Below are 224,027 nucleotides of genomic sequence, written 5' to 3' on the forward strand. Positions count from 1 at the left end.
CGGCGGCGGGCGGCGTAGTCCACCTTGTCCGCCCGGGTGGAGAGCCGGTAGGCGAGGTCGTGCAGGGCGAGCGCGAAGTCCTCGGACCGGCCGAGGGTCGTGATCACCCCCATGACGTTGTTCGCACTGCCGGTCGCGGTGCTGGGCGGGAGGCCAAGCGTGTGCGCCGCGCTCAGCCAGGAGACGTCCTCGGCGAGCTTGACGAGGTTCATGCTGATCACCCGCCGCGCCGGGTCATCCCCGACGTCCGTGCCGGTCAGCAGCGGTTGGAACGCCCGGCGGTACTCGTCCTCCCACAGGAGCTGTGGGACGTGCTCCGCGCTGAATGCGTACCCTTCACCCCCATGCCGCGCGTACGGGGACCGGTTCCCGACGCGACGGGGAAACTCCGCGTTGGGCGCGAGGACGAGGTTGAACGCTTCCAGGAGGGGACCGGCGAAGTTGAAGTCGATGGCGGCGAGGCGGATCTTGTTGCGCTTCAGGTCCTGCACGCGCGCCACGAGCCACGCCATGCGGCGGCAGAGTTCCCCGACGTTCGGCGCGTCGAGAAGTTCGACAGCGACGGGCAGGATGGCCGCCATGAGTGCACTGGACCGTTGCTGCCCGCGGTACCCGATGAGGCTCGGCCCGCCGCGCCGTGCGCCTTTCCCGCGGAGTTCCTCGCGTTCCCGCAGGCGGGCGTCCCGGTCCTGTTCGAACGCCTCGAAAGCCGCGAGCGCCTCCGGGGGCAGGCCCGGGCCGAGGTCTTCCGCGAACGCGCCGTACAGGATGCTCGCGCAGAGGGCCCGCAGGTTCTCCGCGTACATCAGAGTGGGGCGGTCCTCACCGAGGTACCGGGTGGTGGGCCCGGAGAGGGCCTGGTCGATGCGGCGCTGCGTGTTCAGCACGCGCGGGTACGGCCGCAGGTCGATGGTCTGCACGCGGGCGAGGTCCTGCCCGCAGGGGCGGGCGCTGCGGCCCTCACCGACCGCACCCGGCGGTGGGGCGTTGTAGCAGACGCCCGGCTGGGGGATGAGGCTGGCGTACAGGGGCGCGCCGCCCCACTCGTGACGAATCCCCCCGAACGGCTTCCCGCACCGCGGGCAGAGGTCCGCGAGGAGCACCGCGTGCTTCGTGCACGCGAAGGTCAGGACCAGCTTCCACCGCACGAGAAGCGCGCGGTTCTCACCCACACAGCAAGGGCAGACGCGGGTGGTGGTGAAGAACGCCCACCCGTCCTTCGCGGCGAGGCGGACGCTGTTGGCATCCCCCGGGTCCACGCCGGAGAGGTCCACGGCGACGCCGTGGTACACGCTGAGCAGCATGCCCCGCACGGTCTCCTCGTCCAGGCGGGTGAGCCGCGCGAACTCACGGAGGCGGTCCTCCTCGAGGACGACGCCGAACGCATGCCCGATGCTTTTCACGTGGTCCTCGTCGATCAGGCCGGTGTGCGCCATCAGCGTGACGAGCGGCAATTTCAGGGGTAACCCTGTGCTGAGGCGGATGAGGTAGCTGCCGAGCGTCTCCCCCGGGATAACGGGCACGCGGAAGTTCAGGACGCGCCGAGCGAGTCTCACGCGGCCTCCTCCAAGCCCAGGATCTCCCGGTAGCTCGCCTCGGCGTTGCGGCTGATTTTCACCTGCGCGAGCAGTTTCCGGTTGAGGGTTTCGGACTTGCCGATGGCGATGTTCGCGGCACGCCGCACGAGGTTGGTTAGGGTCCCGATGGACCCCTGCGTGCGGTCCCAGAGGTAATCACCCAGCTTCAGGAGCGTGCCCGGCCGGTACTTTTCCAGCACCAAGCGCTTTTCGAGTTCCGTGAGCACGAAGGCCCAGCTGGCTTCATCCCGGCGGAAACGGTCGACCGGGCAGCGGACGAACCGCCCTCCCGTCTGCGCGCCGGACAGGTCCAGGTCGGCACCCTCGTCGAACAGGCCGCAGGCTTCCAAGTTGATCCCCGCGAAGATGAACGTCACGTCCAGGTCCGACGCGAGCGCCTTGATGTGCTCGTTCACGACGAAGTTCGCTTCCTGGACGCGCTTGTTCTTCTGATCGCGCAAATTTAGGAAGTGGATGTCGTCGACGAGGATGACCTGCGTGTGGAGGTTCACGACCGCGTCGATGAGCGCCTGCGTGAGTTCCTCGGTGGTCACGTTCGCCTGGGAGCGGCGCAACGGGATGTGGAAGAACTCCGCGAGGCGGATGTTGAAGCTTTTGGGGGTGCATTTCGAGGGCAGGGTGACGTACGCCACGGGGGCGATGAGGTCCGCGTCCCGCGGGTCGACGGGCGGGAACTGCGCGCGGAAGTCGAGTTCGAACCGCTTGCCGATCTGCGCGAGGATGGTGCTCTTGCCCAGCGTGGCGGGCCCGTCGATGGCGAGTCCGGGCTTGGCGCTCTCGTCGGACTCGTCGTTGTTCTCGAGGATGGTTTCCGCCTGCATCAGCGCGTTCTGCATGCTTGGTGTGAAGATGCGCGGGGCGGTCTTGTGGTACCGGCGGCGGGCCCGGTGGTAGTCGAGGACCTGCTCCGGCGACCAGTGCTGACGTTCTCGGGCGGGGACGATCAGGGGTTTCGACGCTTCGGGGCGGTTCACGAACGCCCGCCAGTGCTCGATGCGGACGAGGCGGCGGCGCACATCCTCCCGGCCCTGGAGGGGAACGGGAGCGTCGGGAATGCGGAAAGCCATGAGGTACCTCCGGTGTTACTCGTCGTCGTCGCTGAAGTCGTAGAGGTCCGTGATGTCCCGGGGAATGTCCCCCACGGGTGTGAAGGGACGCTTGGAGAGCGTGGGTGCGGGCGGTGGGGGCGGCGGGGGCGTGACGGGTTCACCGAGGACGTCCTCGCGGTCCTGCTCGGAGCGCAGCACCTCTTGCATGCGCTGAAGTTCCCGGCGCCGCTGCTTCAACTTGGGCACCTCCGCCTGAATGCCGCGGACGAGGCTGTCCAGCGCGGCTGACACCTCCTCCGGGGAGCGCACGTGCCCGGTTTTCTTGAACGCGACGTCCTTCGCCTGTTGGAGGAGTTCGTCCGTGAACTGGGCGTGGGGGAAGGCGGTGGGTTTGCGTTCCAGTCGGACCCACGCGCCCGTCCTGGGGTTCTGGAAGTACAGGTACCGCAGGTCGCGCGGGTCCCGCCGGAAGATCCAGCGGTGCTTCAGGTGCGTGTCCTGGGAGAGTTGGTTGCGGAACGGGCCGAGGTCCGGGTGGTCGTAGTACAGGCCCATGTACTCCACGCCGTAGTCGTGGATTATCCGCGCTGGGAGGGCTTCGAGCAGCTGGTAGTAGATGTCCTGGCCGAGCGGCGCGACGAGCAGCCCGGCGGTGCGGAGTCCCACTTCGAAGAGGTCGTTCGGACTTAGGAGCACCTTGGGGTAGTCGGGGTGCTTCAACCCGCCATGCGGGCGGAAGTGGTAGTGCGTGGCGAGCCACTCGCCGATACGGGCTTCCACCTCGTGCGGGAAGTACACGGCGTCCTCTTCGGGGTTCTTGCCGCGCTGCTGGACGTTGCTGCCGATGTACCCGGGAATGCTCTGGCAGAAGGTCTGCGCGAACGTGCGGAACCACCGTTCGATCTGGGGTTTGTCCGTCGGTGTGTACGGGCGGGCGTACAGGATGGTGACGCCGAGGAGTTTGCAGATGTTCCGCATGTGCCGGCTGGTGAAGATCCAGCCGTTGTCGACGACGACCGTGTCGGGGAGCACCCAGGGGATCGCGGCGAGATCCGTGCCTTCCGGCAGGTGGTACACCCGCAGCACCACGTGTTCGGGCACGCCGACGTACGGGTAACGGGCGCGGGAGGGCCAGCCGGGCAGCATCCGCTTGGGCGTGATGACGTCGTGGAAGGCGAAACTTAGGTCAATGGCGCGCCCGGCGGGCACGAGGCGGGCCGTGACGATCGAGCGGGAGTACAGGTCCATCCCGACGAGGCACTTGCACCGCTGCACGACCCCGGGGTCCAGGGGGTGGAGGCAAAAGAAGTCGCCGGGCGTGAGGTCGAACAGGACGTACTCGCCGGGCCGGGTGGAGAGGACGCCCTGGTACATGTGTTTCGGGCGGTTGTCGAGGCTGCGCCGGGTGGGCGCGGCGCCGAACAGGTGCTTCGCTTTCCCCACGACCCGCAGGAGGCGCTGCACGGAACGGTTCGACGGGGGGCGGGCCAGCGGCACGCCGTCGTTGAGCTTCTCGGCCTCGCGTTTCACGGCGAGGGCGAGGTTCACCCGGGTGACGTTCGATCGGTTGATGTGCGCGGCGCTGACCTTCCGGGCGGCGTCCACGACCTGCGGCGGGTTGTGCCCGAGGGGATTGCGCCGGGGAACCTTGCGCAGGTTCACCAGGGCGATCAGGCCCACCTCGCGGTAGTTGCGGGCGAGCTTGCGGAGGCGTTCCACCTCCTTGCGGACGAGGCGGTCGAGCTTCTCGCCGGTCGCGTCAGGGTGAGCTTTGAGGACCAGTTCGCGGGCCTTGTTCTCCCGGCGTTGCATGACGGGCACGAGCGCCGGGTTGTACGCCTCCCGCGGCTCCCCGGGGCGGGGCAGGTCCTCGCGGCCGGACGCGAAGCCCGTCTCGTACTCGTGAATGTGCGCTTCGAGGTCGAGGGCGTCCCGAACGAGGATCTCAGGGTACGTGTCCAGGATGACGCTGCGCGGGTCGAAGCGGCGGGCGTCCTTCTCCGGGATGATGGGGATGAAGTCGTCCGCGGCGTGCAGGTCGACGAGGTCGACGAGTTCCACCCGGCCGAACGGGTCGCGCAGGCGCAACTGGCCGTCCTCAAAGGCGGGGTCAGCGACGACCCACTGGGTGCTGCGGTAATGGAGTTTCAACCCGGCCTTGAATTCGATGGCGAGGGGCATCAGACCCTCGCGTGAATCACGCTCATGTCCGAGAGGGGTACGTTCAGGTCAGTGGTGAGGTCCTGCTTCCAGAGCAGATAAAACAGCACGGGCCGGGCGAAGAACGGCTCGCCGACGGCGTCCGCGAGTTCCCCGAGGGGTCGGGGGGTGCGCCGCGCGAGGTCCAGCAGGGCGGGCGCGTACTCGTCCAGGGCGTGCGGGGGGCGGCGGTGACCGCCCAACCAGCGCAGGTTGAACAGGTGCGTGGGGTGTGGTTCTGACCGCACTTCGTACGCCCAGCCGATGGCAGAGCAAGCCTGACGCGTGGTCTGGAAGGCACGCTGGGTGTCCTCGTCCGTGGTGTGGGCGGTAGGGCGGACGTCGAGGACGAGGCGGCGCTGCCCGACGCGGTCGGCAAGCAGGTCTGGGTAGTGCCCGAGGACGCGGCCGTCCTCGGCCGTCCAGGTGAGGAGGAACGGTTGAGCGGCGACGCGCCGCACGCCCCGGTCCTGGTCGAGTTGCCGCATGACGGCCTCTTCCAGGCGGGACTCGAACGCCAGGTGCACGCCCTGCGTGGTGAACCAGTACTCGCCCGTCTGGTTCACCTGGTGCCGGTAGTTCTGCACCTTCCGGCAGGGTTGGAGGTCGGCGAGGGAGAGGGTGAGGAGCGCGTCCAGCGGGGCATCCTGGACGACTTCACCATCGCCCCTCACGAAGGAGACGCGGTAAGATGTCATTCGGCTTTCCCTTCTGGGGGGCCAGTGGAAGTGCCAAGATCTTGCTTGCCGGCGGGACTTGGCACTTCGCGCGCTTCATGAGAATGAAGCTTGTCCTGGTGTCCCAGGATCCCCCACGGGCATGTTACGCCCCCGGTGAAAACGAGGTCTAGCCCTTGGATGAGTGGGAAGATGAGAAGCCCAGGGGGAAAATCACCGGGGACTCAGAGTGGAATGCGTGCTGGACGGCGTGAATCACGCTTGTGTAGGTACATGTGTGGGGACAATCGGCGACACGCGGTTTTCCCACTTTTACGCTGTGTGTGAAAACTGGTCCGGCCGCCGCTCGGAGGGCCCGTCGAATTGCCGACGCAGGCGCGCGCGGCGAAGCTGCGATATGACCTGGGATAAGCGCCGCGCGCCCGGGCGCGCGGACGTTGCTCATGCGCACTTGACTCAGGGATCACCGATGTTCAAAGAGGACCGGCCGGGTCCCCCTGGGGCGATCGTGGATGTACGATGCGCTCAGGTTGACGCCAGCCGGTTCACTCCCCGTGTCAGCGGAGTTTTAGGGTAGGCGGCATCGCCCGCGCGCGCAAGGACGCCACGCGGACGGCACGAGGACGCCGTGGATGCCGCTCCCTCCCGGCCAGACCCGTCAGCCGGGAGGGAGGCAGTGCGGCCGCTGGTCACTGGCCGCGGGAGACGGTGATGTCGACAGGAAGTTCGATCCTCGCGTGGGCGACCTGATCGCCCACCACGGCTGCGTTCGCGAGAGCCGTACGAGGGGCACATGACGCAATCATCTTTGCCAGCAGGCGTGGACCGTCCTGCCATGACGGCGGCGCTTCAGCGCCTCGATGACATTCTGGGTGTGCAGCACGGGGGGTTGTTGCGGCGGTTGCAGACGGAGTTGGAGGTCCTCGATTGGGCATGGCGGCGAGGCTGCCTCCTGATGGAACGAGATGCGCTTCCAGCAGACGAGAGGTATGCCGTCATTGACGGGTGGCGCGCCCTGCTGAACGCGTTCGATGACCGTGGTGTCCCCCCGGCGCTTCCTGACACTCCGGGCCCTGCGGTGAATTTGCGCATCGTACCTTCCGACGAAGCTTCTGCCTATGAGGCACGGTTGCGTGGGCAGCTCGCGGGGTTGCCGTGGGAGGCCCGGCCGGTGTGCGCGATTGAAGCCCTTTTGGACGCGCAGGCCTTCGCCGCATCTTTGACGTGCAAGGACGCGGTAAAACTGCTGCTGCTGGCCTGTGACGCCCTGGGCTTCCGCCGCGTGGACCCGGGGGAGTTTGGGATCGCACTCACGTACTTCCAGCGGCTGGTCGCGCGCGGCTGGGTGGTAGCCAAGGCGTGGACGGCTGTGTCCGCCCGGCGCGAGGTGATGTTGATCGCTGGCAATACCCGGTCGGAGGGGTGCGTTGTGATGGAGCCCTGCGCGCCCGGGGAGAGCCGTCACTCGATTGGCGTCACCGACGAGGGCCGCGTCAGGTTCCGGGCGCATCTCACGTTCATCAAGGCTGACCTCCTGGAGGACACCTTGCGGGCGCTCGCGGCGGTCGGCGTGACGGACAGGGTGAGCCGCCCTGGCTTCGTGCTGCATGACGCGGCGACGGCTCCTCGTCTTGAAGGGGTGGGGTGAAGTGGGACGGTCGCTGGGTTCCGGGAAGGAGCGGGCGATGCAGCGAAAGCAAGCGCGAACGACGCTGAGAAAGAAAACGGGCACGCGGACAGGGCGCACTGCGGTGAAGGGCAGACCCGACCCGGTGGAGAAGAGAAAGGTGCCGTTCGCGTTGAGGATGAGTCGGTACGACAAGGACCGGCTGAAAGTGCTTGCTGATCACATGGGGTTGACCGTTTCTGTCAATTCAACTTGAGGGTGTCATCAGGTGGTGTGTCCAGCACGGGCTTCAGCCTTTGCATAAAGCAGGATGTCAGCAGGGGTTATTCAGCTGAGAATGTCATCTTTTTGCGACTCATTGTCCGGGCGTCGAGCAGGACCCTTCTAGCTGGGGGTAGCGTGACACCACCAGCCCGATATTGAGATTGCCCGCGAGACGCAGCAGCTCCGCCGGAAAGGCGTCCGCCTGATGGGCGACGTCGCGGTCCTCGATGCCGAAGTCCAGTTCACACACGTCCACCCCTGGAAAGTCGGCAAGTGGGGCCAGCTCGGCCGCATACCGCTTCAGGAAGGCGATCGTGTCGTCAATCTGCCCATCGAGGTCGTCGAACTCCGCTTCGCTGGTCACCAGGAAGAAGCCGGACCACTCCATCCGGCGCCCCCGGTGTTCATCCAACTTCAGCCTGTCACCCCAGCTCGTGTCCAGCACGGACTTTTGCATCTGCATAAAGCAGCATGTCAGCAGCCCTTGTGAAGCTGAGCATGTCATCTTTTTCGGGCAGCGCGGGCATTGCCACCGCCTTACTTCGGCGCGGTCCCGGGCGTAAGCCCAAAGCTGAAGCTGCGATACTCCCCACCCAGCGACACCCCCAGCCACCCCTCCTGCACCGCCCGCCCGGGGCCGGTGCGGTTGGGGTCCAGCGTGCGCGGGCGACACGACCAGCAGCGGGTGACGGTCAGGGGCGCGGTAGCATGCCGTTCTGTTGGGGAGGTGGCCATGGTGAACGCACACGATTTGGACCGGGTGGGCATCAACAACGTCGACCTGAGCTACTGGCTGGTCGATGAGGGAACTCACAGTTACTTCACCCCCATGATGGAAGCCCGGCAGGGCGGTGACGGCACTGCCGCTCACATCTGGGAGTTGCTTCATCACGCGGGTATGCCCATCCTGGACGTGAACGAACGAGCCTACAAGCTTCACTGGGCAGGTCCTGAAAGCCTGCCCCGCTTCACAGCTGAAGGCACCCTCGCCACCCAGGACATCCTTGACCTCGTTACCCTGATGCCCCACGTGCAGCACCCTGGGATGCGGGCGCGCATCGGTGACATCGCCTGGCACACCGCCGAGAGGAAGGACCGCAAGTACGTTGTAAGGGCCGCGAGGGATGCTGTTGAAGCGTACCTCACGTACGCGAACCACCTCGTCCAACACCCCTCAAACTTCGACGTGGACATCGCTGAGGCGCTGACGCGAGCCTGGGACCTCACGCTGAGCGTGGCAAAAAGCGACGAGGGCCTGAAGGGCCGGGTGTTGGACGAAGCCCTCAAAGTCGTGCGTGACGACGAGCGTCACCCGACAACACGCCTCCTGCTGCTGCAAAGGCTCCCCGCCAAGCAGGTGGATGCTGCGGAGATGGCCAGCCTGGCTGGTGAAGCCGCACGCCGGGCAGAGCAGGGAAATTACCCCAACTACGACACGAACTTCACCCCGGCGGAAGGTTTCCGTGCAGTGCCCCTCCCGTTCATTGCCATGCAACTGCACGACGTCGCCGCCAGGTGGCACCGCCGGAACAATGACTCGGAGCAGGAGCGCGTGGCGCAACTGGACTCCATCGACGTGGAAGCCCGCCAAGCCCGCGCGCGCGCGGCGGCGGGTGATCACATGGGGGCCGCTTTCGCGCTCATGGGGGCCATGCGGCGACGTCAGCAATTGCTGGGGAGCGGGGAAATGGAGGTCATCCAACTGCACGGTGAGGCCCGCGAGGCAATGAAGGCGGCGCGCGAAGGGCAGACTCCCCAAACCGAGGACATTACGCAGCTCGTGGAGCGAGCAAAGCCCGGCATCCTTGCCAAACTCGACGGGAGGAGTTTAAGGGAGGCCATCTTCATCCTCGCGCACTTGCCTTCCTTCCGCCCCCGCGACGAAGTGGAGCGGCTGACCACGGACGCGCTGGATACCTCAGTGCTGGCCAGGCTGTTCGGAAACGTTGAACTCAGCGCCGATGCACGGGTGACGGCAACCGCGGGGGGACGAAGTGACGAGCAGTTCGCCCACTGGCGGGTGGAGTTCCAGAACATGGTGCGCCAGACGTACGTCCACACGACCATCAACCCCGCGCGGGAGTACATTCGCGAGCAGTACCGCTTGGACCCGCAGGAAATGATGGACGCCATCGGCGGGGCTCCCCTGGTGGGAGACGACGACCAGATCAGTGTCGTGCGTGGAATTCACGCGGCATTGACCGATGACGACCTGGTCGCGGCGCACCTGCTCGTTCCCCGCCTGGAGACCGTGTTCCGACGGGTGCTCGACCAGACGGAAGGTCAGCTCCCTTCCGCAGTGAAGAGCGACGGCACCGAGGACGTGCGGATGCTCGGCCCGATGCTGGAGAACCCCGAATACCGCGACCGCCTCGACGAGTATTTCGGGCCTGACCTGATGTTCGAGATTGAAACGTTCTTCAACTCCAAGCCCGGCCCGAACGCCCGCAATGCCCTGTGCCACGGCTTCGCCCCGGACGCCTTCTACGAGGACTGGCCGGGCGTGATTGCCACGCACCTGCTCATGCGCGTGTACCTCACCCTGCCGAAACTGGCGGACGCAGCGGAAGCGCCCGACGACAGCGGCCCTGCGGAGGAGGAACAACCAGCTGCTGCGCCTCAGGAGCAGACGCCGGACGCTTAACACACTGGGGCAGTTCGACCGGGGGCTCCCCCGAGAGGCCATCTGAACTGGGGCGGGGTGCATCCCGCCCCAGTTCATTCCTCTTCCTCGCCGCCCTCCTCCTCGTCGAGGTCGTAGTCGGCGAGGTACTCCTTGAGGGCCTTCTCGAAGTACAGGGGGGCGGGTTTCGTCGTCCACTCCCCGAAGTGCGCGTAGCACTGCCGCAACCATTCCACCAGCCGCGCCACCTGGTCGGGCTGGTCACCACCGGAACGCACGACGGCAATCTCCACGCCCGCCGGGGTCGTCCACGCGTCCGTGTGGACTTTCATGGTGTCCGCGACGTAATGCTGCCCGGTGTCGTCGCGTACCTGCCTCATGCCGTACATGACCCGGTACCCGGAGCGGCCCTGGGTCTGCCCGGTGCGGATGGTGCTGCCGAAGGACAGGTACACGTTCGTGCCCTGCGTGTCCGTCACCTTGAACAGGTCCGCTTCCGCCGCTGAGGGCGCGTGGTAGCGGATGATCTCCGCGGTGGGCTGGCCGTCCTCGCCCTGCACCGCCCCGTGGAAGTCCTTGTCCCACAGCACCTTCGGGCTGTTGCTGGTGCGGACGCGGACGAGGCGAGCGTGCGGCCAGGCAGCTTCCGCGTGGAAGGTGCCGTCCAGGTGAACGTTGTTCGGGTCGATGACCTCGTCCTTCAACCAGGGCCACACGCTGCGGCTGCTGTCCGCGTCGACGATCACCAGCGGCCGCTGCGCCCGCTTGCCGAAGTCGGCGAGCGCCTCCCGGAAGAACGCCTGCGTCCGCCCGCCCAGTTGCTCCCAGCGGTTCTGCACGGCCGTGGTGAGCTGCACGGGGCCCAATCCCGCGAGGGTCACCAGCGCCTGCGGGAGCGGCATCAGGGAGGTGTGCACGGGCTGACGGCCGTCCCCCTCGTACGCGAAGCGGGCGCCGCACGTGCCCGTCTCCACGTCAAGTTCAATCGCGAACGGCAGGAAGCTGCGGTCGTTCCCGATGAAGCGGGTGGTGTTGCGCCGCACGACGCCCAGCGCGAGGATGCGGTCAGGGTACGCGCCGAACAGGCTGGGCACGTCCTCCTCGTACACCTTCCTCGCCTCGGCGATCACCTTCCCGGGTTTCACCCGCCCGGCGCTCTTGTAGGCGAGGTCCAGCCAGCCGATCATCAGGCGATCCTCGAAACTGCGGTCAATGCCCGCGTCGATCTCATCCTGAGTCTTCTTCCGGCCGCGCGGCGCTTTCACGGCCGCTTCCTCGCGGGCCTCGTCGCGGGGCCGCAGGTACTGCACGGGCACGCCCAGGCCCTGAGCGAGGGCGATGCGCGCCGCGCGTTTGTTCACCAGGTCGTCGTGCTGGTTCCCGGGGTACCACTGCCGGGCGATGACCAGCACCCCGTCCACCCGGCGGCCGGTCTTCTCCTCGTGGGCCTTCACCGTCCGGATGAACGGGTCCCATTCCGCCATGCGCAGCGCCGCCCGGTCCGCATTCCCGGGTTTGTGATCGGGGGATTTCGGCTGCGGGACCGGCAGTGTCGAGCGCGGGCCGTGCGCGAGGGGACTGATGGGCACCCGGACAGTGGTGACGCTGCCGCCCAGGATGGTGGCCAGGCGTGCCTCGGCCTCGCGGGCGTCCTCCTCCTGGCCGGGCTGCACGGCGATCACCAAGTGGTGCTCACCGTCGTACACGTCCCGGATGCTCTGCTGCGCTTCCTCCAACCACTGCCGGTACTTCTCTTTCTTCTTGCTGTCGTCGCTGTCGCGCTTGCCCCAGTGCTGGTCGCGGTCCTTCACCTCGCGGGTGGACGTTTCCAGGTACCGCAGGCCCTCCCAGGGGTGCAGGCCCAGGGCCTTCATCGCATCGACGAGGCCGGTGAACCCGTCCAGCTTGTCCTTGTCGGGCACGCCGCTCTTCGTTTCGCTGCGTTCGCCCACCCCGTGCTTGAGGCCGACGAGCAACCGGCACCCGGACAGGCGGTGCCCTTCCTTCACGATCTTCTCCGCGGTGAAGGTCGTCTTCGGGAAGTACCGGCGGGCGATCGGGCCGAAGTCATCATCCGGCGCGTACACCCACCCCGCTTCCGTACGCACGCGTTTCAAGGTGAATTGCAGGGCCCGGGTGGACCCGTCCGGGAGGGCGTACGCGCTGAGCGTCTTTGTGGTCGCCTTTTCCTTGAGACCTGTCGCCCACACGCGTTTGCTGAACTCGGTGATGATCACGGGCGTGGGCCGGCCGGGGTAGCTGAACACGCGGAGGCGCACGACGAGGCTGAAGCGGCTTCTGCCGCCCACGGGGACCGGGTCCGTCATCAGTTCCGCCTGGTTCTGCTCCAGTTGCCCGCTCGCGATACGCCGCAGGGCGCCCAGGTCAGGGAACGGGGCCTGCCCCTCCAGGCCGCGAGCGACGAAGTCCGCGAGGTCCGCGTAACTGCTGGGCGTGAGGGCCTTCGCGGTCTTCCCCAGACTCGTCCCCCACTCGAACACCCGCGTGCTGCGTTCCCGGGTGGTGAGGGCCTGCCCAGCGCGCACCAGCTGCTTGAGTTGCCCCAGGGCCGCCACCGCGTCGGGGTGGTGGGCGTGTTCGGTCACGTCGTCCACCAGCCAACCCAGGGCGGCGTCCCGAGCGGCGGGCAGGGCGTCGTCCGGCGGGGTGAGCGTCCACGAGAGGGTGCGGTGCTTGGCGAGGCCCAGGGTGCGGTCCAGGCGGAGGTTCCGCTGATCACCGAGTTCCAGCCGACCACGCAGCCCCACGACGGGGAGACTCACCTTGGGTTTCTGACTGTTCATGGCTTTGGAGAGGGCACCCAGTTGGTGGTAGGCGGCGTCCGACCACTGCACGACCGTCACCCGGTGCACCTGATCGCGGCCGCGGCCGTTCATCACGAAGGCGAGTGCGATAGGGTCGTCACGCACGTCCCGTTCCCGCTTCACAATGCGCCGCACGCGGGTGTCCGCGTCCCCCTGCGGCATGACGTTCGGGGCGGGCGGGTCAAGGTCCTGAATGGTCATGCGTAATCCCCTTCCTCTTCCTCGGTGTCCCCGAGGACGTCGGCGAACAGGTCCTCATCCTCGTCGGGCGTGAATTCACCCGTTTCCAGCAGGCGGTCCGGGTCGAAGTCGTCGAACTGATCCTCGGCCCCCGCGGGACTCGGGTTGAAGAGGTCGTTGGTGCCGCCGCGGCCCCGTTCCCCCTCGCCGGGGAGGCGCAGGTTGACGACGTCGCGGAAGGCGTTCAGGAACACGCCGTACAACGCGTGGTACACGTCCCGCTGGTCCGGGTCGGCGTGCGCGAGGCAATCTTCCAGCACGTCCCGCATGAGGACCAGCACGCTGGACCGCTCACTTTCCGGGCGGCCCTCGGCGCTGTTGGGCGCCCAGGCGGCGTCCACGAAGTACACCTCGACGGGCATGCGCTTGCGCATCCCCCGGCCGATGGTCTGGAGGATGGGCACGAGCAGGTTCGCGGCGAAGTTCCGCAGAGTCCGGTCGTCCAGGCGACTGGCGCTCATCGGGCGGGCGAGGAGGTTCGAGATGCGCTTGTACGTCTTGTACCGCTCCACGTCGTACACCTGCCGCGCTTCCGAGAGGGACAGGCCAGCCATCACGTTGTGGTCCAGGTGCTGCGTGCGCTGCGCGAGGAGGGACACCATCAGGCTCAGGTCACCGGCAGCGGGGTGCGGGCGGGTGAGGAAGTACACCGATCCCACCGCGGCCTTCCCGCCGTCCTCGTCGTCACTCTTGAAGACGATGTTGATGCCGCGGCCCAGGGCGGCGATCGGGAAGACGACCACGTCCACGTTCGGGTCCTGGCCGAGTTCCTCCACCTGGCCCTTGAGGACGTAGTTCAAGGTGCCCCTCGGCAGTTCCCGCAGCACCCCACGCGTCCGCTCTCCCAGGGAGGGGTTCACGTCGTTGATCTGCTCGACGACCAAGCGCACCTGATCGTAGGAGTTCACGACGAGCGCCGCTTTGCGGGGTTTACCCAGTTCGGTCCTGATGCTGGCCACGGCGCTCTGAAGTTCACTCAGGTCCCCGGCTCCGGGTTGCGCGAGGGCGCGCACCATCAGGCGCAGGTTATCCTCGCGGTCCGGGCCGCCCCCGGAGAACCGCAGGGGCTTCTTCGTGGACGGGTGCAGTTTCGGCAGGGCGTACAGCCGCACGGTGCCCACCTGGTCACTGCTGGGCGACAGGACGTAATCGGGTTTCTTGTCGACGTGGTACTCGGTGGACGCTTCCAGCCAGGAGGTGGCGCTGGCGAGCAGGACGTTCGCGCGGGACACCTCGTGCAGGCGGTGCATCAGCAGGCGCGGCGTGGAGTCCATCACCAGGTAGTCCACCTGGAACCCGTCGATCTCCGCGGCGCGGCGGTACCGCACGGCGGAGAAGGTGCCCAGGATGGACCGCGGCACCAGCTCCCGCATTTCCGTGGACGCCTTGGAGAACACCAGTTCGTCGGGGATTTCGCCGCGTTGCGCGAGGGGCCGCGCGGATTTCGCCAAGCGCTGGTAGCTCGCGACGGTGAATCCCACCGCGATCAGCAGCCGGACCTGCTCGCGGATGTCGTTCACGCTGCGCGCGTGGAACAAGTGGGCGAGGTCCCCGGCGATCTCCTCCACGATTTCCGTCGCGGCGGCCGCGTGGTCCAGGGCGAGGTACCGCTTGAGCGCGCCGTTCACCCGCAGCCAGCGTTCGTTCGCGTCCCGCACGTCCAGGCCCAGGGCGGGCGCGTACTTCTCCGCTTTCGGCCAGCCGGTCTCGTTCTCACTGCGGGAGAAGAAGGCGCGGTACATCGCCCGTTCCCAGAAGTCGGAGATGGCGCTGAAGGCGGCATGGTCGAAGTCGTCGAACGATCCGGCGGCGAGGAGCGCCTCGCGGATCAGGAAGCTGGCAGTGAGCAGCTTGTCCGCGTACTCGACGCCCAGGCGGTGGGTGCGTTTGTTCGCGAAGAGGGTGCGCACTTCGGAGACGAAGCGCAGCATGTGCCGTTCGAACTCGTTCGCCTGGAGGATGTACCGCAGCAGCCCGTCACTGACCTTCACGCGGTTCGCGGCGAGCAGGCCCGTCATGTTCTGGATGCGGATGTGCACGCTCTGGTCGTTGCCGGTGAGTTCCAGGGTGAGCGCCCCGTGCCCGTCGAGGACCTTCTGGGTTTCGTCGCACTCGTCGAAGATCACCAGGTCGAAGGTGTCCGCGATGAGCTCGAAGTACCGCAGGCGTTCCTCGCTGGTGTGCGCGGGAACGTTGGTGTCCGCGGACAGGATGTGACCCAGCCACACGTCGGCGTGCACGAGTTCCCGCTGGTTCTTCACGCGCCCGCACAGGCTCCACGCGGGGCAGAGTTTGCGTTCCTCGCTGCCCTGCTCGTAGAGGCTCTCGCAGGGCGCGTCGCCCAGCTGCCACTTCGCTGGCCATTGGTCGGCGAAGGCGGGCAGGGGGCAGGAGCCCGCGAAGAGTTCCGCGCCCTCGCGGGTGCGGGCGAAGCCACCCTCGCCCTGCCCGGCGATGAGTTCCGCCATGCGGTTGCTGTGCCGGCGGTGCGTCTGCCCGGACCGGCCCATCAGCAGGGCGACCCGCACGCCCTCGTAGCGGCGCAGCGTTTCCAGGTACTCCCGGGAGACTTCGATGGACGTGAAGAACACGGCCACCCGGCGCTTCTGGCGGGCGAGGAGGATGCACAGCAGCGCGATCAGCGTGCTCTTCCCCGCGCCCGGCAGGCCGATCAGGTGCTTGAGCTCGTGGAGGTTCAGCACGTCCGTGTCCGCCAGGCCCTGCCCGGTGGTCTGTTGCAGGCGGATCAGGCCGACGCGCGTCACCCAGAACTGCGACGGGCGGTGCTCGCGGGCGTCCTCGGCGTCCAGTTCCTCGGCGAGGGCGCGCAACTCCGCCCAGCGTACCTGGATGGGCCCGCGGGGACGGCGCCGCAAGTCGTGCTGCTCGATGGGCGGGAAGGTCAGGCCGCGCAGGCGGATGGGCACCCGAGTGTCCTTGTCGAGTTCGACGGTGAGGTCCACGTTCGGGTTGGCGAGTTGAAGGCCGTGCTCCCGGCGGCCGAGGCCCTTCATCAGGATCTCCTCGGCGGCGAGGACGTTCGGGTCGAGGCTGTACTCCGCCGTGAACTTCAGCGTTTTCGGGTCGATGACGAAGCTGCGGTGCTCGGCTTCGGAGATGAAGTCGTACACGGCGTTCTGCACGGCGTTCTTCGTGAGCAGGTCCCCGAGGATCACGCGGGCGCTCTGCACGGCCCGTTCGAAGGGCGCGGCCTGCGCGGAACGTTCCACCGACCGCAGGCCGGAGAGGAGCACGTGCAGGTGTTCGAGGCTGTCCTCGCCGAGGAGGCGCATCAGGGTGCAGCCCCACTGGATGCGTTCGTGTTTCGTCCAGAGGTCAGGCCGTTCCCGCACGTGAACCCCCCTTCCCGTAGGTCTTCTTCAGGTGCGAGATCGCGTCACTCACGCTCATGACCCGCACCATGCGTTTGTTGTCCGCGCTGAACTGCTCCACCAGCCGGTCCCGGTACGTGGGCGACCAGCGGCGGTCGGCGATGGCGAGGATGCGTTCCGGGTACTGCCCCAGGCCGCCCAGCCCGCGGTTCAGCCGCTGGGCGAGGCGCACGGGGTCGCGGTAATCCTTCACGTCCACGCCCACCTCCTCCCCGATGGACACGTCGCAGCGGTCGCTGTGCGGGTACAGGTGCACCCGGCCTTTGAGGGCCCTCACGCCCTGCAAACGGTCGTACAGGCGCAGTTCCTCCCGGGCGGGGTCCGCCCAGTACATCAGCACCTCCGGCCGGGCGACGTACGCCTGGTCCACCTTCAGGGGCGTGGAGTCCTCGGTGGGGTGGTCGTCGCGGCACCCGGCGAGGGTGCACAGGCCGTCCTCGCCGATCAGGCCCTGGCAGTGGGCGCAGCGGCGCACCAGGCCGTTCTTCACGTGCCCGGCGTGCACGGGCTGGTACAGGCCCTGCACGAACTGCACGGCGTCCAGGCTGAGTTCCGGGTTGGCGTTCAGGACCATCAGTTCCTGTGCGCTCGCCATGGGGTGCCGGCCGATGAACTCCCGGATGACGGTGTACGCGGCGTCCGCGTCGTCCTCGAGTTTCTTGAGGGTGGCGCGCAATTCGTCGTGGAGGTGGTTCTCGATCAGGTCGCCGAGGTGCGTGCCGTCCGCGCGCTGGGCGATGGTGCCGCAGTCCTCGCTGGGTACGCGGTACACGGGGTCCACGAGGATGGCGTTGCCGTCCTCGTGGAGCTCCGCGAGGGCGCGCGGCGCCCACTCCTTCAGGGGCGTGGTGCACAGTCGCAGCAGGACGTGCACGCTGGCAGCACGGTCCTCCTGGCCCTCCTGGAAGTAGTGCCGGCCGAGGCGCGCCATCGCCTGGTGGAGGCTGAGGGGAGTGTTCTCGATGCCGGTCTTCTTGGCGTCCGTGTGGCCCACGATGGCGCCCTTGCCCACCAGGCGGTGCTGTTCGAGGATGCCCTTGGCGAGCAGGTGCAGGGTGATGACCGGTTCGGCGTCGGTGCGGACCAGGGGGGCCGTCCCCCCGACGAGGAGCAGGTGCAGGCGGTCGTCGTCGAGGGCGAGGACGCGGGTGACGGCATTTTGGAGGGTGAGGCCGTCGCCGCGCAGTTTCAGCAGGGCGAGCACCTCCAAGAGGTTGCGGCGGGTGAAGTTCCGGCCACTCAGGGTGAGGTGGCGTTTGGTGCGCCACAACCGCAGCGTGCGGACGTCCGGCACCTCCCCCGGCAGGCCCAGTCCTGCCGCAAGAGGCCCGAGCAGCGCGGCCGCTTCTTCCGCGGTTGCACGCTCAGGGAGGTTCTGGAGGGAGGTCACAATAAAAGCGTAACCTCATTTACAGACCGATGTCAATTCTCTCGTGATTGACACATCAAGTGTCATTCGGCCAGGGAGTATTTGAAGAGTACCGGGCGGCGAAGAAGACATTGGACACCTCGCCTGCCAGCCACGCCTGCTCCAACCGCGCGTCAACGTCGGTGAACGCTCTCAGGCTCACCGCAGCACCGGGCGCTGAGAGGGAGGAGCATTTCCCTTCCACTGTGCGGGCGCTTTGCCGCAGCCACATGCGTTTTTTTGAATCACCCGCTCCCCGCTGAGGCCTCGGTCAGGGTTCCAGCAGCAGGTCGACCTCACCGGGTTTCTGGTCCTTGTCGCCGAACAGGTGCGTCTGGGTGGGGTTGCTGAAGGGTTGGTGGAGTTGACGCAACTGCTTGTTCGGGAAGGCCGTTCGGAGAACGTCAATCGTCGTGTTCAGCGTGAACTCCCGCGCGTCCGTCCGCACCAGGACGCGCGCGTCCGGGGTGAGCAGGGCGGCGGTCGCGGCCGAGTTGAACGTCCGTTCCAGCAGCCGCCGGTACGCCACCTGCCCCTCGAAGCGGTCCTGCCACTCCCCGCTGGAGTACGTGGGGTGCGCGGGCCCCCCGAGCATCCACCGGCGAATCCACTGGTCGTAGTTGTAGTTGATCACCCCGCAGTACGGCGGGGACGTGAGGAGCAGGCGGAACGGGCCCGCCGCCCGGGTTTTCCCAAGGTCGCGGGTGCTGTCGCCCAGGACCGCTTTCGCTTTCGCGTTCGTGTCCGGCAGGCCGTGGTGGTACCGCCAGCGGATCTTGCCGCGCAGCAGTTCCCCCGCGTCCTTCTGCCGGGGGGTCATGTCGCGTTCCTTCCACCAGCGCACGGAGTAGTCGGGGCCCATCGACTTTGTCTGCCGCATCTGGTTGCTGAGGGCGTCCTTGTCCTTCCCGTGCAGGTCCACCAGGATGAACGCCATCAACGTCCGGTCGACCTTGCGGTCCTTCCAGCGCAGGTGCGTCCGCGCGGCCGTGAGGAAGCGCAGCACGTCCGGGCAGAACGCCCACGAGAAGAACTCCGGCATCTCCGGCACGGTCGTGGTCCGCGCGAGCGCTTCGATCTCCTCCAGGCGCCGCAGGACGTCCCGCGCGGTGGCCGGGTCCGTTTTCGTGCGCGCGTACAGCCAGGCGATGGGGTTGATCTCCACGCCCGCCGCGTTCCGCCCGAGGGCCGTCGCCGCCGCGAGGGTGGTGCCGCGCCCCATGAACGGGTCGAGGACCGCGTCACCCGGGCGGGTGTGCTCGCGGATGGCGGCCAGCGCGAAGTCCATGGGGAACATCGCGTACCACGGGCCCATCCGCAGCCAACGCTGCGTGGCGGGGGGAAGGCGGAGGGGTTCAGGGGGCGCTTCGAGGGTGAGGGTCATGGGTTACGGGATGGCCTTGCCGATGTGCTCGCGGGCCAGCTTATCAAGCACCTTCTCACCCATCTGAAGGGGGATGGCCGCCTCCGCGTGCGCGGCGATTAGCGGGATGATCGCGTTCGGGTACCGCATGGACACCAGCAGGTCCAGGAGGTCCAGCATGTCTCCCAGGCGCGGAAACTGCCCGGGTTCCGCAGTCGACCGCTCATCCTGCTCCGCGGCGAGAATGGCGCTGATCCCGACGATCATCGCGCCCGTGCGCGTCTTGTACAGGAACGGCCGGCCGTAGTACGTGTCCTTCCCCCACGGCTTATCGCTGACACTGGGCACCACGTACTTCTTGATGTACCCATCGTCGGGCAGCAGCACCGCCTGCTTCGTCAGACGGCCCGCCTGGTAGGCGGGGAACGCGTCCGGGTCCTCGTCTTCCTCGCGTTCCCGGTCGAAGTCCGCCTTGCTTTTGGTGTCCAGCCGCACCCAGTGGTCGAAGAACCGGCCGCTCTTCTCGATGCCGAACACCAGAATGTCGCCGCCGGTCTTCTCCCGCACGACCCCGTTGATGCGGGCGAGTTCCTTCTTGATCGCCTGGCTGAGCCACGCCGGGTGACCGAACACGGCGAGGCTGCCGTCCATCACGATGGCGGTGTCCTCGAACATGCCCCAGTTGCCGCTCTCGCGGCACACGCGTTCCATGTGCCGCAGGTACGCGACGAGGTAGAGGTGTTCCAGGACGCGCATGACCTCCCCGAAACTCTCCCCGTTGCTGCTGTGGTCACTGAAGCGTTCGTGGATGCGCAGGATGTCCGTGGGGTACACCGGGAACTTCCCGCACCCGCAGGTGCCCGCCGCGTAGTTCGGCGAGGGGTGGTCCTTCTCCCCGCAGGCGTCCATCAGCGGGCATTTCTGGTCCCTCTCCGTGGGCTTGTACTTCAGCAGCGCCTGGTACGTCTCCAGCAGCGTTTCCGACTTCGCCGCCGGGCGGGTGTTCTCCAGCAGGTCCTTCCAGGCGGCGCGGAAGGACGTGCGCGCGTCCGTGAACGACTTCCGGATCATGTTCGTGCTGGGCAGGGCCGCGGTGAGGGTGTTCGCGGACTGCACGCGGTTGAACGCGACCGGGTCGATCGTCGGCTTGTCCGACTCCGCGATCAGCAGTTCGACGTTGATCAGCACGCTGGCGACGCTCACGAACCCGAGTTCCGCGCCGGGGAAGCCCTTCTCGTAGGGAATCTCCTGGTGACTGCCGTCAATGGCGATCACCCAACGGGGCTTCCAGTCGCGGCGCGGGATGTCCGTGCGCCCGCCCGCGCGGGTGTCCTCGGGGAATTCCGGATCCTTTAAGCTCTCGATCAGTTTCTTCACCTCGGGGTTCTCCGTGAAGTGCCCCAGGATCTTGTGCTGCGCAAACTCGTTACTGTACGGCACCGGCGTCTCCCTCGTCGGTCGTGGCGGCGGGCGTGCCCGTCTTGGGGAGGTCCAGCAGGAACCGCTGGATCTGCACCGGGTTGATGTACGGGTTGCTGAGCATCTTCACGCGCAGGAACCCGCGGTTCTGCGCCCGCAGGATGGAATCCTCGAAGTTCGCGAAATCGTAGAACTTCCGCAGTTCCTTCGTTTCATCCGTGTTGTTCAGGTGGGAGATGAACCAGTTCGCGGTGTTCTTGAGGATGTTCTTCTGAATGCTGGACACTTCCTGCGTGGCGTACACCAGGCCGATGCGGTACTTGCTACCTTCCTTGGCGGTGCGCACCCACACGTCCTTGAGGTCGTCTTCCTTGCTGGGCGGCAGCAGGTTGTGCGCTTCCTCGACGTACACGAGGATGTCCCTGGGAGGGTTACCGCTGATGAACTCCCGCTGGTTGCCCTTGAAGATCGCCCACATGACGCGCCGGGCGGCGGCCTCGTTCAGGGAGGGCTCACCGCCCGCCTGATCGACAATGACCAGGTTCCCCTGAAGCAGGTCCTCGTAGATCTGCTGGGCAAAATCACGGGTGTTGTTCGGTTCGTGGTAAGGGGCGAGCCGGGCCACGGACTTCGCGCCGTTGGCGTAGCGGAACATCTCCAGCAGGCGTTCAACGTTCTGGTCCGCCCAGGCTTCACCCGTCTTGCTCTTCTGGATGTACGCGGTGTTGAAGTCGGTGTAGCCGCTGTCCTTGCTGGAGATGAACTCCGCGAGCGTCTGGAGGGCGTTGCTGAGCTTGTCCCAGGTCAGGGAAGCGACGTTCGCGACATCCAGGAGGTCCGCGGCCACGCTGTACTGCGCGGCTTTCGTCGCGTCCGGGCTGGCCCGCATGGCGTCCAGCAGTTTGCTGCTGAACAGGCCGTTGCGACCCATACCGCGGGTGTCAGGCGTTGCCAGTGTGGGTGGGGGCGTGAGGCCCGCGCGGGTGAGGAGCGCCCGGTACATCAGGATGGCGCGGCGGTACCGAGTTTGTTTACTCGCGTCTTTCAGGTTGTCCGGGGCGGACAGGTCCACCTCGCAGAAGTTCTTCATGTACTTCGCCGTGTCGTCCGCCAGCAGGTCACCCAGGATGCTCTTGCCGACCACCAGCATGTCCAGGTCCTCGGCGGTCTTCTCCGGGTCACTCCAGTCGCGGGGCGGGTTGCCGAAGGCGTTGATTTGCAGGAGGCGACGGTCGGGGTCCGTGGTGGGCTTGCTCATGCCGTACGTGATGACGTCGTTGACGGTGCCGCCCTGTTCCTTCCAGACGTTCTTGAGGGCGTTCGCTTCGACGTCACTGCTGCCCTGGGTGTTTTCGTTCGCGTACTCGCCGTTGTAGTCGAAGATGATCTGGCCCACGCGCTGGGGCGGGTCCTGCGGGTCCTTCGGGCGTCTGAGGTCGTAGATGGCGCGGGCGATGATCTTCGTGGTGTTCGACTTGCCGGTGCGGCTCATGCCGAACAGGGCCGTGCGCTGCGCGAGCAGGTCGACCGGGGGGATTTCCACTTCCACGTCATCCACGCCCTGCATGGGGCGGTTGGTGCTGGCGTAGCGGACGTGCCCGATGCGGACGGTCCTGTTCTTGAGGGCGTGGTCGGGTGTGAGCGAGGGGTCCCGGAAGTTGGCAATGATGCGCAGGGCGTCGTCGACGGGCTTGTACACCTTCAAGCCCTTGTTCGGGTAGAAGTTGTTGATGTCGGTGCCGAAGCGCAGTTCCAGCTCACCGCCGTCCTCGTCATTCTTCCGGCCGAGGTAGAACGTACCCACGACCTCGCAGGCGAGGCCCGCGAAGGACAGCTGGTGACGGGTGTACCCGTCCATGTACTCCTTGGTGTCCCAGTGGGCAGTTTCGTTGCCCACGGCGCGGCGGGCGGCTTCGGCGCGGACGATGGTGTCCAGCATGTCGCTGGGCGTGGGCGCGGCGCCGAGCACGCGCAGCAGCAGGACGCTGGAGTCCTCTTCCACCCAGTTCCATTTCGCGTCCTTTTTCCAAGGTTGCAGGCGGGAGGCGACGAGGTAACTCAGATGGGGGATGCCGCCCACGAGGCGGCGCTGGTGATCGTGCACCTGTACGGTGACGGTGCGGAAGTCCATGCGGAGGGTCTCGCCCAGGTACTGGTCCTTCTGCACGAGGGCGCCCAGCAGGGAGGCTGACTGTTCCTGTTCGTGTTCGTGTTGCAGTTGCGCGGCGCTCTTCTTGTCGGCTTCACCGCGTTGTTCGATCGCTTCAAAGGGGTCGGGGGCTGTCGTCATGGCAGGGGTCCTTTCGGGAGTCCCTGCGTCACCACCGTGGATGGGTTCAGGGGCTCCTCACTGTGTTCTCAGGTCATTCTACGAACCGGATTGGTTCTTCGTGGCGCAAATCCTGCGTCCTTCAGGGCCTTCATCTTGCGTCGGAGAGCCTTGTGGTCCGTGACGGAGCGGACGGCCTGCTGTGGGCGCGGGCGTACAGCCCGCTCTCCAGGGGCGACCCCTGCCCGAGTGCTTTCGCTTGAAACAGGAGGCGCAGACGCACCTTGGTGACCTCAACGGTGCCGGGCGCACTAGAATGGCGCGGTGTTTTTGAACCGCTGCCGTACGCGAGGACGGCCCTGTGAATAAACCGTTGAAAGCAACGACAGGCGTGAGCGCACCACGCCCGGAGGGCCAGACGGCGTCAGCGGGGGCGCTCAATCCCCTTTACTTCCTGCTGTACGCGTTGAATTACGCGTGCGCGCACCACGCGTGGCTCAATGACGCGTACCCGAACTACCACCGGTACCACGCCACCGGGTACCTGAAGAAGCGCAAGGACGGCGACGGTGAAGTGCTGATCACGCGTATCCCCCACGACTACACGGCGGACCCGCGGTTGATCCTTTCGCTGGACGGGGCACACTGGATTAACCGCGATCGGCACGTGTTGAAGCACTACCTCGGGGGGTCGTACGGGGCCGAGACGTTCACCCCGCCCCCGGCGTATCAGCGCCGGGGGTATTGCGACCTGTACCGGGCCATGCTCGAGCAAGCCATTGCCGTTTACAACCACCGGATGACGACGGTAACGACTGGCACGGCGGCGAAAACGATGAAAGCCGTCCGCGACCGGCTCATCACCCTGTTGAAAACGACCTGCATGGACTCCGCAGAACCTTACATCCGGTTGCCGGAGGTCACCTTCCACCTGCTGCGGCTGGCAGCGTGGGAGTATCAGCAGGGCGATGACGCCTCCTGGAAGGGGTTGATGCAGTATTTCCGGTTGTTCATCGTGTCACCGGAGAAAACCCCACAGGAGTACTGCCTGAACATTCAGATCCTTCCGACCTTCGCCCGGGCGATGGGCGTTCAGTTGGGAGGGAAGACGCACGTCACGATCGGTGCGCATCTGGGAACGACCATCAGGATTACACCCAGCGGGGAGCATGGCCTGCGGTTGCGCTACCCGCGCCCTGGATGGTCCACGGTGTTTTACGATGGGGACATCGAGGCGGACTGGCGACGCATGGTGTTACATAAGGGGAGACACCCCCGACAGGGGTGCGTGGGTAAAGTATCCTTCATTCGGCTCCCCATCCGCGTTGACCTGTGACATACTGCCTCAAGCAAGGAGGGTTTTATGGCGATGGCCATTGCTCGTGACGCGGGCTTCAACACGAAAAACACGTCCAGCACTGCGTCTTCTGCTGCCCCGGTCGCTGGTTTGACGGCCGCTGATGAACGCCGAATCCGCAAGGATCAGCGTGACCTCAGCCGACTGTACAAGCAGCTTGATCACCTCCCCATGCAGTCAGCGGATGCGGACCCGAACCCCTGGTTCGGACGGGAGCCGGAAGATCTCAGTGCCATCATTGGCAACACCAAGCCTTTGTTCTGACATCGGCGTACCCAGGGGCCGCAGGTAGAACCTGCGGCCCCTGTCTTGCAAGCGTCGCGGAACTCAGGTTTCCGGAGTCTTGCTTCGCCGCGCGTCCAGCCATTCGAGGGTGGCAGGCCTGTCACTCTCCCGCCCGACGATGACGCTGGTGTAGCCGTCGAGGATCACCCGGGCGAGCACCCGCGTCCCCGGCGTGGGCGGTTCCACCGGCAGGCACCGCACGGGCAGGGGCACGACCGCCACGGGTTGAAGTTCCGGGCGGAGGTCAGCACCCACGCCGCTGCCCCTCCCCGCCTGCTTCGGGAGGGGCACCACGATGACCCTCCCGATCGCCCGGTCCACCACCACGGCCACGGGCGCGTCCCCCGTCCGCGCCGCGCCACCTGGGTCCAGCACGTCCAGGGCCGTCTGGTCGATGAGCACGGGCACCCGGGGGGGCGGAGGGTTCCTGCTGGTCATGCGACACGTCCTTTCCTGGGGGAGGGGTGCAGGCGGGACCGCTCACGCGAGCCGCGCGAGCGCCTCGGCGAGTTCCTGATGGCCGCGCTGCTCCACCCGCGGCGCGCGGGCGACCTCATGCAGCGCGCGGCCCAGGCGGTGCATGAGCGTGTCCACGCTCGTTCGCGCGTCAATCCGCACGCGAAGCAGCGGCAGCGCCGCCACCCGGCAGATGCTGTCCTTCAACCGGTCCCGGCCCGCCTGCACCGGCGCGTCATGCTGCGGCCCGTCCGCCTCCACCGCCAGGATCGGCAAGAGGGTCCTCGCGCCGTACACCACCACGTCCAGCTCCGCGTGTCGGCTCTGCAAGAACTTCAGGGCGGGCTCCCCCAGGAACGGCCGCGCCGCCTCCGCATCCACCACGTGGCTGAGCGTCACGTTGGGGACCACCGCGCACCCCGCGAAGAGCAGGACGACGGCCGCGAAGATGCGCCGTTCCAGCGTCGAGTCGCACGGTGGGCGCAGCAGGTCGGGGACGGGCAGGACGAGGGACACGAACACGGACTCGTTCAGGTCCGCTTTCGCGAGGGGAGCGACGCAGGGTTCCAGTCGCCAGCCGTGCACGGTCTGCTGCGCCATGCCCACCTCGCACAGGCGCACCATCAGCCCGAACACGACCTTCGGGGGAACTTTCACGGCCGCCGCGAGGACGTCCGTGGGTACTTCCCCGTCGTGAGCGGCGAGGACGGCGAGGAGACGGCGGTGGCGCAGTTCGAGCTCGCGGTACCGGGCGGGGGCGCCCTGGACGCGGGCGGTGGTGGCCTGGCGTACGGGGGTGACCTGACCGGCGTGGGTGAGGGTGACGGGCGGCGTCACGGCTCAGCGCTCGGGGTTGCGGCGGCTGCGGCCGGTGCCGATGTGCCCGACGAGGCAGCCCTGGATGCGCACGTCCTCGGTGGGGAAGGTCATCGGTTTGAAGTCCGGGTTCTCGCTGACCAGGGTGACCGTGCCGTTGTCGCGGAACCAGCGCTTGAGGGTGGCGGTGTTCTCCCCGGGCACCAGCACCAGCATGATCTCCCCGCTGTGAGGCTCCTCGTGTTGCGGGTGGATCGCCACGAGGTCCCCGGGGTAGATGCCGATGCCGATCATGGACTCGCCGCGTACCCGCAGCAGGAAGTCGCCTTCCCGCAGGTCCAGCACGTCCTGTAACCGGGTGGCGTAGGCCTCCACCTGCCCTTCCGCCAGGGTGGGCTGCCCGGCCGCGATCTCGCCCAGGATCGGGAAGCGCAGGTCGCGTGCGGCGGCCCGCGGGACTTCCGACACCTCCCAGCCCGTGTCGCTCAGCCGGATCGGGGTGGTGAAGCGCTCGGTGGGGTTGTACACCACCAGGCCGCGCTCCTGAAGGTTGTGCACGTAACTCCAGATGTTCTGGCGGGGCAATTCCAGTTCCGCCGCGACGCGCTGAAGCGTGACCAGTTCCCCCGCGTTTTCCAGCGTGGCGATCGCTCGCAGAACGTCCCGTTGCCGCGCCGTCAGTTCACCATGAGTCATATGACACCTGTCACAGTGTAGGCATAAAGGCGCGCCCACCGCAAGGGGCGGGCACGGCAGGCTCCGGAGATCCGGGCTCAGACCAGGCCCAGTTCCCCTTCCATCCAGCGGCGATGAACCGTCAGGACTTCTTTCAGGGAGTCCAGCCGCTGCTCTTCGAAGCGGCGGTACATCTCCCGCAGCGAGTCCTGGTTCGAGGCCCCTGGCTGGAGTGCCGGCGAGAAATACGGGTGACTGCTGAGGATCTCCGACCAGACCCAGGCGGCGGCGCCCCTCCGCATCGCCGCGGACTTCGACGCGCTGATCCCGGCGGCGTTCCGGCAGGCGTCCCAGGTCTCCGCGTCCAGGTCCGCGAACTCCTCCAGCGCCTGCTCCGCCGCGCGGTAGTCCCGGTGCGGCCCCGGCCCTTCCAGCCGCGTCGCCAGGGCATGCAGGGCGTCCCCGAAGGCGTCCTTTCCGCCCGTCTGCCCCAGGTGGGTCATCATCGGGTTGGTGCTGGTGCCCTTGAACCGGCCGTCCAGGCCCAGCTGCGCCGCGCTCTCCCGGACGGTGTACGGCCCTGTCAGCCGCACCAGCGCCATGCTGATCGTCACGCGCGCCGCCTGTTCCGTGAGGCCCGAGCCTTCCAGCAGCGGCCGGAAGTCGCGGTCGTAGTCCTCCCGCCAGATCAGGTGCGGCACCCGCGCCGGGCTGAAGGTGCGGTACGCCCCCGTGCCCCCCGGCGCGAGGTGCCCGACGGTGCGGTGGGTCAGCGCGCGCGGCGCGAGCACCTCGTCGAGCGCCCGGGCCAGCGGCCCCTCGAAGTGAAAGTCCCGGCCGAGCGCGCGCACGGCGCTGCCGCGGATGTCACGGGACCGGTCGATCACGCGCCGCAACCCGGCGGTGAGCGCCGCCTGGTCCGGCGAGGCCAGCAGCTCGACCGCCCAGGGCAACGTGGCCGCGACCAGTCGGGGGTCGACCGGCGCGGCCTTGTACGGGTGCAGGCGGGTGCCGCGCCTTCCCGCGGACCGGCGCCGCTCGTCGTCCCGCTCCTCGCAACTCTCGTCCAAGGCCCGGGCGATGGGGGGCGGCAGGGGTCCCAGATCACCCGGCTGCGCGGCGTGCAGCGCCACGGCCACGAGGGAGCGCAGGTGCCGGAAGTAGACCAGGGCGGGAACTACTTGCCCGGTCACGACCGCCTGCCGGTCATCCAAGACGGCGTTCACCACCCGCTGCGCCCCGAGCAGCCGGGGCGCGGCGGAAAGATCGACCGTCCCCACCGTGCGCAGGTCACCGCCGCAAGGCTGCGCCGCGCGGCCCTGCCCGCTCGCGCCGCGCGGCATGGAGTTCGCGCACAGGCCGGGCACCGGCGGGTGGGTGATGAAGCGTGGGCCGTTGCTCTGGTCGGGGCGGTAGTTACCAGTGCGGTTCTCGCAGCGGGGGCAGCGGGCCACCAGCAGACGGCCGTGGGTGAGGCAGACAAAGGAGGTCCACAAGCGCCAGCGCACCCGCCAGCCCCCGGTCTCGCTGAGGCACTCCGGGCAGCAGGCCGAGCCGCTGGCCCCCGACCACTCGCGCAACGCGACTTTGCGCACGCTGTTCGTGTCGCGCACGTCCAGTCCCGACAGGTCGAAGGCGACCCCGTCGAGGTCGCGCAGCAGCATGGTCTGAAGCTCGCCCGGGTCGAGGCGGCAGACCTGCGCGAACGTCTCGCGCTGCGCGGCGGTCAGGTCGATGCCGTAGCCCGGGTGGAGGGGCGCGTCGTGGCGGTCTTCCACGAGCAGCCCGGTCTTGAACAGGATGGTGGAGACGGGGACCGGGATGAGCTGCCCGGCCGCGAGGCGGTCGACGTAACTGGCGAAAGCCTCCGGGCCCTCGGGGCCGTCCAGCGGGAAGGGCACCGAGGAGAGAGGCCGCAGTCGGGTCATGCCTTGCCCTCGCTGTCGTCGCCGTCGAGGTTGCCGTCCCGGGTGGATTTGTAGTCCATCCGCGCGGTGCGCAAGCTGGCCGCGTCGATTTTCTCGTGGTGGCCCACCGCCTGGAACGCGGTCCGCCGCACCAGGTTCATCAGCGGTCCGAGGCTGCCGCCCGTGCGGTTGTACAGCAGGGTGGCGTGCTGTTCCAGCGTGCCAGGCTCGTGGTCCAGCAGGATCAGGTGATCGTCGATGCTCCGCAGCAACTTGATCCAGTCGGCGCTGCCCTTCCCGAAGGGGGGGATGGGCAGGTGAATGAACCGGGAGGCGGTCTGGCTGCCGTCCAGGGTGGCTTCCCCGTCTTCCTGGAAGATGCCCATCTCCTCGACGTTGACGCCCACGTAGACGAAGGTGGCGCCGGTGAGGCTCATCAGCGACTTCAGGAAGTTGGAGGTCTCCCTGCCGTTCTCCGAGCGCGCCTTCAGGAAGTGGATGTCGTCCACCACGAACAGCAAGATGGTGTGCCGCTCGACCGCTCTGTAGATGGCCTGCACCATCTGGTGCTCGGTCGCGCGGCCGCGCAGGGGGACATGCAGGTAATCGCAGATCGCCTGGGCCATCGCCTTGGGGGTCGTGTCGCGCAGCAGGGTCACGTGAACCACGGGGATGAACAGGTGCCGCGCTTCCTCGTCGGGGAAGGTGGCCTGCTTGCGGATGGTCAGTTCGAACTGGCGGGCGACCGCCTTGGCCATGGTGGACTTGCCCAGGGTCGCGTGCCCGTCGATCACCACGCCCACCTTCACCTCGTCGCGCGGCGCCCGCAAGTTGACCTCGGCCTGCTCCTTGATGCACTGCTTGGCCAGGTCGAGCATGACCGTGTTCAGCGGGCCGAAGCGCATGGTGTACGTCTTGCGGGCCTCGTCGTACACTTTCCGTTCTTTGGCGGACAGCGCCTCGTACTGCGCGCGCGTCAACCGCGCCGGGGGCGTGGCGGGGGGGCGGTTCACGAACTTCCGCCAGCCCTCGAACGTGTAGATGTTGTCGTCCAGGCCGTCGCCGCCGTCGGGACCTGCTGATGCCCCGAAGGGCAGGATCACTTTTCCCATCAGAACTCATCTCCTACGACCTCGTAACGGCCGCCGTCATCGGTCTCCTCGGGCACGGAAGGAACGGGCGGGGCTTGGGTCTTCCGCGTGGTTCCCTTCTGCGCCCGGGCTTTTCCGGTCATGGCCTGGTGCTGGGCTTCCGCGGCCTCGCGCCGGGCGATCTCCTGCTTCTGGCGTCCCGTCAGGGCCTGCTTCGCGGTGCGGGTGGCGAGTTTGAGTGACCGGGCCACCCGCTCGGCGTAGGCGTCGTCCATCTCCCGCCGGATGTTGGCGAGGGGATCGTCCTCCGCCCCGGCGCGTTCCTGCAAGACCACCTTCACCTGGTCGGCCAGTTCCGCCTGGAAGGGCCGCGCGCGCCAGTCGGCGTCACGCTCGGGGATCTCATGCCAGGCCAGGGTCTGCGGATGCTGAAAGTGAATCACCGTGGGATCGCGGGCGTCGACCTTGAAGGGCCAGCGGCGCCCGAGCTCCAGGTACGGGGACTCCTGCCCACGGAAGGGGTTGAGCACGTCGCTGTCGTACTGCGCGCCGTCGATTCGCACGCCGGTGTCCGTGATGACCCGCAGTTCGGTGCGCAGCGCCAGGTAGTACGCTTCGCGTCCCAGGGGCACGGTGAGGTGCCCGGCGTGCGAGACGCCGAACGCGAACATCTCCATGGGGGTGAGCTTGATCTTGGGGCTGCGCGGGTGGCAGAGGCCGTCGTGGGGCCGGTGGTTGTAGTACCGCGCGACCCACTGGGTCAGCTCGAACTGGAGTTCCCAGGGGAAGTGCCGCGCCTGGACCTGGTGGCCGCGGGCGAGGACGTGGGGGCCGACGTAGCCTTCGAGGCGCTCGGCGAGCGATTGGCGGATGTGCAGGAAGAGCCGTTCGACGTGGGCCTTGTCGCTGCCGGTGCCTGGGCGGGCGAGGAGGATGTCGGTGCCCAGGCGCAGGCACAGGTCGCGCAGGTCCCGGCTGAGGAAGACCATGCCGTTGTCCACGACGATCGCCTCGGGCAGCACCGGGGGCAGGTTGAGCAGCGGCTCCCCTTCGGGCATGTCGTGGGCGGCGAGCATGACCCCCTCGGGGATGCCCAGGTACGGCAGCCGGGCGTCTTCGGGGAGCGGGGGCCAGGAGGGGTGCGCCCGCACCGGGTGGACGACGTCGAGGATCAGGGTGGTGATGTCCACGCCGCGGGGTTCGACTTCGATCAGGCGGGCGGCGACGATGGCGCGCGAGTAGAGGTCCATAGCGACGATCATGCGCAGCCGGATTTGCCGGCCGTCGACCTCGCTGCGGGCCGTCAGGTCGAAGGGGGTGATGTCAATCAGGACGTACTGGCCCGGGCGAACGCACACGATCTTGCCGAAGGGCCGCGCTTTGCCGCGGCTGGCGTCGCTGCGCCGCCGTTTGGCCGAGTGGGTGAGTTCCGGGGCGTAGCGTTGGATCAGCTTGATGAAGGTGGGTTGGCTGGGCAGCGTCACGTCCCCCTGCCCCAGGGCGTCCAGTTCGCGCTGCACCAGGTCGCGCAGCATGACGAAGGTGATGTCCGTGTCGTCCTGGCGCCGCTTGGCTACCCTCAAGATGGCTTCACTGATCGGCAGCTCGGCGCGCCCCAGCCGTCCGGTCACACGCGTGGTGTTGCGGTCGATCAACGCGGCCGGGTGGTGGCTGGCGGCGCGGTAATCACGAAGCCAGCGGAAGACCTGCCGGGAGGTGACGCCCAGTTCAGCAGCTTTGGCCTCGATCCGCTGCTGCTGACTGGTCTGGTCGTAGGGTGGGCGCGGCTCGCTGGGAAACCGCGAGTCCGGCTGGCCCAGGCGATAGCCGGTCAGCACTTCCCGCATATGCTCTTCGTGTTCCAGGGCGGAAGCCTGAACTTCGGGCTTCAGCTTGTCCCAGAACGCTTGGAGGGGTGAGAGTGCCCGGGCGTCCAGGCCCTCGAACCCGAAGGTGGGGTCGCCCGCGAGGTCCCCGGGGTCCATCACGCGTTCGGTGCCGTCTTCCCCCCGCAGTTGAATCTGCCCGGACCCGTCGAAGCCGAGCACCACGAAAGCCGCGCCCTGGAAGTGGATGGCCGCGCCGGCCGCCAGGCGGGTCATGCGGCCTCGCCGGGCAGGGGGGCCGCGGCGAGTCGGGTGGTGTGCGAGAGCGGCTGGGTGAGGTCGAGGTGAATGCGGTGCTGCCAGATCAGGTAGTAGATCGTGGGGCGGGTCAGGGCCGGTGGTCCGGTGCGCGCGGCGAGTTCCGCGAGGGTGTGGGGGCGTTCGCGCAGGGCCGCGAGGACCGGCTCGAGGTAGGTGTGCAGCCCGTGCGGCATCCGCCGGTAGCCCGCGAGGTACTGCACGTTGCGGACGACGGCGGGCGGGGGCGGAGCCCACAGCTGGAAGTCGACGCCGATGGGCGTGAGGGCCTCGCGCGCCGCATCGAAGGCGCGTTTCAGGCGAGGCGAGTCGTGGAAGACGGCGGGCTTGACGTCCTCGACCAGTCGCGGCCGTCCGGGGCGGATGATCAGCAGGTCCGGGGTGTAGCGGTAGACCTGGCCGTCTTCCGACCACTCCAACGTGAAGGGTTGGGCGGCGAAGGTGGAAACCGAGGGGTCGAAGTCGAGGAACTGCATGCGCAGCCGTTCGAGACCGGATTCGAAGCGCAGGTGGGCACCGGCCTTGGTGGAGGCGTACCAGCCGATCCGGTGGGATTGCCCGTGGTAGTTGGGAATGTCCCGCGCCGGTTGGAGGTCGAACGGCAGCAGGCTGCGCAGGAGGTGGGGTTCACTGCGGCTCAGGGTCTTCGCGCCCGCCGGGCGGTAGAGCACGGAGAAGTCTTGTTTCCCGGTCGAGGGTGGCGGGGGAGGCGAGGGTTGCCGGGGGGCGGTCATGGCGGTCCTCCTTGGACACCCGGGGCCAGCACGCAGGGAGCAGGCCGTCCCATCGACCGGGAGGCCGGGACAGACGCCGCACCAGGAGTGTCAATCCCAGTATGTGACAGGTGTAATAGTAAGGTCAAGAACTGTTCCCAGGCAGGATAAAGAGCCGCCGCCGGGCGTGGGAACGCAAGTGCGAACCCCCCTGACGGGTGGTGACAAACTGACTTTAAAAATGACATGTCAATTTAATTCGACAAAAACGACGCTCCTGAGGGCAAATCGTGGTAATGGAAGGCAGAAGTTGTAAAGCTGAGAATGTCATCTTTCTTGCGAAGACCGGTTGTAAAGCCGTAAAAAGCCGTCCTGGCGCACGGCGGTGGAAGTGACAAACTCGGTTTAATCATGACATTCTCAATTTAACGGCGAATTCGCCGTCCCAGACAGCCTTTGACCAAGGAAGTGGTGATTTCTTGTAAAGTTGAGAATGTCAATACAGTGGTTTATGCAGTCCAAACCGCGTGCGCGGTGCGCGCGGCGATCGGTGTTTTTCCTGACCTACACGCGGAAAAGTCCTCCTTATCGGAGGACTTTTCCAGTGATGACAAACTGGCTTTAAAACTGACATGCTGAGTTTAATTTGACAAGCTACTTGCTGAGCTGCCCGATGATGCTGAACATCGGCAGGAACATCCCCGCGACAATCGTGCCCACGATGCTGCCCAGGAACACGATCATCAGCGGCTCGATGGCGGCGGTCAGGCTGCCCACCGCCTCGTCCACCTCGCGGTCGTAGAAGTCGCCCACCTTGGCGAGCATGTCGTCGAGCGCGCCCGTCTCCTCGCCGATAGAGACCATGCTGACCACCATCGGCGGGAACACCCGGCTGGTGGCGAGGCTGGCGCTCATCTGGTCGCCCACCATAACCACGTTCTTGGCGTTCTCGATGGTGTCCTCCACAATCGCGTTGTTGGCGGTGCCCTTGGTGATCTCCAGGCTCTCGATGATGTTCACACCGCTGCTGATCAGGAGGCCGAAGGTGCGGGCGAAGGAGCTGATCGCGCTCTTCTGGAGCAGCCCCCCGAACACCGGGATCCGCAGCTTCACGTCGTCGATCACGTGGCGGCCCTGCGGCGTCTTGTAGTACCAGCGGTAGGCCACCACGATCAGGGCGACGAAGCCGATGATGAGCAGGCCGGAATGCCTCAGGAAGTCCGAGACGGCCATCAGCACGCGGGTGATGAGCGGGAGCGGCGCGTTGAGCTGCGCCAGGATGCCCGCGAACTGCGGCACGATGGTCGTCAGCAGGAAATACGTGATGCCGATGGCGAACACGAGGACCACGACCGGGTACGTCAGCGCGCTCTTGATCTTGCCGCGCAGGGCGAGTTCCTTTTCCTGGAAGGCGGCGATGCGCTCCAGAATGGCGTCCAGCGTCCCGCTCGTCTCGCCCGCGCGCACGAGGTTGATATACAGCCGGTTGAAGACCTTGGGGTGCTTGACGAGGGCCTCGCTCAGCGGCGTGCCGCTCTCCACGTCGGTGCGGATGGACCGGATGATGGTCTGGAAGGCCTTGTTCTCGATCTGCTTTTGCAGGATCGCCAGCGCCTGCACGAGCGGCACGCCCGCGTTGATCAGGGTGGCGAGCTGCTTGCTGAACACCGCGACCTGCTTCAGGTTGGGGGGCCGGTCGGTCAGGCCGGGAATCTTCACGTCGGCGTTCATGCCCGTCTTGGGAGGCTTGATCTCGACGATCAGCAGGTTCTTGGCGCGCAGGGCGTCGCGGACCTGACCGATGGTGTCGGCCTCCATCTGGGACTTCAGGACCTTTCCAGAGCGGTCCCGGACGCGATATTCGTAGACCGGCATGGGCCGAGTTATAGTCCGGGGCGTCTTGCGTTCTCCTTACATGGGGCGGCGCGGGAGCTGAACGGGTGAAAAGCATATGAAGGAACAGCCACACAGCGCGGGAGGGGTGGGGGACGCGGTCGCGCGGGCGGCTGACCTGCTCGCGTCGGGCGGCGTGGTGGGCTACCCCACCGAGACGGTTTGGGGCCTGGCCGCCTCCCCGGAGGCCGTGGACCGGCTGTACGCCCTCAAGGGCCGCGACGACGGAAAGCCGGTGCAGGTGTCGTGCGTGGACGCGGAGACGGCCCGGGCCCTCACCCGGGGGGGAGCCGCCTTCGAGGCCCTGGCCCCGCTCTGGCCCGGCCCGCTGACGCTGGTGCTGCCCGCGACCCCGGCCTGCCCGCCCGCCCTGGCGCCGGGGGGCTGGGTCGGCCTGCGGGTGCCGGATCATCCGGTCGCGCTCGCGCTGCTGCGGGCCTGCGGCGGCACGCTGGCGACCACCAGCCTCAACCCCAGCGGGCAGCCCGCCGCCCGGACCTTCGCCGAGGCGCGGGCGTATGGCCTGGCCCCGCTGCTCCTCCCCGACGGGGGTGTTCCGGCGCGGGGGCTGGCGAGCACGGTCGTGCGGGTGGACCCCGGTGGGAGCGGGCTGGAGGTGCTGCGCGAGGGGGCACTCCCCGTGGAGGTGCTGCGGGAGCGGCTGCGGGCTGCGGGGGTTCCCGGAGGAGGCGCGTGACGCCCTCCCCCCAGGCGCTGATCGGGGCGGCGCTGCTGGCCGCCGGTCGGCCCGTCACCCGGCGCGAGATCGCCGAGGTGCTGGGCCTGCCCGAGGAGGCCGCCGCTCGTGCCCTGACGGCCCTGGCCGACGCGCTGCGCGTGGCGGACCTGGGCTTCGAGGTGGAGGCCGTGGCGGGGGGCTACCGGCTCGTCGTGCCGCCCACCCTCTCCACCCACCTCGCGCCCCTGCTCGCGCCGCCCCCGCTCCCCCCGCTGAGTGCCGCCGCGCTGGAGGTTCTCGCCGTGATCGCCTACCGCCAGCCCGTCACCCGCGCCGAGATCGAGGCGATGCGGGGCGGCAGCGCGGGCACGGTGGTCACCCTCCAGGAGCGCGAACTCGTGAAGGTCGTGGGCCGCTCGGACGCGGTGGGGCAGCCGCTGCTGTACGGCACGACCGAGCGCTTCCTGCTGGAGTTCGGCCTGACGGGCCTGGACGAGTTGCCGCCACTGGAGGGCACCGACTTCTCCCACCTGCTGCGCGGCTGAGGGTCAGGTCTTGAGGCTCCGGTGGGGTGGCTTGCCCGGAGAGGGTGGGTGTGCCAGAAAGGAGGGGGATTCTTCCCGGTCCCCCACCATGACCCAGAGTACGACCAGCCTCGACCCCTTCGACCCCCTGGAACTGCTGCGCCTGCTCGCCGAGCGCGGCAGCACCGGCATCTTCGTGGTGACCCACCCGGCAGGGCTGTTCCAGGTGTGGCTGGAGGAGGGCCGGGTTCAGCACCTGCACTTCGGGGCAGAGCGGGGAGCGGCGGCCCTGGCCCGGCTGCTGGGTGACCCCGCCGGTCAGTTTCACTTCGAGGCGGGCCTGCGCTGCCCCGACCCCACGCTCGACGCCCTCCTTGACGAACTCGTGCTGGAGGCGCTGGACGCCCTGCCGGGGGGCACGCTCAAGTTCGAGGGCCCCGCGCAGTTCACCTCTCCCGAGCGGATCGCCCGCCTGAACTGGACGCCCGCCGAGCGGGAGGTGCTGCGGCAGATCCGGGGTGGACGGCCCCTGGCGGACCTCGCGGAGGACCCGGAGGCGCGGCGCCTGATCCTGAAGCTCTGCCGGATGCGGCTGCTCGCGCCGCGCGCCGCGCGGGTCGCCCGGCTGACCGTGGGGGTCTCGCGGCAGGGGGCGGGCGCGGCCCTGGTGGACCTGCAGATTCACGGGCGCTGGCAGTCGGGCGCGGCGCGGCCCCTCACCCAGGTCGCCGTGCGCCGCGAGGACGGCAGCGTGGTGACGCTCCCCGTGCGGGGCGAACCCGGCCTCGGCCCGCGGCTGCTGCTGCCGCCCGAGCTGCTGGTGCACACCGGGCTGCGCGGCGGGGAGAGCGTCCTCGTGCGGCCAGGGTGAGGGATCCGGCATTGGCGGTGACGGCCCGTCGCCCGGGTCCACGGACGGCTGATGCGAATTCCGGCCGGACTGTTCTGTAAGAACGGCGAAACCAGACCGAAGGCCGCAGGAAACAAACCGAATCCCAGACGGGAGTGGACCTTTGTGGGAGTGCTGAAGGCCAATGGCTGGGGTCGAAAGCCGCGTCACAATCACCCTTGTTTCTTCCCCACAGCGGTGAATTCACCGCGCTGACCGCCGTTTTGAAATCGCTCGTCGCGTGGCCGAGGCCAGCACGCCCGGGCTCGTCTTCCGAAATCGGCCCATCCAGTCCTGGCGCCTGACGGACAGGGTCTCTTCGCTACACTGTCCGCCATGCCGGACCTCCCGCCTACCGCCACCGACCTCGCCCGCGCCGTCCTGGCCCGGGAAACGACGCCGCAGGCGCTGCTGAACGCCGCCCGTGCCCGTGCGGAGGCGGCCCGCGACCTCAACGTCCTGATCAGCCTGAATGACCGGGCGGACGAGCAGGCGGCGCGGGTGCAGGACCGGCTGGACTCGGGGGAGACGCTGCCGCTGGCGGGCGTGCCCATCATCGTGAAGGACAACATCAACGTGACGGGCACCCGCACGACCTGCGGCAGCCGCATCCTGGCAAACTACGTCTCGCCCTACGACGCGACGGTGGTGGAGCGCCTGACGGGTGCCGGGGCCGTCATCGTCGGCAAGGCGAACATGGACGAGTTCGCCATGGGGTCGAGCACCGAGACCAGCGCCTACGGTCCCACCCTGAATCCCTGGGACCCGGGGCGGGTGCCGGGCGGGACCAGCGGCGGGAGCGCCGCCGCCGTCGCGGCGAACCTGACCCCGGTGGCCCTGGGCAGCGACACGGGCGGCAGCATCCGCCAGCCCGCCGCCTTCACGGGCGTGTACGGGTTGAAGCCCACCTATGGGCGCGTCAGCCGCTACGGCCTCGTCGCCCATGCCAGCAGCCTCGACCAGATCGGCCCCTTCGCCCGCTCGGCGTCCGACCTCGCCCTGCTGACGAACGTGATCGCCGGGCACGACCCGCGCGATGCGACGAGCCTGGAGGTCCCCCCGGCCTTCCGGGCGGGCACCCCCGACGACCTGCGGGGTTTGAAAGTCGGCGTGATCCGCGAGAGTCTGAGCGGCAACACGCCGGGGGTAGAGGCGGTGCTGAACGCCACCCTGGACGCCCTGCGCGGCGCCGGAGCAATCGTCACCGAGGCCAGCGTTCCCTCCGTCGAGCATGCCATCGCCGCCTACTACCTGATCTCCATGCCCGAGGCGAGTTCCAACCTCGCCCGCTACGACGGGATGGTGTACGGCGAGCGCGTGCCCGCCCCCGACGTGGCGCACAGCATGACCCGGACGCGCGAGGAGGGCTTCGGCCCCGAGGTCAAGCGCCGCATCCTGCTGGGCACCTACGCCCTGTCGAGCGGCTACTACGACGCCTACTACGCCAAGGCGATGCGGGTCCGGCGCCTGATCGCGCAGGATTTTGCCCGGGCGTTTGAGGGGGTGGACCTCCTCGTCACGCCGACCAGTCCCTTCCCCGCCTTCCGCCGCGGCGAGAAGACGAGCGACCCCCTCGCCATGTACGCCGCCGACGTGGACACGGTGGCGATCAATCTCGCGGGCCTCCCGGCGCTCAGCGTGCCCGCCGGATTCGAGACGGTGGAGGGCGTGAGGCTCCCCGTCGGCATTCAGTTCATCGCGCCCGCCCTCCAGGACGAGCGGCTGGTGACGCTGGCAGGCGGGTTGGAGGGCATCGGGGCGGTGCGGGTTGAGCCAGCGCCGGGATACGGGGGCTGAGCCCGGGGGTCTTCAGGAGAGGTTGCGCCTCAGGAAGTCCCGGACCACCCCTAGAAAAGCCTCCGGCTCCTCCACGAACGGCATGTGCCCGCTGCGCTCGAAGATGTGGCCTTCCCCCTGGGGCACGCGGGCCGCGATCAGTTCGCCCGCCTCCGGCGGGCAGGTGCGGTCGTGCCGCCCGGCGAGGACGAGGAGCGGCCCGGTCACCCGGTCCAGGCGGTCCTCGACCTCAATGCCGCCGTATCCCGCCACGCTGAACTGCCGCAGCACGTCGGGCGCGTAGCGGGGGGCGGCGGCCTCCACCCTCGCCTCGTACTCGGGGATGCGGGGGTCACGCGGGTCGGCGAAGTGCCAGGGCATCTGCTCGTGCATCAGGCGGGCGAAGTCGGCCTCGGTCTGCACGTCCGCCTCACTCGCCCAAGAGTCCTGCACCTGCCCCCGCAACTCGGAGGGCTCGAAGGCCGCGAGGCGTTCCGGCAACCCCTCCAGCCAGCGGGCCGAGCCCAGGCCGCAGCAGACGACCGTGGCGGCGGCCTCGCCGGGATGCTCGACCGCGTGTTGCAGCGCCACAAAGGCCCCGAACGAGTGCCCGAACACGGCGTAGCGCGGGGCGCCCAGGGCGCGGGCAGCGGCGCTCACATCGGCGGCCATCTGCCCCAGCGTCCACGTCTCGGGAGGAACGTCGCGCTCGCTGCGGCCCTGCGCGCGGGCGTCGAGCAGCACCAGCCGCACGGTGTCGGTCAGCGGGTCGAGGTAGTCCGCGAACTCGGTGTGGTCCAGCCCCGGCCCCCCGTGCAGGACGATCAGGGGGGGCAGATCCTCGGGACCGCGCAGGACGGCGTGCAGCCGGGTGTCACCCACATTGAGCCGCCGGAGTTCATCCATCCCGCCAGTGTAAGGGGCGTCTATGCCCAGGCCCGCACCACCTGCAGCGCCTCCCCGTCCCCGTCCACCACGGCGACGAGCCCCCCGTCCAGCGTGACGACGTGCCGCCCCACGGCGCCCGACTTTGGCCGCTTGCCCTGCCGCAACTCGCGCGCCAGCCGCTCGTCCGCCTCGATGTGGGGAAAGTCGAGCGCGGCGAGGTCGGGGACGCCTTGGGCCTGCGCCAGGTCCTCCAGACTCACACTCTCTGCCAGGTCGTAACGGCCCACCCGGGTGCGGACCAGGCCCGCGAGGTGAGCAGGGACGCCAAGCGCCCCCCCCACGTCCCGCGCGAGCGAGCGCAGGTAGGTGCCGCTGCCCACGCTCGCCCGCACGAGCAGGGTGGGAAAGTCGCCCAGCGGCCTGGGGAGGGTGAAGGTCCGTCCATTCGGGTCCGGTCTCCACCCCTCCGAACTGGGCGAGAAGGTCCGGGGAGCCTCCCGAACACTGCCGTACACGCCCAGCAACTCCAGCGAGTGAATCACGACGTTCCGGGCGGGCAGGTCGAGTTCGCCCCCGGCCCGCGCGACGGCGTAGGCCCGCTTCCCACCGACCTGCACGGCGCTGTACTGCGGCGGGACCTGTGCCTGCGGCCCCAGAAATCCGGCCAGCACCGCCCGCACCTGTTCCTCACCGGAAAGGGAGACGGGCACGACCTCTGCCAGCGGCCCCTCGGCGTCCAGCGTCGGCGTCCCGGCCCCCAGGCTGATCCAGGCCAGGTAATCCTTGGCGTCGGCCTCCATGAACTGCACGAGCTTGGTGGAGTCGTCCACGCACAGCACGAGCACGCCGGTCGCGAGGGGATCGAGGGTGCCCGTGTGGCCCACCCGTTTCGTGCCGCGTGCCCGCCGCGCCCGGTTCACCACGTCGTGAGAGGTCAGGCCCAGCGGTTTGTCCACGGCGATCACCGGCATAGGAGGGCAGCCTAGCAGGGAGTGTGCCGCCCTTCGGTTCGGGCCGGGGGACAGCGGGCATACTCCCCGCATGACCCCGCTCCCGCTCCTGCGAACGCGCCCCCTGTTCGCGCGGCTGTGGCTGGGGGCGCTCGTGTCGGGCCTGGGAGACAACCTGAGCTGGCTGGCCCTGACGTGGTTCGTGCTGGAGCGCACCGACCAGGGGGCGGCGGTCGGGGCGCTGCTGCTGTGCTTCGCCCTGCCCGCGGTGGTCACGGGGCCGCTGTGGGGGCGGACCCTCGACCGCGGGCAGCCGGGGCCGCTCATGCTGCTCGACAATCTGGCCCGGGCGGTCCTGATCAGCCTGATCCCGCTGCTCGACGCGCTGGGCATGCTGGAGTGGTGGATGGTTCTCGTGATCGCCGCCCTGATGGGCGCCCTCGCCCCGGCCACGAGTGTGGGCGTGCGCCTGTTCATCCCCGCGCTGCTCCCCGACGAGGAATTGGAGCAGGGCAACGCGGCCTACGGGCTCACCGGGCAGCTCCCGACGGTCTTCGGCCCGGCGCTCGCGGGTCTGCTCGTGGCGGTCTGGGGCGCGCCGAGGGCGCTGCTGGTGGACGCCCTGACGTTCCTCTTCATGGCCGGGGTGCTGCTGGGACTGCCCCGAATGTCGCGGCGGCACCCCTTGGCGAGTCGAGAGCGGCCCAACACCCGGCAGAGGTGGTCCCCGGTGGTGTGGGCGATCCTGGGCCTGACCACCCTTTTTTCCTTCGTCTATGGCCCGCTGGAGGCGGCGCTGCCCGTGTTCGCCCGCGAGCGCCTGGGGACGGGCGCCCAGGGGTACGGGGCGCTGTGGTCGGCCCTGGGTGTGGGGATGGTGTGCGGGACCTTCCTGGTGGGGACGCTGAGCCGGGCGTTCCCCGTGAGCCTCGTCCTCGTGGGCATCATGGCGCTGTGGGGAGTGGCGGTGACCGTCCTGCCGCTGGCGCCGACTGTGGGCTTCGCGTTCCTGATCATGTTCGCGGGAGGGGTGATCTGGGGACCCTACACGGCGCTCGAAACCACCCTGCTCCAGCGCAGCGTGCCCGCCGAGCGGCACGGGCGCCTCTTCGGGCTGCGGGCCATGCTGCTCGGTCCCGCCGCGCCGCTGGGGACGGCGCTGGGCGGGTTGCTCCTGCTCGGCCTGAGCGCGGGGTGGGTGATCGCGCTCTCGGGCCTGGGGTGCCTGCTCGGCGCCCTCCTGGCCCTGCCCTGGCTGCGGCGGGGAGGCGTGGGGGCGGGCGCGGAGTCGCTGAGCTGAGCTGAGGGTGGCTCTGCCGTGCCCGGCACGCTGCCCGCGCGTACACTGCGGGACGTGTTGCGCGCCGCCTTCTGGCTCACTGCCCTGGTGTTCCTGCCCGCCGGGCTCTTTCTGTACTTCCTGTCGCCGGAGGTCGCCTCCATCGTCGGCGTCTCCCCGCTGTGGCTGGCGCGGGCGTCTGGAGGCTTGCTCGTCGCCTGGGGTGCGTTCCTGATTGCGGCGGGCGTTCGCCCCGACGGTCCGGGGGCCTTCGCCCTCGCGGGGGGCAACCTCCTGACCGTCGCGGCGCTCGTGCCGCCCGCCCTGCGCTTGGGCGACGCCCTGTCCGCCCCCGTGCGGACGGCCCTGCTCTCCCTGGCGGGTGTGCTGACCCTGACCGCCATTCTCGGCATCCTCACCGCCCCCTCCCGCCGGAGCCGCCTGTGACGGGGCAGGGTGGGGGAGAGCGCCTCCAAAAGAGGCTCGCCCGCGCCGGGGTCGCCTCCCGCCGCGCCGCCGAGGAGCTGATCACCGCGGGCCGTGTGACGGTCAACGGCGAGGTCGCCACCCTGGGCCGCACCGTCCTCCCCACCGACGAGATTCGGGTGGACGGCTCGCTGGTCGAGACGGAGGCGCTGGAGAAGGTCACCTTCCTGCTCCACAAACCGGCCGGGTACGTCACCACCGCCCGCGACGAGTACGGCCGCCGCAACGTGCTCTCGGCCATGCCGCCCGTGCCCGGCCTGCACCCGGTGGGGCGGCTCGACAAGGACTCGGAGGGGCTGCTCCTCCTCACCACCGACGGGCAGCTCACGCTGACGCTCACCCATCCGCGCTACGGCCACGAGAAGGCCTACCGCGCCTGGACGGACGGGGAGCCGACCGAGACGGAGTTGCGCTCTCTGGAGGACGGCATCGAACTCGACGACGGCCCCGCCCGCGCCCTGAGTGCCCGCCCCGCGCGCGGCGGCGCCTTCGTCACCCTTCAGGAGGGCCGCAACCGCCAGGTGCGCCGGATGCTGGACGCCCTGGGCTACCCGGTCACCCGCCTGCTGCGCTACCGGGTGGGCGGCCTGTGGCTGGGCGACCTCGACCCCGGCGAGTACCGCGAGCTGACGGGCCGCGACCTCCACGACCTCCTGAACCCGGCGCAGGTGCCCCGCCACGCCTGGGAACGGGCCGAGCGGGAGACGCTGGGGCGGTGGGGGTAACCGGTGAGTGGGCTGTGGGAAGTGGTCAGTGGGAGCAGCAGCGGAGGCCCCAAGCCTCTGCCGCGCTTTTTCCACTCCCCACTGCCCACTCCCCACTCACCCTGCTAGACTGCCCCCTGCGGGGAGGCTCACGGTCGCGCCCTTAGGGGTGAGGAAAGTCCGGGCACCGCAGGGCAGGATGCCAGCTAACGGCTGGTCGGCGAGTCAAGCGCCCGTGTGAGCGCCACGTCACGCGGGAGGCGGCGAAGCCGAAGGACAGTGCCACAGAAACCAGACCGCCACTCCCCAGTGTGAAGAGCACGGCGCCCCGGCGCGGGCGGGGGGGTGGTCAGGGTGAAACGGTGCGGTAAGAGCGCACCAGGCCCCCCGGAGACGAGGGGCGCTGGTAAACCCCATCCGGTGCAAGACCCGACAGCGCGGTAGGAACGGCCCGTTCCCGTGACCGCCAGGATGGTCGCTTGAGGCGCCCGGCAACGTGCGTCCCAGAGAGATGACCGTGCCCCACGCAGGTGGGCGACAGAACCCGGCTTACCGCCTCCCCGTTCCAGAAGAAGCCCGCTGCCCCAGATGGGGGTCGCGGGCTTCGGTTTTGGGCTGGTGGGGGGACGTGGGAAAATCCCCCTTCCCGCCCACCGGCCCCTCCCTACGGCCTCCTCGCGTCGAGCGCCGCCACCACGAACCCGGCGATCAGCAGCAACCCGCCGATGGGCGTGACGGCCCCGAGCCATCGCTGCCCGCTCAGCACCAGCAGGTAGAGGGTGCCGCTGAAGATGACCGCCCCGGCGAGCAGGAGGGCCGGGGCGCGGCGCTGGGCGGGCTGCGTGCCCAGGGCGAGCAGGGCGAGGGCCGCGTACATCTGATACCGCACGCCCGTCTCGAAGTTGGCGAGCAGGGCGGGGTCGAGGCGGGCGCGCAGGGCGTGGGCCCCGAAGGCACCCAGGGCCACGCCGAGCGCCGCGAGGACCGCTCCGGCCACGGTGGGGTGAAGGTTCCGCATGGCGGCCAGCCTAGGGGTGGGGAAGTGGGGAATTGTCCCGGCCCGGGGTGGGAGAGCGCGCCAGCTCCCCACCTGTCTCCCACCAGGACCCCCTTCTGCAAAAAGAGCGTCCACAAGCCGACTTTTCCCGCCCTCGCCTCCCCAGCGGGCCCTGGCCCGGCAGCGGGGCTGGGGGGCTCCGGTGGGGAAAGGGGAGGACCCGGCGGGGCAAACGTGGGGAAATGTGGGAATTGGTGGTAAAAGGTGGGCGGGGCTGTTACACTCGCGCTAACAGCCCGGACCCGCGCCCACACGGCGCGGGTGGGCTGCTACACATGTCTGCCTTTCCGGCCCGCCCAGGCGCGGGGCGGTGGGGGAGCCATGTGGGGAAGAGGCGCGTTTGCCGTTCGGAGAATACCCCTACACTATCGACGACAAGGGCCGCGTGGTCATTCCGCCCGCCTTTCGGGAGTTCGTCGAGGACGGGATGATTCTCACGCGCGGCATGGAGGGCTGCCTGTACGTCTTCCCGCTCGCCTCGTGGCGGCGCGTGGAGGAACAACTGGAGGGCCTGCCGCTCACCGACGCCCAGTCGCGGGCGTTCGTGCGCTTCTTCTATTCCGGGGCCAACAAGGCGCGGCTGGACAACCAGAGCCGCGTGTCCATCCCTCAGACGCTGCGCTCGTTCGCGGCCCTGGACAGCGACGTGATCGTGGCGGGCGCCCCCGGACGGCTGGAACTGTGGAACCCAGGGCGCTGGGAGGCCGCCATCCAGGCCGTGCAGGACGACCCGCCCAAACCCGACCTTCTCGCCAACTTCGTGGCGTGACGAACATGAACACTGCCCCCCCGACCTGCCCCCCCCGGACGCCCTCTCCCACACCCCAGTCCTGGCCGCCGAGGTGGTTGGAGCCCTGGCCCCCGCCCCGGGCCGTGTGATTGTGGACGGCACCCTCGGCGGCGCCGGCCACACCCGGCTGCTGCTGGAGGCCGGTGCCCGCGTCATCGGCATCGACCAGGACCCCTATGCCCTGAACCGGGCCCGCACCCTCGAACTTCCGAATCTCACCGTGCTGGAGGGCAACTACCGCGACATGCGGGAGCTTCTGTCCGGCATCGGGGTCACCCGGGTCGACGGCGTGCTCCTCGACATCGGCGTGAGCAGTTTCCAGCTCGACGACGCGGAGCGCGGCTTCTCGTATCACACCGAGGCGCCCCTGGACATGCGGATGAGCCGGAGCGGCGAGAGCGCCGCCGACGTGGTGAACAGCTATCCCGAGGAGGAACTCGCCGCGATCATCTACGAGTACGGCGAGGATCGCCACTCGCGCCGCATCGCCCGGGCCATCGTGGCGGCGCGCGAGAAGGCGCCCATCACGACGACGGTGCAGCTCGCGGAGCTCATCAAGCGCGCCTATCCCGGCTTCTCGAAGGGCATTCACCCCGCGCGCCGGACCTTCCAGGCGCTGCGCATCCACGTGAACGACGAACTCGGCGCCCTGCGGGACGGGTTGGAGGCCGCCGAAACCCTCCTGGCCCCGGGGGGACGCCTCGCGGTGATCTCCTTCCACTCGCTGGAGGACCGCATCGTGAAACGCTTCCTGCGGGGCAGTCCCACCCTGAAGCCCCTGACCAAGCGCCCGGTGGAGGCCTCGGAGGCCGAGCAGGCCGGGAATCCCCGCGCCCGCAGCGCCAAACTGCGCGCCGCCGAGAAGGTGCCCCCCCCTCACGAAGCCCCCGGGGTGACCCCATGACCCTGCCCCGCTTCGACCTGAGCACCGCAACGTGGCGGGCGCGGGCCATCCGGTACGTCCTCATCTACCTGCTGCTCGCGCTGGCGCTGGTCACGGCCCGCTACCTGACCCAGGACGTGCGGCCCGCCCTGCGGGAGGCCCAGAAGCGGGAGGCGGCCCTGACCACCCGGCGGGACGAACTTGAACTGCGCGTGCAGGCCCTGGGCAATCCGCAGCGGATCAGCGACTGGGCGCTCCAGAACGGGATGCGCCGCTTCGCCGAGGCGGTCAAGACGAGCGCGCCCATCACCGGCATTCCCGCCCCCAAACCCCTGCAACCCCACACCACCCTGGAGGTGACGACCGAATGGAAGTGAAGATCCACCGCCGTTCCCGCCTGATGCAGCTCATCGCCCTGGTGCTGTTCCTGACGCTGGTGTGGGCTTACGCGCAGCTCGAATGGGGTGTGCCGCAGGCTGTCAAGCGCACCGTGGTGCAGTCGCGCGGCACCATCACCGCCGCCGACGGCACGGTGCTCGCGCAGAGCGTGAACGGCAAGCGGGTCTATCCCCAGGGAACGCTCGCCGGGCAGGTGATCGGCCTGATGGGCGCGACCGAGGGCCTGGAGGGGCTGGAGGCCGCCTACAACCGCACCCTGGAGGCGGGTCAGAACCTGAAGCTGACCCTGGACCCCGCCGCGCAGGCCGCCGCGGAGGCCGCGCTCGCCCGGGCCGTGCCCGAACATCAGGGCCAGTACGGCTCGGTCGTCGTGCTGGAGACCCGCACCGGGCGCATCCTGGCCGCCGCGAGCTACCCCCCCTTCGATCCCAACCAGTGGCGCGACTACAGCCCCGAGACCCGGCGCAACCGGCCCTTCCTGGACGTGTTCGAGCCCGGCTCGACCATCAAGGGCCTGGTCGTCGCGGCGGCGATGAATGAGGGCCTGACCACGCCGGACACGAGGTACGACACGCCCATGCGCCGCTACGTGGGCGGGCGCTGGGGCAGCACCATCGGGGATTCCGTCAACCACCCCGGCCACCTCACCACCCGGCAGGTGCTGCGCTACAGCAGCAACGTGGGCATGAGCCACATCGTCGAGCATTTCCCCGCCGAGCGGATGCGCGGCTACCTCAGCCGCTACGGGTTCGGGAGCTACGTGGATATCCCCACCGTGGTCACCAGCACGGGCCAGCTCCAGCCGCTGCGCAACTGGGACGACCTGGTGCGCGCCACCAACGCCTTCGGCCAGGGCATGAGCAGCACGACCCTGCAACTCGCGGCGGCCTACAACACGTTGGCGAATGATGGCCGGTACGTTTCGCCCCGCCTGGTCGAGGGTGAACCCGCGGGCGAGCGCCGCGAGGTGCTGCGTCCCGAGACGGCCCGCAAGACGCGCGAGATGCTCCAGGCCGTGATCGAGGAGGGCATTCCCCACGCCGCCGGACTCAAGGGCTACGCCCTGGGTGGCAAAACGGGGACGGCCCAGGTTTCCGAGGGCGCCAAGGGGTACGCGAGCAACCTGTTCGACAGCCTGTTCGCGGGGTTCTTCCCCGCCGACGCCCCCCGCGTGACCGTGGCCGTCATGGTCCACGGCGCCAAGGTTCAGTACCACGGCTCCATGCTCGCCGCCCCGATCTACCGCGAGATCGCCGCCGACATCATCTCCCGCTGGGCCGCCGCCCCCCGCGAGGAGAAGCAGCCCGAGAAGAAGTAAGAGCCTTCTGAGAGCCTGATGGCAGGGAGGGGAGGGAGGAGCCTTCGCCGGTTCCCCTCTCCCCCCGTTTTTCACATCTGACCTGGATGACTGTAGCCGAAGGCACGGGCTGATGAGGGCCGTCAACCGGATTTCCAATGAAACTCAGCGGTGATGGGCCAGAGTCGATGAGAAACTAAATGAGAGCATTAGAACTTGGCTCATGTGACCAACCACCCATAGGTCACTATTTCTGCTTCTAGAGCTCATCTGTATTGCTCTCCCATCCGACACTTTATGAGAGAAAGGCAAAAACTTCACATGCTATACGCACCGTACCTCCTTAAGCTCACAAGCTAGGGGGGCCGGTCACCCATGTCTTTCCGGCCTTCAAATCCATCTTGCTCGCCGGGCGCGCCGTGCGCGTGCCCGCAGGAGAATGCATGCCCGTGACGCTCACCCGCTGGATGCGCGCCATCCTGCTGACCACCCTTGGCACCGCCAGCGCGACTCCGGCGCTTCCTGCCCCCAGCGTGGCGACGCAGGCCGTGCGCGAGGCGCTGACGCCCAAGCTTCCCGCTCCCGCCCCGGCGCGGAGCGCACCGGTGGTCCGCGCCCCCCAGGCCGCCCCGCAGGTCGTTCGTCCGGCCCAGACCCCCACGCCGCGTTCGGCTCCCGCCGCCCGTCCGGCTCAGGCCCCGGTCGCCCGCCGCGCGCCCGCCCAGCCTGCCCGCCCGGCCCAGACCCCGGCGACCCGTGCCCCCCAGGCCCAGGCGTCCACGAGCCGCGCCCAGAACATCCAGCAGTTGCAATCGCAGGTGAGCCGCAACACGGCCCGCACGGGGCGCAGCGCCATCCTCCGGGCCACCGCCTACAACAGCATGCCGGGGCAGACTGACTCCACGCCCTTCATCACGGCGACGGGCACCCGCACCCGTCCCGGCGTGGTGGCCCTGAGCCGCGACATGCTGCGGATGTTCCCGTACGGTACCCGCATCACCATCCAGGATCTCAGCGGGCGGTCGGGCGGCCTGTTCAACGGCCGGGTCTTCATCGTCGAGGACACCATGGCCGCCTACAAGACGGGCAGCATCGACATCTGGATGTCCTCCTACGGCGACGCCATCCGGTTCGGTGCCCGCCAGGTCCGCATCACCGCGCTCCGCTGAACCGCCTTCCTGTCCGCGTGGGCTGATCCTGGAGATCGCCCGCGCGGTTTTTGGCCTCGTCCCCGCGCGGCGCGTTGTCTGGGCCCAGCCTCGTTCATGACAAGGAGCGGCGTCACCGTGAGTGTGGCGAAGGGTCCCTGGCCGCCGGGCCGGAATGGCCTCGCCTCTGGCTCAGCCTGACCGTCTCTTTCGGACCACGCGAAACTGACCTCTGCTGGCCGCCTGAAAGGAACTCCCCCCGTCCGGTGCCGCGGGTCCGGGCCGGGGGCGGCGCACCCCGTTCCTGCTCCTCTGGTATCCTCCGCAGACGTGCCCCGCCCTGTCCCCGACCTCGCCTGGATGCTGGCCCGCGCGCACCTGGCCCGGAGGCGGACCCAGAACCTCCTGACCGTCCTGGGGATCGCGGTGGGCGTGATGGTCCTGATCGCCGCGCTGAGCCTGACGAACGGCTTCACCCGCGCCCTGGTGGACGCGACCCTCCGCGCCAGCCCGCACCTGAGCCTGACGGCCTTCACCCCCTCGCCGCGCGACCCCGGGCTGGAGACCGAGATGCGCGCCGACCCCCGGGTGAGCGCCTTCGTGCCCTTCCTGGGCGACAAGGGGCTGCTGACCCGGCCAGCGTCGGCGGGGCGGGCGGCGGGGGTGGACTTCACCACCCTGTTCGGGGTGACGCCCGCCGCCGCGGAGGTCCTGCGCCTCAATCCCCAGGAGGGCACGCTGCTGCGCACGCTCGGGCCCAATGAGGTGCTCCTGGGCGCCGCCCTGGCCCGCAGCGTCGGGGCCTTCACGGGCGACGAGGTGCGGCTGCTCAATTCGGCCCAGCGCCGGGCCACCCTGCGGGTGAAGGGGGTCTTCAGCACGGGCAACTACCTGATCGACTCCGGGTACGCCTTTACCAGCCTGGGGACCCTTCAGGCCCTCCAGGGGACGGCGAACATCAGCGGCTACCAGCTCCGGCTGCGCGACCCGGACAGCGCCCCGGCGGTGGGCGACGCCCTCACGCGCACCCGGCCCTACACTTCCGTCCCCTGGCAGAGCCTGTACGGCACGCTGCTCGACCAGCTCGCCCTGCAAAAGCGGGTGATCGCCTTCGTGGTGTTCCTGATCGTGATCGTGGCGGCCTTCGGGATCGCCAACGTGCTGACCCTCGCCGTGTTCGAGAAGACGCAGGAGATCGCCATCCTGCGGGCGGTGGGCGCCACGCGCGGGCTCATCACCCGCACCTTCCTGATCGAGGGGGCGCTGCTGGGGCTGGGCGGCCTGCTGCTGGGGAACCTGCTGGGCCTGGGCATCAGCGCGTACTTCACCGTGCGGCCCTTTCAGCTTCCGGGCGACCTGTACTTCATCACGGCGCTGCCGGTCGAGGTGCGCGCGGGCGACCTGCTGTGGGTGAACGCGGTGGGCCTGGGGACGACCCTGCTCGCGGCCCTGATCCCGGCCCGCCGTGCGGCGGGTGTGGAACCGGCGCGCATCATCCGCTGACGCCGCCCTGAACCCCGGGCACGCCTGACCCCAAGAGAATGTGAAAAACTTCGTGTCAGACGGTCATCACCTTCCTGACGGTGGCCTGAAGCACCATTAACATTCACCCCCGGGGGGCTCATGGCCCGTCAAGTTGCCCCCCGTAACCTCTTCCTCGGAGGTACCACATGAAGAAGCTTCTGATGATCCCGGCCGCGATGCTGCTCGGCACCGCCGCCGCCGCCCCCAAGATCAGCGCCCAGAGCATCATCGTGAACCCCGTCCAGCCCGACCTGGCCGTGAGCGTTCGCGTGGACAAGGACCCCAGCGGCAACGCCACGCCCACCTACCGCACGGGCGAGAACATCCGCATCAGCACGACCGTCAACCGCGACGCCTACGTGTACCTGTTCAACGTGGACGCCAACGGGGAAGTGACCCAGATCCTCCCCAACCGTCTGAACGGCAGCAACTTCGTGAAGGCGAACACCACGGCCGTCTTCCCCGCCCCCGGCGCCAACTTCACCTTCACGGTGGGCGAGGACGTGGGCCTGAACAAGGTCCTCGCGCTCGCCAGCCTGACCGAGCTGAACCTCGACCAGATCAGCTCCTTCAAGACCCAGCAGGACCAGTTCGCCACCGTGAAGGCCAAGGGCCAGCAGCAGCTCGCCCAGGCGCTGAGCATCGTGGTGAACCCCATTCCCCAGAACAGTTGGGTGAGTGACACCGCCTTCTTCAACGTCGAGGCGCGCACCCCCGTGCAGACGGGCAGCCTGTTCGTGGGCACGAACGTCGCCAACGCGACCGTGATCCTGAACGGCCAGCGCCTGGGCAGCGCGAACACCACCTTCACGAACATCCGCCCCGGCTCCTACCCGGTGCGCGTGCAGGCCCCCGGCTTCCGCGACTACACCACCACCATCACGGTGCGCGCGGGTGCCACCACCAACCTGAACGTCGAGTTCGCGCAGGTCGTCACGCCCGCCCCGGCCCCCGTGGTCAGCAACCAGTTCACCCTGTCCATCCGCAGCAGCGTGAACGGCGCCCGCGTGTTTGTGGACGGCCAGGAGGTCGGCACGATTCGCAACGGCGGCCTGACCGTCGAGGTGGACCGCGGCGCGACCGAGGTTGTGCTGATCGCCCCCGGCTACCAGACCTTCGTGGGCCGCTACAACGTGACCCGCGACGCCCAGATCACCATCACCCCCACCCGCTAAGCTCCAGATCAGGCCACAGCACCCCTGCCCGGGCGGCGGGGGTGTTTGCTGTGGTCCGCCGTGGGAGCCCCGGAGGGCTGCTGACAGAGGGCCGGGGCGAGGGGGCCTGCGAACCGCTTGAACACCCGCGAGATCGCTCGCCGTCCTGCTCAACCGCGGCCCGCTCACTCCCCCCGGCAAGCAGCTCTGCGTGTCAAGGGGGAGGGGCCAGCGAGCAGGAGCTCCCGTTCTGGAACGGCTCTTCGGGGCTGACGCTCGGGAGCCCCGCTTTTCGAGCTACGGCCCGTGCTGGAGTAGGTCGTGCAGCACGCGCGCCGTCATGCCCCAGATGTCGTGGCCGCGCCAGGGATAGCGGTAGAGCGGGACCTGCTCGCCGTTCGGCAGGGTGCGGAGCTCGCGGACGACGCTCAGGGCCCGCAGTTCACCCAGCGTGGGCATGATGATCTGCGCGACCTCGGCAGTCAGGGTCAGGCGCGGCTCGGCGGGCACGCGGGCCAGGACCGGCGTGACATGGAAGCCGACCGGGGTGAACACGTCGTCGAGTTCGCCGAGTACCGTGACCGTGCGGGGGTCGAGGCCCACCTCCTCCTCGGCCTCGCGCAGGGCGCCCTGTACGGGCGTCTCGTGCGGGTCGAGGCTGCCGCCGGGAAAACTGATCTGGCCCCGGTGGGTGGGCAACTCCGCCGAGCGCACGGTGAGGAGGACCCGGGGGTCACGCTCGCGGGTCAGCGCGACGAGCACGGCGGCGCGGCGGTACTCGGGCAGGTGCAGCGGCGTGCGCGACCGGCCCCCCACCCACACCGCCCAGGGGTCGTCCAGGGCGGCGTCGAGCGGGTCGGGTTCGCTCCCCGGGGTCGTCACGCGCCCACTTCCGGGTCGGGTAGGGCGGCGAGGACGGCGTGGGTGTGTTCCCGCAACGCCACCTCCGGGTCCACGCCCAGGGACCGTGCCCAGGCGACGACGGCCGAAAGCACCTCTGCCACCCCCCGTGCCGTGTCGGGAGCACCGCGTAGCGCGGCCTCCACCCCCTCCCGGCCCGTCTTTTCACTCCCGGCGAGCTTCTGCGCCTGGGTCTCGCGGGCGAGTGCCCCCAGCGCGGAGGGCACCCGGTCGGCGGCGCGGCGCGGGCGGCCCCCCCGCTCGGCAGTCTTGATCGCCTCCCAGTTCGTCACCACCTCGTCGGCGCCGGACACCCGCACCGTGCCGAACACGTGGGGGTGGCGCCGCACCAGTTTCTCGACGATGCCGCGCTCCACATCGGTGTAGCCGAAGGAGCCCGCCTCCTCGGCGATCACCGAGTGGAAGGCGACTTGCAGCAGCACGTCCCCGAGTTCGCCCGCCAGGGCGGTGGGGCTTTCACCGACGGCGTCCACGGCCTCGGCCGCTTCTTCGAGCAGGTAGGGGCGCAGCGACTCGTGCGTCTGCTCGCGGTCCCAGGGGCAGCCGTCGGGCGCCCGCAGGCGGCGCAGCGTCTCAAGCAGGTCTTGCATTCGCTCATGCTAATCGCCGGGGTGAGAAAGTCCGTGTCTAGGCCGGGATTTGCTGGGAACACCTGCTGGGCGGAAAGAGTCGAGTCCCCAGCCAGAGGTCCGGCGGGCCGCTCACCCCCGCTTCACCGTTCGTCAGGCAGCGTGTGTTGAACTGTGCCCTATGCACAGAATCCCAGCCGCTTCCCTCCTGGCCGCGCTGCTCGGCGCCAGCCTCTCGGCGGGGGCGGCGAACACACCGGCCAGTCCACCTCCCGCCTGGACCACAGCCACTCTCGCCACCGCCAGGTACGTCATTCTCGACCCGCGCATCGAGGGGAACCCTAACCTCCTGAACAGCGAGCAGCGGGTGGGCATTCTCGCGGCCATGCGGCGGGACTCGGCGGGGGCAATCAAGCGGCGGTATCCGCGGGCCACCATCGTCGCCGATGCCGGGACCCCCGGCGTGATCCGGGTAACGCCCGTCCTCGTCACCCCGAACGCCCTGGTCCCCTGGGCCAAGCTCACCGCCCGGCTCCAGTTCGACCTGGGGGGGGGCCAGCAGGTCACCCTGGACGATCAGTTCGGCCTCCTGACCCTCTGGCAGCAGCAGGGCCAGGCCGCCAACTACACCTACGACCGGCTCGTTCAGAGGATGCCCTGACCCGAGTTAAGCGCCCCTTCACGCGCCCTGGCCCCCCCGCCGGGGCGTGTTAGCTTCGCCCCATGACCCAGAGTGATTCCCAGGGCAGGAGCGCCTTCGTCACGGGCGCGAGCAAGGGCATCGGCTTCGCGGTGGCGCGGGCGCTGGCGGGCGCCGGGTACGCGGTGACCCTCACCAGCCGCCGCCAGGACGAGGTGGAGGCCGCCGCCGGGCAGATCGGCCACGGCGCTCGGGGCGTGGTGTGCGACGTGCGCGACCCACAGGCCCTTCAGCAGGCGGTGGACGCCCACGTGGAAGCGTTCGGCGGGCTGGACGTGCTGTTCGTGAACGCGGGCGTCGGCAACTTCGCCAACATCGAGGACCTGACTGTCGAGCAGTGGCGGGAGGTGATCGACACCAACCTCAGCGGCGCCTTCTACACCGTCAAGGCGGCGATCCCGGCCCTCAAGCGCCGGGGCGGGTACATCTTCACGCTCTCCAGCCTGGCGGGCCGCAACCCCTTTGCGGGCGGCGCGGCATACAACGCGAGCAAGTTCGGGCTCAACGGCCTCTCGGAAGTGCTGACCCTCGACCTGCGCGGGCACGACATCAAGGTGACGCAGATCATGCCCGGCAGCGTCGCCACCCATTTCGCCGGGCACACCCCGACCGAGGCCGACGCCTGGAAAATCCAGCCCGAGGACATCGCGCAGCTCACCCTCGATCTGCTGGAGATGCCCGCGCGCACGTTGCCCAGCCGGATCGAGGTGAGGCCCAGCAAGCCGCCGAAGAGGTAGGGGAGAGGAAGCAACCCCTACTGCCTCCCGAACGCCTTACCCGGCTTGATGGGAGGACCCGTAAGGCCGGTTTTAAAACCTTGCGCCGTTCCTGCCGGAAATGAGAGGATCAGTTCATGCGACTGGGACCTTGTTGGTTTTGCGGGATGGTGCCGGCGGATGATAAGGAGCATCTTTACCCTGGAAGGCCAGGCAGCAGGACGGTATACGCTTGCCACGAGTGCAACCTAAAGAAGGAGGCTCAGCGGCTCAAGTTCGGCCCTCCTGGCAATTACAACTGGAACGTTGATGAATTCCGTCGTGTGGTTGCCTGGCGACTTGGGTTGGATTACCGAACCTTTTTGTTTTATGGCGAGCAAGTAGAACGTATGAACCCAGCGTCGCCCCCTATGCCGTTTCTCATTCCTGGTCCTTCAGAGCTGGAACGGAGCAGCCGAACGAGCCGTTGTCCTGACCTTCCTGCTCACCGGGGAGGGCGGGACAATTCCGAAGTGGAAGACTGGTGATAGGCGGTGCGTGTAGAAGGTAGCGCGTGCACTCGCCTTGTCCTTTGGAGATAACTCCCCCTCTTCCCGCTTAATCAGTCCGAATTCTGGCGTATGTAGGCTTCGGAGTCGCCGGCCCCGGGTCGCGCAGCCCACGGTCATCGCCGTGCCGACACCCGGTCTCAGGCGGCCCTGCTAGAATGCCCCGCGTGTACACGAACCGCCGCGCCCATCACGAATATGAGCTGTTGGACCGCTTCGAGGCGGGCATCGCTCTGACGGGCAGCGAGGTCAAGAGTGTCCGGGCGGGCGGGGTGGACTTCCGGGACGCCTTTGCGCGTCTGAATAACGGCAATATCGAGCTGGAGGGCCTCTACATTCCCACCTACACCGAAGCCACGTACAACAACCACGAGCCCCGCCGCCCCCGCCGGTTGCTGCTGCACCGCGAGGAGATCGGCAAGCTCCGGCGCGCCCTGGAGCAAAAGGGCCTGACGCTGGTGCCCACCAAGCTCTACCAGAAGGGCCGGGTCTTCAAGGTGGAACTCGCCCTGGCGCGGGGCAAGAAGCTGCACGACAAGCGCCGGGCCGAGGCGGAAAAGGTCGTGCGGCGGGAGCTGCGCGAGCTATGAGGCGGGGGGGAAGGGGACGCTTCTCCCGGCCGCTGCTGCTGTCGGCGGCCCTGCTGTGCGCCGGGCTGGCGGGGGCGCGGATCGCCCTGGGTCGGCTCAACCTCGCGGGGCAGCAGGTGCAGTCCATCACCCTGTACGGGGCGGAGTACGCGCGCGAGGACGTGCTGGAGGGCCTGATGAGCGTCACGCGCGACGGCCCGGTGGCCCGGGTGGAGGGCCTCGGCCACACGCTGCTCCTCCCCATCGACGAGGACCAGCAGCGGGCGACGACCGATTTCAACACCGTGCAGCTCGACACCGAGCGGGTGCGGGCACGCTCGGCCACACTGGTGAACGGCAACCTCTACCTGCCGCTGGACACGCTGGCGCGGGGGCTGGGCGCCACCTACGAGGTGGGCAATTTCAAGGTGGTGCCCGCGACCCTCCAGGGCGTGAGCAGCCGCGCGGGCAAGGACAGCGACCGATTGGTTCTCGACCTGACCCGCGACGTGCCGGTCGTGGACGAGCTGCGCGGCACGACCGTGACGATCACCCTGCGCGGCGCCCGGGGCGAGGCGAGGCGGTACACCACCCGCGGGGCCTTTGTTCCCCAGGCCGAGGTGACCCGCGGCGGCGACGACCTGAAGCTCACCTTCGCCCTGCCGCCCGGCAGCGGTTACCGGGTGTACCGGGTGGTGCGTCCGGGTGGAGCCCGGCTCGTGGTGGACGCCGGGCCGGGGGTGCCCTACACCAGCCCGGCGCTGCTGGAACGCCTCTCGCGGCCCCTGATCGTCCTCGACCCCGCCCGCGTCACCGGGCTGGGCCGCGACGTGACGCTGGAGGTGGCCCGGCGCTCGGCCGAGCTGCTCAACAAGGCGGGGTGGCAGGTCAAGCTGACCCGGGACGCGCAGACTGCCCTGGGCCTGAACCAGAAGCTGTCGCTCGCCCGGCGCAGCGACGTGTACCTCGCGCTCGACCTGGGCCGCTTTCCCGGCAGCCCGCGCGGGGGCGTCACCGTGTACGAGCCCACGGGCACTTCGTCCGCGCAGATCATGAACGCCGTGCGGGGTGGGGCACAGGCCCCCTACATCGACCTCGCGGTGGGCAGCGGCGGCGGCACCCGGCGCCTGAGCGAGCTGCTGCGCGGGGAACTCAAGGGCGGGGGCGTCACGGCGGGGGCCGAGAACATCTCCCGCACCCTCACGCTGGGCGAGGCCCCGCAGGCGGCGCTGCTGCTGGAGATGGGCTGGACGAGCAACGCCGAGGACCGCGCCAAGCTCGGGGTGGACGAGCGGCTCCAGGCGATGGCGGTCGCGGTCGCGCGCTCCATCGCCACGTACCTCACCGCGCGGGCGGCGAACGCGGGCCGCACCCCGGCGGGCGGGGGGCGCCAGTGAGTCGGCTCTTCTCCCTCTTCAACGTGGTGAGTGCCGCGCTGCTCGCCGCCGCCGCCTACGCCTACCAGGAGGTGCAGCGCCCGCCCCAGGTCCCTGCCCCGCCCCGGCTGGAGCTGGAGGAAAAGCGGGACGTGAAGGTCAGGGTGTACTTCAGCGACGCGCAGGTGCAGACCCTCAAGCCCGAGACCCGCACCGTGCAGGTCACCCAGGAGAACCCCAGCACGCTGGCCCAGGCCGCCCTGAACGTCTGGGCGTCCGGCCCCCAGGCCTCCGGCGCGCTGCGCCTCGTCCCCGAGGGCACGGCGGCCCCCAGGGTGTGGGTGCGCGGCGGGCACTACTATGTGGACCTCCCCGCCAGCTACCAGAAGCTGCGCTACGGCACGACCGGCGACAAGATGCTCCTGTGCACCCTTGCCCGCACCCTCCTCGAAACCCGCGGCCAGGACGTGACCTTCCTGGTGGACGGCCAGAACGTGGACACCTTCGGGCACCTCGACGTGCGTGAGCCGTACACCCGGCAGGACTGCGCGGACCAGTAGCCCCCGGCCCCATGCTCCAGAGCATCACCCTCCAGGGCTTCAAGAGCTTCGCGGACCGCACCCGGCTGGAATTCGGGCCGGGCGTGTCCGCCGTCATCGGCCCCAACGGCAGCGGCAAGAGCAACGTGGTCGAGGCGATCCGCTGGGCCACCCACCAGGCCCGGGCGCGCGAGCTGCGGGCGGGACGGGGCACCGAGCTGATCTTCCACGGGAGCGGCGGGAAGGCGCCCCTCGGCCTGGCGGAGGTGCAGGTCGAGCTGCTCACCGCCGAGGGCCGGGTCAACGTCACCCGCCGGGTGTACCGCGACGGGACCGGCGAGCAGGACCTGAACGGGCGCCCCGCCCGCGTCCGCGACGTGCAGGGGGCGCTGCGGGGCACCGGGCTGGGGCCGGGGGGCCTCGCCGTGATCGGGCAGGGCGAGGTGAGCGGCGTCGTGCAGGCCGAGGGCCGGACGCTGCTGGGCTACGTGCAGGAGGCGGCGGGGCTGTCGCGCGCCGTCACCGCCCGGCAGGAGACGGAGGCGCGGCTGCGCGAGGCGGCGCTGTCTCTGGAGCAATTGCGCCTGGTGCAGGGGGAGCGGGCGGCGCATGTCGAGCGGCTGGAGCGGGCAGCCCGCGATGCCCGCGCTCACCGCGCCCTGACGGCCCGCATTCTCACGCTGGAGGACGCCCTGAGGCGTGAGCGGCAGGCCGCCCTGGGCCGCGAGATCGCCGCCGCGCGCGCCGAGGCGGAAGGCCTGGAGGCCCGCTCCACCGTCCTCGCCGCCGAGGTGCAGGCCGCCGCCGCCCGGGTGGAGGCCGCCCGCGAGGCGGTGAGCGACGCCCGCTCGCGTGCCGACGCCTTTGCCGGGGCGCTCGACGCCCTGCGCGCGGCGAGAGATGCCCACGCCCAAGCGGGCCGCTACCGGGACCACCTGGGTGCTGAGGCCGAGCGGCTGCGCGCTGAACTCGCGGCCCTGCCCCAGAGCCCGCCCGCCGGGGCCGTCCCCGACCTCCCCGCGCTGGAGGCTGCCGTGACGGCGGCCCGCACGGAGGCCGGGGCCGCCGAGCGCCGCGCCCGCTCGCTGGACGCCGAGCTGATCCACGCCCGCGAGGGGGCCGCCCGCGCCGCCCAGGCCGCCGCCCGCGCCGACGCCAGCCGTGAGACGCTGGGGGCTGAATTCGAACGCGCCGAGGGCAACCTGGAGGACGCCCAGGAGGCGCTGGCCGCCGCCCATGAACGCCTGACCGCCGCCACCCGCGCCCGCGAGGAGGCCGAGGCCGCCTACGCCACCCTCGCCGCCCGCCGCGCCGACGCCCAGGCCCACGAGCGGCACCTCCAGAACGAACTCGCCCGCCTGAACGCGGGCGTGGCCCCGCTGCGCCGCGAGCGCGAGCGGCTGGAGCAGACCCTCGACTCCTACGCCCGCTACGGCGAGGGGGCCCGCAACGCCCTGCGCCAGGGGCACCCCGGCATCGTGGGCTCGGTCGCCGACCTCCTCACCGTCCCCGCCGAGTACGAGACCGCCGTGACCGCCGCCCTGGGCCGCCGCCTGGAGCAGATCGTCGTTCACACGGGTGAGGACGCCCGGCAGATCATCGAGGAACTCAAGCGGGTGGGGGGCCGCGCGACCTTCCTCCCCCTCGACCTGATCCGCGCCCGGCCCCGCCGCGACGGGGCGCTGCTGCGCGAGGGAGGCGTGGTCGGCAACCTCGCCGACCTGTGCCCGACCGACCCGCCCTTGGTGGGCGAGGCGATCCTGGCCGACACCCTCGTGGTGGAGGACCTGCGGGCCGCGAACCGCCTCGCCCGCGCGCATCCGAACCGGCCCCGCCTCGTCACGCTGGACGGCGAGCTGCTGGAGGCGGGCGGCGCGATCACGGGCGGGAGATTGCGGGACGCGGGGTTCAGCATCCTCGCCGACCAGCGCCGCTTGCAGGAGATTGGCGCGGAGCTGGAGGACGTGGACCGGCAGACGGCCCGCCTCGCCGCCGAGCTGGGGCGGGTGCAGGGCGTTCTCGCGGGGGATGCGGACGGGCACGACGGCCTCCTCGCCGCCCGGGAACGGGCCGCCCGCGAGGAGCGCGAGGCCGAGCGGCGCGTGACCGAGCTGGAGGCGCAGCTTCGCAGCCTGGGCGCCCACCGCGACCGCCTGCTCGCCCGGTTGTCGGCTGAGACGCCCGCCCAGATGCCCCAGCCCGCGGGCCCGCTGGCCGACCCCGCCGAACTCGAAGCCGCCCTGCTCGCCGCCCGGACGGAGGCCGAGGAACACCGCGGGCGCGAACGCGCGGCGCTTGAAGCCCTCGCGCTCGCCCGCGAACTCGACGCGGCGTGGCGGGCCTTCCGCTCTGCCCGGGCCCGGGCCGCCGACCTGCGCGAGCGGCTGACCGCGAATGCCGAGGCGACGGCGGCCCAGGAGGCCCACCTCGCCACCGCCGCCGCCGAGGTCAGTCGCCGCGAGGCCGCCCTGGGCACCCTCGACGAACACGAGCTGTCCCGCGCGGAAGGGGAACGGGACGCCGCCGCCCAGGCGTACACCTCGCTGATCGGCGAGCAGAACAAGGTCCGCGCCCGGTTGGAGGACACCCGGCTCCTGATCGCCCGGCGCGAGGGCAGCCTGGAACCCATCCCCGACGGGTGCAGCCCGCCCGGCACCCCCCGCGAGTGGACGGCGGAACTGACCCGCAGCCGCGCCGACCTCGAGCGCCTGGGCCCCGTCAACGCCCGCGCCGAGGCCGATCACGCCGCCGAGAGCGCCGAGCTGGAGCGCCTGACCGCTGAATTGAACGACGCCGAGGAGGCCGCCGCCGAGTTGCGCGTCCACCTCGCCGAGCTGGAGAGCGCCGAGGGCCTCGCTACCCGGGCCGCCTTCGACCGGGTGAACGCCGCGTTCCGGGAATACAGCGCCGAACTGCTCGGCGGTCAGGGCGAACTCGAACCCGAGCACGACGAGGCGGGGCGCCTCACGGGGCTGCGCCTCGCCGTGCAGCCAAAGGGCAAGCGCACCCGCTCCATGACGCTGCTCAGCGCGGGCGAGCGCACGATGGCGGGGTTGGGCTTCCTCTTCGCCCTGAACCACGCGGGCGGGGAGGGGGGCGCAGGTGGCCTCCCCCTCGCCGTCCTCGACGAGGTGGACGCGCCGCTCGACGAGGCGAACATCCGCCGCTTCACGGCCTTTCTCGAACGCTTCTCGGCCCGGGGCGCCCAGTTCCTGCTCGTCACCCACCAGAAGGCGACGATGGAGGTGGCGAACGCGCTGTGGGGCGTCACGACCGACCACACGGGTGCGAGCCGCGTGCTGAGCATCCGCCAGGCGGAGGAGGCGCCAACGCGGTGAGCACCCGCTCTGTCGCCGCCGGGGAGCGCCGCTTCGAGCGGGATGCCCTTACCTGGGCCGTCTACCTGCTCCTGGGCTATTTCGGCTTCCTGATCAACGTGCTGGGGCCGCTGGTGCCCTTCCTGCGCGAGAAGCTGGGTCTCACGTATGCCCAGGCGAGCCTGCACACGAGCGCCTTTGCGGTCGGCCTGCTCGTTGCCAGCGTGACGGCGGATCGGCTGGCGGCCCGCCTGGGGGACCGACTGTTGCTCTGGGGCGGGGCGGTGGGAATGGCGGTCGGCGCCGTGCTGCTCGCGGTCGCCCCCACCTTCCTCCTCAGCGTGCTGGGCACCCTGGTCATGGGCACGCTGGGCTCCCTGACGCTCGTGCAGGTGTCGGCGGTGCTGGCCCGGCGCCACGGGGAGGGACGCGGACGGGCCTTTGCGGAGGCCAACGCCATCTCCAGCCTGTGCGGCGTCCTGGCCCCGCTGGCGGTGGGGGGAGCGGTCGCCGCCGGGCTGGGTTGGCCCGCCGTGCTGTGGTTCGCGGTGGCGGCGCTGGTGGTACTCGCCCTGGCGTTTGGCCGGGTTACCTTTCCGGGGCGCAGTGGCGGGGGCGCGAGATCACGGACCCCCCTGCCCGCCCGCTACTGGCGCTACTGGGCGCTGCTCCTCCTCGCCGTGGCGGTGGAGTTCGGCGTGGGGTTCTGGGGGGCGGACTTTCTGCGCGTGGTCGCGGGCTTCCCGCGGGCGGCGGCGGCCACTGGCGCGGGCGCCTTCCTGCTGGCGATGCTCGTCGGGCGGGTGGTGGGTGGGGCGCTCGTGTCGGTGTGGCCCGCGCCCCGGGTGGTGGCCCTTTCCCTGTTGACCGCGCTGCTGGGCTTTCTGCTGTACTGGCTGCCCGACTTCACCGTGACCCGCGTGCTCGGCCTCTTCGTCACTGGCCTCGGGATTGCGAACCTCTACCCGGCCCTGCTCTCGCTCGCGGTGGGGACCGCCCCGGGGCAGGAGGACGTGGCGAGTGCCCGCGCGGCCCTGGCCTCCGGCCTCGCCATCCTGCTCGCGCCCTTTGCGCTGGGCGCCGTGGCCGACGCCTCATCCCTGTTCGCGGCGCAGATCGTCGTCCCCGCGCTGCTGATGATCGCGGGCGCGGGCTTGTGGTGGGTGGGGCGGCAGGAGAAGGCCGGGGCCGTGTCGCCGCCGCGTCCCTGAGTTCCCAGCCTACTCCCGGACTCCGCGAAACATCACCGGAACGCCCATCTGACACAGGGGACACCCATCCGCCGGGAAGGTCTGGAAAGGGGCCTGGGTCAGCGTCGCCAGCCGTTCGCCGTCCAGAGGGGTGCGGCTGAGCCACGCGCTCACACCCAGGACTGTGTGCCCCTCCCGCCGCAGGAAGGCGAGGACGGCCCGCGCGTCCGTGCCGGTACACACAAGGTCATCCACGTACACGACCCGCCCGCCGGGCTCGGGAATGTGCATGCGGTGCCAGCCCATTGCCTCGCCGGTCAGGGGAAACGCCACCGGGAGGTGGAGGTGGCGGGCCACGAAGGAGGCCAGCACCGCGCCGCAGGCGGGGGCACCGGTCAGCAGTGTCGCCCCGGGAAAAGCGGCGTGGAGAGCTTCGGCCTGCATGGCGGCCACCTCGTCCAGCCCCGCCGGGTCGCGCATCAGCTCGCCCTTCTCGATCCAGCCATCCGCGTGCAGGCCGTGACGAAAGACCGTGTGCCCCCGCCGGAACGCGCCCCGTTCGGCCAGCAACCCCAGCAGGTCCACCCTCACCCGTCCAGCCGCTGCACGCTGGAGCCCGCCACGCTCTTCGTGACGATCAATCGGCTGGGCAGCCGCTCGGACAGGCTCTCGACGTGCGTGACCACGCCGACCATACGGCCCTGCGTCCGCAGGTTCTCCAGCGCGTTCGCCACCGCCTCCAGCGCCTGCGGGTCCAGGGTGCCGAAGCCCTCGTCGAGGAAGAGCGCCCCCAGAATCTTGTTCCCCGCCAGGTAGTCGCTCAGCGCGATGGCAAGGGAGAGGCTGGCGAGGAACGTCTCGCCGCCGGAGAGGGTCTTGACCGCCCGCGTCTCGCCCGCGTTCCAGAGGTCCTGCACGACGTACTCGCCGTCCTCCAGCGCCAGGCGGTAGCGCCCGTCGCTGATCTCGTGCAGGAGCGTCCCCGCGCCCGTCAGAAGCTGCGCCTCGACCTCCGCGAGGAGGTACTGCTGGAACTCGTTCGCCCGCAGGGTGTTCGCCAGCGTCTGCCAGGTGTCGAGCTTGGTCGCCAGGTCCTTCGCCTGGGCCTCGATCTCGGCCTTGCGGGTCAGCCGCTCGCGGGCACTCCGCTCCTGCTCGGCCAGGCTCCCGGCCCGCTCGCGCGCCCCGCTGAGGGCCGCGTCCGTGGCGATCAGGTCGCGCTCGGCCTGCCGGAGCTGCGCGGGGTCGAAGGGCTCGACGCCCAGTTGCCGCTCCAGTTCCGCGAGTTGCGCCCGGAGCTGCTCGACCTGCGCGGCGTGGGTCCGGGCGGCCTGCTCCAGCGCGGCGATGTCGGGCTCCGGCAGGGCGGCGGCGCGGGCCTGCGCGGCGTCCAGACCGAGGGTCGTGAGAGCGGTGTCCAGCGTCTCCTGGGCCTCCCGCGTCTCCCGGGCCCGGCCCCCCGCGGCGGTGCGCGCCGAATTCAGGGTCGCGCTCGCCGCCGCGTGGGCACTCTGCGCGCGGGCGAGGGCGGATTGCGCCTCGGTCAGGCGGGAGCGGATGCCCTTCACCTCGGCCAGGAGCTTCGCCCGCTCCCGCGCCGGGTCCGTGCCCGCCGCCCGCACCTGCCTCGCCAGGCCCGCGAGCAGGCGCAGCGCGAGGTCGTGCGGATCGCCCGTGATGTTGCCCTCCAGCTTCCGCAGGTCGGCCTCCCGCGCCCTCAGCGCCTCCTCCCAGTCGGCGACCTCGGCCCGCTTGGCCTCGATGGCCTTCTTGCGGGCGGCGAGTTCGGCCTTGAGTTCCAGGTAGCGGGTGCGCCGCTCGGTCAGGGTCCGGTCCAGGGCCGTGACGCGCGCCTCCAGCTCCTCCAGGTTGACGGCGGGGGCGGCGGGGAGCGCCCTCACCGTCCCCTCGCAGAGGGGGCAGGGTTGGCCCAGGTGCAGGTGCGGGCGGTAGGCGGCCAGGCCCGCCTGTTCCCGCGCCGCCGTCAGTTCGGCCTTGGCGGCATCCAATTGGGCCTTGGCCTCCTTGCCCTCGCGCTCCACCCGGCCCCATTCCAGCGTCTGGTCGGCCTGAAGCTGCTCGTCGGCGGCGAGGCGGGCTTTCTGGGCGGTGAGAGCGGTCTTCTCCGTCTCCAGTTGCACCCGCTCGCGCCGCAGGGTGTCGAGCTTCTGGGCGGCCTCCCGAGCGGCGTGGTGCGCGTCCTCGTCCCAGGGGAGGGGGGAGGGGTGGGTGGTCTGGGGTGTACCCCCGGCACGTTTCAGGCGCGCCGCGTCCGCCTCGGCCTCCCGCAGCGTCTCCGCCCGCGCTTCGAGGTCGGGAATGCGGGCCTCGGCCTCCTGGGCGGCGGCCAGCGTGACTTCCGCCGCCTGCACCGCCCGCCGGGCCTGAGCCTCCGTCTCCCCAGCGCGGCGGGCTTCCTCCGCCTCCCGCGCCGCCGCGATGCGGGCCCGTTCCGCCGCGTCGAGCAGGGGCAGCACGCCCGCCACCCGCCGCGCCCGCTCCGCCCGCCGCGCCCCCTCGCGGATGCTCTCCGCCCGGCTTTCGAGTGTGGTCAGACGCCGCCGAGTGTCCTCGCGGGCATTCCACACGCCCTCCAGCGCACGCAGGCGGTTGACCTGCCCCTGAAGTCGTTCGCGCGAGTCCGTCAGCCGCTCGGCCTCCCCGTCCACCGCCTCCCGCTCGGCGCGCAGGGCCTTGACCGCCTCGGGGGAGACCTGGGCATACTCGCCGTCGAGCAGCGCGTGGAGGCTCCCCAGCGTGTGCTTGTACTCCCGGGCCCGGTCGCCCGCGAAGGCGTGCATGGCCTTGACGTGTTCCAGGCCCATCAGCTCGCCCAGCAGGGCCTGCCGCTCCTTGCCGGTGCCGTGCAGCAGCCGCGAGAACTCGCCCTGCGGGAGCAGCACGCTCCGGGCGAAGGTCTTGAAGTCCAAGCCCACTGCGCGGCGGATGCGGTCGTTCACCGCCTTGGTGCCCCCGTCGCTGAGGTTCACCCAGCGGTCGCCCTCGCGCCGCTCCAGCCGCACCTCGTTCTCGGCCTGGCGCCGCCCCTTGGAACGCGCCACCCGGTACGTCTCGTCCCCGACCTGGAAGGTCAGGCTGACGGAAAGCCCCCGCTCGCCCTGCGAGATCAGCGCGTCCAGCCCGGTGCCCCCCAGCCGCGGCGTGTTCCCGTACAGCGCAAAGGTCATCGCGTCCAGCAGGCTCGACTTGCCGCTGCCCGTGGGCCCCACGAGCGCGAACAGCTCCAGGTCAGCGAAGTCGAGCGCTACGAACTGCCGGAAGGCGGTGAAGCCCTGAACTTCGAGTTTGAGGGGCCTCAAGCGGGCACCTCTTCCTCTTGTCCCCGCGCGGCCTCGTCGGCCTCCCGGAAGGCGGCGCGCAGGTCGTCGGGGAGTTCTCCGCGGCGCTCCTGGTGGAACCGCTCGTACAACTCGGTCAGGCTCAGGCCCTCGCGCTTGAGGTTCGGCAGCGCGAGATCGTCCTGCACGGCGTCGAGTTCGACCGCGAGCGTGTTGGGCACCAGGCGCAGCACCCGGTCCTTGAGCCCCGGCAGGGCCGTGCCCGAGGGCGCCTGCACGACCACCTTCACCAGCCCGGTAAAACCCGTGAGGGAAGCCAGCCGCGATTCCACCTGCTCCAGCCCCACCCGCACCGTCCGCAACTCGCGCCCGCTGCTCAGTGGAATGGGGGTCACGCGCGCCGGGCGCCCGACCTCCACCTCGACCAGATTGACCTGTTTCTTCTCGCCGCCCTCGCCGAAGTCGAGCTGGATGACTGAACCGGGGTAGTGGGCCAGGGGCATCTCGCCCGACTGTTGCGGCTTGTGGACGTGCCCCAGCGCGACGTACTGCGCCTCCGCCGGAAGTTGCAGCGGCGAGAGGGTGTAGGCGTTCATGAGGTCGAACTGCATGGTGCGCTCGGACCCGCTGGGCACGGCGCCGTCCATCGTGGCGTGGGCCATCAGCATGTTCACGCTGTCGCCCCGGAAGCCCTCGGCCACCTTCCGCAGGAAAAAGCCCATCCCCTCGCGGTACTTCTGGCGCCAGGCGCCCACGTCGCCGCCCATCACGTCCGCCGCCTTCACCAGCCGCCGCTCGGACAGGAAGGGGAGGGCGCCGACCGTGAGTTTTTCCCCACCCCGCGTCTCCAGGGTGCGGATCAGGTCGAGGGGGTTGGCGCTGGGCTGGGCGACGAGTTGCACGCCCACCCACCCCAGCAGGCCCGCCAGCCCGTGCAGCCGCGCCGCCGAGTCGTGGTTCCCGGCGATCGCCACCGCCGGAATCCCCGCGTCGCGCAGCCGCAGGAAGAAGTCGAAGACGGCCGCCTCCGCCTCCGCCGAGGGGTTCACCGTGTCGAACAGGTCGCCGGAAATCAGCACGGCGTCGGCCCGCTCGCTCCTCGCCAGGCCCGCAATTTCGACGAGCGCCTCGTGGACCTCCGGCGTCCGGTCAAAGCCCCTCAGATTCCGCCCGGCGTGGAAGTCCGCCGTGTGAAGTACGCGCATGACGGAAAAAGATAGCATGTGGACGAGCTTGGCGGCGTACCGTAACCCCATGCATCCCCTCCTGCACGGCCCCCTCAGCCTGGAGGACTACCTGCGGACCGAGATCGAATCCGAGTTCCGCCGCGAGTACGTCGGCGGCTACTGGTACGGCCTGCACGGCGAGTCCCACGAGGAGGACGGGACGAGCGCGGCCCACAACCTCATCACCACCAACGTGATGATGAAGCTCTTCAATCTCTGCGACCGGCCCGAGCTGTGGCTGGCGTCTTCGCAGTTCAAGCTGCACATCCCCGAGCGTCCCAGCTTCTTCTGCCCGGATTTGGCGGTTTACCCCACGCCGAACGTGCAGGAGTGGTATGGCGTCGCCCCCCTCTTCCTGCTGGAGGTGATTGAGCCGCGCACCGAGTTTGTGGACCGGTGCGTGAAATACCACGCCTATACGGCCCTTCCCAGCCTACGAAAGCTGTAGAGCTGCCAGTACGGTAAGTGCGTTCCCTTCACCCTGCTTCCGGCCCGCTATCCTGCCCCATATGCCCGCCGCTCCCCCCGCCGCCGAACCCATTCGCGTCACGGGCGGCGTGAACAAGGTCCGCTTCCGCGCCGAGAGCGGCTTCACCGTCATGACTGCCAAACTCCGCAACGCCGAGGGCGAGGACCCCGACGCCACCGTGATCGGCGTGATGCCCCCCCTGGAGGCCGGGGACACCTTCAGCGCCGAGGTGCTGATGGAGGAGCACCGCGAGTACGGCTACCAGTACCGGGTGCTGAACATGGTGCTGGAGGCCCAGCCCACCGACCTGACGGAGGCCGGGATCGCCGCGTATCTGGAAGCGCGGGTCGGGGGCGTGGGCAAGGTCCTCGCCGGGCGCATCGCCAAGATGTTCGGCCCCGCGACCTTCGACGTGCTGGAGGGGGAGCCGGAAAAGCTCCTCCAGGTGCCCGGCGTCACCCAATCCACCCTCCACAAGATGACCTCCAGTTGGTCGCAGCAGGGCCTGGAACGCCGCCTCCTCGCCGGGTTGCAGGGGCTGGGGCTCTCCATCTCCCAGGCGCAGCGGGCGGTGAAGCACTTCGGGGAGGCGGCGCTGGAACGTCTGCAAGCGGACCTCTTCGCCCTAACGGAAGTTGAGGGCATCGGCTTCGTGACTGCCGACAAGCTGTGGCAAGCCTCGGGCGGGGCGAATGACGACCCCCGCCGCCTGACCGCCGCCGCCGTGTATGCCCTCCAGCAGGCGGGGCAGCAGGCCGGGCACAGTTTCCTGCCACGCGAGCGGGCCGAACGGGGCGTGGCCCACTACACCCGCGTCACCCTGGAGCAGGCGAAGATGGCCGTTGATACCGCCGTCGAACTCGGCCGCCTGTCCGACGACCCCGCACCGGGCGGCAAGTCCCGCATCTATCTCCCCCACGTCCTGCGGGCGGAGAAGAAGCTCGCGGGGCTCATCCGCACCCTGCTCGCTACGCCGCCGGGCGGGGACGAGTGGACGGTTCCGGCGGGGGCCTCCAAAGGGCTGTCCGAGGAACAGGCGCAGGTGCTCGACCTGCTCGAAGACCACCGCCTCGTCGTGCTGACGGGCGGGCCGGGCACGGGCAAGAGTACGACCACCCGGGCCGTCGCCGACCTCGCCGAGAAACTCGGGCTGGAGGTCGGCCTCTGCGCCCCGACGGGAAAGGCCGCGCGCCGATTGGGGGAAGTCACCGGGCGCCCCGCGTGCACCATCCACCGCCTGCTCGGGTACGGCCCGGCGGGCTTCCGGCACAACCACCTCGAACCCGCGCCCTACGACCTCCTGATCGTGGACGAGGTGAGCATGTGCGGCGACGCGCTGATGCTCTCGCTCCTCGCCGCCGTGCCGCCCGGGGCGCGGGTGCTGCTCGTGGGCGACACCGACCAGCTCCCACCCGTGGACGCCGGGCTGCCCCTCCACGCCCTCACCGCGACCGCGCCGACCGTCCGCCTGACCACCGTGTACCGTCAGGCCGCCGAGAACCCCATCATCCGCGCCGCCCACGGTCTGCTGCACGGCCAGGCGCCCGAGTGGGGGGACCGCCGCCTGAACCTCACCGAGACGGAGCCCGACGTGGGCGCCCGCCGCGTCGCCCTGATGGTGCGCGAACTCGGCGGCCCGACTCAGGTGCAGGTCCTGACCCCCATGCGCAAAGGGCCGCTCGGCGTCGAGCTCCTCAACCACCATCTGCAAAGCCTCTTCAACCCCGGCGACGGGGGCATCCGCATCGCGGACGGCGAGGCGCGACCCGGCGACGTGGTCGTGCAGACGAAGAACGACTACACCAACGAGATTTTCAACGGCACGCTGGGCACGGTCCTCAAGGCCGAGGGCGGGCGCCTCACCGTGGATTTCGACGGCAACGTGGTGGAGCTCGTCGGCGCGGAACTGTTCAACCTCCAGCTCGGTTACGCGCTGACCGTCCACCGGGCGCAGGGAAGCGAGTGGCCCACCGTCCTCGGCGTGCTGCACGAGGCACACATGCCCATGCTCAGCCGCAATCTCGCCTACACGGCCCTGACCCGCGCCCGCGAGCGCTTCTTCGCGGCGGGCTCGGCGAGCGCGTGGAGTAAGGCCGCCCTCCGCCAGCGTGAGGAGCGCAACACGGCGCTGCTGGAACGGGTGCGGGGGCGGTAGCTGAGAATGTATACTCCTTGTGTCTACAAGGGGGTAGTATGAAGGGACGGATTCAGAAGTGGGGGAACAGCCTCGCGCTCCGGATTCCAAAAGGGATCGCTGAGGAAGCCGGGTTGGGGCAAAGCACGTCGGTAGAGATTCGGGTGTCTGGAGGGCAGCTCGTGGTGACGCCTCTGCGCCCACCCCGCTATGAACTTGACGACCTGCTGTCGCGTATTCGCCCCGATCAACTTCATGAGGAAACTGACTGGGGCGAGCCACAGGGCCAGGAAGAGTGGTGAGCGAGCCGCCTTACGTGCCGGGGCGTGGGCATCTGGTCTGGCTGAACTTCACGCCGCACGCCGGGCACGAGCAGGGGGGGCGGCGCCCGGCGCTGGTCCTGACGCCCGCGAGCTACAACGGCCTGACGGGGCTGATGATCGCCGCGCCGGTGACGAGCCGCGTGAAGGCTTACCCCTTCGAGGTTGCCTTGCCGCAGGGTGGAGCCGTGCGGGGTGTCGTCCTCAGTGACCACGCGAGGAGTGTGGACTGGAGGGCGCGCCGGGCCGAGTTCGTGACAGAGGTGCCCGAAGCAGTGTTGGAGGAGGTCGGCGGCAAGCTGGCGGCGTTGTTGCAACTGGGGTGAAGTCGCCTGCCAGACCTTACCGCAGGCCCAGAAGGTGGTCCACGCCCGCCGCTTCCAACTCCTCATCCAGGTCGTTCGGCCCACCACTTTCCGCCTGGATGTGGGCAGTTAAAGCCGCGTCAAGCGTCTGACATCCCTGTTCTGCCCGTCGTTTTTCGGCAGCCTCTTGCCGAGAGGATGCGTGCAACTTCTCGCCCGGGAAAAGGGGCAGGCGCTTCATCCCAGCAGGGTACGCCGGGCCGCCCTCTCCCGTGCTACCATGGGGTCCCGGAGGCCGAGCGCCCCGGTTTTTCTTTTTGGCCCCGCGTGGGGCGGGCGCTCGTGGTCAGGCATGAAATACATCTTCGTGACGGGCGGCGTGGTCAGCAGCCTCGGCAAGGGCGTGGCGAGCGCGTCCCTCGGGGCGCTGCTGCGGGCGCGCGGATATAAGGTCACAGCGGTCAAGATCGACCCCTACATCAACATCGACGCGGGGACCATGCGGCCCTACGAGCACGGCGAGGTCTTCGTGACGGCGTCGGGTGCCGAGACGGACCTCGACATCGGCAACTACGAACGCTTCCTCGACCTCGACATTCCGGCGGGCAGCAACATCACGACCGGGCAGGTGTACCTGGAGGTCATCCGCCGCGAGCGGGCCGGGGATTATCTGTCGCAGACGGTGCAGGTCATCCCCCACGTGACCGACGAGATCAAGCGCCGCATCCGGGTTGCCGGGGAGAATGCGGGGGCGGAGATCGTCCTGATCGAGGTCGGCGGCACCGTGGGCGACATCGAGAGCCTGCCCTTCCTGGAAGCGATCCGGCAATTCAAGTTCGACGAGGGCGACGAGAACGTCCTCTACATCCACCTCACGCTGGTGCCGTACCTGGGCACGTCGAACGAGTTCAAGACGAAGCCGACCCAGCACTCGGTGGCCGAACTGCGCTCGGTGGGGATCAGCCCCGACATCGTGATGGTGCGCTCCAAGGAGAAGCTGCCGCCCGACATCACCCGCAAGATCGCGCTCTTTACCTCGGTGCGCGAGAACCGGGTCTTCTCCTCCTACGATGTGGGGCACGTGTACGAGCTGCCCCTCGCGCTGGAGGAGCAGGGGCTGGGCAAGGCGGTCGAGGACCTGCTCGGCCTGGAGCGCACCCACCCCAACCTGGGCGTGTGGCAGAACGCCGTGCGGGTCATCAAGCACCCGCAGCGGGAGGTCACCATCGCGCTCGCTGGGAAGTACACCCAAATGCCCGACGCCTACCTCAGCCTGCTCGAATCGCTGACGCACGCCGGAATCGCCAACGACGCCCGGGTGAACATCAAGTGGGTGAACGCCGAGGAGCTGACCGAGGGCGACCTGGAGGCGCAGCTCGGGGACGTGGACGCGATTCTGGTGCCCGGTGGCTTCGGCATCCGCGGCATCGAGGGCAAGATTCGGGCTGCCGAGTACGCCCGGACGCGCGGGGTGCCCTACCTGGGGATCTGCCTGGGGATGCAGATCGCCGTGATCGAGTACGCGCGGCACGTGGCGGGCCTGGCCGGGGCCAACTCCGCCGAGTTCGACCCCTACTCGCCCCACAAGGTGATCGACCTGATGCCCGAGCAACTGGAGGTCGAGGGGATGGGCGGCACCATGCGCCTGGGCGACTGGCCGATGGAGCTGCGCGCCGGGACGAAGATCGCCGAGTTGTACGGCGTTCCGGCGGGCGGCACCGTCAAGGAGCGCCACCGCCACCGCTACGAGGTGAACCCGGCGTACGTGGATGATCTCCAGGAGGCGGGCCTGCTCATCAGCGGCGTGACGCCCGGGGTGGCGGGACGGGGCGCGGGCCTGGTCGAGAGCATCGAGATTCCCGGCCACCCCTTCTTCGTGGCGCTCCAGGCGCACCCGGAGTTCAAGAGCCGCCCGATGCGGCCCAGCCCACCCTTTGCCGGATTCGTGGCGGCGGCATTGGCGGGCGGTCAGCGGTCAGCCGTGGGCAGCCAGCCGGAGAAGGCCGGGGCGTAGACTCCAACTCCGCGAGAGAAGCCTCAGCCCCGGCTGGGGCTTTTATCCTGCTGGTCGTCGGTGGGGATGCCCAACGCCGCCAGCGCCGCGTCCACCTGCGCCTCCAGCGACGCGAGATCACCGCTGTTGTCCAGCACGAAGGTCGCCCGTTTCCGTTTCTCCTCGCCGGACATCTGCCGCGCGTCCCTTGCCAGCACCTCCTGGGCCGTCAATCCGCTGCGACGGGTTACGCGGGCCACCCGCAGGTCGAGCGGGGCGTCCACGACCAGCACGGCGTCCATCTGCGCCTCCAACCCGCCCTCGAAGAGCAGGGGCACGTCCTGCACGACCCATTCCTCTCCGCGGGCCGCCGCGGCCTGCTCCAGGGCCAGCATCCGCGCCCGGACGCGCGGGTGGATGATCGCGTTGAGCGCAGCCAGCCGGGCGGACTCGCCAAAGACCCTCGCCGCCAGGGCCGCCCGGTCCAGCTCCCCACCCCGCACCACGCCGGGAAAAGTCGCCTCGATCTCGGCGAGAACAGCCGGGTCGCGGGTCACCTCGCGCGCCTGCTCGTCGGCGTCGAGGACGGTCAGGCCCCGGGCGCGCAGCAGGCGGGCGACGGTGCTTTTGCCCGCGCCAATGCTGCCGGTCAGCCCCAGCCGCCGGGGGTGAGCAGGGGGGGGCGGGGCGGACATGGCGCCCAGTGTAGGGGGTGACAGTGGAGAAGGGCAGGCGGGCCTCTGCCGCTCCCGTTCCCCCCTCGGGGGCAGGAGAACTGTGACGTGCCCGTTCTTCCCCTGGGGCATTGGGGCGGGGGCAGGAACGGGGGAATCAGGGGGGCGTCAGAAGTCCGTCAAATCGGGCGTCTAGGCTGCTTCCATGCCCTTTGCCGCACCGCGTGGAGCCTGCTCCGGCCTCTCACTGGGACTTCACCCCGCCGCCGGACCCCTTGCCTATGCTGTCCACGTGACCCACAACGTGCTGGATGGCGGCTTGCACCCCCTGTGGCGCGGTGTTAGCCTCACCCCGGAGGTTTCTGAGTGAAACGACGTACCCTCGGCCTGCTCCTCGCGGCGGCCACCCTGATGAGCGCGGCCGCGCAGACGCAACCGACGGCTCCGGCCACCCCGGCCACCGCTCAGCCCGCCGCCCCGGCCGCCACGCCCACCGCCCCCACCCGTCCCGCCGCCAATTACGTCGCGCTGGGGGTCTTCTATTACGAGCAGGGCAAGTTCGACGAGGCCTACGTCGCGTTTCGCGCGGCCAGCGAGATCGACCCCAGGAACACCGAGGCGCTGCTCGGCCTGGGGCGCGCGCAGGTCAAGCTGCGGCTGTACGGCCCGGCCATCGAGACCTTGCGGCGCCTGACCCTGCTCGACCCCAACAACGTCAGCGGGTATATCGCGCTGGCCCAGGCGTACCAGCAGCAGTACGTGGGGTCCAGCGACCGGGCGGCGGTGGCGGGCAACCTCACGGCGGCCCAGAAGGTCCTCACCGATGCCGAGACGGTCGCGCAGGGCCAGACGGGGGACGGCAGGAACCTCAGCCTCAGCAAGATCTGGAACGAGCGCGGCTACGTCTACAAGCTCCAGGGCGACGCGGGCCGGGCCATCGACGCCTTCAAGCAGGCCTCGACGCTCAACCCCGACAACGACGTAATCCTCTTCAACCTGGGGGACATGTACTACGCGACCGGCAACCTGATGGCCGCGCTGAACAGCCTCCAGCAGGCGGTGATCGCCGACCCGCGCGACGCCTACAACCGCGCGTACTACGCCAAGCTGCTCGCCCTGAGCGGCAACATCACCGCCGCCAAGCCGGAGGCCGCCCAGGCCGCCCGCCTGGCCCCCACGAACGCCTACGCGGTCGGCCAGTACGGCGTGGTGAGCTACCTCAGCCGTGACGCTGCCACGGCCCGCGCCCAGCTCACCCAGGCGGTCAAGCTCGACCCCCTGCGCTACCCCGAGTTCTACTACTACCTGGGCCGCCTGGACCTGGACGCCGGGGACCTCCAGTCCGCCCGCGAGAACCTGACGCGCGCCGCCGCCCTGGGCAGCACGACCGCCGAGTACGCCTACTACCTAGGCCTGAGCTACGAGCGCGGGGCGGGCGTCGTGGCCCCCGACCGCCTCAAGGCCCGCGAAAACTACGAGCGGGCGCTCAAGCTGAGCCCCAACTACGCGCTCGCCCGCGAGGGTCTGTCGCGCGTGCGCTGACCCGTTCACGCTCTCCCCGGCGGCTTCCTCCTGAATCGGAGGGGGCCGCTTCGTTGCTGGCCCGCCGTCTCAACGTTCCCTAAAGCTCAACTGTCGCTTCCCCCCTCACCGGGCGCGCGTAAGATGAGCGCCGATGCTGCCCTCATCCAGGGGGGATGAGGAACGCGGCCCGAAAGGAGCACCATCATGGCGTACCAGTTGCCGAACCTGCCCTACCCGGAAGACGCGCTCGAACCGCACATTGACGCGCGCACCATGAACATCCACCGCACCAAGCACCACCAGACCTATGTGGACAACGCGAACAAGGCGCTGGAGGGCACCGAGTTCGCCGACCTGCCCGTCGAGCAGCTTATCGGGCAACTCGATCAGGTTCCCAGCGACAAGAAGACGGTCCTGCGCAACAACGCGGGCGGTCACGCCAACCACAGCCTCTTCTGGACGATCATGACCCCGAACGGCCAGGGCCAGCCGGGCGGCGAACTTGCCCAGGCTATCGATCAGGCCTTCGGCTCCTTCGACGCCTTCAAGCAGAAGTTCGAGGACGCGGCCAAGACCCGCTTCGGCTCGGGCTGGGCGTGGCTGGTGGTGCAGCCGGGCGGGGGGCTCGCCGTCGTCTCCACCGCCAACCAGGACAACCCGCTGATGGGTGAGGCGATTGCGGGTGCGAGCGGCACGCCGATCCTCGGCGTGGACGTGTGGGAGCACGCCTACTACCTGAACTACCAGAACCGCCGCCCCGACTATCTGGCGGCCTTCTGGAACGTGGTGAACTGGGACGAGGTCGCCCGGCGCTACGAGCAGGCACGGTCACAGTAAGGACAACAAGGAGAGCGCCCCCAGCCGGACACGCTGGGGGCGCTCTTTATTGGAAGTTAAGCGATGGCCCGACGTGCGGCCCTGGCCCTCAGGATCGGCGGCACGATCAACGCGAGCGCCACGACGACCAGGATGAAGGCCGTCAGCGGCTGCCGGGCGAAGATGCTGAAGTCCCCGTTGCTCTGCTGAAGGGCGGTGCGGAACTGACTCTCTGCCGTCGGCCCCAGGATCACGCCGATAATCGCGGGCGTCACCGGGAAGTCGAAGCGGCGCATCCCGTACCCGATCACGCCGAAGAGGGCGAGCAGGAACAGGTCGAACACGCTGTTGTTCAGCGAGTACACGCCGACGGTCGAGAACACCAGGATTCCGGCGTACAGGAAGGGGCGGGGGATGAGCAGCAGCCGTGCCCAGACCGGCGCCAGCGGCAGGTTCAGCGCCAGAAGCATCACGTTCCCGATGTACAGCGAGGCGATCAGGCCCCACACCAGATCGGCGTTCGTCACGAACAGGAGTGGGCCGGGTTGCAGCCCGTACTGCTGGAAGGCGGCGAGCAGGATGGCGGCGGTCGCGCTGGTGGGCAGGCCCAGGGTGAGGAGGGGCACCAGAACTCCAGCGGCGCTCGCGTTGTTCGCGGCCTCCGGCCCGGCCACGCCCTCGATGGCGCCCTTGCCGAACTCCTCGGGGTGCCGCGTCAGCCGCTTTTCCAGGGTGTAGCTCAGGAAGGTGGGAATCTCGGCGCCGCCCGCCGGGATCGCGCCGAAGGGAAAGCCCAGCGCGGTGCCGCGCAGCCACGGTTTCCAGCTCCGGCGCCAGTCCTCGCGGTTCATGGAGGCGTTGCCCTCCAGCTTGATCACGCTGGCCTTGTCCTTCCGCAGGCGGCTGGCGACGTAAAGCGTCTCCCCGACCGCGAAGAGGCCGATCACGACCGTGATGAAGTCGATGCCGTCGAGCAGTTCGGGGCGGCCCAGCGTGAACCTCGCCTGCCCGCTCTGGAGGTCGGTGCCCACAAGGCCGACCGCCAGACCCAGGAAGAGGCTGATGAGGCCCCGCAGCGGGCTGCCGCCGAACGTCGCGCTGATGGTCACGAACGCGAGCATGATGAGGGCGAACTTGGCGCTGGGCGGAATCTGCACCGCGATGTCCGCGATGGCGGGCGCGGCGAAGGTCAGCAGCGCCGTGCCGATGGTCCCCGCCACGAAGGACCCGATGGCGGCGGTGGCGAGCGCGGCGGCGGCGCGGCCCCGGCGGGCCATCTTGTTGCCCTCCAGCGCCGTGATGATGGAGCTGGACTCACCGGGCGTGTTCAGCAAGATACTGGTCGTCGAGCCGCCGAACATCCCGCCGTAGTAGATGCCCGCGAACATGATGAAGGCGCTGACCGGGGGCAGCTTGGCCGTGACGGGCAGCAGCAGCGCGACCGTCAGCGCCGGGCCGATGCCGGGCAGCACGCCGACCAGGGTGCCCAGCGTGACGCCGATCAGCGCCCACAGCAGGTTGATGGGGGTCAGGGCCGTTTCGAAGCCCGCGAAGAGGGCGGAAAGAGCGTCCATTTAGATGATCCCCTTCAGCACGCCGGGCGGCAGGTTCAGGCCCAGGCCGCGGGTGAAGACCTCGTATGTGACGAGCGCCACGAGGAGCGACACCACGAGCATGAGCCCCCAGCGGCGCTCGCCGAACGCCAGGGCCACGGAGAAGTACATGATCGCCGTGCCGATCACGAAGCCCAGGGTGGGCAGCAGCACCGTGCCCAGCAGGAAGCCGCCCAGGACGATTCCGGCGGCCTCCAGGTGAACGGGCGCGTTCGGGTCGGTGTCCTCCTCGGCGGCGGGCTCGGCGCGGTCGCCGCGCAGGGCATTGACGGTCAGCAGCACGCCCAGGGCGGTCAGCCCGACGCTCACGATGAGCGGAAAGACGCGCGGGCCGACGACCGCGTTGATGCCGAAGGGAATCTGAAAGGTGCCCAGCAGCAGCAGCAGGCCCAGCCCCGTCACCCCCAGGGCGACGAGCAGGTCGGGCACGCTGACGCCGCGCCTGCCCGTGGCAGAGGCCAGCGGCGCGTCAGGGTGGGCGGAGGGCGGAACGTCTTGCATGGAAAGACCTCCTCGGGGGGTGTGGACGTTCTCTATTCTGGCGCCCGGAAGCGGGCAAAAGGAGGCGGGGCGGGTCATCTTTCCCCCGCCCCGCCGGGTGCCCCCGCCAGGTTTACTTCACCAGGCCGATGTTTTGCAGAATCTTGCGCGCGCGGCTCTGTTCCAGCTTCAGGAACACGTCGAACTTGCTGCCGCTCAGGTACAGGTCGGTCCACTTGCGGGTCGCCAGCGTGTCCTTCCACTCCTTGCTGGCGTGCATCCTGTCGAGCGCGGCAACCAGGGCGGCCTTCTCGGCGGCGCTGATGCCGGGAGGGGCCACGATGCCGCGCCAGTTGGCAAGGTCCACGTTGTAGCCCTGTTCCTTGAGGGTGGGCACCGGAATCCCCGGCTGCCGCTTGGGCGCGCTGATGCCGATGGCCCGCAGCTTCCCGGCCTTGATCTGCGCCTCGAACTCGCCGTACCCGGCCACACCCGCCGCGACCTGGTTGCCCAGCACCGCCGCCAGCGTCTCACCGCCGCCGCTGAAGGGCACGTAGTTCATCCGCTTGGGATCGACCCCCGCCGCCTCCGCGAGCAGGCCGACGAGCATGTGGTCGGTGCCGCCCGCGCTGCCGCCCGCGAAGGCCACCCCGCCCGGGTTGGCCTTCCACGCGGCGGCGAGGTCCTTCATCGTCTTGTAGGGGCTGGAGGCGGGCACGACGACGACCTCGTACTCGCCGGTCAGGCGGGCGATCGGCGTCACGCGCGAGAGGTCCACTTTGCTGGAGTTCGTCTGGATGGCGCCCACCATCACCAGGCCCATCGTCATGAGCAGGTTGCCGTCGCCCTTGGCGTTGTAGAGCTGCGCCAGGCCAATGGTGCCGCCCGCGCCGGGCACGTTGAACACCTGCACGGGCCCCGCGATGTTCTCGTTTTGCAGCACGGTCTGGATCGCGCGGCTGGTCTGGTCCCAGCCGCCGCCGGGGCTGGCGGGCGCCATGATCCGCAGGTTGTTCAGGCTCTGCGCGGCGGCGAGGGGCGTGAGGGCAGTCAGCAGGGCCAGGGATAGCACGTTCTTCATGGAGCCTCCGGGAGTCTGGGCCGGGCGTCCGGCCGGGTGGGTTGAGGGGTTAGAGCTTCCCCAGGCTACTTCCCACTCGGCCCGGTTGCAAGAAATTTCTCCGGCTATGACGCACTTTTTTCTGAGCGTTATTTACAACCGTGAACGCAACGCACGCAACGACCGGGGCACTATGCAGGCCTCCTACAATGGGACGAAGCTCATGTCCCTCTCCTCACGTCCGCGGGGCCGGTCGCGCCCAGGGTTGCAGGGCCGCCTGGTGCGCCTGCACCTGCTCGTGCTGTGCGCGATGACGCTGGTGCTCGCGGGGGTGCAGACCGCCACCCTGTACGGGGAGGCGCGCGAGCGGCTGGGCGAGCGAGCGATCACGACGAGCCGTCTGGTCGCTCGGCTGCCCGCCGTCATTCAGGGGGCGGCGGCGGGCGTGCAGAATGCGGCCCTGAACGCCCAGATCAACGCCCTGCGCGCCGAGGCGGAGGCCGACTTCATCGTGGTGGGAAACGCCCGCGGCATCCGGCTCGCGCACCCCGTTCCCGAGCGGCTGGGCCAGCCGATGGAGGGCGGCGACAACGTGGGGCCCCTGGCAGGGCGCGAGGTCGTGAGTGTGGCGCGGGGCAGCCTGGGCCTGAGCGTGCGAGGCAAGGTGCCGGTGTGGCAAAACGGGAGGGTAGTCGGCGTCGTCAGCACCGGCTACCTGATGCCGCAGGCGTGGCACCTGGTCGCGCAGGCCCTGCTGAACCTGGCGCCTTGGTTCCTGCTCGCGCTGGGGTTGGGTACGGTCGGGGCAGTGTGGGCCGCGCGGCGCTTGCGGGCCGAGATCCTGAACCTCGAACCCGAGCAGATCACCGCGCTCGTGGGCCAGCACCGGGCGGTCCTCGCTGCCTTGCGGGAGGGGGTGATCGCGGCGGACGGGCACGGCGTGGTGACCCTCGCCAGCGACCGCGCCGCCGAGGCGCTGCCCGCCGCCCGGGTCCCCTTCCTCCTGGCCCCCGCGTGGCCGGAACTTGCCGGGCATCTCGCCGTCACCGGGGCCACGCGGCAGCAGAACGTGGAACTCACCCTGCGGGGCCAGCCCGTGCTCGTGAATGTCGAGCCGCTGGAGGGCGGGGGTTTCGTCGCCTCCTTCCGTGACCGGGCGGAAGCGCTCGCGCTGGCCGACGAGCTGACCCACGCCCGCGGCTTCGTGGATGTGCTGCGCGCCCAGACGCACGAGTACCAGAACCGGCTGCACGTCCTCTCGGGGCTGCTGCAACTTGGCCGCCCCCAGGAGGCGCTGCGCGTGCTGGACGCCGAGATCGAGCAGGGGGTGCAATTCCGGGAACTGCTGCGCGACGTGCAGGTGCCCCGGCTGGTCGCCCTGCTCGCGGGCAAGCGGGAGCGGGCCGGGGAACTGGGCATCGACTTCACGGTCGCGCCGGGCAGCAGCCTCTCGCCCGCCTGGGAGCGGCACGCGGACACCCTCGTCACGGCGGTGGGCAACCTCACCGAGAACGCCTTCGAGGCGCTGGGGGGCCAGCCCGGCACCGTCACCGTCCTGATCGGCGAGGACCCCGAGGGGGCACAGATCGAGGTGGAGGACTCGGGGCCGGGGGTGCCGCCCGAGGTCGCCGCCCGGCTCTTCACGCGCGGGGCGAGCAGCAAGGGTGAGGGGCGGGGGTACGGCCTGGCCGGGGTCCACGCCCGGGTGCTGGCCCTGGGCGGCGAGATTCGGTATACGCGCCGGGGCAGCCAGACCGTCTTTCAGGTGAATCTGCCCCCGCCCGCCCTGTCGCCCGTATTGGAGCGGGCATGACCCGGGTGCGCGTGCTGCTCGTGGAGGACGACCTGCGGGTCGCCCGGGTGAACCGCGACCTGCTGGAGCGCGACCCGGACGTGCATGTGGTGGGCAGCGCGGCCACGCTGGCCCAGGCGGACGCGCTCGCCCAGGCCCTCGCGCCTGACCTGATCCTGCTCGACGTGCATCTGCCGGACGGGAGCGGGCTGGGGCTGTTGCGGCACTGGCGGGCGCAGGGGCGCACGACGGATGTGGCCCTCATCACCGCCGCCGATGACGAGGCTTCAGTGCGGACGGCGCTGGCGCAGGGGGCCTTCGACTACCTGATCAAGCCGTTCACGGGGGCGCGGCTGGCCGAGGTGATCGCGCGGCACCGTGCCCGCCGCGCTCCACGCGGCACCCTCGATCAGTCGCACCTGGACCGGCTGCTGGGCGTGAGCGGGAATACGCCCGAGCCGCTGCCGCGCGGCATTGACCCACACACCCTGGAACGGGTGGCGGCGGTGCTGGAGGGGGCCGGGGGTGCCCTGAGCGCCGAGGAGGTCGGGGACCGGGCGCACCTCTCGCGGGTGACGGCCTGGCGTTATCTGGAACACCTTGTGCGGGTGGGGCGTGCCAGCCTGGATCACCAGTATGGCCTGGCGGGGCGGCCCGCCAAGCTGTACCGGGCACGCAGTTCGCTGGAAGGGGAGGCTCTCTAACTCTTTCCCAGCTCGGCGCGTGCTCGGCGGGTCAATTTTGCTTGCGGGGCGTTTCCCTTGGCAGATCGGCGGCGTGTGGGAAGGTTGTTGTGGATGAGGGCAGGGGGCAGGGCAACTTGATTCGGTTTGCCTCCACCCCCCAACCCCCTACCCTCAGAGGGGGCGACGACTCCGCCGCGCGGGGCGGCCCGCGCGTTGACGCTAGGCCTGCACACGTGTCTCTCTTCTCGGTGGAGGGGGAGCGGCGCTGCGCTGGGCAAAGGGCTCGCCCACTTCGCCTGTGGTCGTCCCATCCCTCTCGCAATGTTTGAACTTGCTGCATCCTCAGTCGCTCGCCCACCGTCTCGCTGCGCGAGCAAGGCGGGGTGAAGGCGGTGCGAGCGCAAGTTCCTTGTGGGGCTGGGCCGTCCGCAATAGACGGTTTTAAAGAGCTAAAGCTCAGGCGTTGTTGCTCCTGCTGGGCAGTCTTTCCGTCCTGGGTGGGCGAGCCGACAGTCCTGATCCTCAAGAACGGGTGAACATGCCGGGGTTCCGCCGGGACGTCCGTATGCACGGCCCGCTGGTACGGTGACCTTGCAGACCATTGGCTGTATCCCTTCCGCCCCCTCCCTCTGCTCCGCGGCCCTTCAGGTCCAGCCAGGTTTTGCAGTTCCCGCGCAGCAGTTGAGCCGGAATCCCTGTGAGGTCGTCATGGGTCCCGATGTCCTTGACCTGTCCCGCTTTCAGTTCGCCTCGACCAGCATCTTTCACTTTTTCTTTGTTTCCCTGACGGTGGGGCTGGCCTTTCTGATCGCGGTGATGGAGACCATGGCGTTCGTCCACAGGGACCGCGCGCAGATCTACGGAAACATGACGAACTTCTTCGGGCACCTGTTCCTGATCAATTTCGCGGTCGGCGTGGTGACGGGCATCGTGCAGGAGTTTCAGTTCGGCATGAACTGGAGCCAGTATTCCAAGTTCGTGGGCAACATCTTCGGCGTGCCGCTCGCGCTGGAGGTGCTGATGGCCTTCTTTTTAGAAAGCACCTTCATCGCCCTGTGGTGGTTCGGCAAGGACCGGCTCAGACCTGCTCTCCGCCTGGCGAGCATCTGGCTCGTCGCCATCGGGACCCAGATCAGCGCCTTCTGGATCGTGCTGGCGAACGGCTGGATGCACCACCCCGTCGGGTACGAGGTCGTGGGCGATCAGGCCTTCCTGACGAGCTTTTCGCAGGTCGTGTTCAACTACAAGGCGTGGCTGTACTTCCTGCACGTGCAGGGCTCGGCGTGGTCGGTCGCGGCCTTTTTCGTGCTGGGAATCAGCGCCTACCACCTGCTGAGAAAGCAGGACGTGGAGGTGTTCTCGCGCTCGCTGCGGATCGGGCTGGTGTTCGCCGTCATCGGGTCCGTCTTCTCCGCCACCAGCGGGCACCGGGCCGCCCAGGTGGCCCGCTACGACCAGCCCATGAAGTTCGCCGCAATGGAGGCGCAGTGGGAGACCTCGAAGTCGCCCGCCCCGTGGTCGGCGGTCGCCATCATCAACGAAAAAGAGCAGCGCAACACCTTCAACGTGGAGATTCCCTACCTGGGCTCGCTGCTGGCCTACAACCGCCTGACCGGAAACTACGAGGGGCTGATTCCCCTTCAGGAGCGGTACGAGCGCGAACTCGGGCCGGGGAACTACATCCCGCCCGTGGCCTGGGTGTACTGGAACTTCCGCATCATGGTGGGCATCGGGATGCTGATGCTGCTCGCCGCGTTCGGGGGCGCATTCCTGTGGTGGCGCAGGCGGGGGAGGCTCAACGATACCCGGTGGTATCTGCGCGCCCTGCTCTTCACCCTCCCCCTGCCGTGGATCGCCAACTTCTGCGGCTGGATCACGACCGAGATGGGCCGCCAGCCCTTCATGGTGTACGGCCTGCTCACGACGGTCGAGGGCGTGAGCGCCAACTCCTACGGCGAGGTTCTGGTCGGGCTGATCGGCCTGTGGATCGTGTACCTCGCCCTGATCGGGCTGGACATTTACCTGCTCACCGTGACGGCCCGCGCGGGCATCCACCACAAGCCCGAGGCGCAGATGCTCGCCGCGCCCGCCCCCAACTACGCGGGCGAGGGCTTCCAGGGCTACGAGCGGAGGAACTGAGAGGAGGGATCTGCCGTCAGAAAGGACGATCTTTCCCTTCTCTTCCTGACGGCTGATCGCTGACGGCTGACGGCTCCCCTCTCCCCCCAAGGAGGCTGAACCCACCCTATGGACCTCGTGACCCTCTGGTTTTGGCTGATCGCGCTGACCTTCACCCTCTACTTCTTCCTGGAGGGCTTCGACTTCGGGGTGGATATCCTGCGGCCCTTCCTGGCGCGCAACGAGGCCGAGGAGCGGGCGCTCGTGGGCACCATCGGCCCCTTCTGGGACGGCAACGAGGTCTGGGCCATCGCGGCGGCGGGGGTGATGTTCTCGACCTTTCCGGTGTGGTACGGGACCCTCTTCAGCGGCCTGTACCCGGTCTTCGTGATTATCCTGCTCTCGCTGCTGATGCGGGGCGTGTCGTTCGAGTACCGCAACCAGGTGGAGTCGCAGCGCTGGCGCTCCTTCTGGGACTGGATGTCGTTTCTGGGCAGCCTGATCCCCTCGTTCTTCTGGGGTCTGACGATGGCGAAGCTGATCGAGGGCCTGCCCATCAATGCCGACGAGCGGGTGCTGGGCGGCTTTGCCGAGGTCTTTACCCCCTTCTCGGTGGTGGGGGGCCTGGCGACGACGCTGCTGTTCATGCTGCACGGGGCGAACTTCCTGCTCCTGCGGCTGCACAAGGACACGGAGCTGTATAACCGTGCCCGCGCCGCCGCTCTTTTTTGGGGCGCACTCGCCACCGTCGCCATCCTCGCCTTCGTGGTCATGGGGTACGTCACCGAGGGGCTCTTCAACTCCTTCGGCGTGCTGCCGTGGCTCTTCCCGGTCGCCGCCGCGCTCACCCTGGGAAGCATCTGGTACGGGCTGACCCGGCGGCGGGACGTGCTCGCCTTCCTGATGAGCAGCCTGACCATCGTGTTCTCCACCGTGACCATCTTTATCGCGCTGTACACCCGGCAGGTCGTGTTGCCCTCGACCCTCAACCCCGAGTACAGCCTGAGCCTGCGGGAGAGTGCCAGCCAGCCGTACACCCTGGTGCTGATGACGTGGGTGGGCGCGATTTTCCTGCCGCTGATCATCGGGTATCAGGTCTGGAACTACTACATCTTCCGCGAGCGCGTCCGGCCCGAGGAGGGCGGGCTCAACAAGGGGTACGACTGATGCAAAGTTGCGGTGAGTCGAAGACGAACTCAGGCGGATGGGCACAATTTCGTAGGAGAGGGGCCGCGCCTAAATCCGGACGAGAACAGCCGGGGCCTTCCCGGGTAGCCCGGAATTACAGCAAGTCGGTCTAGCGTGCGGCCCCTGATGCGGCTCCCCGGCGTGCGGCCCCTCGCGCTCGCCTGTGCCGGGCTGGCTCTGGTGACGTGTGGGCTCGTCCTGGCGCAGTGGTCTCTGGTCGCGCGAATCGTGAACGGGATTTTTCTGGGGAGGCAGGCGCCCGCCGTCCTGACCTCCGCCTTTGTCGCGCTGGCCCTCGTGTGGCTCGTCCGCTCGGCCCTCGTCGGGGTGAGGGATGTGATCGCTGCCCGCGCCGCAGCGCATGTGAAGAGGGAGGTGCGTGGTCGCCTCCTCGCCCACCTCCTGAGCCTCGGCCCCCTGTACGCCGCCGGGCAGCGGGCGGGCGAACTCACCGAACTCGTGGTGGAGGGCGCCGAGCGGCTGGAGGGCTTCGTCGGGCGCTTCGTGCCGGGTTCGGTGTTCGCCGCCGTCCTGCCGCCCCTCCTCGCGCTGACGGTGCTGTTCCTCGACCCCCTGAGCGGGCTGATCCTGCTCTTCACCGGGCCGGTCATCGTGGTGCTGCTGTGGCTGGTGGGGACGATGGCGGATCAGGCGGCAAAGGCCCAGTGGCTCACGCTGGGCCGCCTGAGCGCGAGCTTTGTGGACACCCTGCGCGGCCTGCCCACGCTGGTGGTCTTCGGGCGCGACCGGGAGCGGCTGGCGGCGCTGCGGGGGGCGGACGAGGCGTACCGCCGGGTTACTCTGGGCGTGCTGCGAACGGCCTTTCTCTCCGGCTTCGTACTCGAATTCGGCGCGACGCTGAGTACGGCCCTCGTGGCCGTGACGGTGGGTGTGCGCCTGTTCGAGGGGGCTCTGCCGTTCGAGCGGGCCTTTCTCGTGCTGCTGCTGGCTCCTGAGTTTTTCGCCCCATTGCGTGCCCTCGGGGCCGACCACCACGCCAGCCTGGAGGCGCGGGCGGCGGGGGAGCGGATGTTCGCGGTGTTGAATGAGGAGGCGCCGGGGCAGGGCGGTCTGCCCGTTCCTGAGGGGCCACTGCGAATTGAGTTCCGCGACGTGACCCTGCAATACGGGGAGCGGACGGCGCTGCGGGACGTGAGCCTCACCCTGCCGCCCGGCTCGCGCCTCCTGCTCGTCGGCGAGAGCGGCGCGGGCAAGACGAGCGTGGCCCGGCTGCTGCTCGGGTTCGCCGTTCCCACGAGCGGGGAGGTGCGGGTGAATGGTGTGTCCCTGGCTGATCTCGACCCGGCGGCGTGGCGGGAGCGAATCGCTTACGTGCCCGAGCGGCCCTACCTCTTTCCCGGCACCGTGCGTGAGAACATCCGGCTGGGCAGGCCGGACGCGACGGACGACGAGGTCGTGGAGGCGGCCCGGGCGGCGGATGCCCACACCTTCATCTCTGGGCTTGCCCACCGCTACGACACGGAGGTGGGGGCCGAGGGCGCGCGGCTGAGCGGCGGCGAACGCCTGCGCCTCGCCCTCGCCCGGGCCTTCCTGCGGGACGCGGAGGTGCTGATCCTCGACGAGCCGACCTCTCAGCTCGACGCGGGAAGCGAGGAACAGGTCCGGGCCGCGCTTGAACGGCTGGGCCAGGGCCGCACCGTCCTCACCATCTCGCACCGGGCAGCGCTGCACCGGGGGCATGACCAGGTCATCGAGCTGGAGGGCGGACGGGTCCGCGAACCCGTGGGGGAGTGGGCGTGAGCGGGCTCTGGCGCTTCGTGCGGGGAGGGGGGCGGGCGCGGACGCTTGGCTCGGTCCTGCTCGGGGCCGGAACAGTTCTCGCCTCGGTGGGCCTGCTCTCGGTGTCGGGGGCGCTGATCTCGGGGGCGGCGCTGAAACCCGAGTCCCTGCTCGTCCTGCTGCCGCTGATCACGTCCGTGCGGCTCTTCGGCATCTCGCGGGCCGCGCTGCGCTACGGCGAGCGGCTGGTCTCGCACGACCTGACCTTCCGGCTGCTGGGCCGGGTGCGGGGGGAGGCGGTGGCGCACCTCGCCCGCGTCGCGCCCGCCGCGCTGGTCGGCGCCCGGGGCGGGGACCTCCTCGCGCGCGTCCGCTCGGACGTGGACGAGTTGCAGGGCGTGTACCTGCGCCTCTTTGCCCCCACGCTGGTGGCCGCCCTCGTCGCGCTCGTGACGGTGGCGCTGGTGGGGTTCGTGGATCCCCGGCTCGCGCCCGTGACCCTGGGGCTCCTCGGCCTCGCCGGGGTCGCGCTGCCCGCCCTCGCTGTCCGCGCCGCCGCTGCGGCGGGCCGTGCCCAGAACGCGGCCCGCGCCGAACTTGGGGCCGCCACCCTCGAAGCCCTCCACGGCCTGCCCGACCTCGTGACGGGCGGGGGGCGCCCGGCAGCGGAGGGGCACTTCGCCAGGCTCCTCGCCACGCTGGAGGCGGCGGAAACGCGGCGGGCGCGGGTGACTGGAGCGGCGAACGCGGCGCGGGACGCCCTGGGGGGTTGTGGCCTGATCGCGGCCCTCCTCCTCGTCGGGCAGGGGGTGGCGCAGGGGGAAACGAGTGGCCCCCTCCTCGCCGCGAGCGCCCTGGGCCTGCTGGCGAGCTTTGAGGCGGTCGGGAACCTGGGAAGCGCGTGGGCGACTTACGGTTCCCTGCGCGCCGCTGCCGCCCGCGTAGACGGGCTGCGTGCCCTGCGGCCCGCCGTGGAGGACCCGGAGAGGCCCGTTAACCTCCCCGCCGACCCCACCCTGCGCTTCGAGGCCGTGCGCTTTCGTTACCCCGGTGTAGAGACGGACGTGCTTCGTGACGTGAACCTCACCGTCCGCCCGGGGGAACGGGTCGCCCTGGTTGGGCCGTCCGGCGCCGGGAAGAGCACCCTGCTCGGCCTCGCACTGCGCTTCTGGGACCCGGGGGCGGGGCGGGTCACGCTGGGGGGCGTGGACCTGCGCGACCTGATCCTCGCGGACGCGCGCTCCCGCTTCGCCTGGGCGCCCCAGCAGGCGGAGGTCTTTGGCGGCACCCTGCGCGAGAATCTGTGTCTGGCGGCGGACGCGACGGACGACGACCTCCTGGCCCTGCTCGGTGACCTGGGGCTGGACGGGCTGCTCGCGCGGCTGCCGGGCGGGCTCTCCGGCTGGGTGGGCGAGTACGGGGCGCAGCTCTCGGCGGGTGAGCGGGCGCGGCTCTCGGTGGCCTGCGCCCTGCTGCGCCCCGCGCCCGTCCTGCTGCTGGACGAGCCGACCGCGCACCTCGACCCGGCGAATGCCCGCCGCCTCCTGCGAGCCGTGGAGGAGCGCGCCCGGGACCGCGCCACCCTCCTCGTCACCCACCAGCCCGAGCTGCTGGGACCAGCATGGCGCGTGGTGGGGCTGGGGTGAGGCGACCCTGCGGCCCCGGTTCTGGGGGGAGGCTCCGCCCGCAACCTGGGTCACGTCCCCGCGCCACCGCCGGGCCTACACTGGCTCCCGGATGCGCGCCTCCCTCCCCTCCGCCCTGCTCGCCGCGACCCTCCTGCTGGGGGCCTGCGCGCCCATTGCCGTCAAACCTGCCCGGACCCCGGCCCTGAACTTTTCCGGCCCGGCCCCCGACGTGGTGATCTTCGCCGTGTCGGGCCGTTGCGGAACGGGGTGCCTCGCCCCGCGTGACAACTGGGATTACCTGACGGCGCGCGGCACGGTGGACGCGGTCGCGGACGCCATCGCGGCGGCGGGCTACCGGGTGGAGGTGGCGGGCTACGCCTCCAGCGCCCAGGAGAGCTACGTCTCCCACCTCACCCGGACGGTCCAGCACGGCTACCCGGCGCTGACGGCGGCCTACGCGCGTCTGGGGACTGCGTGGGGCGGACGGCGGCCCCGGGTGGTGCTGCTGGGGCACTCGCAGGGGGTGGCGTGGCTGCACCACCTCGCCCGGGCGTATCCCGAGCAGCCCGTCGCCCTCCAGATCGACCTCGACGGCATCTGCGCAGGTTGGTACACCGACCACGGGGCGGCGATCCGGGCGCTGCGGCCCGACCCGGTGCGGCCCTCGCCCACCGAGGCCTGCAACCTCTTCCGGGTGGGCTCGCGCTCCTTGCGCGGCAAGGACATCGTGTGGCCGAACGTGGTGCGCAACCTGGAGGTCCAGAGCAAGCGCCTGCCCGCCCGGGCGGGCGAGAGCGGCGGCCTCACCTTCAATTACCTCTTCGAGGTCACGCCGAACGTGCGGCTGGACGGCAGCCTGGCGGGTATCGAGCGCTACGTCTCGCCCCGTGAGGATCACAGCGCCGTCTCCTACCCCAACAGCGACGCCCTGCGCTGGGTGGTCTCGCGCCTGACCCCCACCGTGCAGGAGTGGCGGCGCGAGGACGCGGCCCGGGCGGGCGAGGACTGACCCGGTTCAGGACCCGGCCTGAAGTGTTGCCAGCCACGCCGCCGCGTCCCCCGGCCCCTCCAGCCGGGCGCCGCGCCCCGGCGGAAACCACGCGAGCAGCGCGAGCAGGTCGCCGCCGTGGTGTTCCTCCAGGTTCCCGAACACGACCTTGTGGTCCCCGTCCGCCAGGTGCAGCAGGGCCGAGGGGGTTCCTGAAAGCCGCGTTCCCACGGCGAGCGGCTCGCCCAGCCACACGGCGTCCACCTCCGACCCGTCAGCGGGGTTGAGGAGACCGGGCAGGCACCCGTAGTTCACCGGGGCGGGCCAGGGCTCGGTGCGGTAGGGCACCAGCTCCCCGCCCCGCCAGACAAAACGCTCCAGGGTGCCGCGCGTCCACTCCACCACGCCCCCGACTGGGCCCGTCACGGCAGGATCTCGTACAGTTCGACCTGCCGCAGCACCGTGCCGCCAAAGGAGATCACCGCCCGGTACGCGCCGGGGTTGGGGGCCTCCAGCCGGAAGCTCGCGTCCCGCTGGGCGGCGTCGAGGTACACGCTGTCGTGCCCGAGTTCCTGGGCCCCGTCGAACCAGGCCACGCTCAGGTAGCCGGGGTCGAAGCGGCCCTCCACCCGGGCCTGGAGGAGCAGGTTGGCCCCGTCGCGCTTCAGGGTGGCCGTGGTGACCCGCGCGGGCAGGGTCACCTCCACCGGCTTGGGCACCAGGGGAAAGTAGGCGTAGCGGCAGGCGGTCAGGGCGGGCGCGAGCAGGCACGCCAGCACCAGCAGGCGGATGGGGAAGGAGGCAGGGGCACGCATGGCGGCATTCTAGGAAGGGTGCGTGAGGAGGGCTGTGGTCTGGGACCGTGAGTGGTGAGCCAGAGCCCTTGAAGGAAGCGGCTGGTTCGGTTCACCCCCCACCGCCCGGCGTCCCTACACCCCCGTCGCCACGATGGCCCCCAACAGCGCGACCGGCGCCGTCTCCGCCCGCAGGATGCGGGGGCCGAGGGTCACGGCGACCGCGCCCCTCCCGATCAACTCCGTCACCTCCGCGTCCGCCAGGCCGCCCTCGGGACCGGTCAGGACGGTGACTGGAGTGTCCCAGCTCAGGCGGTCGGTGAGGCGGTCGGTACTGCCCGGCTGCGCGACGAAGAGTTGGCCCTCCCAGGTCAGCTCGGTCAGGGGGACGGGAGCAAGAACCTCCGGCGTGACCGCGCGGCGCGACTGCTTGCTGGCCTCCTCGGCGACGCGGCGCAGGCGGAGGAGCTTCTGCGCCCCGATCTCGCGGGCGTCGGCGTGCCGGGTGACGAGGAGTTGCACCCGTGCCGCGCCGAGTTCGGTCGCCGCCCGCACCACGTCCGCCAGCTTGTCGCCCTTCAGGAGCGCCACGGCCAGCGTGACAGGCTGGGGGGTCTCCGCCGTTCCCGACAGGCGCTCGCCCAGGGTCAGCACCGCCCGCAGGTCGTCCAGCAGGGCCACCGTCGCCCCTGCCTCCGCGCCCCGGCCATCGAACACCCGCACCTCATCGCCCTCGCGCAGGCGCAGGACGTGAAGGTGCCGCGCCTCGCGGGGGCCGAGGGTCATCTCCGGGGCCAGGGCGTCCACCCGGACGCGGTGGGGGGCCATCAGCCCAGCGGCGCGCGGGCCGTCACGAGCGCCCACTCGCCCTCCAGGGTCTCCTGAACGTCCGTGAAGCCCTCGCGCTCCAGCGCGGCGCGCACGAGGGGCAGCTTGGCGGTCAGGATGCCTGTCAGGATGACCGGCTTTCCTCGAACGACATGCGCGGCGTACTCGGCCACGAGCAGGTCGTGCAACTCCGCGTAGAGGTTGGCGACGATCACGTCGTACCCCACCAGGCCGCGCTCGTTGAAGTAAATCTCCGTCTCACCCAGCGCCCCCTCCACGAACATCGTGCGGTCCTGTACGCCGTTAATCTCCGCGTTCTCGCGCGCAATCGGGATGGTGATGGGGTCGATGTCCAATCCGAGCGCCGTACGCGCCCCCAGCATCACCGCCGCGATGGCGAGGACGCCGCTGCCGGTGCCCACGTCCAGCACCCGCGCTCCCGTCCCATTCGGCCCCAGCTCGGCCAGATTCAGCCCCGAGAGCGCCTCCACCGCCAGCCGGGTCGTCTCGTGGTGCCCGGTGCCGAAAGCCATGCCGGGCTCGATCACGAGGGGAAGCTGGCCGGGCTCCACCTCCTCCCGCAGCCAGGGCGGCACGATGGTCACTCGGCCCGCCCGCACCGGGCGCAGGGTGCGCTTGAACTCGGCCTGCCAGTCCTGGTCGGCCTCCTCGCGCCACTCGCCGTCCGAGACTTCGCCGGGGAGGGTTACCCGCGCGTCGAAATAGGCCCGGATGGTGCCCCCGCGCTCCTCCAACCCGGTCGCGCCCGCCTCCCACAGCAGGTCGAGGTCGGTTTCGCGGGTTTCCAGGGTGCCGGGCAGGTGGTACACGAGCATGGGGGAGAGTGTAGGGCGTGTCATCAGTGGAGGGGTAGTTGTCCTGTCATGCTGAGCCGCAGGCGAAGTATCCCGGCCTTCGCTGGAAGGCGGGCCCCTTCGTTTCAGGCTTTGGTCTCCGGGCCGTACCGGCGGTGGAAGCTGCTCTGATGGGCCGAGGTCTCCCGTCACGCGCCCCCTCACCCCTGGCTGCGCCAGGCCCTCTCCCCCCGTGGGAGAGGGTCACAACAGCCAAAGGGGAGGGGGCACAAGAGCGTTGTCCTGGGGTGAGATCAAAGCCTGCCTTCGTTTCACCCAGGTTGACAACTTCGCGTCACCGCGCCCCCAGGAGAGGTCCCACCCTCTACAAGCCCCCGGCCCCGCACCGTATGCCCCTCCTATACTCCTGCCCATGAGACTCGCCATCGTCGGCGTCGGGAAACTCGGCCTCGCCCTGCTCACGGGCGTCACCTCGCGCGGGGTGATGCCGCCCGGCGAGATCGGCCTGCTCGACGCGAACGTCCTGCGGGCCGGGGACCTCGCGGACAAGACGGGCGCCCGCGTGATCGGGCCTCCCGACCTGCGTTACGCCGAGCGCATCCTCGTCAGCGTGCAGCCGCGCGTGTTCCCAGAGATCAGCGACTGGCTCGCGCAGGAAAGTGCCGGGTACATCAGCACGATGGCGGGCGTGAGCACGGGCACCATCACCCGCCGCCTGGGCACCAAGCGCGTCGTGCGGGTCATGCCCAACCTCGCCGCCACCATCGGCCACAGCCAGACGGCGATCACCTGCCCGCGCGAGGCCGAGAACGCGGGCGACCTCGACTTCGCCCGGCAACTGTTCGGGGCGGTCGGCGACGTGTACGACCTGCCCGAGCATCTCTTCAACGCCTTTACCGGCATGAGCGCGTCGGGTCCCGCCTACGCCGCCGTCGTCGCCGAGGCGCTGGCGGACGGCGGCGTGCGGATGGGATTGCCGCGCGCCCTGGCCCACGAACTCGCGGCCAAGCTGCTCGTCGCCAGCGGCGAACTCCTCCAGGGGCGGGTCCACCCCGGCCTGCTCAAGGATGAGGTCGCCAGCCCCGGCGGCACCACCATCGCCGGGCTGGAGGTGCTGGAGGCGGCGGGCGTACGCGGGGCCTTCATGCGCGCGGTGGTGGCTGCAACGCGCAGAGGGGCCGATCTCGGCAAGGATCAGGAGTAGGGGGGACGCGGGCTGTTTGACGGGGCGGAGCCTGCCAACTCAGGCATGAGCCGTGCCCAGAACCCTTTCGCTCGTGTTGGCGCTGCTGTCCGCCTCCGCCCTCGCAGAAGACTCCTCCGACCCTGCGGGCCACCTCCCCTCAAAAGGGAGGCAACAGCCGCAGGTTCCTGGAGGGCCAAGGCCGTCCCTGGCTCCCCTTGAGGGGAGCTGTCCGCAAAGCGGACTGAGGGGTTGACCGCCGCCAGCCCTGCCAGAACCCGGCTTCGCGGTGGCCCTGGAACTGACCCTGCTGGAACGCCGTTCGGGCGGAGCCGGTGTCGGGGGCACAGAGCAAAAGGGCGAGCCGTCCGACTGGCTCGCCCTCCACTGTGATAGTTCAGCCGCCCGTGGTGCCCGTCGTCGCTGCCGGGGCCTGTTCCTGCGAGATCAGGACGGCCGTGTAGCCAAGAACCTCGTACACGTAGACGCGGACGCGCTGGCCGTTGCGCTCGAAGACCTCCGCGCGCCCACCGGCCGCATCGGTCGTGATGGCGTCGGTTCCGGGCGTGCCCGTCGCCGTGGAAGTTGCGGCGGTGCCTGCCGTCCCGCTGGTGGCCGCCGTGGCCGACGTGTCAGTCGTTCCCGTCGTTCCGGCTGCCGTTCCGGTCGCGGCAGAGGTATCGGTGGTGCCCGTCGTCGCCGAGGTATCGGCCGTTCCAGTGGTCCCCGAGGTGTCCGTCGTCCCACCGGTTCCCGCCGTGCCGGAAGTGTCCGTGCTGCCCGCCCCCCCGGTCGTGCCCGAGGTATCGGTCGTTCCCGTGGTGCCCGAAGTCTCCGTGGTTCCGGTGGTCCCCGACGTATCCGTGGTGCCCGTTGTTGCCGAGGTATCCGTCGTCCCGGTTGCCGCCGTGCCCGCCGCCGCAGTATCCGTGGTCGTCGCAGTCGCCGAGGGGGAGACGGCGGTGAACCCCCCGGCCGTCAGGGCCTGCGCATACCCCTCCAGGGCGTTGGGAATGGAGCCCTGGTACAGCACGGCCACGCCGGTCGCGGTCTTGACGCTGCGCACGGGGGTGGCGCCCGCCAGGTAGGGCAGCGTCAGGTCGCCGGAGGGCAGCGTGAGGGTCGTCTGTGCGGGAAGAGCCTGCGCGCCAGCGTCGGTGGAGGAGGTCGTCGCCGGAGTAGTCGTCTGATCCGTGGTGGTCGGGCTGGTACTAGGCTGGTCCGTCGTCTGAGGGGTGCTGGTCTGATCGGTCGTCTGGGCCCAGGCCGTGCCCAGGCCGAGGAGCAGGGCGGCGGTCAGCAGTGTGCGGCGGGTGGAAGTCGGCATCGTACGTCCTCCGGGCTGTTCAGAAATAGTTCGTGGGTTAGGGGGCGCGGTGTCCCGCGTCAAGCCCGGCCCGCAGGGTAGGCCCCTTAAATGTGAAGTCTGGATCAATGCCCCTAGTCCCCCTTGGCACCGAATTCATGTTGCTCAGCACAAAATGGGAGCTTCCCAGGACCGCGTGCCCGGGCCGCCTCAGGCCTCGCAGGTCCTGCCCGGTCGGAAGGGCTGATACAGTCCTCGCCGTGCCCGGTCCCGAAGTCCTGCTTTACGGCCTGCCGCTCGCCTTTCTCGCCGGATTCATCGACGCGGTGGCGGGGGCGGCGGCACGATCACGCTGCCCACGCTGTTTTTCATGGGGCTCTCGCCCGCGCAGGCGGTCGCCACCAACAAGCTGCTCGCCATCTTCGGGTCGGGCAGCGCGACCTTTCAATACTGGCGCAAGGGGCATGTCGAGCGCGCGCTCGTGCTGCGGCTGATTCCCCTGGCCCTGGCCGGAAGCGCGTTGGGCGCCTACCTCGTCCATTTCGTGGACCCCGCCGCCTTCCGCACGTTGGTCGGCATCGTGATCCTGGGGGTGGGGGCGCTCGTCCTGATCAACAAACGCTTCGGGCTGGAGGACCGCTACCCCGGCCTGACCGCCCGCACGCTCGCCCTCACGCTGCCCGGCGCCCTCCTGATCGGCATGTACGACGGCTTTCTGGGTCCGGGCACCGGCACCTTCCTGATGTTCCTGTTCGCGCTGGTGGGCTTCAACCTCGTCCGGGCGAGCGGCAACGCCCGGACGATCAACTTCGCCACCAACCTGGGTGCGTTCCTGTTCTTCCTGATCGGCGGGCAGATGGTCTGGTGGATCGGCCTCCCGATGGGGCTCGCCAATGCCGCCGGGGCCACCGTCGGCGCCCGCATGGCGATGCTGCGCGGCAGCGGCTTCGTGAAGGTGATGTACGGGCTGATCGTGGTGCTGGTGGCGGCCCGGCTGCTGACGCAGTGAGGGAAGAAACAGGCCCCGCCCCGGTGCCCGGTGAAAGAACCGTGGCGGGCTGGACGGAATGAGAGGTCCTCGTCCACCGTTCAAGGGCTCCTCACTTCACTCTGGGTGACCCCTCTAACCGTGCCCCATCGCCCCCTGAGACTCATCCCCAGGCGCGAGAATGGGGCATGACCTCTTCTTCCCAGGGCGGGCAGGTACAGCAGGCGATTCTGGCGGGCGGGTGCTTCTGGTGTACCGAGGCCGTGATGAAGGACGTGCGCGGGGTGCTGAAGGTGGAGAGCGGCTACATCGGCGGGCACGTGCCCAACCCGAGCTACGAGGCCGTCTGCACGGGCCGGACCGGGCACGCCGAGGCGGTGCGGGTGACGTTCGACCCCTCGCAGGTGAGCTTCAAGGACCTGCTGACGCTCTTTTTCGCCACGCACGACCCCACCAGCCTCAACCGTCAGGGGGCGGATGTGGGCACCCAGTACCGCAGCGCCGTCTTCCCGCTCACGCCCGAGCAGGAGCGAGAGACGCGCGAGGTGATCGAGGGGCTGACGGCGCAGGGCGTGTTCGACCAACCCATCGTGACCACCATCGAACCGGCCGCCCCCTTCTGCGTCGCCGAGGGCTACCACCAGGACTACTACGCCCGCAACCCGCGCCAGGGCTACTGCGTGGCCGTGATCGCCCCCAAGGTCGCCAAGCTGCGCAAGGAGTACGGCGACCGCCTGCGGGCGTAGGCGCAGGGAAAAGCCGCATCAACCCGGAGAACAGTATCCTGTGAGGGTGATGGACCGACGCGGCGAAAGCCCAGAGATAGAAAGGCTGCACGAGTCCTGGGGCGAGTTCGAGCGTGAACTCGGGGGGATCGGCATCGAGCCTGAACAATGCGGCGCGGTCCTGTCCGCGTTCTACCGCTACCGCGACGAGGCCATCGCCTACCGGCTCTCCACGGTGGACGTGGTGCAGGAATTGAAGCTGCAAATCAAGAACTGTTACTACAAGAATCTCCACTCCGAATGGTTCGCCGAACTCGACAGCGGGGAGGTCATTGAAATCCTTCCCTTTCTCGTGCCCATGTCCATGCACTGGGACCCGGCTGGGAATCCGCCCCTCGTCAACTTCGTCAATGTCGCCTTGGACGCCCTGCCCCGCGACCTGGCGAGGCAGATTTACCTGGACGCCTTTACCAAGTACCTGCGCGGGTTCGGGTATTACGAGCGGGCGGCGGCCGGGGAGAAGGAAAGAATCCTGCGGGAATACATGTGGCTGGACCGCCAGTACATCTTCCGCTCGGAAACGGCCCGGGAAAACGGCGAGGAATTGGGCGGCATCATCCGCGGCCTGCTGGGCGAGGAGGCGCTGCCGATCTACCAGGAGGGGCTGGCCCGGGCGCGGGCAAACGAGCAGGTCTAGAGCCCGCCCAGCAACTCCTCCACCGCCCGCCGCAGCCGAATGCCCAGCGGGTAGGTCAGGTAGCCTTCCAGCGTCCCGCGGGGGGGCGGGTCACTGAACCATAGGTCAAAGACCTCGCCGACGGTGGGGGCCCCGGCCGGGGCGGGCTCGCGGGTCACGGGGTCGCCCGGGCCGACCTCGCCGCCCTCCAGCACGCGGGTATAGAGGCCGGGGCGGCGGGCCGCCGCAAAGCGCTTGACGAAGCCCAGGTCTCCCATTCGCGCCCCCAGGGTGGCGCAGGGGATGCGGCAGGCCGTGACCTCCAGCAGCACGCCGCCCACCCGGAACCTCTCGCCGATGGGCACGTCCGCCGACTCCAGCCCGCCGATCAGCAGGTTCTCGCCGAAGGTCCCCGGCTCAAGAGACCGGCCCAGCGCCCCCTCCCAGTGGTCGTAATCCTCGCGGGTGTAGAGGTAAACGGCCTGGTCGGGGCCGCCGTGGTGCTTGCGGTTCATCACCCGGTCGCCGTCCAGGCCCTCTTCCGTCACCCTCACCCGGCCGGGCACGGGACGCTTGCAAATCCCCGTGACGACCGCGTTGTTCCCGATCTGCATGGCGCTGGGCTGGCCGACGTTGACGCTCAGAAGCCGCATGTCGCAGGCTACCAGCCCCGGGGCGCCCTCTCCTGTGGGGACCTATCTTGTGCGGAATGGCCGCCCCCCGCGTTCCCCGCCCGCTCGCCTGGGCCCTCGCCCTGCTGATCCTGTTCATGGGGCCGTCGTCCGACGCCGGGGCGGGGGTCTTCCCGGCGGGCTTCGAGCTGGGCCTCCGCCTGCCGCCCCCCGACCGGGGCGCCCTCAACGGCCTGGGCCTCAACGTCTGCCCGCCCCCGGAGGCGCCCCTCGACCGCCTGCTGTACGACCGCCTGACGGGAGAGGGCGCCGCCCTGAGCTGCGGCAACCGGGTAGAGGGCTTTCTGCACTTTCCGCAGGCGGACCCGGCCTACAGCGCGCAGCCGCGCACCCCCCACGGCGGCTTCGACGAGCTGGAGGCGGCGCTCGGGGAGACCCGGCACGACCTCCTGATCGCCAACATGATCTGGGACGACGGGCCGGATGCCCCCGGGGCGGGGGTCGCACGGGCCATCGCGGCGCTGCGCCGGGACGTGGCCGAGTACCCGGGGCGCCACCCGGACGGCCTGACCGTGCGCATCCTGCTGGGGAACTCCATCCGGCTGGGGGATCTCCTCGACCCCACCGCGAGCGCCTACTCCGCCGCCCGGCACCTGCTCGCGGCGGGGGTGCCGCTGACGGGGGACACGGTGCCCGGCTGGCGGCTGGAACTCGCCAACTACGCCTACGCGCTGCCCCACAGCCACGTCAAGCTCGTGGTGCAGGACGGCGAGCGGGTGCTGACGGGGGGTTTCAATATCAGCTTCTTCCACCTGCCCGCGGGCGCCCCCGGCGGGCACGGCCTGGACCTCACCGACCTGGGGATATGGGTGCGGGGGCCGGTCGCCCGGCACGCCGCCGCCGCTTTCCGGGACACCTGGGATCTGAGCCGCCGCCTGACCTGCCGGGCCGAGCCCACGCCGGACACCCTGCGCCGCGAGTGCGCCTTTACCTCGCCCACGCTGCCCCTTCCGCTGGCCTGGAGCGCCCCCTCTCCCGCTGTCGGCGAGGCCCGCGTCTACCCCCTCTACCGCCGGAACGGGTATGCCGGGGCGGACGACGCCGTGACCGCCCTCTTCGGCGCGGCGCAGAGGAGTATCGACGTGATGCAGTCGCAGGTCAGCGGCACCCTCGGCTGCCTGGGCCTGCTGGAGGAGGAGGGGGGTTGTCCCCCCGAGTGGCAACTCCCGGTGTGGCGGGCCGCCGCCGCCGCCATCCGCGAGCGGGGGGTCACCCTGCGGCTGCTCCTCGACTACGACCCCCTCCTTCAGGCGGAGACGCTGGCGCTGCTGCGGGGGTTGAAAGCCGAACTCGCGCCGCTGGGGCTGCAAGGGCACGTGCAGGCGCGCTGGTACGGCACGGCGGGCGGGCTGCACACCAAGGCCGCCCTGATCGACGGGCAGATGCTCACGGTGGGCAGCCAGAACCTCCACTACTCGTCCTTCGGGCCCCTGGGCCTGGCCGAGTACACCCTGGCGACGAGCGATCCCGGCACCACCTCGGAGTACGGGCGCATGTTCGCCTTCGAGTGGGCGCGGGCCGGGACGATCCGCGCGCCGTGGTGGTTGCCCGCGGGGGCGCCGTAATCCCCGCCCCCGTCTTCCCCCCGCACCTGTGCTGGAATGGGGGCGTGAGTACCCCCCGGCGCGGGCCTGGCCCCTCCCCCTTCGACCCTGCCCTCGCCGAGGCGGGCCGTGTCCCCACGCTGGCCGTGCTGGCGGGCCTGTTCATGCTGGCGACCACGCCCTTTTTCGGGCACCTGCTCCGGGGCAACGCGGACAACTTCGCGCGGAACGTGCTGTACGCCGCCGCCACCGCCGTGCTGCTCGCGCAGGTCTGGCGTGGCAGCGTGTGGGCGTGGCGGCTGACGGTTACGTTCAGCATGGTGGGCGGGCTGCTCGTCTTCGTGGCGGGGATGCTGGCGGGCGTGAGCAACTGGCAGGGCTGGATCATCAGCCTCGCGGGCGTGGCCTTCCTGCTGCTCGGCACCTGCCTCGTCGCGGTCCCGGCGATCCGGGCCTTTCTCGACTCCCGCTGGGCGGGTCGGGGGCGCGCGTGACGGCCCGCCGCTTCACCGCGCAGGGCACGAACAACGGCTTCACTTGTGCGAACTGCGGTGCCGAGGTGCGGCCTCTTCAGAACGGCTCGGTCCGCAATCACTGCCCGGCCTGCCTGCACTCGCTGCACGTGGATATTCAGCCCGGCGACCGCGCCAGCGACTGCCGCGGCGTGATGGTGCCCGTCGGCGTCGAGCAGAGCGGCAAGAAGGGCTGGGTGATCCTGCACCGCTGCCGCAAATGCGGCTTCACGGGCCGCAACAAGGCGGCGCTGGACGACCCCGCGCAGCCCGACAGTTGGGACGCCCTCGTGCGCCTGAGCAGCGGGTCACGGGACGAGCCGCCCATCACCAGGGGAAGGGCCGACCTGTAAAAGCATCGGCCCTCACGTCAGGCATTTGACGAACAGAGAGTCGTCACCCTGAACGAAGCGGGGGTCTGGTCGTCTCCCAGAAGCCGGAAGAGCTCGGGGCGTCTCTTCCCGTCACAGCTCAGGACTCGGGTGACGGCGCCTTTGCCCAGAACAGCCGACGGAAGAATAGAGTCCGGGGAGAAAGACCCCTCTCCCCGGGGGGGACTGGCACAGCCGCTCGCGGAGGGGCCTGGCGCAGCGAGGGGGCTTCCACCGCCTGCTTCACTGCCCCCGGCCTGAACTCAGCTCTTGCAGCGCACGTCCTTGCGGAAGTACTTCTGCGTCAGGAAGGCGTAGCCGTTCGTGCCCATGTAGCGGGTCATCGCCTCGTTGAGCGCCGCGCGGGTGGTCACGTTGTCCTCGTGGAGCATCATGCCGATGGGCACGCTCCACAGTTCCGGCCCGAAGTGCATGTCGGCCTTGGGAAACATCCGTTTGACGAAGGGCTGCATGATCGTGTAGGCGAAGGTGGCGTCCACGGCCCTGGAGATCACGGCGTACATCACGTCGCCGCTCGTGGCGTAGACGTTCACCTTCTTCTCGAAGGGGAGCTTTTGCACGAAGGAGTGCATGATGGAGCCCGCTCCCACGGCGATGGTCTTGCCCACCAGGTCCGTGTGCTTTTGCAGCTTGGGATCGAAGGACACCACCGACACGCCCGCGCAGGCGACGGGCACGGTGAAGTCCACCCTGTTCTCCCGCGTGCTCGTGATGCCCTGGGCGCCGAAGGCCACGTCCACCCGGTCTTCCTGAAGCAGGCGGACGAACTGGTCGGGCGTGGCGGCCTGGTAGCTCACCTTGAGCCCCAGGCTGGCCGCCGCCGCTTCCAGCAGCTCGGGCTCGTAGCCGCGGTAACGCCCCCCGTCGAGCATCGTGAAGGGGGGCACGTCGCCCGAGGTCGCCACGCGCAGCGTGCCGCTGGCCTTGATCTCGGCCAGGGTGCGGGCGCCCGCCGTGGGCAGCAGCAGGGCGGCGGCGGTAAGGGAAAGCAGGGAGAGGGAGGTCCGGTTCATGTCATGCTCCTTAATGTCAAGAGAAACAGAGGCCACCGGAGCCTAAAGGCCCGACTCTGTCAGGAACCTCACACTCCCAGACGACCGCCTGACCCCTGGTAGACTCCCCGCATGGCTCTCTGGCTGGTGGTGGCCTTTATCGTGCTCAGCGCGACCCTGATCCTGGCGCTCTCCCTCGGGCCGCTGCGGTCGGTGCCGAATGTGGGGATGCTCCGGGCGCTCGCGGCGGTGCAGTACGTCGCGGCGGTCCTGCTTGCGGGCGCCCGCCTGACGGGAAACGCGTGAACGGCCCCCAGCCCATCGACCTCCATTTCCAGGAGGTGCCCGGCGTGATCGCCGCCCACGTCCTCGACACGGGGGACGGCCTCGCCCTCGTGGACGTGGGACCGGGCAGCACGTTGGGCGCGCTGGAGGCGGGCCTGGGCGACCTCGGCGCCTCGCTGGCCGACGTGCGCCACCTGCTCCTCACGCACATTCACCTCGACCACGCGGGGGCGGCGGGAACCATCCTGGAGCGGGTGCCCCGGGCCCGGGCCTACGTCCACGAGCGCGGCGCGGCGCACCTCTCGCGTCCCGAGCGGCTGCTGGCGAGCGCCGGGCAGATCTACGGCGACCAGATGGGGCGGCTGTGGGGCGAGATGCGGCCCATTGACGTGGACCGGTTGAAGGTCCTCTCGGGCGGCGAGGCGCTGCGCCTGGGCCGGACGGAGGTGGTGCCGCTGTACACGCCGGGTCATGCCGTCCACCACCTCGCCTACCACATCGGCGACGACCTCTTCGTGGGGGACGTGGGCGGTGTTCGCCTCGACCCGCGCCAGACGCCCCGCGCGCCCACCCCGCCGCCCGACATCGACCTCACGGCCTGGCGGGAGAGCGTCGCCACCCTCCGCGAGGCGGATGCCCGCACCCTCCGCCTCGCGCACTTCGGCGCCTACCCGCAGGAGGCCGCCCACTGGGACCGCCTGCTCGCCACGATGGAGGAGGACGCCGCCCGCGTCCGCGAGGGCCTGGAGGCCGGGGAGGGGCTGGAGGCGATCACGGAGGAGTTCACCGGGGCGTTGCTGGACGACCTGGAGCGGGAGGACCCCACCCTCCCCGACCGCTTCAACTTCGCCTGCCCGCCGTGGATGAGCGTGCAGGGCCTGGTGCGCTACTGGCAGCGGGCCGCCGCCCGGGGTGGGGCCTGATGCGCGTCCTCGTGGTGGGCGGGGGGGGCCGCGAACACGCCATCGTGGACGCGTGCGCCCGGATGGGGCACAAGGTCCTGTGTACCCCCGGCAACCCCGGCATCGCCGCCCAGGCCCGCGTGATCGGCGGCCCCCAGGACCCGGCCTCCCTCGCCGACCTCGCCGTGCGCGAGGGGGTGGACGTGGTGATCGTCGGGCCGGAAGCGTACCTCGCCGCCGGGCTGGTGGACGCCTGCCGGGAGCGGGGCGTGCCCGCCTTCGGCCCTGGCCGCGCCGCCGCCCGGCTGGAGGGCGACAAGGCGTGGAGCAAGGCTTTTATGCTCCGCCACGGCATCCCGACCGCCGCGCACCGCAGCTTCGACAGCCTGGAAGAGGCCCTCACCCACGCCGCCGCGCAACCCCTCCCGCTCGTGGTGAAAGACGCCGGGCTGCGGGCCGGGAAGGGCGTCACCATCGCCCACACCCGGGCGGAGGCGGAGGCAGCCCTGCGCGACATCTTCACCCAGGAGGGCGCCCGGGCCGTGCTGGAGGAGTTCATGACCGGGCAGGAGGTCACGGTCCTCGCGCTGACCGACGGCGAGCGGTACGCCCTGACCCCCCCCAGCCAGGACCACAAGACCATCTTCGAGGGCGACACCGGCCCGATGACGGGCGGCATGGGCGTGATCTGCCCCTTCCCGCTCCCGGAGGCGGACCTGGAACGCATCCGGGCCGAGATCGTCGAACCGACCCTCGCCGGAATGCGGGCCGAGGGACATCCCTTTACCGGGGTCCTGTATGCGGGCCTGATGCTGACACCTGGCGGCCCGAAGGTCGTCGAATTCAACGCCCGCTTCGGCGACCCCGAGGCCGAGGCGGTGCTGCCGCTCCTGGAGAGTGACCTCGCCCGGCACGCGCTGGATGCCGCGGGCGGCCACCTCGACCCCGCCAGCGTGCGCTTCCGCGACGGGGCCAGCGCGGTCGTGATCCTGGCGGCCCCCGGCTATCCCGGCGAGCCCCGGAAGGGCATTCCCCTGCGCCTCCCCGATCCCGGCCCCGGCGAGGTGATCTACCACGCGGGCACCGCCGAGCAGGGGGGGCAACTCGTGAGCAGCGGGGGCCGGGTGCTCGCCGTGACTGCCACCGCGCCCTCGCTGAACGGGGCACTGGGCCGCGCCTACGCGCTGGCGGGCCGGGTGGACTTTCCCGGCGCGCAACTCCGGCGTGACCTCGGGGGGCGGATCGGGGCGCAGCCGGACCCCCAGCCCGTTTGACCCCGGACCCCGGGCGCGCTAGCATCCGCCTGGCCCGCAACCCGGGCAACCGTGCCGGTGTGGCGGAATCGGTAGACGCACTCGACTCAAAATCGAGCGGGAAACCGTAGGGGTTCGAGTCCCCTCACCGGCACCACCCCAAGGAATCCCGGAAGGCCTGTTTTCCCGCGGGCATCTCCCGAGTAGAGCGCAGTCCGACCCAGAGGTCCCCCATGATTCTGACGTTGTTTATCATCCTGTTCGCCCTGGTTTGCGTGGGGCTCGTGTTTTTCGTGCTGCTGCAGGTGCCCAGGCAGGCCGGACTCTCGGCCAGTATGGCCTCCGGCGGCTCGCTGCTGGGCGGGCGCGGCGTGGAGGGCGGCCTGATCCGCGTAACCAGCGTGCTGGGCGGACTCTTCATGCTGCTGGCGCTGCTGATCAGTTTCGTCTCGCGTTAAAAGCATCTGTTCGTGCCGCCGTCTCCCATCAGGAGACGGCGGCATTCGTTTGGTCGGGATGGGTGGCGACCCCTTAATGGGGACGTTCGCCCTGCAGTGCATGGTTTTACAGGATAACCGTGCCGCTATAGAAGCCGTTTTTCGCCACCGGGGCTCGTCCCCACGCCTCTGGGCACGCCAAAAACCGCTTAGGACGAGGCCCGGCGAGGTTCTGGCCCTCCGGCGGGCCGAACTATCATGCCCCATGAAGTGTGATCAATGTGTGATTATCCACTCGCACTGTCTGTTGCGCTCTTGACCTGATCTAAGCCTATCCATATAGTGGCGGCGCTGGAACCCTGAAAACGTTGTGTATGGCTGACTCCTGGCCCCCGCCGGGAGCCCAGATGACCGTAGCTCGTTTGCCGGACTGCGCCCTTCAGCCGAGGAGGCACCCCCATGAGAAAAGCCCTGTTCGTCGCGCTCGCCCTGACGGTCGGCTCCGCCACCGCTGCCCCCTTTGTCCTGCCCGCCAAGTGGATGGCCGCCAACCCCTCGCAGGCCAAGACCGGCGGTGAGGTCCGCATTTACTCGCTGAGCGACTACAAGACGCTCAACCCCTTCACCAGCGCCGAGGCGGACAGCCTCCCCGACCTGATGAGCGACGTTGGCCTGGGCGGCCTCTTTACCCAGGACCCCAGCACGGACAAGTTCATCCCGCACATGGCCGACGCCATGCCGACGGTGAGCAACGGTGGCAAGCGCTTCGTCGTGAAGCTGCGCCAGGGCATGAAGTTCAGCGACGGTCAGCCCATCACCGCCGACGACTTCGTGACGACCTTCAAGATCCACACGGACGACAAGGTCGGCAGCAACTCCTACGACAGCTTCTTCCTCAACGGCAAGCCCATCACGCTGAAGAAGATCGACGACTACACCCTGCAGTTCGACTTCCCGCAGGTCAGCTCGGGCGCCTATGTCCGCATGGCGTTCATCCCCTGGCCCGACCACGTCTTCGGCCCGGTGTACCGCAGCAAGGGCGCCGAGGGCATCAAGGCGATGTGGGGCATCAGCGCCGATCCCAAGACCATCGTGTCGCCTGGCCCCTGGGTGATCAGCAACTACCAGCCCGGGCAGCGCGCCGTGCTGAGGAAGAACCCCTATTTCGGCGAGTGGAACAAGGACGGCGCGGGCAAGCCCCTGCCGTACCTCGACACCATGAGCATCCGGCTGCTCAAGGACCTCAACGCGGGCCTGGCCGCCTACCTCGCGGGCCAGATCGACACCTTTGCTCCCAGCAAGGCGGACGATCTCGCGCAGATCAAGCGCGCCATCGACAGCGGCAACCTCAAGGCCCAGCTCTTCCCGAACGTCAGCCCCAACGCGACCAGCCAGTGGATCGTCTTCAACTGGAACAAGGCGGCTGATCCCTTCAAGCAGAAGCTCTTCCGCGACGTGCGCTTCCGCCAGGCCATGAGCCACATCGCCAACCGCCAGGGCATGATCCAGCTCGCGCTGGGCGGCCTGGGCACCGAGGTGTACACCGGCGTGTACCCGGTGTTCAAGAACTACCAGTTCGCCAGCACGCCCAAGTACCCGTACAACCTGGCGCAGGCTTCCAAGCTGCTCGCCCAGATCGGCTTCACCAAGAAGAACGCCCAGGGCTACCTGGTCGACCGGACCGGCAAGGTGCTGGAGTTCAACCTCTCCACCAACGCGGGCAACACCGTGCGCGAGCAGCTCGGGCGCATCTTCGCCGACGAGGCCAAGAAGGTCGGCGTGAAGGTCAACTTCACCCCCATCGACTTCAACAACCTGGTGGACCAGCTCACCTCCAAGGGACCCAACCGGCCCTTCGACGCGATCCTGCTGGGCCTGTCGGGCGGCGACAACATCTGGCCCTACGGCAGCAACGTCATTCCCTGCGGTGGCAACCTGCACGCCTACAACGTGCCCGCGGACGGCAAGTGCCTCACCCCGCAGGAAAGCCTGATGACCAAGCTGTACTACCAGGGTGACCAGACGCTGGACGACGACGCCCGCCGCAAGATCGGTGAGCAATTGTCCAAGGCCGAGGCGCTGAACCAGGGCTTCGTCTACCTGGTCGGCACCAACTACCACGTCACCTTCAACAGCCGTCTGGGCGGTGAGTACGACCGCGACCTGTGGGACGCCTACAACCTGTCGCGTCCCTATGCTCACCTGACGACCTACATCAAGTAAGCGTCTAACTGGCAGGAGCTGCGTATCAGCTCTCTTTCGGGGCGGCTTCTTCGGGAGGCTGCCCCGGCTGCTTGGCCCCCGGGAGGAGACCCGCCTTGCTCACCTTTCTGCTTCGGCGCTTTCTGAGCGCCATCCCCACACTGCTGCTGTCCAGCCTCCTGATCTTTTTCATCATCCAGCTCGCGCCCGGCGACTTTCTGACGCCCGCCCGCCTCAACCCCAACATCACGCCCGAACACATCGCGGCCCTCCAGCGCAACCTCGGGCTGGATCGGCCCCTGCCGGTGCAGTACTGGCGGTGGCTGACCAATATGTTCCAGGGCGATTTCGGGGAGTCCTTCGCCTATCAGCAGAAGGTTCTGGCGCTGGCGTGGCCGCGCATCCTCAACTCCATGTGCCTGGTGCTGCCGTACCTGATCCTGTATTACCTGATCGCCATTCCGCTGGGGGTGTACGGGGCCCTGCGGCAGAACTCGCTGGGCGACAAGACCATCAACGTCGTCATGTACATCCTGCTGGGTTTTCCGAGCTTCTTCCTGGCGCTGCTGGTGATCTTCGGGCTGCTGCAACTGCGCTACGCGACGGGCTGGGATATTCCGATCAACGGCATGACCAGTGACAACTACCTCTCGCTCAGCCCGCTGGGCAAGTTCCTGGACATCGCCAAGCACGTCGCTATTCCGGCGCTGGTGCTGGCGGTCAGTGACGCGGCGGGCCTGACGCGCGTGGTGCGCGGGCAGATGCTGGAGTTCCTGCACGCCGACTTCGTGCGGACCGCCCGTTCCAAGGGCGTCAGCGAGTTCTCGGCGGTCTACCGGCACACCCTGCGCAACGCGCTGGTGCCCATCATCGCGGGGCTCGGGGGACTGCTGCCCGCCATCATCAGCGGCGCGGGCTTTATCGAGGTGGTGTTCGCGTACCCCGGCATTACCCCGATGACGCTGGACGCCATCGCCTCTCAGGACCTGTTCCTGATTGCGGGAGTGACCATGCTCTCGGTTATCCTGCTGATCATCGGGAACGTCCTCGCCGACATTCTGCTGAGCGTCGTCGACCCCCGAATTCGGTACGCCTGATGCGAGCCGCTCACCTTTTACAGATGGAGGAACAGGCATGAGCGTTCCCGCCACGTCCACCCCCGCCCCGGCGGCTCGCCGGTCCCAGTCGCAGTTTTCGGTGGCGCTCAACCAGTTCCGCAGGAACTCGCTGGCGAAATTCGGCGGCTCCCTGCTGATCCTGTTGTACCTGATGGCGCTGTTCGCCGGGTTCCTCGCCCCCGACGGGCTTTCGAGCTACAGCACCACCAACCTCACGCCGTATCACCCGCCGACGCCCGTGCATGTCCGCACCGAGCAGGGCTTGACCCGCCCCTTCGTCTACAACTACTCCCAGCAGCTCAACCCGGACACGTTCGTCAACGAGTACCGGCCGACCAAGGAGCGCTGCCCGATCTACTTTGGGGTGCGCGGCGACAGCTACCGCATCCTGGGCCTCATCCCCAGCAACATCCACCTCTTCGGCACCGGGAACGAGAACTGCAAGGTCTACCTGTTCGGTGGTGACTCGCTGGGCCGCGACCTGTTCACCCGGACGGTGTACGCCTCGCAGATCTCGCTGACCATCGGGGTCGCCTCGGTGCTGCTCTCGACCCTGATCGGCATGTTCATGGGGGCCATGTCGGCCTACTTCGGCGGCTGGGTCGACAACGTCATCCAGCGTCTGATCGAGGTGATCGCCGCGATTCCGTACCTCTTCCTGGTGATCCTGCTGCGCTCCATCTTCCCGCAGAACGTCAACCCGATTCTGGCGCTGTACATCATCCTGGGCATCCTGGCCTTTATCAATTGGGGCGGCCTGGCGCGCGTGGTGCGCGGGCAACTGCTCAGCGTGCGCGAGCAGGACTACGTGGCCGCCGCGACCTCGCTCGGGGCGTCCAACAGCCGCATCATGTGGCGGCACATGCTGCCCTCGATGACCACCTACCTGATCGTGGGGCTGAGCCTCTCCATTCCGAACACAATCCTGCTGGAGTCCGGCCTGAGCTTCCTGGGCATCGGCGCGGTCGAGCCCTACGCCTCCTGGGGCAGCCTGCTGAGCAGGGCGCAGGAGGGCGGCTTCGCCTCCATCACCCAGCGGCCCTGGGTGCTGATCCCGGGCTTCTTCATCGTGCTGACCGTGATGTGCTACCAGCTTCTGGGCGACGGCCTGCGCGACGCCTTTGACCCGCGCAAGCGCCGGTGAAGCCTCACGCGCCGCACGTATACGCCAGGCGCGGTGCTGACTGTATGATGATGTGCATGTTCCGCAAAGTGTCGCAGCCAAGGCTGGAGGAAAGATGACCCATCAGGGTGAAGTGTTGCTGGCCGTCAATGGCCTGAGGACGTACTTCAACACCGACGACGGTGTGGTGAAGAGCGTGGACGGGGTGACCTTCCACATCAACAAGGGCGAGACGCTGGCGGTGGTGGGCGAGTCGGGCTCGGGCAAGAGCGTGACCAGCCTGAGCATCATGCGCCTGATTCCCGTGCCGCCCGGCAAGATCGAGGGTGGCGAGATCCTCTTCACCGGCAAGGACGGCGTCCAGCGGGACATCGTGAAGCTCTCCGAGTCCGAGATGCGCAAGATTCGCGGCAACGACATCTCGATGATCTTCCAGGAGCCCATGACGAGCCTCAACCCGGTGTACACCGTAGGCGACCAGATCGCCGAAGCCGTCATGCTGCACCAGGGCAAGAACCGGCGCGACGCGATGGGCGTGGCGACCGACATGCTGCGCTTCGTGGGCATCCCCGCCCCCGAAAAGCGCGTGAACGAGTACCCCCACCAGATGTCCGGCGGGATGCGCCAGCGCGTGATGATCGCCATGGCCCTCTCGTGCAACCCGGCCCTCCTGATCGCCGACGAGCCCACGACCGCCCTCGACGTGACGATCCAGGCGCAGATTCTGGACCTGATGCGCAAGCTCCAGCGCGACATCGGCATGAGCATCATGTTCATCACCCACAACCTGGGTGTGGTCGCCGAGATGGCCGACCGGGTCGTGGTGATGTACGGCGGGCGCGTGGTGGAGGAAGGCGACGTGGTCGAGATCTTCAAGGCGCCGCGCCACCCCTACACGATGGGGCTGCTGAACTCCATCCCCCGCCCAGGCGTGCATATCCACGAGCCCGGCAAGCCCAAGAGCCGCCTGGAGGCGATTCCCGGCAATGTGCCCAACCCGCTGAACCTGCCGCCCGGCTGCCCCTTCGAGCCGCGCTGCAAGTTCGCGGTCGAGGCCTGCCGCGAGGCGGTGCCGCCCCTCTTCGACACCGGGAACGGGCACACCGCGCGCTGCATCCGCTGGCACGAGTTCGAGCAGGTCCAGCAGGAGGTGACCGCATGACCCAGACCACCGTTGTGGCCGCGGTGCCCGGGGTGACCAAGGGCAGGCGTGAAGGCCCCCCCACCGGCGAGACGCTGCTGGAAGTGAACAACCTGGAGAAGTTCTTCCCGATTCGCGGCGGGCTGCTCTCGCGCGTGGTGGGGAACGTGAAGGCCGTGAACGACGTGTCCTTCAAGCTCGCGCGCGGCGAGGTCGTCGGCCTGGTGGGCGAGTCGGGCTCGGGCAAGACGACGGCGGGCCGCGCGATCCTGCGATTGATCGAGCCGACCGGCGGGCAGGTCATCTTCAACGGGACCGACATCACCCGGCTCTCCAAGGGGCAGATGCGCGACTACCGCCGGGAGATGCAGATCATCTTCCAGGACCCCTTCGCCAGCCTCAACCCGCGCATGACGGTGTCGGACATCATCGGCGAGGCCATGCAGATTCACAACCTGCACCCGGGCCGCGAGCGGGTCGACCGCATCGCCGAGCTGCTCCAGAAGGTGGGCCTGCGCCCCGAACACATGCGCCGCTACCCCCACGAGTTCTCGGGCGGCCAGCGCCAGCGCATCGGGATCGCCCGCGCGCTCGCGGTGGACCCCTCCTTCATCGTGGCGGACGAGCCGGTCTCGGCGCTCGACGTGTCCATCCAGGCGCAGGTCGTGAACCTCCTCCAGGACCTCCAGGAGGAACTGGGCCTGACGGTGCTGTTCATCGCGCACGACCTCGCGGTGGTCGAGTACATCTGCGACCGCATCATCGTGATGTACCTGGGCCGCGTAATGGAGATCGCCTCCAGCCGCGAGCTGAACAACAACCCCAAGCACCCCTACACCGAGGCGCTGCTCTCCGCCGCGCCGGTGCCCGACCCCACGGTGAAGCGCCAGCGCATCATCCTGGAAGGGGACATTCCCAGCCCGATCAACCCGCCCAGCGGCTGCGTGTTCCGCACCCGCTGCCGCTACGCGGTGGACGACTGCGCCCGCATCGTGCCCGAGTTGCGCGAGGTCGCGCCCGGCCACTTCAAGGCCTGCATCCGCGACGACATCCTGTAAGCGCCGCCCCCCAGGGGCCGAGCGAAGCGAGAAGTGAAAAGGAGCACCGGGCCGCCCCGGTGCTCTTGTTATGGCGTCACAAGGCCCTCGCCCCGCGCGGGGACCTTTTTTGCGCCTCCCCAAGCTGTCGCGTTTCTGACCAAACCTCTCACACGTCACAATTCGGGGCGATGCAGGATGCGGCCATGAAACGAACTCTCATGACGGCAGCGGCCCTGCTGCTTGGCACGGCCTCGGCGGCGGACCTCCGCATCTACCCCAGTTTTACGGAAGTGCGTGAACCTGTACGGGCGACCGGGACGACCTTGAGCGTCACGCTGCCCGAGGCGGCCTGGGCGGGCCTGATCCCCGGCACGCTCGACCTCGAAGGGTTGAACTTCACGAGTGCGGTGCAGCGGCAGGAGGCGAACTGGCTCGCCACGCTGGAGGGCAAGACGGTGTACCTGAAGCGGGGGGACGCGGACCCGCAGCCCGTCACTCTGATCCGCGCCCGCGACCTGCTGGTGAGGGACGCGCAGGGCCGCTACCTGAATGCCCGGTACGAGGATTTAAGCTTTGACGTGCCGCCGCCCCTGAACCCCCTCACGCCCTCTCAAACGCTGACCTTCACGCTGCCGCAGGCGGGGACGGGCACCCTGTCCTACCTGACCCGCGCGGTGACGTGGGCGCCGCGCTACACCCTCAAGGCCGGGACGGGTGGGGCGCAGCTCTCGGCCCTGGCGGACATCCGCAACGGCACCGACCTCGCCTACGACGTGAAGATGACGGAGCTGTACGCGGGGGACGTGGAGGTGCAGGGGGGGCCGCCGGTGCCCGCGCCCTACGCGGTGGAGAGCCGGGCAACGGCCGGAGCGCTCGCCGACACCGCCGCCCCCAAGATCAACTCCCTCGGCGAGTTGCGCGGCCTGTACCGTTACGCCCTGTCCACGCCCTTCACCCTGCCCGCCAACAGCGTCGTTACCCTGCCCTTCCTGACGCCCAAGCTCACCAGCTTCGAGCGGTACGCGGGGCTGAACACCTACTTCACCCCGCAGAATGCCTCCGGCACGCTGAGCCGCTTCTACCGCCTCAAGGCCGATCAGCGCCTGCCCGGCGGCAGCATCACCGTGCGCGAGGAGGGCCGGATCGCCGGGCAGACGACCATTCCCGAGACGGCCAAGGGCGCCGAGATCGAGTTCACTCTGGGGAGCGACCCGGATGTCCGCTACACCCGCAGCGTGCAGACGGTGAGCAGCGAGAAGAACGCGCAGGGGAACGTCGTGCGGAGCACCTACCGGGTCACCTACGCCTTCGAGAACGGCAAGGACCGCGCCGTCCGCGCCGAGGTGACCGAGACGGTGGGGGGGCGCCGCATCATCATTGACTCTGCGCCCGCCCGCCAGAACCAGGCGCAGGCCGAACTGCGGGTGGACGTGCCTGCGAACGGCAAGGCGACGAAGAGCTTCACGCTGGTGGTGGACAACAGCTAGCGTTCAGCCGTCAGAAGGGGATGGCGCGGGCCTCAGCTCAGGCTGGGGCTTTCTTTTGCTGACCACGAGGGCGGAACTCAGCAACCTTGTCACCCTGAACGAAGTGAAGGGTCTCGAAGCCTCGTGGTGCTTCGCCAACGCTCGGCATGACCACCCTTTTGCGCCTGCTCCTAGACGATCCCCTCCAGATACGCCCGCACGTCCGCCCTGACCGGCATGAAGTAGGCGTGGTGCCCCCGCTCCCGCGCGAAGGCGAGCGTCCGGGCCGCGAACTCGCGGTTCCACTCCAGGGTCGGCTGGAAGGAGCGGGGAAAGACGGCGTGGTTGCGCGCCCGCCAGTAGTTCAGGGTGGCGTCGTTGGTCACGGTGGTCGCGCCCCACCAGACCTCCACGCCCTCGGGGATCAGGTCGGCGAAGGCGTCCATCAGGCGCAGGTCGAAGAAGGGCTGGGTGAAAAAGCCGCAGGCCCCCGCGTCCAGCTTGCGCTCCAGGTAGTCGCGCTCCCGCGCGAAGCTCTGGCGGTAGGGGTCCAGGCCCGCGTAGACCCGCACGTGCGGCAGCTCGCGGCGAAAACGCCGGATGGCCCGCACCGCGTCCACGTCGTAGACCCGAGCGCTCATGTCGGCGGGGGCGTCGCCCGTGATCACCAGCACCTCGTCGATACCCGCCGCCTCCAGCGTCTCGGCCATCGGCAGGGGCTCGACCGGGTTGAGGTCCACCGCGCGCACGTGCGGAATGGCCCGGTAGCGGGGCCGCGCGAAAGAGCAGCCCACCCAGGAACGGGTCGAAAAGCGCGTCAAGTCCGGCACGTTCACGGTGTCGATGCCCGGCAGGTGGTTGGCCACGACCTCCAGCTCCGCGCGCAGTCCGCTGCGGCTGCGGGGCACGAGTTCGACCGAGACGCGGGTTCTCGGGGTGGTGGTCACTGGCCGCCCCCGGCGGCGGGTTGTGAACTGTGGGCCGTGGATTGTGGGGGAGGTGGCGGGAGCTTCCCCGGGTCGTAGGCGAGGATCGGCCCCAGCCAGCGTTCGGCCTCCTCGACCGTCCAGCCCTTGCGTCCCGCGTAGTCCTCGACCTGGTCGCGCCCGATGCGCCCCACGGCGAAGTAGTGCGCCTCCGGGTGCGCGAAGTACAGGCCCGAGACGGCGGCGGCGGGGAACATCGCGCACGACTCGGTGAGCGAGAGGCCGATGTCCTCAGCCCCCAGCAGCCCGAAGAGGGTGCGTTTCTCGGTGTGGTCAGGTTGGGCGGGGTAGCCGGGCGCGGGGCGGATCCCCGCGTAGCGCTCCCGGATGAGGTCCTCGTTCCCCAGCGTCTCGCCTTCCGCGTAGCCCCAGTGCCGCACCCGCACGTCGCGGTGGAGCTTCTCGGCAAAGGCTTCGGCCAGGCGGTCGGCCACGGCCTTGACCAGAATCGCGCCATAGTCGTCGTGCTGCCGCTCGAACTCGCGGCTCAACTCCTCCGCCCCGTGGATGGCGACCGCGAAGGCGCCAATGTGGTCTCCCTTCAGGCCCACGAAATCGGCGAGGGCGGTGTTCGGCGTGGCCTGGTCGCGCTGCTGGCGGAGGGTGTGGAGGCGGGCCATGGGGGAGAGGTGCGCCCGCCCGGCGGCCAGTTCGTGCGTCTGGTGGTTGAGGGGGTCCGCGTGGTCCTCTGCCCCCACCACGATGTCGTCGCCCTCCCGACGGGCGGGCCACAGCCCGATCACGCCGCGTGCCCTCAGCAACCCCTCGTCCACGATGCGGCGCAGGAGGGCCTGGGCGTCGTCAAAGAGCTTGCGGGCCTCAGCGCCGCGCAGGGGGTCGGTCAGGATGTTGGGGTAGATGCCCTTCATCTCCCAGGCGATGAAGAAAGGCGTCCAGTCTATGTAGTCCAGCAATTCGGCGATGGGTTGCTCGATGACCTGCCGACCCGGTTCACGGGGGGCGGGTGGTCGGGCAGGGGAGAGGCGGGGGGCACGGGCGCGGGCTTCCGGGAGGGAAATCAGGCGCACCTTCCGCTCCCCGTGCCGCTCCCGCAGAGCCTCATACTCGTTCCGCACGCGCTCCCGCACCGCGTCGGGCTGGGAGAGGAGGTCGCCCACCACCCCGACGGCCCGGCTGGCGTCCGCCACGTGGACGACCGTGCCGTCATAAGCCGGGTCAATCTTGACCGCCGTGTGCGCCCGGCTGGTCGTCGCGCCGCCGATCAGGAGCGGTGTGTCCAGCCCTCGCCGGGTCATCTCCCGCGCCACGTTCACCATCTCGTCGAGGCTGGGGGTAATCAGACCGGAGAGGCCGATCACGTCCGCGCCCAACTCGCGCGCCGTGTCCAGAATCTTCTCGGTCGGCACCATCACGCCGAGGTCGGTCACCTGATACCCGTTGCAGGCGAGCACCACGCCCACGATGTTCTTGCCGATGTCGTGAACGTCGCCCTTCACGGTGGCGAGCAGGACCTTGCCCTTCCCGCCCTGCCCGGTCTGCTGCGCCTCCAGGTAGGGGGTGAGGTGGGCGACGGCGCGTTTCATCACGCGGGCCGACTTGACCACCTGCGGCAGGAACATCTTTCCGGCCCCGAACAGGTCGCCGACCACGTTCATGCCGTCCATCAGTGGCCCCTCAATGACGGCGAGGGGGGAGCCGAGGAGCTGGTAGGCTTCCTCCGCGTCTTCAACCACATAATCCGTGATTCCGGCGACGAGGGCGTGCTTCAGGCGTTCCGCGACGGGCTGCTCCCGCCACGCGCTCTGGGCGGTCGCCTCCCGCTTCACGTCCTTGTAGCTCTCGGCAAGCTGGACCAGACGTTCGGTGGCATCGGGCCTGCGGGCCAGGATCACGTCCTCCACCGCCTCCCGCAACTCCGGCTCGATGTCCTCGTACACGGCGAGCATCCCCGCGTTCACGATGCCCATGTCGAGGCCCGCTTTGATTGCGTGGTACAGGAAGACGGCGTGCATCGCCTCGCGCACGTGGTTGTTGCCCCGGAAGGCGAAGGACACGTTGGAGATGCCGCCCGACACCAGCGCGCCCGGCAGATTCTGTTTGATCCAGCGCGTCGCCTCGATGAAGTCCAGCGCGTAGCGGTCGTGCTCCTCGATGCCCGTCGCCACCGTCAGCACGTTCGGGTCGAAGATGATGTCCTGCGGGGGGAAGGCGGCCTGTTCGGTCAGCAATTTATAAGCGCGCGAGCAGATTTCGATGCGCCGCTCCAGATTGTCCGCCTGCCCCTGTTCGTCGAAGGCCATGACGACCGCCGCCGCTCCATAACGCCTGAGCAGCCGCGCCCGTTCCAGAAACTTCTCCTCGCCGTCCTTGAGGCTGATGGAGTTCACGACCGCCTTGCCCTGCACGCGCTTCAGGCCCGCCTCCAGAATCTCCCACCTGGAGGAATCGAGCATCAGCGGCACGCGGGAAATATCCGGCTCGCCCGCCAGCAGGTTGAGGAAGCGCACCATCGCCGCCTCGCCGTCGAGCATCCCCTCGTCGAAGTTCACATCCACGAGCTGGGCGCCGTTCTGCACCTGCTGCCGCGCGATCTTGAGCCCCGCGTCGAAGTCCCCCGCAAGGATGGCTTTCGCAAATTTCGGGCTGCCCGTCACGTTCGTCCGCTCGCCCACGTTCACGAAGTTGGTCTCGGGGGTAACGGTGAAGGCCTCCAGGCCGCTCAGGCGCAGGTAGGGGGGGAGCTTGGGGGCGGTTCGGGGAGGAAGACCTTCGGTAGCCGCCTTGATCGCCCGGATATGCTCCGGCGTGGTGCCGCAGCAGCCGCCCACGATGTTGACCAGCCCCTCCTCGGCGAAGGAGCGCAGGACAGAGGCGGTATGCTCCGGCGTCTCGTCGTACTCGCCGAACGCGTTGGGCAGGCCCGCATTGGGGTGGACGCTGACGAGCGTTTCCGTGTTCGCCGCCATCGCCCGCAGGTGGGGCCGCAGCAGGTCGGCGCCGAGCGCGCAGTTGAGCCCCACGCTGAAGAGGTTGGCGTGCTCGGTACTCACGACAAACGCTTCCGGCGTCTGCCCGCTCAGCGTGCGCCCCGAAGCGTCCGTAATCGTGCCGGAAAGCATGATGGGGAGCGTCTTCCCGGCCTGAACGAACGCCTCCTCACACGCAAACAGGGCCGCCTTCGCATTCAGCGTGTCGAACACGGTTTCAATAAGAATCAGGTCGGCGCCCCCCACGATCAGCCCCCCCACCTGCTCGATATAAGCAGCGACCAGACCATCGAAGGTCACGTTGCGGAAGTCGGGCCGCTCCACGTCGGGGGAGAGGGTGGCCGTGCGGTTCGTCGGCCCGACCGACCCGGCGACCCAGCGGGGCCGACCGTCGCGGGCGGTGAATTCGTCGGCGACCTCGCGGGCCAGCCGCGCCCCCGCCTCGTTCATCGCGCGGACGAGATGTTCGGTGCCGTAGTCGGCCTGGCTGATCGCCGTCGAGTTGAAGGTGTTCGTGCTGGCGATGTCCGCCCCCGCCTCGAAGTAGGCGCGGTGAACGTCCCGGATCACGTCGGGCCGGGTCAGTTGTAGCAGGTCGAAGTTGCCCCGGTACATCCGCAGGGGGTCGGCCCCGGGCCAGCGGAAGTCGCCCTCGGTCAGCCCGGCCCGCTGGAGCATGGTGCCCCAGGCCCCGTCGAGGACCAGAATTCGTTCCCGCGCGTGGGCGCGAATGTCCTGTGTGTCTGCCGCCATGAAATCACCCCGGTGGGAAAACGGGCCGCGCCTCAACCCCTCGCCGCCCGTGAAACCTCGAATGCGCCTTTTGCGCCGCCTCTGGGCCATCGTCTCCTGCCGCGCCATCGTTGGCCGCATAGGGCAGGAGCTTTCCCGAATGGGCACCGCTGCCGTGATGGGGGCCGGTTGCCGCGCCGTCACTGGGCAGGAAATTCCCTCGGGCGCTCTGGATGGCCGTGCCAGCGGCACGACTCCAGAAGGATAGCGCGGGCCGGGGCGGGGGGAAGGTGGGGAAGGGCAGACAAATCGGGCGGTGGGGTCGGGCCGTGAGGTGCTCCCAGCAAGCCTATACTCGGCCTACGCGAAAGTCGGTGTGGGTGGGTCCCGGGCGGGTGGCGTTGCCGGATGACCCCCGGGGACCGCACGTTCCTCGCGTGGGAGGTTCGGCATGGACGCAGAAGCGGCGCGGGCGGGGCAGGAGACGTTCGACTACGTGGTGGTGGGTGCCGGGTCGGGGGGCTGCGTGGTGGCGGCCCGGCTGTCGGGGGCGGGGGCGCGGGTGCTGCTGCTGGAGGCGGGCGGGCCCGACGAGATGCGGGAGATTCACATCCCGGCGGCCTTTCCCAAGCTCTTCCGCTCGCCGCTCGACTGGAACTACGAGACCGAGCCCCAGGAACACCTGAACGGGCGGCGGCTGTACTGGCCGCGGGGCAAGATGCTGGGCGGGTCCAGCAGCATCAACGCGATGATCTACATTCGCGGCCACCGGGCGGACTACGACGGCTGGGCGGCCCAGGGCAACCGGGGCTGGAGCTACGAGGACGTGCTGCCCTACTTCCGGCGCGCCGAGGACTTCGAGGATGGGGCGAACGAGTACCACGGCGCGGGCGGACCGCTGCACGTGGAGAACCGCCGCTACACCCACGAGATCTGCGACGCGATCACCCGCGGCTTCGAGGCGCTGGGCTATCCGCGCAACGACGACTTCAACGGTCCCGAGCAGGAGGGGGTGGGCCGCTACCACGTCACCCAGAAGGGCGGCGCGCGGCACTCCACGGCCACGGCCTACCTGCGCCCGGCCCTGGCCCGCGGCGGTCCCGGCCACCTGGAGGCCCGCACGGGGGCGCTCGTCACCCGGGTGCAGATCGACGACGGGCGGGCGACGGGCGTGACCTACCGCGACGAGCCGGGCGAGCATGAGGTCCGGGCGAGCCGCGGCGTCGTGCTCGCCGCCGGGGCGATCACCAGCCCGCACCTGCTGATGCTCTCCGGGGTGGGCGAGCGGGCCATGCTGGAGGCGGCGGGCGTGGAGGTCGTGCACGAGTTGCCGGGGGTCGGCCAGAACCTGCAAGACCACCTCTTCGTCCCGGTGGTGTACGACACCGAAACCGCCAGCCTGAAAGACGCCCTGAGCGAGACCCAGATGAGCCTCTACCTGACCGAGGGGCGCGGGATGCTGTGCAGCAACGTGGGCGAGACGGGCGGCTTCATGCGGACCGACCCGGCCCTGGAGGCGCCCGACCTCCAGTTCCACAACGGCGCGGCCCTGTTCGTGGACCACGGCTTCCTGGAACTCGACGGCCACCACTACACCCTGCTGCCCTCGCTGATCGCGCCGCGCAGCCGGGGTCAGATTCGCCTCGCCAGTGCCGACCCGGGGGACCGCCCCCTGATCGAGCCGAACTACCTCTCCGACCCGCGCGATATGGACGTGCTCGTCGCCGGGGTGGAACTCGCCCGCCGGGTGGGGGACACGCCCGCGCTGGCCCCCTACCGCCTGACCGAGGTGATGCCCGGCGAGGCGGTGACGGACCGCGCGGGATTGGAGGCCTACATCCGCGAGCAGGCCATGACGATCTACCATCCGGTCGGCACCTGCAAGATGGGCCACGACGAGCTGGCGGTCGTGGACGACGAACTGCGGGTGCGCGGCCTGGAAGGGCTGTGGGTCGCCGACGCGAGCGTGATGCCCGTCATCCCCCGCGGCAACACCAACGCGCCCACCATCATGATCGGTGAGAAGGCCGCCGACCTGATCCTGGGCCGCCCGGCGCCCGAGCGGCAGCTGGTGGAAGCCACGGCCTGAGCCGGGAGGCAGCAGGGGGCACGACTCCCCGAGGGAGCGTGGGCCGGGTCAGGCAGAAGGTGGGGAAGGGCAGACAACGGGAGGCCGTGCATGGACAATGGCCGCACCATGCATCTCGTCCAGCTCCTCCTGCCCCTCTACGACAACACGGGACAGCCCTTCGAGCAGGCCCGCTATGCCCCGATTCGCCGGACGCTCACCGAACGCTTCGGCGGCCTGACCGCCTACGTCCGCGCCCCCGCCGCTGGCCTGTGGAAGGACGGCGACCAGACCGTGCGCGACGATGTGGTGGTCTACGAGGTCATGGTGGAGGAGCTGGACCGCGCGTGGTGGGCGGCCTACCGCGAGACGCTGCGCCGGGAGTTCCGGCAGGAGGCCCTGGTGATCCGGGTGCAGCCGGTGGAACTCCTCTAATTGAACGGTCCGCTGCGGCTCCCTTGGGCTCACCCGAAGGGTAAAGTCTGCCTTTACTCGCCCGTGAAGGAACGGCTCAGTTCCCGTGCATCAATGCAGGCAGTGACGTGAAGGATGAGGGAACCCTGACGTTGCTGCCCAGCACGGGTACAGGAGGACTGCATGGTACGGACGTTCGCGCGGGTCGCAGGCATCATCTACCTTCTTGTCGGGATTCTGGGTTTCTTTCCCGCGCTCCTTTCGCCCCCCATGGGTCCTGACCTGGCGGTGGACGCCTTCCATGGCCGCCTCCTGGGGCTGTTCCCAGTCAACCTGACCCACAACATCGTCCACCTCGCCATCGGCGCGTGGGGCCTGGCGAGCGCGGGCTCGTTCAGCGGTGCCGTCAGCTTTGCCCGGGGTTTGGCTGTCCTGTACGTCATCCTCGCCATCATGGGCCTGATCCCCGGCCTGAACACCATGTTCGGCCTGGCCCCGCTGCACGGCAACGACATCTGGCTGCACGCGGGCACGGCCCTGATCGCCGCCTACTTCGGCTGGGGCGCGGCGCGGGACGACGCTACCCTCTCGCGCTGAGGATGGTTTGGTTGGGGCGAGGAGTTACGCGGCTCCCGCCCCCTCTCCTTTTTATTCTCATCTGCTCCGTAAATAACCCCCGATAAGTATTTGAGGCTAAAGGAAACGTACGGAGCCGTAGGTCGTGAGGCTATTGTAGATGGTTAGGAAGGGTCGGGGAGAGGGCAGTCAAACAAGCAGAAGCCCAACTGGCGGAGCTACTATCGAGGGCTTCTTGGGGGTTCATGTACCAGCGGTCAAACTCTTGGGGCAGAGCGGGGAACCGGGCAAAATCCCAAGCACCATCGTTGGAGTCAACGACGCCTTCTGTAAGTTCTGCCAGGGCGGAAGCAAGGAACCCGTAAAGGACGTTGATAGCAGCGGGTTGACCAATTGAGCGTCGGAAGTACCAACTTCTTTTCAAGAGTTGGGCTGTAGTGTAGACCTGCTCAAGCTCGGGCGTCTGTTCGAGCTGGGGATGGTCACATAGCCAGTCCGATCTCAGTTCTCGTGCCCATTGCTCGTCTAGTGGTAATATATGGGCATCCGTACCACCTTCTACGCCGTTTAAAGTAAACCAGGCGTAGTAATTCTCGCTCCACCAGAAGGGATCGTCGAGATTTACATGATGGATTTCTCTATTATCACTGGAAATCAACCTAACATCAATTTGGGGATCAAAAGCAACGCCGTGCTGTTCGAAGTAGCCATGCAACTTTAGTTCCGTTAGGACTTTTAAACTTAGAAAAGAGGGAATACTTGTGTTTCCTGGATAAACGTCAAACGTAGTTGACATTCCTGCCCCCTCACCCCACCGTCTCCAGCGCCCTTGGGTAGCTCCCGATGATCTTCGCGTAGCTCGCCTTTCGCAGCACTCCGGCGAGGGCTTGGGCCACCTGGGGGTCCTGGGGATGCCCCTCGATATCCACGTAGATCAGGTAGCTCCAGGCGCGGTCGCGGCGGGGGCGCGACTCGATGCGCGAGAGGTTCAGGCCGCGCAGCTCGCCGAGCGTCTCGACCAGGAAACCGGGGGTGTGGCGCACGGCGAAGACGAGGCTGATCTTGTGGGGCACGTCCAGGGGCGCGGGTTCGTGGCGCGAGAGGAGCATGAAGCGGGTGTAGTTGAAAGGCTCGTCCTCGATCTCGCGGGCCAGGATGTCCAGGCCGTACAGCTCGGCGGCGCGGGCGGAGGCGATCACGGCCTCGTCGCGGGCGCCCCGAGCAGCGAGGTCCTTGGCGCTGCCCGCCGTGTCGTGCCCGGCGACGGGCTGGAAGCCGTACTGGCGGATCAGGCCGGTGCACTGGTCCAGCGCGGGCTGCTGGGAGATCACCCGCCGCACGTCCTCGATCCTCACGCCCGGCAACGCCATCAGGCAGTGGCTCACGCGCACCACGACCTCGCCGATCACATGCAGCTCGGTCTCGCTGAGCAGGTCGATGGACTGGTGAATCGCGCCCATCAGGCTGTTCTCGACGGGGAGGGTGCCGTAGTCGGCCTCGCCCCCCTCGACCGCCCGGGCGACCTCGTGGAAGGTGGGGTAGCCCCGGGTGGTGACGCCCGTGTGGGGCACGCCCGCGCTGCCCAGGGCGTGGAGCGCGGCGATCTCGCCGTAGGCCCCCGGGTTGCCCTGAAAGGCGACCGTGAGGTGCCCCCCCGTGGCCTGCTCGTCCGCCTGCACGCTCGGCTGCCCGTTCATCCCGGCAGGCTAGCGCACGGCGTTCCGGGGACGGGGGAGGTGGGTAGACGAGGGGCACGCGCCGGGGGAATAGACTCTGACGGTGCCCATCGCCACGCCCGACCCCATCCTGGACCTCGACGCCGCTTCTCTCAGCGCCGCCACCCGCCGGGGTGACCTGACCGCGGGGGAGGTGACGCGGACCTACCTCTCGCGTCTGCGCGCCCTCAACCCCCGGCTGCGGGCCGTCATCACCGTGAACGAGGGGGCGGAGGCCGAGGCCGAGCGGCTCGACGCCCTCCCCGCCGAGCGGCGCGGTCCGCTGCACGGCCTGCCCATCCTGATCAAGGACAACATTGACGTGGCGGGGCTTCCCACCACCGCCGGAAGCCTGCTGATGACCCGGCACATCCCGGAGCGGGACGCGCCCCTCGTCGCGCGGCTGCGGGCCGCCGGGGCCGTGATCCTGGGCAAAGCCAACCTCACCGAGTGGGCCAACTTCATGACGCTGGGAATGCCCAACGGCTACTCCGGGGCGGGCAGCCAGACCGTGAACCCCTGGGGCGAGGGGCTGGACACGGGCGGGTCGTCGAGCGGGAGCGGGGTGGCGGTCGTGGCCCGCATGTGTGTGGCGGCGGTCGGCACCGAGACGAGCGGGAGCATCCTCAGCCCGGCGCAGCAAAACGGCGTCATCGGCCTCAAGCCCACGGTTGGCCTGATTCCGCGTACGGGGGTGGTGCCCATCAGCCACAGCCAGGACACCGCCGGGCCGATCACCCGCTCGGTGCGCGACGCCGCCCTCCTCCTGGGCGTGATGGCCGGGCCGGACGACGCGGACGAGGCGAGCCGCCTCATTCCCGTCCCGGACCTGACCCTGCAAGCAGGGGCGCTGGAGGGCAGCGTGATCGGCGTGCTGCGTGACCCGCCCGGGGGCGGCCCGGTGGATGAGGCCGAACGCGCCTCCCTCTCCCGCGCCGAGGCCGCGCTGATCGAGGCCGGGGCGACCCTCCAGGACGTGACGCTGGAGAGCGCTCCCGAGCTGAGCGGCTGGCGGCTGGAAGTCCTCGTGTACGAGTTCAAGCATGACCTGAACGCCTACCTCTCGGGGGTGCGGGATGGCCCCCGCAGCCTGGCCGAGGTCATCGAGGCGAACGACGCCGATCCCGAGCGGCTCCAGCGGTATGGGCAGACGCTGCTGTACGCCGCCCAGGGCACCCGTGGGGATTTAAGTGAGCGCGCCTACCACGAGGCCCGCGCCCGCGACCTCGACCACACGCGCACGCGGGGCCTCGATCCCCTCTTCGCCCTGGGCCTGGACGCGCTGCTGTGGCCCGGGCTGCACGGCTACGCGGTGGGCGCCAAGGCCGGGTATCCCAGCGTCACCGTGCCGACCGGACTGCACGACGGCACCCCGACTGGCGTGCTGCTCACCGGACCGGCAGGAAGTGATGGCCGCCTGCTCTCGCTCGCCGCCGACCTGAACCTGCGGCTCGGCGGGGTGCAGTTCCCGCCCGATGCCCCGGCTTGACCCTTTGCTCCCTCCCGTCTAGCATGGGCGGGCTGCCGTGAGCGGCAGGGAGCAGGGGCGGTTAGCTCAGCGGTAGAGCGTACGCCTTACAAGCGTAGGGTCGGGGGTTCAAATCCCTCACCGCCCACCAGGAAAGACCTCGGCTCAGCCGGGGTTTTTGTGTTCTTAGCGTCCCTCCCGCGCGTCTACCAGCAACTCCCCCGCCAGGGCGAGCGCGGCGGGACCCAGGGGGCTGCGGGTGACGCCCAGCAGGGTGCCCAGCTTGTCCCGCCGGGCGCTGCTGAGGTAGGTCCAGCGGTCGAGGTCGGCGCGGTGGGTGCGGGCGGTCTCGTCGCGCAGGTAGCGGACGGCGCCGTCGTAGTACCCGGACTGGAAGGCGGCGCGGGCGCGTTTTTCCTGCTCGACCAGGCCCAGGCCGCGCGTGGCGAGCAGCACCCGGCGGGCCTCGTCCTCGCCGCCGAAGCCGTAGAGGCCATCCAGGCGGTACACGGCCTTGGGAAAGCGCAGCCCGGCCGACGCCCGCCAGGCGTGGGGCAGGCGAATCTCGAACTCGGGCCAGCCGTGGATGTGGGTGAGGAGCGCGGGGTACAGCAGGCTCACGGCCACCTCCCGCGCCTCGGCGAGGGCGAGGAGCTGTTCCTGGGCACCGTGGCCGGGGCCGGTGTAGGTGCGCCGCGCGCTGTCCAACCGGGCGGCGGCCTGGCCCAGCAGGTCCTCGCGGTGGGCGGCCAGCCGCTCCTCGTTCAGGTTCCAGAGGGTGCGCTGGATGCGGCCATAGTGCCCGGTGGGGTCATATACGACGCGGCTGGTGGCGAGCAGGGCGACCGGGGCCTCCTCGCGCGCCACGTCCCAGTCGCGCCACTGCTCCAGCTTCTCGTACGGGTAGCGCTGCACGGTGACGCCCGCCCGCGCCTCGGTCTGCGGCGAGAGCAGGCCGCGCTCGAAGGCCACCAGGGTCGGCACGCTGCCCGCCCAGGCGTCGTCGGTGCCGTAGCTTCCCGCCTGGGCAACGGCGCGCACCTTGCGGTCCGCCACCAAACGGTCCTGCACTTTGTCCGGGTCCTGCAACCTCGCCTCCGCTCCTCAGGATAGCGGCAAGGCGGGCTCGGCGGCGCGCAAGAGCAGGCCGCGCAGATGTTCTATATGTGCGGCCCGCCACCCGGCCCGGTCCTCCAGGTGCAGGTTGATCGCGTGCGTGTACCCCAGCGCCCGGTACACCTCGCCCACCAGCCGCGCTTCCCCCAGCAACGCGCGCAACTCGGGAAGGGGCAGGAGGTCCGTCCAGGCGGACAGGTACGCCGTCTCTACCGCCTCCAGCGTGTCCGTTCCCGCACCCTCCGGCGCGAGGTAGGCGGGGTCCGCGTCGAGGAAGGGATGGGTCACGCTCGCGTCGGACCAGTCGAGGAGCGTCCAGTGCCCCTCCCCGCCTTGCACGGCGTTCCAGCGGTGGAGGTCGCCGTGCCCGGCCACCCGGGGCAGGGGGGACGCGGCGAGCCGGGCGCAGGCTTCCCGCACGCGCGGCTCCAGCGCCCGGAGGCTGGCCGCCTCGTCCGGGGTCAGGCCCTCCTCCTCGCCCACCATGAGGTGCTCGTCCCGCAGCAGTTCGGGGAGGAGGGAGGCGACCCATTCCGGGCCGTGGTCGGGCAACCCCAGGGCGCGCAACTCGGGCAGCAGGGGAAGACTCGCCCGCTGCACCCAGGCGAGGTGGGCGGCGAGGGTCGTGCCGTCCTCGGCCTCGCCCGGCACCTCCCCCGCGTGGGCGAGGAGCAGCAGGTTCCGCCCCGTGTCGGCGGCGAGGACGGGCGGGGCCGCGCCCGGAATCTCGCGCGACAGCAAGCAGGTGACGGGCACCTCCCGGGCGAAGAACGTCGGGACGGCCTTCAGGTAGAGGGGGTCCCTCTCCCCCAGCGGCACCCGCCACAGGGCACTGATCCCCCAGTGCTTGAGGGGTTCGGGCCAGCCCGCACGGGTCAGGCCCTGCTCGCGCAACTCCCCGTCCAGCCACGCCAGTGCCCCCGCCGCCCAGCCGGGACGCGCGAAGTCCGGGCGCAGGTCCGGGATGGGGGCGAGGGCGACTTCGGCCCAGGCCTGCTCGCGTTCCGGGAGAGCGCCCGGCGTCACCCACTCCACGCCGCTCACGTCCGTGACGGGGTCGAGCTGCCAGACGGACTCGCGGACCAGGGTGCCGTCCGGGTCGGTCGGTAACCGCACGAACCCGAGCCGCCGCAGCGGGGCCAGCCAGGGGGCCAGGGCCGGGAAGGCGTCCGTGAGGCCGCAGCCCACGAAGGTGTTCTCCGTGACCACGGCACAGGGCAGCGCTCCCCCCACCGCCGCGACCCGCTGGCCGTCCGGGTGGGCGAGGACGGCGTGGAGGGTCGTTCGCAACGGCGCGGTCATGGGGTCAGTTTGCGGTGCGGGCTCTGCCCCGTGCGTCAGCCGGGTGGCCTACAGGGGACCACCACACCCGGCGAAGAGCCCGGGTCACCCACTCGCGCCGAGGCGGCCCAGCCACACCCCCACGCCGAACACGACCGCACCGCCCACGATGACCTGGAAGATGGTCTGTCCCAGCGGACTCCGCATGTACTTCCAGCGGATCAGGGCGATGACGACCAACTCGGCGAGCACGACCACGTAGGCCAGGGTGAGGGCCGCGCGCAGGTCGGGCAGCAGGAAGGGCAGGGTGTGCAGCATCCCGCCCAGGATGGTGGCGAGCCCGGTGATCACGCCGCGAGCCACCGGCGTGCCGCGCCCGCTCACCTTGCCGTCGTCCGAGAGCGCCTCGGCCAGCCCCATGCTGATGCCCGCCCCCAGACTGGCGGCCAGCCCTACGAAAAAGGCGTCGATGGGCTTGCCCGTCAGCCCCGCCGCCGCGAAGATCGGCGCCAGGGTGCTCACACTGCCGTCCATCAGGCCCAGCAGCGCGGGCTGGACCTTCTGGAGGACGAAGGTGTGGTCATGCGGCGGGGCAGGCGTGGGTGTGGCCTGCGGGGGAAGGGGGGAGGACATCGGCCCATCCTACCCTTAATAAGAATGCTTCTCAATAAGATATTCCGATGGGAGAACTGGGGATGGCGGAACCCTCACCCCTCCCCGGTGTCCAGCAGCAGTTTGGGGCGGAACTTCAGCCCGTCCGCCGCAACGAGGTGGGCGGGGATGCCGTTCACGTGCCGCAGCGCCCGCTCGGGATTGACGCCGTGCAGGTGCCCATACACGATCATGTCGGGACGCGCGGCCTCGATCACGGGCGTCAGCGCATTCGGCGGGTAGGGGGGGCTGGCGGGCGGATAGTGCAGCATCAGGAGGAGGTGGTCGCCGGGTTGCCGGAGCCGCGCGGCGGCCTGGGTACTCAGGCGCAGCCGCTCGGCCTCACGGTTCAGCAGCCGCTCGTCGTCCTCGCTCAGGGGTTCGTAGCCGGGCGTGAGCCAGCCGCGCGAGCCGCACACGACCACGTTCCCCACCCGCACGGCGTCGTTCTGCACGGCGAGCATGCCCGGGGGCAGCGCGGCGCGCAATTTGCCCGCGCTCGTCCACCAGTAGTCGTGGTTGCCGCGCAGCAGCACCTTCGTCCCGGGCAGCGCCGCGATCAGGGCGAGGTCGGCGGTCGCGTCCGGGAGCCGCATGGCCCACGAGAGGTCGCCGGGCAGCAGCACGAGGTCGCCGGGGCGCACCTCCTCCCGCCAGTGTTCGAAGATGGCTCCCGGGTGCCCCGCCCAGTTCGGCCCAAACACCGTCATCGGCTTGGGCGTCACGCTGGAGAGGTGCAGGTCGGCGATGGCGAACACGCGCATGAACAAGACTCCGGGGTGGAAGGGGAGCGGGCAAAGAAGAAAGCCTCCCGCGGGGAGGGGAGGCTTCCTGCGTGGTCGGGGCGAGAGGATTCGAACCTCCGACCCCTTCGTCCCGAACGAAGTGCGCTACCAGGCTGCGCTACGCCCCGTCCAACCACGGCCCCAGTCGTCAGGCTCGGCCCGCTTCCAGTGCGCCCGGTAGTCTACGTGGTGCCCCCGGGGGTGTCAAGCACGCTTTTCGTCCCTCCTGCCGCCGCCGGGGATCAGGGGAAAGGTGTCATGCCGGGCGCACGCGAAGCCTCTCGGGGGGACACGGAGAGGCCTTCACTGCGCCCGGGACGACACGTCCGCCTGACGAACAGGCCCGACCATCACTCCACCTGCTCGTCATCGTCGAAATTGTCCTCCGGCACGGCCTCGCCTGCCGCCGCCGACACCTCGCGGATCGCGGCCCAGATCACTGCTCCCGGAAAGCCGCGCCGGGCGAGGAAGGCGTAGGCGCTCGCCCGTGGGTCGCGCTTGCGGGCGAAGGAGGACCAGCGGCGCTCCAGCAGGGCGGTCGCGTCGGCCTGCTCCTCGTCGGGGTCGCGGGCGGCCAGGGTCTCCTCGATCAGCCCCTGGGTCACGCCCCGGCGTTTGAGGGTCTGGCGTACCCGGAAACCGCCCACCCCGCGGCGGCTCCCCTCCGCCCGCGCCACGCCCTCGTCGTTCTGGTAACCCAACTCCTGCACGCGGGCGAGCACCTCCCCCGCCAGCGCCTCGTCGTCGGTGCGGCGCAGCAGTCGGGTGCGGAGTTCGGCCTCCGTCAGCGCCCGTCCCGACAGCGCCCGGAAGGCGTAGGCGAGCAGGTCGTCGCGGGCCTTTTGCCTCTCCTCGGGGGTCTTTTCCTCGCCCGTCGTCACGTCCCCAGTATGCCGCTTGCGCCGCACGGCCCGCACCCGCTACACTGCCAGGGTTGCCCATCCCCAGATGGGTCACCACGCGCCCGGCAACCTGCGGGCCGCGTGCGCGCCGGAGACACCCGGTGCTTCGTGTTCCCCCGCCCCGAGGTGGTGGGAACCGCCCCGCGGGAAGCGGGAGAAAGAGAGTTCACCATGGCCCTGCGTCACAAGTCTGCCCAGAAGCGTCACCGCCAGAGCCTCAAGCGGCGCATGATCAACCGCAGCCGCAAGAGCACCATCAAGACCTTTACCAAGAAGGCCGTCGCGGCTGTCCAGACGGGCGCCGAGAACGCGACCGAGCTGCACCGCAAGGCCGAGAGCCTGATCGACAAGGCGGCCAAGGGCAGCACCCTGCACAAGAACACCGCCGCCCGCAAGAAGAGCCGCCTGGCCAAGGCCCTGAACAAGGCCAAGGCCGCCACGCAGCAGGCGTAAGCGAGCAGGATCAACCTGGAAGGCCACCTCCGCGCGGGGTGGCTTTTTTTGCTGTCTTCACGGGCGCGGAGGCGGCAGACCGGGTGGGGCTGCTGCGAGCCGATGGAGTGACGAAAGAGGACACTTCTCCTCCCGGAGAGGACTTCTTTGACCCCTCTGCCCTGGGGAGAAGGGCTGGCGGAGCAAAGGGTAGGGGTCCAAACCGCCGCCTCCCCCTAATCCCGCACCTCATCCAGGTCGAGCGTTCCCGTGTAGTGGTTGAACTCCACGAACAGGCGGTAGACGCCGGGGTGCCCGCTGCCGACCAGTGAGACGGACCAGCGGCCCGGGGGGCACTCCTGCCCGGCGACCTGGGTACCGGACGGGTCGACCAGGCGCAGGGTGGCGCGTCCGCTGCTCACCGTGCAGGTGCCCCGGACGCCCACACTCTTGCCGTCCTCGAACAGGCTGTAGGCGTAGCTGTTCTGGCCCTGGGCATTGAGCAGGTGCGTGGGCGTGAGCGTCACGTACCCCAGGCGCAGGCCGAAGGTGAAATACAGCAGGGCCACGGCGGCGACCAGGGCCAGGAGCAGAAAGCGCATTGCGCGTAGTGTAACGCGGCTTACCTGATGAACGCTATGTAAAAGCCCCCGCCAGCCGCGTCACGCCCTCCCGGATGCGGTCGGGTGTGAGGTGGGCAAAGGCGAGCAGCACGGCGGGAGGGCGCGGACCCAGGGCGAGGGGGGCGGCGGGCGTGAGGGCCACTCCCACCCCGGCAGCCAGGCGCACGGCCTCCTCCTCGGAAAGCGGTGGGGGCAGGGTGACGTGGACGTGGAGCCCCGCCCGGGCGGGCGTGACCTCCCAGCCGGGCAAGGCCGCCAGGGCCGCGAGCAGGACCTCGTGCCGGTGCCGGATCGCCTGCCGGGCGCGGCGCAGGTGGCGGGCATAGGCCCCCGAGGCGAGTACGTCCGCGAGCGCGAGCGCGTCGAGCGTGGCGGGTGCACGGTCGGTGAGGGGCCGGGTGCCCGCGAGCAGGCGCGTGACCCGCTCGGGCGCGACGAGGTAGCCGCTGCGCGTGACGGGCGCGAGGCTCTTGCTGAAGCTCCCCAGCAGGATCACCCGCTCGGGGGCGAGGCCCTGCATGGCCGCCGGGGGCCTCGCCGCGTGGTGCAGGTCGGCGGCGTAGTCGTCCTCCAGGATGAGGGCGCCCGTCCGACGTGCCCAGGCAACCACCTCCGCTTGCCGGGCGGCGGGGAGCGCGACGGTCGTGGGGTACTGCGCCCCCGGCGTCAGGTAAAGCAGGGTCGCCCGATCCGGCAGCGCCGCCGGGTCCAGGCCCGCCGGGTCCACCGGAACGGGGAAAAGGGTGGCCCCGGTCGCCCCCAGCGCCGCCCGCGCGCCGGGATAGGTGGGGTCCTCCAGCGCCGCCACCCGCCCCTCCTCCAGAAAGACCCGCGCCAGCGCGTCCAGGGAGGCCTGGGTTCCGCCCGTCAGCATCACCATGTCGGGGGTGACGCGGGCACCGCGCTCGGCGTTGAGGTAGGCGGCCAGCGCCCGGCGCGTTTCGAGCGGGCCGAGTTCGGGGGCCGGGTCGGGGAGGGTCGCCTGCCCCGCCGCCCGGGCCTGCCGGGCCAGGGCCTGCGCCCACGCCCCCGCCGGGTACAGGTCGGGCACGGGCTGCCCCACCCGGAAGTCCACCGCGTAGGTGCCGCCCGCGTCGGGCACGTGGCCCGCCAGCGCCCGGGTCGCCCAGGCGCTGAGGGGGAGGGGGGCCTGCGCCTCCTCCACCCGGGCCGGGCCGGGAACCGCGACCCGGGTGCCGCTGCGGCCCCTCGTCCGCACGTAGCCCTCGGCGTCGAGCTGGGCGAGGGCGTCCACCAGGGTGTTGCGCGAGACGCCCAGCCGCGCGGCGAGGGCGCGGTGCCCCGGCAGCCGCGTGCCTTCGGGAACGGTGCCCGCCAGAATCGCCTCGCGCAGGGTGCGGGCGACCCGGGCGTGCAGGGCCTCGCCGGGAAGGGGCGGGCGCAGTTCGTCGGGGGCTCCGGTCACCCTATGCCCCTCAGCGGCTGAACTCGCGCGCGAGCCAGGCGGGGTCGCCCCCCTCGGCGGCCAGGGCCTGACCAGCCAGCGTCAGGAAGCGGTCGCGGGCCGCCTCCGCCTCCTCCCGCGTCAGGCCGTGCGCGGCGGGGTCGGCGAGCAATTCGCGCAGGAGGGGGAAGACGGGCGTGTCGGGGTGCAGTTGCCCATTCACGCTCACGTCCGCCCGCCACTTCAACAGGTAGTCGAGCGCGTAGGGGCCGGGTTCGAGCACGCACCCGCCGGGGTAGGGGATGCGCCGCGGGGCGGGGAAGGAGACGGCGGGGGCCGAGGTTGTCATGGGGACAGGATGCACCCTGGGGCACCGGTCAGAAAGGAACTCCCGGCTCCCTTGCTGGCCGAGTGCGTAGGGCGACCAGAGAAGGGAGGGGTGTCCTTCCACTCGTCTCGCCCGCTGGACCGCTCCCCAGCCCCGCCAATCCCAAAACTTCGCTGAACAGGTTTCGGCCTCGCCTGGCCTCCCGGGCGCCTATCATGCCCCTACCATGAACAGCGAGGCGCTGGTGCAGGCGTACCGGGAGGCCCTGCCGGAGTACGAGCGGCTGCGCGACGCGGTGGTGGCGCACACGACCCGGCTCCTGACCGAGGCGGGGCTGAACATCCACCACGTCACCGGGCGGGTCAAAAGGCCCGCCAGCCTCGGCGACAAGCTGCGGCGCAAGCCCGGGCGGTACACCGGGCTGGAGGACGTGACCGACCTCGTGGGGGTGCGGGTGATCACCTACTTCGCCAGCGACGTGAACGTGGTCGCCCGGCTGATGGAGGAGCACCACGTCGTGGACTGGGACCACTCCATCGACAAGTCGCGGATGCACGACCCCGACCGCTTCGGCTACCTGGGCGTGCATTACGTGCTGCGCGCCGAGCCCGACCTGGTGCCCGAACTGCCCGGTGCCCGCTACGAGGTGCAGATTCGCTCCATCCTCCAGCACGCCTGGGCCGAGATTGAGCACGACCTGGGCTACAAGAACCGTGAGGCCGTCCCGCGCGAGGTGCGGCGCCGCTTCTACCGCCTGGCGGGCCTGCTGGAGATGGCCGACGAGGAGTTCATGGCCCTGCACCGCATGGTCCGCGACTACGCCGCCACCCTGCCCGCCCGCGTCGCCGAGGACCCCGAGAGCGTCTTCATCGACGCGCAGAGCATGAAGTACCTCCTCTCCACCTCGCCCGTCCACGACCTCGACGAGGACCTCGCCGCCGCCCTGCGCGTCCCCCTCCTCGCGGGCTGGCCCGACCCCGAGCGCCCGCAGCGCCTCGCCAGCCTGCTGCACTACGTCGGCGTGCACTCGGTCGGGGGCCTGCTGCGTGACCTCGCCCGGCACGCGGCGGAGGTGCGGACCTTCGGGGCGATCCTGATGCCCCGCCTGCCCGAGACGTGGAAGCCCATCGGGGGGCTGCGGCCCGGCATCAGCCTCGTGCAGTACGCCCTGCTGCGGGCCTGCGCCAACCCCACCCTCGACCCCGACGAGGTGGTCCGGGTTCTCGACCTGAGCGGGCGGGAAACCCTGGAGGAGATGGTGGCGAAGGTGCGCGAGGTCTACGGGCAGGTCATGGGGCACTCGGCGGCGGACTGAGGAAGCCCCCCGGGCTCAACTTGTCCGGCGAATCGGAAAGACCACCTCCACCACATGCCGCTGCGCCGGCTCCGGGTCGTGGCTCAGGTACACCTCCCGCAGCGGCCCGGCGACCTCCAGCTCGCGTTCGGCCACCCAGCGGGCCACGGCCTCAAACGCCTGCGGCAGGGCGGAATAGGGGCCGACGTGCCGGTTGCAGGCGACCTCCCCACCGGGCAGTTCCCCGCCCACGACCCGCCCCTCGCCCTCGGCCCGGGTGGGAACCGGCACGGCGCAGTCCACCGGGACGACCTCGCCCTCCTCCGGCAGGGGGTAGGCGCACCAGGGCGCTCCCGCCGCCGGAAGATTCCGGCGCTCCATCAGGGCGCAGACCTCGGCCATCGCCTGGCGCAGGACTCCACCCGTCTCGGGCAAGGCCACCTCCTCCCGCACGAACCGGTGCGGCTCTGTTCTGAGGCGGACTCGGTATTCCATAGGAACCTCCTGAAGGAGCGTCTCCAGCGCGGCAAGTTGGTCCGGGGTGGACGCGAGCCGACGCTCCAGCCGCTCCCGGTGCGCCTCCAGCACGGCCCGCCTCCGGGGTGTCCGCCGACACGTAGGCGCGGATGGCCTCCAGGGGAACGTCGAGGTCGCGCAGGGTGCGGATCATCCGGGCCGCCCCCACCTGATCGAGGCGGTAGAGCCGGGAGCCGCTGCCCGACTCGACCCGGGCGGGGGGGAGCAGGCCGAGGTCGCCGTACAGCCGCAGCGCCCGCGGGGTGAGGCGGGCGAGCTGGGCGAAGCGGCCGATGGGGACGAGCTGGGACATGGAACTTCTCCTTGGGGGCCAGTGTTGGGCTTGACGCGGCGTCAAAGTCAAGCCCCTCATCCCGGCAGCGCGCCCGACTAGACTGCCCCCATGAACCAAGCCGTGACGCTTGCCCCCGCTGAGGCTCCCCTCATCCTGCGGTTGCTCGTCGGGAGCGTGCCACTCGTGCTGGTCGGTGTGGCCATGCTGGCGCTGAGGGACGCCCCGGCCGTGGGCCTCCTGGTCGGAGTGCTGGGGCTCCTGCTACTGGGGCTGTTCCAGCTTGCCCCCCGCCGCCTCGCCTATACCCTGACCCCGGACGCGCTCGTCGTCACCCGCCTCCTGGGCCGCACGGTTCTGCCGTACGCCGGGATGCGGGCGCGGCGCACCGCGGGGCACCTGGGGTGGCGGACCCTCGGGACGGGGCTCCCGGGTTACCTCACCGGGCACTTCACCTTCGGCCCCGATTTCACCAACCACGTCCTCGCCGCTTCCAGCCGTCCTGACGGCGGCGTGATCGTCGAGTCGGGGGGCCGCGCCTATTTCCTGACCCCCGCCGACCCGGAGGGGTTGCTTCGTGTCCTGGAAAGGCGCGGGGTCCAGGTGGCCCTATGACCCTCCTCCTGCTGCCCGACCTGGGCGACCTGCTGCGGCTGCACCCCCAGTACAACGCGGGCACCGTGGTCGAGTTGCTGCGGTGGCTGGAACGTGGCGGCTTCCCGGCCCGGGAGGTGTGGTGGGCGAGCGGCCCCGACCCCGACCATCCCCTGCGAGACGCCCTCCCTGCCGCCCGCTTCACCCTGCGCGAACTGCCCCCGCCGCCGGAGGACGCCGAGGCCGACCACGCCCAGCTCGTCTCCTTCCTGAACCAGTACCCGCAGGGCCGCGACCGGCTGCGCGAGGCGGGCCGGGCTGAACAGACCTTCGCGGCGGTGCTGACGGCTCCCCTGACTGTGGGGCAAGTCTTGAGCCCCGAGGTGCTGGGAGCCGCCCGGACCTACCACGCCGCGACCCGGGAGGCGCTGGGCGAGGGACCGGGCACCCGCTGGCGCGAGCGGCGGCTGGAGGGCGTCGTCTCGGCCCTGGCTGGTGTGGGGGAGGGAGTGGTCCTCGCCCCGCTCGACGACCTGCCCGATCTGCTGGAACGGTTGTCTGAGGCCCGGCTGCCCGATGTGGAAGGCTTCACCCCCGGCGAGACCTCCCGCCTGCGCGCCCTGGCCGACCGCGCCTGGCAACTGCGCGAGGACGACGACCTGGGTGCGTTGCTGGAGGCGCTGGACCGCGAGGCCGGGGACGCTGTCACCCCGAAGGCCGAGCTGGACGCTGCCGCCGCCAGTATTTACCTCGCCGTGGGGGACCTGGGCAGTGCGCGCGCCCTCCTCGAACGGGCGGCGCACGCCCTGACAGATGAGATACCGCGCAGCCTGCCGGGGTTGATCCTGGCGCGGCTGGGGCAGGTGCGCGACGCGCAGGGGGACCGGGAACTGGCCGAGCGGACGTACCGGGCGGTGCTGGCCCTCTCGTACGCCCCGGCGGCCGCGCGGGCGGCGGCGGAGGCGGGGCTCCGGGAGGCCTTCCGGCTGGAGGGGGTGTAGCTACCGCACCCGCTCCAGCCACCACGCCCGCACCTCCAGGTGTTCGGCGTGGAGCAGGTGGGGCTCGCCCTCCAGCGGTATCCCCAGCCCGTCCGCCAGGGTGTTCTCGGCGATCACGGCCTCGGCGCGGCGCAGGGGCCAGGCGACGTGGTCGATGCGGCCCCGGAAGACCCGGCCCCGAGAGTCGGCGCTGTAGAGCGCGAGCCGGTCGGTGAGCCAGGCTTCCAGGCTGTCCGGCGCGGGCGTCAGGGCCGGGCCGACCGGGCGATACGCGGCGGCGAAGCGGGCAGGTGGCTCTCCCCGGTGGGTGCGGAGGCTCGCATACCGGGTGACCTGCCCCTCCCGGTCCACCCACATCCGCGCGTCGAAATAGGGGAGGTGGAAGAAGCGGCGGGCCAGGCGCACGGCGAGCGGTTGCGCGGCGTCCAGGCTGTAAAACCACACGCCGGGCACCCCGTCCACCGTCACGTAGGTCCGCAGGTTGAGTTCGGGAAAGGCGCTCAGGCCCGGCACCTCGGGGGCAAACCGGGGAGCCACGCCACTCATGCGGAAGGGCACGGCGCCCAGCCACGCCCGGCCCTCCCGCGTGTCCACCTCGATCCCCCTGGGCAGCGTGCGCGTGATGGCCTCCGGGTCCACCCGCCAGTGCAGGAAACAGAGGTCCTGCCACGTCATCCTCAGGACCCAGGGGGTGCGGGGCAGCGGCAACTTCGTCATGGGCCAAGCATGGGGCCAACTCCCCAAAAAGAACCACCCCCCCGGGACGCGGAGGGGTGGGGGAGGGGCTGTTCTTACGCCCGCTTGCGGCGGCGCAGGCGGTCCATCGCGGCCTCCAGGCTCAGGCGCATGCGCTCAAGCGCCTGAGCGAGGTCGCCAATCTCGTCGTTGCGGTCGGCCTGCACCGGGCGGGTCAGGTCGCCCATGCTGATGGCGTCGGCGACCTTCACCAGACGCTCGATGGGCTGCACGACGCGCCGGGCCGAGCGGACGGCGAGCGACGCCGCGAGCGCCAGGGCGAGGAGCGACACGCCCAGCACCAGCAGCAGCGTGTTGCGGAGGTTGATCGCCGCCTGGGTGTTGGGCACGCCCACCGCGATGCGGTACAGCAGGTTAGAGCTGTCCTGGGTGGCGTCCACGGTGCTGCGCTGGCCGGCCTGGGTCTCGACCACGCCCAGGCGGCTCACGATGTAGCTGTTGCGCTCAGCGCGCTGGTTCTCCTTCTGCTCGGCCTCGGCGCGCAGCTCCCGGGCCTGGGCCGAGTCGCCCGCCCCGACCGCCTCGAGCTGCGCGAGCTGCTCGCGGTAGGCGTCGGCGGCGCTGCCGCTGCTCACGAAGGTGCCCGTCTCGGGGTTCTCCCGCAGGAAGGTCGCCACCCGGCCCTGGAGGGTGCCGTCGAGCCGCGGGTTCTGGCTGCGGAAGTAGGTCGTGCCGTCGGGCAGCTCCACCCGCACGAAGCCGACCGACGAGCGGCGCAGCAGCGCGTCGAGCTGCGCGTTCACCGTCTCCTGGTCGCGGGTGTCCAGGCTGGTCCCCACCGCGACCGCGACCGCCTCGGCGTTCTGCGCCACGAGCTGCCGCTGGAGGCTGGGCAGGATGGCGGTGAGCAGGCCCAGCGTCACGGCGGTCGACAGCGCCAGCGGCGCGAGCGCCCCGAAGGCCATCTGCCGGGCCAGGCTGCGGCGTCGGCCCAACGAGGCGCGCGCCTCCTCGGCCCCGGCGGTCAGGAACATCTCGGGGGAGGCGGGCTCCTCCTGCGGCTTGGCCGCCCCGCTGTCCAGGGTCAGCGCCCCCGTGAAGTCCGACCAGATGTCGGCTCCCGGGGTGGCCGCGTCGGCCGTGGGGACGGGCGGCGCTCCCGAAGTCCGGGTTCCCCCGAGCAGGTCGGCCTCCCCGCTGGGCGCGCCGGGCAGGGCAAAGGGGTCGCCCGCCGGGGCGAAGGGGTCGGCGGCGAGCCAGCCGCTGTCATCCTGAGCGGGCAGGGTCAGAACGCCCGTCTCGCCGCGGCTGGCTGCGGCAAAGGGTCCGGCCTGGGGCGTGCCCAGACCCCCGCCCTGGGGCAGGGGGGCGCCGAAATCGGGGGGCGGGGGCGCGAGGACCACGCCGCCCTCCGGCTCAGGCACGGCGCGGATGACCGAGGGCCCGGACGCGACGGCCTGGAACGGCTCGGAGAGGACGCCCGTTTCCTCACGCACCTCCTCCAGGGCGACCTGCGCGCCCACATCCTGGTAGACCTGGAGGAGCAGGTCCGCGCGGGGCCTCCCGGTGGGCTTCATCAGGCGGCCCGAGCGCCGGGCGGCGAGGCGCTGCGCCTGCTCGGGGGAGAGGCCGAAGCGCTCCACGAGCTGCTGTTCCAGCACGGAACGCACCTCATCGGGGACGGGTTGGCGAATCACGACCGTGTACTTCATGGGTTGCCCTTCCTGGTCGCCGGGTGGGCCGTCCCCTTCTGGAACGCGCCCCCGGGCCACCACTGTCTGGAGTGCCGGGAAAGAGGAGGGGTGGTCCCGCTCGGGAAAAGCGGGTCGGGGCGGCTCATGCAATGCCCCGCGCCCGGAGCTGGCGCACAAAGGCCTGCACCTGCGCCTCGCTGAGCTGCGCGGCTACCTTGGAAAGCAGGGTGCTGAGGGTGATGCCGTCCCCCAGCTCGTCGAGCACGTCGTCCACCACGAATTCGCCCATGGGACCCATCACCGCGATCACGCACTGGGTCACGGCCCGGGCGGTGGCCTCGGTGACGGGCTGGGTGCGCTGCGCGGCGCGGTTGGCCCAGGTCGCGGCCTGGGCGACCAGGGGGGGCACGTCCTGGGGCGCGATCCCGGCGAGGCGGGCGACCTCCTCGGTGCCCCGCCTGCCGTCCACGTGGTGCATCACCCGCCACAGGGCGAAGGGCAGGGGGGTGTCGTCCGTCAGCCCGGCGGGCCAGGTGACGCGGGGGCTGCCGGAGGTGGGGGCGGTCATGTGTTCTCCAGTCCGCTGGACGCCCACTCGGGCCGCGTCCGCAACTCGGCGAGCGGCAGGTCGGCCAGCCGCAGCCCCAGCCGGGCGAGCGTGCCCTGGAAAGCGCCCAGCAGCGCGGGTTGCGCCTCACCGAGGGGGAGGTCGGGGTCCACCCGCAGCCGCCCGCCCGCCACCGTCACCTCCCGGGCAAAGGGGTCGAGGCAGGGGTGGTGTTCACTGAGCCGCACGCTGACCTGCCGCCACGCCTCGTCGAGCGGGGACACGCGGTGCGCGGCGGCGATCAGGTCGGTCCAGAAGGTCAGGAGCGCCTCCCTTCCTCCCGGCCCCCCCGGCAGCCGCGGCAGCGCGACGCAGGCGGCGCCCGGGGCGGGCAGGGTGCCGTCCAGGGGCTGGCCGCCTTCCCAGAAGCTGCACGCGGGGCCGCCAAGCAGCACCCCGGAGAAGCGCTCGCGGGTCAGGGCGGCCTGCGGGGTCGGCCAGAGGCCCTCCAGCGGCTGGGGCGCCCAGGTGCGGCTCGCCCACACCAGGTCCGCGACCGCCGGGTCGACCGCCGCCAGGGTGACCTGAGCGCGGGGCAGGGCGGCGAGGGCGGCGGGCCAGGTCACGTCGCCCCCGGCGGAGAAGCCGCCGCGCAGGGTGCCGCGCACCCAGACGAAGCGCGCCCAGCCCGGCCCCTGCTGCGCGTCGAACACGCCGCTCAGGCCCTGCGTCTGCCGGGCGGCGAGGTCCACCGTCACCTCGGTCCAGGGGTAGTGGTCGGTGTGAAGTTGCGAGTAGACGGCGCGGCCGGGTGGAAGGGGCAGGCGGGGTTGGGGCATGTCGTGCAGGGGTCCGTGGGGAGAGAGGGCGGGGATTCGGGCCGCGGCCCCTGGCGGGAGCGGCACGGCGGGCTCTGCTCCCGTCATCACACCGCATGGGGTCTTACCGCCCGCTTACACCCCCGAGGTCTTGACCTGGCCAACATCCGCCGCTCATCTGCTCGCAACAGAAAAACCGCCGCGGCATGGGCCGGGCGGTCGGGGGAGTGCGGAGGTCAGCCGAGTTCGGTGAGCAGCGCCTGCACGCGGGCCTTCAGGTCGCCGCGTCCCTGGGGAGCGCCGAGCTGGTGCAGGCCGCCGTGGTAGGCGTCGGGGTCGCCGAACAGGCGCGACAGCAGCTCGAACTCGCGCTGGCTGCGGAGCGAGGCGTCGTCGCGGAAGAGGGTCACGTACTGGTCCTGAAAGGCCCAGTCGCTGAGCCCCCCGTCCAGGTAGGCGCGCATCAGGCGGCGGTAGGGCTCCACGTTGTCGTCGGTCGCCACCGCGCCCTCACCGCTGCGGTGGGGCACCTGCGCCTCGAACACGGGGGCGAGCGCCTGCGGGGTGATGTCCCAGTTGTTCACCTCGAACTGGGGCTGCCCGTCCCGGAACAGGATGAACTGCGGGCTGTGGTGCTGAATCCCGGTGATCTCCGCGACGTGGTTGCTCGCGGGGCGCCAGTCCACCACCCGGATAAAGCCCACCGGCAGCTCGTGCCGTTGCAGGAAGGTCTCCAGCACGCCGAAGCCCTGCATGGTCTTGTGACAGGTTCCCGCTTTGAACACCGCCGCCAGCGGGTATTCCTGGAGGAAGGCGTCCACCTCCTCCGGCGTCGTGAGGGGCAGCAGCACCTGCTTGTGGTCGGTCACGCTCTGGGTCATGCCCCCAGGATACGCCCCACTTTAGAAAGTGAAGTGAGGCGGGCCACAAGGGCGGGGGCTAGAGTCGAGCATGTCGGACGCCACAGAATTCGTGAGTTTCACCCTCGGGAATGTCACGGTGAGCGGCTTCGTGACGGCTGGCGAGCTGAGCCAGATGCATTCGGGCGAGGTCGTGGACGTGCTCCTGCGTCATGTCATTGCTGTCCACGGCGATGTGGGAGAGGAGGTTCCGCTGGGCGACGTGGCCTGCACCTTCATCGGGGGCGAGCCCTCACCCTTTGTGCCGCCGCGGAGCTGAAGTTCAGTTCAGCGTCCAAACCTGTGCCTTGAGGTGCGTGGCCCCTGGGTAGTCCTCACCTGGTCCCAGACGTTCCGTCACCTTCCCTTGCCGCCCGGCCTCCCCCAGCCCAGCCGCGACCATCCGCTCGAAGGCCGCGTTGCTAACGCCCGCATGGTTGGTCAAGGCGAGGAGCCTTCCACCGGGTGCCAGCACCCCCACCGCCAGCGCCGCCAGCCGCCCGTAATCCCGCTCGGCCCGCCACACGCCGCCCCGGCCCCGCGCGAAGGAGGGCGGGTCGAGGATCACGAGGTCGAACTCGTCGCCCCGCCGCCTGAGCCTGCCCAGCCACTCGAACACGTCGCCGTACAGGAAGTCGGTGTCGGGGGCCGCGAGACCGCTGAGGGCGTAGTTCTCCTGCCCCCAGGCGAGCACCTTGCGCGAGAGGTCCACGTTCTTCACCACCTCCGCGCCGCCGAGGGCCGCATTCAACCCAAACCCGCAGGTGTAGGCGAAGGTATTCAGGACCCGGCCCCCCACCGGGGCGTGCTCCCGCACCCAGGCGCGCAGCGGGCGGGCATCGGTGAACAGCCCGATGCTCAGGTCCGCGCCGGGCCGCAGCAGGAAGGGCACCCCGTTCTCCAGCGCCACGACCTCGGGCCGCGCCTCGCCCCAGACCGGGTCCGGCGGAGAGAGCCACTCCCGCGCCACGTTCGCCATGTGGCGGGCCTCCACCGGGCGGCGTTTGAGGTAGACCGAGGCCACTCCCGGCAACGCCCCGCAGGCCTCGGCCAGCCTTGCCTCCTCCTCACCGCTCAGGTCCGCATACAGGCTCAGCACCGCCGTGTCCCCCGCCACGTCCACCGCGAACAGGCCGCCCGTCTCGGTGGTGTGGGCCGCGCGGAACACGGTCGTCCCCTCGCCGGGAAGATGGGCACGCCGGGCGAAGAGGGCGGGCAGGTCGGGGAATGGGCGGATCACGGGGGCAAGTGTAGGGAGGTTGGTGGTCAGTGGGTAGTGGTGAGTGGAAAAAGAAAGCGGGAGCAGACGCAAAAGCCCCCGCTCCCACTCACCACTGACTACTCCCCACTCACGGCCTACGGCCTCCCCCCCAGAATCCACCACACCGCCGCCGTCGCCACCGCTGTAATGACCCAGAAGCGCAGGGTGACGTGCGTTTCGGGCCAGCCGCTCAGCTCGAAGTGGTGCTGGATGGGGCTCATGCGGAACACCCGCCTGCCGCGGAGGCGGAAGGAGATGACCTGGATGACGACGCTGAGGACGGCGACGACCGGAATGATCGCCGCCAGGGGCAGCAGCCATACGTCGGCGTACAGCACGTAGGCCCCCGCCGCGATGGCCCCGATGGCGTGGCTTCCCATATCCCCCATGAAGACCCGGGCGGGGTGGGCGTTGAACCACAGGAACCCCAGCAGGGCGGCGATCAGCAATGCCGAGACGGGCGACACCGCCAGCAGCGGCAGCAGCACGATGATCGCCACCCCCGCCAGCAGCCCGTCCAGCCCGTCGGTGAAGTTGAAGGCGTTCACCGCCCCCACCATCACCAGCGTCAGCAGGATGATGTCGGGAACCTGACCCAGGCCCGGCAGCAATTCGTGGGAGGCGAGGGGCGCGGCGAAGGAGGCGAAGGCCGCGCCGACCAGGATTTGCAGCGGGAACTTCTCGCGGGCCAGGAGTTCCTTCTTGCCCCCACCCCGCATCCGCGAGCGAACCTTGAGCAGGTCGTCGATGCCGCCGATCACGCCCATGCCGAGCGCGGTCAGCATGATGAGCAGTTCCCGCTCGCCGCCCGCGTGGCCGGTGAAATGCAGCGGGAAGAACACCAGGGCCAGCGCCAGGACGAAGGGGACGCCGCCCGCCGTGGGGGTGCCCTCCTTTTGCAGGTGTGTCTGCGGGCCTTCCTTGCGAATGGGTTGCCCCCAGCCGCGCGCCTTGCTCAGCCGGATAAACAGCCCGACGAGGAACCACGACAGCAGCGCGCAGAGGGCGATCACGCGCGGCCCCGGAGGGTGAGCCAGATCATGAAAAGAAGCGGCATCTCAACCGGGGAGACTAGCATGGGGGACGCGGGAGCCCCCGGGCGGGGTGCCCAGGGAGGCCGCCCGTGCCCGCTCGGCCAGCCTCCCGAACACCTCCCGCAGCCCCGCCGGGCCGTCGATCACAAAGACGCACTCCAGCCCCAGCAGCATGGCCGCGAAGGGCTCCAGATGCTCCCGGGTGCAGCGCAGCCGCGTTCCTCCCCGCAGGGGGTCGGGTTCCAGGGCTACCCGCCAGAAGCGCAGGGCCGCCTCCTCCGGCGGGAGGTCCAGCCACACCTCGATCTCGAAGGGCGCGCGCACGAAGGGCAGGGTGGCGCGCAGGTAGGCCCGGGCGTCGAAGTCCGGCGGGCGGGTGAAGGGCCGCTCCAGCTCGGCGGGGGCCGAGATGCGGTCGAGGCGGAAGGAGCGCAGCGCGTCCCGCAGGCAGCAGCGGCCCACGGCGTACCAGCGCCCGTCCAGGTGAACGACCCCGTACACCTCCACCTCCCGCCGGGTCCGGGTGCCCTCATGGGAGCGGTAGTCGAAGGCCACCGTCCGCTCGGCCCCCACGGCGGCGAGCAGGCAGGCCAGGACGCCCGCGTCCGTCGGGATCGTCCAGGGGGAGGCGTCGAGCTGCACGGCGTCCTCCAGGGTCCGCACCCGCTCGCGCAGGGCGTGGGGCAGCGTGCGCGCGAGCTTGGCCCCCGCCCCCGCCACCGCCGGGGCCAGCGCCGTCAGCCCCAGGTGGTGCAGGGCGTGCAGGCCCAGCGCCAGCGCGAGCGCCTCCTCCCCGCTGAACATCAGGGGCGGCAACCGAAAGCCGGGTTTCAGCCGGTACGCGCCCCCCACCCCCCGGGTGGACTCCACCGGAATCCCCAGGTCCTGAAGGCGGGCGATGTACCGCTGCACCGTCCGCGAACTGACCTCCAGCCGCCGCGCCAGCTCCGCGCCCGTCACGCGCTCGTGCGCCTGGAGGAGTTCCAGCACGGTCAGCACCCGCATGGAGGGGTCGTACATGGTGCCAGTGTGACACGGAAAGACGACGGGTCCTGACGGGAATCACGGTTACGCTGGAGGCAGAAAGCGGCCCTCTCGGTTCGCCTTCGGTGGAGGATCCATGACGCAGACCGACGCTGCCCCCGCCCTCACGCCCTCCCTGGTGTCCCCCGAGTACCTGCTCGCCCACTGGCAGGGTAACCGGCGCCTGACCCGGCGGGTCATAGAGGCGTTCCCGGAAGACCAGCTCTTCACCTTTACCGCCGCGCCGCCCATGCGGCCCTTCGGGGAGCTGGCCTGGGAGGTCGTGGGCCTGGCCGACTACGTGCTCAGGGGGCTGAACACGGGGGACTGGTCATGGACCCCGCCCGCCGGGGCGGCCCCCCCACGACCGCGCCGCTTGCTCGCCGCGTGGGATGAGCAGACGCCCCGCTTGGAGGCCGCCGTGCCCGTCTACCCGCCGGAGCGCTACCAGGAGAAGCGGGACATGGCCTGGGGCCACTTCTCGCCGCTGGATACGGTGCTGTACGCCATCGAAAACGAGATTCACCACCGTGGGCAGGGCTACGTGTACCTGCGCGCCCTGGGCATTCAGCCGCCCGCCTTCTATGAACGTTGAGGCGCTGTGCATGTCGGTCCTCAGGCGTGGCTGCTCCGGTCCCTCGTCGTCGCGCCCCCCTGGGCATGACGGACCCCCAGCGCACCCTCCCTGGAGGTAAACACGCTTTGGTGAAACACAGAGACAGTATTCTCCCACGCTTTCTAGACTGGCCGTACCATGTCACAGCAATCGCTGCATCCCTCTGCCCCCCGGTCGGGCAAGTTCCAGCCTGGGGGGTTGCGCCGCTTCTGGAGCAACAATGCCCTCTCCATCGTGGTCTTCGGCCTGTTCCTGCTGTTCTGGGGCGGGCAGAGCTTCGCCGGATTCAAGAACTACAACGAGGATCAGGTTGGTCACCAGCAGAGGACCGTGACCTACACCCAGTACCTCCATACCAGCCACTTCTGGGAGGCGACCGGGGAGAACTGGGAGAGCGAGTTCCTCCAGATGGGCTTTTTCGTGGTCCTGACCGTCTACCTCAAGCAGCGCGGCTCGTCGGAATCGAACCCCTACCCGGACGAGGAGCAGGGCGGCGAGGCCGAGTCCGGGGGGAGCCAGGCCAGCCCCGCCGCCCCGGTTCCGGTGAACCGGGGTGGGCTGGCGCTCGTCCTCTACCGCAACTCCCTGTCCATCGCGCTGCTCGTGCTGTTCCTGCTCTCGTTCGCCATCCACGTGATCAGCGGCGCGATGGAGTACAGCCAGGAGCAGATCGAGCATGGGGGACAGGCCGTGACGCCCCTCCAGTTTCTGGAAACGTCCCAGCTCTGGTTCCAGTCCCTCCAGAACTGGCAGAGCGAGTTTCTCGCCATCGGCGCGATGGTCGTGCTGACGATCTATCTGCGCCAGGTGGGGTCGTCGCAGTCGAAGCCGGTGGAGGCGCCGAACAGCCAGACGGGTGAGGAATAGGCGAGGAAAGAAGGAGGCCGGGGAATCCTGCCCCCGGCCTTCGCCTTTGCCCTGTCAGCCCAGCCGGGCGATCACCGCGTCGGTGAATTCCTGCGTGCCCGCCGTGCCCCCCAGGTCGCGGGTGCGCGGCCCCTCGGTGAGCACGGTGTTCACGGCGTCGTCAATCCGGCGGGCCACGTCGTGCGCGCCGATGTGGTCGAGCATCAGCACGGCGGCCAGAATCGTGGCGGTGGGGTTGCTGATCCCCTGCCCGGCGATATCGGGCGCGCTGCCGTGCACGCTCTCGAAGATGCCGAACTGGTCGCCCACGTTGCCGCTCGCCGCGATCCCGAGCCCGCCCACCAGCCCGGCGGCGAGGTCCGAGAGGATGTCGCCGAACATGTTCGTCATGACCATCACGTCGAACTGGGCGGGGTTGCGGACGAGCTGCATCGCCGCGTTGTCCACGATCATGGTGTTCGTGGTCAGTCCTTCCCGGCCCTGCGCCTGCTCCAGCACGGTGTTCATAAACAGGCCCTGGGTCACGGGCAGCACGTTGGCCTTGTGAACGACCGTCAGCTTCCCCCGCCGCTTGAGGGCGAGGTCCACCGCGAAGCGCCCGATGCGCTCGCTGGCGTCCTTGGTGATCACCGTGTCGGCAATCGCGGTGTCGCCGTAGCGCCGCTCCTGCTCGACGTACAGGCCCTGGGTGTTCTCGCGCACGATCACGAGGTCCACGTTCTCGTAGGCGCCGGGCACCGGGCGGGTGCGGGTGGGGCGCACGTTGGCATAGAGGTTGTACTTGCGCCGCAGGTGCCGGATCGCCCCGAAAAAGCCCGCGGGCTTCTCGCCGCTGGGGCTGGTGGCCGCGCCGAAGAGGGTGGCGTCGGTGTTCTCGACGGCCTCGTAGGTCGCCCCCGGCACGCTGGTCCCGTGTTCCAGGAAGTACTCGTATCCGGCCTCCGCCGTCACATACTCGGCGTCCAGGCCCGACGCCTCCAAAACCCGGCGGGCGGCGGGGATGACCTCGTGGCCGATGCCGTCCCCCTCGATCAAGCAGATGCGGTACTTCGCCATAACCCCGCCAGTCTAGACCTTTGCCAAGGGGAGCGTCACACCTGGCACGCGGCGAGTACGTCACCGACGACGTGACGCGCCAGCAGCGGCCCGAGCAGGAAGCCCTTGCTCCCCAGCCCGGAGAGGCGCCAGGTGCCGTTCGCCGTCCGTCCCGCCACCAGCCCGGAGAGCCGGGTGCCGCTCCACTGCCCCGTCACCCGCGTGCCGCCCAGGTCCGTCAGGGCGTCCGCCTTGCCCAGCAGCCAGCGCAGCGAGGGGAGGGGGAGGTCGGGTTCCCGCCAGGTGGGCGTCGGGGCCTCAAAGGTCGCGCCCAGCACGCCACCGGGGGCGGCTGGAGCGAGGTAGGCGCCGAAACTGACCGGCACAGAAGTGACCGGGTGATCCAGGGTGAGCAGTGTTCCCGCCCGGTGCGTCCCCGTCTCGCCCGCCCAGCCCGAGCCGACCGAGCCTCCGCACCAGACCACCGCATCCCCCCGCAAGACCCCGCCTCCCTCCAGCAAAACCGAACGGGCGTCCCAGCCGGTCACCCGCGCCCGCACCACCTCCGCCCCGGCGACGGTGAGGAGACCCGCCGTAAAAGCCTCGCCGTCCACCCAGCCCCCTTCGGGCAGGTGCAGGACGTGCGCCCAACCGGGTGCCAGGGGAACGGGCGCGGCCTCCGGCGCGAGCCAGACGTGCGGCAACTCCGGGGGCAGGTTCCGCCCGAACTTCTGGCGCACCCGGTCATCGGGAACGGGCCGCAACACCCCCTCCCGCCCGTGGGGAACGTGTACCCCGGCCTCCCGCAACCCGTCCACCAGCGCCCAGGTCAGGTGCATCCCCTCCAGCGCGCGGGGGTCCACCTGCCCCGACTGCCCCCGCACCGGGTTGACGAGGGCCGAGGGGACGTGGCTGGCGGGGTGCCGCCCAGCATCCACGACCGTCACCCGCGCTCCTTCCCGGGCGGCGAAGGAGGCGACGGACGCCCCGGCCACGCCGCCACCGATCACCAGGAGGTGAGGCGCCCCGCTCACGCCCCCCGCACCGCCCGCAGGCATTCGCGTTTCCCGGGAGGGCCGGGGCGCTTCTCCACCGTCAGGCCGCTCGCCGCCAGCGCCCGGCGCACGTGCCCGGCGGCGCTGTAGGTGGCGAGGACGCCCCCCGGCCCGAGCGCCCCGGCCAGCCGCCCCACGAACGCGGGCGTCCACACCTCGGGGTTGCGCGCGGGCGAGAAGCCGTCGAGGTAGAGGGCGGTTGCCCAGCCCAGCGGGAGGGGGGCCGTCAGAACATCCTCGAAGTGAACGGTGAGTCTGACCTTCCCCGCCTCCACCCGCAACGGCGATTCCCCACCCCAGCCTGCCAGCAGGGCCGCCCAGGCCGGATGGTCCGCCCCCTCCCCGTCCTCCGCGACCGAGCGCAGCACCTCCGCAGGCGCGGGGTCGAACTCGTAGGCGACATACTCCAGCGGCACGCCCCGCCAGGCGCCATCCGCCAGCGTCGCCCGGAAGTTCACGCCCAGGCCGAAGCCTACTTCCAGCACACGGGGATGGGGATGGCAGGTCGTGCCCGTGCCCTCCACGAAGACGTGCCGTGCCTGCCCCGCCGCCCCGTGCCGCGAGCCATACGCCTCGCCGTACCGGGCGCTCAGGGCCGTGCGCGAGCCGTCGGGGGTCAGGATGATCTCGCCCGCCGGGCTGCCGGAACCGCCGTTCATACCCGGTCAGGATACGGGCGGGGGGAAGCCAAAAGGCTGGAAGAACTCGCCTTCCAGCCCCGGGGCAGGCGGGCGGTCAGGGTTGCGGGTCGGTGCCGCCCGTGCCCTCGGCGAGGGTCCGGTCACGGATAAGGCCCTGGGGGTCCTCCACGTCCAGTTCCTCGCGGCGCAGGGTGAGCCGCTCGGTCTGGGTGTAGGTCCGCGCCTGCTTGCTGATCGTCACGTCGCTGAGGGGATACACCCGCTTCTCGACGACGGCGCGTTCCTCGTACAGCGGCACCTCGTACGTGCGGCCGACCTCCAGCGTCTCGCCGTTCATGGTGACGCGGCCTCCGGTTCCCTCCTGCACGGTGATCTCCAGATGCTCGCTGTGCAGGGTGATAGGCACCGTCTCCTCGCGCTCGCGCACCACCCGGCGGACGGTGACGCTGCCCATGCTCTCGGGGATCACCTCGACGGTGGCCCGCTCCTCGTGCAGGCGCAGCCGCTCGACGACCTCCCGGACATTGCCCTCCCGGACCTCGGTGACGCGCGTTTCCCCGGCCCCCTGCTGCCTCTCCCGATCCTGCTCGTCCATGCCTTCCCCCCTCTGCCCGGCGCTCCCTCCCCCAGCCGGGGGGCGGAGCGTGAAAGAGGCGGGGTTGCCCCCGCCCTCCCGACGTGTTGCGTTTACAGGTTACGGTCGCGGTCGGTCGTGCTGCTCGACGTGGTGCTGCTGGAGGTCGTGCTGCTGGACGTACTGGTGTCGCCGCTCTCCAGGCGCACGTCGCCCGTCTTGTTCACGTCCAGAACCTCGCGGCCGATCGTCTCGGTGACCTGCTGGGTCTCGGTCACGGTGCGCTTGCCGATCTCGACCTCCTCGGTCACGTAGGCCTGCTTCTGGACGTTGGCGCGCTCGGCCTCCAGGTCCACGCGCACCGTCTCGCTCGCCGCGCCCAGCACGGCCCCCTCGACGGGGCGGGCGTCGGTCACCGCGTGGCGCTCGATGACCACCTCCTCGCGCTGGAGGGGCACATTGACCGTCTCCTGGTGGGTCACGACGTGCTTGCCGATCTCGACCGCGCCCGCCTGGAACCGCTCCTTGTTCACCATCAGGCGCTCTTCGAGGAGCTGGAGGCGGTCCGGCGTGCGGAAGGCCCGCTCGCGGTAGGCGGTCGCGTCGGTGCTCGCGCCGCGCAGCACGCGCTCGTCGGCGGCCAGCGAGGAGTTGCTGAACGACTGGTCCGTGCCGCTCTGGTCGTAGGTGTAGGTCTGGTCGTAGCGGTACTCGCCCAGGTCGCGCACCTGGTCCTTGGTCAGGTTGTCGAAGTACACGCCCTCGTCCGCGAAGCGGGCCTCGCCCACGGGGACCATGACTTCCTTGGAGGAGAACCAGCCACCCACATCCACGATCAGGTAACGGATGCGGCCGGTCGAGCTGTCCACCAGCGCGTCACGCACGGTGCCGATCTTCTCGCCGCCGACCCCGTAGGCGGTGTTGCCGCTGGGGTTGTACACGCCCTCGCCCGACAGGTCGAGGTTGTTGTCGCGGTTGAGGTCGGACAGGCGCATCAGGGAATTCTGGGGCATCGTCATAAGGTCCTCCGTTGGGGATGGAATGCTGTGCAGGGCGTTCCCCGTACCGCCCAAGTCTCGGTGGAAAAGCCCACATTCTGCTGAGCCCGACCTAAAGCCCACCCTGAGCCGACCTTGAGATGGAGGTCATGATTCACACCGCGTTGAAGAATGCCGTCGCCGAGCAGGTCGGCAGGTTCCGAAAGGGCACCGGGCCGCACCAGGGGAGGCGCCCTGGGAAGGTCGGCTCCGCGCCCCCTGGCCGCACTCCTGGGCGCCGCGCGGGTGTAAGCTTTTCGCACCTCAATTCACCTCTGCCCGCGTGGTGTGTGGTCGCCCGCCCTCCTCTTCCTGCCTCACGGAAAGGTCTGGTGGTCCCCTGTGCAGTCTCAGAATGTCCCTGTCCGGGTGGTGAGCCTCGCCGCGCACAGCGGCGCGGGAAAGACGACGCTCGCCGAAGCCCTGCTGGTCCAAAGCGGGGCTCTTTTACGCGCCGGGCGGGTGGAGGACGGCACCACCCAGAGTGACCACACCGACGCCGAGAAGGCCCACGGCTTTTCCATCTCCACGAGCGTGCTGCGGCTCTCGCACCGGGGCACCGACCTCACCCTGCTCGACACGCCGGGCTACGCCGACTTCGTGCGCGAGATTCGCGGCGGCATCCGGGCGGCGGACTCCGTCCTCGTCCTCGTCAGCGCCGTGAGCGGGGTGGAGGTCGGCACCGAGCGCGTGTGGGCCACCGCCGACCGCTTCGCCATGCCCAGGATCGTGGTGATCTCCAAGATGGACCGCGAGCGCGCGAACTTCTCCGCGGTCCTGGCCGACATCCGCGCGAGCCTGAGGGGTCCGGTCGCCCCGGCCTTCCTGCCGGTGGGGGAGGGGCCCGGCTTCCGGGGAGTGGTCGACGTGCTCGCCGCGAATGAGGACGAGGTGCCCGGCGAACTCCGCCCCGCCCTGGCCGAGGCGCGCGAGGCCCTGGTGGACGCCATCGTGGAGACCGACGACGAGCTGATGACCCGCTACCTGGAGGGCGAGGAGATCGGCACCGATGAGCTGCGGGCGGCCTTCCTGCGCGCCGTCCACGCGGGCACCCTCTACCCGGTCATCCCGGTCAGCGCCGAGACGGGGGTGGGTGTGCCCGAACTCCTGGGCCTGATGGTGGACGGCCTGCGGAGCGCCTCCGAGCGCGGCGTGGTCACGGGGGTGGACGGGCAGACGCGCGAGCCGACGCCCGATGCGCCCGCCTCGGCCCGGGTGTGGCGGGTCAGTGTGGACCCCTACGTGGGCAAGCTCGCGTACATCCGTGTCTGGAGTGGCACGATCCGCCCCGGCGACACGCTGCGGAACACGACGCGCGGGGTGGATGTCAAACCCGCCCACCTGTACGTCGTGAGCGGCAAGGAGCTGACCGAGGTGCCCGAGCTGCGGGCCGGAATGGTCGGCGTCCTGACCAAGCTCCCCGACCTGCATACCGGCGACACCCTGGCCGACCCCGCCCATCCCATTGAGTACGATCCCCTGATCCTCCCCGACCCGGCCCACACGGTCGCCCTCTTCCCGAGAACGCGCCTGGACGAGGACCGTCTGAGCGGGGCGGTGGCCCGTCTCCTCGACGAGGACCCCACCCTGCGCTTCGAGCGCCAGCCCCAGACAGGTGAACTCCTGCTGTCCGGCATGGGTGACATGCACACGACCATCGCGGTCGAGAAACTCGCCGCGCTCGGCGTGAACGTGGACACGGGCGTGCCCCAGATCCCCTACCGCGAGACCATCCGGGCCTCCTCGCAGGCGCAGGGCAAGCACCGGAAGCAGTCGGGCGGGCACGGCCAGTACGGCGACTGCCACCTGCGGCTCGACCCCGGCGAGGGCTTCTCCTTCCGCTCGGAGGTCGTGGGCGGCGCGATTCCCTCCAAGTACCTCCCCAGCATCGAGAAGGGGGTGGGCGACGCGATGCAGAGGGGGCCGCTCGCGGGCTATCCCATGCAGGATGTCCACGTGGCCGTCACCCACGGCTCCTACCACGACGTGGACTCCAGCGACCTCGCCTTCCGCACCGCCGGGGCGCTCGCCTTCCGCAACGCGGTGGAGGGGGCCAGGCCGGTCCTGCTCGAACCCGTCATGCTCCTCAAGGTCCGCGCGCCCGCCCAGTTCACCGGCGACCTGATCGGCGACCTCCAGACCCGCCGCGCCCGGGTGCAGGGCATGGACCCCGAGGGCACCGTCATCACCGTCACGGCCGTCGTGCCCCAGTCCGAACTCCAGACGTACTCCGCCGACCTGAGAAGCCTGACGGGCGACCGCGGCGCCTTCAGCGTGAAGCCCTACGGCTACCAGGAGGTGCCCGAGCATCTGGCGAAAAAGGTCATTGAGGCGCGGAAGGCGGCGGCAGCGGGGTAGGGGAGGCGTCAGGGCGAGGGGGAAGGCTCGGTCTGCGCCACTACCCGGTCGCCCTCGAAGCTCAGCGTCCAGTCCCCCCGTCCCGGCGGGCCGTACCACGTCCACAGCCGGGACTGGAGGAGGGCGTGGACATCGGTGAGGGGGGCCTCGGGGGCTCCTCTCACCCAGAGGGCTTCCAGGTGGGTCAGGCCCTCCAGGGAGGGAGGTTGCCCGGGCAGCCAGGGCCACGAGCGGCGTACCAGGTTCCGCACCCTGTTCGGCGGGGGCGTGAGGCTCAACTCCCGGCCCAGGTGCCCCTCGTCCGCGTAGAGTTCGTCGAATTCCCGGCAAGCCCCGCTCGCCGCTGGCCGGAAGGGGTCCGCGTGCGGGCCAGTGCCAGCACCGAAGACCGCCCGAAACCCCTCAGGAAGCCGGAACCGCACCACGATGGGATTCTCGACGGTTCGCGGGAGGATGGTCCCGCCCCGCAGCGGCACGGCGGTTTTGCGGTGAGGCCGACTGAGGCTGACGACGTGAACGGGAGTGAGGGGCGAGTCCATGAAATCCACGAAGCCGCCCCCCACCCGGCAGGTGAGGGGGCCGCCGCCGTATACCCACACGTCGCGCCCCACGTACATCTCCCGGAGGGCCTGAAGGCTCATGCCTGTTCGGGGGGCGTGCAGGACGGATGCAGCGGGGGAGGCGTTCCCGCGGTTCTCCCCCGGCACCCGGCAGGCGGCCAGGAGGATCAGGCCGCAGAGGGCCAGGCCGACACGGGACGTGGGCGCCATGCCCGAAGTTATCCGGCGCGGCTGACGCCCAGCTGAGCCAGGGAACGATTCGCCCTCGCCCAACCTCGTAGCATTCCCCCCATGACCGCCACCCTGCCCCGCGTGATCGCCGACCTCCGCTCCGACACCGTGACCACCCCCACCCCGGAAATGCGGGAGGCGATGGCGCAGGCCCCCGTCGGGGACGACGTGTACAGCGAGGACCCGACCGTCAACGCGCTTCAGGCCGAGGTCGCGCGCCTGACCGGGCACGAGGCCGGGCTCTTCATGCCCAGCGGCACGATGACGAACCAGGTCGCCATCGCCCTGCACACCCGCCGCGGCGAGGAGGTGATCTGCGCCGAGGGGAGCCACATCTACGAGTGGGAGCTGGGGATGATGGCGACCTTTTCCGGCGTGGTGCCGCGCTTCGTGCCCGCCCCACTTGGCGTGCCCGACCCGGAGGCGGTGCGCCTCGCCGTGCGCCACTCCATCCACCAGTCGCCCACGGGCCTCATCAGCCTGGAGAACACCCACAACAAGGCGGGCGGAACGGTGATTCCCCTGGGCGTGATCGCCGCGATCCGGGAGGTGGCCGACGAGGAGGGCCTGCCCCTGCACCTCGACGGGGCGCGGGTCTTCAACGCCGCCGCCGCGCTCGGCGTGCCCGTGGTCGAGATCACCCGCCCCTTCGACACGGTGAGCGTGTGCCTGAGCAAGGGGCTGGGCGCACCCGTGGGCAGTGTCCTCGTGGGCAGCGCCGCCGCCATGAAGCAGGCCCACCGCTACCGCAAGATGATGGGCGGGGGGATGCGCCAGGCCGGAATCCTCGCCGCCGCCGCCCTCGTCGCCTTGCGGGACGGTCCCGCCCGCCTGGAGGCCGACCACCGCCGCACCCGCAGGCTGGCCCAGGCGCTGGTGGAGGCCGGGTACAGCGTCAACCTCGCCGCCGTGCAGACGAACATCATCTACGTGACCCTGCCGAATGCGGCGGGGCAGGTCGCCCGCTGGGCCTCGGCGGGCGTGCTGGCGAGCGCCCTCGGCCCCGACTCCGTGCGCTTCGTGCTCCACCACCAGGTGACGGACGAGGCACTGGAGGAGGCGATCCGGGTCCTGACCGCATGAGTGGATGAACGGAAAGGAAGACGCACCCGCCCGGCCCCGCGCGGTAGGCTGGCCCTCATGACGGCCCCGGACGTGCCCCCCACCCCTGTCGCGCTCACCCCGGAAGGCACCGCGCCGTCCCCCAGTATCCGCGCCGTGGACGGCAACCGGGCCGCGCTGGCGCTCCTGATTACGCAGAACGTCGTGTCGGCGGTGCTGCTGGGCCTGCGGCTCCCGCTGGGCCTGTCGTTGCTGGGGGCCTTCGTGGGCACCGTGCTCGTGGGTCTCATCTTCTTCCGGCCGACGCTGACGGCCCTGGTGCGCGACACGCGCTGGCGCACGCCGCCCGCCTGGGGCACCGCCCTGGCCGCCTTCGTGCTGGCGTTCCTGGCGTCGCGGGCCTTCGTGCTGGCCTACGTCACGCTCTTTCCGGGCGGGGCGGACGCGATCCCGCAGTTCCTGAGCCGCGGGGCGGACCTGTGGCCGCTGCTGCTCGCGGCGGGGCTGCTCGTCCCCTTCGCCGAGGAGGTCGCCTTCCGGGGCCTGATGCTGCGCGGCCACGAGCGGGCGGCGGGCTTTCTCGTCGCGGCGGTGACGACCTCCCTCGCCTTCGGGATCGCGCACGGGGTCCCGGCGAGCGTGGTGGGCATCCTGCCGCTCGCCTACGCGCTCGCCCGGCTGGTGCAGCACACCGGCAGCCTGTGGAACTCGGTGATCGTCCACGCGCTGAACAACACCCTGGCCGTCGCGCTGGGCAGCATCGTGGCGGGCCGCGACCTGGGCGACCCCTCACAGGCGACCGCGATGCTGAAGAATCCCGCGCTCGCCGGGCCCCTCGCCCTGGGCGCGCTGCTCTTCGGGGTGGTGGTCCTCGCCGTGCTGCACCTGTGGCTCACGCCGAAGCCCGACCCCCGGGTCCGCTCCGCCCCCGGCCCCTGGCTAAGCGCGGCCTACGTGATCATCGTGCTGTTCGGCCTCGTCTCCGCCGCCTACACGCTGCCCATCGTCCAGCAGGCGCTCACCACCCTGCGCGGCGCCCTGCGTTGAGGGCCGGGGTGCTGCGGCGGCTGCGGGACCTCGCCCGGCACCTCAAGGGGGAACTCCTCGCCCTGAGCCACGCCGCCCGCGACTCGCGCACCCCCTGGCCCGCCCGGCTGCTCGCGCTGCTCGTCCTCGCCTACGCCCTGAGTCCCATCGACCTGATCCCCGACTTCATCCCGGTGCTGGGGCAGCTCGACGACCTGCTCCTCGTGCCCGCCGGGCTGTGGCTGGCCCTGCGCCTGATCCCGCCCCCCGTCATCGCCGACGCCCGGGCGCAGGCCGCGGCCCAACCGGCCCGGCTGGCGCGGAGCCTGTGGGGGCTGCTCCTGATGCTCGGGCTGTACGCGCTCGCCGTGGGACTGCTGTGGCGGTGGTGGGCCAGCCGGTAGGGCGCAGCCGCTAGAGTAGCCCCGTGGCCCGCCGTTCCCGCCCCGCGCCCCCACCCCCGCCCCCCGAGGCACCGCTCGCCGCCGAGGTGCTGACGGCGCCCGGGGCCTTTTTCCAAAAGCTCCGCGTCGCCGAGCCGCGCCCCTGGCGCTACGTCGCCCCTGTTCTGCTCGCCGCCGTGCTGGCGGGCGTGGTGTACGCGCTGCTGCTGCGGCCCGTGGGGGCGCTCGGCGGGGCGGGCTTCCTCACTCACGTCAGCAACGTGTTCGGAACGTTCTTCCTCACGGTGGTGAGCGCCGCGCTGATGTGGGGGCTGGGCCACCTGAGCGCCGGGCGGGAGGGCCGCGCGGCCGAGGTGTACGGGGCGACCTTCGCCCTGCTGCCGCCGCTGTACCTGCTGCTCGCCGTGCTGCTGCTGGTGCTGCCCGGGCCGAACCTGAGTGGGCTCGCCCTGCCCGCCGACTGGAGCGACGTGCTGCGCGCCATCTCCGGGGCGCCACTGACCCGCGCGGCCATCGCGCTCACGCTGCTGGGCACGCTGGCCCAGTTCGTCCTCGCCTACCGGGGCTTCCTGATCCTCACGGGCAGCCGGGGGCGGGCCCTGCTGGGCACCCTCTCGCCGCTGGTGCCCGTGCTGCTGCTGACCCTGGTTGGGTTTGGGCCGCTGCTGTCGGGGCTGTTTTAGAGAACGTCCGGCCCTGCCCTCGGGAAAGGGAGGCGCGGGGGGGCCTCTCCCCGTCCGCGCCTCCACTTGAGCGAATGCCTCAGGCTGAACTCAGGATGCTCTTCGCCGGGTCCCACAGCCTCCACAGCTCGTAAACGCCGATCAGGAGGTGCAGCACCAGCTTCGCGGCGATGCCTGCCAGCAGGCCGATCAGGGTGCCCCAGGCGGCCCGCACCCCTTCCAGCACAGGTTTGCGGACCACGAACAGCTCGGCGACCAGCGCCCCCCCGAGCGGCCCCACGACCAACCCGAATGGCAGGAAGATGCCCACCACGCCGCCGATCAGCGCCCCCCACACCGCCTGCTTGCTGCCGCCGTATCGCCGCGCGCCCCAGGCCGACGCCACGTTGTCCACCATGGAGATCAGGAACGTGATCACCGCGAAGGTGAGGAGAAAGGGCAGGTCCGGCCAGACCTGAAACCCGTCGATAAAGGTGGCCGCCACCGTTCCGGCAAAGATGATGACCGTCGCGGGCACGGCGGGCACGAAGGTCCCGACCATGCCGATAATCCATGCGATCAGAAAGACGAGGAAAGCGAGACTCATACGCTCCGGGGTACGGGGTGAGAGGGGCGGAGGTTCCGGGTTCCTAACGCCCGTTAGGCGGGCGCAGTAAGCTGTCCCCATGACCACGACCCAGCCCGAGGCCGGAACGAACCGTATCTCCTTCCTGCCCGTCCCCGACGAGACGCAGGTGCCCGAGGGCGTCCGCAAGCTGTGGGGCAAGGCCGAGGCGAATATCGGCTTCGTGCCCAACGTGTTCCGGGCGCAGGCGGTGAACGGCGAGCAGTTCCTGGCGTGGTGGAACTACTTCAACCTGCTGCTGAACAAGGAGGGGTATCTGACGAACGCCGAGCGCGAACTCGTCGCGGTGGTCGTCAGCAGCGGGAACCGTTGCCTGTACTGCGCGGTCTCGCATGGGGCGGCCCTGCGGGAATTCAGCGGCGACGCGCAAAAGGCGGATGCCGTCGCCGTGAACTGGCGCCAGGCCGAATTGACCGAGCGCGAGCGGACGCTGGCCGAGTATGCCGAGAAGCTGACCCTGCGCCCCGCCGAGGTTACTGCCGCCGACCTGGAGCCCCTGCGCGCGGTGGGTCTGGACGACCACCAGATCATGGAACTCGTGCAGGTCATCGGGATGTTCAACCTGACAAACCGGGTGAGCAGCGCGCTCGGCTTCGTCCCGAACGCGGAATATTACTCGCAGGGGCGGTGAGGGGCGGGCGGGAGAGGGAGTCTCACCCCCCGTCCTGCCCCCGCCTCACGCCTGCTGGTAGCTCGTCGCCTTCCAGGCACAACCGTCGCGGTTGAGCTGCACGACGCCCTTGAACGTTTGCGCCATCACCTTGCCCGTCAGGCGCTGCTTGCCCTGCACGGTGATGCTGCCCCTCACCTGGGCCGTGTCGCCCCGCACGTTCGCCTCGCCCACATTGATCTGGTACTGAATGTCGGCGTACATCAGCCGGTAGACCGGAGCCATCGAGGAGAGTTTCTCCTGGGCGGCCGTCTTCGCCGCCGCCTGCACCGCCGCTGCATCGGATGTGGAGGAGGCGACGCACTCGGTCCCCTGCGTTCCAGGCTGGCCCGGTGCCCCCGCGTTGGCCGAGCCCCCCCACGCCAGCGTTACCCCGGCGAGCGCCAGGCTGAGAGGGCGGTTCCAATAGTTGTGCTGAGCAAAAATCATGGGGCGGGTTGTACCTCGTCCCCACATGAAAAAAGTCCAACCCGGCTGAGAGCGGTTAGGCCCTCCTAAATCAGTACGTGTAGAAACCCCGCCCGCTCTTGCGTCCCAGCAGGCCCGCCTGCACCATTTTCCTCAATAAAGGCGAGGGCCGGTACTTGTCGTCGCCCAGGCCCCGGTGCAGCACCTCCATGATGGCGAGGCAGGTGTCCAGCCCGATGAAGTCCGCCAGCGTCAGCGGCCCCATCGGGTGGTTCATGCCCAGTTTCATGATCTGGTCGATGGCCTCCGGCTCGGCCACGCCCTCCATCACGCACTGGATGGCCTCGTTCAGCATGGGCATCAGGATGCGGTTGGAGACAAAGCCGGGGTAATCGTTGCACTCCACGGGCGTCTTGCCCATCTGCCGCGCCGCCTCGGTCACCTTCTGCGCCGTCTCGTCGCTGGTGGAGTAGCCGCGAATGACTTCCACAAGCTGCATCAGCGGCACCGGATTCATGAAGTGCATCCCGATAAACCGCTCGGGCCGCCCGCTCGCCGTGGCGAGGCTGGTGATCGGGATGGAGGACGTGTTGCTCGCCAGGATGCCGTCGGGCTGAACGATCTCGCCCAGTTGGCGGAAAAGCTGCGCCTTGATCGCCTCGTTCTCCACGACCGCTTCCACCACGAGGTCGCAGTCGGCGAAGTCCCCAAGATTCGTGGTGAAGGTGAGGCGGCCCAGCACCTCCTCCGGCGTGCCCGTCAGCCTGCCCTTCTCGTGCAGCTTGGCGAGGCTCTTCTCGATGGTGGCCCGTCCGCGTGCCAGGAACTCGTCCTTCACGTCCTGCACGACCACGCTAAAGCCACTCTGCGCGGCAACCTGCGCGATGCCGCCGCCCATCTGACCTGCTCCGATAACTCCGAATCTCATAGAAGTGCTCCTTGGTTATCTGGGTTGTCCCCGCATCGGGAAACGGTTGAGAATGGAGTTGAGCTGTTGTATGGCTAGGGGCAGATAAGTTTGATCCAGCTCCGCATAGAAGCGGTGTTCCTGAGTCATTTGATTCGGAGTAATTTCAATCTCCGCTGTTATAGCTCCCGTCCCCTTGCCCTCAAGGCGGAGCTTAAGTTCCGGCTCAATCGTCCATAATCCAGCCTCGGCATCTAACCTGTCGTACAGCATCTGCATTTCGTCGCGGAAGCGGGCCAACTCTGTGGTCATCAGAAATGGTCCTTCAACACGCACACATGCTTGACCGGGGAGGTCTACTTCGGCGGTAACGATGACCCAGTTAGCGTCCCAGTATTCGTCCGATTCCTGAAACTGATAACCATGCACCTTTAGGCGTAAGGGACCTAGGTTGAAATCTGAGTTGTCCATCCCCACTCACTCCACCAGCGGCACGCCCTCAAGCGTGAGCGCCCGGCCCCGCTTGACGGGCGTGAAGGGCGTGTAGGTGTACTCCGAGCAGCCCTCCAGAACGAAGGGGTCGTCCCTGAAGACTTCCTCCAATTGCTCCTGGCTCTCGGCATGCGCCAGCAGCACGCCGCCCGTGTCATCTACCTTGCGGCCCGACACGAGGAAGAGGCCCGAGCGGTAATGCTGGTCCAGCCACTCCCGGTGCCGGGGCGTGACGGCGGCGAGGTCGTCCCCGCTCCTTAGGTAGCGGCTCTGGATCACCCACAGGGTCGGCGTCTGCGTCATGGGCCCTAGCCTATCCCGCTTCAGCTCAGCCGCTTGACGCTGAGGGCCAGGCCGTTGCCGCCGCCCATGCACAGGGTCGCCACGCCCGTCTCCTTGTCCTGCTGTCGGAGCGCGTGCAGCAGCGTGACGAGGATGCGGGCGCCGCTCGCGCCGATGGGGTGCCCCAGCGCGACCGCGCCACCGTTCACGTTCACCCGCTCGGGGTCCAGCCCCAGTTCGCGCTGCACGGCGAGGCTCTGGACGCTGAAGGCCTCGTTCAGCTCCCACAGGTCCACGTCGCTCACGCCCATGCCGCTCTTCTCCAGCAGCTTTTTCGTGGCGGGAACGGGCGTCATCATCACCCACTCGGGGGCGAGGCCGCCCGTGGCGTAGGAGGTGATCTCGGCCATCGGTGTGAGCCCGTGCACCTGCGCCGCTTCCTCGGACATCAGGAGCAGGCTGGAGGCGCCGTCGTTCAGGCCGGGCGCGTTTCCCGCCGTCACCGTGCCGTCCGTCTTAAAGGCGGGCTTGAGCTTCGCCAGCGTCTCGGGGCTGGTGTCGGCGCGCGGCCCCTCGTCGGTGTCCACGACCACGTCGCCCTTGCGGCCCCTGACGGTCACGGGGGCGATCTCGTCGCTGAAGCGCCCGCCCTGCTGCGCGGCCACCGCGCGCTGGTGGCTCTGGGTGGCGTAGGCGTCCTGCTCCCCGCGCCCGATGCCGTACTTCTCGGCCACGCGCTCGCCGGTCAGGCCCATGCCCTCGTCGTTGATCGCGCACCACAGGCCGTCGTGGGTGTTCGCGTCGAGAACCTGCGCGTGCCCCAGCCGGTAGCCCTTCCTGGCCTGCGGGAGGAGGTGCGGCGCGTTGCTCATGCTCTCCATGCCGCCCGCCAGCATGATCGTCTGGTCACCCGCCCGGATCGCCTGCGCGGCCAGGATCACGGCCTTGAGGCCCGAGCCGCAGACCTTATTCACGGTGAGGGCGCCGACCTCGTGCGAGAGGCCCGCCTTCAGGCCCGCCTGCCGCGCCGGGTTCTGCCCGCACCCCGCCTGCACGACCTGCCCCATGATGACTTCCTCAACTAGTTCGGCGGGGATTCCCGAGCGGCGCAGGGTCTCGCGCAGGGTGGTGGCTCCCAGGTCAACGGCGGTCACGTCCTGCAAGGCCCCCAGAAACTTCCCGGTCGGCGTGCGCGACGCCGAGACGATCACGGCTTTGGTCATGGGGGCAGTCTAACGCTCGTTAGGTTCGTCGTGGGTGTATACGTCACTCCAGCCAGATGCGGCCCGCGAAGTCGCCCCGCTCCGCTGCCTTGCGTGCCCGCACCGCCTCTAACTCCTCGGGTGTCAGACCGTGCAACGCCGCCAGCGCGCGTAGCACTTCTAGCACGTCCGCCAGCTCCTCCGGGGTGCGGTCGGCCAGGTATTCCCGCACCTCCTCCGCCAGCTTGTTCCGCAGCGCCCCGGCGTATTCGGTGGCGATCAGCTTCCGATAAATGCTGTCGGGGAACAGGTCGGGAACTTGGTCACGGACAAGTTGTCGGCATCCGTGCAAGCTACACCAAGCCGTTCCGCCTCCCGCGCTAGACTCCCCCTATGTTTGAGGCGCTCGGGAACAAGTTGCAGGACATCCTCGACCGCGTGGGCCGGGAGAGCAAACTCACCGACGCGCAGGTGAAGGCCGCCATGCGCGAGATTCGCATGGCCCTGCTGGAAGCGGACGTGAATTTCAACGTCGCCAAGGATTTCGTGGCGCGGGTCAGCGAGAAGGCCGTGGGCCAGGAGGTCGCCGGGTCCCTGACCGCCGGGCAGACGGTCGTGAAGCTCGTCCACGACGAACTTATCGAGACGCTGGGCGGCGAGGCGAGGCAGCCCACGCTCAAGACGGACGGCAACGTGTGGTTCATGGTCGGCCTCCAGGGGGCGGGCAAGACGACGAGCACGGGCAAGCTCGCCGCCTACTACAAGGGCAAGGGCCGCCGCGTCCTCCTCGTCGCCGCCGACACGCAGCGCCCGGCTGCCCGCGATCAGCTCGAAGTTCTGGGCAAGCAGGTCGGCGTGCCTGTCCTGAAGGTGAACGACGGCGAGACGCCCCAGGAGACCAGGCGCCGCCTCGACGAGTACCTGAAGACCGACTTCCGCGACCTGGTGATCGTGGACACGGCGGGCCGCCTCCAGATCGACGAGGCGCTGATGGACCAGCTCGCCGACCTCCAGAGCGAACTCCAGCCCACCGAGACGCTGCTCGTGGTGGACGCGATGACGGGTCAGGAGGCGCTGAACGTGGCCCGCGTGTTCGACGAGCGCGTGCACCTCTCCGGCCTGATCATCACCAAGATGGACGGCGACGCGCGCGGCGGGGCGGCCCTCTCGGCGCGCAGCGTGACGGGCAAGCCGATCTACTTCGCGGGCGTGAGCGAAAAGATCAATGGTCTGGAGCCCTTCTACCCCGACCGGGTGGCGGGCCGCATCCTGGGCATGGGCGACGTGCTGGGGCTGATCGAGCGGGCGCAGCAGGCCGACCTCAAGGCGATGGAGGTCAAGAAGCCGGGCGACTTCGACCTCGAGGACCTGCTCGTGCAGCTTCGCCAGATTCGCAAGATGGGGCCGCTGGGCGACCTCCTCAAGCTGATCCCCGGCATGAGCCGCGCGCTGCCCGAGGGCTTCAACGTGGACGAGAAGCAGATTCAGCGCATCGACGCGATGATCTCCTCCATGACGCTCCAGGAGCGCCGCAATCCCAAGATTATCGACGGGCGCCGCCGCAAGCGCATCGCGGCGGGGAGCGGCCACACGGTGCAGGACATCAACCGCCTGCTCAAGATGCACGAGCAGATGAAGGACATGATGAAGATGCTCCAGCGGTTCGGCGGTCCCGGCGGCATGGGCAAGGGCATGAAGCCGCCCAAGATGCCCCCGATGCCGCCGAACCTGAAGCGATGAGCTGACTTTTAATCAGCGGGTTCCGGGTCCTGGGCGACCCAACTGGAAGACGACGTCCGGTCCCGCCCGCGTTGACACCCCCCGGGGCGCTCCCTATACTCAGGCCCGCTGCAAGGCGCTCGTCCCAGCGGGTCGTTAGCTCAATCGGTAGAGCAGCTGACTTTTAATCAGCGGGTTCCGGGTTCGAGTCCCGGGCGACCCACCAAGAAAACCTCGTCCAAGACGGGGTTCTTTATTTTGGGCCCCGGTGCGCGCAGGGCCAGGTGCCACCGGAGGACCACAACTCCTTCCCGACAAAGCTGCCTCAGCGCCTCCCCAAGCCCAACCTCCCCTTCTGCTGTTGATCACGGGCGTGGGCTCCCTTAACAGCTACCTACTTATAGGTAAATAGTCCCGTCGTGTTCGGGCTGGCCGTTGTGGAATTCCCCGCCGTTCGAACGCATCCGTAGTAACGTGAGTGCCCCGTGCGCCCCCTGATCCTATCCGCCTGAAGGAGTCCACTATGACCCCATTCGCCCCGTCCGACCTCGCCGCCCGCGCCCGCACCCTTCTCGACCTGCACACCGCCCCGGAAATCCTTACTCTCGCCAACGTGTGGGACGTGGTGTCGGCCCAGGTTGTCGCGGCAACGGGTGCGCGAGCTCTGGCCACGGCCAGCCACTCCATCGCGTCCACCTTCGGCTACCCGGACGGGGAGAACATTCCGCTGGAGTTGCACCTCGACATGGTGCGCCGCATCGTGCAGGCGGTGGACCTGCCGGTCAGCATGGATTTCGAGGCGGGCTACGGCAACCCGGGGGAGACCGCGCGCCGGGCCATCGAGATCGGCGTGGTCGGCGGCAACCTCGAGGACCAGATGAAACCGCTGGACGAGGCCGTTGCCGCCGTGGAGGCGGTCATGGCCGCCGGACGCGAGGCGGGTATTGAGTTCGTCCTCAATGCCCGCACGGACGCTGTGGTGCGGGCGGACAGGGACGCGCCGCGCCCGGGGGTCATCGACGAGGCGATCCGCCGTGGCCGCGCGTTCCTTGACGCGGGCGCCCCGGTGGTCTTCGTGCCCGGCCTCGTCGCGCGTGACGAGACTCAGGCGGTCGCCCAGGCCCTCGGGCCGCGCAGGCTCACGGTGATCAGCGTGCCCGGCGTGAGCCTGCCCGCCAGCGAACTCCAGGCGCTCGGGGTGGCGCGCGTGTCCACCGGGCCCTTTACCCAGCGCGTGGCGCTCACGGCCCTTCAGGATGCCGCCGCGGCGCTGTTCGCCGGGGGAACCCTGCCCCCGGGCACCCGTCCCCTCAACTGAAGCGGGGGAGGGTCCAGAGGCCCCAAGTGACCGTGGCGTGAGCGGTGTTGACCTGCTCACGCCACGGCTCGCAGCGGCCCGCACCTGTTCGAGCGAGGAGGCGCCGTTCGTTTGGCGAGTGCCCCATCAATCGGCCGCGGGGTCAGGTTCCTGGTGGGGACTCCCGGCAAAAGCCCCGCGGGCGACAGGTTCCTCTTGCTCAACCAATCTCCAGCACCGTTCGGTGAGCCAGCCCCCGCGCCCCGGCGACCTGCCACGCGCCTCGGGCGTCTCCACGGGCCATGCACGCCATAAACTTCCCGTCGCGGGCCAGCGTGGTCAGCACCCAGAAGTCGCCCCAGGCTTCGAGTCCCCACTCGGCGCGCATGGCCTTCGCTGCGGCCTCCCACACCGGCTCGGAGAGGTGTTCCAGCGGCGCGATGAAGTGCAGCTCGCCGTCCGTGCCCGGGGTGCGGGCGACCTCGCGGCGGTAACTCTCGCGCTCGCGGCGGGTCATCCGCTCCCAGGCCCCGGCCTCGCAGTAGCGGGCGGGCAGGGCGCTGAAGGTGTCGCGGCAGCGCGTGGGGCGCGCGTCGTAGCGGGTGCAGCCGCCGCTCTCCCGGTCCAGCAGGGGGCAGAAGCCGACCTCCACCCGGTGACGCTCGACGTACACGTCATCGTTCGGGGCGGTGCGGGCGTTGTGCAGCACCCGGCGGGCGTGGGCCTCGACGCGGGCCGCCTCGCCTTCCGTCAGGGCCTGGGCCGTGACCAGCGCCTCGGCCAGGCTGACCCGGATGGGCATGTTGCAGCAGGCGAAGCACCCGGCCCCGCAGTACACCCGGCCGCCCCGCTCCTGATAGCGCGCGGTCCAGGCCTGCGCCCGCCGCCCGTAGGCCGCGTAGGCCCGCCGCACGGGCTCCGTCACCCCGGCGTGGGGGAGGCGGCTCGCGGTGGGGGGGTGGGGGCAGGCGTCACCCGGGCAGGGTAGCGTGGCTATACTGGGCAGAACGTGTTCCGACGCCCCCGTCCGCCGTCCGCGCCCCCGCCCGGGCCTGATCCCCGCCATTCCGGTGTCGTTCCCGCGGGCGAGCTGCCCGACCCCTCGCGGGTGCTGGCCGACCTGCTCGCCCACCCGAGCATGGAGGGCGTGCTGGAGGGGACCCTGGCCCACGCCGTCACGCTGCTGGGGGGGCAGGCGCAGGGGTACGCGGTGCTGCGCCGGGGGCAGGACCGGATCGCCGCCGTGTTCGGCTATCCCAAGTCGCTGATCGGCACCCCGCTCCAGGGACCCTGGACCGGCCCGCGCGTCCGGCTCCTCACCGGGGGCGGGCGTGAGCTGTACGAGCTCAACCCCCCCGAGGTCCAGGCCCAGCTCGACGCTGCGGGCCTGCGCGAGGTGCCGCTGACGCTCATCGTGCCGCTGAGCGACCGGGGCCGCGGCCTGGGGGCGCTCGTGCTGGACCGCACCTCCTCCGAGGAGATCACCCCGGGGCAGCAGGAGGCCGCCGCGGCGTGGGGCGCGGCGGCCGCGCCGCTGCTGGGGGTGCTGCACGCGCGCGACGAGTGGCGGCAGACGGCGCGGCAGATCACGGCCGCCCTGGTGGAGGCGGTCGAGAGCCAGGAGTTCGATGGCCTCGGCCACGCGCGGGCCGTCGCGGACACGGCGATGCGGCTGGGGCGGGCGGTGGGGCTGGTCGAGCGCGAGCTGGAGGAGCTGTGGTACGCCGCCACCCTGCACGACCTCGGCAAGCTGCACGGCGAGGCGGGGCATGCCCAGGTCGGGGCCAACTTCCTGCACGGCGTGCCCCACCTGGCCGAGGCGCAAAAGGCCATTCGCCACCACCACGAGCGCTGGGACGGCCAGGGGGAGCCGGGCGGCCTCGCCGCCGAGGACATCCCCCTGTACGCCCGCATCCTGGCCGCCGCCGACGCCTACGTCCGGGCGGGCGACGTGAGCCGCTTGAAAGCCCAGGCGGGCAAGGCCCTCGACCCGCGCCTGGTCGGCCTGCTGGAGAAGCTGCCGCAGGAGGCGTAGGGGGAGGGCCTTATCTGGCCCCGGGTTGCCGCAGGAAGCGCAGCACCGCCCGCCAGTATCCCTCGCTGACGGCGGCCTCCGTTGTTTTCACCGGGTCGAGGGTCACCGCCCCGCGCAGGCCGAAGCCCGGCGGGACGTACTGCACCCCCCGCGCGGCGCGGGCGAGTTCCCGGGCCGCCCCGATCTCGAAGGGGTCGTCGCTGCTCGTGACGAACACGGGCACCCGGAGCTGCCGCGCGGCGGCCCGGGCGTCCGTCTCGAAGAGGTCTCCCCGGTACGGGCTGAACGCGAGGATTCCGGCGAGGTCCGGGTGCCGCGCGGCGAAGGGGAAGAGCAGCACCCCGCCCGCGCCGCTGCCCAGCGCGAAGAGGGGCACGCCCGGGTGCGCCCGCCGCAGCCACGCGAGGGCCACGTCCAGATCCCTCAAAGCATCGGCCTCGGTCAGGATGCGGGAGCCCAGCCCCGCCGCCGTCCGGTTGGAATACCCGTCGTACTCCCCCCCGAAGCGCGCGTCGAGGGCGAGCGAGGCGTACCCCTCGCGCGCCAGCCGCCCGGTCACGCCGTCAAACTCGTGCAGGTTCCGGCCCGCGTCGTGCAGGAGCAGCACCGCCCCCAGGGGCCGGGTGGGGGAGACGTGCTCCGCGTACAGGGTGAGGCCGTCGGGCGCCTGGAGTTGAACGGCCCCCGCACGGGCCGCGGTCAGGGTGGTGAACAGGGTCAGCAGGAGCGGCAGGGCGACGCGGCGCATGGGACCTCCGGCGGCGGGGGACAACGGCCTCGCGGGGCCGTCAAAGGGGCGGGTGGGTAGGGACAGGATGCCCCGCGCGGGCGGCCCCTGTGATGAGGGAGGCCCAAGGCCATTCCTGGCACGCCGGTCAAAAGGGGGCGAAAATTTGCTCCGCCCCAGGCTGACCCCCGGCGCCGTGGCCGAAAGAACCCTGTCCCGCTGGGGCCATCCCCGCACGCCAGGTGTGGACCCGCCGCTCGCGCTCAGGGTGACCCCTCTTCTGACCTGTGCGCAAAGGCGGGGCGCGGACACCCCGTCATGCTGAGCGAAGGCGAAGCATCTCCAGGCCAGACCCTTCGCGTCGCTCAGGGTGACAACCGTGTTGAGCCTTGCCCCCAGGCTGTCCGAGTCGTGGCTCAGCCCACCTTGTCCATGCGCACCGGGCGGCGCTCCCGGGCACTCTGGTAGCTGGCGAGGATGAGGCGCACGGCCTCCATGCCGTCCTCGCCCGTGCAGATCACGGGCCGCTCGCCCCGGATGGCCTGGAGGAACTCCACCACGTTGCGCGCGTGCGGTTCCAGACCCGCGAACTGGTACACGGCCACATCCTGCTCGTTCCAGTCCGTGCCGGGCGACGAGCGGAAGACGTGGCGCAGGGTGGGTGCCCCCAGCCGGTTGGTGTATTCCAGCGCGCCACGCGTGCCGTACACCCAGAAGGCCTCCTCCCAGCCCGTCGCGGTCCAGGCGTTCTCCACGCTGCCCAGCGCCCCCGACTCGAACTCCAGCGACACCACGCTCGTGTCCTCGACCTCCACGTCATAGCCCAGGGTGGCGGTGCGGGCGTAGACCTCGCGCACCGGGCCGCCGAAATACCGCGCGAGGTCCATCATGTGGCTCCCGTTGTCGAGCAGGGTGCCGCCCCCGGAACTCGCCAGGGTGCGGAAGGACTCGCGCACCGGGCCACCGCCCCAGTCGTGGGCCTGCCGCAGCCGCACGAAGGTCACGCGCCCCAGTTCCCCCGAGGTGATGAGCTGCCGCGCCTTTTCCGCCGCCGCGTTCGAGCGCAGGTGGTGGCCGATCTGGAGGATCACGCCCGCCTCTTTGCAGGTGTCGATCATCTCCCGCGCCTGCTCCAGCGACATGGAGATGGGCTTCTCACACAGGACGTGTTTGCCGGCCCGCGCCGCCGCGACCGTGGCCGGGTGGTGCAGGGAATTCGGGAGGCACACCGACACGGCCTCCACCTCGGGATCGGCGCACAGGTCCTCGAAGCTCGCGTAGCCGCGCGGCACCCGCCATTCTGCCTGTACCCGCTCCAGCGTCCGCGGGTTGGCCTCCGCCACGGCGACGACCTGCGCGCCCGCCGCCTCGTACCCGGCGAAGTGGAAGCGCGACACGCCGCCCCCACCGATCACGCCGACCTTCATGCGGTTTCCCGGGTGGGTTCGAGGGGCGGGCGGTTGCCGAAGGCGCGGGGCGCGCCGAGTGTGGGCGCCGCCCAGCGCACGGCATTCGTAATGACCCGCTGAATGTCCGGGTGGTGGTAGGTGGGATAGGTCTCGTGGCCGGGGCGGAAGTAGAAGACCTTCCCCGAGCCGCGCGTGTAGCAGCAGCCCGAGCGGAAGACCTCGCCGCCGCTGAACCAGCTTAGGAACACCAGCGTCTCGGGGGGCGGCACGTCGAAGAATTCGCCGTACATCTCCTCGCCCGCAAGCTCGATGGTTTCCCCCAGCCCCTCGGCGATGGGGTGCCCCGGCGCCACGACCCACAGCCGCTCGTGGTCGTCGCCCTCGCGCCACTTCAGGTCGCAGCCCGTGCCCATCAGCCGCTTGAAGATCTTGGAGAAGTGCGCGGAATGCAGGGCGACCAGGCCCATGCCGTCCAGCACCCGGCGGTACACCCGCTCGACGACCTCGTCCGCCACTTCCCCGTGCGCGAGGTGGCCCCACCAGATCAGCACGTCCGTGTCCGCCAGCACCTCGCCCGAAAGGCCGTGTTCGGGCTCGTCGAGGGTGGCGGTGCGGACGGGGAACCCGGCCCCCTGCAAGGCGGAGGCGATGACCGTGTGCATTCCCTCGGGGTAGATGGCCTGCACCCTGGGGTTGCGCTTCTCGTGGCGGTACTCGTTCCAAACGGTGACGCGGGGGGTTGCTGACATGGCCGCTCCTCTCGGGTGAATCGTCGCGGCCCAGCATAGGCGCCCCCTGGCCCCGGAACATTCACCAAAACGAAATATGGGGGTCCTGTCCGCCCTCGCGTGGGAACCGTGCCATGCTGAGCCCTGCCATGACGCCCATCCCCTTCGCCTGCATCGCCCCCCACGGCTTGGAGATCCTGGAGGAACTGAGCGGGGGCACCCCGGGCTTGATGGCCCGTACTCGCGCCAGCCTGGAACGCCTCGGGCAGCAGATGCGGGAGGCCGCGCCCGGCGTTCTCGTGGTGCTGACGCCGCACGGAACACGGGCGGAAGGCCAGTTCGCCGTGACGGACTCCGAGCGGGTGCGGGGAACCGTCGAGGGCCACGGGAAGGCGGTGACGATGGAGCGCCCGGTGGACCGCGCCCTGGCCCGCGCCATCGCTCACGCCGCCGCCGCCGATGGTCTGCCCGTCGCCCTCCTCAACTTCGCCACGGGCGAGGGGCCGCTCTCGTGCCTGCCGCTCGACTGGGGCGCGATCATCCCGCTGCACTTCATGCCGGAAGTGCCGGTCGTGGTCGTGAACCCGCCAAGGGGAACAGACTTCGGGCCGCACCTGCGCTTCGGGGCGGCGCTCGCACGGGCCGCCGCCAACTCGGGCAAAAGAGTGGGCCTGGTCGCCAGTTGCGACTGGTCCCACACCCACGCCGAGTCCGGGCCGTACGGGTATCACGCGGCCGCCGCCCGGCTCGACGCCCAGGTCGTGGACCTGACCGGGCGCGGCGACCTGGAGGCGCTTGCTTCCTTCGACCCGCAACTCGTGGAGGACGCCAAACCGGACGGGTTGTGGCAGGCGCTCGTGCTCGCCGGGGCTCTTCCCCCCGAGTCCCGCCGCACCGAGTTCCTGTCCTACGAGGCCCCAACGTATTTCGGGCTGCTCTGCGCAGGCTTTCAGAGTGGGGAGGGTGGGTAGGTGGAACCTCTTCTCAAGCACGAAGAGAAGGTGTTTTGCCTCCTCTTCCCCTGGGTAGGAGGATCGGGGAGGGGGTGGCAAGCGTCAGCTTTCCCTGCTGCTACAGCTTGAAGGCAGGCGCTTGGGCACTCTAACTGGCCTTGGGGCGCCAGGCCAGCTCACCCCCAGCCAGACTCCCTCCTCAAGGGGGAGGGGCTTTTGCTCCTGTCCTCGACGTAGTTTTTCTCCGAAATAAACGTTTGTACACCATCCAAACCTATGGGGGAGGAGCCTGCTCCGCCTCTCCCCGTTCCGCCACCTCCGGCACCGACGCCCGCCACCGTGCCGCCGTCCACTTCTGCTCGCTGTGGGCGCTCTCCACGGCCTTCTCGATGAAATGCACGCCCCGGGCGCCGTCTTCCAGGGTCGGGAAGTCGGCGATCAGGGGATCGGGCTCGCGGTGTTCCAGCCGGGCGCGAATGGCCTCGGCGGCGCCCCGGTAGATGTTGGCGAAGGCCTCGATAAAGGCTTCCGGGTGGCCGCTGGGGAGCCTCGTGGCGGCCTGGGCGGCAGGGCTCAGGTAAGCGTTACCGCGCCGGAGCACCTGAAGCGGCCCGTCGAGCGTCTGCACCTCCAGCGCGTTCGGCTCCTCCTGCCGCCACGACAGGCTGCCGCGCGTGCCGAAGACCCGCAGCCGCAGGTCATTCTCCGCCCCGACCTCGATCTGCGAGCACCACAGCAGGCCCCGCGCCCCGTTCGTGAAGCGCAGCAGCATGTTCCCGTCGTCGTCGAGCGCGCGGCCCGGGACGAAGGTGGTCAGGTCAGCGCAGAGGGCGTCGAGTTCCAGCCCGGTCACGGTCGCCGCCAGATTTTCCGCGTGCGAGCCGATGTCGCCCACCGCGCCCGCAATACCGCTGCGGGTGGGGTCAGTGCGCCAGTCGGCCTGCTTGTTGCCGCCCTCCTCCAACCGGGTGGCGAGCCAGCCCTGGTTGTACTCCACGATGACCTTGCGAATCTCGCCGAGGGCGCCGCTTTGCACCAGATGCCGCGCCTCCCGCACCATCGGGTAGCCGGTGTAGTTGTACGTGACGGCGAAGACGATGCCCGAGCGCCGCGCCGTCTCCATCAGGTCGCGCGCCTGCTCCGAGGTGTGGACGAGCGGCTTGTCGGAGATGACGTGGATGCCCGCTTCGGCAAACGCTTTCGCCACCGGGTAGTGCATATGGTTGGGCGTGACGACCGAGACGAAGTCGATGCGTTCCCCCGGCGGCAGGGCGAGTTCGCCGTCCAGCATCTCCTGCCAGGTACCGTAATTGCGGGTGTTGGCGAGGCCGAGGGCCTGACCGGAGGCGCGGGCCTTCTCCGGTGTGCTGGACAGGGCGCCCGCGACCAGTTCGATCTCGCCGTCGAGCCGGGCGGCCATGCGGTGGACTGCGCCGATAAAGGCCCCCTGCCCACCCCCCACCATCCCCATGCGAAGCTGCCGCATCAGGCCTCCTGCTCCGCTTTGGCAAAGGCGGCGTCGAAGGCCACGTTCGAGGCGGGGAAGTCCAGCCGCCGCAGGAACGCCGCGCTCTCCGTCGCCCCGTGCACCCGGTCCATCCGCGCGTCCTCCCACTCCACGCTCAGCGGCCCCGCGTACCCGATGTCGTTCAGCGCCACGATGATCTCCTCGAAGTTCACGTCCCCCCGCCCCACGCTGCGGAAGTCCCAGTAGCGCCGGGGGTCGCCGAAGGTCGTGTGCCCGCCAAATACGCCCACGTCCCCGTTCCCGTGCCCCCACCACACGTCCTTCATGTGGACGTGGAAGATGCGGTCCCCAAACTCTCGGATGAACTTCACGTAATCCACCCCCTGGTAGGCGAGGTGGCTGGGGTCGTAGTTGAAGCCGAAGCGGGGATGCCGAATCGCTTCCAGCGCGCGCTGCGCCGAGGCAATATCGAAGGCGATCTCGGTCGGGTGGACCTCCAGCCCGAAGTTCACGCCCGCCTGGTCGAACACGTCCATGATGGGCTGCCAGCGGGCCGCGAAGTCCTGAAACCCGCGCTCCCAGTACGCCTGGCTGGTCGGCGGGAAGGCGTAGAGGGAGTGCCAGATGGGCGACCCGGTAAAGCCGTTCACCACGCTCACGCCGAACTTCTGCGCGGCGCGGGCGGTGTCCATCATCTCCTGGGCCGCCCGCTGCCGCACACCCTCGGGGTCGCCGTCGCCCCAGACGTGGGCGGGCAGGATCTCGCGGTGCCGCTCGTCGATGAGGTCGCACACCGCCTGCCCGACGAGGTGGTTGCTGATGGCGAGGCACTGGAGGCCGTGTCCCTCCAGCAACTCGCGCTTCTGCTGAACGTAACTGTCGTCGCGCAGGGCCGCCTGCACGTCGAAATGATCGCCCCAGCAGGCGAGTTCGAGGCCGTCGTAGCCCATCTGCCGGGCGAGGGGGGCGAGGTCGGCGAGGGGCAGGTCGGCCCACTGGCCGGTGAAGAGGGTGACGGGTCTGGGCATGGAACCTCCGGGCAAAGGGGAGAGGCCCGAACCTGGCCGGGCCTCCGGTGCCTCAACAGCTTAGGACGGCCAGCTTAGAACGGCGAGTCGGGGAAGTAGAACTGCTTGGCGTTGGCCTTCGTCACCAGCACCGAGGGGATGATCGTCGTCGCCTTCATCGGCTTGCCCGTGACGCGGCTTTCTACGGTCAGGCGCATCGCGTCCGCGATCATGGAGGGCGGGTAGGTGACGTTGACGGGCATCATCTGGTCGCCGTCCATCACCTTCTTGATCATTTCCTTCATGCCCGCGCCGCCCACGACGAACTTGATGTCCTTGCGCCGGGCCTGCTGGATGGCGCGCAGCACGCCCACCGCCATGTCGTCGTCGCTGGCCCACACGGCGTCAATCTTGGGGAAGCGGGTCAGGTAGTCCTGCATCACCTTGAAGGCGTCGTCGCGGTTCCAGTTGCCGTACTTGGCGTCCAGCACCTTGATCTTGGGGTTCTTCGCCACCGCCGCGTTGAAGGCGGCGACCCGCTGGTTGTCGATCACGGTGGGGATGCCGCGCAGCACGACCACGTTGCCGCCCGACGCGCCCAGCCGCTGCACGAAGTATTCCCCGGCCACCCGCCCGAACGCCGTGTTGTCGCCCGCCACATAGGCGTCCTGCGCCTTGGGGTCGGTCAGGCCGCGGTCCACCACGGTCACGAACACCCCCTTGGCCTTCACGTTCGCCACCGGGCGGGTCAGGGGGGCGCTCTCCTGCGGCAGGATCACGAGCGCGCCAATCTTGTTCACCGTGGCGAGGTCCTGAATCTGGTTCGCCTGCTCGGTGCTGTCCTTGGCCGTCTTGATGATGATCTGGACGTTCGGGTACTTCTTCTCCAGCGCCGCCTTGGCCTGGTTGGCGTGGTACACGACGCCCGCCGTCCAGCCGTGGTCGGCCGAGGGGATGGAAACGCCGATGACCTGCCGAGGAGTGCTCTGCGAGAGGGACGCGGAACCAGCCAGGACGGCGGACAAAAGGACGAAACGCTTGATCGCCTGCATGGGAACCTCCTGAGCGTGAGGGGTGAGGACGGGGCTGGAAAGGGGCGCTTACATGGCTTCCTCCTGTACCTTCACCTGCGGCCACGCTGGAAGAACGCGACCAGGATGATGACGAGGCCGGTGACGGCGGCGTTGAGATACACGGAGATGATGTTGGTGAGATTCAGGACGTTCCCGATGGTCACGAGCAGCACCGCGCCGACCACCGTGCCCCAGATGCGGCCCGAGCCGCCCCGAAGTGCGGTGCCGCCAATGATGACGGCGGCGATGGCGTCGAGTTCCCACAACAGGCCCGTCGAGGGCGTGGCGCTCCCGAGCTGCGGCACGTAGAGGATGGTGGCGAGCCCGACGCACACGCCCAGCAGCACGTAGGTGGCGATCTTGACCCCCGTGACGTTGATCGCCGCGTACCGCGCCACCTGCTCGTTGCTGCCGATGGCCTGCACGTAGCGCCCGTAGCGGGTGCGGTTGAGAATCAGCCCGCCCAGCAGCGCGACCGCCGCGAAGACCAGGATGGGGATGGGGATACCGAGCAGCCTGCCGTAATACACCGGGCTGTAGCGGTCCCCGATGTCCAGGTCGAGCGAGATCGCCCCGCCCTGCGCGAGGTAGGTCAGCACCGCCCGGTAGATGCCCAGCGTCCCCAGGGTCACGATGAAGGGCTCGATGCGCCCCCGAGTGATCGTGGTCCCGTGGAAGAGGCCCGCCAGCGCCCCGATGGCGAGCGCGGCGAGCATCCCGAGGAGGATGGTGCCTACCCCAGCCCCCAGCGAGCCCTTCAACGAGTTCATGATCAGGATCATCGACCCCGCGATCAGCGCCGCGAGCGAGCCCACCGACAGGTCGATCCCGCCCGAGATGATCACGAACGTCATCCCCACCGCGATGATGCCCGTGAAGGCGGCGCGGGTCAGCACGTTGGAGATGTTCGAGGCGGTCAGGAAGTCCGGGTTGAGGAGGGTCGCCACCACTGCGAGGGCGAGCAGGCCGAGGAGGGGACCCAGTGTGCCGAGGCGGGTCAGGACGGAGCGGGGCGTGACGCGGGGAGGCGCGACCTCGGGGAGGGGCGGATTAGGCGTGGACACGGTCGGTCCTCCCCACCTCGTCCACCTTCAGGCCGGTGGCGTACTGGATGACCTCCTGCTCGGTGAGGTGTTCGGCGCTCAGGTCGCCCACCACCCGGCCCTCCCGCATCACGAGGAGACGCTGGCACACGCCCAGCAGTTCGGGGAGTTCGGAGGAGATCACGATGACGCCCTTGCCCCCTTCCGCCAGGCGCCCGATCAGGTGGTAGATCTCGCGCTTGGCGCCCACGTCCACGCCGCGCGTCGGTTCGTCGAGGATGATCACGTCGGGGCTGACCTCCAGAATCTTGGCGAGGGCGAGTTTCTGCTGGTTCCCGCCCGAGAGCGAGCTGGCGGGCACGTCGAGCCGCCCCGCGCGGATGTGGTACTCCCCGGCGGCGCGGCGCAAGGCCTCCCGCTCGGCCCGGATATCGAGCAGGGGCCGCGCGTAGTGGTCCAGCGTCATCAGGGTGAGGTTGGGGCGCAGGTGGAAGTCCACGTGCAGGCCCTTGCCCTTGCGGTCCTCGCTGAGATAGACGACCCCCGCGCGGGCGGCGTCCCCGGGGTTTCGGATGCGGACAGGCCGTCCCTTCACCCGCACGCTCGCCACGTGATGCGGGCGCAGGCCGAGTAGCCCCTCAAAGCTCTCCGTGCGGCCCGCCCCGACCAGCCCCGCGAAGCCCAGCACCTCGCCCCGGTGGACGGTGAAGCTCACGCCCTGCGCCCAGCCCGGTACGTCCAGCCCCTCCACGCTGAGCAGTTCCTCCGTCCCAGGCTGCCCTTTCGGCGGGAACATCGCCTCCAGTTCCCGCCCCACCATCAGGTTCGCCATCTGCCCCTGGGTGAGGTCGCTCGTCGGGGCCGTGGTCACATACCGCCCGTCGCGCAGCACCGTCACCCGGTCGGAGATCGCCTTCACCTCGTCGAGCTTGTGGCTGATGTAGACGATCGTGACGCCCTCCTGGCGCAACCGCCGCATCAGCCCAAACAGCGTCTCCGTCTCGTGCGGTGTGAGAGCGGCGGTGGGCTCATCCATGATGAGGACGCGGGCCTGGCGGGACAGGGCGCGGGCGATCTCGACGAGCTGTTTTTGCGGCACGGTGAGGTCCCGCACGCGGGTGCGGGGGTCGAGCCTCACGCCCAGCCTCCCCAGCGCCTCCCGCGCCCCGCGGACCATCGCCGCGTCGTTCAGCAGCCATCCGCCCGGCTCGTGCCCCAGGTAGATGTTCTGCGCGACCGTCAGGTCCTCGGCGAGGTTGAACTCCTGGTGGATCAGGACGATGCCGCGTGCCTCGGCGTCCCGGCTGCCCGCGAAGTGGACGGGCTCGCCGCCCAGCCGCACCTCGCCCCGCGCCGGCGGGTGGTAGCCGCCCAGAATCTTCATCAGGGTACTCTTGCCCGCCCCGTTCTCGCCCAGCAGCGCGTGAATCTCGCCGGGCGCGACCGAGAACGTCACGTCGTGCAGCACCTCGACCGGCCCGAAGGATTTGGAGACGCCCCGGAAGGCGACGGCCGGGACAGACTCCATCACGCGGCCCCACCCGCGGTTCCTGGCGCCGGACTCGCGGGCTGGACCGGACGCTGAAGTGCGCCAGGACACCGCCGCAGGCATGACCGCTCCACTCCCTGGGGATTGTTCCTGCCTCTAGGCCTGGCCGCAGTCCATACCATTGCTGCACCTCATCGCCCCGATGTTCTCGCCTGACTTTTGCTGCTCGTCCAGCATAAGAGGCCGTGTCAGGCGAGTCAAACACGGTTTCCGCGCCGCCTCGCCGGGCCGGGAGAGGTGGAACTCGGCGGGGGGCGAGTGGCAGCCTTCACAGGGGACGGTGAAGGAAGCGCGAAGACACCCCCGGTGGGGGGAATCCTAGAGTGGGCACCTGAACGTGGGCAGGAAACACACCTGAACAGGGGGGTACGGATGAACGCAGAGCAGGTGGCGCGGGGGTTGGGCTGGTTCAGCGTCGGGCTGGGCACCCTGGAGGTGGTCGCGCCGGGCAGCTTGATTCGCTTCCTGGGCGTGCAGGAGGAACGCACGTCCGTCGTGAGGGCCTACGGCCTGCGCGAACTCGTGGCAGGGGTGGGCCTCCTGACGCAACCGGCGGCGGCGACCACCTGGGTCTGGGCGCGGGTGGCGGGGGACGTGCTCGACATAGCGACGCTGGGCTCGGCCACGACGGGGGACCCGACCGCGCGCAAGCGGACCGGGAACACGCTCGCCATGCTCACCGCGATCACGGTCGTGGACGTGCTCGTGGCCCGGGCACTCACGCTGGAGCGGGCCGAGCCGCCCACGCTCGCCGAGCGGCTCCTGGGAAGGGGGAAGCGCGGATGACGCAGTCACAGGCATCGCAGGCGCAGGGCGGCGCACCGCAGGTCAGCCCGCAGAACTCCAGCCCGGTGGAGCGGCTGATCTTCGGCGGCCTCGGGCTGGGGATGATCCTCCTCAGCCTGCGGCAGAAGAATGAGTCGGGCCTGATCCTCGGCACGGGCGGCGCCCTGCTTCTCTCGGGGGCGGCGATGGGCCGCAGCGTGGGAGCCGCCATCACGCAGGTTCGCCGCACGCCCGACGACACCATCGCCGTGCAGCGGGCGGTCACTATCGGGAAGTCCGCCGACGAGCTGTACACCTTCTGGCGCAACTTCGAGAACCTGCCGCGCTTCATGGACCATCTGGAATCGGTGAAAGTGCAGGACGGGGACGGCCAGAGGTCGCACTGGGTCGCCAAGGCACACAGGGGCACGAGCGTGGAGTGGGACGCCGAAATTACCGAGGACGAGCCCGGGCGCCGCATCGCCTGGCGCTCGCTGGAAGGGGCGACGGTGCCCAATGAGGGCTTCGTGGAGTTCCGGCCCGCACCCGGCGACTGGGGCACCGAGATTCACGTCTCGCTGACCTACCGCCCGCCCGGGGGAACGCTCGGCGCGGCGGTCGCCCGGCTGCTGGGCGAGGACCCCGCGGTGCAGATCGGCGAGGACCTGCGGCGGCTCAAGCGGCTGCTGGAGGTGGGCGAGGTGCCCACCACCGAGGGCCAGCCCAGCGCCCGCAAGGGGATCATGAAGGCGGAGGCGAAGATGTACGACAACCGGAGGACCTCGTGAAGGCCGTCGTGTGGCAGGGCATCAACCGGGTGCAGGTCGAGACGGTGCCCGACCCCGAGATTCTGCAACCCACCGACGCCATCGTGCGGGTCACCGCCACCGCGATCTGCGGCTCGGACCTGCACCTCGTGGACGGGTACGTGCCCTCGATGGTCCACGGCGACATCCTGGGCCACGAGTTCATGGGCGAGGTCGTGGAGGTGGGTTCCGAGGTCCGCAAGGTCAAGGTGGGCGACCGGGTGATCGTGCCCTTTCCCATCGCCTGCGGCAAGTGCTGGTACTGCCAGCACGGCCTGACCTCGCTGTGCGACAACTCCAACCCCAACCCCAAGCTCGCCGAGGCGCTGTGGGGCTATGCGGGGTCGGGGATCTACGGCTACTCGCACATCACGGGCGGTTACGCGGGGGGGCAGGCGCAGTTCGCGCGCACGGTGTTCGCCGACCAGAACCTCTACCAGGTGCCCGAGGGGCTGACCGACGAGCAGGTCCTCTTCCTCACCGACATCCTGCCGACGGGGTACATGGGGGCCGAGAACTGCAACATCCAGCCGGGTGACGTGGTGGCGGTCTTCGGCTGCGGGCCGGTGGGCCTGTTCGGCATCATGAGCGCCTTCCTGCTGGGGGCCGGGCGCGTCATCGCCATCGACCGCTTCCCCGAACGCCTGGAGATGGCGCGGCAGCTCGGGGCCGAGACCCTGAACTACGAGACCGATTCCGTCTTCGAGCGCCTCAAGGAGATGACGGGCGGGCGCGGCCCCGACAGCGTGATGGACGCGGTGGGCCTGGAGTCGCACGCGGGCGGCCCCGGCGGCGTGGCCGACGCCGTGAAGCAGACGACCCGGGTGCTGGAGAGTGACCGCCCCCACGCGCTGCGCGCCGCGATCATGGCCTGCCGCAAGGGGGGCACCGTCAGCGTGCCCGGCGTGTACGGCGGCCTGGCCGACAAGATTCCGGTCGGCGCGTTCATGAACAAGGGCCTGACCATGAAGACGGGCCAGACGCACGTTCACCGCTACCTCGACCTGCTCATGGGCCACATCCAGCGCGGCGACATCGACCCCACGCAGATCATCACCCACCGCCTGAGCCTGGACGAGGCGCCGCACGCCTACCAGATCTTCAAGCACAAGCACGAGGGCTGCATCAAGTGCGTGCTCGACCCCTGGGCCGATCCCAAGGATCACGCGCCGGTCAAACCCGGCTGAATCACTCACCACCGCGGGAAGGGCCGAATCCTGGGAGCGTCACCCCAGGATTCGGGTCTGAGAGACAAGCTCGACAGGAGGACAGGAACATGGCGATGTTGGAAGGCAAAGTGGCGTTCATCACCGGGGCGGCGAGCGGCATCGGGGCGGGAACGGCCCGCCGCTTCGCGCAGGAGGGGGCGATGGTTGCCCTGGCCGACGTGCAGCAGGAGGAGGGCGAGGGGGTCGCGGGCGAGATCACGAAGGCGGGTGGGCGGGCGATCTACCTGAATTGCGACGTGAGCGACCCGGATTCGGTGCGGCAGGCCATCGAGGCGACCGTGAGCGAGTTCGGGCGGCTCGACATCGTCTTCGCCAATGCGGGAATCAACGGTGTCTGGGCGCCCATCGACGAGCTTCAGCCCGAGGAGTGGGACCGGACGCTGGACATCAACCTCAAGGGCACGTACCTCACCGTCCACTTCGCGGTGCCGCACCTCAAGCGGGCGGGGGGCGGGAGCATCATCATCACGAGCAGCGTGAACGGCAACCGGACCTTCTCCACCCCGGGGGCAAGCGCCTACAGCACCTCCAAGGCCGGGCAGGTCGCCTTTATGAAGATGATCGCGCTGGAACTCGGTCGGCACCAGATTCGCTGCAACGCCGTGTGCCCCGGCCTGATCCACACGAACATCGAGGAGCGCACCGAGCAGCGGGGTACCGAAAAGATCGGCATCGAGGTCGAGCTCCCGCAGGGCAGCCCGGCCGTCAACGAGGGCGAGGGTGATCCCGTCGACGTGGCCGACACCTGCCTGTTCCTGGCCTCGGACCTGGGGCGCCACGTGTCGGGCGTCGAGATTTACGTGGACGGCGGCGCCTCGCTGCTGCGCTGATGGTGTCCGCCCCCTTCTATGGCTGCCCTGAACGTTCCGACCTTCCGAAAGGACAGCCGTGGGCTTGATCGTCGTCTCCAACCGTGAGCCCTACGCGCCGAGGCGGGGCGGGGATGGGGGCCTCCACTGGGTGCCCTCCATCGGGGGCCTGACCGCCGCGCTGGACCCGGCCCTGCAACACGCGGGGGGCACCTGGATCGCCTGGGGCGAGGAACTGCCCGGCGTGGCGGACGTGGACCTTCCGCAGGGCAACCCCCGTTACCGCCTGAAGCGCGTGCGCCTGACGGACGCCGAGGTCCGCGACTTCTACCACGGCTTCTCCAACCGCGCCCTGTGGCCCATGAGCCACTACTTCATCGAGCGGACGCGCTATCAGGCCTCCCAGTGGCGAACCTATGTGGACGTGAACCGCCGCTTCGCCCAGGCTGCCGTCGAGAGCTACCGCGAGGGCGACCTGATCTGGGTCCACGACTATCAGCTCGCCCTGGTGCCCCGCCTGATCCGCGAGGCGCTGCCGGACGCCCGCATCGGCTTCTTCTGGCACATCCCCTGGCCGTCCTCCGAGGTGTTCCGCACCCTGCCGTGGGACCACGAGCTGCTCGACGGGCTCCTCGGCGCCGACCTGATCGGGATGCACACGCCGGAGTACGTCGCCCACTTCCTGTCCGCCTGCCGCCGGGTCCTCGGCGCGGAGGTGGAGGGGAATACGGTGCGGTGGCAGGGCCGGTCCTCGCGGGTGGTGGATCGGCCCATCGGCATCGAGGTGGACACCTACGAGGAACTCGCGGCGAGCCCCGAGGTCGAGGAGGCCGCCGACCGCATCCGCCGCACCCTGCAAACGCAGATTCTCCTGGGGGTGGACCGTCTGGACTACACCAAGGGGATTCCCGAGCGGCTGGAAGCCTTCGACACCTTCCTGGGCCGCCACCCGGAGGCGCGCGGAAGGGTCACCCTCCTGCAAATCGCCGTGCCCAGCCGCGAGCAGGTCGAGTCCTACCGGCAACTGCGGGCGCGGGTGGAGGGGCTGGTGGGGCGCATCAACGGCAAGCACACCGAAGGCGGCTGGTCGCCCATCCAGTACATCTACCGGGGCGTGCCCCGCGAGGAACTCGTCGCCCACTACCGCGCCGCCGACGTGATGCTCGTGACGCCGCTGCGCGACGGGCTGAACCTCGTCGCCAAGGAGTTCACCGCCTGCTCGGCGGACGGCGTGCTGATCCTCTCGCGCTTCGCCGGGGCCGCGGATGAATTGCCGGAGGCGGTGCAGGTCAACCCCTACAACCCCGAGGGGCTGGCGGGGGCGCTCACCCGGGCGCTCTCCATGCCGCTGGAGGAGAAGAAGGCCCGGTTGGCGCGCCTGCGCGAGCGGCTGCGCCAGAGCGACCTGCGGACGTGGGCCGACGGCTTTGTCGCGGAGATCGCGGGCACATGACCCTTCCGGCGCAACTCCTCACGCTGGCCGAGCGTCCCCTCCTCGTCCTCTGCGACTACGACGGCACCCTGGCCCCCATCGTTCCCCGCCCGGAGGAGGCGTGGCCGGAACCGGGGGCGAGGGAGGCCCTGTCGCGCCTCTTGGCCCACCCCCGCCACCGCGCCGCCATCGTCACGGGCCGCCTCGCCGAGCAGGTTCGCGCCTTCCTGAACCTCCCCGACCTCCCCGTGGTCGGCCTGCACGGCATGGAGTGGCCGGGTGAGGAGTTGGCGGCCCGGGACCCGGAGGCCATCCGCCTCATCACCGCGCGGCTCCCGGATGTGCCCGGCCTGCGGCTGGAGGACAAGGGCTGGACGCTCGCCGTCCACACCCGTGAGGTGTCCCGGGAACGGCAGGCGGACGTGGAGGAGGCGCTGGACGCGGTCACGCTGCCCCCCGGCTGGGAGATGATCTCGGGCAAGAAGGTGCGCGAGTTCCGCCCGGGCGGTTTCGGCAAGGGCCGCGCGGTCGAGCGGCTGGCGCGGCAGGACCCGCACCACCTCCCCGTCTTCCTGGGCGACGACGTGACCGACGAGGAGGGGTTCGAAAGGCTGCGCGCCCGGGGCGGCGTGACGATCAAGGTCGGGGAAGGGGAGACGGCGGCCGAGTACCGGGTCGAGAGCCCCGCCGAAGTCGTTGCCCTGCTGCGGCGCTGGGGAGGCGCGGCGGGCTGAGGGGGTGGGGGAGAGGCAGGCTCTCAACCGGGTATAGGAGGGCCTGTCACCCTGAACGAAGTGAGGGGTCCCGGGACACCATGCGGGGCGAAACCCACCTGATGGCCTTTGCCTGAACTCGTCGTCGCCCTGCCCAAGCGAAGATTTCCCGCGCGTTCCCGCGTCCACCCCCGCTATTCTCCGGCCATGCGCCGCCTCCTGCCCCTGTCCCTGCTGCTCGTGGCCTCTGCCGGGGCCGCCCCCGTCAGAATCGAGTTCTGGCACGCGATGAATCAGGGCACGGTCGCCGGGTACGCCCGGGACTTCAACCGCTCGCAGTCCACTTACGAGGTCGTGCCCGTCGCGGGCGGCAACTACCGCGAGCTGAACGACAAGCTGGGGGCGGCGCTGAAGGCGGGAAAGGCCCCGGCGCTCGCCCAGGTGGAGTTCACCCGCTTCGCCCGGCTGGTGGCCGACGGGCAGCTCACCGACCTCTCGCGCCTGGCGGACGCCCTCCCGGACAGCCTGACCCGCGACATCTACGCCCCGGCCTGGCGCGCGGGCGAGGTGAACGGCAAACGCTACGGCCTGCCCTGGAACATCAGCGTGCCCGTCCTGATGTACAACGCGGGGACGTTTCGCCGGTCGGGCGTGACGCCTCCCCAAACCTGGGCCGAGGTCGAGGCGACGAGCCGCCAGCTCGCCACGGGGGGCAGACGGCCCCTCGTCGCCACCGCCGACGCCTGGACCTTCGAGGCGAATGTGACCTCGCGCGGGGGCAGCCTGGTGGTGAACGGCAGGCCCAACCTCAACGGCCCGGAGGCGGTGGAGGCCCTCACCCAGCTCGCGCGCATGAGCGCCGCTGGCCTGGCGCAGCCCCGCAAGCTTTCGGAGGCGACCCGCGCCGCCTTCGACTTCGCCCGCGGGCAGAACGTGATGGTGGCGGCCAGCGTCGCCAACTGGACGGACGCCCGCAGGCTGCCCTTCTTCCAGCTCGGCATCGCGCCCTTCCCCTGCGAGAAGGCGGGGGGGGCGTGCACCCTGCCGCTGGGCGGCGCCCACCTCGTCGTGCCCAAGGGGACCAACGCCCAGGAACAGGCCGGGGCGCTCGCCTTCTGGCAGTTCCTGATGGAGCCGGCCCGCCTCGCCGAGTGGGTCAAGGCCACCGCTTACGCCCCCACCCGCCGCAGCGTGACGCCGCTGCTGAGCGACTGGTACGCCAAGAACCTGCAGATCAGGGCCGCCCACGCCCAGCTTGACCACGCGGTGCCGCGCCCCGCCGCCCCCGCCTTCGAGGAGTGGACCCTGTACCTGGAGGACGCCATCAGCCAGGCCACCACCGGGAAGCTCAGCGCCAAGGTCGCGTTGGACGAGGCGCAGCGGAGGGCGGCGGGGCGATAGGGGCCAACACTTAACTGGCAGGGCCACCCCACATCCACCACGCCCCTGTTGCAAGAGCACTGCCCAAAAGTGCTTGCAACACTGCCCAAGCGTACGCACAGCCACCAGGCCACAAAAGCGCCACCATCAAAGTAATGACGGCGAGCACGCCCAGCACTTTCAAAATAAACGCCGCCGTCTTATCGGAAAGGGTAGGAGGCCTCACCCTAATGTTTTATCCCCTCAAAAGACCCACCTGACCCTGAGGAGGGCCAGAAGGAAAAAGGGGCCGCCCCACCCGGAGCGGCCCTTTCCTGAACGCCGACCTCAGCCCTTGACCGCCCCCGCCGTCAGGCCGGAGACGATGTTGCGCTGGAAGACCAGCACCAGGATGATCAGCGGCACCGTGACCACGATGCTGGCAGCCATGATCGGACCCCACGGCTGGTCGTACTGGGAGGCGCCGGAGTAGTTGGCGATCACGACGGGCACCGTGCGGTTGCTGCTCGTAAAGGTCAGCGCGAACAGGTACTCGTTCCAGGCGTTGATGAAGGCGAGCAGGCCGGTGGTCACCAGCGCGGGCATCATCACCGGGAAGAGGACCCGGAAAAGGGTCTGGAGGGGCGAGGCGCCGTCCACCAGCGCGGCCTCCTCCAGCTCGCCGGGGATGTCGCGTACAAAGGAGGTCAGCACCCAGACCGTGAAGGGGATCGTGAAGATCAGGTAGCTGAAGATCAGGGCGACGGGGTTGTTGAAGAGGCCCGTCGCCTGCACCAGCGTGAACAGGCCGCCCAGCACGGCGATCTGCGGGAACACGCTGACGGCGAGGATGATGTACAGGATCATCGCCTTGCCCCGGAAGCGGAAACGGCCCAGGGCGTAGGCCGCGAACGAGCCGAACAGCAGGCTGATCAGCACCGACGCTACGGCGACGATCAGGCTGAAGATCAGCCCACGCTGAAAACTGGCGTTGGCGAAGACCTGCGTGTAGTTGCTGAGGGTCGAGGGCGCCGTGATGAATTGCAGCGGCGGCAGGAAGAGGTCCCCGGCGCGGCGGAAGCTGGTGAGGACCGCCCACAGGAAGGGGAACAGCAGGTAGACGGCGATCACCAGCACGAGCAGGTAAAAGAGGACCCGCTGGATGTAATAAAGGGCCGGATTCGTCTTTTGCAGGTTCATGTCGTCCCCCCCTCAGTCGAACCGCACCCGGAAGGCGGTCACGTAGATCACCACGATCACCATGATGATCAGGAAGATCGCCACGGCGACGGCGCTGCCCACGCCCAGCAGTTGGTTGTCGATCAGGGCCTGCCGGGCGTAGCCGGTCATGCTGGTCTGGGCGGCGTTCACCGGCCCCAGCATGACGTACATGATGTCGAAGACGCGCAGCGCGTCCAGGCTGCGGAACACCAGCGCGACGAGCAGCGCGGGCCTCAGCAGCGGCAGGGTCAGGCGCCAGAACTGGGTCCACTTGCTCGCGCCGTCCATGTCGGCGGCCTCGTACATGTCGCCCGGCAGGCTCTGGAGCCCCGCCAGGATCAGCAGCGCCATGAAGGAGGTCGTCTTCCACACGTCCACCGCGATCAGCGCCCAGATCGCCGTGTCGGTGTTCGCCAGCAGGGCCTGCCCACCCAGGATGCCGCGCCCCACCAGCCCGAAGGAGTCGTTGTACATGTACGCCCACATCTGGGCGCTCACGACGGTGGGGATCGCCCACGGCACCAGCATGGCGGTTCGCAGAAAGGCCCGGCCCCGGAAGGCGCTGTTGACCACCAGCGCGATGATCATGCCGAAGACTGTCTCCAGGAACACCGAGACGACCGTGAACAGCAGGGTGTTCTTCACCGCCGTCCACCACTTGGGGTCTTGCAGGAAGCCCGTCCCCACCCCGTCGGTGGTGAACCAGAAGTTGCCCAGCCCCAGGAAGGTGCGCTGATCCGGCGAGGTCAGGTTGGCGTCGTACAGCGAGTAGAAGATGGTGCGGTACAGCGGATAGCCCGCCACGACCGCCAGGGCGATCAGGGTGGGCAGCAGCAGCCAGATCGCCTGCCGGGCGCGGGCGGCCTCGATGCCGCGCCTGCGGGTGGGCGCCGCCGAGGTGGGTGTGGCATTGGTGGTCATGGGTTTGCCCCCTGTCTCGCCCAGCCGGAATGCTGGCGGGCGCGCTGGCCGCAGCGGCGCGTGCGGCGTCGAGGAAGGTGACGGCGAACTCCCGGAGAAAAAGGTTTCCTCAGCCTGCGCCCCCGGGCATGAAGCGGCATGAGTGCGGGCTGGAGCAAACGTGAAGCGAGCCCAACGGGGAGGGGGACGCCCATGTGGTGGACGTCCCCCCGGGGAGCCTCAGGTGCGCGCGGGCCGCGCGGCGTCCCCGCGCAGGCTTAGAAGCCGCGGCCCTTGATGCGGGCGAGGTTGGTGGCGAGGCTGGCAACGGCCTGCTGGCCCTTGCTCTTGCCGTTGAGCACGTCGCTGACGGCCGAGCTGAAGGCCTGCGACACCTGGTTGTACTTGCCCTTGGTGGCCGCCGAGGGGCGGGGCACCGCGTTGGTGAACACGCTGTACAGGCTGCCGAAGAAGGGGTTGGCCTTCAGGATCGCCTGGTCCTTGTACAGGGCCGGGATGGTGGGGTTATAGGCCCCCTCGATGGCGCGGATCTTCTGCTCGGCGGGGCTGGTCAGGTAGCGCACCAGGTCGATGGCCGCCGCCTGGTTCTTGGAGTACGCGCTCACGCCCAGGTTCCAGCCGCCCAGGGTGGCGGAGGGCTTGCCCCCGGGGCCCGCGGGCAGCGGCGCCACGCCGATCTTGCCCTTGACCTTGGAGTCCTCGCCCTGGCCCAGCGCGTAGGCGTAGGGCCAGTTGCGCATAAAGGCCGCGTTGCCCGCCTGGAAGATGCCGCGCGCGGCCTCCTCGTCGTAGGTGGTCACGCCCGCCGGGCTGATGCTCTTCACCCAGCTCGCGGCGGTGTCGAGCGCCTGCGCGGCCTTGGGGTTGTTGATGGTGATCTTGCCGGTCTGATCGACGATGGTGCCCCCGCCGAAGGAGTTCACCCACTCCAGCGCGTCGCAGGTCAGGCCCTCGTAGTTCTTGCCCTGGAAGACAAAGCCGGTGAAGGTGGGGTTGGCCTTCTTCTCGCCGTCCTGGATCTTTTTCGCCATTGTGGCAAGTTCGGCCCAGGTCTTGGGCGGCGCGGAGTAGCCGTACTTCTTCATCAGGTCGGTGCGGTAGTACAGCAGCCCGGCGTCGGTGAACCACGGCAGCGACACCAGCTTGCCGTTTACGGTGTTGGCCTCGACGATGCGCGGGAAGAACTGGCCTATCTCGCTCGCCGGAACCTTGCCCTTCAGGTCCACGAAGTGCTGCGAGAGCAGGCCGGGCCAGATCACGTCGAGCTGGTACACGTCGATGTCGCTGCTGCGTGCGGCGAGCTGCTGCTGGTACAGGCCCAGGCGGTCGTTCGTGAGGTTGGGGCTCTCGAAGATCTTGACGGTGTTGCCCGTCTTCTTCGACCAGCGCGCCGCCCCCTCCTTGCAGAGCTGCAGTTCCTGGCCGACCGCGCCGCAGGCCAGGGTGATCGTCACGGCCTGGGACTGGCTGGCGGCGGCAAAGGCGGCGGTCAGGCTAACGATGGCGATGGCTTTCTTCATGCATCCCCCTTGGCGGTTGAAACCGGACCGGTCCTGCCCACTTTTTCGGAAGCGGTTCCACCACTAAACATCAAACGGTAGGGGAAGGCTACACGTCCGGCCCGGGGCTGTCAATCTCTTCCGATGAGGGCGGGTCCCTCTGGGCGTCCGGGACTGCGGGGTCACCCCGCGGCGCGCGAAGAGGGGGGAGGCCTCGCGCACGGGGCGTGCCCATCAGCCCCGGCGGGGCTCGTAGGCGGCGTCGCGGGTACCGGTGCCGCGCTTGACGAGGTGACCCTCCAGCACCAGGCGGCGCAGGACCCGCCAGGCCTGCTGAGTGTTCAGGCCACAGGCCTCGCGCAGCTCGCGGTTGCGGACGCGGCCCCGCTCACGGACCAGGGCGAGCGCGACGGCCCGGACCTCGGCGGGGGTGGGGCCGCCGGGGTCGGGGACGGCGCGGGGGGCGCGGGGCGGGCGGGCGGACGGGCCGGGGGCAGGCTCCGGGGCGAGAGGTGGGGCCGGGCGGGGCTCAGGCGCGCCGCGGCCCAGCGCCCGGCGCACCTCCTCGCTCAGCGTATAGGCGATGCCGCGCCCCGGGCCGGAGCGGGCGATCAGGCCGTGGTCCTCCATGCCGCGCAGCAGTCTCGGCGTGCGGTCTTCCGGGAGTTGCAGGGCGCGGGCGAGAGAAGCGCGGGTCGCCTCACCCTCCCGCGCGAGCAGCGAGAGCACGATCAGCATGTCGAGGGATAAGGTCTGCATCTCTTCTTGCTTGCGCGCCACAAAGCGCACGAACTCGGCGTCGAAGCCCGGCGAGTGCAGGGTCAGCGTCACCGCGTCGGGGTAGGTCGTGTACTCCGGCGGCTCCTTGCCGCAGCGCAGCATCAGCCCGTACATCTTGTCCACGCCCACGCCCGCACGCTCGACCAGGCCCAGCCGCGCCAGCACCTCGGCCAGCAGCGGATTGCGCCGCTTGGGCTGGTGGCGCAGGATGTTCCCCGGCGTGATCCCGCCCGGCAGCCCGCCCGGGTTCATGATCTCCAGCCGGTCGGGGTAGTGGTGGACATGCACGGCGTCCCGCAGGGTGTAGTCCCGGTGGGTGAGGGCGTTGAGCAGCGCCTCGCGGTACACCGCCTCGTCCTGGTCCCAGACCTCGATGCGAAAGAGGCCCACCTGCACGGGCGTGAAGCGGTTCCTCGCCTGGATGAGTTCGGCCAGGCGGGTGAGCAGCGCGGGGATGGGCCGCAGCAGGTCCTCGCGGAACTGGAACTCCACGTCGGGGGTCTGGTGGTGGTAGAAGCAGACCTCCGCCTGGGGCACGTGCGCCTTCAGGGCCGCCGGGGTGCCCGCGAGCAGGATGGCCGCCAGGGTGGGCCGCAGCGCCCCGCCGCTGGGCACGAGCAGCCCCAGCTCGCGCAGGAAGTCGAGGTCGGGCAGGTGGGCCAGGCCCCCGCGCTGCCCCAGCCCCCGCAGCCGCGCGACCTCGTGGGGGTCGAGGTCGGCGAGCGAGGCGTCGGGGGGCACGACCGCCGTGTAGTCCTGCTGCGGGGTGGGTTCGCTCTGCGCGGGCGTGACCGGGACGAGGTGCGCCCCGTCCCAGGCCAGGACCGCCCCGTCCGGTGCGGCGAGCACATAGGGGGCCTGCGGCACGAACACCGCGAGCACCCGCGCCCCCCCCGGCTGGCGGTGGTGCTGCACGTTCACGGTCAGCCGCCCGCCCGACAGCTCGAAGATCGCGTGCGTGACCATCAGGGGGTGCAGCTCGCCCGCGTCCCGTTCCCCGGTGGCGTCGGCGCCCACGAGGACCGTCCCGCCCCGCGCGTTCGCCAGCCCGACCGCGTACCGCGCGAGTTCCTGCGGGGTCACGTCCAGCGGCAGATGCACGCACGCCGGCCCCGGCGGGGGCAGCACCCCGAGGGGGGAGATCGCGTTGGGGGATTCGGCCGTCACAGGGCCGGAGTATACGCGGGGAGGCGGGAAAGGCGCTCAGGGCCGGAGTGTGGGGGAGACGGGCTCCACCCGCCGCACCCAGCGCCGCTCCACGCCCACGATCCTCTGCCCGTCCAGCCAGACCAGGGCGGCCCGCCGTCCCGTGCCCCACAGCACCGCCGCCTGCCCGAAGTCGGCACCCCAGGCCGCCGCCTGCCTCAACCGCGCCCCGGGCACGAGCAGCGCCTCCTCCCGCCACTCGCCCTCGCCGTTGTGGGCGGGGAGGGGGGAGAGTCCGGCGGCCCGGACCCGGGTGAGCAGGGCCTTGGCGGCCCAGACATTCGCCTCCTCCGGCACCCGCCGCCCTCCCGGATTCCAGGCGGTGACGATGGCCCACTCTCCCCGCGCCCAGGTGGGAGCAGGACTCCTTTCCCCGGCCAGCCGGACACGCTCTCCCGCCGGGCCGTAGGTCGTGTCCAGGAAGGCGGCGCGCAACTCCTCCCTCAAGGGCGGCTGACGACGGCATCCACGTTGAGCACCTGCATGTCCTTGAACCGCAGGGCCAGCTTGACGCGCTGCCCGGTGCGGAAGGCCCCGCTGACGGCCACCCGGTAGGGGGTGCCCGTGCCCACCAGCAGGGCGCCCGGCACGGGAATGGTCGGCACGACCGCGCAGCGCGGCGTGCATTTCAGCAGCCGGGCGCGGCCCCCCCCGCTCCACACGCCCGTCAGCTCGTCGGCAGGTCCCGCCACGATGCGCCCTTCCAGCACCGCCCCGCCGAACGAGGGCCGCAGGCTGAGCTGCGCCGAGGGCGCGCGTGCGGCCCAGGCTCCCCCCACCACCGTGAGGAGCGCCGCCAGACCCGCCCGCCTCATTCGCCTTCCTCCCCGTCCTCGCCCGGGCCCTCCGCCGCGTCCACGTCCGTCTTCATCAGCTCGCGCAGCACGCTCGTGGCGAAGGAGCCCTTCGGGAGGGTAAAGGCCACGGTGTAGCCGTCCTCCTCGGGCTGGACCTGGGCGCCCTCGGGAAAGATGCGGGTGAGGCGGCGGTCCCCCCGGCGGGAGGCGAACACCTCCGGCGTCAGGCCGAAGGTCGCCAGCGCCCCCCGCTCCAGCTCGCCCGCGTCGAGGGTGAGGGGCTTGGTCTTCTTCCCGAAGAGGGTTCCGGTCGCGCTCACCTCGCCCCGCTGCGCCCGGGGCGTCTCCACCTCGGCGTCCTCGACGAGGAAAACGCCGCCCGTGTCGTGCTTCTTCGCCATGTCCCCCGCCAGCAGGCGGTCGAAGAGGCCGCGCTCGAGCCGCAGGCTCAGAAAACGGTTGAAGACGAGGCTCTGCACCGAGGTCGTCAGGAAGCGGCGCACCCGGGGGTCGCGCAGCCGGGACTCGCCGCGCAGGACCCGCAGCCCCTCCTCGGCGTTCAGCCCGTGCAGCCCGAAGCGCTGCGGCCCGAAGTAGTTCGGCACGCCCTTGGCAGTGAGCAGGGTGAGTGTCGCCGCCGCCTGGTCCGCCTTTCCCGCCGCGTCCCGCACCCGCACCACAAAGCGGTTGCCGCGCAGGTGCCCCAGCCCCAGCTTGTTGCCGTGGCGCCGGGTCTCCAGGATCCGCACGCCCTCCAACTGAAAGGCGGGCAGGCGCTCCTCGAACTTTCCCGGCAGGCTGATCCACTGGGTCGTGACGGCGTGGCGATCCTTGAGCCCCGCCACTCCCACGTCCCGGTCCCGCACCCCGAGCTGCGCGCCCAGCTCCCGCAGCACGTGGGCGGTGGTGTGCCCCGTCTTTTCCAGGAGCACGAAAAGATGCTCGCCCTCGCCCGACAGCCCGTAGGCGGGCACTTCCTCCACCCGGAAATCCTCCGGCCCCGCGCGCAGACGGCCGCCCGTTCCAGGCGTATCCGTCAGCGCGGCGAGCGCCGACCACTCGAACACCAGACTCACGATGAGGCCCACCATACGCCCGCCGGGGGCCGGGAGGGGTGAGAGAACCCCCTCTGGCCCTCAGACCGGCTTGCCCTGATTCCCGCACACCCAGTTCCCGAATGGTCGGGTGGCCCCAGGCCCGCGGGCGGTCCCTCGCCGATCCTGCCGACAATGACGCAGGTGGACTCGCTCATCGTCCATCGCCGCCAGTCGGTGCCAGTCGGTCTTCTTTGCCTTCCGCTCTCGTGCGCAGTGGCGCCAGTGCGCTCACCCATTGTCTGCAACTCACCGCAATCTCGGATCAGTTCAGCACCCGTTGCCCCGCGTATGCCTGCGGGGTCCAGTCCGCCCGGAAGAGGCACGGCCCGGCGCGGCCATCCCCCGGCACGTACCACACCCGCACGCCCCCCGCGCGCTCGCTGAGCGGCAGAAAGGCGCTCTGCCCAACCGCGAGGGTGTTCAGGGGCGTGCCGCCCTCGGTCCGCACCCGCAGCCAGGCATTCACCCCGGACGGCGACCAGCCCGCCAGCCGCAGCGGCCCATTCGACACGTTGACGAGCCGCGCCCCCCGCTCGGTCAGGGTGACACTCAGGTCGGGCCACTCGGGAAGCTGGACCCGGGCGAAGCGCACCTCCAGTCCGGGTGGGCGCGGACGGCTCCGCTCCCGGTACAGCCCCGCCGAGAGCAGCCCCCCCAGCCCGGCCAGGAGCGCCGCCAGCGCGAGCGTGACCGAGACCCCGGCGCCCGCCGCCGTGCCGCCCCCGGCGGCGACCAGCGCCAGCAGCGCGAGGCCGCACAGCACGCCCACGAGCGGCCACGCCCAACCCGGGCGCTCCCGTGCCGGGCGGAAGGCCCCCGGCCAGAACTCGGCGAGGAGCAGCGCCGCCGCCCCCAGGCCGAACAGGGCGGGCACGTCGGCCAGCGGCGCCGCCCATAGCAGGGCGAGGCCCGGCACGGCCCACCACGACACGCGCGGCGACCAGCGGTGCCGGGCCTCGCGAGCCACCCGCCACAGCCAGTACCCCGCGATCAGGGCGAGCGCCAGGGCGTAGGGCGGCGTGATCCGCGAGACCGGCAAGAGATGCAGCCAGGGCTCCACGGCTCAGCCAACCCTGCCCGTCGCCCCCGGCTGGCCGTGCCGGGCGACCTCGAACGCCAGGTGGCCCAGTTCGTCCCGCAGCAGGCCCTCCCAGGCGGTGCGCACCGCGTTCAGGCTGCCGGGGAGGGCGAAGAGCAGCGTGCCCCCCGCCAGCCCCCCGACCGCCCGGGAGAGCATGGCCGCGCCCCCCACCTCGCGGTAACTGAGCATGCGGAAGAGTTCGCCGAAGCCGGGCATGGGCTTGGTGAGCAGCGACTCCACGACGGGAATCGTCACGTCCCGCCCGGTGATCCCGGTGCCGCCGCTGGAGAGCACCACCGTCGCCTCCCGCATGAAGTCCTCCAGCGCGGCGCGAATCTCGGGCGCCTCGTCCCTCACGATCCGGTAGCCCACGACCTCGTGCCCCCCGGCCCGCAGTTCGGCGAGCAGGTAGCCCCCGCTGGTGTCCGTCTCCTCGGTGCGGGTGTCGCTCACCGTCAGGACCGCCACCCGCACGGACCGGGGCGCGGCGGCGTGGTGCGCGGTGGCTGGGCTCGCGGTCTGCGGGGGCGGGGCGTCCGTCATGTCCGGCACGATACGCCCGCCCGCCGGGGGAGAGGTGGGTTTCCCTTACCCTCGGGGAAAAGTTCCCTGCATGGGAGTTCACATTTGGCCCCTATACTTGCCCCTGTGAAGCCCATCGGCCCCTACGTGGCCGCGCGCGACCTGACGGGCGACCGGCCTGACGGAGCGGTGCGGACGCTGCGCGCGACCGACCGCCTGACCGGGATGCCGGTACTGCTGCACGTGCTTCCGCACGCCGCGCCCCTGCCGAAACTCCCCGCCCACCCCGCGCTGCTGTCCCCCAGCGAGGGCGGCATCGACGGCGACACGGCCTACGTGGTCACCGAACTGCCGCCCCACGCGCTTCCCGTCTCCGACCCCCTGCTCGCCGCGCGGGGGGCGCTGGCGGGCCTGGCCGCCCTGCACGAGGCGGGCCTGACCCACGGGGGCGTGAGCCCCGCGCAGCTCTGGAGCGTGGACGGGCGGGTGGCCCTGGCGGGGGCGGGCCTGCCCTGGGGCGAGGAGGCCACGCCCGCCCGCGACCTGCGCGACCTGGGGGACACCCTGCGGGCGCTGGGCGGGATTCCCCCCGTCCTGCGGGACGCCCCCGATGGGGTTACCGCCCGCGACCTCCTCGCCCGGCTGGACGCGGCTCTCCCGCCGGAACCCGCCCGCAGGCCCGGTCCCACCTCCCGCCCGCCGGTCACGCCGACGGAACCCAGAGAGGCTTCCCCGCCTGCGCCAGCCCAGGAGGACGCGACCTCCGTGCCCGTCCCCGTGCCCCCGTCCACCCCGGTCGTTCTGGCGGCGGCCCCACCTGGCCCCGTGCAGGTCGGCGCGGTGGAGGCCACAGGCGAGGCGTCGCCGTCCCCCGCTCCCGCCGAGGTGACCGCCGAACCGGCCCCGAAGGAGGAGCAAAGCCCCGCTTCCCCGGTCAACCCCACCCCTTCCCGGACCACGTCGGGCCGTGTCCCCCCCCGGCGGGTGACGGGTGAGCCGGTCCGCATCGCCTGGGACGCCGACGGCACCCGCCACGTCGTGAAGCCCGGCCCGGTTGCCCCCGCGGCCCGCCGCCGCGCCCCCGGCTGGCTGCTGCCCCTGCTGGCGCTGCTCCTGCTGCTGTTGGTCGCCGGGGTGTGGTGGGCGCGGCGGTCTGCCCCGACCTCGACCATGGCGCCCACCACAGCCGTCGCCGCTTCCGGGCCGTGCTGCGAGGTTCGCTTCGCGGTGCGCGGCGTGGAGGGCGTTGCCGTGCGCTTGAGCGTCCTCTCCGCGCCCCGGGGTGCGGGCGTGAGCCGCGGCCAGGAGGTGGGTCAGGCCCCGGGCGTGGTCCGCCTGCCACAGCCGGGCGACTACACCCTGCGGGTGACCGCCGAGGGGTACACCCCCGGCACCGTAAGCGTGACGGCGCCCAGTAACGTTCCCGTCCAGATCAACCTGACGCCCTGAACGGCAGGCGGCCGTCCCGCCCTTCCTGACCAGCCCGCGCGGACACCCCTGGTCCTCCCCGTGACACAATCGGCCCCGTGAGTGTCGTCATCCTCGACTTCGGCAGCCAGTTCACGCGCCTGATCACCCGGCGCCTGCGCGAACTCGGCGCGTACAGCGTGATCCTCCCGGGCACCGCCAGCCTGGAGCGCATCCAGCAGGAAAACCCCCAGGGCATCGTCCTCTCGGGCGGCCCCAGCAGCGTGTACGACGCGAACGCGCCCCGCCCCGCCCCCGGCGTCCTCGACCTCCCGGTGCCCATCCTGGGCGTGTGCTACGGGATGCAGTTCCTCGCGCACGAGGCGGGGGGCGACGTGCGGCGCGCGGGCAAACGCGAGTACGGCAAGGCCGACCTGACCCGCTACGGCGGTCAGCTCTTCGGGGGCATTCAGGGCGAGTTCGTCGCCTGGATGAGCCACAGCGACTCGGTGACCCAGCTTCCGCGCGGTTACGAGGTGGTCGCGGAGACGGAGGACACGCCCGTGGCGGCCATCGAGAACCCGGTGACCCGGCGCTACGGGGTGCAGTTCCACCCGGAGGTCGTCCACACGCCCAAGGGCGGGCAACTGCTGGCGAACTTCCTCGACATCTGCGGGGTCAGCCGCGACTGGAACGCCGAACACATCATCGACGAGCTGATCGCGGACGTTCAGGCGCAGGTCGGTGATGGTCGGGTCCTCCTCGCCATCAGCGGGGGCGTGGACTCCAGCACCCTCGGGCTGCTCCTCGCGCGGGCTATTGGCGACCGGCTCACCGCCGTCTTCATCGACCACGGCCTGCTGCGGCTGGGCGAGCGGGAACAGGTGGAGGCGGCGCTGCGGCCCCTCGGCGTCAACCTCGTCACGGTGGACGCCCGCGCGGAGTTCCTGGGCGCCCTTCGCGGCGTCTCCGACCCCGAGCAGAAGCGCAAGATCATCGGGCGCGAGTTCATCCGGGCCTTCGAGCGCGAGGCCAGAAAGTACGGCCCTTTCGACTTCCTCGCGCAGGGCACCCTCTACCCGGACGTGATCGAGTCGGCGGGCGGCCTCTCGGCGGACAAGTCGGGCGCGGCGAACATCAAGAGCCACCACAACGTCGGCGGCCTGCCGGAAGACCTCGCCTTCCAGCTCGTCGAGCCCTTCCGCACCCTCTTCAAGGACGAGGTGCGGGAGATCGCGCGGCTGCTGGGTCTTCCCGACCAGATTCGGATGCGCCACCCCTTCCCCGGCCCCGGCCTGGCGATTCGCTGCCTGGGCGAGGTCACCGAGGAGAAGCTCGCCATCCTCAAGCGGGTGGACGACATCTTTATTTCGGGGCTGCGCGAGTTCGGGCTGTATGACGGCTGCTCGCAGGCCCTCGCCATCCTGACGCCCATCCAGTCGGTCGGCGTGATGGGCGACGAGCGCACCTACTCCTACACCGCCGCCCTGCGCGCCGTGACCACCGACGACTTCATGACCGCCGAGTGGGCGCGGCTGCCCTACGACTTCCTTGCGACTATGAGTAACCGCATCGTCAACCACGTCCACGAGATCAACCGCGTGGTGTACGACATCACCGGCAAGCCGCCCGCCACCATCGAGTGGGAGTGAGGGCCATGACGGACAACGCCGGGCAGAAACCGGAACTCGACGGGGAGACGCTGGAATACATCCAGGCCGTGTTCGACCTCGTGCGCCTCGGGGACGCGGCGCGGCTCGCCCCCCTGCTGGACCGGGGGTTGCCCCCCAACCTGCTCAACCAGCGGGGGGACAGCCTGCTGATGCTCGCCTGCTACCACGGCCATCTGCAGGCCGCGCGGGAGCTGCTCAAACACGGGGCCGACCCCGAATTGCGGAACGACCAGGGGCAGACGCCGCTGCTGGGGGCCGTGTTCAAGGGGAACCTCCCGATGGTGCGCCTGCTCCTTGACTACGGGGCCGATGTGGAGAGCGCGGGACCGGACGGGCGGACGGCCTTGATGATGGCGGCGATGTTCAACCGGACGGAGGTGGTCGAGTTGCTGCTGGAGCGCGGGGCCGACCTTCACGCCCGGGACGCACGCGGTCTGTCGGTCCTCGACTCGGCGCGGACGATGGGGGCGCCCGATACTGCCGCCCAGGTTGAAACTTTGCTGGGGCAGACGCCGGAGCGGTAGGGGAAGTGGGGACGGTTCTAAGGGCTACGCCTTGGGAACTTCAGGTCTGCCCTTAGCTCGGCTGCGACCGAGAACACAGCCTTGATAATTCTTGAGCTTGATTGGGCTAGCTTGGGAGCCATGCGGCGTCCACAACCTGTGCGCTTCCCCCTGGAGGAGTTATGGGACGAGCGAGGTTTGGTCAGTAGGTCTTGCGAAGGCGAACTGGGAACCGAGGCGATCCGGGCTTTGCTCAAGCGTGGACAGGTACGGTTCGCGGTAGCAGATGTAGGAGTGCCTTTGCAGTGGGTGCCGAGCAACACCTGTTACGCGTTCTGGAAGGATGAAGTACAACCTCGTCTCATTGAGCCTTCTGTGGCCGAGCAGGGTGTGGCCCTCAAGGATTTGCCGGGCGAGTACGGCTACTCGGCTTCGATTTGGCAGTCGAACACAATTCCTGTCGTGCTGCTCCAGAAATGGCATTGACTCAGGCCTTCCAGAGCTGTTCTCAAATTGTTAAGGCGTAGATACCCGCACGAAATGCTCCACCGTCGGGAACGGGTCGTAGAAGTGGTGCAGCAGCGAGCGCCATTCCTGATACCCGGCACTTCCCCGAAAGCCGACCGTATGATCCTCCAGCGTCTCCCACCAAACGAGGAGGGCGTACTTGTGGTCGTCCTCCAGACACTTGTGAAGCTCGTGCCGGACGTACCCGCCCACCCTGGAGATGATGGGCTCGGCGCGGGCGAAAGCGGACTCGAACGCACCGGTCTGACCTGGGCGAACGTTCAGCAGCGCTATTTCCAGAACCATGGACTCTCCTCAGGGGGAAGAGGCGATGGAGTCCTCCCCCGCCCCTTCTCCACGGGCATCCGACTCACCTCACCGCTTCAGGAGGGCGTGTCTACGCCGCGCACCAGGACAAGCTGCCCGGTCGCCATCTGCTGCCGCAAGGGGCGAATGCGCTTGTACCCCTCCGACTCGTACCACGCGCGGGCCTGCTCCGCCGACGGAAAGGCGATGACCACGACCCGGCCCGGCGCCTCGCCCTCCAATGCCTCGGGCTGACCTCCCCGCACAAGAAACTGGCCGCCGTAGGGTTCGAGGGTCGCGGGCACCTGCTGGGAATAGGTGGGGTAGCCCTCGGGGTCGTGTACGTCAATCAGGCCGATCACGTAGGCGCTCATGCTTCCTCCTGAACTTCCGGGCTGATCGCTCTGCACAAAGAGCGAGAAGGCGGAGTTTCCCCCACCTTCTGCCCTCCATCCCCGGTTACACCGTGGTCTGGCTCACCTGGCGGCTCTTGCCCATTCCGGCGACGACCTGATTAATCACACGCAGCCACGCGCGGGCCGAAGCCTCGACCACGTCCGTCGCCACTCCAGTTCCGTGCAGCGTCGTCTCCCCGTACCGGGCGCCGATGCTGACCTCGCCGAGCGCGTCGCCGCCGCCCGTGACGGCCTGAATGCGGTAGCTCTCCAAGACGGGAGTAATGCCCGTGATGCGGTTGATCGCCTGGAAGGCGGCCTCCACCGGCCCGTCGCCGTGCGCCGTCGCCTCGACTGATCCGTCCGGGGTCTGGAGGCGGACGAAGGCCACCGGGGTCATGTTCATGCCCGAGGTGATCTGGAAGCCCTCCAGCGTGAAGGTCTGCGGCACGTCGCTGCGGCTCTCCACCAGGGCGCGCAGGTCGTCGGCGTAAATCTGCCCCTTGCGGTCGGCCATGTCCTTGAAGCGGGCGAAGAGGTGCTTGACCCGCTCCTCGTCCACCGTGTAGCCCAGATCGGTCAGCGCCTTGCGGAAGGCGGCCCGGCCCGAGTGCTTGCCCATGACGAGGACGGCGGCCTCGCGCCCGACGATCTCCGCGTTCATGATCTCGTAGGTCTCGCGCGCCTTGATGACCCCGTCCTGGTGGATGCCCGACTCGTGCGCGAAGGCGTTGTCGCCCACGACGGCCTTGTTGGGCTGAACCGGCATCCCACTCAGGCGGCTCACCATCCGGCTGGAGCGGTAGAGTTCGCGGGTGCGGATGCCCGTCTCGAAGCCGTAGTGGTCGCGGCGGGTGTGAAAGGCCATGACGATCTCCTCCAGGCTGGCGTTCCCCGCCCGCTCGCCGATGCCGTTCACCGTGCACTCGATCTGCCGCGCCCCGCCCTCCGCCGCCGCGATGGAGTTCGCCACCGCCATCCCCAGGTCGTCGTGGCAGTGGGCCGAGAGGATCACGTGAGCGGGCAGTTCGGCCCGCAGGTAGGCGAACAGGGCGCGCATCTCCTCGGGCGTGGTGTAGCCCACCGTGTCGGGCACGTTGATCGTCGTCGCGCCCGCCTCCACCGCCGCCCGGAAGATGCGCGCCAGGAACTCGCGCTCGGAGCGGGTGGCGTCCTCGGCACTGAATTCCACATCGTCCACGAAGGAGCGGGCCAGGCGCACGGCCTCGACCGCCCGCTCGACCACGGCGCCCGGCTCCAGCCCCAACTTCTTCGCCATGTGAATCGGGCTGGTGGCGATAAAGGTGTGGATGCGGGGCTTTTCGGCCAGCTCGACCGCCCGCGCCGCCGCCTCGATGTCGGCCCGGTTGGCGCGGGCCAGCCCGGCGATGATCGGCCCCCGGACCTCCCGCGCGATGCGGCTCACGCCCTCCAGGTCGCCGGGGGAGGCGATGGGGAAGCCCGCCTCGATCACGTCCACGCCCAGACGGGCGAGCTGGTGGGCGATCTCCAGCTTCTGGGTGTGGTTCAGCGCCACGCCCGGCGACTGCTCCCCGTCGCGCAGGGTGGTGTCGAAGATGCGGATACGCTGGCCGTCGGCGGGTTGCTGGGTCATGCGGGACTCCTGGGCGGGCGAGAGGGGAGGGCGACAAAGAAAAGCCCCGGAGGGTGGTTCCTCCGGGGGGTTCGGGCAGGCTCCTTGGCCGCTCACTCCACCGGAGGAACGCCAAGAAGAAGCAGGCCGAACGGATTCATGGCGCAACTGTAACGGCAGGGGGCTCCCCGGGCAAGGGGAGTCGTCTACACCAGCCGGGCTACAGCAGCCCCGCCTGCCTCAATTCGTCGCGCAGGGCGGGGAGGCGGGGTTGCCGCTCGATGACCGCCCGGACCTGCTTGGCACTGGCCTCACGCCCGATGAGCGCGGGAAGTCGGGTCAGAATCTGCGCGGCCTCGTGATACCCATTCCGGTTGCGGAGGTCAATGTGAAGCTGCGCGGCCCGCATGATCAGCGGCACGGCCCGCTCCGCGCCGAGCTGTCCGGCCAGGGTCAGGAGTTGACGCACGGGCACAGTGTCCCGTTCCTCCGCCAGCCGCAACGCCTCCTCCGTCAGCCCCTCGCGCAGCAGCAGGTCCATCAGGACTTCGGTGTGCCTCTTCTGGCGCCACAGCCGCAAGGTGATCTCCGACCGTTCTTCTTGCCAGTCCGGGCTCACGTCTTTCAGCGAGATCAGCCACTCCGGGCTGGGGGACTTCAAGACGATCTCGCGGGCCAGGGCGTGCGCTTCCTGCTTGCGTCCGGTCGCCACGTACCGCTCGAAGAGCCAGCGGCGGGTCTGCCCCTGCTCCAGGCCCTCCCGCGCCAGGGCTTCGAGGAGGGGAAGCTGGCCGTGCGCCGCGAACATGGGTTCCAGTTCGGGGAAGTGGGCGCGCCGCCCGGCCTCACGCACCGCCCGCCGCACGTCCTCGGTTCGCCCGCGTTCGAGCAGAAAATTCAGCAACTCACCGAGATCGCCGCTCGCGCGCAGGAGGGCCTCGGCCTCCTCGTCGCTCAGGTTGTCCGCCGTCAGGTGGTAGAGGGCGCGGGCGTACCCCTGCCGGACGTACTCCGAGCGTTCCCCTTTCACGAGGGTGCGGAGCAAGTTCAGCAGGGAGGCCCGCTCGTCCTCCCGCAGCGCCCCCACGAGGTCGGAGAACGCCCCGCCCTCCACATCCCACCGCCCCGACGCGACCTCGCTCTGGACGGCCTCGAAGGCGTCCTCGCGGGCCCCCTCGTCCAGCTTGCCGCTGACGAGCAGACGCTGCACCGCCGCCAGCGCCCGCGCCTGAAGGTCGTCCAGTCCCCAGTCGAAGTCCTCGTCGTAGGTGTCCTCCACCCCGTCCAGCACGGCGAGGTAGGTGTCGAGGAGTTGCCCCGCCCAGGCCGCGTCCAGCGCCTCCAGATTCTCCAGCAGGGCGTCCGCCCCCTCCAGCACGAGATCGATCGCCCCGGTGTCCGGCCCCTCGCCCTCGTGGTCCCAGTCGGGGGTGTAGGTGCGGCGGATGGCGTCGAAGGCGGCCTCGATCTGCTCACGGGCACTCCCGGCGGGCGCACTCCGGGCCGAACTCGCGTACACCAGCGCCTCCAGCTCCGGCGCCCGGTCGAGCATCCGGGCGATCAGGCGGTGGAGTTCGGGCACGCTCAGGCCGGAGAGCGCCTCCGAGAGTTCGGGGACCCCGGCGAAAGCGCGCGGGTCCTCCACCGCCCGGGCGAGCAGCGCCGCGACGTGCTTGCAGTGGCCGCCCCCTCCCACCGGGCAGGAACAGCGGGCCGACACGACCTCGCCGCCCTCCAGCGTGGCGCGCACCTGATACGGCTCCTGCCCGTAGGCCGTGCCGCGCAGCACCGTCGCCGCCCCCTCTGGCCGCGCGCTCAGCCCGGTCAGGCCGCGCACGTAGGACTGTCCCTTGCGCCACTCGTGTTCGCCGCTCCAGGCCAGGGCGTCCTGACGGCGCAAGGAGAAGGTGGTCATGGGGCCATGCTACGGGGGTATCTGCGAGTCTGGTGCCCCTCCCACGGGGTGAGCGTATCGTGAGGGGGAGGTGCCCATGGACGAGTCCACCTCGCCGTTCTGGCCGGGCGTCCCCCGCGCGGGGGGAGTGCCCGCCCACCTCGTGCCGCTGGTGGGGCGCGGGGAGGAACTCGCGGAACTCGCCGCGCTGCTGCGGCGGGAGGACGTGCCGCTGCTGACCCTGAGCGGCGCGGGGGGGACGGGCAAGACGGCGCTCGCGCTGACCCTGGTAGGGGCGCTCGCCCCCGACTTCCCGGACGGGGTGGCGGTGGTGTCGCTGGCGGCTGTCCGGGCCGACGCACCCCTCGCCCCCGTAGTGGCCCGCGCCCTGGGGTTGAAGGACGGGGCGGCGGAGCCCCTGGCGCGCGTGCGAGAGTTCCTGCGTGGCAGGCGTCTGCTGCTCCTGCTCGACAACGCCGAGCACCTGCCCGGGGTGGGGGAACTCGCGCAGGACCTGCTGCGGCACGCTCCGCACCTGACGGTCCTGGTCACGAGCCGCGTGCCCCTGGGAGTCTCGCTGGAGCGGGACTATGCCCTGGGGCCGCTCGCCCTGCCCCCACCCGGGGCGACCTTCGGGGAGCTGGCCGCCGCCCCGTCGGTCGAGCTGTTCCGGCGGCGGGCGCGGGCGGTGCGGCGCGACTTCACGCTCACGCCGGAGAATGCGCCCGCCGTGGCCGGGGTCTGCGCCCGGCTCGACGGGCTGCCGCTGGCCCTCGAACTCGCCGCCGCGCATGCCCGCACGCTCTCCCCGGAGGCGCTGCTCGGGCACCTGCACCCCAGCCTGCCCCTGCTGTCCGGCGGCCCGGCCGACCGCCCCGAGCATCAGCGTTCCGTCCGGGCGACCATCGCCTGGAGCGAGGCCCTGCTGCCGGACCCGGCGCGCGCCGTGCTGCGCGCCCTGGGTACGTTCGTGGACGGGGCCGACCTGCCCGGGGTGGCCGCCGTGACCGGCCTGGCAGAGGGGGAGGCGCTGGCCCGGCTGGAACTCCTGGTGAGCCACGGGCTCGTCCGGCCCGGCGAGAACCCGGACGGCACGCCGCGGTTCGGGCTGCTGGAGACCATCCGGGAGTACGCCCTGGAGCGGCAGGAGGCCCTGAGCGAGACGGCCAGTTGGCAGGCCCGGCACGCGCGGCATTTCCTCGCCGTGGCGCTCACCCTGGACCGGGAGGTGTGGGGCGAGCGGCAGGGGGCGGCCCTCGCCCGGCTGGAGCGCGAGCACGGCAACTTCCGGGCCGCCCTCGCCTGGGCGCTGGACCACGCCGCCCCCCTGGGCCTGCGGCTGGCCGCCGCGCTGGGCAACTTCTGGAGCGTCCACGGCCACCTCACGGAGGGCCGGGGCTGGCTGGAGCGGGCCCTGCGCCTGCCCGGGGACGAGGTCGCCCGCGCCCACGCTGCCTACGTCGCCGGGGAGATGGCGCGGATGCAGGGGGACCACGCCGAGGCCGAGCGGCACCTGAGGGAAGGGCTCGCCCTCGCCCGTGCCCGGGGGGACCGGCTGGAGGCGGCTGCGGCCCTCAACTCCCTCGGGGTGCTGGCCCACAACGCCGCCCGGCCAGAGGAGGCCCGGGCCTTCCTGACGGAGGCGCTGACCCTGTGGGAGGAGGAGCCGCGGGACTTCGGGCGGACCACGCCGCTCTTCAACCTGGGGCGGCTGGAGCTGTACTGGGGGGACGCCCAGGACGCCCTCCCGCTCCTTTCCCGGGCGCTGGCCTTCTGGCGCGAGCGCGGGAACCGGCACGGGATGGGGTACGCCCTCTACAGCCTGGGCCGCGCCCACCTGGAACGGGGGGACGCGGAACGCGGCGAGGCGCTGCTGCGGGGGAGCTTGACGTTGCGGGAGGCCATCGGCGACGAGCGGGGGGTGATCGCCTCCCTGACCGCCCTGGGGCTGGAGGCCACCCTGTGGGGGGAGCTGCCCGCCGCGTTCCCGCTGCTGGGGCAGGCCCTCTCCCGCGCCGTCCGGCTCGGCCACCGCCGCAACGTCGCCGAGGCGCTGGAGGACTTCGCCGCGCTGGCGCTCGCCTGGGGCGAGGCGGCCCGGGCGGTGCGCTGGGTGAGTGCGGCGCGGGCCGTGCGGGAGGGGGTGGGGGCGCTCCCCGCCCCGCTCGACGGGCGGCAGATCGAGCGCACCCTCCGGCGCGCCCGGGCGAAACTCAGCCGCGCGGCCTCCGCCCGGGAGTGGCAGGAGGGCGCTCTGCTCGGCCTGGGGGCGGCCGTGGCCGAGGCCCTGCAATGGCGCCCCACCCCGGCCCCGGTCCGCGCGACGGCCGGGCTGACCCGCCGGGAGCAGGAGGTGCTGCGCCTGATGGCCGCCGGGCACAGCAACCGCGAGATCGCCCGCGCCCTGGAGGTGAGCGAGAAGACGGTCGCGCGGCACGGCGAGAACCTGTTCAACAAGCTCGGGGTCAACTCCCGCGCGGCGGCCACCGCCCTCGCCGTGCGCGAGGGGCTGGTCTGACGGGCGGTGAGGTGGGGTGGTCCCGGAAGCCGAGCAGGCCGACCCCGCAGAGAAGCCACCCCGCCTCTGGGTAATTCACCCGATGCGGGGTGGGAACCCCGGGGCGCACCGTGGGGACGGAGGTGACCCATGAACGGCAAGTTCCGCCTGCTCGCCCTGTCCGCCCTCGCGTCCCTCGCCCTCGCCCAGACGCCCGGCCTGGTCGCCACGGTCTTCACCACCACCCTGGGCGAGGCGAACGTGAAGACGCCGGAGGTGTCCACCGGGGAGCTGCGGCAGATTCTGGCGGACGGGAGCGCCCTGGTGCTCGACGCGCGGCCCCACCTGGAGTGGGCGATCAGCCATATCCCCGGCGCCCTCAACGTCGCGCGCAAACCGGGGGTGAGTGACAGCCAGTACGTCAGCGACGTGCGGGAGATCGAGCGGCTCGTCGCGGGCAACCGGGGCCGGGCGCTGGTGCTCTACTGCAACGGCCCGATGTGCGGCAAGAGCAAGCGCCTGAGCGAGGACCTGCTCGCGGCGGGCTTCACTAACGTGCGCCGCTACCAGCTCGGGGCGCCCATCTGGCGGGCCCTGGGTGGCGTGATGGTCACCGAGCCGGACGGCGCGCGCTACATCGCTGCGAGTGACCGGACTGCGTGGTGGGTGGACGCCCGCGGCGAGGAGGACTTCCGGGCGGGCAGCCTGAACGGCGCCCACCACATCCCCCTGGCCGAGGTGACGAAGGCCAAGGATAACGGCAACCTCCCGATGGAAGACCACAACACGCGCCTGATCGTGTTCGGCAAGGACGCCGGGCAGGCGCGGGCGGTGGCGGAGGAGATCGCCAAGAACGCCTTTCACAACGTCTCGTTCTTCCCCGGAAGCGTGAATGACCTGCGCGCCGCACTCGCCGGACCCTCTGCCCGGGTGCCCCTCCTGGCCGCCCCCCACTGGACACCGCACCTGGAGCCCTGAAACCACGACCGGGGAGCTGTTGCCACACGAAAGCGGTCAGCCTTTCCGAGGGGGAGGGCTGACCGCTGAAAGCTAACGGCCCTTAAACCTCCAGCGCCTGCTTGTTGATGAAGGGCATCTTGTCACGCAGCTCCTTGCCCACCGTCTCCAGCAGGTGATCGCGCATCCTGCGGCGCTGCTCCTGCATATAGGGGAAGCCGCTCTCAGCGTCCTGGATGAAGCTCTGGGCGAACTTGCCGCTCTGGATATCGCCCAGCACGTTCTTCATCGTCGCCTTCGTCTCATCGGTGATGATGCGCGGGCCGGTCACGTAGTCGCCGAACTCGGCGGTGTTGGAGATGGAGTGGCGCATTCCCTCGAAGCCCTTCTCGTAGATCAGGTCCACGATCAGCTTGACCTCGTGCAGCGTCTCGAAGTAGGCGATCTCGGGCTGGTAGCCTGCCTCCACCAGCGTCTCGAAGCCCGCCTGGATCAGGTGCGTCAGCCCGCCGCAGAGAACGGACTGCTCCCCGAAGAGGTCGGTCTCCGTCTCCTCCTTGAAGGTCGTCTCCAGCACGCCCGCCCGGGTGCCGCCGATACCACGGGCGTAGGCGAGGGCGATGTCGCGGGCATTCCCGGTCGCGTCCTGCCCCACCGCGAAGATGCTGGGCATCCCCGCCCCGTCCACGTACACGCGGCGCAGCATGTGGCCGGGCCCCTTGGGGGCGACCAGGAACACGTCCACCCCGGCGGGCGGCTTGATGCGCCCGAAGTGGACGTTGAAGCCGTGCCCGAAGGCGAGCGCCTTGCCGTCCGTGAGGTTCGGCGCGATGCTCTCCTCGTACACCTTCGGCTGCGTCTCGTCGGGGATGAGCAGCATGACCACGTCCGCCTCGCGCGTCGCGTCCTCGATGCTGGTGACGCGCAGGCCCGCCTGCTCGGCCTTGGGACGGCTGGGGCTGCCCTCGCGCAGGCCGACGACCACGTTCAGGCCACTGTCCCGCAGGTTCTGCGCGTGTGCGTGCGCCTGGCTGCCGTAGCCGATGATGGCGATGAGCTTGTCCTCGATGGGGGAGAGGGAGACGTCGCGGTCGTAATACATTTTCGCGGCCATTGGGGGATTCTCCTACAAAGTGTGAGTTGGGGGGGAATGCGGGCTAGGGGAGGGTGCGTCGCGTGAACCCCTCCGGCCCTTCGGGCCACCTCCCCTTGAAAGGGAGGCTATGAAGTGCTCCTCAAGCCGTGCTTTTTGGCTCCCTTCTCAGGGGAGCTGTCAGCGAAGCTGACTGAGGGGTCTACGCAGCTAGAACAGATTCGGCACCCCCCGCGCCTTCTCCTCCCTCGGCTCGGCGCTCTCCACCACCGGCCTCAGCGCCTCGGTCTCCCCCTCGTGGTAGACGTGGCTAGGAATATCCGCGTTCGAGCCGCGCGTCAGCGCCACCCGCCCCGTCCGCATCGTCTCCAGAATCCCGAAGGATCGCATCTGCTCGATAAAGGCGGTGATCTTGCCCTCGTCGCCCGTCACCTCGAAGGTGAGCGCGTGACGGCCCACGTCCACGATGCGGGCGCGGAAGTCCTCGGCGATCTGGCGCACCTCCACCCGGCTCTCGGGCGTGATGGCGACCTTCACGAGGACGAGTTCGCGGTCCACGAACTTCTCCAGGCTGTGGTCGATGATCTTGACCACGTCGTGCAGCTTCTCAAGCTGTCGCATGGCCTGCTCGACCACACCGCGGTCGCCGGTCACCACGAAGGTCATGCGGCTGAGGCCGGGGTGTTCGGTCGAGCCGACGCTGAGGCTCCGAATGTTGTACCCGCGCCGCCCGAAGAGGGAGGTGATGCGGGTCAGGACGCGCGGCTCGTCGCGCACGATGGCGGAGACGAGGTGATCTTTGGGGGCGGGGTCAAAGGGGGCCGTCATGCGTTCTTCGCCTCCTCGGCGGCGGCGTTCTTCTCGATGCCGGGGGTGGGGCGGGGGGGTTCGGTCTCGATCATCTCGCTCAGGGCGGCCCCGGCAGGCACCATCGGGAAGACGCCGTGCTCGTTGGGCACCACGATTTCCAACAGCGAACTCTTGGGGTCGTTCAGCCAGGCGTCGATGGCCCCCGGCAGCTCCTCGGCGCGGTCGGCGCGGTAGGCGGGCACCCCGTAGGCATCGGCAAGCTTCAGGAAGTCGGGGTTGGAGTCGCCCAGCCAGACCTCCGAGTAGCGGCGCTCGTGGAAGAGTTCCTGCCACTGGCGGACCATGCCCAGGAACGAGTTGTTGATGATGCAGATCTTGACGTTGCGGATGTCGTACTTCTTCAGGGTGGCGAGTTCCTGGGCCGTCATCTGGAAGCCGCCGTCCCCGGCGATGACGATGCTCCGCACACCGGGCTCGGCCATGCCCGCCCCAATCGCCGCCGGGAAGCCGAAGCCCATCGTGCCCAGCCCGCCCGAGTTGATCCAGCGCCGGGGCCGCTCGAAGCGGGCGAGCTGGGCGGCGAGCATCTGGTGCTGGCCCACGTCCGAGGAGAGGATGTCGTCGGGCCGCAGGCGGTCCACCACCGCCTTCACCGCGTACCCGGCGCCCCAGTGGTCGGGGTCCTGCGTGCGGGTCTTCCACTCGGCGATCTTTTCCCGCCACTCGGGGAGGTCGAGCTTCTGGGCGCCCTCGGCGAGCATCTGGGCGGCCACCCGCGCATCCCCCCGCACCGGCACATGCGTCCGCACGATCTTCCCGATCTCGGCAGCGTCGAGGTCCACGTGGATGATTGAGGCGTTGGGCGCGAAGCCGTTCACCCGGCCCGTCACCCGGTCGTCGAAGCGCAGGCCGATGCCCAGCAGCACGTCCGCCTCGGAGATCGCCCGGTTCGCGGCGACCGAGCCGTGCATCCCGGGCATCCCCAGCCAGAGGGGATCGCTCGCCGGGAAGGCGCCCAGCCCCATCAGCGTCGTGATGACGGGAATATCCCACGCGCGGGCGAGGGCGGTGATCTCTGCCGCCGCGTCAAGCGAGCCGCCGCCGACCATGATGACGGGCTTTTTCGCCGACCGCAGCAACTCACGCGCCCGCTCGATGGCCTCCGGCTTGGGGGCGGGAATCTCGGGCCGGGCGTGGGGGGTGGCGATCTCGCCGTGGTACGGGGCGAGCTGAACGTCCTTGGGGATGTCCACCAGGACTGGGCCGGGCCGCCCGGAGCGCGCGATGCGGATGGCCTCGGCGATCACGCGCGGCAACTCCTCCACGTCCCGCACGACGTAGTTGTGCTTGGTGATGGGCAGGGTAATCCCGGTGATGTCCGCCTCCTGAAAGGCGTCCGTGCCCATCAGGTGCCGCGCGACGTTGCCCGTGATCGCCAGGATGGGCACCGAGTCGAGCATCGCGTCGGCGAGCCCCGTCACGAGGTTGGTCGCTCCCGGCCCCGACGTGGCGATGCACACGCCGATCTCGCCCGTCGCCTTGGCCCAGCCCTCCGCCGCGTGGATGGCGCCCTGCTCGTGCCGCGCGAGGACGTGCCGGACTTCCGGGTAGAAGGTCAGCGCGTCGTACACGGGCATGATCGCCCCGCCCGGGTAGCCGAAAACCGTGCCCACCCCGTGCGCGGCGAGGGTAGCCCACAGCGCCTTGGCGCCCGTCATGTCCTGCTGCGTCATGCCTGCCTCCTCATGGCAAAAAGCCGCGCGCCCCGCTCACCCAGAGGCGACGTGGCGCGTGGTCCGGCTTCCCGGTGGGTGCTGTCCCGATGTTGTCCCTTGCGGCTTCCCATCCCTGCTGCCTCCCTGTCCTCAACGAAAAACCCCCGCCCGGTGGGGGTGGGGGTCTGTGGTACGCGTCCTGCGCTCAGCGTCCAGTTCCCCCGGAGCCAAGAAGTACCACCACGAGAATGGCCTGCGGCGCGTTCATGCCTCCCACCCTACGGGCTCGGCAGCGCGAGGATGGGGGCGCGTCTAGATAGGAAGGGCAGGCGAGGGAAAGCGGGCCGTTCACCAGGTCTCCCCCCCACCGGGAGGAGGCCAGGCCCCCAGCATTCGGCGCAGCAGGATCACTTGCCCGAGGTGAACAGCGTTGTGCAGGGCGTTGACCGTCAGCTCATAGCCCACCGTCTTCTGCCCGTCCACCTGGCGCGACAGGTCCTCCCCGCGCGCCAGGCGTTTCGCCTCCGCCAGCCCGGACAGGAAGGCCCGGCGGACGGTGTCCCAGTCCCCCGGGCCCACGGCAGGCCAGCCCCCGGCGGCGTGTTCGGGCAGGGCTGGCCCCTCACCGCGGACCAGAGCCGCGCTGAACGCCTGCCAGAACTGCATGTGCGCGACGATCTCGGCAACCGTATGCGGCGCCCCCTCGACGCGGCGGCAGGCCAGGTCGGCGCTCAGCCCGTCCAGGGCGCGGCCCGGCGGCACGCAAGCCCCGCCGCCCTCCAGCAGCCGTTCGAGAGCCTGGGGCGCTGGACCCAACAACGCCGCTTCATCCGCTTGCCCGGTCATGCCTCCACTGTAGGGGTGGGAGGATGGCGGGGGCTGAGGTTGTCCGGCCCGGACATAAAAAATGCCCCCACCACTCGGGCAGGGGCACTCTTCAGAGCCTGGCTTTAGCGCCCACTCGGCACGAACTCGCGGTCGCCGTAGTCCTCGCGGCGCGGGCGGTCGTTTCCACCGTCGCGGTCACGGCTCCAGCGGCCCTGGCCGCCTCCCTGACCACCACGGTTGCCGCCGCCCTGATAGCCACCACCCCGGTTGCCCCGGTAGCCACCCTCGTCGCGGTCACGGTAGCCGCGTCCGCCGCCGGAGTTGCCACCCTGACGCCCTTCGCGGCTGGGGGCCTCGAACAGTTCGGGGAGTTCCTGGGCGACTTCCACGCCCACCTCTCCCTCCAGGGGGCTCGCGGCGAGGAGCTTCTCGACGTACTCGCTGGGCACGTCGGCCACCACGCCGCCGCGCCACTGGCGCACCTTGCCCAGGCGGCGGGTATCCACGTCGCTGCCCCGGGCGATCACGGCGACCGCGCGGGCCACGCTCAGGCGCTCGGCGTGCAGGATCAGGGTGGTCAGGCCCTCCTCACCACTCAGCAGGCTGGCCGCCTTGACGGGCTCGGTCACGCCGCTGATCTTGGCCAGCGCCCGGGCCAGCGCCTCCAGCCCCAGCTCGCTGAAGAGCCGCTCGGCCTCGGCCTGGAAGGTCGTGGCGACGCTGGCATCCACCCGGCGGACGAGGTCGGCGCTCGCCTTGGCGCTCGCGGCCTGCACCTCCTTGGGGGTGGGCAGGGGCCGCTCCCGGAACTGCACGCCGGTGCGGTACTCCAGGTTCCGCAGCTCGCGGTTGTCGCGGTCGCCGTACATCACGATGGCGGTGCCGGTACGTCCGGCGCGGCCCGTGCGGCCCGAGCGGTGGATGTAGCTGTCGTGGTCCTGCGGCAGGTGGTACTGCACCACCAGGTCGACCTCGGGGATGTCCAGCCCGCGCGCCGCCACGTCGGTGGCGACCAGGACGCCCACGCGCCCGGCACGGAAGGCCCCCAGCGCCCGCTCACGCTGGCTCTGCGCGAGGTCGCCGTGCAGCGCCTCGGCTTCCAGCCCGCGGTGGATCAGCTCGTTCGCCAGCTCGTCCGCCTCGCGCTTGGTGCGGGTGAAGACGATAGCCTTTTCGGGGTTGTAGACGGTGAGCAGGTCGGCCAGCACGCGGGTGCGGGTGCGGCCCACCTTCACCTTGAGGTGTTCGACGCTCTGGGCGGCCTGGCTCTTGCCCTCGCCCACCATGTCCACGGTGACGGGCTGCCGCAGGTACTTGCGGGCGATGCGGCGGATGTCGTCGTTCAGCGTGGCGCTGAAGAGCATCGTCTGCCGCGTCTCGGGCGTCCGCTGGAGAATGGTCTCGATGGCGTCGGCGAAGCCCACGCTCAGCATCTCGTCCGCCTCGTCGAGGACGGTGTACTGGATGTTGCTCAGGTCCAGGTTCCCGCGCTCCAGGTGGTCGATGATACGGCCGGGGGTGCCCACGACCACGTCCACGCCGCGGCGCAGCGCGCCCTCCTGCGGGCCGTAGCTCGCGCCGCCGTACACGGTGACGGTGGCGAGATGCTGGCCGCTCTTGGAGAATTCCTCCGCGACCTGCTTGGCGAGTTCGCGGGTCGGGGCCAGGATGATGGCGCGCGGCAGGCGGCCCCGCTCGCGGCTGGGCTCGAGATTCTGAATGATGGGCAGCGCGTAGGCCAGCGTCTTGCCGGTGCCGGTGCGGGCACGGCCGATCAGGTCCTTCCCGGCGAGGGTCTGGGGCAGGCTCTCGACCTGGATGGGGGTGGCTTCCACGATGCCGCGTTCGGCGAGACGCGCCGCGAGTTCGGGCGCGATCAGTTGATCAAAGTTCATCTGTAATCCTTTCGGGAAAGTACCCCCGCGAACTACAAACGCCTTCAACCCTGAAAGCTCGTCCTGATGGGGCCCTCTCCAGCCGCCCGGTGGTATCCCGAACGGCGCACGAAGAGAAAGTGTACACGGTACGCCTGGAAATTGCAAGGGGGGAGTGGGGGTCGTGGAGAGAATTCTCGCGCTCCAGGACGGGGAAGAGGGTGTGGCCTCCAGGGCGTGTTGCGAAAGGACGGCGGAGGAACTTCACCCGTGCGAAGCACACTCGGAAACTGTCACCCTGAGCGGAGCGAAGGGACTCCTCCACGCGCTGTAGACCTTGGACCCCCTTGTACTTTTACGCGGGCAGCACTTCCAAGTCCCCCGGAACTGTCCCCCCCAGCGCCACCCAGGCGTTCAGCATGTCCTCTGGGGCGGGCGCGTGCAGGTGCAGCGCCTCGCCCGTCACGGGATGGGGGAGGGTGAGGAACTGCGCGTGCAGCGCGTGGCGCGGGGTAGCCTGGCTCTCCCGACCATAGACGGGGTCACCGAGAATCGGGCTGCCCAGGTGCGCGAGGTGGACGCGAATCTGGTGCGTTCTTCCCGTTCGGGGCTGTGCGCGCACGAGGGCCAGCGTGCGCCCGTGCCCATCGGGATGTGCTGACAGCGGCGTGAAGCGGGTCTGCGCCTCCCGGGCGCCCACCCCTCCAACGGTCATCCTTTGCCGGGCAGTGGGGTGGCGACCGACCGGGGCGTTCACGTTCACCGGCCCCTCCGCCTTCCACGTCCCGGCGGCGATGGCAAGGTAGAGCTTGCGGGTGTCGCGGTCCTTGAAGGCGGCGGCGAGGCGGGCGTGGGCCTCGACCGTCTTGGCGACCACGATCACGCCGCTGGTGTCCTTGTCCAGGCGGTGGACGATGCCGGGACGGTAGCCGTCGGGACCCGTGGCGCCGGGTTGCTCGGGCAGGGTCATGCGGCCCAGCAGGGCATTGACCAGTGTGCCGGAGGTGACCCCGGGGGCCGGGTGGGTAACCATGCCGGGCGGCTTGTTCACGGCGATGAGGAATTCGTCCTCGTACAGCACGTCGAGGGGGACCGTTTCGGGCGCGACGGTCGCGTCCGGGGGAGGGGGCACCCGCACCATCAGCGCCTCGCCCCCTTTCAGCTTCAGGCTGGCCTTCTGGATGACCACGCCTCCGACCTGGACGTGCCCGTCCGCGATCCACCCGGCGACCTGGGAACGGCTCGCCCCCACCAGCTCGGCCAGCACGGCGTCCAGGCGGCCCGGGGTGGCGGTCAGGTGGAGAGGGGCGTCACTCACGGCGGGCAGTGTACTGTCCCCTCCCCCCATCCATACCCCCTTCATCCTCGTTCGGGTGGTAATCCGATTCGGCGTGAACGGGATACAGCCGGGTGAGCCCAGGAAAGCCCGGCGTCCTGAGCGTCCTGCCCCGGCCCCCGCCTCTTTCCCTCCGGCCCCGCCGGTTGTGCCCCCCAAGGAGGACCTCCATGCCCAACATCGGTGTCCCGGAACTGCTCGTGATCCTGATCGTCGCCCTCATCGTGTTCGGCCCGCGCAAGCTGCCGGAACTCGGCAAGAGCCTGGGCCAGGGCCTGCGCGAGTTTCGCAAGTCCACGAGCGCCGTCACGGACGAACTGCGCCGCGGCCTCGATACCCCCGCGCAGGACGTGCCCGTGGCGGTCACCCCCGCCGTTCAGGTGGTCCCCGTTCCCGAGCAGTCGCCCCGGGCCTGAATGACCGCCCCGTGTGAAGGCGTTCCCAGCGCCTGGTCACACGCCCCCCCTCCCGGCCTGTTAGGCTGCCCGCAACTCATGGCAGCCGACCTTCCACCCGTTCAGGAGCCGACCGACGAGGCGCTTATCCGGGCTATGGCCGCCGGGCAGGAGGAGGCGCTGCGGGAACTGCACCGCCGCCACGCCCGGCTGCTCTACTCCCTCGGCCACCGCATGCTGCGTCAGCGCGACGACGTGGAGTCCTGCGTGCAGGACGCCTTTATGAACGCCTGGCGGCACGCGGCCCGCTTCGACCCCTCGCGCGCCAGCGTCAAGACCTGGCTCGTGAGCATCGCGCACCACCGCTTTCTCCAGGAGTTGCGCGACCGCCCCGACGTGGCCCTCGAGCTGGAGGAGTGGGACGCGCCCGTGCAGGCCCCCGACCCCACCGACCGCATCCTGGCGACCCGCGCCGTGCAGGTGCTGGACAAGGCGCAGCGCGAACTGGTTGAACTCGCCTACTACCGCGGCTACTCTCACTCGGAACTCGCGGCCCTGACCGGGCTGCCCATCGGCACCGTGAAATCCCGCCTGCGCGCCGCCCTGGAGAGGATGCGCGGTCACCTGGCGGGGCGGGCGGGACCGGACACCCTGGAAGGAGGTGAGCGCGCATGACCATCGACCCGGAGCAACTGACCGCCTATGCCCTGGGCATCCTTTCCCCGGAGGAGGAGGCCCACGTGAGGGCCGCCCTGGAGGCCAGCCCCGAACTGCGCGCCCAGCTCCAGGCCGAGCAGGAGGCCCTGACCGCCCTCGTCGAGTCCCTCCCCGAGGTCGAGCCCCCACCCGGCGCGGAGGACCGCCTGCTCGCCCGCCTGGCCGCCGAGCGGGAGGCCGAGCCCGCCGCTCCAGCCGTGACCCCCATCGCGCCGCCCGCCCCGGCGCGTCGCCGCACGCCCTGGTTCCCGCTGGCCGCCCTGGGTCTGGCCGCCGCGCTCGCCCTGGTGTTCGTGCTGCGGCCCACCCCCGACCCCTTGCAGCAGTACGCCCGTACGCCCGGCGCCACCACGCAGGCGGTCACGGCGAATGGGGCCGATCTCGGCCAACTCGTGCGCCTGCCCGATGGCCGCGCCTACCTGCACCTGAACCGGCCCGCCGACGCCGGGCGCGTGTACCAGATGTGGCGCATCCAGGCGGGCACGCCCGTCTCCCTCGGGGTGTTCGAGGGCCAGGGCTTCCTGCTGACCGACCTGCCGCCCGGCGCGACTGTCGCCGTGAGCGTCGAGCCGCCCGGGGGCAGCCCCCAACCCACGACAACGCCAATTCTGGTGCAGACGCTGTAGCGCGTTGGATGTCAGGAGAAGACCCCTCACCCCCGGGTAGAGGGGTCAATACGGCGAGGCTCTCAAAAGTTGTCACCCTGAGCGACGCGAAGGGTCTCGCCTGGAGATCCTTCGCCTTCGCTCAGCAGGCTTGTCCTGCCGCGCTCCGCCTTAAAGCCCTTTCCCTGGGGAGACGGTTGGGTGAGGAGTCTCCTATCCCAAGCATCAATCACCCCAAAAAACACCCGGCCCGCCCTGGCAGATCTTACGTCAGGGCGGGCCGTCCTCACGCTCAGCGGGGCGAGGATTCGGTCTTCAAGGGCGGCACCCGCAGCCCGCCGCGACCGTCCCAGCCCTTGAAGGCGTAGAAGCGGCCCGGCTCGCCCGTCCGCAGATAGTCGCTCAGCGGCTCGCGCATGGGGGGGGATTCGAGCAGCTCGATGGCCTGCTCCGGGGTGCAAAAGCGCGCCTCGACGATGAAGCCGTCGGGGTCAGAGGGGTTCAGGAGGCCCTCCCAGGTCGCCTCGAAGGCGACGGCGATGGCCCTTTCTCCCCGGCGCTCGTCCTCGATATGCACGGTGTAGGCCATATGCTTGATGCCGGTGAGCTTCAGGCCCGTCTCCTCCGCGATCTCGCGGTAGAGGGCTTCGAGCAGGGTTTCGCCGGGTTCGACCACGCCGCCCGGCAGGGTGTGGCGCACCCGCCCCAGGCCCTGCCAGTCGTTGCCCACGAGCAGCACCCGCCCGAAGCGGTCGCGCAACACACCCGCCGCCACCAGGAGGTCACGCCGACCCATAGGTCCCCCGCCTGCCGCCCCGGGCCTCGGCCCCGCCCTCGTCCTGCATGGCGAGGAGTTGCCGCTCGCGCTCGTCGCGGGCCAGGGCCGCCACGAGCGGGGCGAGGCCGCCCGCCATCACCGAGTCGAGGGCGAAGTTCTTGGCGTCCCCCTCCAGGCGGTGGTCGGTCACGCGGTTTTGCGGGTAGTTGTAGGTGCGAATCTTCTCAGAGCGTTCCCCCGTGCCGACCTGAGAGGCCCGCGTCTCGCGCTCGCGCTCCTCCCGCGCCGCCCGCTCCCGCTCGGCGAGGCGCGAGGCGAGGACGACCAGCGCCTTCTCGCGGTTCTTGATCTGGCTGCGGCTGTCCTGGCACACGACCACGATCTCGTCCGGGGTGCCCGCCCGGTACACGGCACGGACGGCCGAGTCGGTGGTATTCACCCCCTGCCCCCCCGCCCCCTGCGAGCGGAACACGTCGATCCGCACCTCCGAGGGGTCGAGCTGGACCTCGTTCGCCTCGGCCTCGGGCAGGACCGCCACCGTCACCGTGCTCGTGTGGATGCGGCCCTGCGACTCGGTAGCGGGGACCCGCTGGACGCGGTGAACGCCCCGCTCCCACTTGAAGGCGCGGAAGGCAAATTCCCCCGTCACCTCCGCCACGACCTTGCTCGCGCCGCCCAGGTCGCTCTCGGAGGCGTCGAGGACGTTGAGCTTCAGCCCGGCGCCCTCCGCGTAGCGGGTGTACATCCTAAGCAGGTCCACGGCGAAGAGCCCCGCCTCCGCCCCGCCCGCCCCGGCACGCAATTCGAGGATCACGTCCTTGGCGTCGTCGGGGTCGGTGGGCAGGAGGAGGACTTCCAGCTCGGCCTCGATCCCGGCCAGCCGGGTGGTCAGGGCCTCGACCTCACCGGCTGCCAGGTCACGCATGTCGGGGTCGGCGAGGAGTTCGCGGGCTCCCGCGAGGTCGCGGGTCAGCGCCTCGCGCTCGCGGTAGAGCGTGACGAGCGGCGTGAGTTCGCGGTGGCGGCGGGTCAGGCGGGCGTACTCGCGGGCGTCGGCGAGGGCCGCCGGATCACCCAGCGCCCGCTCCACCATGCCGAATTCCGCCGCCAGTTCCTCCAGGCGGCCCCCCGTCAAACCGGCACCGTCCCCGCGGGCAAAGCCCGACCCCGCCCCGGCACGACCGGCCTTGCCCCCGGTGGGCACAGTCCCGACACGAACAGAATTCTCGACACAGGCAACATGGGGGCAGTCTACCGCCCCCCTCCCTAGACGACCGGAAGGCAGGCAACAGGGTGGGGGGGTTCCCTCTCCCCGAGCGGCGCTACAGTCACGCCCATGCGAACGGTGACGGTGGGCCTTCTGGGCTGCGGGACGGTGGGGCAGCAGGTGCTGCGGCTGCTGGAGAGGCGCAGGGACATTTTCGACAACTTAGGGGTGCGGATCGAGGTCACGGGCGTCCTCGTCCGCGACGCTGCCCGCGAGCGCGACGTTCCGCCCGGCACGCCGCTCACGAGCGACCCCGCCTTCCTGGGGGAGAGCAGCGTGCTGGTCGAGGCGCTGGGAGGTATTGACCATCCCCTCGCCCTGCTGCTGCCGTACCTGCGCTCCGGGCGCCCCGTCATCACCGCGAACAAGGCGCTGCTCGCCGAATGCTGGGACGACCTGCGCGAGCATGCCCTCGCCGGGCGTCTGTACTACGAGGCGTCAGTGATGGCGGGGACGCCCGTGATCGGGCCGATGAGCACGGTGCTGCGGGCGAGCACCTTCACCCGGCTTCAGGCCGTTCTGAACGGCACCTGCAACTACATTCTCACCCAGATGGAGGGGGGCAAGGCCTACGCCGACGCCCTCGCGCAGGCGCAGGCGCTGGGCTATGCGGAGGACCCGCCCACCCTGGATGTCGGCGGCTTCGATACCGCGCACAAGCTCACCGTTCTGGCCCGCTTCTGTGCGGACGGCAACTTCCCGTACTCGGCGGTGGAGGTGCGGGGCATTGAGGACGTGACGCTGGAGGACGTGGCCCAGGCGCGGGCGGCGGGCGAGCGGATCAAGCTGGTCGCCGAGTTGCGGCGCGAGGGCGAGGGGTGGCACGCGAGCGTCTCGCCGCGGCGGCTGCCCGTCACGCACGCCCTGTGCAACGAGGGGGCCAGCCGCAACGCGATGGTGTACGAGGGGGAGGAATGCGGCGCGCTGATCTTCGCGGGGGGTGGCGCGGGGGGCATGGTCACGGCGTCGGCGATGGTGGGGGATCTGCTGGACTGGCTGATTGGGTTTCCGGGGCATGTGCCGCTGCACTGAGTGCTGGGGGAGGTTGTTTCGTGGGGCAGGGCATCTTGTAGCGAGTTGCCCCCACCCCCCAGCCCCCTACCCCCAGAGGGGGCAGGGGGAGCTTTCCGCTGCGCTCGGCAAGGGGCTCGCCCAGTTCGCCTGTGGTCGTGCTTCTCAACGCGCAAGGTTTGATCTTGCTGTGTTCCAAGTCGCGTGCCCACCGTCTCGCTACGCGAGCAAGGCGTGGTGAAGGCCGTGCGAGCGCGCGCCCAAGGGTGGGAGTGGGCCGTCCACCATAGACGGTTTTGAAAGCGGCCAAAGCTTTAGCGGTGTTACTCCTCCCCCCTTGCGGGGGAGGCTGGGTGGGGGGTGGCAGGCGCCCGCCTGCCCTTCTCCCACTGTTCAAAGAAGAGCGCCCAAATGCTCCACCACCCCTTGCCCACAAGCCGCTCAGGACCCCTCCGTCTTCAGTGCCCGCAGGTTGGGGCAGTTCAGGGCGCCGCGAATGCCCAACGCCTCCACCACATGCTGGGGGGGCAAGTCGCCGAACACGCGCGTGTCCCCCACGAGGGGAATGCGTTCCCGCCCGGCGAGGAGTTCGCTGCGGGTGTGCAGGCGCACGGCCCGTTCGACGCAGGCGGCATCACGGGGGTCCAGGGTCAGGGTCTGGCTCGCATCGCCATTGATGATAGTCACGACTGCTGGCTGGGCGTCGTAGCCCGCGAGGACCCGCGCCGCCCGCGCCTGCCCGGCCAGCGCCCCGGCGAGCGCCGCCAGCAGCGGCAGGAGGGCCGCCAGCCCCCAGACGACGATGCCCCGCGCCGCTCCGGGCCGCCACAGCAGCAGGAGCAGCACCCCGGCGAAGGCGAGCGTCAGGAGCAGGTACAGGCCAGGCAGCATCGCGGGCAGTGTAACGCGGGCCGTTCGCTACAGTGTGATCTCCAGCCCGTCCCGCGCGAAGGTCCAGCCCTCCGGCAGCGTCAGGCCGCGCACGTCCACCCCGTGCGAGAGGTGGGTGAGGTACACGCGGCGGGCCGAGCGTGCCCAGGGCAACCCCAGCGCCTCGCGCACGTCGTACACGCTTCGCCCCTCACGGGGAGAGGCCGACTCGTCCGCGAAGGAGGTGCCGAGGATGAGCAGGTCGAGGTCCGTCAGCCATACGCGCACCACTTCCTCGGGGATGTCGATGGCGTCCGTGACGTAAGCCGCTCGCCAGCCGGGGCGGTCGAGGCGGAAGGCGTGGCTGTGCCCGTTCGCCCCGTGCGGCACCTGGAAGGCCCGGACCCGCAGGCCCGCGACCTCCAGCCCCTCTTCGGGAAGAGGCTGGACAGGAGCGGACCGTCGGAAGGCGTAGGCGAAGCGGCCTCCGATCTGTGGCAGCACCTCGGCGGGCGTGAGGATCGGAATGGGAACGAGCGCCGCCTGCCCGGCTGGGGCACCGTTCATGGCTACGTCGCCGCTCGCGTAGACCGCGTAGTCGAGCAGGTCACCCAGGCCCAGCAGGTGATCGTTGTGTGCGTGCGAGATCAGCACCGCGTCCGGCACGAGCGGCCCGGGCAATCGGGCGAGCTGGGCGTGCAGGTCGGAGCCGCAGTCGAGGAGCAGCGTCTCGCCGTTCCCCCGGATGAGGGCGCCGCTGCGGGTGCGGCGGTTCACTCCCCCGGCGCGGGCTTCCGTGCAGACCGGACAGGCGCACCAGAAGCGCGGCACGCCCTTGCTGTCCGCCGTACCCAGAAAGGTGAGGGTGACGCTCAAGAGGCCATCAGCTCGCGGGCGGCCCGGGCCAGGTCCCCGCTTCCGGCGAGGCTGCTCCCCACCAGCACGGCGTCGGCGAGGTCCCGCACGCTGGCGAGGTCAGCCGCCGTCCGGTAACCGCTCTCGGCGACGAGAACGCCCGAAAAGCCCGCCTCCCGTGCCCGCCGAATCAGCCGGGGACTGACTCCCAGGTCGATGCCGAGCGTGGTGAGGTCGCGGTTGTTCACCCCGATGATTTCCGCCCCCGCCGCGAGCGCGAGGTCGAGTTCAGAGTCGTCGTGGACCTCCACCAGCGCGTCGAGGCCGAGGTGATGGGCCAGTTCCAGGTACTCGCCGACCGCCTCACCGAGCACGCTCACCATCAGCAGCGCGGCGGAGGCGCCCCAGTCGGCGGCCTCGCGCAGCATCGCCGGGTGGACCACGAAGTCCTTGCGGAGGACGGGCAGGTTCGCTGCCGCGACGACCGCGTGCAGCGCCTCCGGGGTGCCGTCGAAGTGCCGCGGCTCGGTGAGGACGCTGATCGCCGCCGCGCCGCCCGCTTCGTACGCCCGCGCGGCCTGGGCCGGGTCGAGGGGGGCGATGGCGCCCTCACTCGGGCTGGCGCGCTTGACCTCGGCGATCAGGGCGAGGCCGCTCCCCGACAGGGCGGCGCGGAAGCGCCCGTGACGGGGGCGTAAGGCGCCCACGTCGGGGTTTGCTCCCTCGTAGTCCCGCGCCCGCTCGCGCACGATGCGGCCCAGCACGCCGGGCACCTGGTCGAAGTCGGTCACGGCCTCACCCTTCATGGGCCGGAGTATAGGCGGGCGGGGGCCGTGTTAGCCTGGGCCGATATGAGCCTCGCCCCCGGCAACGGCCCCGTGCAGATCACGCAGGAACAGCTTCAGGCCCGCATTCAGGAACTCGGACAGAAGATTCGGGCCGACTACGCGGGCAGGGAGCCGCACCTGATCTGTGTGCTCAACGGCGCCTTTCTCTTTCACGCGGACCTCGTGCGTGCCCTCGGTATTCCCTGCACCATCGATTTTCTCCAGGCCAGTTCCTATGGCGACGCCAAGCAGACGAGCGGCGAGGTCAAGCTCGTCAAGGACCTGCAATTTCCGATCAGTGGCCGCCACGTGATTCTCGTGGAGGACATCGTAGACACCGGCATCACCATGAACTACCTGCTGCACTACCTCCAGGGGCGCGGCCCCGCCAGCCTCAAGGTCGCCGCCCTGCTGAGCAAGCCCAGTCGCCGCCGGGTGGAGGTGCCCGTCGAGTACCTGGGTTTCACCATCCCCGACGCCTTCGTGTACGGCTACGGCCTGGACCGGGCGCAGTTCGACCGGAACCTGCCGTTCATCACCAGCCAGGAATGAGGGAGGGGGGCGGGCGGCCCCTCACCTCCGGCAGGGCTGCGGCAGTCGGGTCAGCCCCGCCAGGATCATCGCGGGCAGCCGACGTTGCTCGGCACGGAGCGCGCCCCGACCGTCTGGGACGTAAACCCTCAGCGGGATGCTCAGGCTGCCCCCGTCCTCCCTACCGCCCCAGCCAGGTCGCCGCGAGGCGGGTCGCCAGGGGCATCACCAGGTAGGTCATCAGCGGCACGATCAGCACGGCCTGGGCCAGCGCCCGCAGCGGCAGGGGCCAGTGCCCCAGGACGGGACCCAGGAGGAGCCCCGAGGCCAGGCTGACCGGGTACAGCGCCGCCAGGGTCAGCAGCGCCATCTTCCAGCGCGGGGGCTGGCGCAGGGTGGGACTGGCGGGCGGCGTGAATCAGAACTCCAGGCCGGGCTGCCGCTCGAAGCGGACCTGACCGTCGACCAGGGGCTCGACGCGGGAGAGCCACTCGGCGCGTTCGGGGGAGAGTTCCCAGTTCGCCGCGCTCGTCACCGTGTCGAAGCGGGCCAGCAGGGTGTACTCGCGTTCGCCCGGCGTGGGCCGGATGACCCCCGTGCCGCGGTGGCCGGGCAGGCGCGAGAGCCGGTCGATGGCCTCGGCCAGCAGGGCCTCGAACTCGGCCTCCCGGCCCGGGCGGATGCGGCGGCGAACGATCAGGTTCACCGGGTCCAGGGGAGGCTGCTCGCTCAGGACGGCGTCCTTCACGCGCTGGCCTGTGTCCCGGATGCACCTTCCCGGCGCGGCCACGCGACCAGTACCACCCCGGTCAGAATCACCCCGAGGGCGGCCCACCCCAGCCCGGTCAGGTGCTCGCCCCCCAGCCCCACGCCCAGCAGCACCGCGACGACCGGGTTCACGTAGGCGTAACTCGTCGCCAGGGCGGGGCGGGTGTGCGCCACGAGGTACATGTAGGCGCTGTACGCGACCAGGCTGCCGAAAACCGTCAGGTACGCCAGCGCCCACAGGCTGGCGGCGGTCGGCGTGCCCCAGCGTTCCCCCAGCCCCAGGCTGAGGAGCAGCAGGATCAGCCCGCCCGCCAGCATCTCCGCCGCGCTGCCCATCAACCCGCCCGGCAGGGGCAGGTGGCGCGACCACTGGCTGCCGAAGGTCCAGCACAGCGGCGCCAGGATGAGGAGGAAGGCGGCCAGCGGCGTGGCGTGGAGTTCCCCGATGTTCAGCAGTGCGATCCCGAGGAGGCCCACCCCAATCCCCAGCCACTCGCGCCCCCCCGTGCGCTCACCCCACAGCCGGGCGAACAGCGCCGCGAAGAGGGGAGAGACCGCGAGCACCATCGCCGCGACGGAGCTGCTCGCGTCCCGCTCGGCCAGCGTGACCAGCCCGGTGCCGCCGCCCAGCAGCAGCAGACCCACGGCGGCACTCGACCGCCACTCCTGCACCGTGGGGGCCGGGGCGCCCCGCCACCGCAGGAAGGCGTACAGCAGCGCCCCGGCGAGCAGGAAGCGCACGGCGAGCATCCCCAGCGGCGGCAGGCTGCCTATCGCCACCTTGATCCCGAAATAGGTGCTGCCCCACACGACGTACACCAGGGCGAGCGAGAGCAGGACGGTGGGCGTCAGGCGGGCGGTCCGGGAGGCGGCGGCAGTCACCGGGAGAGCATACGCGCAGGTGCGGGCGGTGACGAATGTGCGGCAGCCGCCCGTCCCGGCCCACCGTACACTGCCCGCGTGTTTTTCGCCGAACGCCTCTGGACGTTGGTGCTCGTGGTCGGCCTGCTCGTCGTGGCGGGGCTGGCCCTCGGCCCGGTGCTGCACCCGGCCGCCCGGGCGCCGACGATCACGCCTGTCCGCCTGCCGCCCCCGGCACAGCCCGGGGAGGCCGCCCCCGAGTACCCCACCACCGTCAGCGTTCAGCCGCTCATCTCGGGCCGGGTCAACCTCAATTCCGCGACCGCCGAGCAACTGGAGGCCCTGCCCAAGGTCGGCCCGGCCCTCGCCGCCCGCATCGTGCAGGGGAGGCCCTACCGCAGCCTCGCGGACCTCGACCGGGTGAAGGGCGTCGGCCCCTCCACCCTCTCCGCCCTGCGCCCGCTGGTGACGTTCTGATGGTCGGGCGGCACGCCGTTGCCCCCCGCCCCGCCGCCCTCGGTCCCACCCGCGCCACCTCCGGCCGTCTCGCCTGGCCCGTGCCGCTCGCCCTCGGCGTGATGGGCGGCATCCTGCTCGGGCTGGGGGTGTGGTGGGGGGGTCTGGTGGTGCTGGCCGGGGCGCTCCTCGCGGTGTTGGACCGTCGCCCGGCCCTGGCCCTGCTGGCGCTCCTCGGGACGGGCCTGGGGTTGGGCGCCCAGCATCTGAATGCGGCGCAGCCCGACCGTATGGCCCCCTGGGTCGGCGCGCAGGTCACGCTGACGGGGGAGTGGGACGGGCAGTTCCTGCGGCTCTCGGACCCGCCCGCCCGGGTAGCGGTGTCCCCGAAGCCGCGCGTTCCGCCCGGTCAGGTGCGGCTGAGTGGCCGCCTGGTACGCCCGCAGGAGCGGCGCGTGCCCGGCGGATTCGATCAGGCGGCGTGGCTCCGCGGCCAGGGTGGCCTCTTCGTGCCGACGCCGACGACCGTGCTTGTCGCGGCGCAGGTTCGCGGGAGTACACCTCAGGGTGGTGTTCGCGGCTGGTTCCGCCGTGGGCTCACCGTGGGGCTGGGCCAGCGTCAGGCCGCCCTGATGCAGGCCATCGAACTCGGGGACCGGGGCGACATCGGCCAGGAGGACTTCGGGGAGGGGTACTCGGTCCGCGACGCCTTCGCCCGCTCGGGGCTCTCTCACCTCATGGCTCTGAGTGGGCAGAACGTGGCGCTGCTGACGGGCGCCGTGCTGTGGCTGCTGGTCCGCTTCCGCGTGCCGCTGGTGTGGCGGTACGTGCTGGCGGTGGCGTTTCTGGGGCCTTACCTGCTCCTCGTGGGGCTCTCGCCCAGCATCTTCCGGGCGTGCTTGATGGGGGCGGCGGTCCTGCTGGGGTACGCGCTGGGTCGCGGACGACCCGACCCCCTCGCCGTCATCGCCCTTGCCGCCATCCTCTGCCTGCTGCCCTTTCCGCTGTGGCTGCTCGACGTGGGCTTTCAGCTCTCGTTCCTGGCGGTGCTGGGGCTGACCCTCTCGGGACGCCTGGCACAGCGCCTGCCGGAGCGCTGGCCCATGTGGCTGCGGCTCGCGCTGGTGGCGACCGTGCTGGCGGAACTCGCCACCCTGCCCGTGATCGCCGGGACCTTCGGGCAGCTTCCGCTCGTCGGCCTGCCCGCCAACCTCCTCGCGGGGGGACTGATGGCCGCTCTCGTGCCGTTGGGCTTCCTGGCGGGGTTGCTGGGGCCGCTCGCCGTCGCCGTGAACGGGTTGACGGGCCTGCTGGCCTCCGCCCTGCTGCTCGTGGTGGAGGTGTTCGGCCACGCGCCTGTCCTGACCTGGGGCCACGTGGGACCTGCGGGCTTCGCCGCTTACGCGGTCGCCGCCCTCGCCGGGGTCCTTTGGCTGCGGGGCCGCGTGCGGGCCCCGGTTGCGCTGGGAACGCTCCTCGCCTGCGCCGTGCTGACCCTGCTGCCCGGGTTGATCCATCCTCCCCGCGAGCTGGTGTTCATCGATGTCGGTCAAGGGGATAGCACCTTGATCCGGGCGCGCGGGCTGAATGTTCTGGTGGATGGGGGAGGCTCCGTAGGTTCCGATTTCGACGTGGGTGCCCGAACAGTCGTCCCGGCCCTGCGTGCCCTGGGCGTGCGCTCGCTCAATGTAGTGGTGGCGACCCACGCGGATACCGACCACATCGAAGGGCTCTCTGCGGTGTTGCACGCCTTCCCCGTCGGGGAGTTGTGGATCGGCCAGCGCAAGACGGACGACCCCGTGCTGACGGCTGTGCTTGCCGCCGCCGAGGAGCGCCACGTCCCCGTGCGCGAGGTCCGGCGCGGTGACCGCGTCAGTGTGGACGGCGTGACCCTGACCGTCCTGTGGCCGACGGGCAAGGTCTGGTCCACCGAGGACAACGACAACAGCGTGGCGATGACAGTGGAGTCGCGCGGCTTCCGCACCGCCCTCCTCGGCGACCTGCCCGCCCCCGCTGAGGCGTTGATCGGGGCGGGGAACCTCGACCTCCTCAAAGCGGCGCACCACGGCAGCCGCCACAGCACGGGGGAGGCGATCCTCCGCGAGAGCACGCCCCAAGACGTTCTCATCAGTGTGGGCCGCAACACCTATGGGCATCCGCACCCGGACGTGCTGAACCGCATAGCTCAGGCCGGGGCGAAGGTCTGGCGCACCGACGAGCTGGGCACGGTGCGCTGGCCGCTGCCCTGAGGCTCTACCTCACCCCAAAGGGACGGGCCCCCAGGTTTCCCCGGGGGCCTCTCCTTACAGCAAGGGCTTACTCGCCCTGCTTGTCCTTGTTCTCGGTGCTCTCGCCCTGAGCGCTGTCCTTCTTGTCCCCGCCCAGGCCGAACTGCGCGAAGAGGTCGGCGTACACGTCGCCCAGCTTCGTGCTGATCTTGCCGCCCTGAGAAGCGTCCTTGGCGTTGTAGTTGTAGTCGGCACCGCCGCCGCGGCCACCGCGACCACCACCGCCGCCCCGGTTGCCACCCTGGCCGCCACCGCTGCTGTAGCGGTCGCTGCGCGAGCCGCCGCCCTGGCTGACGAAGTCGCGCACCGGGCCACCGCCACCCAGGGCGCGGCGACGCGACAGACTCGCGCGCTGCTCCACAGGGTCGATGTTCAGGATCACGGCCTCGATCTCGTCGCCCTTCTTGAAGAGGTCGGCGGGGTTGTTCACGCGCTGCGTGTCGAGTTCACTGATGTGGATCAGGCCCTCGATGCCCTCCTCGATCTCCATGAAGACGCCGAAGTCGGTCATGCCGGTGATCTTGCCCTTGACGGGCGTGCCGGGCGGGTAACGGTCGGGCAGCGCGCTCCATGGATCGTCCGTGGTCTGGCGAATGCCCAGGCTGATGCGCCGCTCCCGGGGGTCGATCCGCAGGATGACGGCCTCGACCTCGTCGCCCTCCTTCAGCACCTCATTGGGGTGCCGCACGCGCTTGGTCCAGCTCATCTCGCTGACGTGAACCAGCCCTTCCAGGCCGGGCTCCAGCTCGACGAACGCGCCGAAGTTGGTCAGGTTCGTGACCTTGCCCTTCACGCGCTGGCCGATGTGGTACTTCTCCACCGCGCCCTGCCAGGGGTCCTGGGTGAGCGACTTCATGGAGAGGTTGATGCGCTCGCGGCCCTCGTCCACGTCGATGACCTGGACCTGGACCTTGTCGCCCACCTTCACCACGTCGCGGGGGTGGTTGAAGCGGCCGTAGGTCAGCTCGCTGCGGTGCACCAGACCGTCGATGCCGCCCAGGTTCACGAAGACGCCGAAGTCGGTGATCTCGACGACCTCACCCTCGAAGGTGGCGCCGGGCACCAGCTTGCCGATGGTCTGCTCGCGCGCCTGGGCCTTCTGGGCCTCCATGATCGCGCGGTGGCTGATGATGACCCGGTTGCGCTTGCGGTTCAGCTCGATCAGCTTGACCATCAGCGGCTTGCCCACATAGGGGTCCAGGTCATTCACCCGGCGGGTGTCCACCTGAGAAGCGGGCAGGAACGCACGGATGCCCTCGACCTGCGCCACGAGCCCGCCGCGCACCTTCTCGAGCACCTCGACCTCGAACGCCTCGTCGTTCTCCTGCATCTTTTCGAGCACGCGCCAGCCCTTGTCCTGGTCCGCGCGCTTCTTGGAGAGAACGATCTGGTTGTTGGCGAGGTCCACCCGCACGACGTACGCCTCGATCTTGTCGCCGGGCTTGTACATCCCCTGGGCCTGCTCCAGCGTCACGGGCTCCTCGGCGATCTGGTTGAGGGGGATGGTGCCCTCCACCTTGGCGCCGATGTCCACCGCGATGCCCTCGTTGCCGATAAACACCACGGTGCCGTCCACGATGTCGCCCCGGCTGACGGACTGGTGCTCGGTCGCCTCGCTCGCGAGCACGTCCTCCATGGTCATGGCGGGGTAGTCGCGGTCGTCCGCGCTGCTGGTGGGGGCGCTCGCCTGTGCGGGTGCCACCTGGGCCTGCTGGGTGCCCTGCTGCTCGGTGCCCGGCACGGGCTGAATGGTCCCGCCCTCAGCGGCGGGGGTCTGGGTCTGGTCTTCCATGAACTCCTGTCCTCCTGGGCACCCGCACTTCCCGCGCGGGTACCACGTAACCTGCGCGCTCGGCGCGGCAACGCCTCAGTGTAGCACCGCCTGATGGGGGGGGCAAGCACGGTTTGAACGCGGTCTATTCGCTTTTTTACGGACGGGCGGTCGGGGAAAGTGCACCGCGCCCACAAGGGCGGCAGTTGACGGCGCTGGGGGCGGCGGCTATACTCCCTCACGCTCAGCTCCCCGTTGAGCGGCCAGAGTCCCGCGTTGGGGCATCGTCTAATGGCAGGACGACGGTTTCTGGCACCGTTAATCAAGGTTCGAGTCCTTGTGCCCCAGCCAAAGAAGGTCCCCGCCGCGCGCGGGGATTTTTCATGTGGGCGTCACGGAGCAGCGAGGAAGCGCGGGAGACCCGGCGGGAGTGCCGGGCGGTACCTCGTCGCCGCGCCCCTCTGGGAAGGTTTAAACTTCCCTCCAAAGCACCTCAAAGGAAAGGCAGGGCTTCCTCCGAACAAGCGCTCGATGCTGGCAAAGGTACACGCCGCCGGTGGTGACGAGCGGCCCTGTCCGAGGAGGTCTGCCCTTGAATGAACGCCCCACGCTTCGCCTGACCGTCCGCTCCGCTGCCCTGCCGGTGGTGCACGCCGAGCTTCAGGTCGTCCACGTTTCCCCGAACGGCATCGTCGACTTTCCGAACCGCAGCGAGTTCGAGATCACCCACCTCCCGGGCTCGCCCGATGTCTTTTCCGAGAAGCGGGAGTTCCGGGTAGACCTGGCCGAGTTGAGCCGCCGTCAGGGCGAGCAAGTCGGGCACCTCTACGCCGTGATGATCCACAGCCAGCCGCGCTCCCTGGACTTCCTCGACGGCATGGTGCTGGAGACTGAGGCGCCCGGCTTCGAGAGCGTCCCCATCCGCCTGAATCTCGGGGACCACGCCGCCCTGCTGGGGGTGTGGTGGCAGAACCGGGCGGGCGAGTGGGCGTTCGAGTACAGCGGGCGCATCCTCGACACCATGAACGCGACCTACCAGGCGATCTTCCTCGCCGGGCAGTACGCCGAGCGGTTCGCCGACCGCTAGCCCCTGCTTTAAAAAGTAAAGTGTGCCTGGCTGACGGTCCTGAAATGTGCATGGTGGTACGCTTTTGCCATGACGAGCGCCCCCATGCAGGACTACGACGTGGTGATTATCGGTGGTGGCCCCGCCGGGCTGACCGCCGCCATCTACGCGGGCCGGGGCAGCCTCAGCACGCTGGTGCTGGAAAAGGGCCTGCCCGGCGGCCAGATCGCCCAGACTGAAGAGGTCGAGAACTACCCCGGCTTTCCCGAGCCCATCAGCGGCATGGAGCTCTCGCAGCGCATGGTGCAGCAGGCCGAGAAGTTCGGTGCCCGCATCGAGATGGACGAGGTCGAGGCCATCGAGTCCACGCCGACCAGCCACCCCTACGTGTTCACGGTGCGCGGCTACAGCGGCACCTACCGCGCGAGGAGCGTGATCCTGGCGACCGGCGCCAACCCCCGCCGCCTGAACGTGCCCGGCGAGGAGCATTTCTGGGGCAAGGGCGTGTCCACCTGCGCGACCTGTGACGGCTTCTTCTACCGCGGCAAGAAGGTCGTCGTGATCGGCGGCGGCGACGCGGCGGTGGAGGAAGGGCTCTTCCTGACCAAGTTCGCCGAGGAGGTCACCCTGATCCACCGCCGGGACACCCTGCGCGCGAACAAGGTCGCCCAGGCGCGGGCCTTCGCCAACCCCAAGATGAAATTCATCTGGAACACGGTGGTCGAGGAGATTCAGGGCGAGGACCACGTGACGGGCGTGCGGCTGAAGAACCTGGGGACCGGCGAGGTGACGGACATGCCCACCGACGGGGTGTTCATCTTTATCGGGCACGTGCCGAACACCGACTTCGTGCGGGGCACCGTGCGGCTGCGCGAGGACGGCTATGTCGAGGTCACCGACGAGATCTACACCAGCGTGCCCCTGCTCTTCGCGGCGGGCGACGTGTCGGACTACGTGTACCGCCAGCTCGCCACCAGCGTGGGGGCGGGCACCCGCGCGGCGATGAGTGCCGAGCGCGCCCTGGCCGCGCTGGAGCTGGAAACCGAGACGGCGGCCGACTGAGGGGCCCGAAAAGCCTCACGGGGGGAAGGGGAGAGGGGGCCCCTTCCCTTATGCTGACGGTATGCGCTCCCTGCCCCTCTCCGCCCGGGTGACCCGCAAGGTCCGCGGGTATCTGGGCAAGGTGCGGCGGCTCGCGCGCAGCCTGAGTGAACGCTACGCCCACCCCGACGACACCTGGGCCGCGGCGCAGCTCACACCCCGGGAGGCCCGCGTGTACCTGGGCATGGACGCCCGCGACCGCGAACACGCCTGCCGGGTGGCCCGCCACCTGCTGCGCGACCACCCGGGCGCGGCGCCCGAGGTGGTGGCTGCCGCGCTGCTCCACGACTGCGGCAAGAGCATCCGCCCCTACCGGGTGGCCGAGCGCGTCCTGGTGGGCCTGGTGCCCAACCGCCTGGCCCGGCTGCTGCCGTTCGGGCCGCTGGCGGTGCGGGCCTACCACCCGGAACTGGGCGCGGAGCTGCTGGCGCGGGCGGGCGCGCGGCCCCGGGTGGCCCGGCTGGTCGCCCGGCACCACCACGCGGTCGGGGACCCCGAGGCGGCGCTGCTCCACCACTACGACGATCTGGAATGATCGGCCAGGACCACCGTAAAGTCGCCGGGTGGGCCGTACCAGGCTCCCCTTAAGGGGAGCTGTCAACGAAGCTGACTGAGGGGTTGACCGCGGCAAGCTTTGCCAGCCCCCGACTTTGCGGTGGCCCTGGCGTTCAGTGGCCCCCCGCTTGACTTTCCCCTGCCCGCTCCCCTACAATCCCTCCTCGCGCCTGACACCGTCCCCGGACGGGAGCAACCCCGGACGGCC

209 protein-coding genes, 6 tRNA genes, 1 other RNA gene and 2 pseudogenes (2 of these 218 only partly in view) are annotated in these 224,027 nt (G+C 70.0%); 106 read left to right on the forward strand and 112 right to left on the reverse strand.

Annotated features, from left to right (window positions below; all coding sequences use genetic code 11):
- The 4 genes in view from DAERI_RS00260 to DAERI_RS00275 are tightly spaced (at most 15 nt apart) and all read right to left on the reverse strand, a layout consistent with a single transcriptional unit that may run on beyond the window.
- A protein-coding gene (locus tag DAERI_RS00260; RefSeq protein WP_165794014.1) for a TniQ family protein crosses the window boundary here: on the reverse strand, nt 1-1,556 show its 5' portion. The gene continues 289 nt to the left of window position 1, outside the view; only the first 1,556 of its 1,845 coding nucleotides appear in the window; the start codon lies at nt 1,554-1,556; its stop codon lies beyond the left edge, outside the window.
- On the reverse strand, nt 1,553-2,665 hold the full coding sequence (locus DAERI_RS00265) for a TniB family NTP-binding protein (protein ID WP_103127490.1): 1,113 nt from the start codon (nt 2,663-2,665) through the stop codon (nt 1,553-1,555). The genes DAERI_RS00260 and DAERI_RS00265 overlap by 4 nt, the downstream gene beginning before the upstream one ends.
- Nucleotides 2,666-2,680: 15 nt before the next feature.
- Nucleotides 2,681-4,828: a TnsB C-terminal domain-containing protein gene (locus DAERI_RS00270; RefSeq protein WP_103127491.1), complete on the reverse strand. Its 2,148-nt coding sequence runs from the start codon at nt 4,826-4,828 to the stop codon at nt 2,681-2,683.
- Nucleotides 4,828-5,544, reverse strand: a complete 717-nt coding sequence (locus DAERI_RS00275) for a TnsA-like heteromeric transposase endonuclease subunit (protein ID WP_103127492.1) — start codon at nt 5,542-5,544, stop codon at nt 4,828-4,830. Before DAERI_RS00275 ends, DAERI_RS00270 begins: the two co-directional genes overlap by 1 nt.
- An 814-nt stretch (nt 5,545-6,358) precedes the next feature.
- Here DAERI_RS00275 and DAERI_RS00280 point away from each other — a divergent pair.
- Entirely contained in the window at nt 6,359-7,171 is an 813-nt protein-coding gene (locus DAERI_RS00280; protein ID WP_103127493.1) for a hypothetical protein, read from the forward strand.
- A gap of 334 nt (nt 7,172-7,505) precedes the next feature.
- Here DAERI_RS00280 and DAERI_RS00285 read toward each other — a convergent pair whose 3' ends face one another.
- Entirely contained in the window at nt 7,506-7,877 is a 372-nt protein-coding gene (locus DAERI_RS00285; protein ID WP_103127494.1) for a hypothetical protein, read from the reverse strand.
- A gap of 270 nt (nt 7,878-8,147) precedes the next feature.
- Between DAERI_RS00285 and DAERI_RS00290 the strand changes: the two genes are divergently transcribed.
- Nucleotides 8,148-10,058 carry a DUF7380 domain-containing protein gene (locus DAERI_RS00290; protein WP_103127495.1) on the forward strand — a complete coding sequence of 637 codons (1,911 nt, stop codon included), beginning with the start codon at nt 8,148-8,150 and terminating at the stop codon, nt 10,056-10,058.
- Nucleotides 10,059-10,132: 74 nt separating this feature from the next.
- On the opposite strand, the gene DAERI_RS00295 is transcribed toward DAERI_RS00290, so the two are convergent.
- The 6 genes from DAERI_RS00295 to DAERI_RS00320 form a co-directional block, all read right to left on the reverse strand.
- On the reverse strand, nt 10,133-13,063 hold the full coding sequence (locus tag DAERI_RS00295) for an RNaseH domain-containing protein (protein WP_103127496.1): 2,931 nt from the start codon (nt 13,061-13,063) through the stop codon (nt 10,133-10,135).
- Nucleotides 13,060-16,455: a pPIWI_RE_Z domain-containing protein gene (locus DAERI_RS00300; protein WP_103127497.1), complete on the reverse strand. Its 3,396-nt coding sequence runs from the start codon at nt 16,453-16,455 to the stop codon at nt 13,060-13,062. Before DAERI_RS00300 ends, DAERI_RS00295 begins: the two co-directional genes overlap by 4 nt.
- Nucleotides 16,439-17,884: a restriction endonuclease-related protein gene (locus tag DAERI_RS00305; protein ID WP_103127498.1), complete on the reverse strand. Its 1,446-nt coding sequence runs from the start codon at nt 17,882-17,884 to the stop codon at nt 16,439-16,441. Before DAERI_RS00305 ends, DAERI_RS00300 begins: the two co-directional genes overlap by 17 nt.
- 289 nt (nt 17,885-18,173) lie before the next feature.
- Nucleotides 18,174-19,286, reverse strand: a complete 1,113-nt coding sequence (locus DAERI_RS23200; RefSeq protein WP_103127499.1) for a DNA methyltransferase — start codon at nt 19,284-19,286, stop codon at nt 18,174-18,176.
- A 3-nt stretch (nt 19,287-19,289) separates the two neighbouring features.
- The gene (locus tag DAERI_RS00315) at nt 19,290-20,705 is read right to left on the reverse strand and encodes a DNA double-strand break repair nuclease NurA (RefSeq protein WP_103127500.1); all 1,416 of its coding nucleotides are present in this window, start codon (nt 20,703-20,705) and stop codon (nt 19,290-19,292) included.
- Entirely contained in the window at nt 20,692-22,974 is a 2,283-nt protein-coding gene (locus DAERI_RS00320) for a helicase HerA domain-containing protein (protein ID WP_103127501.1), read from the reverse strand. The genes DAERI_RS00315 and DAERI_RS00320 overlap by 14 nt, the downstream gene beginning before the upstream one ends.
- A gap of 340 nt (nt 22,975-23,314) precedes the next feature.
- On the opposite strand from DAERI_RS00320, the gene DAERI_RS00325 reads away from it, so the two are divergent.
- Both DAERI_RS00325 and DAERI_RS21840 read left to right on the forward strand, forming a co-directional pair.
- A complete protein-coding gene (locus tag DAERI_RS00325) occupies nt 23,315-24,289 on the forward strand; it encodes a hypothetical protein (RefSeq protein WP_133161931.1) in 975 nt (324 codons plus the stop codon).
- A 27-nt stretch (nt 24,290-24,316) separates the two neighbouring features.
- Nucleotides 24,317-24,574, forward strand: coding sequence for a hypothetical protein (locus tag DAERI_RS21840; protein WP_133161932.1), 258 nt, complete (start codon nt 24,317-24,319; stop codon nt 24,572-24,574).
- 63 nt (nt 24,575-24,637) lie between these two features.
- On the opposite strand, the gene DAERI_RS00330 is transcribed toward DAERI_RS21840, so the two are convergent.
- The 8 genes from DAERI_RS00330 to pilC all read right to left on the reverse strand — a co-directional run bounded on the left by DAERI_RS00330 (nt 24,638) and on the right by pilC (nt 34,272).
- The gene (locus tag DAERI_RS00330) at nt 24,638-25,033 is read right to left on the reverse strand and encodes a hypothetical protein (RefSeq protein WP_103127503.1); all 396 of its coding nucleotides are present in this window, start codon (nt 25,031-25,033) and stop codon (nt 24,638-24,640) included.
- Nucleotides 25,034-25,075: 42 nt separating this feature from the next.
- Complete coding sequence (locus DAERI_RS00335; protein WP_201262692.1) at nt 25,076-25,888, reverse strand: DUF2726 domain-containing protein; 813 nt, start codon at nt 25,886-25,888, stop codon at nt 25,076-25,078.
- 3 nt (nt 25,889-25,891) lie between these two features.
- Nucleotides 25,892-26,563, reverse strand: coding sequence for a LexA family protein (locus tag DAERI_RS00340; protein ID WP_103127504.1), 672 nt, complete (start codon nt 26,561-26,563; stop codon nt 25,892-25,894).
- A 77-nt stretch (nt 26,564-26,640) separates the two neighbouring features.
- A complete protein-coding gene (locus tag DAERI_RS00345) occupies nt 26,641-28,470 on the reverse strand; it encodes a TniQ family protein (protein ID WP_103127505.1) in 1,830 nt (609 codons plus the stop codon).
- A complete protein-coding gene (locus DAERI_RS00350; RefSeq protein ID WP_103127506.1) occupies nt 28,467-29,561 on the reverse strand; it encodes an ATP-binding protein in 1,095 nt (364 codons plus the stop codon). Before DAERI_RS00350 ends, DAERI_RS00345 begins: the two co-directional genes overlap by 4 nt.
- On the reverse strand, nt 29,561-31,642 hold the full coding sequence (locus tag DAERI_RS00355) for a TnsB C-terminal domain-containing protein (protein ID WP_103127507.1): 2,082 nt from the start codon (nt 31,640-31,642) through the stop codon (nt 29,561-29,563). The genes DAERI_RS00350 and DAERI_RS00355 overlap by 1 nt, the downstream gene beginning before the upstream one ends.
- Complete coding sequence (locus DAERI_RS00360) at nt 31,639-32,418, reverse strand: TnsA-like heteromeric transposase endonuclease subunit (protein WP_103127508.1); 780 nt, start codon at nt 32,416-32,418, stop codon at nt 31,639-31,641. The genes DAERI_RS00355 and DAERI_RS00360 overlap by 4 nt, the downstream gene beginning before the upstream one ends.
- A gap of 633 nt (nt 32,419-33,051) precedes the next feature.
- On the reverse strand, nt 33,052-34,272 hold the full coding sequence (gene pilC / locus DAERI_RS00365) for a type IV pilus assembly protein PilC (protein WP_103127509.1): 1,221 nt from the start codon (nt 34,270-34,272) through the stop codon (nt 33,052-33,054).
- Nucleotides 34,273-34,348: 76 nt separating this feature from the next.
- On the opposite strand from pilC, the gene DAERI_RS00370 reads away from it, so the two are divergent.
- The 4 genes from DAERI_RS00370 to gatA all read left to right on the forward strand — a co-directional run bounded on the left by DAERI_RS00370 (nt 34,349) and on the right by gatA (nt 38,179).
- The gene (locus DAERI_RS00370) at nt 34,349-34,987 is read left to right on the forward strand and encodes an L-threonylcarbamoyladenylate synthase (protein ID WP_103127510.1); all 639 of its coding nucleotides are present in this window, start codon (nt 34,349-34,351) and stop codon (nt 34,985-34,987) included.
- Nucleotides 34,984-35,514 carry an SMC-Scp complex subunit ScpB gene (gene scpB, locus DAERI_RS00375; protein WP_103127511.1) on the forward strand — a complete coding sequence of 177 codons (531 nt, stop codon included), beginning with the start codon at nt 34,984-34,986 and terminating at the stop codon, nt 35,512-35,514. The genes DAERI_RS00370 and scpB overlap by 4 nt, the downstream gene beginning before the upstream one ends.
- Nucleotides 35,515-35,602: 88 nt before the next feature.
- On the forward strand, nt 35,603-36,364 hold the full coding sequence (locus DAERI_RS00380) for a DUF4388 domain-containing protein (RefSeq protein ID WP_103127512.1): 762 nt from the start codon (nt 35,603-35,605) through the stop codon (nt 36,362-36,364).
- A 354-nt stretch (nt 36,365-36,718) separates the two neighbouring features.
- Nucleotides 36,719-38,179 (forward strand): Asp-tRNA(Asn)/Glu-tRNA(Gln) amidotransferase subunit GatA, encoded by a 1,461-nt coding sequence (gene gatA, locus DAERI_RS00385; RefSeq protein ID WP_103127513.1) that lies wholly within the window; start codon nt 36,719-36,721, stop codon nt 38,177-38,179.
- 12 nt (nt 38,180-38,191) lie between these two features.
- Here gatA and DAERI_RS00390 read toward each other — a convergent pair whose 3' ends face one another.
- The gene (locus DAERI_RS00390; RefSeq protein ID WP_103127514.1) at nt 38,192-39,064 is read right to left on the reverse strand and encodes an alpha/beta fold hydrolase; all 873 of its coding nucleotides are present in this window, start codon (nt 39,062-39,064) and stop codon (nt 38,192-38,194) included.
- Nucleotides 39,065-39,084: 20 nt separating this feature from the next.
- Nucleotides 39,085-40,017, reverse strand: a complete 933-nt coding sequence (truB, locus tag DAERI_RS00395) for a tRNA pseudouridine(55) synthase TruB (protein WP_103127515.1) — start codon at nt 40,015-40,017, stop codon at nt 39,085-39,087.
- Between the two features lie 70 nt (nt 40,018-40,087).
- Here truB and DAERI_RS00400 point away from each other — a divergent pair, with 70 nt between their 5' ends.
- The 4 genes from DAERI_RS00400 to rnpB all read left to right on the forward strand — a co-directional run bounded on the left by DAERI_RS00400 (nt 40,088) and on the right by rnpB (nt 43,033).
- Complete coding sequence (locus DAERI_RS00400) at nt 40,088-41,296, forward strand: MFS transporter (RefSeq protein ID WP_103127516.1); 1,209 nt, start codon at nt 40,088-40,090, stop codon at nt 41,294-41,296.
- A 54-nt stretch (nt 41,297-41,350) separates the two neighbouring features.
- Nucleotides 41,351-41,722: a hypothetical protein gene (locus DAERI_RS00405; RefSeq protein ID WP_103127936.1), complete on the forward strand. Its 372-nt coding sequence runs from the start codon at nt 41,351-41,353 to the stop codon at nt 41,720-41,722.
- Nucleotides 41,719-42,486, forward strand: coding sequence for a pseudouridine synthase (locus tag DAERI_RS00410; protein WP_103127517.1), 768 nt, complete (start codon nt 41,719-41,721; stop codon nt 42,484-42,486). Before DAERI_RS00405 ends, DAERI_RS00410 begins: the two co-directional genes overlap by 4 nt.
- Before the next feature lie 118 nt (nt 42,487-42,604).
- Nucleotides 42,605-43,033: RNase P RNA component class A (rnpB, locus tag DAERI_RS00415), an RNA gene on the forward strand.
- A 96-nt stretch (nt 43,034-43,129) separates the two neighbouring features.
- On the opposite strand, the gene DAERI_RS00420 is transcribed toward rnpB, so the two are convergent.
- The gene (locus DAERI_RS00420; RefSeq protein ID WP_103127518.1) at nt 43,130-43,483 is read right to left on the reverse strand and encodes a DUF423 domain-containing protein; all 354 of its coding nucleotides are present in this window, start codon (nt 43,481-43,483) and stop codon (nt 43,130-43,132) included.
- A gap of 379 nt (nt 43,484-43,862) precedes the next feature.
- On the opposite strand from DAERI_RS00420, the gene mraZ reads away from it, so the two are divergent.
- The 7 genes from mraZ to DAERI_RS00460 all read left to right on the forward strand — a co-directional run bounded on the left by mraZ (nt 43,863) and on the right by DAERI_RS00460 (nt 50,738).
- Complete coding sequence (gene mraZ, locus DAERI_RS00425) at nt 43,863-44,291, forward strand: division/cell wall cluster transcriptional repressor MraZ (RefSeq protein ID WP_103127519.1); 429 nt, start codon at nt 43,863-43,865, stop codon at nt 44,289-44,291.
- A gap of 25 nt (nt 44,292-44,316) precedes the next feature.
- Nucleotides 44,317-45,216, forward strand: coding sequence for a 16S rRNA (cytosine(1402)-N(4))-methyltransferase RsmH (gene rsmH / locus DAERI_RS00430; RefSeq protein ID WP_103127520.1), 900 nt, complete (start codon nt 44,317-44,319; stop codon nt 45,214-45,216).
- The gene (locus DAERI_RS00435) at nt 45,213-45,572 is read left to right on the forward strand and encodes a hypothetical protein (protein ID WP_103127521.1); all 360 of its coding nucleotides are present in this window, start codon (nt 45,213-45,215) and stop codon (nt 45,570-45,572) included. Before rsmH ends, DAERI_RS00435 begins: the two co-directional genes overlap by 4 nt.
- The gene (locus DAERI_RS00440) at nt 45,563-46,912 is read left to right on the forward strand and encodes a peptidoglycan D,D-transpeptidase FtsI family protein (RefSeq protein ID WP_103127522.1); all 1,350 of its coding nucleotides are present in this window, start codon (nt 45,563-45,565) and stop codon (nt 46,910-46,912) included. The genes DAERI_RS00435 and DAERI_RS00440 overlap by 10 nt, the downstream gene beginning before the upstream one ends.
- A gap of 422 nt (nt 46,913-47,334) precedes the next feature.
- Nucleotides 47,335-48,060, forward strand: coding sequence for a hypothetical protein (locus tag DAERI_RS22645; RefSeq protein WP_235610218.1), 726 nt, complete (start codon nt 47,335-47,337; stop codon nt 48,058-48,060).
- 339 nt (nt 48,061-48,399) lie between these two features.
- Complete coding sequence (locus tag DAERI_RS00455) at nt 48,400-49,542, forward strand: ABC transporter permease (protein WP_103127524.1); 1,143 nt, start codon at nt 48,400-48,402, stop codon at nt 49,540-49,542.
- Between the two features lie 167 nt (nt 49,543-49,709).
- On the forward strand, nt 49,710-50,738 hold the full coding sequence (locus tag DAERI_RS00460) for a PEGA domain-containing protein (RefSeq protein ID WP_103127525.1): 1,029 nt from the start codon (nt 49,710-49,712) through the stop codon (nt 50,736-50,738).
- Nucleotides 50,739-51,014: 276 nt separating this feature from the next.
- On the opposite strand, the gene DAERI_RS00465 is transcribed toward DAERI_RS00460, so the two are convergent.
- On the reverse strand, nt 51,015-51,599 hold the full coding sequence (locus DAERI_RS00465) for an NUDIX hydrolase (RefSeq protein WP_165794015.1): 585 nt from the start codon (nt 51,597-51,599) through the stop codon (nt 51,015-51,017).
- The gene (locus tag DAERI_RS00470; protein ID WP_103127526.1) at nt 51,596-52,228 is read right to left on the reverse strand and encodes a MazG family protein; all 633 of its coding nucleotides are present in this window, start codon (nt 52,226-52,228) and stop codon (nt 51,596-51,598) included. Before DAERI_RS00470 ends, DAERI_RS00465 begins: the two co-directional genes overlap by 4 nt.
- A 160-nt stretch (nt 52,229-52,388) precedes the next feature.
- Between DAERI_RS00470 and DAERI_RS00475 the strand changes: the two genes are divergently transcribed.
- The 7 genes from DAERI_RS00475 to DAERI_RS00505 all read left to right on the forward strand — a co-directional run bounded on the left by DAERI_RS00475 (nt 52,389) and on the right by DAERI_RS00505 (nt 61,183).
- The gene (locus tag DAERI_RS00475) at nt 52,389-52,868 is read left to right on the forward strand and encodes a hypothetical protein (RefSeq protein ID WP_103127527.1); all 480 of its coding nucleotides are present in this window, start codon (nt 52,389-52,391) and stop codon (nt 52,866-52,868) included.
- Nucleotides 52,869-52,930: 62 nt separating this feature from the next.
- A complete protein-coding gene (locus tag DAERI_RS00480; RefSeq protein WP_103127528.1) occupies nt 52,931-53,644 on the forward strand; it encodes an SDR family oxidoreductase in 714 nt (237 codons plus the stop codon).
- 685 nt (nt 53,645-54,329) lie between these two features.
- Nucleotides 54,330-54,761 carry an SsrA-binding protein SmpB gene (gene smpB / locus DAERI_RS00485; protein ID WP_103127529.1) on the forward strand — a complete coding sequence of 144 codons (432 nt, stop codon included), beginning with the start codon at nt 54,330-54,332 and terminating at the stop codon, nt 54,759-54,761.
- On the forward strand, nt 54,758-56,137 hold the full coding sequence (locus DAERI_RS00490; RefSeq protein ID WP_103127530.1) for an N-acetylmuramoyl-L-alanine amidase: 1,380 nt from the start codon (nt 54,758-54,760) through the stop codon (nt 56,135-56,137). The genes smpB and DAERI_RS00490 overlap by 4 nt, the downstream gene beginning before the upstream one ends.
- A complete protein-coding gene (locus DAERI_RS00495; RefSeq protein ID WP_103127531.1) occupies nt 56,134-56,676 on the forward strand; it encodes a GerMN domain-containing protein in 543 nt (180 codons plus the stop codon). Before DAERI_RS00490 ends, DAERI_RS00495 begins: the two co-directional genes overlap by 4 nt.
- Nucleotides 56,677-56,687: 11 nt before the next feature.
- Complete coding sequence (locus tag DAERI_RS00500; protein WP_103127532.1) at nt 56,688-59,993, forward strand: SMC hinge domain-related protein; 3,306 nt, start codon at nt 56,688-56,690, stop codon at nt 59,991-59,993.
- Nucleotides 59,990-61,183, forward strand: a complete 1,194-nt coding sequence (locus DAERI_RS00505; protein ID WP_165794016.1) for an MFS transporter — start codon at nt 59,990-59,992, stop codon at nt 61,181-61,183. Before DAERI_RS00500 ends, DAERI_RS00505 begins: the two co-directional genes overlap by 4 nt.
- Nucleotides 61,184-61,192: 9 nt before the next feature.
- On the opposite strand, the gene DAERI_RS00510 is transcribed toward DAERI_RS00505, so the two are convergent.
- Genes DAERI_RS00510 through DAERI_RS00520 form a run of 3 tightly spaced genes read right to left on the reverse strand, consistent with a single transcriptional unit; the run spans nt 61,193 to nt 65,666 of the window.
- Nucleotides 61,193-61,753 carry a type I phosphoribosyltransferase gene (locus tag DAERI_RS00510; protein WP_235610149.1) on the reverse strand — a complete coding sequence of 187 codons (561 nt, stop codon included), beginning with the start codon at nt 61,751-61,753 and terminating at the stop codon, nt 61,193-61,195.
- Complete coding sequence (locus DAERI_RS00515) at nt 61,750-64,482, reverse strand: AAA family ATPase (protein ID WP_103127533.1); 2,733 nt, start codon at nt 64,480-64,482, stop codon at nt 61,750-61,752. The genes DAERI_RS00510 and DAERI_RS00515 overlap by 4 nt, the downstream gene beginning before the upstream one ends.
- Nucleotides 64,479-65,666, reverse strand: a complete 1,188-nt coding sequence (locus DAERI_RS00520; RefSeq protein WP_103127534.1) for a metallophosphoesterase family protein — start codon at nt 65,664-65,666, stop codon at nt 64,479-64,481. The genes DAERI_RS00515 and DAERI_RS00520 overlap by 4 nt, the downstream gene beginning before the upstream one ends.
- 49 nt (nt 65,667-65,715) lie before the next feature.
- On the opposite strand from DAERI_RS00520, the gene DAERI_RS00525 reads away from it, so the two are divergent.
- The 4 genes from DAERI_RS00525 to DAERI_RS00540 all read left to right on the forward strand — a co-directional run bounded on the left by DAERI_RS00525 (nt 65,716) and on the right by DAERI_RS00540 (nt 68,936).
- Nucleotides 65,716-66,135, forward strand: a complete 420-nt coding sequence (locus DAERI_RS00525) for a Uma2 family endonuclease (RefSeq protein ID WP_165794017.1) — start codon at nt 65,716-65,718, stop codon at nt 66,133-66,135.
- 61 nt (nt 66,136-66,196) lie between these two features.
- Nucleotides 66,197-68,311, forward strand: a complete 2,115-nt coding sequence (gene recD2, locus DAERI_RS00530; RefSeq protein WP_103127536.1) for an SF1B family DNA helicase RecD2 — start codon at nt 66,197-66,199, stop codon at nt 68,309-68,311.
- 38 nt (nt 68,312-68,349) lie between these two features.
- On the forward strand, nt 68,350-68,592 hold the full coding sequence (locus DAERI_RS00535; RefSeq protein ID WP_103127537.1) for an AbrB/MazE/SpoVT family DNA-binding domain-containing protein: 243 nt from the start codon (nt 68,350-68,352) through the stop codon (nt 68,590-68,592).
- Entirely contained in the window at nt 68,589-68,936 is a 348-nt protein-coding gene (locus tag DAERI_RS00540; protein WP_235610151.1) for a type II toxin-antitoxin system PemK/MazF family toxin, read from the forward strand. The genes DAERI_RS00535 and DAERI_RS00540 overlap by 4 nt, the downstream gene beginning before the upstream one ends.
- A gap of 16 nt (nt 68,937-68,952) precedes the next feature.
- Here DAERI_RS00540 and DAERI_RS21845 read toward each other — a convergent pair whose 3' ends face one another.
- Nucleotides 68,953-69,156, reverse strand: a complete 204-nt coding sequence (locus tag DAERI_RS21845; protein ID WP_133161933.1) for a hypothetical protein — start codon at nt 69,154-69,156, stop codon at nt 68,953-68,955.
- 111 nt (nt 69,157-69,267) lie between these two features.
- On the opposite strand from DAERI_RS21845, the gene pyrG reads away from it, so the two are divergent.
- Nucleotides 69,268-70,929 (forward strand): CTP synthase, encoded by a 1,662-nt coding sequence (pyrG, locus tag DAERI_RS00545; RefSeq protein WP_103127539.1) that lies wholly within the window; start codon nt 69,268-69,270, stop codon nt 70,927-70,929.
- A 23-nt stretch (nt 70,930-70,952) separates the two neighbouring features.
- Here the strand turns inward: pyrG and coaE are convergent, their stop codons facing one another.
- The gene (coaE, locus tag DAERI_RS00550; RefSeq protein WP_103127540.1) at nt 70,953-71,603 is read right to left on the reverse strand and encodes a dephospho-CoA kinase; all 651 of its coding nucleotides are present in this window, start codon (nt 71,601-71,603) and stop codon (nt 70,953-70,955) included.
- A gap of 345 nt (nt 71,604-71,948) precedes the next feature.
- Between coaE and DAERI_RS00555 the strand changes: the two genes are divergently transcribed.
- A complete protein-coding gene (locus DAERI_RS00555; protein ID WP_103127541.1) occupies nt 71,949-73,124 on the forward strand; it encodes a tetratricopeptide repeat protein in 1,176 nt (391 codons plus the stop codon).
- A gap of 186 nt (nt 73,125-73,310) precedes the next feature.
- Nucleotides 73,311-73,943, forward strand: coding sequence for a superoxide dismutase [Mn] (sodA, locus tag DAERI_RS00560; RefSeq protein ID WP_103127542.1), 633 nt, complete (start codon nt 73,311-73,313; stop codon nt 73,941-73,943).
- A 56-nt stretch (nt 73,944-73,999) separates the two neighbouring features.
- Here the strand turns inward: sodA and DAERI_RS00565 are convergent, their stop codons facing one another.
- The 3 genes from DAERI_RS00565 to DAERI_RS00575 form a co-directional block, all read right to left on the reverse strand.
- Nucleotides 74,000-75,496 (reverse strand): tripartite tricarboxylate transporter permease, encoded by a 1,497-nt coding sequence (locus tag DAERI_RS00565; protein WP_103127543.1) that lies wholly within the window; start codon nt 75,494-75,496, stop codon nt 74,000-74,002.
- A complete protein-coding gene (locus DAERI_RS00570) occupies nt 75,497-76,036 on the reverse strand; it encodes a tripartite tricarboxylate transporter TctB family protein (protein WP_103127544.1) in 540 nt (179 codons plus the stop codon). It lies immediately after the preceding gene.
- Nucleotides 76,037-76,148: 112 nt separating this feature from the next.
- Nucleotides 76,149-77,096, reverse strand: coding sequence for a Bug family tripartite tricarboxylate transporter substrate binding protein (locus DAERI_RS00575; protein ID WP_103127545.1), 948 nt, complete (start codon nt 77,094-77,096; stop codon nt 76,149-76,151).
- A 202-nt stretch (nt 77,097-77,298) separates the two neighbouring features.
- On the opposite strand from DAERI_RS00575, the gene DAERI_RS00580 reads away from it, so the two are divergent.
- The 7 genes from DAERI_RS00580 to DAERI_RS00610 all read left to right on the forward strand — a co-directional run bounded on the left by DAERI_RS00580 (nt 77,299) and on the right by DAERI_RS00610 (nt 87,236).
- Nucleotides 77,299-78,888, forward strand: a complete 1,590-nt coding sequence (locus DAERI_RS00580; RefSeq protein WP_103127940.1) for an ATP-binding protein — start codon at nt 77,299-77,301, stop codon at nt 78,886-78,888.
- Complete coding sequence (locus DAERI_RS00585) at nt 78,885-79,571, forward strand: response regulator transcription factor (RefSeq protein WP_103127546.1); 687 nt, start codon at nt 78,885-78,887, stop codon at nt 79,569-79,571. The genes DAERI_RS00580 and DAERI_RS00585 overlap by 4 nt, the downstream gene beginning before the upstream one ends.
- 690 nt (nt 79,572-80,261) lie before the next feature.
- Nucleotides 80,262-81,692 carry a cytochrome ubiquinol oxidase subunit I gene (locus DAERI_RS00590; RefSeq protein WP_103127547.1) on the forward strand — a complete coding sequence of 477 codons (1,431 nt, stop codon included), beginning with the start codon at nt 80,262-80,264 and terminating at the stop codon, nt 81,690-81,692.
- Between the two features lie 108 nt (nt 81,693-81,800).
- The gene (gene cydB / locus DAERI_RS00595) at nt 81,801-82,838 is read left to right on the forward strand and encodes a cytochrome d ubiquinol oxidase subunit II (protein WP_103127548.1); all 1,038 of its coding nucleotides are present in this window, start codon (nt 81,801-81,803) and stop codon (nt 82,836-82,838) included.
- A gap of 147 nt (nt 82,839-82,985) precedes the next feature.
- The gene (cydD, locus tag DAERI_RS00600) at nt 82,986-84,620 is read left to right on the forward strand and encodes a thiol reductant ABC exporter subunit CydD (RefSeq protein ID WP_235610153.1); all 1,635 of its coding nucleotides are present in this window, start codon (nt 82,986-82,988) and stop codon (nt 84,618-84,620) included.
- Nucleotides 84,617-86,245 (forward strand): thiol reductant ABC exporter subunit CydC, encoded by a 1,629-nt coding sequence (gene cydC, locus DAERI_RS00605; RefSeq protein WP_165794018.1) that lies wholly within the window; start codon nt 84,617-84,619, stop codon nt 86,243-86,245. Before cydD ends, cydC begins: the two co-directional genes overlap by 4 nt.
- A 91-nt stretch (nt 86,246-86,336) precedes the next feature.
- Nucleotides 86,337-87,236 (forward strand): hypothetical protein, encoded by a 900-nt coding sequence (locus tag DAERI_RS00610; protein ID WP_103127550.1) that lies wholly within the window; start codon nt 86,337-86,339, stop codon nt 87,234-87,236.
- A gap of 6 nt (nt 87,237-87,242) precedes the next feature.
- On the opposite strand, the gene DAERI_RS00615 is transcribed toward DAERI_RS00610, so the two are convergent.
- From DAERI_RS00615 to DAERI_RS00630, 4 genes are all read right to left on the reverse strand, one after another.
- Entirely contained in the window at nt 87,243-87,641 is a 399-nt protein-coding gene (locus tag DAERI_RS00615; protein ID WP_165794019.1) for an inorganic pyrophosphatase, read from the reverse strand.
- Nucleotides 87,638-88,030, reverse strand: coding sequence for a hypothetical protein (locus DAERI_RS00620; protein WP_103127551.1), 393 nt, complete (start codon nt 88,028-88,030; stop codon nt 87,638-87,640). The genes DAERI_RS00615 and DAERI_RS00620 overlap by 4 nt, the downstream gene beginning before the upstream one ends.
- 114 nt (nt 88,031-88,144) lie before the next feature.
- A complete protein-coding gene (locus DAERI_RS00625; protein ID WP_103127943.1) occupies nt 88,145-88,837 on the reverse strand; it encodes a 16S rRNA (uracil(1498)-N(3))-methyltransferase in 693 nt (230 codons plus the stop codon).
- Nucleotides 88,837-89,673 (reverse strand): 50S ribosomal protein L11 methyltransferase, encoded by an 837-nt coding sequence (locus tag DAERI_RS00630; protein ID WP_103127552.1) that lies wholly within the window; start codon nt 89,671-89,673, stop codon nt 88,837-88,839. The genes DAERI_RS00625 and DAERI_RS00630 overlap by 1 nt, the downstream gene beginning before the upstream one ends.
- A 391-nt stretch (nt 89,674-90,064) precedes the next feature.
- On the opposite strand from DAERI_RS00630, the gene proC reads away from it, so the two are divergent.
- Nucleotides 90,065-90,856 carry a pyrroline-5-carboxylate reductase gene (proC, locus tag DAERI_RS00635; protein ID WP_103127553.1) on the forward strand — a complete coding sequence of 264 codons (792 nt, stop codon included), beginning with the start codon at nt 90,065-90,067 and terminating at the stop codon, nt 90,854-90,856.
- 376 nt (nt 90,857-91,232) lie between these two features.
- Here proC and DAERI_RS00640 read toward each other — a convergent pair whose 3' ends face one another.
- Nucleotides 91,233-92,162: a hypothetical protein gene (locus DAERI_RS00640; protein ID WP_103127554.1), complete on the reverse strand. Its 930-nt coding sequence runs from the start codon at nt 92,160-92,162 to the stop codon at nt 91,233-91,235.
- Between the two features lie 239 nt (nt 92,163-92,401).
- Between DAERI_RS00640 and DAERI_RS00645 the strand changes: the two are divergent.
- The 3 genes and pseudogenes from DAERI_RS00645 to DAERI_RS00655 all read left to right on the forward strand — a co-directional run bounded on the left by DAERI_RS00645 (nt 92,402) and on the right by DAERI_RS00655 (nt 94,551).
- Nucleotides 92,402-93,150: pseudogene (locus DAERI_RS00645) on the forward strand (TSUP family transporter).
- Nucleotides 93,151-93,317: 167 nt separating this feature from the next.
- A complete protein-coding gene (gene msrA, locus DAERI_RS00650) occupies nt 93,318-93,875 on the forward strand; it encodes a peptide-methionine (S)-S-oxide reductase MsrA (protein WP_103127555.1) in 558 nt (185 codons plus the stop codon).
- Nucleotides 93,876-93,924: 49 nt separating this feature from the next.
- Complete coding sequence (locus DAERI_RS00655) at nt 93,925-94,551, forward strand: hypothetical protein (RefSeq protein WP_235610210.1); 627 nt, start codon at nt 93,925-93,927, stop codon at nt 94,549-94,551.
- On the opposite strand, the gene DAERI_RS00660 is transcribed toward DAERI_RS00655, so the two are convergent.
- Nucleotides 94,548-95,183, reverse strand: a complete 636-nt coding sequence (locus DAERI_RS00660) for an MOSC domain-containing protein (RefSeq protein ID WP_103127556.1) — start codon at nt 95,181-95,183, stop codon at nt 94,548-94,550. The genes DAERI_RS00655 and DAERI_RS00660 overlap by 4 nt on opposite strands.
- A 56-nt stretch (nt 95,184-95,239) precedes the next feature.
- Here DAERI_RS00660 and DAERI_RS23010 point away from each other — a divergent pair, with 56 nt between their 5' ends.
- The 3 genes from DAERI_RS23010 to DAERI_RS00675 are packed head-to-tail and all read left to right on the forward strand — an operon-like array spanning nt 95,240 to nt 97,631.
- A complete protein-coding gene (locus DAERI_RS23010) occupies nt 95,240-96,787 on the forward strand; it encodes a phospholipase D-like domain-containing protein (protein ID WP_103127557.1) in 1,548 nt (515 codons plus the stop codon).
- 44 nt (nt 96,788-96,831) lie between these two features.
- The gene (locus tag DAERI_RS00670; protein ID WP_235610213.1) at nt 96,832-97,260 is read left to right on the forward strand and encodes a hypothetical protein; all 429 of its coding nucleotides are present in this window, start codon (nt 96,832-96,834) and stop codon (nt 97,258-97,260) included.
- On the forward strand, nt 97,257-97,631 hold the full coding sequence (locus tag DAERI_RS00675; RefSeq protein ID WP_103127558.1) for an RNHCP domain-containing protein: 375 nt from the start codon (nt 97,257-97,259) through the stop codon (nt 97,629-97,631). Before DAERI_RS00670 ends, DAERI_RS00675 begins: the two co-directional genes overlap by 4 nt.
- A 281-nt stretch (nt 97,632-97,912) precedes the next feature.
- Here DAERI_RS00675 and DAERI_RS00680 read toward each other — a convergent pair whose 3' ends face one another.
- Nucleotides 97,913-98,683: a substrate-binding periplasmic protein gene (locus DAERI_RS00680; RefSeq protein WP_103127559.1), complete on the reverse strand. Its 771-nt coding sequence runs from the start codon at nt 98,681-98,683 to the stop codon at nt 97,913-97,915.
- A gap of 111 nt (nt 98,684-98,794) precedes the next feature.
- Here DAERI_RS00680 and DAERI_RS22180 point away from each other — a divergent pair, with 111 nt between their 5' ends.
- From DAERI_RS22180 to DAERI_RS00730, 11 genes are all read left to right on the forward strand, one after another.
- Nucleotides 98,795-98,968 (forward strand): hypothetical protein, encoded by a 174-nt coding sequence (locus tag DAERI_RS22180; RefSeq protein WP_165794020.1) that lies wholly within the window; start codon nt 98,795-98,797, stop codon nt 98,966-98,968.
- On the forward strand, nt 98,965-99,870 hold the full coding sequence (locus DAERI_RS00685) for an MBL fold metallo-hydrolase (protein ID WP_103127560.1): 906 nt from the start codon (nt 98,965-98,967) through the stop codon (nt 99,868-99,870). The genes DAERI_RS22180 and DAERI_RS00685 overlap by 4 nt, the downstream gene beginning before the upstream one ends.
- Nucleotides 99,870-101,123 (forward strand): phosphoribosylamine--glycine ligase, encoded by a 1,254-nt coding sequence (gene purD, locus DAERI_RS00690; RefSeq protein ID WP_103127561.1) that lies wholly within the window; start codon nt 99,870-99,872, stop codon nt 101,121-101,123. Before DAERI_RS00685 ends, purD begins: the two co-directional genes overlap by 1 nt.
- 53 nt (nt 101,124-101,176) lie before the next feature.
- Nucleotides 101,177-101,259, forward strand: a tRNA-Leu gene (locus DAERI_RS00695).
- 76 nt (nt 101,260-101,335) lie between these two features.
- A complete protein-coding gene (gene secG / locus DAERI_RS00700) occupies nt 101,336-101,560 on the forward strand; it encodes a preprotein translocase subunit SecG (RefSeq protein ID WP_103127562.1) in 225 nt (74 codons plus the stop codon).
- 438 nt (nt 101,561-101,998) lie between these two features.
- Nucleotides 101,999-103,762 carry an ABC transporter substrate-binding protein gene (locus tag DAERI_RS00705; protein WP_103127563.1) on the forward strand — a complete coding sequence of 588 codons (1,764 nt, stop codon included), beginning with the start codon at nt 101,999-102,001 and terminating at the stop codon, nt 103,760-103,762.
- Between the two features lie 95 nt (nt 103,763-103,857).
- Nucleotides 103,858-104,838, forward strand: a complete 981-nt coding sequence (locus DAERI_RS00710; protein ID WP_103127564.1) for an ABC transporter permease — start codon at nt 103,858-103,860, stop codon at nt 104,836-104,838.
- A gap of 37 nt (nt 104,839-104,875) precedes the next feature.
- Nucleotides 104,876-106,003, forward strand: coding sequence for an ABC transporter permease (locus DAERI_RS00715; RefSeq protein ID WP_103127565.1), 1,128 nt, complete (start codon nt 104,876-104,878; stop codon nt 106,001-106,003).
- A 94-nt stretch (nt 106,004-106,097) separates the two neighbouring features.
- Nucleotides 106,098-107,144 carry an ABC transporter ATP-binding protein gene (locus tag DAERI_RS00720; protein ID WP_103127566.1) on the forward strand — a complete coding sequence of 349 codons (1,047 nt, stop codon included), beginning with the start codon at nt 106,098-106,100 and terminating at the stop codon, nt 107,142-107,144.
- Nucleotides 107,141-108,181 carry an ABC transporter ATP-binding protein gene (locus DAERI_RS00725; RefSeq protein ID WP_235610154.1) on the forward strand — a complete coding sequence of 347 codons (1,041 nt, stop codon included), beginning with the start codon at nt 107,141-107,143 and terminating at the stop codon, nt 108,179-108,181. Before DAERI_RS00720 ends, DAERI_RS00725 begins: the two co-directional genes overlap by 4 nt.
- Nucleotides 108,182-108,366: 185 nt before the next feature.
- The gene (locus tag DAERI_RS00730) at nt 108,367-109,650 is read left to right on the forward strand and encodes a DUF4139 domain-containing protein (RefSeq protein WP_165794021.1); all 1,284 of its coding nucleotides are present in this window, start codon (nt 108,367-108,369) and stop codon (nt 109,648-109,650) included.
- Between the two features lie 170 nt (nt 109,651-109,820).
- Here DAERI_RS00730 and DAERI_RS00735 read toward each other — a convergent pair whose 3' ends face one another.
- Complete coding sequence (locus DAERI_RS00735) at nt 109,821-110,576, reverse strand: methylenetetrahydrofolate reductase (RefSeq protein WP_103127568.1); 756 nt, start codon at nt 110,574-110,576, stop codon at nt 109,821-109,823.
- A complete protein-coding gene (metH, locus tag DAERI_RS00740; RefSeq protein ID WP_103127569.1) occupies nt 110,573-114,316 on the reverse strand; it encodes a methionine synthase in 3,744 nt (1,247 codons plus the stop codon). Before metH ends, DAERI_RS00735 begins: the two co-directional genes overlap by 4 nt.
- A gap of 430 nt (nt 114,317-114,746) precedes the next feature.
- On the opposite strand from metH, the gene DAERI_RS00745 reads away from it, so the two are divergent.
- The 3 genes from DAERI_RS00745 to DAERI_RS00755 all read left to right on the forward strand — a co-directional run bounded on the left by DAERI_RS00745 (nt 114,747) and on the right by DAERI_RS00755 (nt 117,374).
- Complete coding sequence (locus DAERI_RS00745) at nt 114,747-116,384, forward strand: GMC family oxidoreductase (protein WP_103127570.1); 1,638 nt, start codon at nt 114,747-114,749, stop codon at nt 116,382-116,384.
- A gap of 90 nt (nt 116,385-116,474) precedes the next feature.
- A complete protein-coding gene (locus tag DAERI_RS00750) occupies nt 116,475-116,798 on the forward strand; it encodes a hypothetical protein (RefSeq protein ID WP_439952243.1) in 324 nt (107 codons plus the stop codon).
- 162 nt (nt 116,799-116,960) lie between these two features.
- The gene (locus tag DAERI_RS00755; protein ID WP_103127571.1) at nt 116,961-117,374 is read left to right on the forward strand and encodes a DUF4383 domain-containing protein; all 414 of its coding nucleotides are present in this window, start codon (nt 116,961-116,963) and stop codon (nt 117,372-117,374) included.
- 130 nt (nt 117,375-117,504) lie between these two features.
- Here DAERI_RS00755 and DAERI_RS21850 read toward each other — a convergent pair whose 3' ends face one another.
- Entirely contained in the window at nt 117,505-118,149 is a 645-nt protein-coding gene (locus DAERI_RS21850) for a hypothetical protein (protein WP_133161934.1), read from the reverse strand.
- 10 nt (nt 118,150-118,159) lie between these two features.
- Nucleotides 118,160-119,050, reverse strand: a complete 891-nt coding sequence (locus DAERI_RS00760; RefSeq protein ID WP_103127572.1) for a prephenate dehydratase — start codon at nt 119,048-119,050, stop codon at nt 118,160-118,162.
- 82 nt (nt 119,051-119,132) lie between these two features.
- On the opposite strand from DAERI_RS00760, the gene DAERI_RS00765 reads away from it, so the two are divergent.
- Both DAERI_RS00765 and DAERI_RS00770 read left to right on the forward strand, forming a co-directional pair.
- Nucleotides 119,133-120,557, forward strand: coding sequence for an amidase family protein (locus DAERI_RS00765; protein WP_103127573.1), 1,425 nt, complete (start codon nt 119,133-119,135; stop codon nt 120,555-120,557).
- 55 nt (nt 120,558-120,612) lie between these two features.
- Nucleotides 120,613-120,687, forward strand: a tRNA-Val gene (locus DAERI_RS00770).
- A gap of 35 nt (nt 120,688-120,722) precedes the next feature.
- Here the strand turns inward: DAERI_RS00770 and DAERI_RS00775 are convergent.
- The 6 genes from DAERI_RS00775 to DAERI_RS00800 all read right to left on the reverse strand — a co-directional run bounded on the left by DAERI_RS00775 (nt 120,723) and on the right by DAERI_RS00800 (nt 125,250).
- Nucleotides 120,723-121,625 (reverse strand): hypothetical protein, encoded by a 903-nt coding sequence (locus DAERI_RS00775; protein ID WP_103127574.1) that lies wholly within the window; start codon nt 121,623-121,625, stop codon nt 120,723-120,725.
- Between the two features lie 15 nt (nt 121,626-121,640).
- Nucleotides 121,641-122,954, reverse strand: coding sequence for a phosphotransferase (locus DAERI_RS00780; RefSeq protein WP_103127575.1), 1,314 nt, complete (start codon nt 122,952-122,954; stop codon nt 121,641-121,643).
- An 84-nt stretch (nt 122,955-123,038) separates the two neighbouring features.
- Nucleotides 123,039-123,566 carry a VIT1/CCC1 transporter family protein gene (locus DAERI_RS00785; RefSeq protein WP_103127576.1) on the reverse strand — a complete coding sequence of 176 codons (528 nt, stop codon included), beginning with the start codon at nt 123,564-123,566 and terminating at the stop codon, nt 123,039-123,041.
- A gap of 74 nt (nt 123,567-123,640) precedes the next feature.
- On the reverse strand, nt 123,641-124,348 hold the full coding sequence (locus DAERI_RS00790) for a metallophosphoesterase (RefSeq protein WP_103127577.1): 708 nt from the start codon (nt 124,346-124,348) through the stop codon (nt 123,641-123,643).
- A gap of 72 nt (nt 124,349-124,420) precedes the next feature.
- Nucleotides 124,421-124,497: transfer RNA gene (locus DAERI_RS00795), tRNA-Pro, on the reverse strand.
- 222 nt (nt 124,498-124,719) lie between these two features.
- Nucleotides 124,720-125,250, reverse strand: coding sequence for a regulatory protein RecX (locus DAERI_RS00800; RefSeq protein WP_235610155.1), 531 nt, complete (start codon nt 125,248-125,250; stop codon nt 124,720-124,722).
- 192 nt (nt 125,251-125,442) lie between these two features.
- Between DAERI_RS00800 and rpsT the strand changes: the two genes are divergently transcribed.
- The gene (rpsT, locus tag DAERI_RS22185) at nt 125,443-125,724 is read left to right on the forward strand and encodes a 30S ribosomal protein S20 (protein ID WP_165794022.1); all 282 of its coding nucleotides are present in this window, start codon (nt 125,443-125,445) and stop codon (nt 125,722-125,724) included.
- 215 nt (nt 125,725-125,939) lie between these two features.
- Here the strand turns inward: rpsT and DAERI_RS00810 are convergent, their stop codons facing one another.
- The 3 genes from DAERI_RS00810 to DAERI_RS00820 are packed head-to-tail and all read right to left on the reverse strand — an operon-like array spanning nt 125,940 to nt 128,080.
- Complete coding sequence (locus tag DAERI_RS00810) at nt 125,940-126,305, reverse strand: hypothetical protein (protein ID WP_103127580.1); 366 nt, start codon at nt 126,303-126,305, stop codon at nt 125,940-125,942.
- A gap of 34 nt (nt 126,306-126,339) precedes the next feature.
- Entirely contained in the window at nt 126,340-127,752 is a 1,413-nt protein-coding gene (gene pdxR, locus DAERI_RS00815) for a MocR-like pyridoxine biosynthesis transcription factor PdxR (RefSeq protein WP_103127581.1), read from the reverse strand.
- Nucleotides 127,753-127,762: 10 nt separating this feature from the next.
- Entirely contained in the window at nt 127,763-128,080 is a 318-nt protein-coding gene (locus DAERI_RS00820; protein WP_103127582.1) for a hypothetical protein, read from the reverse strand.
- A 205-nt stretch (nt 128,081-128,285) separates the two neighbouring features.
- On the opposite strand from DAERI_RS00820, the gene DAERI_RS00825 reads away from it, so the two are divergent.
- On the forward strand, nt 128,286-129,374 hold the full coding sequence (locus tag DAERI_RS00825) for a GTP pyrophosphokinase (protein ID WP_103127583.1): 1,089 nt from the start codon (nt 128,286-128,288) through the stop codon (nt 129,372-129,374).
- Between the two features lie 15 nt (nt 129,375-129,389).
- On the opposite strand, the gene DAERI_RS00830 is transcribed toward DAERI_RS00825, so the two are convergent.
- Nucleotides 129,390-129,941, reverse strand: coding sequence for a GyrI-like domain-containing protein (locus DAERI_RS00830; protein WP_103127584.1), 552 nt, complete (start codon nt 129,939-129,941; stop codon nt 129,390-129,392).
- A 34-nt stretch (nt 129,942-129,975) separates the two neighbouring features.
- Nucleotides 129,976-130,242: pseudogene (locus DAERI_RS23215) on the reverse strand (MerR family transcriptional regulator); the annotation flags it as partial.
- A 30-nt stretch (nt 130,243-130,272) separates the two neighbouring features.
- On the opposite strand from DAERI_RS23215, the gene DAERI_RS00840 reads away from it, so the two are divergent.
- Entirely contained in the window at nt 130,273-130,776 is a 504-nt protein-coding gene (locus tag DAERI_RS00840; RefSeq protein ID WP_103127585.1) for a PH domain-containing protein, read from the forward strand.
- Nucleotides 130,773-131,756: a hypothetical protein gene (locus DAERI_RS00845; protein WP_103127586.1), complete on the forward strand. Its 984-nt coding sequence runs from the start codon at nt 130,773-130,775 to the stop codon at nt 131,754-131,756. Before DAERI_RS00840 ends, DAERI_RS00845 begins: the two co-directional genes overlap by 4 nt.
- On the opposite strand, the gene DAERI_RS00850 is transcribed toward DAERI_RS00845, so the two are convergent.
- From DAERI_RS00850 to abxC, 5 genes are all read right to left on the reverse strand, one after another.
- Entirely contained in the window at nt 131,757-132,473 is a 717-nt protein-coding gene (locus DAERI_RS00850) for a YqjF family protein (RefSeq protein ID WP_103127587.1), read from the reverse strand.
- 74 nt (nt 132,474-132,547) lie between these two features.
- Nucleotides 132,548-134,164, reverse strand: coding sequence for a HAMP domain-containing protein (locus DAERI_RS00855; protein ID WP_103127588.1), 1,617 nt, complete (start codon nt 134,162-134,164; stop codon nt 132,548-132,550).
- Between the two features lie 124 nt (nt 134,165-134,288).
- Entirely contained in the window at nt 134,289-134,714 is a 426-nt protein-coding gene (locus DAERI_RS00860; RefSeq protein ID WP_103127589.1) for a DUF8082 domain-containing protein, read from the reverse strand.
- Complete coding sequence (locus tag DAERI_RS00865) at nt 134,711-135,532, reverse strand: hypothetical protein (RefSeq protein WP_103127590.1); 822 nt, start codon at nt 135,530-135,532, stop codon at nt 134,711-134,713. The genes DAERI_RS00860 and DAERI_RS00865 overlap by 4 nt, the downstream gene beginning before the upstream one ends.
- Nucleotides 135,533-135,747: 215 nt before the next feature.
- On the reverse strand, nt 135,748-136,392 hold the full coding sequence (abxC, locus tag DAERI_RS00870; RefSeq protein ID WP_103127591.1) for a monothiol bacilliredoxin AbxC: 645 nt from the start codon (nt 136,390-136,392) through the stop codon (nt 135,748-135,750).
- A 70-nt stretch (nt 136,393-136,462) separates the two neighbouring features.
- Here abxC and DAERI_RS00875 point away from each other — a divergent pair, with 70 nt between their 5' ends.
- On the forward strand, nt 136,463-136,690 hold the full coding sequence (locus tag DAERI_RS00875) for a hypothetical protein (RefSeq protein WP_103127592.1): 228 nt from the start codon (nt 136,463-136,465) through the stop codon (nt 136,688-136,690).
- 3 nt (nt 136,691-136,693) lie between these two features.
- Here DAERI_RS00875 and DAERI_RS00880 read toward each other — a convergent pair whose 3' ends face one another.
- From DAERI_RS00880 to DAERI_RS00890, 3 genes are all read right to left on the reverse strand, one after another.
- Nucleotides 136,694-137,650 carry a class I SAM-dependent rRNA methyltransferase gene (locus DAERI_RS00880; RefSeq protein ID WP_103127593.1) on the reverse strand — a complete coding sequence of 319 codons (957 nt, stop codon included), beginning with the start codon at nt 137,648-137,650 and terminating at the stop codon, nt 136,694-136,696.
- A 116-nt stretch (nt 137,651-137,766) separates the two neighbouring features.
- On the reverse strand, nt 137,767-138,684 hold the full coding sequence (locus DAERI_RS00885; protein WP_103127594.1) for a phospho-N-acetylmuramoyl-pentapeptide-transferase: 918 nt from the start codon (nt 138,682-138,684) through the stop codon (nt 137,767-137,769).
- A 45-nt stretch (nt 138,685-138,729) separates the two neighbouring features.
- A complete protein-coding gene (locus DAERI_RS00890; protein WP_103127595.1) occupies nt 138,730-139,725 on the reverse strand; it encodes a helix-turn-helix transcriptional regulator in 996 nt (331 codons plus the stop codon).
- A 100-nt stretch (nt 139,726-139,825) separates the two neighbouring features.
- On the opposite strand from DAERI_RS00890, the gene DAERI_RS00895 reads away from it, so the two are divergent.
- Together DAERI_RS00895 and DAERI_RS00900 are read left to right on the forward strand one after the other, a co-directional pair.
- Nucleotides 139,826-140,323 (forward strand): DinB family protein, encoded by a 498-nt coding sequence (locus DAERI_RS00895; RefSeq protein ID WP_103127596.1) that lies wholly within the window; start codon nt 139,826-139,828, stop codon nt 140,321-140,323.
- A 159-nt stretch (nt 140,324-140,482) separates the two neighbouring features.
- Nucleotides 140,483-141,211, forward strand: coding sequence for a DUF6766 family protein (locus tag DAERI_RS00900; protein WP_235610156.1), 729 nt, complete (start codon nt 140,483-140,485; stop codon nt 141,209-141,211).
- A 54-nt stretch (nt 141,212-141,265) separates the two neighbouring features.
- On the opposite strand, the gene DAERI_RS00905 is transcribed toward DAERI_RS00900, so the two are convergent.
- From DAERI_RS00905 to DAERI_RS00925, 5 genes are all read right to left on the reverse strand, one after another.
- Nucleotides 141,266-142,267, reverse strand: a complete 1,002-nt coding sequence (locus DAERI_RS00905; RefSeq protein WP_103127598.1) for an isocitrate/isopropylmalate dehydrogenase family protein — start codon at nt 142,265-142,267, stop codon at nt 141,266-141,268.
- Between the two features lie 35 nt (nt 142,268-142,302).
- Nucleotides 142,303-143,304 (reverse strand): NAD(P)/FAD-dependent oxidoreductase, encoded by a 1,002-nt coding sequence (locus tag DAERI_RS00910; protein ID WP_103127599.1) that lies wholly within the window; start codon nt 143,302-143,304, stop codon nt 142,303-142,305.
- Nucleotides 143,277-143,960 carry a tRNA (5-methylaminomethyl-2-thiouridine)(34)-methyltransferase MnmC2 gene (gene mnmC2 / locus DAERI_RS00915; protein ID WP_103127600.1) on the reverse strand — a complete coding sequence of 228 codons (684 nt, stop codon included), beginning with the start codon at nt 143,958-143,960 and terminating at the stop codon, nt 143,277-143,279. Before mnmC2 ends, DAERI_RS00910 begins: the two co-directional genes overlap by 28 nt.
- Before the next feature lie 76 nt (nt 143,961-144,036).
- Nucleotides 144,037-144,537: a DUF2382 domain-containing protein gene (locus DAERI_RS00920; protein WP_103127601.1), complete on the reverse strand. Its 501-nt coding sequence runs from the start codon at nt 144,535-144,537 to the stop codon at nt 144,037-144,039.
- A gap of 92 nt (nt 144,538-144,629) precedes the next feature.
- A complete protein-coding gene (locus DAERI_RS00925) occupies nt 144,630-145,535 on the reverse strand; it encodes a PRC and DUF2382 domain-containing protein (protein WP_103127602.1) in 906 nt (301 codons plus the stop codon).
- Nucleotides 145,536-145,895: 360 nt separating this feature from the next.
- Here DAERI_RS00925 and DAERI_RS00930 point away from each other — a divergent pair, with 360 nt between their 5' ends.
- A complete protein-coding gene (locus DAERI_RS00930; protein WP_103127603.1) occupies nt 145,896-147,911 on the forward strand; it encodes an elongation factor G in 2,016 nt (671 codons plus the stop codon).
- An 8-nt stretch (nt 147,912-147,919) separates the two neighbouring features.
- On the opposite strand, the gene DAERI_RS00935 is transcribed toward DAERI_RS00930, so the two are convergent.
- The gene (locus DAERI_RS00935) at nt 147,920-148,681 is read right to left on the reverse strand and encodes a hypothetical protein (protein WP_103127604.1); all 762 of its coding nucleotides are present in this window, start codon (nt 148,679-148,681) and stop codon (nt 147,920-147,922) included.
- Between the two features lie 81 nt (nt 148,682-148,762).
- Between DAERI_RS00935 and DAERI_RS00940 the strand changes: the two genes are divergently transcribed.
- Genes DAERI_RS00940 through DAERI_RS00955 form a run of 4 tightly spaced genes read left to right on the forward strand, consistent with a single transcriptional unit; the run spans nt 148,763 to nt 151,877 of the window.
- Entirely contained in the window at nt 148,763-149,785 is a 1,023-nt protein-coding gene (locus DAERI_RS00940) for a threonine aldolase family protein (RefSeq protein ID WP_103127605.1), read from the forward strand.
- Nucleotides 149,786-149,842: 57 nt separating this feature from the next.
- Complete coding sequence (locus DAERI_RS00945; RefSeq protein ID WP_103127606.1) at nt 149,843-150,811, forward strand: CPBP family intramembrane glutamic endopeptidase; 969 nt, start codon at nt 149,843-149,845, stop codon at nt 150,809-150,811.
- Between the two features lie 8 nt (nt 150,812-150,819).
- Nucleotides 150,820-151,194: a YkvA family protein gene (locus DAERI_RS00950; RefSeq protein ID WP_103127607.1), complete on the forward strand. Its 375-nt coding sequence runs from the start codon at nt 150,820-150,822 to the stop codon at nt 151,192-151,194.
- A 23-nt stretch (nt 151,195-151,217) separates the two neighbouring features.
- The gene (locus tag DAERI_RS00955; RefSeq protein ID WP_103127608.1) at nt 151,218-151,877 is read left to right on the forward strand and encodes a YIP1 family protein; all 660 of its coding nucleotides are present in this window, start codon (nt 151,218-151,220) and stop codon (nt 151,875-151,877) included.
- Between the two features lie 79 nt (nt 151,878-151,956).
- On the opposite strand, the gene DAERI_RS00960 is transcribed toward DAERI_RS00955, so the two are convergent.
- Entirely contained in the window at nt 151,957-152,463 is a 507-nt protein-coding gene (locus tag DAERI_RS00960) for a DUF456 domain-containing protein (RefSeq protein ID WP_103127609.1), read from the reverse strand.
- A 79-nt stretch (nt 152,464-152,542) separates the two neighbouring features.
- Here DAERI_RS00960 and DAERI_RS00965 point away from each other — a divergent pair, with 79 nt between their 5' ends.
- On the forward strand, nt 152,543-153,133 hold the full coding sequence (locus DAERI_RS00965) for a peroxidase-related enzyme (protein WP_103127610.1): 591 nt from the start codon (nt 152,543-152,545) through the stop codon (nt 153,131-153,133).
- A 45-nt stretch (nt 153,134-153,178) separates the two neighbouring features.
- Here DAERI_RS00965 and DAERI_RS21855 read toward each other — a convergent pair whose 3' ends face one another.
- The 6 genes from DAERI_RS21855 to DAERI_RS00990 all read right to left on the reverse strand — a co-directional run bounded on the left by DAERI_RS21855 (nt 153,179) and on the right by DAERI_RS00990 (nt 156,815).
- Complete coding sequence (locus DAERI_RS21855) at nt 153,179-153,601, reverse strand: hypothetical protein (RefSeq protein ID WP_133161935.1); 423 nt, start codon at nt 153,599-153,601, stop codon at nt 153,179-153,181.
- A 70-nt stretch (nt 153,602-153,671) separates the two neighbouring features.
- Nucleotides 153,672-154,508 (reverse strand): 3-hydroxyacyl-CoA dehydrogenase family protein, encoded by an 837-nt coding sequence (locus tag DAERI_RS00975; RefSeq protein ID WP_103127612.1) that lies wholly within the window; start codon nt 154,506-154,508, stop codon nt 153,672-153,674.
- A 15-nt stretch (nt 154,509-154,523) separates the two neighbouring features.
- Nucleotides 154,524-154,958, reverse strand: a complete 435-nt coding sequence (locus DAERI_RS21860) for a WapI family immunity protein (RefSeq protein WP_133161936.1) — start codon at nt 154,956-154,958, stop codon at nt 154,524-154,526.
- Between the two features lie 6 nt (nt 154,959-154,964).
- Nucleotides 154,965-155,282 carry a YciI family protein gene (locus tag DAERI_RS00980; RefSeq protein ID WP_103127613.1) on the reverse strand — a complete coding sequence of 106 codons (318 nt, stop codon included), beginning with the start codon at nt 155,280-155,282 and terminating at the stop codon, nt 154,965-154,967.
- A gap of 20 nt (nt 155,283-155,302) precedes the next feature.
- On the reverse strand, nt 155,303-156,484 hold the full coding sequence (locus DAERI_RS00985) for a thiolase family protein (protein ID WP_103127614.1): 1,182 nt from the start codon (nt 156,482-156,484) through the stop codon (nt 155,303-155,305).
- 43 nt (nt 156,485-156,527) lie between these two features.
- On the reverse strand, nt 156,528-156,815 hold the full coding sequence (locus DAERI_RS00990) for a nucleoside triphosphate pyrophosphohydrolase (protein ID WP_103127615.1): 288 nt from the start codon (nt 156,813-156,815) through the stop codon (nt 156,528-156,530).
- A 41-nt stretch (nt 156,816-156,856) separates the two neighbouring features.
- Between DAERI_RS00990 and ffh the strand changes: the two genes are divergently transcribed.
- The 3 genes from ffh (at nt 156,857) to DAERI_RS01005 (ending at nt 159,500) form a co-directional block, all read left to right on the forward strand.
- Nucleotides 156,857-158,203: a signal recognition particle protein gene (ffh, locus tag DAERI_RS00995; protein WP_103127616.1), complete on the forward strand. Its 1,347-nt coding sequence runs from the start codon at nt 156,857-156,859 to the stop codon at nt 158,201-158,203.
- A 129-nt stretch (nt 158,204-158,332) separates the two neighbouring features.
- Nucleotides 158,333-158,408: transfer RNA gene (locus DAERI_RS01000), tRNA-Lys, on the forward strand.
- Between the two features lie 297 nt (nt 158,409-158,705).
- Nucleotides 158,706-159,500, forward strand: a complete 795-nt coding sequence (locus tag DAERI_RS01005; RefSeq protein WP_103127617.1) for an isocitrate lyase/PEP mutase family protein — start codon at nt 158,706-158,708, stop codon at nt 159,498-159,500.
- Nucleotides 159,501-159,699: 199 nt separating this feature from the next.
- Here DAERI_RS01005 and DAERI_RS01010 read toward each other — a convergent pair whose 3' ends face one another.
- The gene (locus DAERI_RS01010; RefSeq protein ID WP_235610158.1) at nt 159,700-160,404 is read right to left on the reverse strand and encodes a YkgJ family cysteine cluster protein; all 705 of its coding nucleotides are present in this window, start codon (nt 160,402-160,404) and stop codon (nt 159,700-159,702) included.
- 84 nt (nt 160,405-160,488) lie between these two features.
- On the opposite strand from DAERI_RS01010, the gene DAERI_RS01015 reads away from it, so the two are divergent.
- On the forward strand, nt 160,489-161,514 hold the full coding sequence (locus DAERI_RS01015) for an HD-GYP domain-containing protein (protein WP_235610159.1): 1,026 nt from the start codon (nt 160,489-160,491) through the stop codon (nt 161,512-161,514).
- A 10-nt stretch (nt 161,515-161,524) separates the two neighbouring features.
- Here DAERI_RS01015 and DAERI_RS01020 read toward each other — a convergent pair whose 3' ends face one another.
- The 3 genes from DAERI_RS01020 to DAERI_RS01030 form a co-directional block, all read right to left on the reverse strand.
- Nucleotides 161,525-162,262, reverse strand: coding sequence for an alpha/beta hydrolase (locus DAERI_RS01020; RefSeq protein ID WP_103127620.1), 738 nt, complete (start codon nt 162,260-162,262; stop codon nt 161,525-161,527).
- Between the two features lie 395 nt (nt 162,263-162,657).
- Nucleotides 162,658-163,668, reverse strand: a complete 1,011-nt coding sequence (locus DAERI_RS01025; RefSeq protein ID WP_103127621.1) for a Gfo/Idh/MocA family protein — start codon at nt 163,666-163,668, stop codon at nt 162,658-162,660.
- Entirely contained in the window at nt 163,665-164,399 is a 735-nt protein-coding gene (locus tag DAERI_RS01030; RefSeq protein ID WP_103127622.1) for a ThuA domain-containing protein, read from the reverse strand. The genes DAERI_RS01025 and DAERI_RS01030 overlap by 4 nt, the downstream gene beginning before the upstream one ends.
- A gap of 113 nt (nt 164,400-164,512) precedes the next feature.
- On the opposite strand from DAERI_RS01030, the gene DAERI_RS01035 reads away from it, so the two are divergent.
- Entirely contained in the window at nt 164,513-165,349 is an 837-nt protein-coding gene (locus DAERI_RS01035; RefSeq protein WP_103127623.1) for a DODA-type extradiol aromatic ring-opening family dioxygenase, read from the forward strand.
- Between the two features lie 256 nt (nt 165,350-165,605).
- Here DAERI_RS01035 and DAERI_RS01040 read toward each other — a convergent pair whose 3' ends face one another.
- The 5 genes from DAERI_RS01040 to DAERI_RS01060 form a co-directional block, all read right to left on the reverse strand.
- Nucleotides 165,606-166,817, reverse strand: a complete 1,212-nt coding sequence (locus tag DAERI_RS01040) for a Gfo/Idh/MocA family protein (RefSeq protein WP_103127624.1) — start codon at nt 166,815-166,817, stop codon at nt 165,606-165,608.
- Nucleotides 166,817-167,827: a sugar phosphate isomerase/epimerase family protein gene (locus DAERI_RS01045; RefSeq protein WP_103127625.1), complete on the reverse strand. Its 1,011-nt coding sequence runs from the start codon at nt 167,825-167,827 to the stop codon at nt 166,817-166,819. The genes DAERI_RS01040 and DAERI_RS01045 overlap by 1 nt, the downstream gene beginning before the upstream one ends.
- A gap of 74 nt (nt 167,828-167,901) precedes the next feature.
- Nucleotides 167,902-168,858 (reverse strand): ABC transporter substrate-binding protein, encoded by a 957-nt coding sequence (locus DAERI_RS01050; RefSeq protein ID WP_103127626.1) that lies wholly within the window; start codon nt 168,856-168,858, stop codon nt 167,902-167,904.
- A 71-nt stretch (nt 168,859-168,929) separates the two neighbouring features.
- On the reverse strand, nt 168,930-169,943 hold the full coding sequence (locus DAERI_RS01055; RefSeq protein ID WP_103127627.1) for an ABC transporter permease: 1,014 nt from the start codon (nt 169,941-169,943) through the stop codon (nt 168,930-168,932).
- Nucleotides 169,930-171,450 (reverse strand): sugar ABC transporter ATP-binding protein, encoded by a 1,521-nt coding sequence (locus tag DAERI_RS01060; protein WP_103127628.1) that lies wholly within the window; start codon nt 171,448-171,450, stop codon nt 169,930-169,932. The genes DAERI_RS01055 and DAERI_RS01060 overlap by 14 nt, the downstream gene beginning before the upstream one ends.
- A 393-nt stretch (nt 171,451-171,843) precedes the next feature.
- On the opposite strand from DAERI_RS01060, the gene DAERI_RS01065 reads away from it, so the two are divergent.
- From DAERI_RS01065 to DAERI_RS01095, 7 genes are all read left to right on the forward strand, one after another.
- Nucleotides 171,844-172,257, forward strand: a complete 414-nt coding sequence (locus DAERI_RS01065; protein WP_103127629.1) for a hypothetical protein — start codon at nt 171,844-171,846, stop codon at nt 172,255-172,257.
- Complete coding sequence (locus tag DAERI_RS01070; protein ID WP_103127630.1) at nt 172,254-173,024, forward strand: SRPBCC family protein; 771 nt, start codon at nt 172,254-172,256, stop codon at nt 173,022-173,024. The genes DAERI_RS01065 and DAERI_RS01070 overlap by 4 nt, the downstream gene beginning before the upstream one ends.
- On the forward strand, nt 173,021-174,229 hold the full coding sequence (locus DAERI_RS01075) for a zinc-dependent alcohol dehydrogenase (RefSeq protein WP_103127631.1): 1,209 nt from the start codon (nt 173,021-173,023) through the stop codon (nt 174,227-174,229). The genes DAERI_RS01070 and DAERI_RS01075 overlap by 4 nt, the downstream gene beginning before the upstream one ends.
- 89 nt (nt 174,230-174,318) lie before the next feature.
- Nucleotides 174,319-175,101, forward strand: coding sequence for an SDR family oxidoreductase (locus DAERI_RS01080; protein WP_103127632.1), 783 nt, complete (start codon nt 174,319-174,321; stop codon nt 175,099-175,101).
- Between the two features lie 58 nt (nt 175,102-175,159).
- On the forward strand, nt 175,160-176,533 hold the full coding sequence (locus DAERI_RS01085) for an alpha,alpha-trehalose-phosphate synthase (UDP-forming) (RefSeq protein ID WP_103127633.1): 1,374 nt from the start codon (nt 175,160-175,162) through the stop codon (nt 176,531-176,533).
- Entirely contained in the window at nt 176,530-177,246 is a 717-nt protein-coding gene (otsB, locus tag DAERI_RS01090; RefSeq protein ID WP_103127634.1) for a trehalose-phosphatase, read from the forward strand. The genes DAERI_RS01085 and otsB overlap by 4 nt, the downstream gene beginning before the upstream one ends.
- 186 nt (nt 177,247-177,432) lie before the next feature.
- Nucleotides 177,433-178,626, forward strand: coding sequence for an ABC transporter substrate-binding protein (locus DAERI_RS01095; RefSeq protein WP_103127948.1), 1,194 nt, complete (start codon nt 177,433-177,435; stop codon nt 178,624-178,626).
- 306 nt (nt 178,627-178,932) lie between these two features.
- On the opposite strand, the gene DAERI_RS01100 is transcribed toward DAERI_RS01095, so the two are convergent.
- The 9 genes from DAERI_RS01100 to DAERI_RS01140 all read right to left on the reverse strand — a co-directional run bounded on the left by DAERI_RS01100 (nt 178,933) and on the right by DAERI_RS01140 (nt 187,729).
- Entirely contained in the window at nt 178,933-179,784 is an 852-nt protein-coding gene (locus DAERI_RS01100; protein WP_103127635.1) for a carbohydrate ABC transporter permease, read from the reverse strand.
- A 12-nt stretch (nt 179,785-179,796) separates the two neighbouring features.
- On the reverse strand, nt 179,797-180,726 hold the full coding sequence (locus DAERI_RS01105; protein ID WP_103127636.1) for a carbohydrate ABC transporter permease: 930 nt from the start codon (nt 180,724-180,726) through the stop codon (nt 179,797-179,799).
- A gap of 257 nt (nt 180,727-180,983) precedes the next feature.
- Nucleotides 180,984-182,246: an ABC transporter substrate-binding protein gene (locus tag DAERI_RS01110; protein WP_103127637.1), complete on the reverse strand. Its 1,263-nt coding sequence runs from the start codon at nt 182,244-182,246 to the stop codon at nt 180,984-180,986.
- Between the two features lie 213 nt (nt 182,247-182,459).
- The gene (locus DAERI_RS01115) at nt 182,460-184,172 is read right to left on the reverse strand and encodes an ATP-binding protein (protein WP_103127638.1); all 1,713 of its coding nucleotides are present in this window, start codon (nt 184,170-184,172) and stop codon (nt 182,460-182,462) included.
- A 36-nt stretch (nt 184,173-184,208) separates the two neighbouring features.
- Nucleotides 184,209-184,646, reverse strand: a complete 438-nt coding sequence (locus tag DAERI_RS01120) for a DUF3293 domain-containing protein (protein WP_235610161.1) — start codon at nt 184,644-184,646, stop codon at nt 184,209-184,211.
- A gap of 8 nt (nt 184,647-184,654) precedes the next feature.
- Complete coding sequence (locus DAERI_RS01125) at nt 184,655-185,026, reverse strand: hypothetical protein (RefSeq protein ID WP_103127640.1); 372 nt, start codon at nt 185,024-185,026, stop codon at nt 184,655-184,657.
- Nucleotides 185,023-186,099 carry a tRNA pseudouridine(13) synthase TruD gene (gene truD / locus DAERI_RS01130; protein WP_103127641.1) on the reverse strand — a complete coding sequence of 359 codons (1,077 nt, stop codon included), beginning with the start codon at nt 186,097-186,099 and terminating at the stop codon, nt 185,023-185,025. The genes DAERI_RS01125 and truD overlap by 4 nt, the downstream gene beginning before the upstream one ends.
- A gap of 268 nt (nt 186,100-186,367) precedes the next feature.
- A complete protein-coding gene (locus DAERI_RS01135; protein ID WP_235610162.1) occupies nt 186,368-187,144 on the reverse strand; it encodes a hypothetical protein in 777 nt (258 codons plus the stop codon).
- Nucleotides 187,145-187,168: 24 nt separating this feature from the next.
- On the reverse strand, nt 187,169-187,729 hold the full coding sequence (locus DAERI_RS01140; RefSeq protein ID WP_103127949.1) for a MogA/MoaB family molybdenum cofactor biosynthesis protein: 561 nt from the start codon (nt 187,727-187,729) through the stop codon (nt 187,169-187,171).
- 105 nt (nt 187,730-187,834) lie between these two features.
- On the opposite strand from DAERI_RS01140, the gene DAERI_RS21865 reads away from it, so the two are divergent.
- The 4 genes from DAERI_RS21865 to DAERI_RS21870 all read left to right on the forward strand — a co-directional run bounded on the left by DAERI_RS21865 (nt 187,835) and on the right by DAERI_RS21870 (nt 191,777).
- Nucleotides 187,835-189,157, forward strand: coding sequence for a PEGA domain-containing protein (locus tag DAERI_RS21865; RefSeq protein WP_133161937.1), 1,323 nt, complete (start codon nt 187,835-187,837; stop codon nt 189,155-189,157).
- A 77-nt stretch (nt 189,158-189,234) separates the two neighbouring features.
- Nucleotides 189,235-190,767 (forward strand): glutamine-hydrolyzing GMP synthase, encoded by a 1,533-nt coding sequence (gene guaA, locus DAERI_RS01155; protein ID WP_103127645.1) that lies wholly within the window; start codon nt 189,235-189,237, stop codon nt 190,765-190,767.
- Between the two features lie 5 nt (nt 190,768-190,772).
- Nucleotides 190,773-191,312: an ankyrin repeat domain-containing protein gene (locus DAERI_RS01160; protein ID WP_103127646.1), complete on the forward strand. Its 540-nt coding sequence runs from the start codon at nt 190,773-190,775 to the stop codon at nt 191,310-191,312.
- A gap of 120 nt (nt 191,313-191,432) precedes the next feature.
- Nucleotides 191,433-191,777, forward strand: a complete 345-nt coding sequence (locus DAERI_RS21870) for a hypothetical protein (protein ID WP_133161938.1) — start codon at nt 191,433-191,435, stop codon at nt 191,775-191,777.
- A gap of 30 nt (nt 191,778-191,807) precedes the next feature.
- Here the strand turns inward: DAERI_RS21870 and DAERI_RS01165 are convergent, their stop codons facing one another.
- The 4 genes from DAERI_RS01165 to DAERI_RS01180 all read right to left on the reverse strand — a co-directional run bounded on the left by DAERI_RS01165 (nt 191,808) and on the right by DAERI_RS01180 (nt 196,008).
- Entirely contained in the window at nt 191,808-192,104 is a 297-nt protein-coding gene (locus DAERI_RS01165; protein ID WP_103127647.1) for an antibiotic biosynthesis monooxygenase family protein, read from the reverse strand.
- 77 nt (nt 192,105-192,181) lie between these two features.
- The gene (locus DAERI_RS01170) at nt 192,182-192,478 is read right to left on the reverse strand and encodes a DUF1330 domain-containing protein (protein ID WP_103127648.1); all 297 of its coding nucleotides are present in this window, start codon (nt 192,476-192,478) and stop codon (nt 192,182-192,184) included.
- Between the two features lie 85 nt (nt 192,479-192,563).
- A complete protein-coding gene (locus DAERI_RS01175; protein ID WP_103127649.1) occupies nt 192,564-194,114 on the reverse strand; it encodes a 2-isopropylmalate synthase in 1,551 nt (516 codons plus the stop codon).
- Between the two features lie 199 nt (nt 194,115-194,313).
- The gene (locus DAERI_RS01180; protein WP_103127650.1) at nt 194,314-196,008 is read right to left on the reverse strand and encodes an SWIM zinc finger family protein; all 1,695 of its coding nucleotides are present in this window, start codon (nt 196,006-196,008) and stop codon (nt 194,314-194,316) included.
- Between the two features lie 76 nt (nt 196,009-196,084).
- On the opposite strand from DAERI_RS01180, the gene DAERI_RS23205 reads away from it, so the two are divergent.
- Together DAERI_RS23205 and DAERI_RS01190 are read left to right on the forward strand one after the other, a co-directional pair.
- Entirely contained in the window at nt 196,085-198,505 is a 2,421-nt protein-coding gene (locus DAERI_RS23205; RefSeq protein WP_103127651.1) for an ATP-binding protein, read from the forward strand.
- Nucleotides 198,506-198,634: 129 nt separating this feature from the next.
- Nucleotides 198,635-199,462, forward strand: a complete 828-nt coding sequence (locus DAERI_RS01190) for a rhodanese-like domain-containing protein (RefSeq protein ID WP_103127652.1) — start codon at nt 198,635-198,637, stop codon at nt 199,460-199,462.
- A gap of 82 nt (nt 199,463-199,544) precedes the next feature.
- On the opposite strand, the gene ilvC is transcribed toward DAERI_RS01190, so the two are convergent.
- From ilvC to DAERI_RS01220, 6 genes are all read right to left on the reverse strand, one after another.
- Complete coding sequence (gene ilvC, locus DAERI_RS01195; protein WP_103127653.1) at nt 199,545-200,555, reverse strand: ketol-acid reductoisomerase; 1,011 nt, start codon at nt 200,553-200,555, stop codon at nt 199,545-199,547.
- Nucleotides 200,556-200,744: 189 nt separating this feature from the next.
- Nucleotides 200,745-201,362, reverse strand: a complete 618-nt coding sequence (gene ilvN, locus DAERI_RS01200) for an acetolactate synthase small subunit (RefSeq protein ID WP_165794023.1) — start codon at nt 201,360-201,362, stop codon at nt 200,745-200,747.
- Nucleotides 201,359-203,077 (reverse strand): biosynthetic-type acetolactate synthase large subunit, encoded by a 1,719-nt coding sequence (gene ilvB, locus DAERI_RS01205; protein WP_103127654.1) that lies wholly within the window; start codon nt 203,075-203,077, stop codon nt 201,359-201,361. Before ilvB ends, ilvN begins: the two co-directional genes overlap by 4 nt.
- Nucleotides 203,078-203,407: 330 nt before the next feature.
- Nucleotides 203,408-203,905: a DinB family protein gene (locus DAERI_RS01210; RefSeq protein WP_103127655.1), complete on the reverse strand. Its 498-nt coding sequence runs from the start codon at nt 203,903-203,905 to the stop codon at nt 203,408-203,410.
- Between the two features lie 104 nt (nt 203,906-204,009).
- Nucleotides 204,010-205,782: a DEAD/DEAH box RNA helicase gene (locus DAERI_RS01215; protein ID WP_103127656.1), complete on the reverse strand. Its 1,773-nt coding sequence runs from the start codon at nt 205,780-205,782 to the stop codon at nt 204,010-204,012.
- Between the two features lie 334 nt (nt 205,783-206,116).
- Nucleotides 206,117-207,109 carry an RluA family pseudouridine synthase gene (locus tag DAERI_RS01220; RefSeq protein ID WP_165794024.1) on the reverse strand — a complete coding sequence of 331 codons (993 nt, stop codon included), beginning with the start codon at nt 207,107-207,109 and terminating at the stop codon, nt 206,117-206,119.
- A gap of 158 nt (nt 207,110-207,267) precedes the next feature.
- On the opposite strand from DAERI_RS01220, the gene DAERI_RS01225 reads away from it, so the two are divergent.
- From DAERI_RS01225 to DAERI_RS01235, 3 genes are all read left to right on the forward strand, one after another.
- On the forward strand, nt 207,268-207,513 hold the full coding sequence (locus DAERI_RS01225; protein WP_103127658.1) for a twin-arginine translocase TatA/TatE family subunit: 246 nt from the start codon (nt 207,268-207,270) through the stop codon (nt 207,511-207,513).
- 78 nt (nt 207,514-207,591) lie between these two features.
- The gene (locus DAERI_RS01230) at nt 207,592-208,167 is read left to right on the forward strand and encodes an RNA polymerase sigma factor (protein ID WP_103127659.1); all 576 of its coding nucleotides are present in this window, start codon (nt 207,592-207,594) and stop codon (nt 208,165-208,167) included.
- Nucleotides 208,164-208,835, forward strand: coding sequence for an anti-sigma factor (locus DAERI_RS01235; protein ID WP_103127660.1), 672 nt, complete (start codon nt 208,164-208,166; stop codon nt 208,833-208,835). Before DAERI_RS01230 ends, DAERI_RS01235 begins: the two co-directional genes overlap by 4 nt.
- A gap of 271 nt (nt 208,836-209,106) precedes the next feature.
- Here the strand turns inward: DAERI_RS01235 and DAERI_RS01240 are convergent, their stop codons facing one another.
- Both DAERI_RS01240 and prfA read right to left on the reverse strand, forming a co-directional pair.
- Nucleotides 209,107-209,610, reverse strand: coding sequence for an NUDIX hydrolase (locus tag DAERI_RS01240; protein ID WP_103127661.1), 504 nt, complete (start codon nt 209,608-209,610; stop codon nt 209,107-209,109).
- Entirely contained in the window at nt 209,597-210,727 is a 1,131-nt protein-coding gene (prfA, locus tag DAERI_RS01245) for a peptide chain release factor 1 (protein ID WP_103127662.1), read from the reverse strand. The genes DAERI_RS01240 and prfA overlap by 14 nt, the downstream gene beginning before the upstream one ends.
- 201 nt (nt 210,728-210,928) lie before the next feature.
- On the opposite strand from prfA, the gene DAERI_RS01250 reads away from it, so the two are divergent.
- Nucleotides 210,929-211,891, forward strand: a complete 963-nt coding sequence (locus DAERI_RS01250) for a homoserine dehydrogenase (RefSeq protein ID WP_103127663.1) — start codon at nt 210,929-210,931, stop codon at nt 211,889-211,891.
- Nucleotides 211,892-212,311: 420 nt separating this feature from the next.
- Here DAERI_RS01250 and DAERI_RS01255 read toward each other — a convergent pair whose 3' ends face one another.
- From DAERI_RS01255 to trpC, 3 genes are read right to left on the reverse strand one after another with little or no spacing between them, the layout of a single operon-like run.
- On the reverse strand, nt 212,312-212,761 hold the full coding sequence (locus tag DAERI_RS01255; protein ID WP_103127664.1) for a hypothetical protein: 450 nt from the start codon (nt 212,759-212,761) through the stop codon (nt 212,312-212,314).
- A gap of 27 nt (nt 212,762-212,788) precedes the next feature.
- Nucleotides 212,789-213,616 (reverse strand): MBL fold metallo-hydrolase, encoded by an 828-nt coding sequence (locus DAERI_RS01260; protein WP_103127665.1) that lies wholly within the window; start codon nt 213,614-213,616, stop codon nt 212,789-212,791.
- Complete coding sequence (gene trpC, locus DAERI_RS01265; RefSeq protein ID WP_103127666.1) at nt 213,613-214,401, reverse strand: indole-3-glycerol phosphate synthase TrpC; 789 nt, start codon at nt 214,399-214,401, stop codon at nt 213,613-213,615. The genes DAERI_RS01260 and trpC overlap by 4 nt, the downstream gene beginning before the upstream one ends.
- A 45-nt stretch (nt 214,402-214,446) precedes the next feature.
- Here trpC and hpt point away from each other — a divergent pair, with 45 nt between their 5' ends.
- Complete coding sequence (hpt, locus tag DAERI_RS01270; RefSeq protein WP_103127667.1) at nt 214,447-214,974, forward strand: hypoxanthine phosphoribosyltransferase; 528 nt, start codon at nt 214,447-214,449, stop codon at nt 214,972-214,974.
- 160 nt (nt 214,975-215,134) lie between these two features.
- Here the strand turns inward: hpt and DAERI_RS23220 are convergent, their stop codons facing one another.
- From DAERI_RS23220 to yedA, 3 genes are read right to left on the reverse strand one after another with little or no spacing between them, the layout of a single operon-like run.
- Nucleotides 215,135-215,347, reverse strand: a complete 213-nt coding sequence (locus DAERI_RS23220) for a hypothetical protein (RefSeq protein WP_501162147.1) — start codon at nt 215,345-215,347, stop codon at nt 215,135-215,137.
- Between the two features lie 24 nt (nt 215,348-215,371).
- The gene (locus DAERI_RS23225) at nt 215,372-215,701 is read right to left on the reverse strand and encodes an antibiotic biosynthesis monooxygenase (protein ID WP_369689436.1); all 330 of its coding nucleotides are present in this window, start codon (nt 215,699-215,701) and stop codon (nt 215,372-215,374) included.
- Nucleotides 215,698-216,603, reverse strand: a complete 906-nt coding sequence (gene yedA, locus DAERI_RS01280; protein ID WP_103127668.1) for a drug/metabolite exporter YedA — start codon at nt 216,601-216,603, stop codon at nt 215,698-215,700. Before yedA ends, DAERI_RS23225 begins: the two co-directional genes overlap by 4 nt.
- A 78-nt stretch (nt 216,604-216,681) precedes the next feature.
- Between yedA and DAERI_RS01285 the strand changes: the two genes are divergently transcribed.
- Together DAERI_RS01285 and DAERI_RS01290 are read left to right on the forward strand one after the other, a co-directional pair.
- Complete coding sequence (locus DAERI_RS01285) at nt 216,682-217,059, forward strand: ComEA family DNA-binding protein (RefSeq protein WP_165794025.1); 378 nt, start codon at nt 216,682-216,684, stop codon at nt 217,057-217,059.
- Complete coding sequence (locus DAERI_RS01290; RefSeq protein WP_103127669.1) at nt 217,059-219,287, forward strand: DNA internalization-related competence protein ComEC/Rec2; 2,229 nt, start codon at nt 217,059-217,061, stop codon at nt 219,285-219,287. Before DAERI_RS01285 ends, DAERI_RS01290 begins: the two co-directional genes overlap by 1 nt.
- A gap of 67 nt (nt 219,288-219,354) precedes the next feature.
- Here DAERI_RS01290 and DAERI_RS01295 read toward each other — a convergent pair whose 3' ends face one another.
- Complete coding sequence (locus tag DAERI_RS01295; RefSeq protein ID WP_103127670.1) at nt 219,355-221,118, reverse strand: 30S ribosomal protein S1; 1,764 nt, start codon at nt 221,116-221,118, stop codon at nt 219,355-219,357.
- A gap of 256 nt (nt 221,119-221,374) precedes the next feature.
- On the opposite strand from DAERI_RS01295, the gene DAERI_RS01300 reads away from it, so the two are divergent.
- The 5 genes from DAERI_RS01300 to DAERI_RS01320 all read left to right on the forward strand — a co-directional run.
- Nucleotides 221,375-221,448, forward strand: a tRNA-Gln gene (locus tag DAERI_RS01300).
- A 241-nt stretch (nt 221,449-221,689) separates the two neighbouring features.
- Complete coding sequence (locus DAERI_RS01305; protein WP_103127671.1) at nt 221,690-222,184, forward strand: hypothetical protein; 495 nt, start codon at nt 221,690-221,692, stop codon at nt 222,182-222,184.
- Nucleotides 222,185-222,253: 69 nt separating this feature from the next.
- A complete protein-coding gene (gene trxB, locus DAERI_RS01310) occupies nt 222,254-223,225 on the forward strand; it encodes a thioredoxin-disulfide reductase (RefSeq protein ID WP_103127672.1) in 972 nt (323 codons plus the stop codon).
- A 61-nt stretch (nt 223,226-223,286) separates the two neighbouring features.
- On the forward strand, nt 223,287-223,799 hold the full coding sequence (locus DAERI_RS01315) for an HD domain-containing protein (protein ID WP_103127673.1): 513 nt from the start codon (nt 223,287-223,289) through the stop codon (nt 223,797-223,799).
- A gap of 224 nt (nt 223,800-224,023) precedes the next feature.
- A tRNA-Glu gene (locus DAERI_RS01320) sits at nt 224,024-224,027 on the forward strand; it runs 71 nt beyond the window's last position.

This window comes from Deinococcus aerius (genome assembly GCF_002897375.1).
Taxonomy (GTDB): domain Bacteria; phylum Deinococcota; class Deinococci; order Deinococcales; family Deinococcaceae; genus Deinococcus; species Deinococcus aerius.

Bases quoted from the DNA above. Each gene is read 5' to 3' on its own strand.
- DAERI_RS00640 (WP_103127554.1), bottom strand. From the start codon at position 92,162: ATGCCGACTTCCACCCGCCGCACACTGCTGACCGCCGCCCTGCTCCTC.
- DAERI_RS00340 (WP_103127504.1), bottom strand. From the start codon at position 26,563: ATGACTCATGGTGAACTGACGGCGCGGCAACGGGACGTTCTGCGAGCG.
- DAERI_RS01240 (WP_103127661.1), bottom strand. From the start codon at position 209,610: ATGGGTCGGCGTGACCTCCTGGTGGCGGCGGGTGTGTTGCGCGACCGC.
- DAERI_RS00290 (WP_103127495.1), top strand. From the start codon at position 8,148: ATGGTGAACGCACACGATTTGGACCGGGTGGGCATCAACAACGTCGAC.
- ilvN (WP_165794023.1), bottom strand. From the start codon at position 201,362: ATGACGGCCCCCTTTGACCCCGCCCCCAAAGATCACCTCGTCTCCGCC.
- DAERI_RS00295 (WP_103127496.1), bottom strand. From the start codon at position 13,063: ATGACCATTCAGGACCTTGACCCGCCCGCCCCGAACGTCATGCCGCAG.
- abxC (WP_103127591.1), bottom strand. From the start codon at position 136,392: ATGACCCAGAGCGTGACCGACCACAAGCAGGTGCTGCTGCCCCTCACG.
- DAERI_RS01050 (WP_103127626.1), bottom strand. From the start codon at position 168,858: ATGCAGGCGATCAAGCGTTTCGTCCTTTTGTCCGCCGTCCTGGCTGGT.
- DAERI_RS00460 (WP_103127525.1), top strand. From the start codon at position 49,710: ATGAAGAAGCTTCTGATGATCCCGGCCGCGATGCTGCTCGGCACCGCC.
- DAERI_RS00525 (WP_165794017.1), top strand. From the start codon at position 65,716: ATGCATCCCCTCCTGCACGGCCCCCTCAGCCTGGAGGACTACCTGCGG.
- purD (WP_103127561.1), top strand. From the start codon at position 99,870: ATGCGCGTCCTCGTGGTGGGCGGGGGGGGCCGCGAACACGCCATCGTG.
- otsB (WP_103127634.1), top strand. From the start codon at position 176,530: ATGACCCTTCCGGCGCAACTCCTCACGCTGGCCGAGCGTCCCCTCCTC.
- DAERI_RS01295 (WP_103127670.1), bottom strand. From the start codon at position 221,118: ATGGAAGACCAGACCCAGACCCCCGCCGCTGAGGGCGGGACCATTCAG.
- DAERI_RS01005 (WP_103127617.1), top strand. From the start codon at position 158,706: ATGACCCCATTCGCCCCGTCCGACCTCGCCGCCCGCGCCCGCACCCTT.
- cydD (WP_235610153.1), top strand. From the start codon at position 82,986: ATGCGGCTCCCCGGCGTGCGGCCCCTCGCGCTCGCCTGTGCCGGGCTG.
- DAERI_RS00390 (WP_103127514.1), bottom strand. From the start codon at position 39,064: ATGGATGAACTCCGGCGGCTCAATGTGGGTGACACCCGGCTGCACGCC.
- DAERI_RS00575 (WP_103127545.1), bottom strand. From the start codon at position 77,096: ATGAAGAACGTGCTATCCCTGGCCCTGCTGACTGCCCTCACGCCCCTC.
- hpt (WP_103127667.1), top strand. From the start codon at position 214,447: ATGAGCCTCGCCCCCGGCAACGGCCCCGTGCAGATCACGCAGGAACAG.
- DAERI_RS01040 (WP_103127624.1), bottom strand. From the start codon at position 166,817: ATGCGGCAGCTTCGCATGGGGATGGTGGGGGGTGGGCAGGGGGCCTTT.
- DAERI_RS00810 (WP_103127580.1), bottom strand. From the start codon at position 126,305: ATGCGCTTTCTGCTCCTGGCCCTGGTCGCCGCCGTGGCCCTGCTGTAT.
- DAERI_RS01045 (WP_103127625.1), bottom strand. From the start codon at position 167,827: ATGCCCAGACCCGTCACCCTCTTCACCGGCCAGTGGGCCGACCTGCCC.
- DAERI_RS01025 (WP_103127621.1), bottom strand. From the start codon at position 163,668: ATGAAGGTCGGCGTGATCGGTGGGGGCGGCGTGTCGCGCTTCCACTTC.
- DAERI_RS01290 (WP_103127669.1), top strand. From the start codon at position 217,059: ATGGTCGGGCGGCACGCCGTTGCCCCCCGCCCCGCCGCCCTCGGTCCC.
- DAERI_RS01255 (WP_103127664.1), bottom strand. From the start codon at position 212,761: ATGCTGCCTGGCCTGTACCTGCTCCTGACGCTCGCCTTCGCCGGGGTG.
- DAERI_RS01095 (WP_103127948.1), top strand. From the start codon at position 177,433: ATGCGCCGCCTCCTGCCCCTGTCCCTGCTGCTCGTGGCCTCTGCCGGG.
- DAERI_RS01100 (WP_103127635.1), bottom strand. From the start codon at position 179,784: ATGAACCTGCAAAAGACGAATCCGGCCCTTTATTACATCCAGCGGGTC.
- DAERI_RS21840 (WP_133161932.1), top strand. From the start codon at position 24,317: ATGGCGATGGCCATTGCTCGTGACGCGGGCTTCAACACGAAAAACACG.
- DAERI_RS00520 (WP_103127534.1), bottom strand. From the start codon at position 65,666: ATGCGCGTACTTCACACGGCGGACTTCCACGCCGGGCGGAATCTGAGG.
- DAERI_RS00400 (WP_103127516.1), top strand. From the start codon at position 40,088: ATGACCCCGCTCCCGCTCCTGCGAACGCGCCCCCTGTTCGCGCGGCTG.
- rpsT (WP_165794022.1), top strand. From the start codon at position 125,443: ATGGCCCTGCGTCACAAGTCTGCCCAGAAGCGTCACCGCCAGAGCCTC.
- DAERI_RS01035 (WP_103127623.1), top strand. From the start codon at position 164,513: ATGCTGAGCCCTGCCATGACGCCCATCCCCTTCGCCTGCATCGCCCCC.
- pilC (WP_103127509.1), bottom strand. From the start codon at position 34,272: ATGCCGGTCTACGAATATCGCGTCCGGGACCGCTCTGGAAAGGTCCTG.
- DAERI_RS00475 (WP_103127527.1), top strand. From the start codon at position 52,389: ATGCACAGAATCCCAGCCGCTTCCCTCCTGGCCGCGCTGCTCGGCGCC.
- DAERI_RS00285 (WP_103127494.1), bottom strand. From the start codon at position 7,877: ATGCAGATGCAAAAGTCCGTGCTGGACACGAGCTGGGGTGACAGGCTG.
- DAERI_RS01165 (WP_103127647.1), bottom strand. From the start codon at position 192,104: ATGGTTCTGGAAATAGCGCTGCTGAACGTTCGCCCAGGTCAGACCGGT.
- DAERI_RS22180 (WP_165794020.1), top strand. From the start codon at position 98,795: ATGGCTCTCTGGCTGGTGGTGGCCTTTATCGTGCTCAGCGCGACCCTG.
- DAERI_RS00845 (WP_103127586.1), top strand. From the start codon at position 130,773: ATGACCCTCCTCCTGCTGCCCGACCTGGGCGACCTGCTGCGGCTGCAC.
- ffh (WP_103127616.1), top strand. From the start codon at position 156,857: ATGTTTGAGGCGCTCGGGAACAAGTTGCAGGACATCCTCGACCGCGTG.
- smpB (WP_103127529.1), top strand. From the start codon at position 54,330: ATGCCCCGCGTGTACACGAACCGCCGCGCCCATCACGAATATGAGCTG.
- DAERI_RS00980 (WP_103127613.1), bottom strand. From the start codon at position 155,282: ATGACGCAGACGCCGACCCTGTGGGTGATCCAGAGCCGCTACCTAAGG.
- recD2 (WP_103127536.1), top strand. From the start codon at position 66,197: ATGCCCGCCGCTCCCCCCGCCGCCGAACCCATTCGCGTCACGGGCGGC.
- DAERI_RS00820 (WP_103127582.1), bottom strand. From the start codon at position 128,080: ATGACAACCTCGGCCCCCGCCGTCTCCTTCCCCGCCCCGCGGCGCATC.
- DAERI_RS00590 (WP_103127547.1), top strand. From the start codon at position 80,262: ATGGGTCCCGATGTCCTTGACCTGTCCCGCTTTCAGTTCGCCTCGACC.
- mnmC2 (WP_103127600.1), bottom strand. From the start codon at position 143,960: ATGAACGGCGGTTCCGGCAGCCCGGCGGGCGAGATCATCCTGACCCCC.
- DAERI_RS00270 (WP_103127491.1), bottom strand. From the start codon at position 4,828: ATGCCCCTCGCCATCGAATTCAAGGCCGGGTTGAAACTCCATTACCGC.
- proC (WP_103127553.1), top strand. From the start codon at position 90,065: ATGAGACTCGCCATCGTCGGCGTCGGGAAACTCGGCCTCGCCCTGCTC.
- DAERI_RS01160 (WP_103127646.1), top strand. From the start codon at position 190,773: ATGACGGACAACGCCGGGCAGAAACCGGAACTCGACGGGGAGACGCTG.
- DAERI_RS00565 (WP_103127543.1), bottom strand. From the start codon at position 75,496: ATGGACGCTCTTTCCGCCCTCTTCGCGGGCTTCGAAACGGCCCTGACC.
- DAERI_RS00610 (WP_103127550.1), top strand. From the start codon at position 86,337: ATGCGCGCCTCCCTCCCCTCCGCCCTGCTCGCCGCGACCCTCCTGCTG.
- DAERI_RS00330 (WP_103127503.1), bottom strand. From the start codon at position 25,033: ATGACCAGCAGGAACCCTCCGCCCCCCCGGGTGCCCGTGCTCATCGAC.
- DAERI_RS00655 (WP_235610210.1), top strand. From the start codon at position 93,925: ATGGACCGACGCGGCGAAAGCCCAGAGATAGAAAGGCTGCACGAGTCC.
- DAERI_RS00905 (WP_103127598.1), bottom strand. From the start codon at position 142,267: ATGGCGAAGTACCGCATCTGCTTGATCGAGGGGGACGGCATCGGCCAC.
- DAERI_RS00755 (WP_103127571.1), top strand. From the start codon at position 116,961: ATGGTACGGACGTTCGCGCGGGTCGCAGGCATCATCTACCTTCTTGTC.
- DAERI_RS01140 (WP_103127949.1), bottom strand. From the start codon at position 187,729: ATGACGGACGCCCCGCCCCCGCAGACCGCGAGCCCAGCCACCGCGCAC.
- DAERI_RS01060 (WP_103127628.1), bottom strand. From the start codon at position 171,450: ATGGAGTCTGTCCCGGCCGTCGCCTTCCGGGGCGTCTCCAAATCCTTC.
- truB (WP_103127515.1), bottom strand. From the start codon at position 40,017: ATGCCGGTGATCGCCGTGGACAAACCGCTGGGCCTGACCTCTCACGAC.
- DAERI_RS00895 (WP_103127596.1), top strand. From the start codon at position 139,826: ATGACGCAGACCGACGCTGCCCCCGCCCTCACGCCCTCCCTGGTGTCC.
- DAERI_RS00470 (WP_103127526.1), bottom strand. From the start codon at position 52,228: ATGCAAGACCTGCTTGAGACGCTGCGCCGCCTGCGGGCGCCCGACGGC.
- DAERI_RS00925 (WP_103127602.1), bottom strand. From the start codon at position 145,535: ATGACGATGCCCCAGAATTCCCTGATGCGCCTGTCCGACCTCAACCGC.
- DAERI_RS00345 (WP_103127505.1), bottom strand. From the start codon at position 28,470: ATGACCCGACTGCGGCCTCTCTCCTCGGTGCCCTTCCCGCTGGACGGC.
- DAERI_RS21860 (WP_133161936.1), bottom strand. From the start codon at position 154,958: ATGGACAACTCAGATTTCAACCTAGGTCCCTTACGCCTAAAGGTGCAT.
- DAERI_RS00940 (WP_103127605.1), top strand. From the start codon at position 148,763: ATGACCGCCACCCTGCCCCGCGTGATCGCCGACCTCCGCTCCGACACC.
- DAERI_RS00850 (WP_103127587.1), bottom strand. From the start codon at position 132,473: ATGACGAAGTTGCCGCTGCCCCGCACCCCCTGGGTCCTGAGGATGACG.
- coaE (WP_103127540.1), bottom strand. From the start codon at position 71,603: ATGTCCGCCCCGCCCCCCCCTGCTCACCCCCGGCGGCTGGGGCTGACC.
- DAERI_RS00945 (WP_103127606.1), top strand. From the start codon at position 149,843: ATGACGGCCCCGGACGTGCCCCCCACCCCTGTCGCGCTCACCCCGGAA.
- DAERI_RS00875 (WP_103127592.1), top strand. From the start codon at position 136,463: ATGTCGGACGCCACAGAATTCGTGAGTTTCACCCTCGGGAATGTCACG.
- DAERI_RS00625 (WP_103127943.1), bottom strand. From the start codon at position 88,837: ATGGCCCCCCACCGCGTCCGGGTGGACGCCCTGGCCCCGGAGATGACC.
- DAERI_RS21855 (WP_133161935.1), bottom strand. From the start codon at position 153,601: ATGATTTTTGCTCAGCACAACTATTGGAACCGCCCTCTCAGCCTGGCG.
- DAERI_RS01030 (WP_103127622.1), bottom strand. From the start codon at position 164,399: ATGTCAGCAACCCCCCGCGTCACCGTTTGGAACGAGTACCGCCACGAG.
- DAERI_RS01190 (WP_103127652.1), top strand. From the start codon at position 198,635: ATGAACGGCAAGTTCCGCCTGCTCGCCCTGTCCGCCCTCGCGTCCCTC.
- DAERI_RS01235 (WP_103127660.1), top strand. From the start codon at position 208,164: ATGACCATCGACCCGGAGCAACTGACCGCCTATGCCCTGGGCATCCTT.
- DAERI_RS00265 (WP_103127490.1), bottom strand. From the start codon at position 2,665: ATGGCTTTCCGCATTCCCGACGCTCCCGTTCCCCTCCAGGGCCGGGAG.
- DAERI_RS00585 (WP_103127546.1), top strand. From the start codon at position 78,885: ATGACCCGGGTGCGCGTGCTGCTCGTGGAGGACGACCTGCGGGTCGCC.
- DAERI_RS00890 (WP_103127595.1), bottom strand. From the start codon at position 139,725: ATGTACGACCCCTCCATGCGGGTGCTGACCGTGCTGGAACTCCTCCAG.
- DAERI_RS01210 (WP_103127655.1), bottom strand. From the start codon at position 203,905: ATGACCGGGCAAGCGGATGAAGCGGCGTTGTTGGGTCCAGCGCCCCAG.
- DAERI_RS23200 (WP_103127499.1), bottom strand. From the start codon at position 19,286: ATGACCCTCACCCTCGAAGCGCCCCCTGAACCCCTCCGCCTTCCCCCC.
- DAERI_RS00455 (WP_103127524.1), top strand. From the start codon at position 48,400: ATGCTGGCCCGCGCGCACCTGGCCCGGAGGCGGACCCAGAACCTCCTG.
- DAERI_RS01070 (WP_103127630.1), top strand. From the start codon at position 172,254: ATGACGCAGTCACAGGCATCGCAGGCGCAGGGCGGCGCACCGCAGGTC.
- DAERI_RS00490 (WP_103127530.1), top strand. From the start codon at position 54,758: ATGAGGCGGGGGGGAAGGGGACGCTTCTCCCGGCCGCTGCTGCTGTCG.
- ilvC (WP_103127653.1), bottom strand. From the start codon at position 200,555: ATGGCCGCGAAAATGTATTACGACCGCGACGTCTCCCTCTCCCCCATC.
- truD (WP_103127641.1), bottom strand. From the start codon at position 186,099: ATGGTGGGCCTCATCGTGAGTCTGGTGTTCGAGTGGTCGGCGCTCGCC.
- DAERI_RS00370 (WP_103127510.1), top strand. From the start codon at position 34,349: ATGAAGGAACAGCCACACAGCGCGGGAGGGGTGGGGGACGCGGTCGCG.
- DAERI_RS00620 (WP_103127551.1), bottom strand. From the start codon at position 88,030: ATGCGTGCCCCTGCCTCCTTCCCCATCCGCCTGCTGGTGCTGGCGTGC.
- DAERI_RS00380 (WP_103127512.1), top strand. From the start codon at position 35,603: ATGACCCAGAGTACGACCAGCCTCGACCCCTTCGACCCCCTGGAACTG.
- DAERI_RS21850 (WP_133161934.1), bottom strand. From the start codon at position 118,149: ATGTCAACTACGTTTGACGTTTATCCAGGAAACACAAGTATTCCCTCT.
- DAERI_RS00920 (WP_103127601.1), bottom strand. From the start codon at position 144,537: ATGGACGAGCAGGATCGGGAGAGGCAGCAGGGGGCCGGGGAAACGCGC.
- DAERI_RS00660 (WP_103127556.1), bottom strand. From the start codon at position 95,183: ATGCGGCTTCTGAGCGTCAACGTCGGCCAGCCCAGCGCCATGCAGATC.
- DAERI_RS00420 (WP_103127518.1), bottom strand. From the start codon at position 43,483: ATGCGGAACCTTCACCCCACCGTGGCCGGAGCGGTCCTCGCGGCGCTC.
- msrA (WP_103127555.1), top strand. From the start codon at position 93,318: ATGACCTCTTCTTCCCAGGGCGGGCAGGTACAGCAGGCGATTCTGGCG.
- DAERI_RS00865 (WP_103127590.1), bottom strand. From the start codon at position 135,532: ATGCCCCAACCCCGCCTGCCCCTTCCACCCGGCCGCGCCGTCTACTCG.
- DAERI_RS00360 (WP_103127508.1), bottom strand. From the start codon at position 32,418: ATGACCGCCCCCCGGCAACCCTCGCCTCCCCCGCCACCCTCGACCGGG.
- DAERI_RS00965 (WP_103127610.1), top strand. From the start codon at position 152,543: ATGACCACGACCCAGCCCGAGGCCGGAACGAACCGTATCTCCTTCCTG.
- DAERI_RS00910 (WP_103127599.1), bottom strand. From the start codon at position 143,304: ATGCCTGCGGGCGGTGCGGGGGGCGTGAGCGGGGCGCCTCACCTCCTG.
- DAERI_RS01180 (WP_103127650.1), bottom strand. From the start codon at position 196,008: ATGACCACCTTCTCCTTGCGCCGTCAGGACGCCCTGGCCTGGAGCGGC.
- DAERI_RS21870 (WP_133161938.1), top strand. From the start codon at position 191,433: ATGCGGCGTCCACAACCTGTGCGCTTCCCCCTGGAGGAGTTATGGGAC.
- DAERI_RS01110 (WP_103127637.1), bottom strand. From the start codon at position 182,246: ATGAAGAAAGCCATCGCCATCGTTAGCCTGACCGCCGCCTTTGCCGCC.
- DAERI_RS00630 (WP_103127552.1), bottom strand. From the start codon at position 89,673: ATGCTCGTGTACCACCTGCCCGGCACCCTGGAAACCCGCGAAACCGAC.
- DAERI_RS00435 (WP_103127521.1), top strand. From the start codon at position 45,213: ATGACCCTGCCCCGCTTCGACCTGAGCACCGCAACGTGGCGGGCGCGG.
- DAERI_RS00860 (WP_103127589.1), bottom strand. From the start codon at position 134,714: ATGACCGCCCCCACCTCCGGCAGCCCCCGCGTCACCTGGCCCGCCGGG.
- DAERI_RS00500 (WP_103127532.1), top strand. From the start codon at position 56,688: ATGCTCCAGAGCATCACCCTCCAGGGCTTCAAGAGCTTCGCGGACCGC.
- DAERI_RS00320 (WP_103127501.1), bottom strand. From the start codon at position 22,974: ATGACGACAGCCCCCGACCCCTTTGAAGCGATCGAACAACGCGGTGAA.
- DAERI_RS00480 (WP_103127528.1), top strand. From the start codon at position 52,931: ATGACCCAGAGTGATTCCCAGGGCAGGAGCGCCTTCGTCACGGGCGCG.
- DAERI_RS00900 (WP_235610156.1), top strand. From the start codon at position 140,483: ATGTCACAGCAATCGCTGCATCCCTCTGCCCCCCGGTCGGGCAAGTTC.
- DAERI_RS00985 (WP_103127614.1), bottom strand. From the start codon at position 156,484: ATGACCAAAGCCGTGATCGTCTCGGCGTCGCGCACGCCGACCGGGAAG.
- DAERI_RS00580 (WP_103127940.1), top strand. From the start codon at position 77,299: ATGTCCCTCTCCTCACGTCCGCGGGGCCGGTCGCGCCCAGGGTTGCAG.
- DAERI_RS00715 (WP_103127565.1), top strand. From the start codon at position 104,876: ATGAGCGTTCCCGCCACGTCCACCCCCGCCCCGGCGGCTCGCCGGTCC.
- trpC (WP_103127666.1), bottom strand. From the start codon at position 214,401: ATGAAGGGTGAGGCCGTGACCGACTTCGACCAGGTGCCCGGCGTGCTG.
- DAERI_RS01250 (WP_103127663.1), top strand. From the start codon at position 210,929: ATGCGAACGGTGACGGTGGGCCTTCTGGGCTGCGGGACGGTGGGGCAG.
- DAERI_RS01315 (WP_103127673.1), top strand. From the start codon at position 223,287: ATGCGCTCCCTGCCCCTCTCCGCCCGGGTGACCCGCAAGGTCCGCGGG.
- DAERI_RS00720 (WP_103127566.1), top strand. From the start codon at position 106,098: ATGACCCATCAGGGTGAAGTGTTGCTGGCCGTCAATGGCCTGAGGACG.
- DAERI_RS01170 (WP_103127648.1), bottom strand. From the start codon at position 192,478: ATGAGCGCCTACGTGATCGGCCTGATTGACGTACACGACCCCGAGGGC.
- metH (WP_103127569.1), bottom strand. From the start codon at position 114,316: ATGGCGGCAGACACACAGGACATTCGCGCCCACGCGCGGGAACGAATT.
- DAERI_RS00790 (WP_103127577.1), bottom strand. From the start codon at position 124,348: ATGCGCGTGTTCGCCATCGCCGACCTGCACCTCTCCAGCGTGACGCCC.
- DAERI_RS00825 (WP_103127583.1), top strand. From the start codon at position 128,286: ATGAACAGCGAGGCGCTGGTGCAGGCGTACCGGGAGGCCCTGCCGGAG.
- DAERI_RS00535 (WP_103127537.1), top strand. From the start codon at position 68,350: ATGAAGGGACGGATTCAGAAGTGGGGGAACAGCCTCGCGCTCCGGATT.
- sodA (WP_103127542.1), top strand. From the start codon at position 73,311: ATGGCGTACCAGTTGCCGAACCTGCCCTACCCGGAAGACGCGCTCGAA.
- DAERI_RS01220 (WP_165794024.1), bottom strand. From the start codon at position 207,109: ATGGGGGGAGGGGACAGTACACTGCCCGCCGTGAGTGACGCCCCTCTC.
- DAERI_RS00275 (WP_103127492.1), bottom strand. From the start codon at position 5,544: ATGACATCTTACCGCGTCTCCTTCGTGAGGGGCGATGGTGAAGTCGTC.
- DAERI_RS00760 (WP_103127572.1), bottom strand. From the start codon at position 119,050: ATGAACGGGCAGCCGAGCGTGCAGGCGGACGAGCAGGCCACGGGGGGG.
- DAERI_RS00730 (WP_165794021.1), top strand. From the start codon at position 108,367: ATGAAACGAACTCTCATGACGGCAGCGGCCCTGCTGCTTGGCACGGCC.
- DAERI_RS00780 (WP_103127575.1), bottom strand. From the start codon at position 122,954: ATGACCGCGCCGTTGCGAACGACCCTCCACGCCGTCCTCGCCCACCCG.
- cydB (WP_103127548.1), top strand. From the start codon at position 81,801: ATGGACCTCGTGACCCTCTGGTTTTGGCTGATCGCGCTGACCTTCACC.
- DAERI_RS01175 (WP_103127649.1), bottom strand. From the start codon at position 194,114: ATGACCCAGCAACCCGCCGACGGCCAGCGTATCCGCATCTTCGACACC.
- DAERI_RS01080 (WP_103127632.1), top strand. From the start codon at position 174,319: ATGGCGATGTTGGAAGGCAAAGTGGCGTTCATCACCGGGGCGGCGAGC.
- DAERI_RS00750 (WP_439952243.1), top strand. From the start codon at position 116,475: ATGGACAATGGCCGCACCATGCATCTCGTCCAGCTCCTCCTGCCCCTC.
- DAERI_RS23205 (WP_103127651.1), top strand. From the start codon at position 196,085: ATGGACGAGTCCACCTCGCCGTTCTGGCCGGGCGTCCCCCGCGCGGGG.
- DAERI_RS00350 (WP_103127506.1), bottom strand. From the start codon at position 29,561: ATGGGAAAAGTGATCCTGCCCTTCGGGGCATCAGCAGGTCCCGACGGC.
- DAERI_RS00440 (WP_103127522.1), top strand. From the start codon at position 45,563: ATGGAAGTGAAGATCCACCGCCGTTCCCGCCTGATGCAGCTCATCGCC.
- secG (WP_103127562.1), top strand. From the start codon at position 101,336: ATGATTCTGACGTTGTTTATCATCCTGTTCGCCCTGGTTTGCGTGGGG.
- DAERI_RS00280 (WP_103127493.1), top strand. From the start codon at position 6,359: ATGACGGCGGCGCTTCAGCGCCTCGATGACATTCTGGGTGTGCAGCAC.
- DAERI_RS00855 (WP_103127588.1), bottom strand. From the start codon at position 134,164: ATGAAGTACACGGTCGTGATTCGCCAACCCGTCCCCGATGAGGTGCGT.
- DAERI_RS00935 (WP_103127604.1), bottom strand. From the start codon at position 148,681: ATGGCGCCCACGTCCCGTGTCGGCCTGGCCCTCTGCGGCCTGATCCTC.
- DAERI_RS01065 (WP_103127629.1), top strand. From the start codon at position 171,844: ATGAACGCAGAGCAGGTGGCGCGGGGGTTGGGCTGGTTCAGCGTCGGG.
- gatA (WP_103127513.1), top strand. From the start codon at position 36,719: ATGCCGGACCTCCCGCCTACCGCCACCGACCTCGCCCGCGCCGTCCTG.
- DAERI_RS00960 (WP_103127609.1), bottom strand. From the start codon at position 152,463: ATGAGTCTCGCTTTCCTCGTCTTTCTGATCGCATGGATTATCGGCATG.
- DAERI_RS00680 (WP_103127559.1), bottom strand. From the start codon at position 98,683: ATGAACCGGACCTCCCTCTCCCTGCTTTCCCTTACCGCCGCCGCCCTG.
- DAERI_RS00975 (WP_103127612.1), bottom strand. From the start codon at position 154,508: ATGAGATTCGGAGTTATCGGAGCAGGTCAGATGGGCGGCGGCATCGCG.
- DAERI_RS00725 (WP_235610154.1), top strand. From the start codon at position 107,141: ATGACCCAGACCACCGTTGTGGCCGCGGTGCCCGGGGTGACCAAGGGC.
- DAERI_RS00785 (WP_103127576.1), bottom strand. From the start codon at position 123,566: ATGTCCTCCCCCCTTCCCCCGCAGGCCACACCCACGCCTGCCCCGCCG.
- DAERI_RS22645 (WP_235610218.1), top strand. From the start codon at position 47,335: ATGCCCGTGACGCTCACCCGCTGGATGCGCGCCATCCTGCTGACCACC.
- DAERI_RS00355 (WP_103127507.1), bottom strand. From the start codon at position 31,642: ATGACCCGCCTGGCGGCCGGCGCGGCCATCCACTTCCAGGGCGCGGCT.
- DAERI_RS01125 (WP_103127640.1), bottom strand. From the start codon at position 185,026: ATGAGGCGGGCGGGTCTGGCGGCGCTCCTCACGGTGGTGGGGGGAGCC.
- DAERI_RS00840 (WP_103127585.1), top strand. From the start codon at position 130,273: ATGAACCAAGCCGTGACGCTTGCCCCCGCTGAGGCTCCCCTCATCCTG.
- DAERI_RS00705 (WP_103127563.1), top strand. From the start codon at position 101,999: ATGAGAAAAGCCCTGTTCGTCGCGCTCGCCCTGACGGTCGGCTCCGCC.
- DAERI_RS01215 (WP_103127656.1), bottom strand. From the start codon at position 205,782: ATGAACTTTGATCAACTGATCGCGCCCGAACTCGCGGCGCGTCTCGCC.
- pyrG (WP_103127539.1), top strand. From the start codon at position 69,268: ATGAAATACATCTTCGTGACGGGCGGCGTGGTCAGCAGCCTCGGCAAG.
- DAERI_RS01225 (WP_103127658.1), top strand. From the start codon at position 207,268: ATGCCCAACATCGGTGTCCCGGAACTGCTCGTGATCCTGATCGTCGCC.
- DAERI_RS01020 (WP_103127620.1), bottom strand. From the start codon at position 162,262: ATGCGCCGCGTCGCCCTGCCGCTCCTGCTGACCCTGTTCACCACCCTG.
- DAERI_RS23010 (WP_103127557.1), top strand. From the start codon at position 95,240: ATGGCCGCCCCCCGCGTTCCCCGCCCGCTCGCCTGGGCCCTCGCCCTG.
- DAERI_RS00570 (WP_103127544.1), bottom strand. From the start codon at position 76,036: ATGCAAGACGTTCCGCCCTCCGCCCACCCTGACGCGCCGCTGGCCTCT.
- ilvB (WP_103127654.1), bottom strand. From the start codon at position 203,077: ATGACGCAGCAGGACATGACGGGCGCCAAGGCGCTGTGGGCTACCCTC.
- DAERI_RS01105 (WP_103127636.1), bottom strand. From the start codon at position 180,726: ATGACCACCAATGCCACACCCACCTCGGCGGCGCCCACCCGCAGGCGC.
- DAERI_RS00745 (WP_103127570.1), top strand. From the start codon at position 114,747: ATGGACGCAGAAGCGGCGCGGGCGGGGCAGGAGACGTTCGACTACGTG.
- DAERI_RS21845 (WP_133161933.1), bottom strand. From the start codon at position 69,156: ATGAAGCGCCTGCCCCTTTTCCCGGGCGAGAAGTTGCACGCATCCTCT.
- trxB (WP_103127672.1), top strand. From the start codon at position 222,254: ATGACGAGCGCCCCCATGCAGGACTACGACGTGGTGATTATCGGTGGT.
- DAERI_RS01230 (WP_103127659.1), top strand. From the start codon at position 207,592: ATGGCAGCCGACCTTCCACCCGTTCAGGAGCCGACCGACGAGGCGCTT.